Source organism: Paenibacillus sp. B01 (assembly GCF_009649995.1).
GTDB lineage: Bacteria > Bacillota > Bacilli > Paenibacillales > Paenibacillaceae > Paenibacillus_O > Paenibacillus_O pasadenensis.
The window spans coordinates 3,809,529-4,040,214 of the sequence record NZ_CP045802.1 but is presented as its reverse complement, the minus strand read 5'-3'; the positions used below and the strand labels follow the sequence as shown (position 1 = coordinate 4,040,214).

181 protein-coding genes, 1 pseudogene and 2 riboswitches (2 of these 184 only partly in view) are annotated in these 230,686 nt (G+C 63.2%); of the genes and pseudogenes, 139 read left to right on the top strand and 43 right to left on the bottom strand.

Annotated features, from left to right (window positions below; translation table 11 throughout):
• Together GE073_RS17325 and garR are read right to left on the bottom strand one after the other, a co-directional pair.
• Nucleotides 1-514, bottom strand: the beginning of a protein-coding gene (locus tag GE073_RS17325; protein ID WP_153783953.1) for a GntP family permease. 833 nt of this gene lie to the left of the window's left edge; only the first 514 of its 1,347 coding nucleotides appear in the window; its start codon is at nt 512-514; its stop codon lies beyond the left edge, outside the window.
• 33 nt (nt 515-547) lie between these two features.
• Nucleotides 548-1,441, bottom strand: coding sequence for a 2-hydroxy-3-oxopropionate reductase (garR, locus tag GE073_RS17320; RefSeq protein ID WP_153783952.1), 894 nt, complete (start codon nt 1,439-1,441; stop codon nt 548-550).
• A 196-nt stretch (nt 1,442-1,637) separates the two neighbouring features.
• Between garR and GE073_RS17315 the strand changes: the two genes are divergently transcribed.
• A complete protein-coding gene (locus GE073_RS17315) occupies nt 1,638-2,255 on the top strand; it encodes a GntR family transcriptional regulator (protein ID WP_153783951.1) in 618 nt (205 codons plus the stop codon).
• 206 nt (nt 2,256-2,461) lie between these two features.
• The gene (gene sigK, locus GE073_RS17310) at nt 2,462-3,160 is read left to right on the top strand and encodes an RNA polymerase sporulation sigma factor SigK (protein ID WP_153783950.1); all 699 of its coding nucleotides are present in this window, start codon (nt 2,462-2,464) and stop codon (nt 3,158-3,160) included.
• Between the two features lie 109 nt (nt 3,161-3,269).
• Here the strand turns inward: sigK and GE073_RS17305 are convergent, their stop codons facing one another.
• Entirely contained in the window at nt 3,270-3,506 is a 237-nt protein-coding gene (locus GE073_RS17305) for a helix-turn-helix domain-containing protein (RefSeq protein ID WP_153783949.1), read from the bottom strand.
• Between the two features lie 234 nt (nt 3,507-3,740).
• Here GE073_RS17305 and GE073_RS17300 point away from each other — a divergent pair, with 234 nt between their 5' ends.
• From GE073_RS17300 to GE073_RS17255, 10 genes are all read left to right on the top strand, one after another.
• Nucleotides 3,741-4,715, top strand: coding sequence for a Gfo/Idh/MocA family protein (locus GE073_RS17300; protein WP_153783948.1), 975 nt, complete (start codon nt 3,741-3,743; stop codon nt 4,713-4,715).
• A 54-nt stretch (nt 4,716-4,769) separates the two neighbouring features.
• Complete coding sequence (locus GE073_RS17295) at nt 4,770-6,968, top strand: helix-turn-helix domain-containing protein (RefSeq protein ID WP_194843396.1); 2,199 nt, start codon at nt 4,770-4,772, stop codon at nt 6,966-6,968.
• 37 nt (nt 6,969-7,005) lie between these two features.
• Nucleotides 7,006-8,676, top strand: coding sequence for an extracellular solute-binding protein (locus GE073_RS17290; protein WP_194843395.1), 1,671 nt, complete (start codon nt 7,006-7,008; stop codon nt 8,674-8,676).
• 278 nt (nt 8,677-8,954) lie between these two features.
• Nucleotides 8,955-9,866, top strand: coding sequence for an ABC transporter permease (locus tag GE073_RS17285; protein ID WP_228551889.1), 912 nt, complete (start codon nt 8,955-8,957; stop codon nt 9,864-9,866).
• A 13-nt stretch (nt 9,867-9,879) separates the two neighbouring features.
• A complete protein-coding gene (locus GE073_RS17280; RefSeq protein ID WP_153783944.1) occupies nt 9,880-10,779 on the top strand; it encodes a carbohydrate ABC transporter permease in 900 nt (299 codons plus the stop codon).
• 143 nt (nt 10,780-10,922) lie between these two features.
• Nucleotides 10,923-12,548: an ABC transporter substrate-binding protein gene (locus GE073_RS17275; protein WP_153783943.1), complete on the top strand. Its 1,626-nt coding sequence runs from the start codon at nt 10,923-10,925 to the stop codon at nt 12,546-12,548.
• Between the two features lie 26 nt (nt 12,549-12,574).
• Nucleotides 12,575-14,074: an alpha-L-fucosidase gene (locus GE073_RS17270; protein WP_028597615.1), complete on the top strand. Its 1,500-nt coding sequence runs from the start codon at nt 12,575-12,577 to the stop codon at nt 14,072-14,074.
• Nucleotides 14,075-14,113: 39 nt separating this feature from the next.
• Nucleotides 14,114-16,471: a peptide-binding protein gene (locus tag GE073_RS17265; RefSeq protein ID WP_153783942.1), complete on the top strand. Its 2,358-nt coding sequence runs from the start codon at nt 14,114-14,116 to the stop codon at nt 16,469-16,471.
• A 20-nt stretch (nt 16,472-16,491) separates the two neighbouring features.
• The gene (locus GE073_RS17260; RefSeq protein ID WP_153783941.1) at nt 16,492-17,922 is read left to right on the top strand and encodes an alpha-L-fucosidase; all 1,431 of its coding nucleotides are present in this window, start codon (nt 16,492-16,494) and stop codon (nt 17,920-17,922) included.
• An 18-nt stretch (nt 17,923-17,940) separates the two neighbouring features.
• A complete protein-coding gene (locus GE073_RS17255; RefSeq protein WP_153783940.1) occupies nt 17,941-20,280 on the top strand; it encodes a glycoside hydrolase family 2 TIM barrel-domain containing protein in 2,340 nt (779 codons plus the stop codon).
• A 92-nt stretch (nt 20,281-20,372) separates the two neighbouring features.
• Here the strand turns inward: GE073_RS17255 and GE073_RS17250 are convergent, their stop codons facing one another.
• Nucleotides 20,373-21,233: a helix-turn-helix transcriptional regulator gene (locus tag GE073_RS17250; RefSeq protein ID WP_153783939.1), complete on the bottom strand. Its 861-nt coding sequence runs from the start codon at nt 21,231-21,233 to the stop codon at nt 20,373-20,375.
• Nucleotides 21,234-21,425: 192 nt separating this feature from the next.
• On the opposite strand from GE073_RS17250, the gene GE073_RS17245 reads away from it, so the two are divergent.
• From GE073_RS17245 to GE073_RS25505, 22 genes are all read left to right on the top strand, one after another.
• Nucleotides 21,426-22,481, top strand: coding sequence for a LacI family DNA-binding transcriptional regulator (locus GE073_RS17245; protein WP_153783938.1), 1,056 nt, complete (start codon nt 21,426-21,428; stop codon nt 22,479-22,481).
• 363 nt (nt 22,482-22,844) lie between these two features.
• Nucleotides 22,845-25,655, top strand: a complete 2,811-nt coding sequence (locus GE073_RS17240; RefSeq protein ID WP_194843394.1) for a beta-galactosidase — start codon at nt 22,845-22,847, stop codon at nt 25,653-25,655.
• Nucleotides 25,656-25,895: 240 nt separating this feature from the next.
• Nucleotides 25,896-27,233, top strand: coding sequence for a glycoside hydrolase family 30 protein (locus tag GE073_RS17235; RefSeq protein WP_194843393.1), 1,338 nt, complete (start codon nt 25,896-25,898; stop codon nt 27,231-27,233).
• A 29-nt stretch (nt 27,234-27,262) separates the two neighbouring features.
• Nucleotides 27,263-29,341: an immunoglobulin-like domain-containing protein gene (locus tag GE073_RS17230; protein WP_153783935.1), complete on the top strand. Its 2,079-nt coding sequence runs from the start codon at nt 27,263-27,265 to the stop codon at nt 29,339-29,341.
• 97 nt (nt 29,342-29,438) lie between these two features.
• Nucleotides 29,439-32,324: an extracellular solute-binding protein gene (locus GE073_RS17225; RefSeq protein WP_194843392.1), complete on the top strand. Its 2,886-nt coding sequence runs from the start codon at nt 29,439-29,441 to the stop codon at nt 32,322-32,324.
• Between the two features lie 9 nt (nt 32,325-32,333).
• Nucleotides 32,334-33,284: a carbohydrate ABC transporter permease gene (locus GE073_RS17220; protein WP_416362092.1), complete on the top strand. Its 951-nt coding sequence runs from the start codon at nt 32,334-32,336 to the stop codon at nt 33,282-33,284.
• A complete protein-coding gene (locus GE073_RS17215) occupies nt 33,285-34,175 on the top strand; it encodes a carbohydrate ABC transporter permease (RefSeq protein WP_228551605.1) in 891 nt (296 codons plus the stop codon).
• 22 nt (nt 34,176-34,197) lie between these two features.
• The gene (locus GE073_RS17210) at nt 34,198-35,652 is read left to right on the top strand and encodes an NHL repeat-containing protein (RefSeq protein ID WP_153783932.1); all 1,455 of its coding nucleotides are present in this window, start codon (nt 34,198-34,200) and stop codon (nt 35,650-35,652) included.
• A 51-nt stretch (nt 35,653-35,703) separates the two neighbouring features.
• Nucleotides 35,704-36,330 carry a YIP1 family protein gene (locus tag GE073_RS17205; RefSeq protein WP_194843391.1) on the top strand — a complete coding sequence of 209 codons (627 nt, stop codon included), beginning with the start codon at nt 35,704-35,706 and terminating at the stop codon, nt 36,328-36,330.
• Nucleotides 36,331-36,334: 4 nt separating this feature from the next.
• A complete protein-coding gene (locus GE073_RS17200; protein WP_153783930.1) occupies nt 36,335-38,959 on the top strand; it encodes a DUF5696 domain-containing protein in 2,625 nt (874 codons plus the stop codon).
• Between the two features lie 12 nt (nt 38,960-38,971).
• A complete protein-coding gene (locus tag GE073_RS17195; RefSeq protein WP_028597629.1) occupies nt 38,972-39,907 on the top strand; it encodes a carbohydrate ABC transporter permease in 936 nt (311 codons plus the stop codon).
• Nucleotides 39,894-40,889 (top strand): carbohydrate ABC transporter permease, encoded by a 996-nt coding sequence (locus GE073_RS17190; RefSeq protein WP_153783929.1) that lies wholly within the window; start codon nt 39,894-39,896, stop codon nt 40,887-40,889. Before GE073_RS17195 ends, GE073_RS17190 begins: the two co-directional genes overlap by 14 nt.
• A gap of 48 nt (nt 40,890-40,937) precedes the next feature.
• A complete protein-coding gene (locus tag GE073_RS17185) occupies nt 40,938-43,730 on the top strand; it encodes a beta-galactosidase (protein WP_052332971.1) in 2,793 nt (930 codons plus the stop codon).
• Between the two features lie 187 nt (nt 43,731-43,917).
• Nucleotides 43,918-45,774, top strand: coding sequence for a heparinase II/III domain-containing protein (locus tag GE073_RS17180; protein WP_052332972.1), 1,857 nt, complete (start codon nt 43,918-43,920; stop codon nt 45,772-45,774).
• A gap of 249 nt (nt 45,775-46,023) precedes the next feature.
• Nucleotides 46,024-46,965, top strand: a complete 942-nt coding sequence (locus GE073_RS17175) for a carbohydrate ABC transporter permease (protein ID WP_028597631.1) — start codon at nt 46,024-46,026, stop codon at nt 46,963-46,965.
• Nucleotides 46,966-47,019: 54 nt separating this feature from the next.
• The gene (locus tag GE073_RS17170; RefSeq protein ID WP_043110945.1) at nt 47,020-47,823 is read left to right on the top strand and encodes a carbohydrate ABC transporter permease; all 804 of its coding nucleotides are present in this window, start codon (nt 47,020-47,022) and stop codon (nt 47,821-47,823) included.
• Between the two features lie 129 nt (nt 47,824-47,952).
• Entirely contained in the window at nt 47,953-49,350 is a 1,398-nt protein-coding gene (locus GE073_RS17165; RefSeq protein ID WP_028597633.1) for an ABC transporter substrate-binding protein, read from the top strand.
• Nucleotides 49,351-49,422: 72 nt separating this feature from the next.
• Nucleotides 49,423-51,054: a response regulator transcription factor gene (locus tag GE073_RS17160; protein WP_101807880.1), complete on the top strand. Its 1,632-nt coding sequence runs from the start codon at nt 49,423-49,425 to the stop codon at nt 51,052-51,054.
• A complete protein-coding gene (locus GE073_RS17155) occupies nt 51,051-52,865 on the top strand; it encodes a cache domain-containing sensor histidine kinase (protein ID WP_228551603.1) in 1,815 nt (604 codons plus the stop codon). The genes GE073_RS17160 and GE073_RS17155 overlap by 4 nt, the downstream gene beginning before the upstream one ends.
• 43 nt (nt 52,866-52,908) lie before the next feature.
• Nucleotides 52,909-54,069, top strand: coding sequence for a glycoside hydrolase family protein (locus tag GE073_RS17150; RefSeq protein WP_228551601.1), 1,161 nt, complete (start codon nt 52,909-52,911; stop codon nt 54,067-54,069).
• 12 nt (nt 54,070-54,081) lie between these two features.
• Nucleotides 54,082-56,112, top strand: a complete 2,031-nt coding sequence (locus GE073_RS17145) for a DUF2264 domain-containing protein (RefSeq protein ID WP_153783928.1) — start codon at nt 54,082-54,084, stop codon at nt 56,110-56,112.
• The gene (locus GE073_RS25505; RefSeq protein ID WP_153783927.1) at nt 56,109-56,276 is read left to right on the top strand and encodes a hypothetical protein; all 168 of its coding nucleotides are present in this window, start codon (nt 56,109-56,111) and stop codon (nt 56,274-56,276) included. The genes GE073_RS17145 and GE073_RS25505 overlap by 4 nt, the downstream gene beginning before the upstream one ends.
• Nucleotides 56,277-56,801: 525 nt before the next feature.
• Here GE073_RS25505 and GE073_RS17135 read toward each other — a convergent pair.
• Nucleotides 56,802-57,434: a DUF1796 family putative cysteine peptidase gene (locus GE073_RS17135; RefSeq protein ID WP_052332975.1), complete on the bottom strand. Its 633-nt coding sequence runs from the start codon at nt 57,432-57,434 to the stop codon at nt 56,802-56,804.
• A gap of 178 nt (nt 57,435-57,612) precedes the next feature.
• Between GE073_RS17135 and GE073_RS17130 the strand changes: the two genes are divergently transcribed.
• Nucleotides 57,613-58,866: an MFS transporter gene (locus GE073_RS17130; RefSeq protein WP_028597636.1), complete on the top strand. Its 1,254-nt coding sequence runs from the start codon at nt 57,613-57,615 to the stop codon at nt 58,864-58,866.
• Nucleotides 58,867-59,203: 337 nt separating this feature from the next.
• The gene (locus tag GE073_RS17125; RefSeq protein ID WP_153783926.1) at nt 59,204-61,957 is read left to right on the top strand and encodes a discoidin domain-containing protein; all 2,754 of its coding nucleotides are present in this window, start codon (nt 59,204-59,206) and stop codon (nt 61,955-61,957) included.
• 372 nt (nt 61,958-62,329) lie between these two features.
• On the opposite strand, the gene GE073_RS17120 is transcribed toward GE073_RS17125, so the two are convergent.
• Nucleotides 62,330-63,271 carry an ArsR/SmtB family transcription factor gene (locus tag GE073_RS17120; protein WP_028597229.1) on the bottom strand — a complete coding sequence of 314 codons (942 nt, stop codon included), beginning with the start codon at nt 63,269-63,271 and terminating at the stop codon, nt 62,330-62,332.
• 142 nt (nt 63,272-63,413) lie between these two features.
• Between GE073_RS17120 and GE073_RS17115 the strand changes: the two genes are divergently transcribed.
• From GE073_RS17115 to GE073_RS17080, 8 genes are all read left to right on the top strand, one after another.
• Complete coding sequence (locus tag GE073_RS17115) at nt 63,414-66,212, top strand: glycoside hydrolase family 2 protein (protein ID WP_228551599.1); 2,799 nt, start codon at nt 63,414-63,416, stop codon at nt 66,210-66,212.
• Nucleotides 66,213-66,319: 107 nt separating this feature from the next.
• Nucleotides 66,320-67,318, top strand: coding sequence for an aldose 1-epimerase (locus GE073_RS17110; protein WP_101807877.1), 999 nt, complete (start codon nt 66,320-66,322; stop codon nt 67,316-67,318).
• Nucleotides 67,319-67,368: 50 nt separating this feature from the next.
• Nucleotides 67,369-68,826, top strand: coding sequence for a glycoside hydrolase family 32 protein (locus GE073_RS17105; RefSeq protein ID WP_028597226.1), 1,458 nt, complete (start codon nt 67,369-67,371; stop codon nt 68,824-68,826).
• A gap of 201 nt (nt 68,827-69,027) precedes the next feature.
• On the top strand, nt 69,028-69,873 hold the full coding sequence (locus tag GE073_RS17100) for an AAA family ATPase (RefSeq protein ID WP_028597225.1): 846 nt from the start codon (nt 69,028-69,030) through the stop codon (nt 69,871-69,873).
• Nucleotides 69,874-69,916: 43 nt separating this feature from the next.
• The gene (gene rpsN, locus GE073_RS17095; RefSeq protein ID WP_028597224.1) at nt 69,917-70,186 is read left to right on the top strand and encodes a 30S ribosomal protein S14; all 270 of its coding nucleotides are present in this window, start codon (nt 69,917-69,919) and stop codon (nt 70,184-70,186) included.
• A gap of 4 nt (nt 70,187-70,190) precedes the next feature.
• Nucleotides 70,191-70,547: a DUF3024 domain-containing protein gene (locus GE073_RS17090; RefSeq protein ID WP_052332885.1), complete on the top strand. Its 357-nt coding sequence runs from the start codon at nt 70,191-70,193 to the stop codon at nt 70,545-70,547.
• Between the two features lie 131 nt (nt 70,548-70,678).
• On the top strand, nt 70,679-71,080 hold the full coding sequence (gene mscL / locus GE073_RS17085) for a large conductance mechanosensitive channel protein MscL (RefSeq protein ID WP_153783924.1): 402 nt from the start codon (nt 70,679-70,681) through the stop codon (nt 71,078-71,080).
• Nucleotides 71,081-71,339: 259 nt separating this feature from the next.
• Nucleotides 71,340-72,437, top strand: coding sequence for a GntR family transcriptional regulator (locus GE073_RS17080; protein WP_028597221.1), 1,098 nt, complete (start codon nt 71,340-71,342; stop codon nt 72,435-72,437).
• Here the strand turns inward: GE073_RS17080 and GE073_RS17075 are convergent.
• Nucleotides 72,434-72,577: a hypothetical protein gene (locus GE073_RS17075; RefSeq protein WP_153783923.1), complete on the bottom strand. Its 144-nt coding sequence runs from the start codon at nt 72,575-72,577 to the stop codon at nt 72,434-72,436. The two genes, GE073_RS17080 and GE073_RS17075, sit on opposite strands and share 4 nt — an antisense overlap.
• 110 nt (nt 72,578-72,687) lie before the next feature.
• Here GE073_RS17075 and GE073_RS17070 point away from each other — a divergent pair, with 110 nt between their 5' ends.
• From GE073_RS17070 to GE073_RS17020, 11 genes are all read left to right on the top strand, one after another.
• On the top strand, nt 72,688-73,713 hold the full coding sequence (locus tag GE073_RS17070; protein ID WP_153783922.1) for an iron-siderophore ABC transporter substrate-binding protein: 1,026 nt from the start codon (nt 72,688-72,690) through the stop codon (nt 73,711-73,713).
• Nucleotides 73,710-74,771 carry a FecCD family ABC transporter permease gene (locus GE073_RS17065; RefSeq protein WP_153783921.1) on the top strand — a complete coding sequence of 354 codons (1,062 nt, stop codon included), beginning with the start codon at nt 73,710-73,712 and terminating at the stop codon, nt 74,769-74,771. Before GE073_RS17070 ends, GE073_RS17065 begins: the two co-directional genes overlap by 4 nt.
• 56 nt (nt 74,772-74,827) lie before the next feature.
• On the top strand, nt 74,828-75,874 hold the full coding sequence (locus tag GE073_RS17060; RefSeq protein WP_101807873.1) for a FecCD family ABC transporter permease: 1,047 nt from the start codon (nt 74,828-74,830) through the stop codon (nt 75,872-75,874).
• 36 nt (nt 75,875-75,910) lie between these two features.
• Complete coding sequence (locus GE073_RS17055) at nt 75,911-76,735, top strand: ABC transporter ATP-binding protein (protein WP_101807872.1); 825 nt, start codon at nt 75,911-75,913, stop codon at nt 76,733-76,735.
• 205 nt (nt 76,736-76,940) lie between these two features.
• Nucleotides 76,941-77,882 carry a glycoside hydrolase family 43 protein gene (locus GE073_RS17050; RefSeq protein ID WP_043110752.1) on the top strand — a complete coding sequence of 314 codons (942 nt, stop codon included), beginning with the start codon at nt 76,941-76,943 and terminating at the stop codon, nt 77,880-77,882.
• A 206-nt stretch (nt 77,883-78,088) separates the two neighbouring features.
• Nucleotides 78,089-79,516: a family 43 glycosylhydrolase gene (locus GE073_RS17045; RefSeq protein WP_153783920.1), complete on the top strand. Its 1,428-nt coding sequence runs from the start codon at nt 78,089-78,091 to the stop codon at nt 79,514-79,516.
• Between the two features lie 199 nt (nt 79,517-79,715).
• Nucleotides 79,716-80,411, top strand: a complete 696-nt coding sequence (araD, locus tag GE073_RS17040) for an L-ribulose-5-phosphate 4-epimerase (RefSeq protein ID WP_153783919.1) — start codon at nt 79,716-79,718, stop codon at nt 80,409-80,411.
• Nucleotides 80,412-80,423: 12 nt separating this feature from the next.
• Entirely contained in the window at nt 80,424-82,127 is a 1,704-nt protein-coding gene (locus GE073_RS17035; RefSeq protein WP_101807868.1) for a ribulokinase, read from the top strand.
• Nucleotides 82,128-82,143: 16 nt separating this feature from the next.
• Complete coding sequence (araA, locus tag GE073_RS17030; protein WP_101807867.1) at nt 82,144-83,628, top strand: L-arabinose isomerase; 1,485 nt, start codon at nt 82,144-82,146, stop codon at nt 83,626-83,628.
• 15 nt (nt 83,629-83,643) lie between these two features.
• Nucleotides 83,644-85,149 carry an iron-containing alcohol dehydrogenase gene (locus tag GE073_RS17025; protein ID WP_101807866.1) on the top strand — a complete coding sequence of 502 codons (1,506 nt, stop codon included), beginning with the start codon at nt 83,644-83,646 and terminating at the stop codon, nt 85,147-85,149.
• A 463-nt stretch (nt 85,150-85,612) separates the two neighbouring features.
• On the top strand, nt 85,613-87,670 hold the full coding sequence (locus GE073_RS17020) for a DUF2339 domain-containing protein (RefSeq protein ID WP_153783918.1): 2,058 nt from the start codon (nt 85,613-85,615) through the stop codon (nt 87,668-87,670).
• Nucleotides 87,671-88,071: 401 nt separating this feature from the next.
• On the opposite strand, the gene GE073_RS17015 is transcribed toward GE073_RS17020, so the two are convergent.
• The 6 genes from GE073_RS17015 to GE073_RS16990 all read right to left on the bottom strand — a co-directional run bounded on the left by GE073_RS17015 (nt 88,072) and on the right by GE073_RS16990 (nt 93,142).
• The gene (locus GE073_RS17015) at nt 88,072-88,353 is read right to left on the bottom strand and encodes a hypothetical protein (protein ID WP_153783917.1); all 282 of its coding nucleotides are present in this window, start codon (nt 88,351-88,353) and stop codon (nt 88,072-88,074) included.
• 45 nt (nt 88,354-88,398) lie between these two features.
• Entirely contained in the window at nt 88,399-88,938 is a 540-nt protein-coding gene (locus GE073_RS17010; RefSeq protein WP_028597210.1) for a methylated-DNA--[protein]-cysteine S-methyltransferase, read from the bottom strand.
• Nucleotides 88,935-89,561 carry an Ada metal-binding domain-containing protein gene (locus GE073_RS17005; RefSeq protein WP_180968379.1) on the bottom strand — a complete coding sequence of 209 codons (627 nt, stop codon included), beginning with the start codon at nt 89,559-89,561 and terminating at the stop codon, nt 88,935-88,937. The genes GE073_RS17010 and GE073_RS17005 overlap by 4 nt, the downstream gene beginning before the upstream one ends.
• A gap of 138 nt (nt 89,562-89,699) precedes the next feature.
• A complete protein-coding gene (locus GE073_RS17000) occupies nt 89,700-92,249 on the bottom strand; it encodes a DsrE/DsrF/DrsH-like family protein (protein ID WP_101807863.1) in 2,550 nt (849 codons plus the stop codon).
• Nucleotides 92,246-92,539: an ArsR/SmtB family transcription factor gene (locus GE073_RS16995; RefSeq protein WP_028597208.1), complete on the bottom strand. Its 294-nt coding sequence runs from the start codon at nt 92,537-92,539 to the stop codon at nt 92,246-92,248. Before GE073_RS16995 ends, GE073_RS17000 begins: the two co-directional genes overlap by 4 nt.
• 207 nt (nt 92,540-92,746) lie before the next feature.
• The gene (locus GE073_RS16990) at nt 92,747-93,142 is read right to left on the bottom strand and encodes an SET domain-containing protein (protein WP_028597207.1); all 396 of its coding nucleotides are present in this window, start codon (nt 93,140-93,142) and stop codon (nt 92,747-92,749) included.
• 279 nt (nt 93,143-93,421) lie between these two features.
• Between GE073_RS16990 and GE073_RS16985 the strand changes: the two genes are divergently transcribed.
• The 9 genes from GE073_RS16985 to GE073_RS25500 all read left to right on the top strand — a co-directional run bounded on the left by GE073_RS16985 (nt 93,422) and on the right by GE073_RS25500 (nt 107,538).
• Nucleotides 93,422-94,063, top strand: a complete 642-nt coding sequence (locus GE073_RS16985; protein WP_052332883.1) for a C40 family peptidase — start codon at nt 93,422-93,424, stop codon at nt 94,061-94,063.
• On the top strand, nt 94,035-96,275 hold the full coding sequence (locus GE073_RS16980; protein WP_101807862.1) for an ATP-binding protein: 2,241 nt from the start codon (nt 94,035-94,037) through the stop codon (nt 96,273-96,275). The genes GE073_RS16985 and GE073_RS16980 overlap by 29 nt, the downstream gene beginning before the upstream one ends.
• Before the next feature lie 14 nt (nt 96,276-96,289).
• Nucleotides 96,290-97,789, top strand: a complete 1,500-nt coding sequence (locus GE073_RS16975) for an ATP-binding response regulator (RefSeq protein WP_228551590.1) — start codon at nt 96,290-96,292, stop codon at nt 97,787-97,789.
• Entirely contained in the window at nt 97,786-98,658 is an 873-nt protein-coding gene (locus GE073_RS16970; protein WP_153783915.1) for a response regulator transcription factor, read from the top strand. The genes GE073_RS16975 and GE073_RS16970 overlap by 4 nt, the downstream gene beginning before the upstream one ends.
• Nucleotides 98,659-99,823: 1,165 nt before the next feature.
• On the top strand, nt 99,824-100,471 hold the full coding sequence (locus tag GE073_RS16965; protein ID WP_153783914.1) for a DUF1906 domain-containing protein: 648 nt from the start codon (nt 99,824-99,826) through the stop codon (nt 100,469-100,471).
• A gap of 6 nt (nt 100,472-100,477) precedes the next feature.
• Nucleotides 100,478-101,659: a hypothetical protein gene (locus GE073_RS16960; protein WP_153783913.1), complete on the top strand. Its 1,182-nt coding sequence runs from the start codon at nt 100,478-100,480 to the stop codon at nt 101,657-101,659.
• Nucleotides 101,660-101,734: 75 nt separating this feature from the next.
• A complete protein-coding gene (locus GE073_RS16955; protein ID WP_153783912.1) occupies nt 101,735-103,300 on the top strand; it encodes a hypothetical protein in 1,566 nt (521 codons plus the stop codon).
• A 30-nt stretch (nt 103,301-103,330) separates the two neighbouring features.
• Nucleotides 103,331-106,978, top strand: a complete 3,648-nt coding sequence (locus GE073_RS16950) for a hypothetical protein (RefSeq protein ID WP_153783911.1) — start codon at nt 103,331-103,333, stop codon at nt 106,976-106,978.
• 248 nt (nt 106,979-107,226) lie between these two features.
• On the top strand, nt 107,227-107,538 hold the full coding sequence (locus tag GE073_RS25500; protein WP_153783910.1) for a hypothetical protein: 312 nt from the start codon (nt 107,227-107,229) through the stop codon (nt 107,536-107,538).
• 200 nt (nt 107,539-107,738) lie between these two features.
• On the opposite strand, the pseudogene GE073_RS26060 reads toward GE073_RS25500, so the two are convergent.
• Together GE073_RS26060 and GE073_RS16940 are read right to left on the bottom strand one after the other, a co-directional pair.
• Nucleotides 107,739-107,882 (bottom strand): annotated as a pseudogene (locus tag GE073_RS26060) (DUF6199 family natural product biosynthesis protein); the annotation flags it as partial.
• 97 nt (nt 107,883-107,979) lie between these two features.
• Entirely contained in the window at nt 107,980-108,873 is an 894-nt protein-coding gene (locus tag GE073_RS16940; RefSeq protein WP_194843386.1) for a S8/S53 family peptidase, read from the bottom strand.
• Between the two features lie 261 nt (nt 108,874-109,134).
• Between GE073_RS16940 and GE073_RS16935 the strand changes: the two genes are divergently transcribed.
• Entirely contained in the window at nt 109,135-111,585 is a 2,451-nt protein-coding gene (locus GE073_RS16935) for a heavy metal translocating P-type ATPase (protein ID WP_153783908.1), read from the top strand.
• A 78-nt stretch (nt 111,586-111,663) separates the two neighbouring features.
• On the opposite strand, the gene GE073_RS16930 is transcribed toward GE073_RS16935, so the two are convergent.
• Complete coding sequence (locus GE073_RS16930) at nt 111,664-112,095, bottom strand: MarR family winged helix-turn-helix transcriptional regulator (protein WP_153783907.1); 432 nt, start codon at nt 112,093-112,095, stop codon at nt 111,664-111,666.
• 185 nt (nt 112,096-112,280) lie between these two features.
• On the opposite strand from GE073_RS16930, the gene GE073_RS16925 reads away from it, so the two are divergent.
• Together GE073_RS16925 and GE073_RS16920 are read left to right on the top strand one after the other, a co-directional pair.
• The gene (locus GE073_RS16925) at nt 112,281-112,748 is read left to right on the top strand and encodes a CBS domain-containing protein (RefSeq protein WP_153783906.1); all 468 of its coding nucleotides are present in this window, start codon (nt 112,281-112,283) and stop codon (nt 112,746-112,748) included.
• A 176-nt stretch (nt 112,749-112,924) separates the two neighbouring features.
• Entirely contained in the window at nt 112,925-114,193 is a 1,269-nt protein-coding gene (locus GE073_RS16920) for a competence protein CoiA (RefSeq protein ID WP_153783905.1), read from the top strand.
• A gap of 111 nt (nt 114,194-114,304) precedes the next feature.
• Here the strand turns inward: GE073_RS16920 and GE073_RS16915 are convergent, their stop codons facing one another.
• The 3 genes from GE073_RS16915 to GE073_RS16905 all read right to left on the bottom strand — a co-directional run bounded on the left by GE073_RS16915 (nt 114,305) and on the right by GE073_RS16905 (nt 118,148).
• Complete coding sequence (locus GE073_RS16915) at nt 114,305-115,591, bottom strand: glycoside hydrolase family 27 protein (protein WP_153783904.1); 1,287 nt, start codon at nt 115,589-115,591, stop codon at nt 114,305-114,307.
• Between the two features lie 123 nt (nt 115,592-115,714).
• On the bottom strand, nt 115,715-116,596 hold the full coding sequence (locus GE073_RS16910) for an AraC family transcriptional regulator (RefSeq protein ID WP_153783903.1): 882 nt from the start codon (nt 116,594-116,596) through the stop codon (nt 115,715-115,717).
• Between the two features lie 223 nt (nt 116,597-116,819).
• Entirely contained in the window at nt 116,820-118,148 is a 1,329-nt protein-coding gene (locus GE073_RS16905) for a glycosyl hydrolase family 18 protein (protein ID WP_153783902.1), read from the bottom strand.
• Nucleotides 118,149-118,461: 313 nt separating this feature from the next.
• Nucleotides 118,462-118,595, top strand: a riboswitch (cyclic di-AMP (ydaO/yuaA leader).
• A gap of 4 nt (nt 118,596-118,599) precedes the next feature.
• On the opposite strand from GE073_RS16905, the gene GE073_RS16900 reads away from it, so the two are divergent.
• The gene (locus GE073_RS16900; protein ID WP_028597194.1) at nt 118,600-119,091 is read left to right on the top strand and encodes a C40 family peptidase; all 492 of its coding nucleotides are present in this window, start codon (nt 118,600-118,602) and stop codon (nt 119,089-119,091) included.
• Nucleotides 119,092-119,208: 117 nt separating this feature from the next.
• Entirely contained in the window at nt 119,209-119,607 is a 399-nt protein-coding gene (fosB, locus tag GE073_RS16895; protein ID WP_228551887.1) for a metallothiol transferase FosB, read from the top strand.
• Nucleotides 119,608-119,862: 255 nt separating this feature from the next.
• Here fosB and GE073_RS16890 read toward each other — a convergent pair whose 3' ends face one another.
• Nucleotides 119,863-120,873: a LacI family DNA-binding transcriptional regulator gene (locus tag GE073_RS16890; protein WP_028597192.1), complete on the bottom strand. Its 1,011-nt coding sequence runs from the start codon at nt 120,871-120,873 to the stop codon at nt 119,863-119,865.
• 162 nt (nt 120,874-121,035) lie between these two features.
• Between GE073_RS16890 and GE073_RS16885 the strand changes: the two genes are divergently transcribed.
• The 15 genes from GE073_RS16885 (at nt 121,036) to GE073_RS16815 (ending at nt 138,822) form a co-directional block, all read left to right on the top strand.
• Nucleotides 121,036-121,377: a UxaA family hydrolase gene (locus GE073_RS16885; protein ID WP_028597191.1), complete on the top strand. Its 342-nt coding sequence runs from the start codon at nt 121,036-121,038 to the stop codon at nt 121,375-121,377.
• 116 nt (nt 121,378-121,493) lie between these two features.
• Nucleotides 121,494-122,642, top strand: a complete 1,149-nt coding sequence (locus GE073_RS16880; protein WP_043110750.1) for a UxaA family hydrolase — start codon at nt 121,494-121,496, stop codon at nt 122,640-122,642.
• A gap of 10 nt (nt 122,643-122,652) precedes the next feature.
• A complete protein-coding gene (locus GE073_RS16875) occupies nt 122,653-123,765 on the top strand; it encodes a Gfo/Idh/MocA family protein (protein WP_153783901.1) in 1,113 nt (370 codons plus the stop codon).
• Nucleotides 123,759-124,190, top strand: coding sequence for an L-fucose mutarotase (fucU, locus tag GE073_RS16870; RefSeq protein WP_028597188.1), 432 nt, complete (start codon nt 123,759-123,761; stop codon nt 124,188-124,190). The genes GE073_RS16875 and fucU overlap by 7 nt, the downstream gene beginning before the upstream one ends.
• Nucleotides 124,187-124,960 carry an SDR family NAD(P)-dependent oxidoreductase gene (locus tag GE073_RS16865; protein ID WP_028597187.1) on the top strand — a complete coding sequence of 258 codons (774 nt, stop codon included), beginning with the start codon at nt 124,187-124,189 and terminating at the stop codon, nt 124,958-124,960. Before fucU ends, GE073_RS16865 begins: the two co-directional genes overlap by 4 nt.
• Nucleotides 124,961-124,996: 36 nt before the next feature.
• Nucleotides 124,997-125,908: a fumarylacetoacetate hydrolase family protein gene (locus GE073_RS16860; protein WP_153783900.1), complete on the top strand. Its 912-nt coding sequence runs from the start codon at nt 124,997-124,999 to the stop codon at nt 125,906-125,908.
• Nucleotides 125,909-126,043: 135 nt separating this feature from the next.
• Nucleotides 126,044-126,925: a deoxyribonuclease IV gene (locus tag GE073_RS16855; RefSeq protein ID WP_153783899.1), complete on the top strand. Its 882-nt coding sequence runs from the start codon at nt 126,044-126,046 to the stop codon at nt 126,923-126,925.
• A 112-nt stretch (nt 126,926-127,037) separates the two neighbouring features.
• The gene (locus tag GE073_RS16850; protein WP_153784758.1) at nt 127,038-127,667 is read left to right on the top strand and encodes a cysteine hydrolase family protein; all 630 of its coding nucleotides are present in this window, start codon (nt 127,038-127,040) and stop codon (nt 127,665-127,667) included.
• A gap of 232 nt (nt 127,668-127,899) precedes the next feature.
• Nucleotides 127,900-130,326, top strand: coding sequence for an RNA polymerase recycling motor HelD (gene helD, locus GE073_RS16845; protein ID WP_153783898.1), 2,427 nt, complete (start codon nt 127,900-127,902; stop codon nt 130,324-130,326).
• A 122-nt stretch (nt 130,327-130,448) separates the two neighbouring features.
• On the top strand, nt 130,449-131,999 hold the full coding sequence (locus tag GE073_RS16840) for a response regulator (RefSeq protein ID WP_153783897.1): 1,551 nt from the start codon (nt 130,449-130,451) through the stop codon (nt 131,997-131,999).
• Between the two features lie 276 nt (nt 132,000-132,275).
• Nucleotides 132,276-133,136 (top strand): ABC transporter permease, encoded by an 861-nt coding sequence (locus tag GE073_RS16835; protein ID WP_153784757.1) that lies wholly within the window; start codon nt 132,276-132,278, stop codon nt 133,134-133,136.
• Nucleotides 133,137-133,157: 21 nt separating this feature from the next.
• Entirely contained in the window at nt 133,158-134,027 is an 870-nt protein-coding gene (locus GE073_RS16830; RefSeq protein WP_101807849.1) for a carbohydrate ABC transporter permease, read from the top strand.
• 22 nt (nt 134,028-134,049) lie between these two features.
• A complete protein-coding gene (locus GE073_RS16825) occupies nt 134,050-135,711 on the top strand; it encodes an extracellular solute-binding protein (RefSeq protein WP_101807848.1) in 1,662 nt (553 codons plus the stop codon).
• Between the two features lie 76 nt (nt 135,712-135,787).
• On the top strand, nt 135,788-137,530 hold the full coding sequence (locus tag GE073_RS16820) for a sensor histidine kinase (protein WP_101807847.1): 1,743 nt from the start codon (nt 135,788-135,790) through the stop codon (nt 137,528-137,530).
• Complete coding sequence (locus tag GE073_RS16815; protein ID WP_101807846.1) at nt 137,527-138,822, top strand: ABC transporter substrate-binding protein; 1,296 nt, start codon at nt 137,527-137,529, stop codon at nt 138,820-138,822. The genes GE073_RS16820 and GE073_RS16815 overlap by 4 nt, the downstream gene beginning before the upstream one ends.
• Here GE073_RS16815 and GE073_RS16810 read toward each other — a convergent pair.
• The 3 genes from GE073_RS16810 to GE073_RS16800 form a co-directional block, all read right to left on the bottom strand.
• Nucleotides 138,808-139,860 (bottom strand): HAAS signaling domain-containing protein, encoded by a 1,053-nt coding sequence (locus GE073_RS16810; RefSeq protein WP_101807845.1) that lies wholly within the window; start codon nt 139,858-139,860, stop codon nt 138,808-138,810. The two genes, GE073_RS16815 and GE073_RS16810, sit on opposite strands and share 15 nt — an antisense overlap.
• Nucleotides 139,847-140,212 carry a PadR family transcriptional regulator gene (locus GE073_RS16805; RefSeq protein ID WP_101807844.1) on the bottom strand — a complete coding sequence of 122 codons (366 nt, stop codon included), beginning with the start codon at nt 140,210-140,212 and terminating at the stop codon, nt 139,847-139,849. The genes GE073_RS16810 and GE073_RS16805 overlap by 14 nt, the downstream gene beginning before the upstream one ends.
• 261 nt (nt 140,213-140,473) lie before the next feature.
• Entirely contained in the window at nt 140,474-141,760 is a 1,287-nt protein-coding gene (locus tag GE073_RS16800; RefSeq protein ID WP_101807843.1) for an amidohydrolase, read from the bottom strand.
• A gap of 73 nt (nt 141,761-141,833) precedes the next feature.
• Here GE073_RS16800 and GE073_RS16795 point away from each other — a divergent pair, with 73 nt between their 5' ends.
• The 4 genes from GE073_RS16795 to GE073_RS16780 all read left to right on the top strand — a co-directional run bounded on the left by GE073_RS16795 (nt 141,834) and on the right by GE073_RS16780 (nt 145,187).
• Nucleotides 141,834-142,892, top strand: coding sequence for a MerR family transcriptional regulator (locus tag GE073_RS16795; RefSeq protein ID WP_101807842.1), 1,059 nt, complete (start codon nt 141,834-141,836; stop codon nt 142,890-142,892).
• A gap of 161 nt (nt 142,893-143,053) precedes the next feature.
• Entirely contained in the window at nt 143,054-143,254 is a 201-nt protein-coding gene (gene copZ, locus GE073_RS16790) for a copper chaperone CopZ (protein ID WP_101807841.1), read from the top strand.
• Complete coding sequence (locus GE073_RS16785) at nt 143,254-143,943, top strand: response regulator transcription factor (protein WP_101807840.1); 690 nt, start codon at nt 143,254-143,256, stop codon at nt 143,941-143,943. Before copZ ends, GE073_RS16785 begins: the two co-directional genes overlap by 1 nt.
• Nucleotides 143,940-145,187 carry a sensor histidine kinase gene (locus GE073_RS16780; protein ID WP_101807839.1) on the top strand — a complete coding sequence of 416 codons (1,248 nt, stop codon included), beginning with the start codon at nt 143,940-143,942 and terminating at the stop codon, nt 145,185-145,187. Before GE073_RS16785 ends, GE073_RS16780 begins: the two co-directional genes overlap by 4 nt.
• An 80-nt stretch (nt 145,188-145,267) precedes the next feature.
• Here GE073_RS16780 and GE073_RS16775 read toward each other — a convergent pair whose 3' ends face one another.
• On the bottom strand, nt 145,268-145,663 hold the full coding sequence (locus tag GE073_RS16775; protein ID WP_101807838.1) for a VOC family protein: 396 nt from the start codon (nt 145,661-145,663) through the stop codon (nt 145,268-145,270).
• 390 nt (nt 145,664-146,053) lie between these two features.
• Here GE073_RS16775 and GE073_RS16770 point away from each other — a divergent pair, with 390 nt between their 5' ends.
• The 3 genes from GE073_RS16770 (at nt 146,054) to GE073_RS16760 (ending at nt 148,691) form a co-directional block, all read left to right on the top strand.
• A complete protein-coding gene (locus tag GE073_RS16770; protein WP_028597175.1) occupies nt 146,054-147,157 on the top strand; it encodes a Gfo/Idh/MocA family protein in 1,104 nt (367 codons plus the stop codon).
• A gap of 164 nt (nt 147,158-147,321) precedes the next feature.
• Nucleotides 147,322-148,302 (top strand): aldo/keto reductase, encoded by a 981-nt coding sequence (locus tag GE073_RS16765; protein ID WP_153783896.1) that lies wholly within the window; start codon nt 147,322-147,324, stop codon nt 148,300-148,302.
• Between the two features lie 5 nt (nt 148,303-148,307).
• Nucleotides 148,308-148,691 (top strand): MerR family transcriptional regulator, encoded by a 384-nt coding sequence (locus GE073_RS16760; protein WP_028597171.1) that lies wholly within the window; start codon nt 148,308-148,310, stop codon nt 148,689-148,691.
• Between the two features lie 120 nt (nt 148,692-148,811).
• On the opposite strand, the gene GE073_RS16755 is transcribed toward GE073_RS16760, so the two are convergent.
• The 3 genes from GE073_RS16755 to GE073_RS16745 all read right to left on the bottom strand — a co-directional run bounded on the left by GE073_RS16755 (nt 148,812) and on the right by GE073_RS16745 (nt 152,476).
• Entirely contained in the window at nt 148,812-149,585 is a 774-nt protein-coding gene (locus GE073_RS16755) for a hypothetical protein (protein ID WP_153783895.1), read from the bottom strand.
• A gap of 24 nt (nt 149,586-149,609) precedes the next feature.
• Nucleotides 149,610-151,589 (bottom strand): stalk domain-containing protein, encoded by a 1,980-nt coding sequence (locus tag GE073_RS16750; RefSeq protein ID WP_153783894.1) that lies wholly within the window; start codon nt 151,587-151,589, stop codon nt 149,610-149,612.
• Nucleotides 151,590-151,717: 128 nt separating this feature from the next.
• Nucleotides 151,718-152,476, bottom strand: coding sequence for a YdcF family protein (locus GE073_RS16745; RefSeq protein WP_101807835.1), 759 nt, complete (start codon nt 152,474-152,476; stop codon nt 151,718-151,720).
• A 295-nt stretch (nt 152,477-152,771) separates the two neighbouring features.
• Here GE073_RS16745 and GE073_RS16740 point away from each other — a divergent pair, with 295 nt between their 5' ends.
• From GE073_RS16740 to GE073_RS16730, 3 genes are read left to right on the top strand one after another with little or no spacing between them, the layout of a single operon-like run.
• Nucleotides 152,772-153,776 (top strand): methionine ABC transporter ATP-binding protein, encoded by a 1,005-nt coding sequence (locus tag GE073_RS16740; RefSeq protein ID WP_101807834.1) that lies wholly within the window; start codon nt 152,772-152,774, stop codon nt 153,774-153,776.
• Nucleotides 153,777-153,808: 32 nt separating this feature from the next.
• Nucleotides 153,809-154,468, top strand: a complete 660-nt coding sequence (locus GE073_RS16735; RefSeq protein WP_028597167.1) for a methionine ABC transporter permease — start codon at nt 153,809-153,811, stop codon at nt 154,466-154,468.
• 50 nt (nt 154,469-154,518) lie between these two features.
• A complete protein-coding gene (locus GE073_RS16730; protein ID WP_028597166.1) occupies nt 154,519-155,367 on the top strand; it encodes a MetQ/NlpA family ABC transporter substrate-binding protein in 849 nt (282 codons plus the stop codon).
• A 580-nt stretch (nt 155,368-155,947) separates the two neighbouring features.
• Here the strand turns inward: GE073_RS16730 and GE073_RS16725 are convergent.
• The 3 genes from GE073_RS16725 to GE073_RS16715 form a co-directional block, all read right to left on the bottom strand.
• Entirely contained in the window at nt 155,948-157,420 is a 1,473-nt protein-coding gene (locus tag GE073_RS16725; RefSeq protein ID WP_101807832.1) for an NAD(P)/FAD-dependent oxidoreductase, read from the bottom strand.
• Between the two features lie 48 nt (nt 157,421-157,468).
• Nucleotides 157,469-157,567: riboswitch (purine riboswitch) on the bottom strand.
• A gap of 274 nt (nt 157,568-157,841) precedes the next feature.
• The gene (locus GE073_RS16720; RefSeq protein ID WP_052332875.1) at nt 157,842-158,411 is read right to left on the bottom strand and encodes a C40 family peptidase; all 570 of its coding nucleotides are present in this window, start codon (nt 158,409-158,411) and stop codon (nt 157,842-157,844) included.
• Between the two features lie 198 nt (nt 158,412-158,609).
• Complete coding sequence (locus GE073_RS16715; protein ID WP_228551588.1) at nt 158,610-159,863, bottom strand: CynX/NimT family MFS transporter; 1,254 nt, start codon at nt 159,861-159,863, stop codon at nt 158,610-158,612.
• A 374-nt stretch (nt 159,864-160,237) separates the two neighbouring features.
• Here GE073_RS16715 and spoVAC point away from each other — a divergent pair, with 374 nt between their 5' ends.
• The 29 genes from spoVAC to leuS all read left to right on the top strand — a co-directional run bounded on the left by spoVAC (nt 160,238) and on the right by leuS (nt 198,913).
• A complete protein-coding gene (spoVAC, locus tag GE073_RS16710; protein ID WP_028597163.1) occupies nt 160,238-160,729 on the top strand; it encodes a stage V sporulation protein AC in 492 nt (163 codons plus the stop codon).
• 1 nt (nt 160,730) lies between these two features.
• On the top strand, nt 160,731-161,750 hold the full coding sequence (spoVAD, locus tag GE073_RS16705; RefSeq protein WP_028597162.1) for a stage V sporulation protein AD: 1,020 nt from the start codon (nt 160,731-160,733) through the stop codon (nt 161,748-161,750).
• Nucleotides 161,747-162,097, top strand: a complete 351-nt coding sequence (gene spoVAE, locus GE073_RS16700; RefSeq protein ID WP_028597161.1) for a stage V sporulation protein AE — start codon at nt 161,747-161,749, stop codon at nt 162,095-162,097. The genes spoVAD and spoVAE overlap by 4 nt, the downstream gene beginning before the upstream one ends.
• 182 nt (nt 162,098-162,279) lie before the next feature.
• On the top strand, nt 162,280-163,236 hold the full coding sequence (locus GE073_RS16695) for an AAA family ATPase (RefSeq protein WP_052332874.1): 957 nt from the start codon (nt 162,280-162,282) through the stop codon (nt 163,234-163,236).
• A 2-nt stretch (nt 163,237-163,238) separates the two neighbouring features.
• A complete protein-coding gene (locus GE073_RS16690; RefSeq protein ID WP_043110746.1) occupies nt 163,239-164,522 on the top strand; it encodes a DUF58 domain-containing protein in 1,284 nt (427 codons plus the stop codon).
• The gene (locus tag GE073_RS16685; protein WP_052332873.1) at nt 164,509-166,776 is read left to right on the top strand and encodes a transglutaminase TgpA family protein; all 2,268 of its coding nucleotides are present in this window, start codon (nt 164,509-164,511) and stop codon (nt 166,774-166,776) included. Before GE073_RS16690 ends, GE073_RS16685 begins: the two co-directional genes overlap by 14 nt.
• Nucleotides 166,777-167,015: 239 nt before the next feature.
• A complete protein-coding gene (locus GE073_RS16680) occupies nt 167,016-167,543 on the top strand; it encodes a YqeG family HAD IIIA-type phosphatase (RefSeq protein ID WP_028597159.1) in 528 nt (175 codons plus the stop codon).
• A 20-nt stretch (nt 167,544-167,563) separates the two neighbouring features.
• A complete protein-coding gene (gene yqeH / locus GE073_RS16675) occupies nt 167,564-168,682 on the top strand; it encodes a ribosome biogenesis GTPase YqeH (RefSeq protein ID WP_043110816.1) in 1,119 nt (372 codons plus the stop codon).
• A gap of 35 nt (nt 168,683-168,717) precedes the next feature.
• A complete protein-coding gene (gene aroE / locus GE073_RS16670) occupies nt 168,718-169,614 on the top strand; it encodes a shikimate dehydrogenase (protein WP_101807828.1) in 897 nt (298 codons plus the stop codon).
• Between the two features lie 47 nt (nt 169,615-169,661).
• On the top strand, nt 169,662-169,958 hold the full coding sequence (yhbY, locus tag GE073_RS16665) for a ribosome assembly RNA-binding protein YhbY (protein ID WP_153783892.1): 297 nt from the start codon (nt 169,662-169,664) through the stop codon (nt 169,956-169,958).
• Between the two features lie 35 nt (nt 169,959-169,993).
• Nucleotides 169,994-170,608, top strand: coding sequence for a nicotinate-nucleotide adenylyltransferase (gene nadD / locus GE073_RS16660; protein WP_101807827.1), 615 nt, complete (start codon nt 169,994-169,996; stop codon nt 170,606-170,608).
• Nucleotides 170,601-171,170 (top strand): bis(5'-nucleosyl)-tetraphosphatase (symmetrical) YqeK, encoded by a 570-nt coding sequence (gene yqeK / locus GE073_RS16655; RefSeq protein WP_101808228.1) that lies wholly within the window; start codon nt 170,601-170,603, stop codon nt 171,168-171,170. The genes nadD and yqeK overlap by 8 nt, the downstream gene beginning before the upstream one ends.
• A gap of 18 nt (nt 171,171-171,188) precedes the next feature.
• Nucleotides 171,189-171,536, top strand: a complete 348-nt coding sequence (gene rsfS / locus GE073_RS16650) for a ribosome silencing factor (protein ID WP_028597153.1) — start codon at nt 171,189-171,191, stop codon at nt 171,534-171,536.
• Nucleotides 171,533-172,645 (top strand): CvfB family protein, encoded by a 1,113-nt coding sequence (locus tag GE073_RS16645; RefSeq protein ID WP_153783891.1) that lies wholly within the window; start codon nt 171,533-171,535, stop codon nt 172,643-172,645. The genes rsfS and GE073_RS16645 overlap by 4 nt, the downstream gene beginning before the upstream one ends.
• Before the next feature lie 22 nt (nt 172,646-172,667).
• The gene (locus tag GE073_RS16640) at nt 172,668-173,441 is read left to right on the top strand and encodes a class I SAM-dependent DNA methyltransferase (RefSeq protein ID WP_153783890.1); all 774 of its coding nucleotides are present in this window, start codon (nt 172,668-172,670) and stop codon (nt 173,439-173,441) included.
• A gap of 328 nt (nt 173,442-173,769) precedes the next feature.
• The gene (locus GE073_RS16635; RefSeq protein ID WP_153783889.1) at nt 173,770-175,212 is read left to right on the top strand and encodes an extracellular solute-binding protein; all 1,443 of its coding nucleotides are present in this window, start codon (nt 173,770-173,772) and stop codon (nt 175,210-175,212) included.
• Between the two features lie 61 nt (nt 175,213-175,273).
• The gene (locus GE073_RS16630) at nt 175,274-178,357 is read left to right on the top strand and encodes an extracellular solute-binding protein (RefSeq protein ID WP_153783888.1); all 3,084 of its coding nucleotides are present in this window, start codon (nt 175,274-175,276) and stop codon (nt 178,355-178,357) included.
• An 8-nt stretch (nt 178,358-178,365) separates the two neighbouring features.
• The gene (locus GE073_RS16625) at nt 178,366-179,337 is read left to right on the top strand and encodes a carbohydrate ABC transporter permease (RefSeq protein ID WP_153783887.1); all 972 of its coding nucleotides are present in this window, start codon (nt 178,366-178,368) and stop codon (nt 179,335-179,337) included.
• An 11-nt stretch (nt 179,338-179,348) separates the two neighbouring features.
• Nucleotides 179,349-180,227 carry a carbohydrate ABC transporter permease gene (locus GE073_RS16620; RefSeq protein WP_228551586.1) on the top strand — a complete coding sequence of 293 codons (879 nt, stop codon included), beginning with the start codon at nt 179,349-179,351 and terminating at the stop codon, nt 180,225-180,227.
• Nucleotides 180,228-180,239: 12 nt separating this feature from the next.
• Entirely contained in the window at nt 180,240-182,312 is a 2,073-nt protein-coding gene (locus GE073_RS16615) for a YIP1 family protein (RefSeq protein WP_153783886.1), read from the top strand.
• Nucleotides 182,305-184,692: a DUF5696 domain-containing protein gene (locus GE073_RS16610; protein ID WP_153783885.1), complete on the top strand. Its 2,388-nt coding sequence runs from the start codon at nt 182,305-182,307 to the stop codon at nt 184,690-184,692. Before GE073_RS16615 ends, GE073_RS16610 begins: the two co-directional genes overlap by 8 nt.
• On the top strand, nt 184,689-185,564 hold the full coding sequence (locus tag GE073_RS16605) for a carbohydrate ABC transporter permease (protein ID WP_153783884.1): 876 nt from the start codon (nt 184,689-184,691) through the stop codon (nt 185,562-185,564). The genes GE073_RS16610 and GE073_RS16605 overlap by 4 nt, the downstream gene beginning before the upstream one ends.
• Before the next feature lie 17 nt (nt 185,565-185,581).
• On the top strand, nt 185,582-186,562 hold the full coding sequence (locus GE073_RS16600) for a carbohydrate ABC transporter permease (protein WP_153783883.1): 981 nt from the start codon (nt 185,582-185,584) through the stop codon (nt 186,560-186,562).
• A 1-nt stretch (nt 186,563) separates the two neighbouring features.
• Nucleotides 186,564-187,895, top strand: coding sequence for a glucoamylase family protein (locus GE073_RS16595; protein ID WP_228551584.1), 1,332 nt, complete (start codon nt 186,564-186,566; stop codon nt 187,893-187,895).
• A 57-nt stretch (nt 187,896-187,952) separates the two neighbouring features.
• The gene (locus tag GE073_RS16590; protein ID WP_153783882.1) at nt 187,953-190,388 is read left to right on the top strand and encodes a beta-galactosidase; all 2,436 of its coding nucleotides are present in this window, start codon (nt 187,953-187,955) and stop codon (nt 190,386-190,388) included.
• 18 nt (nt 190,389-190,406) lie between these two features.
• Entirely contained in the window at nt 190,407-191,657 is a 1,251-nt protein-coding gene (locus GE073_RS16585; RefSeq protein WP_153783881.1) for a glucoamylase family protein, read from the top strand.
• A gap of 30 nt (nt 191,658-191,687) precedes the next feature.
• A complete protein-coding gene (locus tag GE073_RS16580) occupies nt 191,688-195,032 on the top strand; it encodes a GH36-type glycosyl hydrolase domain-containing protein (RefSeq protein WP_153783880.1) in 3,345 nt (1,114 codons plus the stop codon).
• Nucleotides 195,033-195,114: 82 nt separating this feature from the next.
• On the top strand, nt 195,115-196,122 hold the full coding sequence (locus GE073_RS16575) for a LacI family DNA-binding transcriptional regulator (protein WP_153783879.1): 1,008 nt from the start codon (nt 195,115-195,117) through the stop codon (nt 196,120-196,122).
• 349 nt (nt 196,123-196,471) lie between these two features.
• Nucleotides 196,472-198,913 (top strand): leucine--tRNA ligase, encoded by a 2,442-nt coding sequence (leuS, locus tag GE073_RS16570; protein WP_153783878.1) that lies wholly within the window; start codon nt 196,472-196,474, stop codon nt 198,911-198,913.
• A 473-nt stretch (nt 198,914-199,386) separates the two neighbouring features.
• Here the strand turns inward: leuS and comER are convergent, their stop codons facing one another.
• The gene (comER, locus tag GE073_RS16565) at nt 199,387-200,226 is read right to left on the bottom strand and encodes a late competence protein ComER (protein WP_101807820.1); all 840 of its coding nucleotides are present in this window, start codon (nt 200,224-200,226) and stop codon (nt 199,387-199,389) included.
• A 245-nt stretch (nt 200,227-200,471) separates the two neighbouring features.
• On the opposite strand from comER, the gene GE073_RS25495 reads away from it, so the two are divergent.
• From GE073_RS25495 to GE073_RS25090, 6 genes are all read left to right on the top strand, one after another.
• A complete protein-coding gene (locus GE073_RS25495) occupies nt 200,472-201,296 on the top strand; it encodes a ComEA family DNA-binding protein (RefSeq protein ID WP_219623307.1) in 825 nt (274 codons plus the stop codon).
• Between the two features lie 54 nt (nt 201,297-201,350).
• A complete protein-coding gene (locus tag GE073_RS16555; RefSeq protein ID WP_028597146.1) occupies nt 201,351-202,664 on the top strand; it encodes a homocysteine synthase in 1,314 nt (437 codons plus the stop codon).
• 82 nt (nt 202,665-202,746) lie between these two features.
• Complete coding sequence (locus tag GE073_RS16550) at nt 202,747-203,289, top strand: deoxycytidylate deaminase (protein WP_228551582.1); 543 nt, start codon at nt 202,747-202,749, stop codon at nt 203,287-203,289.
• A gap of 770 nt (nt 203,290-204,059) precedes the next feature.
• Nucleotides 204,060-206,831: a ComEC/Rec2 family competence protein gene (locus tag GE073_RS16545; RefSeq protein WP_153783877.1), complete on the top strand. Its 2,772-nt coding sequence runs from the start codon at nt 204,060-204,062 to the stop codon at nt 206,829-206,831.
• A gap of 182 nt (nt 206,832-207,013) precedes the next feature.
• Entirely contained in the window at nt 207,014-207,772 is a 759-nt protein-coding gene (locus GE073_RS16540; RefSeq protein ID WP_153783876.1) for a DUF429 domain-containing protein, read from the top strand.
• Between the two features lie 566 nt (nt 207,773-208,338).
• Complete coding sequence (locus GE073_RS25090; protein ID WP_228551580.1) at nt 208,339-208,557, top strand: hypothetical protein; 219 nt, start codon at nt 208,339-208,341, stop codon at nt 208,555-208,557.
• Nucleotides 208,558-208,888: 331 nt separating this feature from the next.
• Here the strand turns inward: GE073_RS25090 and gap are convergent, their stop codons facing one another.
• Complete coding sequence (gap, locus tag GE073_RS16530) at nt 208,889-209,890, bottom strand: type I glyceraldehyde-3-phosphate dehydrogenase (protein ID WP_153783875.1); 1,002 nt, start codon at nt 209,888-209,890, stop codon at nt 208,889-208,891.
• 124 nt (nt 209,891-210,014) lie between these two features.
• On the opposite strand from gap, the gene GE073_RS16525 reads away from it, so the two are divergent.
• Nucleotides 210,015-210,866, top strand: coding sequence for a helix-turn-helix domain-containing protein (locus GE073_RS16525; protein WP_153783874.1), 852 nt, complete (start codon nt 210,015-210,017; stop codon nt 210,864-210,866).
• 51 nt (nt 210,867-210,917) lie between these two features.
• Here the strand turns inward: GE073_RS16525 and GE073_RS16520 are convergent, their stop codons facing one another.
• Entirely contained in the window at nt 210,918-211,502 is a 585-nt protein-coding gene (locus GE073_RS16520; protein WP_153783873.1) for a hypothetical protein, read from the bottom strand.
• 76 nt (nt 211,503-211,578) lie between these two features.
• Between GE073_RS16520 and GE073_RS16515 the strand changes: the two genes are divergently transcribed.
• The 3 genes from GE073_RS16515 (at nt 211,579) to GE073_RS16505 (ending at nt 214,263) form a co-directional block, all read left to right on the top strand.
• A complete protein-coding gene (locus GE073_RS16515; protein WP_323744219.1) occupies nt 211,579-212,268 on the top strand; it encodes an RNA polymerase sigma factor in 690 nt (229 codons plus the stop codon).
• Nucleotides 212,265-212,810 carry a hypothetical protein gene (locus GE073_RS16510; RefSeq protein WP_101807818.1) on the top strand — a complete coding sequence of 182 codons (546 nt, stop codon included), beginning with the start codon at nt 212,265-212,267 and terminating at the stop codon, nt 212,808-212,810. Before GE073_RS16515 ends, GE073_RS16510 begins: the two co-directional genes overlap by 4 nt.
• Before the next feature lie 271 nt (nt 212,811-213,081).
• On the top strand, nt 213,082-214,263 hold the full coding sequence (locus tag GE073_RS16505) for a hypothetical protein (protein ID WP_153783871.1): 1,182 nt from the start codon (nt 213,082-213,084) through the stop codon (nt 214,261-214,263).
• Nucleotides 214,264-214,358: 95 nt separating this feature from the next.
• Here GE073_RS16505 and GE073_RS16500 read toward each other — a convergent pair whose 3' ends face one another.
• Nucleotides 214,359-215,270 (bottom strand): LysR family transcriptional regulator, encoded by a 912-nt coding sequence (locus GE073_RS16500; protein ID WP_028597139.1) that lies wholly within the window; start codon nt 215,268-215,270, stop codon nt 214,359-214,361.
• Between the two features lie 206 nt (nt 215,271-215,476).
• On the opposite strand from GE073_RS16500, the gene GE073_RS16495 reads away from it, so the two are divergent.
• The 3 genes from GE073_RS16495 to GE073_RS16485 all read left to right on the top strand — a co-directional run bounded on the left by GE073_RS16495 (nt 215,477) and on the right by GE073_RS16485 (nt 217,745).
• Nucleotides 215,477-215,962, top strand: coding sequence for a DinB family protein (locus GE073_RS16495; protein WP_028597138.1), 486 nt, complete (start codon nt 215,477-215,479; stop codon nt 215,960-215,962).
• On the top strand, nt 215,959-216,357 hold the full coding sequence (locus GE073_RS16490; protein WP_101807815.1) for a nuclear transport factor 2 family protein: 399 nt from the start codon (nt 215,959-215,961) through the stop codon (nt 216,355-216,357). Before GE073_RS16495 ends, GE073_RS16490 begins: the two co-directional genes overlap by 4 nt.
• 155 nt (nt 216,358-216,512) lie before the next feature.
• Nucleotides 216,513-217,745, top strand: a complete 1,233-nt coding sequence (locus GE073_RS16485) for an aminopeptidase (RefSeq protein WP_153783870.1) — start codon at nt 216,513-216,515, stop codon at nt 217,743-217,745.
• A gap of 210 nt (nt 217,746-217,955) precedes the next feature.
• Here GE073_RS16485 and GE073_RS16480 read toward each other — a convergent pair whose 3' ends face one another.
• Nucleotides 217,956-218,756 (bottom strand): phytanoyl-CoA dioxygenase family protein, encoded by an 801-nt coding sequence (locus tag GE073_RS16480; protein ID WP_028597135.1) that lies wholly within the window; start codon nt 218,754-218,756, stop codon nt 217,956-217,958.
• A 151-nt stretch (nt 218,757-218,907) separates the two neighbouring features.
• Here GE073_RS16480 and GE073_RS16475 point away from each other — a divergent pair, with 151 nt between their 5' ends.
• On the top strand, nt 218,908-219,708 hold the full coding sequence (locus tag GE073_RS16475; RefSeq protein ID WP_052332870.1) for a helix-turn-helix domain-containing protein: 801 nt from the start codon (nt 218,908-218,910) through the stop codon (nt 219,706-219,708).
• Here the strand turns inward: GE073_RS16475 and GE073_RS16470 are convergent.
• From GE073_RS16470 to kduI, 8 genes are all read right to left on the bottom strand, one after another.
• Nucleotides 219,693-221,180: a CehA/McbA family metallohydrolase gene (locus GE073_RS16470; protein ID WP_153783869.1), complete on the bottom strand. Its 1,488-nt coding sequence runs from the start codon at nt 221,178-221,180 to the stop codon at nt 219,693-219,695. The two genes, GE073_RS16475 and GE073_RS16470, sit on opposite strands and share 16 nt — an antisense overlap.
• A 26-nt stretch (nt 221,181-221,206) precedes the next feature.
• Nucleotides 221,207-222,076 (bottom strand): carbohydrate ABC transporter permease, encoded by an 870-nt coding sequence (locus GE073_RS16465; RefSeq protein WP_228551578.1) that lies wholly within the window; start codon nt 222,074-222,076, stop codon nt 221,207-221,209.
• Nucleotides 222,077-222,079: 3 nt separating this feature from the next.
• Nucleotides 222,080-222,946, bottom strand: coding sequence for an ABC transporter permease subunit (locus GE073_RS16460; protein WP_228551883.1), 867 nt, complete (start codon nt 222,944-222,946; stop codon nt 222,080-222,082).
• A 43-nt stretch (nt 222,947-222,989) separates the two neighbouring features.
• On the bottom strand, nt 222,990-224,417 hold the full coding sequence (locus GE073_RS16455) for an extracellular solute-binding protein (protein WP_153783867.1): 1,428 nt from the start codon (nt 224,415-224,417) through the stop codon (nt 222,990-222,992).
• A 20-nt stretch (nt 224,418-224,437) separates the two neighbouring features.
• Entirely contained in the window at nt 224,438-225,481 is a 1,044-nt protein-coding gene (locus tag GE073_RS16450; protein ID WP_153783866.1) for a LacI family DNA-binding transcriptional regulator, read from the bottom strand.
• Between the two features lie 302 nt (nt 225,482-225,783).
• Entirely contained in the window at nt 225,784-226,530 is a 747-nt protein-coding gene (gene kduD, locus GE073_RS16445) for a 2-dehydro-3-deoxy-D-gluconate 5-dehydrogenase KduD (RefSeq protein WP_194843382.1), read from the bottom strand.
• 39 nt (nt 226,531-226,569) lie between these two features.
• Complete coding sequence (locus GE073_RS16440; protein WP_153783864.1) at nt 226,570-227,340, bottom strand: DeoR/GlpR family DNA-binding transcription regulator; 771 nt, start codon at nt 227,338-227,340, stop codon at nt 226,570-226,572.
• 63 nt (nt 227,341-227,403) lie between these two features.
• Nucleotides 227,404-228,237, bottom strand: coding sequence for a 5-dehydro-4-deoxy-D-glucuronate isomerase (kduI, locus tag GE073_RS16435; protein ID WP_153783863.1), 834 nt, complete (start codon nt 228,235-228,237; stop codon nt 227,404-227,406).
• A 737-nt stretch (nt 228,238-228,974) separates the two neighbouring features.
• Between kduI and GE073_RS16430 the strand changes: the two genes are divergently transcribed.
• Both GE073_RS16430 and GE073_RS16425 read left to right on the top strand, forming a co-directional pair.
• The gene (locus GE073_RS16430; protein WP_153783862.1) at nt 228,975-230,321 is read left to right on the top strand and encodes an extracellular solute-binding protein; all 1,347 of its coding nucleotides are present in this window, start codon (nt 228,975-228,977) and stop codon (nt 230,319-230,321) included.
• 105 nt (nt 230,322-230,426) lie between these two features.
• Nucleotides 230,427-230,686, top strand: partial view of a carbohydrate ABC transporter permease gene (locus GE073_RS16425; RefSeq protein WP_101807805.1) — the 5' end (the start) only. Its footprint extends 1,036 nt past the window's final position; only the first 260 of its 1,296 coding nucleotides appear in the window; the start codon lies at nt 230,427-230,429; its stop codon lies off the right edge, out of view.

Genomic DNA, 230,686 nt, shown 5'->3' with positions numbered 1-230,686 from the left:
TATTCTCGGCTACGACCATTGGACCAGGCGTAGGCGCTATCATGTTATGGGAGGTAATCAGTCCGATGCCCAGAGCAGTTACGAAAGTTACCATTGAAATGCCTGTGCGTGTAGCCAGGCTCTTCACCAAGCCGCTAAGAATAACGAAGGCAGCATCGAAAAAGACCGGAATGGATACGACCGTGCCTGTGAGAGCAAGCCCGGCAGGCGATTTCTTAATGCCGAAGAGCTTGAGCAGGGAACCGGCGATTTTCTCGACAGCGCCGGATGCGCCAAGGAATGAGCCGAATATGACGCCCAGTCCAATGAGAATACCGACCCCGGTCAGCGTATTGCCGAAGCCGGAGGTGACAACGCCTGGCACTTCCTTGAGCGGGATGCCGATGGCAATCGCCGTTCCGAAGGCAGTAACGGTCAAAGCAAGGAAAGGCTCAACCTTCCATTTGATAATCAGCAGAAACAGAAAAGCTAATGCAATAACGAATGCCATAATGAGCATAGGTCCGGTTAACATAGGGCTTCCACCTTTTTGTCGTAGTGTTGTGGATTAATTTGTCGTCTTGCCGACTTCAATCCCTGCCAGCTTCTCGTAATACTGAACGATGCCGCCATGGTCATGCGCCTGCTTGCCTTCATCGCGAAGCGTCTCGAAGATATGGCGCACATGGGCTGTCAGCGGAAGCGGCATCTCGTATGCATCAGCCGTCTCCATGACATTCGTCAGATCCTTGAGGTTAATATCGACGCGGCCGCCTGCCTTGAAATTCCGCTCCAGAATCATCGGAACCTTCGCATCCAGCACCGTGCTGCCTGCCAATCCGCCGCGGATAGCCTGGTAGAGCTTCTCGATGTCGATGCCTGCTTTCGCAGCGAGCACTAGCGCCTCGGACATGGCTGCAATGTTAACGTTTACAATAATTTGGTTAGCCAGCTTCGCAGTAGAGCCGCTGCCGCTCGGGCCAACGAGGATGACATCCTTGCCCATGCAGGAGAGTACAGGCTGTACGCGCTGGAAGGCTGCTTCATCGCCGCCGGCCATTATGGACAAGGTGCCGTCAATCGCTTTCGGTTCGCCGCCGCTGACCGGTGCGTCCAGCATGGCAATGCCTTTCTCTGCAAGTGCGATAGCAACTTCCTTTGCCACAACAGGCGATATAGAGCTCATATCGACGACTACTGTGCCTGCTTTGGCGCCATGGATTACACCGTCTTCTCCGAGAAGGACGCTCTTCACGATGGCGTTATTAGGAAGCATCGTAATGATGACATCGCTTACATTAGCGACAGCTTTAGGGGAATCGCCCTGTGCTGCGCCTGCCTGCACCACTTCGGCTACAGCTTCCGTGTTCAGATCATAGACCGTAAGGCTGTATCCTTGTTTGATCAAATTTTTGGCCATTGGTTTACCCATAATGCCAAGTCCAACGAAACCAATTTTCATGTGGGAACCTCCTGTAGCGTTAGATGATTTCGAGAGTCATTGTACACAAATATTTTAAAAATGTATACAAAAAATTCGAAATGGATACAAAATCAATATTGGAAACGGCTTTCAAAGGACATTCGATAGCTCTATAATTTAGAGATAGTCTGTACCGGAATCGCGATTTTTATGTGGGGCAAAGGAAGGTTGATGAATGAGCAAGCAAGCGTTTCAAGCTGCATATGTGCATTGTTACGAATTAATTAGAGATAAAATATTGAACGGTGAATTGCCGGGTGGAACAAAGCTGGTAGAGGAGCGTCTTGCGGAGGAGTTTGGCGTAAGCCGGACTCCTGTCAGAGAGTCGATTCGCAAGCTGGAGCAAGAAGGATTGATCCAGAAGAAACGCGTTGTGCAGCCGTCAGTCGAGGATTTGCGGCATATTTTTGAGGTTCGGATGCTGTTGGAGGGCTTCTCGGCGCGCTGCGCGGCCTCTTATATGGATGAGGCGACACAGGAGAAGGTGCAGGAGTGCATCACGATTGCCCGCGAAGGTACGGTTGAGGTGACCATGGAAGCGAATAAGCAATTCCATGATCTGATCGTCCAAGCGAGCCGAAATCCGGAGATTGTCCGAATTATCGACCGGATGCAGTCGATCATTTATCTGTTCCGAAGAGCGGTCGTCTATTACAAGCGTCCGTTCCTGATCGACGAGCATCAGCATATTCTGGATGCGATTCGCGCCCATGACGCGGCGGCTGCGGAACGGCTCATGAAGGAGCATCTGCAAGCGGATCTGGACTTTTATTTGCATTTGGGCAAGCATTAGGCATGACTATAGAAGCCTCCGAGCGTCTCGGGGCTTTTTTCATTGGGCGGTGCAGCAGCAAAGGTCATTGCCCAAATTAAGAAGCTCGATCATAAAGCCGTACATGCACAGATAGGCCCTAGCCCACATACAATGTACAACTGACGAAGCTTCGCGCTAGGGCTTAAGAATAAGCCTAAGCAATTCAGCTTGGGGGTGTACGGAGCATGGGATTATTTGCGGCAATCGCCCTGTTCATCAAGCAGCTCAGCCTGCTTGTGTCCTATGTCAAAAACAATGCGTTTCCGCAGCCGTTGCAGGAGGAGGATGAGCTCCGCCATCTGAAGCTGATGGCCGAGGGCAACCAGCAGTCGCGCAATCTGCTCATCGAGCACAATCTGAGGCTCGTCGCGCACATCGTAAAAAAATTCGACAATACAGGCGAGGACGCGGAGGACCTCATCTCGATCGGCACGATCGGACTCATCAAGGCGATCGAAAGCTTCCAGACCGGCAAGGGCACGAAGCTGGCGACCTTCGCCGCCCGCTGCATCGAGAACGAGATCCTCATGCACTTGAGGTCGCTCAAAAAGACGCGCAAGGATGTCTCCCTGCATGATCCGATCGGCACAGACAAGGAAGGCAACGAGATCACGCTGATCGACATCCTCGGCTCGGAGCATGACGACGTCGTGGAGAAGGTGCAGCTGAAGATCGAGAAGTCGAAGATCTACAAAAACCTCGACATTCTCGACGAGCGGGAAAAGGAAGTGGTGATCGCCCGCTTCGGGCTGGAGCAAGGCGGAGAGGAGCGCACGCAGCGCGAGATCGCCAAGGAGCTCGGCATCAGCCGCAGCTATGTGTCGCGGATCGAGAAACGGGCGCTCATGAAGCTGTATCATGAGTTTTACAAGGCGAAGAAATAAAGGCCGGCTCGCATGGCCGGATCAAAAAGGCCGCTCTCCTGCTTTAAGCGCGGAGGGCGGCTTTTTGCTGCGCTTGCGGCATGAACCATGCGGGCGGCTGCGAGCGCCGTCAGCTTGCCCCGCCTTCATATCCATATTTCTTTCGGAAATCGCTTGGCGTGATGCCCTCCATCTCCATGAAGACCTTATTGAAGTAACTGGCCGTAGGATAGCCGGATGAAAGCGCGACTTGATGAATGGGGCGAGCAGGATGGCTCAGCAGCATTTGTTTGCTTTTCAAAATCCGGCATTTCGTGATATAAGCAAGAGGAGTCGTCCTGGTCCCCTTTTTAAAGCAGGCTGAAATCCTTTACGCCCGATTCGCGTTGAACATCATGCTCGTCCGGGCTGGTGTATTTGCCGACCGAATGAGGGGAACAGAAGAAGTTGAGCTCATCGCTGTTGTATGTTTCTATTTGCGGCTGTCCAGAACTGATTTATAATTTATGTGAAATTGTAGCATCGTTCCAACTCTATTTGAATGCGCTTACACGAAAGGCGTTTTTATCGGGTATACTTGAAGACTAGGGGGAATCTGAAGATGACGATCAAAATCGGCCTGTTCGGAACAGGAGGATTCGGCAGGATGCATGCCGATCTGCTGTCTGCCATGGAAGGCGTGGAGATTAGCGCGATATGCGGCTCCTCGCAACAAAAAGCGGAAAGCATGGCCCGCGACTATCCCGACGCAAGAGGGTACGGCTCCGTGACGGAGATGCTGGATGACCGCAGGCTGGATGCGGCCTATGTCTGCGTACCGCCTTTTGCGCACGCTCATATTGAAGAGTCTCTCGTACAGCGCGATATTCCATTTTTCGTAGAGAAGCCGCTGGCCGCCGACCTCGAAACGCCGACGCGAATCAGGAAGGCCGTGGAGGAGAAGAAGCTTCTCACCTCGGTCGGATACCATTTCCGTTATATGGACGGAACGGCCAGAGCGCAGCAGCTGCTGAAAGATCGGACCGTCGGCATGGCCCTCGGCTATATGATGGGCAATATGCCTGGCGTATACTGGTGGCGCAAACAGGAAGGCTCGGGCGGTCAGTTCGTCGAGCAGACGACTCATATCGTAGACCTGCTGCGGTACTTGCTCGGAGATGTCGATGAGGTGTACGCCGCATTCGCAGGACGCTTCATGCATACGAAGGAAGACGGGGTGGAGGTGCCGGATGTTGGAACCGTGACGCTGAAGATGAAAAGCGGCGCCGTCGCGACCATTTCCAATACATGCATGCTGCCGATGGGACATACGGCGGGACTTCATGTGTATACGGACACGGGCGTTCTGGAGGTGAGCGGGAAAGGATTGAAGGAAGTCGCGGCCGGTAGGACGACGGAATATGCGAGCCGCTCGAATCCCTACGAACTGGAAAACAAGGCTTTCATCCATGCCCTGCGGACCGGAGACGCTTCCGGCATCCTTTCCACCTATAGCGATGCGTGGCGGTCTCAGCAAGCAGCGACGGCAGCCAGCCTGTCTGCAGCGACGAACCGGCCGATCAAGCTCCAGGACTGATTGCATCCGGCGCTGATGCGCCTTGCTGACGGAAGCCGAGTAGGGGAGAAGCTCATGAATAAAATATGGCTTCGAAAGATGATCTGGTCCTATATTCCGCTCTTCCTGGTCGTTTTCTCCTTTTTGGTTTTTTTCTTCCTGCAGGCGATGGTGGAGCAAAACCGTAAAAATGCAAAGGAATCCAATGAAGTATTCGCGGCGCAATTGCTGCAATCGGTTGAGGTTTCGTTGAAGACGGTCGACCACATGGTCATTCGGGAGCTTCTTAACAATAAGCTGCTGGCAAGCTACTACGAGGAATCCGACAGCAGCAATGTCGTGTTGAGCTATGAAGTGCTTAAACGCGTGAATGAGCTTAAGCAAGAAGTGTCGTTGATCGATTCTTTTTACCTGTATCGCTATAGCGACGGAACCATATTTTCAGGCAGCATGCAGAACAAGCTCGATCAGTTTGAGGACCGTGAGTTTGCTCGTTCGATGAGCGGCATGTCTGCAAGGCCCAATTGGACGAATATTCGCCGCTATCAGGAGTTCTCGTTCCAGAACCCGAGGCAAGTGATCAGCGTCGTGCATGAGGTGCCGGTCAACTCCGGGACGCAGGGGCTGTTTGTCATCAATATCGACATTTCTTCTTTTCGAGCTATGGTGTCCTCGCTCTACAATGAATCCAGTACGTTCGTGAATATATTCGATCGCCAAGGCAACCCGATTTATGCCGACAACCTGCAGCAGGGTCGGAAGGTGATGGCAAGCCTCAAGTCCTCCTATACCGGATGGAGCATTGAGAGCGGGATGAACAGCGGGCTGCTGGCCAGCTCGACATCCGCATTCTCAAGCATTTGGTTCGCTGTCGGCGTGCTCGTGTTTATAAGCGGGCTGGTGCTCATCATCTACATTGCTCGCGCGAACTACAAGCCGCTTGAGGAGCTCGTCGTCAAATTGAACCATACGCTGTTCTCAAGCGGCGGTTCAGCCGTCAGCCTCGCAGCAGACGAGTTCGCCTTCATCGAATCTGCCATCAACAACTTTGCCGCCCAGTCGAAGCTGGCGGAAAGGGAGTTCAGCAAGGCGGCTGTTCTGAAACGCAAAAACGCGTTCACCATCATGATCTACGGGGATCATGAGCAGCGGGACGCCGCCGAGGCGTCGCCGTTCGAGGGCTTGAGCTTGCCGACCTACCATGCCCTGAAGGCATTTGTCATCGAGGTCGACAACCCGGAGCAGACGCTTTTCACCTACAGCGGCCGAGATCGTTCGTTATTCAAGTTCGTCATCAGCAGCGTCGTCAACGAGATGGTGCAGCAGCGGGGGATGACGGTGTGGCTGGAATGGACATCTTCGACCCATTTGACCGGCATTCTGTTCGTGGATGAGCAGCAGGACTTGACTCCCGTCTATGAATCGATCCTCGACTGGGTCGCCAAAAATCTTAAATTCACGGTAACGATCGGTGTCGGCCGTTCTTCATCCAGCCTCGAAAAGGTGCGATCCTCCTATGAGGAGGCTTGTTCGCTGCTTCACTTCAAGGCTGTGCTGGGTACGAACCGCATCATCCGCTACGCAGATGCCCAAAATCAGCCGCAGAAGGATGTACATGAACATCTCCGTACGATTCATGAGATTTCCACCGCTTTCCGCCTGGCAGACGAAGGATGGAGGAAGCTTTACCGAGGATTCTTTGATGACATTCGCGCAGACAAGCCCACCAAGGCCGATATCGTCAAGCTCATGAATTACATGCTGGCTCACTTGGAGCTCCATCTCTCGAACAGTTGGAGGGAGGAGTATCAATTCATCCGACAGGCGCTGGAGGAAGTGCGCCGTAAAATGGAGTCGTTTGATACGTTGGATGAAATGTGCGAGGCGCTATACGTCACGTTGGATGCAAGCGGCAAGCAATTGCAGGAGGTTCGGGAATCCCGGACCCATTATCACCTGCTGCAGGACGTGAAAGAGTATATCGAAAGAGAGTATGCGAACCCGGATCTGTCGCTCGATTATTTGAGTGAGAAATTTTCCATTTCCGCGAAATATTTGAGCCGGCTGTTCAAAGAGTCGTTTGGCGAGAATTTTCTTGATTCTTTAATGTCCATTCGGATCGGCATAGCCAAAGAGCTGCTTCTCCAAAATCAGCATTCGGTCCAAGAGGTCGGGGAGAAGGTCGGGTACCCCAATGCAGCTACATTCCGCCGCGTGTTCCGGAAAGTGGAGGGCGTCTCGCCGCAGGACTACCGCAGTCGATCGCACCATTAGCCATGTCAGGAGGCCCCAGCCTTCCGGGAGGTGGACGATGAAAACAGCTCGTTTTTTTGCCCTGGCATTCATTGGGCTCGTTGTCTTGGCGGCCTTGTTTCTCTATTTGAGTCCGCGAGCCGACCGCGCCGAGCACGAAGGCGCGGAGCAGGCCATATACGGTCCCGGCGAATTTCCGATCGCCGACAGCCGGGTAGAGCTTGAGGTATTGATCGCGTCTGAATCGACGAAGGAAGAGCTGGAGAAGAACCAATTCACCTCCTATGTGGAACAAAAGCTCGGCATCAAGTTCAACTTCGTGACGACGAGTCCGAGCACGATCGACGAAGCGGAGGATGTTCTATTCGCCAGCGGCGATTACCCCCCGATCATCCTCAGCGGCAGCCTGACGACGGATGAGCAAGTCCGTTACGGCAAGCGCGGCATTCTTCGTCCCTTGAATGCGCTCATCGACCAGTACGGCGATCGTCTTCATGAGATTTTTCAGCAACGGCCCGATCTGCGACAGTCGCTGACCGCTCCGGACGGGAACCTATACGCGCTTCCCGCTATCAATGAATGCTTTCATTGCTGGTACGCTCAGAAATTATGGATCAACACATCATGGCTGGACCGGCTGGACCTGCAGATGCCGAAAACAACGGATGAGCTGTATCAGGTGCTTCAGGCCTTCAAACAAAAGGATCCGAACGGAAACGGACTCCAGGACGAAATTCCGTTAAGCGGGGCGGTGAACAGCTGGCATTCGGAGATTACAGGATTTTTGATGAGCGCCTTTATCTACAATACGGATACGAATTACTTCTATATCAATAATGGTCGTGTCGGCTTAGCCGCCGTACAGCCGCAATGGAGAGACGGACTGGCCTATATCCATCAATTGTACAGCGAGGGTCTGATCGATCCGCAAGTGTTTACGCAGTCCATTGACGGGCTGATTGAAACGGCGACCCGCCAGGATGATGTCCTTGGCGCCATCACGATCGGACATATCCGGATGGCTTTCAATAACGGCAACAATACCAGGCAGAGCGCCTATGAAGCGGTGCCCCCGCTGATCGGTCCTGACGGCTACCAAGCAGCCGGATTTTTCAGCTCTTTTGACCGATCGACCTTTGCAATTACCGACAAAGCAACGGAAACCGAAGCGGCAGCCGCGATGCGGCTGGCTGACTTTCTGTTGACGGAAGAGGCCACGGTACGCAATGAATGGGGGATGGAGGGGAGATGGTGGCGAAAAGGAAAGCCCGGCGAATTCGATGAGCATGGACGTCCTGCGAAATACTGGCTCGAACCCGAGTTTGCCCAATCGGATACGCGGAACGAGGTTTGGGCTCAGATGGGCCTGCTCTATCGGGATCGAAACTTGCGCGAATCATGGGCCGTGTCGCCGGATCCTTACTCCATTGTAGGCTATGAACACCGGCTTTATCAGGAGACTCGGAACAAGTACGAGGGCAAGGAGCCGGCGGAGGTCTATCCCGATTACATCTTCATGGAGATGGCGGAAGCTCAAGAAGCCGCAAGGCTCAAAATCCCGATCGACGATTACATCCGGTCCAATATGGTTCAATTCATCACAGGCGTAAAAAATACAAGCGCCGATTGGGAAAAATACGTAGAGGGGCTGAAAAAATTAAAGCTGGATCGTTACCTCGAGCTTCATCAGAACGCGTATGACTCCTATCGTCAAATGCAAAAGCCTTGACCCAGAACCCCTTCTGGATCAAGGCTTTTTTCAGTCGGCGAATAGTAATCGGCATGTGAATATTGAGCGATGCGGCTCAACAACGCAGCTGGGACGCGCTTATAGAATTCTGCGCAGCAAGGGATTTCTGTTCGTTGACGGTCCTCGGGATGATTCGCTAACGTGGAGCCAGACAAACCATTTCGCTTGAGGATGAGAGGGGTGTGGTCAGAGGGATGGGAACAACCGGAACCGTGAAGTCGGAGTCTTGGCGTGACATTCAAAAAGAAAGCAAAGCGATGGCCGCAAGACGTCTCTGGAAAGGGATGAAGAGGCATTGGCAGCTGTACCTCCTTGTACTTGCACCGCTGGCCTATTTCATTATGTTCAAGTACATCCCCATGTACGGGGCGCAGATCGCATTTCGCGATTTCAGCATTGTGAAGGGGATTACGGGAAGCGATTTTGTCGGCTTGTCTCATTTTGAAGCTTTCTTCAAGTCGCCGAATTTCTGGCTCCTCATCAAGAACACGATGGGGATCAGCCTCTATTCGCTTCTCATTGGATTCCCTGCTCCAATTCTTCTGGCGCTTGCGCTTAACGAAGTCAGGAGCATGCGGTTCAAGAAAACCGTTCAGCTGGTGACGTTTGCGCCGTTTTTTATTTCGACCGTCGTCATGGTGTCGATGCTGATTATCTTCCTATCTCCCCGTCTCGGGTTTGTCGATCAAATCGTCCAGGCATTCGGCTTCGAATCGATCAACTTCATGGGGGTTCCAGGCTATTTTAAAAGCATTTTCGTCTGGTCGAACGTCTGGCAGAGCATCGGGTACGGCGCCGTCGTCTATTTGGCCGCCTTGGCCGGGATCAATCCAGAGCTCTATGAAGCGGCCAAGGTTGACGGCGCTTCTCGTTTTCAGAAGATTCGGAATGTTGATCTCCCAGGCATCGCGCCCGCTGCCATTATTTTGCTGATCCTGAGCGTGGGACAGATCATGAATGTCGGGTTCGAGAAAATCTATCTGATGCAGAATCCCCTTAATGTAAGCACATCCGAGGTCATCTCGACCTATGTCTATAAAACGGGTCTGCTTGGCGCGGATTTCAGCTTCTCCGCCGCGGTGGATCTGTTCAACTCCGTCATCAACCTGATTTTGCTGATTACGGTCAATTCGATCGCCAAGCGCATTTCTGACAGCAGCCTATGGTAGAGGAGGAATTCGAATGAGTCGTGCCCATGCCATCCGAGAGTCGCTTGGCGACCGGATCTTTCTGGCCTTCATCTATGCCTTTCTCATCCTCGTCCTGGCGACCGTCATTTACCCGCTCATCTTTATTGTAAGCTCCTCCTTCAGCTCGTCCGAAGCGGTCGTCAGCGGCCGGGTATGGTTGTGGCCGGTCGACTTCAGCCTGGAAGGCTACAAAGTCATCTTCAGCAACCCCATGATCCTGACGGGATATAAGAACTCGATTCTCTATACCTTTTTTGGGGTGCTGGCCAATGTCGTGTTGACGGTTGCTATCGCCTATCCGTTGTCGAGGCCTACGTTCATCGGCCGCAATCTGATCATGATGCTTCTCGTTTTTACGATGCTGTTCAGCGGCGGCCTGATTCCGACGTATCTGACGGTCAAATCATTGGGCATTCTCGATACTCCATTGGCGATGATTCTGCCAGGCGCGATTGCCGTTTTCCAGGTCATCATTGCCCGCACGTTTTTCCAGTCCACCATCCCCAAGGAGCTTGGCGAGGCTGCTGAGCTTGACGGATGCTCGGACATCGGTTTCTTGTGGAGAGTCGTTCTTCCGCTCTCGAAAGCGATCATCGCCGTATTGGTGCTGTTCCACGCTGTCGGGACGTGGAATGCCTACTTCGATGCTTTGATCTATCTGAAGTCGCCGGAACTGTTTCCGCTGCAGATCATTCTTCGAAACATCCTGATCCTCAACTCGGTCGATGCCGGATCGCTTGTGGATGCCAATCAGTTTGCCGCAAGGCAGGGGCTGCGGGATCTGTTGAAATTCTCGCTTATCGTCGTTGCGACCGTACCGATCCTGTGCATCTATCCATTCGTGCAGAAATATTTCGTACAGGGAATCATGATCGGATCGGTCAAAGGCTGATCCGCGAAGGAGATTTCGAAGGGAGGTGAGGCTTCGAGGTCGGGCTTCGAAGTCAGGCAGCAGGTACAGGTCTTCGTTTTTTATGATTCAAGACTTTCCATACGCAAATCAAAGGAGGAGTCATTCTGAATCAGAGAAGGGGAATGGGGTTCGTCACGAGCATCGCGCTGCTGCTTGTCCTGGCGATGAGCGCATGCAGCAGCAACAACGCGGGCAATAACGTTTCTGGCGATGACGCCGGCAACGGACCGGTTACTTTGGATACCTTCATTGCCGTAGTGCCCCGTATAGAGGATATCAATACGAACACGATAACGAAGCTGCTTGAAGAAAAGATCCATATCAAGTTCAAGTTCGAAGCGGCGCCTGAAGTCAGCGCAGCCGACAAGAAGAAGCTGCTCCTGGCCAGCGGCGATTATCCGTCCGTGTTTTTGTCCGGCGACTTCACCCAGGCGGAACAGATCGATTATGGCCAGCAGGGAGTTCTGCTCCCGCTCAATGACTTGATCGATAAGTACGGCAATGAGATCAAGCGGGCATTCGAAGAGGATCCGGATCTGAAGGCGGCCATTACAGCTCCGGACGGCAACATTTACGCGCTGCCGCATATCAATGATTGCTTCCATTGCTGGTATTCCCAGAAAATGTGGATCAACAAAGCATGGCTGGATAAGCTCGGCCTCGAAATTCCGAAAACGACAGAAGAGTTCTATCAGGTTCTCAAGGCGTTCAAGACGCAGGATCCGAACGGGAACGGCAAAGCGGATGAGATTCCGCTCACGGGCGCCTACAATACATGGCACGGCATTCCCTCTCATTTCCTCATGAACTCGTTTGTATACGACGACGACAACACCTTCTTCACGATGAAAGACGGCAAGGTAAGCCTCGCCGCAAACCAGCCCGAGTGGAGGCAAGGTCTGGAATATGTGAACAAGCTGTACAGCGAGAATCTGATCGACAAGGAAGCGTTCACGCAAAACAACGATGCCGTCATGCAAGTCGCCAACAAGGAAGGGGACAATGTAATCGGAGCGGTATCGATGGGTCACATCGGGATGGCGTTCAATGTCTACGAGGGACAGACGCGCCATAAAGACTATGTGTCGTTGGCCCCGCTTGCCGGCCCGAACGGTGTCGCGTATGCAGGATACTACAAGGGATACGGCAACGGCGCCTTTGCGATCACGAACAAGGCTACGGAAGCGCAGCAGATCGCCGCGATCAAAATGGCCGATTATATGTACTCCGAGGAGTTTGCAATCGCAAATGAGTATGGCCTAGAGGGGAATTATTGGGAGAAGGCGCAGCCCGGAGAAAAAAATGTCCACGGCGAACAGGCGAAGTACAAGCTTACGCCGGCATTTTTCGAGATCGGCTCAACGTTGAACGATCATTGGGACCAGATGGGCATTACCCGGCGCACGCGCGAAATCAGGGAGTCGTGGGTTGCCCCGAGCGATCCGTTGTCGGAGCAAGGCTTCGAGTACCGGTTGTTCCTGGAGACCGCGAACAACTACGAGAACAAGCAGCCGAAAGAAATCTATCCGCCTGCCGTCTTCCTGGAGGTGTCCGACGCCAAGCAGGTGAATAGGATCAAACCGCAGCTGGTCGATTATATCAACTCGAATATGGCGCAATTCATTACGGGATCCAAGCGTCTGACGGATAGCGAATGGGATGGATATGTGAAGGGCTTCGATGGATTGAATCTCCCAAGCTATCTGGACATCTATCAGAAAGCGTATGACCGAATAGAGGGCAACTAGAAAAGAAGCAAAGGAGCTGTGACGGAATGGTGAACAAGGAAATTGCCAAGGGCCCGTTTGAACCGACGTTTGAATCGCTTCGGACATTTGAATGCCCGGAATGGTTCCGGGATGCCAAGCTCGGCATCTGGTCGCATTGGGGAGCGCAATCGGTTCCCATGTTCGGCGATTGGTATGCCCGCAACATGTATTATGAAGGATCGGATCAATACCGGTACCACATCCGGCATTACGGTCACCCGTCTACATTCGGCTACAAGGATCTCGTGCAGCTCTGGAAAGCCGAGAAGTTCGATCCCGAAGGGCTGATGGACTTGTTCGAGCAGGCGGGAGCGAAATATTTTGTTGCGCAAGCGATGCATCACGACAACTTTTTCAATTACGATTCGAAGATCCATAAGTGGAATTCGGTCCAAATGGGTCCCAAGAAGGATATCGTCGGCCTGTGGAAGGAAGCGGCTTCGAAGAGAGGCCTGCCGTTCGGAGTGACGGAGCATCTCGGGGCGACGTTCAGCTGGCATCAGTGGAATAAAGGGCACGACAAGGAAGGACCGTTCAAAGGCGTTCCGTATGACGGCAATGATCCGCAATTCGAGGATCTGTACTTGCCGAATCGGGAGCATTACGATCCAGACAAAAAGCAGTACGATCTGGATCCGTGGTACACCTCCAACGCCTGGTGGCATCAGCGCTGGTTCGACGTGATGAAAGAAGTGATCGACTTGTACCAGCCGGATCTGCTGTACTCGGACGGGGCCTTGCCGTTCATCAATTCGTGGGGCAAGTCGTCGGAGAACGGACTGGACAACGCCGACGTTGAAGCAGGCCTGCATGCAGTCGCGCATCTGTACAATACGAGCGCTTCGCTTAACGGCGGTCGGAACAAGGCGGTGTACAACCAGAAGGATCGTAGGAAAGAAGTCTACTCCGTAGGCGTGATGGATATCGAACGGAGTCAGGAGCAGGGAATCAAGCCTGAGCCTTGGCAAACGGATACCTGCGTCGGCGACTGGTTCTACAACGTGAAAACCGTATACAAGCAGCCGGGACATGTCATCGAAATTCTCATTGATATCATTTCCAAAAACGGCAATCTGCTGCTGAATATTCCCCAGAAGCCCGATGGCACGATCGACGACGAGTGCACGCACATCCTGAAGGAAATGGCCCAATGGTTCGCTGTGTGCTCGGAAGGCGTCTACGGCACGCGTCCGTTCCGCGTGTCGGGCGAAGGGACCTCCAGCGTGGTGATCGATCATTTCAAGGAAGACAAGGTGGAATGGAACAGCTCGGATTTCCGTTTCACGCAAAAAGGCAATACGGTCTATGCGTTCCAGATGCGCGCTCCGAGCGACGGTCTCGCTGTGATCCGGTCGCTGACCCCGCAGCATAAAGTGAAGAAGGTGCGGCTGCTCGGCGTCGGAGACGTGCCGTTCCAACAGGCTTACGGCGCTCTGATCGTATCGCTGCCGGAGCATCTTCCGACCCCGTATGCCAATTGCATGGCCATAGAGCTGGACCATTAGGGACATCGGGAAGAACAGAGACAAAGGGGATCGGTAGGGATGCTCGACGAGAAATGCCTGTACGTTTCAACCGACGGCAACGACCATGCCAGGGGCACGGCGGAGCAGCCCTATGCTTCGATCGGGCGCGCGATGCGCGCCGCCAGGGAAATCATCGCCGCTGGAACACCGGTACGCGTGAAGGTCCATGGAGGCATGTATGACTTGACGGAGCCGCTTCGGTTCGGACCGGAGGACTCGGGATCAGAGTCCTCGCCGGTCCTGTACGAATCCATCGGAGACGATCCGGCGGTCATTACGGGCTCCAAGGTTCTGCAACTGGATTGGAAGCCTTATCGCGACGGCATCATGCAAGCGCGCGCGCCAGAGGGACTGGTGCTGGATCAGCTCTACATCGATGGCCGGCTCTACCATATGGCCCGCTATCCGAATTATGACGAAGAGATCCGCATCATGAACGGCTATGCGGCCGACAGCATCCGTCCGGAACGGGCGGCCCGATGGCGCAATCCGGAAGGCGGCTATGTCCATGCCATGCACAGCCATCTATGGGGCGACTACTGGTACCGGATTGCCGGCAAGACCCAGGATGATGTGCTTGAGCTGGAGGGCGGGTGGCAGAACAACCGGCAGCTGGGCATGCACAGCGAATTTCTTTACGTCGAGAATATCGTGGAAGAGCTTGACGCGCCCGGAGAGTGGTACTACGACGACAAAGCCGGCCTCTTGTACGTCTTCCCCTATCCAGGCACAGATCTGCTGACCGCGGAAACGAGAGGCGCTCATCTGCCTCATCTCGTCGAGATCATAGGCACGCCCGGGACAAGCGCGCAGCATCTTGCGCTCAAAGGCTTTACGTTCGAGATGACTTCCCGCACGTTCATGGAAAACCGCGAGCCTCTTCTGCGCAGCGATTGGACCGTATATCGAGGCGGAGCGGTACTGCTGCGCGATACGGAGCATTGCTCGATTGCGGATTGCAGCTTCAGGAACCTTGGCGGGAATGCCATCTTCGTGGATGGCCGCAATCGCCATGTCCGCATCACAGGCTGTCACCTGGAGGAGATCGGATCCAACGGAATCGCATTCGTAGGGCGGCCGGACAGCGTAAGAAGCCCGCTGTTCGAATACGGAGAGCGGCAGCAGCTGTCGGAGATCGATCGGATGCCAGGTCCGAAATCGGAAAATTATCCCGGTCCGTGCCTTGTCGAGGATTGTCTGATCACTCGTGTAGGGCGAGTGGAGAAGCAGTCGGCTCCCGTTCAGCTATCGATGGCGATGGACATTACGATCCGCAGCTGCAGCATATACGATGTGCCGCGGGCCGGCATCAATATTTCGGAAGGCACGTTCGGCGGGCATCTGATCGAAAACTGCGACGTGTTCGATACCGTGCTGGAAACGGGAGACCACGGTTCCTTCAATTCATGGGGCAGGGACAGGTATTGGCTGCTTGAGGATATAGATATGGATTCCATAAATGAGAATCCAGGCGAGCCGGACGATCCGCTTCCCTTACTCGATGTCGTACGGCCCATCGTCATCCGCCATAACCGGTGGCGCTGCGATTACGGCTGGGATATCGATCTGGATGACGGATCAAGCGGGTATGAAATCTACAACAATCTGTGTCTGGCAGGCGGGATCAAGCTGAGGGAAGGCTTCTACCGCCGGTGCGAGAACAATGTCCTCGTCAACAATTCGCTTCATCCGCATGTATGGTTCAAGGGCAGCAGAGACATCATCCGGCGCAACATTGTGTTTACGGCGTATGTGCCGATCCGGGTGCCGCAGCCGTGGGGGACAGAATGCAACGACAATCTGCTTCATGTACCAGGCGCCCGGCCGTCGCCGGCAGCCGAGCTGCAAGAGATGAGCGGGCGCGATCACCGATCGCTGGCGGCAGACGCGCAGTTCATCGATCCGGATAGCGGCGACTATCGTGTCCGTGACGGATCGCCGGCGCTGGCGCTCGGCTTCAAGAACTTCCCGATGGACGCGTTCGGTGTCCGCAGTCCCCGGCTGAGGAAAAGAGCCAAAACGCCAAGACTGCCGCAGATCGGGGAGAGGACGGGCGAGTCGGGGCGTCTCCACCAGCATTCGCTCTGGGGCCATTGCAAGGTGAAAAACATTGTCGGCCTCGGCGAAGTCTCCGCTTCCGGCCTACCCGATGAGACAGGCGTCCTGATCGAGACGATACCATGGGGGAGCTGGCAAAATGAACGAGGCTTTCAGATCGCAGACGTTGTCCTTGACCTGAACGGAAGCAAGGTGGACACCGTGAACGATCTGCTCGAAAGCTATGAAGCGGTCCGAGAAGGCGAGACGTTCACGATTGCCGTGTTTCGTGGACAGAAGCGGGTCGTGCTCACGATCGACAACGCCAAGAATGACTAATGGAAATGGAGGGCAGCACAATGACGACGGAGCTGATCCGATACGCCGCCCAGATTCGGCCGTCCGAACGCCAGCTGGCCGTGCAGGAATTGGAGTTTTACGCATTCATCCACTTTACGGTCAATACGTATACAGGCAAGGAATGGGGGACGGGGGACGAGGACCCGTCCATCTTCAATCCGGTCGAGTTCGACGCGGACCAATGGGTAGCGGCCTGCACGTCTGCCGGGATGAAAGGACTGATCCTGACCTGCAAGCATCATGATGGCTTCTGCCTGTGGCCTAGCCGCTATACCGAGCACTCTGTCAAAAACAGCCCTTGGAAAAACGGAACGGGCGACATGGTCAAGGAGGTTTCGGAGGCTTGCCGCAGAGCCGGCATTAAATTCGGCGTCTATCTGTCTCCGTGGGACCGGCATGAACCGACCTACGGAGACTCGCCCCGCTATAACGAGCATATGCTCAACCAGCTGACCGAGCTGCTTTCGAATTACGGGGATATATTCTGCGTATGGTTCGACGGCGCCTGCGGGGAAGGGCCTAACGGCAAGCGTCAGCAGTACGATTGGGATGCCTACTATGCACGGATTCGCGAGCTGCAGCCGAATGCCGCGATATCGGTCTGCGGGCCGGATATCCGCTGGTGCGGCAATGAGGCGGGGCATTGCCGGACCTCGGAATGGAGCGTCGTACCGGCCTCTCTCCGAGATAATGAGAAGATCCAGGAGAAGTCGCAGCAGGCCGATGACCGGGAGTTCGCAAGGCGCTACCAGTCGGACGAGAACGATCTAGGCAGCCGTGCCGTCATTCAGCATGAACGCGAGCTCGTGTGGTACCCGGCTGAAGTGAATACATCGATTCGCCCCGGCTGGTTCTATCACGACTTCGAGGACGATCAGGTGAAATCTCTCGATGAGCTGCTGCAGGTCTATTATGGATCGGTCGGCGGCAATGCGACCTTCCTGCTGAATCTCCCGCCGGATCGACGGGGACTCATTCATGAGAATGATGTCGCACGTCTGCAAGAGCTCGGAGACAAGCTGCGCGAGACATTCCGGACGAATCTGGCCATCGGCGCTTCGGCAGCTGCAACGGAGTCGTCGGCAGGCTTCGAAGCGGGCAGGCTGCTGGACGGGAACCGGGATACGTTCTGGGCGCCAGAGGAAGGCACGGAGCAAGCGGTTGTCGAGCTCGACCTCCAACGCGAGCAGACCTTCAGCCACGTGGTGCTGCAGGAGTATCGATATACCCAGCGCATCGAGCGTTTCGAGCTCGAATACAAGGATGGGGAGCACTGGAAGCCGTTGTTCGAGGGCACGGTCGTCGGGCATAAGCGCATCTGCCGGTTCCATCCCGTCGCCTCGCGGCATATTCGATTGAAGATCACGGAATCCAGATGGCAGCCGCAGCTTGCCGCTATTGAAATCTATTCATCCATCCCATCAGCTTAAGCGAGGTAATCGAACCTTATGATCAAACAGGACTTGAACCGGCAATGGACCTTCAAATCTTCGCAGCTGCCTTCCGGCATCGTTGATCTGCCGCATGATTTCAGCATCTTGCAGAAACGGGATCCCGATACGCCTGCCGGCATCGGAAACGGATATTTCCCTGGCGGCGTAGGCGAATATCAGAAGATTTTGTTCGTTCCAGAGGAGTGGAGAGGCAAAAAGGTGATGCTGGAGTTCGAGGGCGTATACATGAACGCCACGGTCCGCATCAACAGTCATATCGTCGCGCAGCAGCCGTACGGCTACACCACGTTCCACTGCGACTTGTCTCCTTATCTGATGTACGGGAAGGACAATACGATCGACGTCCATGTCAACAACAGCGCGATCCCCAATACGCGCTGGTACAGCGGTTCCGGAATCTACCGCCCTGTATGGCTGATGGTCGGCGAGCAGGTTCATATCAAGCCATGGGGCGTATTCGCAGCCGCTCAGGAAGTCTCTGCCGAGTCTTCGACGACAGCGGTCAGGACGGAAGTCGAGAATAGCGGCGAAGCAGCCGCTGCGGCCATCGTACGCTCGACGCTGCTCGATGCTGCCGGATCTGCCGTAGCCTCTCACGAGGTCGAGGTGCAGATTCCAGGCAAGTGTTCGATCGAGGCCAGTCAGACGCTTGTCGTTGAGCCGGCACGGTTGTGGTCGGTGGAGGATCCCTATCTCTACACATTGAAAAGCGAGGTCTTGCTGGAAGGCAAGGTCGTGGATCTCGCGGAGACAAGCATCGGGATCCGTTCCATTTCCTTCGATGCCCGGCAGGGGTTCCGGCTCAACGGCGTGCCGACGAAGCTCAAGGGCGGCAACGTCCATCATGATACCGGATTGCTGGGGGCGGCCGCTTACGGCCGTGCCGAAGAACGAAAGATCGAATTGCTGAAGGCGAGCGGCTACAATGCCGTACGATGCGCCCACAATCCGCCGTCGCCAAGCTTTCTGGATGCCTGCGACCGTCTAGGCATGCTGGTGATGGACGAAGCGTTCGATGTCTGGCGGGAAAGCAAGGTGACCAACGACTACCATCTGCATTTTGCCGACTGGTGGGAGCGGGATCTGGCCGCGATGGTGCTTCGCGACCGCAATCATCCCAGCATCATCCTGTGGTCGACAGGCAACGAGATCGGCGAGAGGGACGGCCGTTCGGACGGTTATGCCTACGCCCGAAAGCTGGCCGACTATGTCCGCTCGCTTGACGATACCCGGGCCGTAACGAACGGCATTTGCTGGGTCGGTTCCCTGCGCTTCTCCCCGATCGGCATCGATCCCTCGGCGATCCCCGAAGGGTTCGACTACTGGGGCGAGACGACCGAGAGCTATGCGGAGCCGCTCGATGTCGTAGGCTACAACTATGAGCAGAAGCGCTACAAGAGCGATTCGGTCAAATACCCGGATCGAGTCATCTGCAGTACGGAGAACTACCTGATGGATTCGCTGGAGTACTGGATGACGGCGGACGAGCATCCGAATGTCATCGGCGATTTTTATTGGACCAGCTTGGACTATCTCGGTGAAGCCGGAGTCGGAGCGGTCCGATACGGCGGCGAAAAGGAAGTCATCCGCTATCCGTGGCACGTGGCCTACTGCGGCGATATCGACATCTGCGGCTTCAAGAGGCCGCAGTCGCATTATCGCGACTGTGTCTGGGAAATCGCGAAGGCTCCCTATATCGCGGTGTACAAGCCGGAACACTACGGGAAAAATCCTGTCCTGTGGGGCTGGTCTTGGCCGGATGTGGTCCCATCCTGGACTTGGCCCGGCTATGAGGGGAAGCCGACCGTCGTGGAAGTGTACAGCACGGATGAAGAGATCGAATTGTTCCTCAATTCAACATCGCTAGGCCGGCAGGGAGCCGGCAAGCCGAACAAGTACAAGGCGGCATTCGAGCTGCATTACGAAGCCGGAGAGCTGCTGGCCGTAGGCTATCGGGCAGGAAGCGAGGCTTCCCGCACCGTGCTCCGAACCGCAGGGGCGCCTGCCGCCATCCGCCTGACGCCGGATCGAAGCCGCTTGAAAGCCGAATTCGGCGATCTGTCTTATATCACGGTCGAAGTGGTCGATGCATCGGGAAATGTCGTGCATGACGCAGCCGACGATATTTATTTCACCGCGTGCGGAGCCGGTACGCTGATCGCTGTCGGCAACAGCAATCCCGTCAGCGAAGAGATGTATGTCGGCCATCGACGCAAAGCCTATGAAGGCCGGGCCATGGCCGTCGTACGGGCTGATGGCGAGTCCGGGGAGATCGTCTTGACTGCGATGGCCGAAGGGATTCCTGCCTCTACGGTTGCGATAGCGGTAGGCTAGATTGAAACAGAAGCGCCGGGAGATTCTCCCGGCGCTCTTTAGGCTTGGGCGGATGCGCCGCAGCACGGTTGAAGCGCAGCGGCCTGCTCTTCCTACGAAGTAAACTGCTTCCGGAACTTGAGCGGCGAGACGTTCGCGAACCGCTTGAAGCAGCTGGAGAAATACGGCGCGAACTGGAAGCCGACCTGCTCCGCGATTTTGGCGATGGGCCAGTCGGTCTTCAGCAGCAGCAGCTTGGCCTGCTCCATGCGGTAGTCATGCAAATATTCCATCGGCGTGCAATGGTAGATTTCCTTCATGCACCGGATGATGTAGTTCGGATGGTAATGAAGCGCCTCCGCTAGAGACTCGTTGGTCAGCGGAGACGGATAGTGCTGCCGCAGGTACGCCTCCGTCTTCTCGGCAAGCTGCACGATCGGCGAGCTCTTCTTGCCGCCGAACCGCTCCTCGAGCAGCTGCAGCAGCTCCATGAACAGCTGCTGCTCGTTCCAGAACGCCTCATGCCGGAGCTCGCCGGAATAGGCGAGCAGCTGGTTCAGATGCCGCTCGGCCATCGACAAGTCGACGGACGTCGAATATTGCCGCATCCAGATCGAATACCGGTTTTCCCAGGCGTTCCGCGCCGAATGATAGGGACTGGAAGCCGTCTCCGCCTGGACGGCCGCTCCGGCATAGTCGAAGTGGATCCAGTAGAAGACGGTCTCCTCCGCGCAGGGCTTGACCGCATAATGGAATCGGTCCGGCAGGAGCAGCAGCGTCTGGCCCGAAGAAACTTCCCACTCCCGATCGTCCTCGCCGATATAGAGCGTTCCCTTGACGACCCACAGCAGGTCGAACAAGCCGAGATGGCGGCGGCTCGGATGCTGCTCTCCCGGCTGCAGCGTCGCCCGGCCGATCGCCACATAGTGGGGGATCGGCGGGACCTCCATGACGATGAGATTCCGTTCGTTCATCTCCCCACCCCTTGGTCTCGTTTGGTCGTTCGCAATCCATTTGCTAGAAAAGATACCTTTAAACGCTTTCATAGTCAACTGGACCGCTGGGGAGCGGAAGCAGCCGGGAAAGAGCTTGCACGCAAGGGCTGGCGATGCTACGATAATGCAACCGATTTCAAATTGGGTTGAAGGAAAGGGAGAAGTCTGCCAATGAAGACGGTCACCGTCTATGATATCGCCAGAGAGGCCAACGTCTCGGTGGCGACCGTTTCGCGGGTGCTGAACAACACGGCGCCGGTCAAAAAGGAAACGAGAGAGCGCATCAGCGCGCTGATTGAGAAATACCAGTTCCAGCCGAATGCTCTGGCCCGCAGTCTGATCCGCAAGGAGACCGGCATGATCGGCTTCATTTTGCCGGACATCACCAATCCCTTCTTTCCGGAGGTGCTGGCGGGCTTCGACCGCGAGGCGCGGAAGATGGGGTATACGTACTTTTTGTGCGACACGTTCTCGACCAACGAGGAGACTCTCAATCAGTATGAGCGGGAGTCCCAATATATCAGCCTGCTGATGGAGAAGCAGGTCGACGGCATCGTCATGCTCGGCGGGCGCATCGATCTGTCGCGTCCGGATCCCCAAATGATTCGCGAAGTGGAGGAAGCGGCGCGGCGCGTTCCGTTCCTGCTGCTCAACGGAAGCCTGCCGCAGGTCGGGCTGAACCGTGTCGCCACCGACCAGAAGCTCGGCGCCGTGCTGGCGACGCAGCATCTCCTCGAGCTCGGGCATCGCGACATCGCCGCCGTCGGCGGCTATTCGACGATGAGCAATACGCAGCAGCGGCTGCAGGGCTTCCGCTCCGCGATGAGGGAGCATGGCCTGCAGCCGCGCAAGGAGTGGATGCTGCAGGACGGTTTTTCGGTCGAGGCCGGCGTGGAGTTCACCTCCCGGCTGCTCGCCATGAACCCGCGTCCGACCGCGATCTTTTGCCTGAACGATCTGGTTGCGATCGGAGCGCTCAAGGCGGCGAGCCGCGCCGGCGTGCGCGTGCCCGAGGAGCTGTCGATCATCGGCTACGACGACATCCAGTTCGCTGCCAACAGCATCCCGGAGCTGACGACCGTATCGCTCAAGGCCGCCGAGATCGGCCGCCTCGCCGCCGAGACGCTGCATCGGATGATCGGGAAGAAAAAGGTGCCGAAGCTGCTTTCGGTTCTGCCCGAGCTGGTCGTGCGCCAATCGACGGCCGCCGTCCGCAAGGGGGGATGAACTCCCCCCCGGTTCTCCCTGCTCATCGGCAGGAGCGGGTACGGGGAGCGCGCTGAAAGGGACATTCCTAAAAAATTTCACTGACAGCGATTGACATCGACGAGGCCGCGGACTAGAATGACATTATCCAAATGTAACCCCTTACAAAAAAACGGCATTCGATTCGAATTCCTCTATTTCACTTCCTTATCTATGAAACCCATTACATTAAAATCATTGAGATCGATCCTTTGAAGGAAAAAGAATCGGATCTATTTCAATCAGGCTGTACCGTTCCAGCTCCTGGCTTGATTCCGATGGGAAGCAAGCCGTTCTAATCTTTGGTGAAACCCGTTTCATAGTCTGGCTATGGAGGATGAACCGATGATGAAATCGCCCGCCCTCGCCGCAGCTCCCGTCAGTCTGGCGGCAAATGAAGTCCGCATCCAGGGAAAGTCCGAGCTGCTCCTTTGCGCCTCGCTGTTTTACTTCCGCATACCGCGAGCCTTATGGCGGGAAAGGATGCTCCAGCTGAAGGCGTTCGGCTACAACGCGATCGATGTCTACTTCCCGTGGAATTACCATGAGCCGGAGGAAGGGCAATGGGATTTTGCCGGCGAGAAGGATGTCCGCGCCTTCTTGCAGGAAGCGCATGAAACCGGACTGTTCGTCGTCGCCAGGCCGGGTCCCTATATCTGCTCGGAGTGGGATGGAGGGGCGCTGCCTGCCTATCTATCCGCCGTCGAAGGCATGAGGCTGAGGGACAACGATCCGCTTTTCCTCGCAGCGACGGCGAAGTGGTTCGACCGCATCCTCCCGGTATTGAAAGCTTATGAGATCGGCAGCGGCGGCACGATCGTCGCCGTGCAGCTGGACAACGAGCTGGATTTCTACGGCTGCAAGGACCCGCGCGGCTACATCTCCGCCTTGCGCGAGATGGCCCTCGAGCGGGGCATCGCCGTGCCGCTGATCGCCTGCGCGGGACAGGGCGGCCTGATGGAGGCGTCGGGCTTCGCGGATGGAGTCGTGCCGACCTGCAACTTTTATCCGAACGACCGCGACCGTGCGTTCGAGGAGAAGGTCGGCCGCTATCAGGAGCTGCTCGCCGGGAAAGGACTGCCGCTGCTGGTGACGGAGACGAACCGCTCCCATTTCCTGCTCCGGCGGCTGCTGTCTTGCGGCGCGAAGCTGCTCGGTCCTTATTTGCAGGTGTCAGGGACGGATTTCGGATTCACCAACGCGACGAACAACTGGGGGAAGCCGCTTGCTTTCCTGACCTCGGACTATGACTTCGGCGGCATGATCTCTCCGGAAGGGCATATCCGTCCCGAGGCGTACGAGGGCAGGCTGCTCGGCCGCTTGATGGCGGCCTATGGCGCGACGCTGGCGGAAGCGGCGCCTGCGGAGCAGGGGACGATGCGGACCTTGGCGGCTCCGGAAGGAGCGGCGGCCGGCTCCAGAGCGCTTAAGCTGCGGGACGGCGGCTATCTCGGCTTCGTCTCCAACGTCACGGAAGAAACGGCCGCTGTCGTGCTGGAGATCGCCGGGACGCGGATTCCGCAGCGGTCGACGCTCCGGCTGGAGCGCTGGCGCTCGTTGGCGCTGCCGGTGGGCGTGCCGCTTCGCGCCTGGGGAATCGAGGGCACGCTGCTGCATGCGACGGCGGAGCTGTGGAGCTGCCGCAAGCTCGGCTCGAAGACGGTCCTCGCTTTTCACGCGGAAGGCCAGGGCGAGATCGTGCTGAATATCGAGGGAGCGACGGTGCTGGAGACGTCGGGCATGGACGCGGATGAAGCGGCTGGAGCGCTCATGCTGACCTTCGATTCGAGCGAGGACGCGGCGTGCAGGATCGCGCTCCCGGACGGCTCCGTGCTGGAGCTGATCGCGATGGACCGCTCCCGCGCCTTGCTGCTGGAGGAGATCGGAGAAGGCGGCGAGCTGCGGTTCGGGGAAATGCCGGACCATCGAAAGGAAGCCGTCGAGCTTGACATTCCGTGGACGTTCTCGCCCGTGGAGGCGGATCGCCCGCTATCGACATCGCGCCGCCACGGCTTCTCGGCCGGCGGGGCCGGATATCTGGAGTCGTACGGAATCCAGCGAGGCTACGGCTGGTACGTCGCGGAGACGGAGCCGCCGCAAGCCGCCGAGCCGCAGGGGCTGCTCGTGCGCAATGGAAGCGACGTCCTGTCCCTTTATGCGGGCAAGCGGTACTTGGCCACGATCGTTCCTGGAGGATCAAGCCGATACGTTCCGTTCGCAGATCCGGCGACGGACGGTCCAATTCCGATTCCGATTACGGTGCGGGCGGAGATCTGGGGGCATAGCAATTTCGACGATATCCGTCTTCCCGGACTACGGCTGCACGCCGGCAAAGGATTGACGGGGCTCGCCACCGTCACGAAAGTCATCCCTCTGACGGGAAACTGGCGGGTGAAGGCCGCCACGGACCGCGAACCGAAGGAAGAATGGATCGGCAGGACGGCCGACGAAGCGTTATGGCCGATCGTCAGCTTCGGAGGCTGGCTGTCGTCCGCGAGACCCGCTCTCGAGTATTATCGTAACCGCTTTCAAGCGGCGGGCGACGCCAATTGCTGGACGCTGCATTTCGACGGTCTGCAGGCATCGGTCCATGTCTTCGTCGACGGAAAGGACGCCGGCCCGGTTCATCCGGGCGATCCATACGTCGATCTCTCCGCTTTTGTCCAGCCTGGAGAGCCGGTTCAGCTCGCGGTATTCATGGATAGGCAGCCTGGGCCCGCCGCCGGCAAAGTGACGCTGTACGAGGGCGTCGCAGCCAACCGATGGGAGATCTTCTCCGGCGAGGAAGAGCAGCTGCATGCCCATGCCCAGTCGCTGCAGGAAGCGGCAAGCGTCCGGCTGCCCGTCCAGCTGGAGGCCGGAGACATGGGCTGGCTGATCGGAGCCGTCGGCCATTCGAACGGCGGCAAAGGCTGGCGAGTTCAGGCGAAAGGCTCGAATCTCAAGCTGACGGCGCTGTTCAACGGGCGTCTGGTCGGCCGCATCTGGCTGCAAGGCAGCCGTTCTCGTCCCTTCTTCACGGGCGGGAGCCAGGATTCGTTTTATGTGCCGGGGCCGTGGTTCCGGGAGGAGGCCGGCCAGCTGGCGCTCCTGCTGGAGGCGGTCGACGGCGAAGCGCCGTCGGTGCTGGAGGAGCTGTCGTTCCGCCCGGTGTAGGCTGGACGGGGGTGGAGGCGAGCGGGGCTGTCGATTTATGTAACCCGTTTCATCATAGTCCATACGTCGATGACGGCAGCGTCCAGGATAGGGGGAGAAGCGATGCGGAACAGGTCAAAGAGGCTCGTTCTGGTCGGATTGGCATGTCTGGCGGCATGCGGCATCTTGATTCTGCTCCTCGCGATGCCGCTGTCGCCAAAGCACGGCGCGGATGAGGAGCCAGGGAAAGGGGAAGCGCTCATGGGCAAACGGATTCAGCTGGACTACGACACGGCTTACCAGAAGATCGACGGATTCGGAGCCTCCGGAGCGTGGTGGGCGCAGGAGGTCGGCGGCTGGAAGCAGCTGGATGCGATCATGGACCTGCTGTACGACGACAAGCAGGGCATCGGGCTCGACATCTACCGCTACAACATCGGAGCCGGCAAGCCGACGATTGCAACCGATCCGTGGCGGACGACGATGACGGTGGAGGTATCCCCCGGCGTCTACGATCTCGACCGGGACCGGAACGCGATCCAGGCGATGAAGGAGGCGGCCAAGCGCGGAGCGGACATCGTGCTGTTCGCCAACAGTCCGCCCGCCAGGCTGACCGCATCGGGCTATTCCTCCGGAGAGCCGTCGGGCAAGCCGAATCTCCCTCCGGAGAACGAGGAGGCGTTCGCCAAGTATCTCGTGGACATCACGGAGCTGATCGTCCGCGAAGGATTGCCGGTCAAATACTTGAGCCCGATCAATGAGCCGCAGTGGGACTGGAAGGGAGGGCAGGAGGGCTGCCACTACGAGCCGGAGCAAGTGATCCGCCTGTCCCGCAAGGTGGCGCTGGAGCTGGAGGCGAGAAAGCTCCCCGTCAAGCTGCTGGTCGCCGAGTCGGGCACCTGGAACGACCCGGAGTACACGCTCGCGATGTATAAGCGGATCATGGGCGACGAGGTGCTGTCCCGCGCGATAGATGCCTACGCCGTGCATTCCTACTGGTCGAGCGTGAAGGACAAGAAGATCGCGGCCGAGTATTTCTCGCAGTTCGACGACCTGCTCCCGCTGCATCAGACCGAATGGTGCGAGATGGTGGACGGCAACGCGGCGGGCATGGAGGCGGCTCTCGTGCTGGCGAGGACGATCCATGAGGATATGACGATCCTGTCGGTATCCACCTGGGAGCAGTGGCTGGCCGTCGCCAAGGGCGACTATCGCGACGCCCTGGTGTATGTCGATCCGTCCACGAGGCAGTTCGGCGCCGCGAAGCGGATGTGGAGCTTCGGCAATTATTCGCGGTTCATCCAGCCGGGCTCGACCCGGATCGGGGCCGCGAGCGAGGACAGTGACGTGCTGGCCTCCGCTTATGTCAGTCCGGACCAGGACCGGACCGTCATCGTGGCGGTCAATGCCGGGAAGCAGGAGAAGCCGGTCTCGTTCGAAGGACTTCATGGCAAGAAGGCGGAGATCTACGAAACGTCGGAGGCTCGCGACCTCGGCCTCGTGAAGGAGGTGAGCTCGCTCGGGAACTATGTCCTGCCGCCGGAATCGGTTACGACATTCGTCGTCCAGGCACGAACGGCCGGATTTTGGCAAAGATGAAGGCGCAAACCAAATGGGGAGGATCGAACATGGCAATCCAATCGAAAAGGCTGCCTGCGATGTTCATGGCCATCGCGATGTTTTTCACCGTCTTGATCGGCTGCGAGAATTCGAACGGAAATCCGGCAGCGGAAGCTCCGGCTAAAAACGAAGCGGCGCAAAACAAGGAGGAGCCGCAGCCGAGCGGAGGAGGCGGCAAGGGAGAGCCGACCGTCATCGTATTCGGCACCCACTGGCAGGCGGGAGACGACCCGAGCTGGAAGGATCCTGTGACCGGCGAGCCGGGCATGTCGCCGGAGCAGCTGCTCGCCCGCCAGAAAGCCCAGGAGGCGGTGCTCAGCGAGCTCAACGTCGAGATCAAATGGCTGCAATACCCGACCGACCTGCGGGAGTCGCTGCTGAAGTCGGTGCTCGCGAATGCTCCGCTCGTCGACCTGGCGCTGCTGTGGGGCGGCTCGCAAGGAACGCTCATCGGGCAGAACATCTTCCAGCCGCTGGACGAGTACGAGAGCATCTTCAGCGATCCGGACGACGCCTGGATGCTCGGCGAAAAGATGTTCGGCAACAAATATTTCCTGAACTACATCCTCGACTTCGTCAACGCCTGGCCGCTTGTCTACAACATCTCGTACCTCGACAAGGTCGACGCGCTCAAGGAAAACGGCAAGACAGTCTATCCGCATGATCTGTGGAAGCAGGGCAAATGGACCTGGTCGGCCTTCGAGAGCTACCTGTCCAAGGTCAACGAGTATTACGCGAACAAAAAGTCGCCGGTGCGGACGGACGTGCCGATCAAGCCGTTCCAGACCGACTACCGCTATACGGCGTTCCAGGCGATCCACGCCAACGGCGGAGCGGTGTACGGAGCCGACGGGCTGACGGCGGATTCGGCGGAAGCCAAGGAGGCGGTAGCCTATCTCGATCGGCTGATGTCGAAAAGCCTGTTGATGACGTCCCGATACGGCGACGACTCCTCCGTTCCGGGCTGGACCTGGAACGGCAGCGACTTCGGCAACGGAGAGACCGTGTTCACCAACATGGTGCCGTGGCTGTCGAACGGAGCGGGCCAGACGCTGGCGTCCCGCGGCGAGTCGATGGGCGTCGTGCCGTTCCCGAGACCGGACGGCATCGCGGCCGACGATCCGAAGTATGGCCAGGTCATTTTCCCGAACAATCAGTTCGCCGTTCTGAAGGGCGTCCCCAAAGAGAAGACGGAGCTTGCGTTGAAGGCCTACAAGACTTATTGGTCGACCGTCTACAAGACGCTGGCGAGCAGCGACAAGGCGCTGGACTTCTTCAGCAAGCAAGCGAAAAGCACGGCGATCAACTACGGCTTCGACGTCACGAACGAGCAATACGGAGACGCCATTTTGGAAGCGTTCACAGGCATCTCCGGCAGCAGCCCGAACGAATATGCGTCGATCATGCCATGGAGCAACACATGGACGGACGTCATCCTCGGCAATTCCTTGTACGGACTGAACGGCTCTCCGAAATATGCCGGCGCGATCGACGCGCAGAAAAACGTCATCGTAGACGCGATGGCTGCGGTCGAAAAGACGATCAGCTCCGGTGAATCGAAGGACAACATGCCGCCTGCCTTTACGGCGACCGGCACGCCGATCGCCGTCGCGGCCGGCACGGATCCGTCGACGATCAAATGGGATGCGTTCGTCAAGGCGGCGGACGGCATTGACGGCGATATTCCGTTTGCAAGCGTCGCGGTCGACGTCTCCAAGACGAAGTTCGATACGGTCGGCAGCTATGACGGCGGCCTTGCGCTTTCCGCCAAGGATGCCGCCGGCAACGAAGGCAAAGGAGCCTTTGCCGTCATTGTCTACGATCCGAACAACAAAAAGCCGCCGACCCTCGCCGCAAAAGCGGAATACCGCAAGGTGAAGGTGGATGAAGACGCCTCGGCCATCAACTGGGGAGCGGACTTCGTGGATCAGGCGGTCGACAAGGACGGCTTCGATCTGAAGGGCCAGATTGCCGCGGACATCGGAAGCCTCGACGTGACGACGCCCGGCACCTATGACGTGACGCTCACGGTGAAGGACTTTGCCGGCAATGCGGCGGAGCTGACCATTCCGGTGACGGTCGAGTAAGGAGCAGACGCGAATCGCTGCGGGCTGCGGATGCGGCGCCCGGCCGGGCGGCGGCCGTCCGCAGCCCTTTAATGGAGGGTTCAGGCGTATGTCCAAGATGAAAAGAACGATGTTGTGCGCGGCGCTGGCCTTGCCGGCATTCGCCCTGCTCCTGTCTGCGGCAGGAGCAGGCAGCGTGAATGCGCTGACGGCGGCCGGAACGCAAGAGCGGCAAGGCTATCTCGAGGAATCGTACCGCGCCTACCTCGAGAGCGCCGGTTATGCAGGGAAGATGGCTTCCTCGGCCATCGAGGTGGATGTCGCTTCCTTCACCGCCTCGGACGGCATGGAGGCAAGCTACCGGGACGGCGCGGCCATCGCTGGCGAGAACGGCAGCATCACCTGGAGCGTGCCGGTGCGGGAGGCGGGATTCTACCATATCGCGCTCACGTATGCGCCTGTCGCAGGAACGAACGCGAAGATCGAGCGCAAGCTGCGGATCGACGGCAAAAGCCTGTTCGCCGGCATGGATCAGCTGGTCTTCCATCGCGTGTGGGACAGCAGCGCGGCCATCGCGCAGAAGGACGGCAACGAAATCCGGCCCAACGCGATTGAAAAGACGGAGCCGATGACGGTCTATTTGAACGACTCGCGCAAGCGAGGCTTGGAGCCGTATGCCTTTTACTTGAGCGCGGGTACGCATGACCTCATCTTCGAATCCGTCAAGGAGCCGATCGAGATCCGCGGCATCACGCTGCAAGCGGCGCCTGAGATCAAGCCCTATGCGGACGCGCTGGCGCAATGGCAATCGAAGCTCAAGGTATATGACGGAGCGAGCCTCGTCTATCAGGCGGAACGGACCGACGGCCGCACGGTCGGAATCGAGAAATCGTCGGTCGACATCATGCTGGCCACCGACTACGCCAATCCCAGCACCGTTCCCTACCATCCCTATAAAATCAAGCTGAACACGATCGGCGGCACGAGCTGGAGGACGCCGGGCGACTTCATCTCCTGGCGCATCGAGGCGCCGGAGGAGGGGCTGTACCGGATCTCCTTCCGCGGGGCGCAGAATACGAACCGCGGCGTCATGTCGTACCGGCAGCTGAAGGTGAACGGGGAAGTTCCGTTCCGCGAGGCGGAAGCGATCCCGTTCGCCTTCCATTCCGGGTTCGTCCACTATGTGCCGGGTAGCGGCGGCGAGGAATACCTCATTCCGCTGAAGCAAGGCGAGAATACGATCTCGCTGGAGGTCGTGCTGGGCGATTTTGCCATGCCGCTGTCGGAAGTCGAGAAGAGCGTGCTCGCTCTGAGCGGCTTGTACCGCAAGACGGTCCAGATTACCGGCCTCGTGCCGGATCGGTACATCGACTATGAGATCACGAAAAAGATTCCCGGCTACGCGCAGACGCTGCAGGAGGAGAGCGAGCGGCTGCAGGCTGTCGTCCGCGAGCTGGTGAGGATAACCGGCGAAAAGGGCGAGAAGACGGCAATGATTGAGAAAATGCAGGTGCAGGCGGAGCGGCTGAGCCAAAATCCGGAAGCTGTCATCACGGAGCTGGCCACAATGGAGAACAACATCTCCTCGATGGGCACCTGGATCTCTTCGATCTCGGAGATGCCGCTGCAGCTCGACAGCTTCACGCTGTCCGCGCCCGACGCCCCGCTCCCGGCCGCCAAGCCGAATCCGTTCGTCCGCGCCTATTACGGAGCGGTCCGATTTTTCTCGACCTTCTTCGTCGATGAGACGACGCTGTCCAGCGGCGAGCAGGACGGCGCCATCAAGGTGTGGATCGCGGCGGGACGGGATCAGGCCCAGGTCATCAAGACGCTGATCGATCAAAGCTTCACGCCGAGGTCGAACATCCCCGTCGAGCTGCAGCTGATCCCGGAGGAGGTCATCCTGCCGGCGACGCTGGCGGGCAACGGCCCCGACGTCGCTCTCGCCATCCCGCAGGCGACGGTCGTCAACTTCGCGATGCGCAGCGCGCTCGCGGACTTGTCCAAGCTGGACGGCTTTGACGGCATCCGCGGCCGCTTCAACGAAAGCCTGTGGAGGACGGTATCGTACCGGGACGGCGTATACGGAATTCCCGAGCAGTCGACGTTCCTGATGATGTTCTACCGCAAGGACATCCTCGACCAGCTCGGACTGCAGCCGCCCGGCACCTGGGCCGAGGCCGAGCATGTCATCTCCGTCCTGCATGCGAGCAACTACGACTTCTACATCTCCGGCCAGGAGCTGTATCCTTCGCTCGTCTACCAGTCGGGCGGAGACCTGTACCAGGGCAGCGGCAGCGATTACGGCATCCGCAGCGGACTGGCCAGCGATGAAGCGATGAGCGCGTTCAACCAGCTGACCCGCTTCTTCACGAGCTATCGCCTGCCCGTCACCGCCGACTTCCCGAACCGGTTCCGCACCGGATCGATGCCGGTCGGGATCGCGCCGTACGTCACCTACAACCAGCTCGAGGTGTTCGCTCCGGAAATCCGCGGCTTATGGTCGTTCGCGCCGCTGCCGGGAGTCGAGCAGGCCGGCGGCGGCGTGAACCGCACCGCGCTGGCGACGACGATCGACAGCGTCATGATGGAGGCGTCGGACAAGAAGGAAGCGGCATGGGAATTCATGAAGTGGTGGGCCGAGACGGAGACGCAGGCCCAATACGCCAATGCGCTTGAATCGGTCATGGGCTCCGCCGCCAGGTACCCGACCGCGAACGTCGACGTGCTGAAGCGGCTGCCCTGGGCGGCGAAGGACGCGGAGCAATTGATGCGGCAGCTCGAGGACACCGTCGGATTCCCCGAGGTGCCGGGCGGCTACATGACGCCGCGGGCGATCGATTATGCGTTCCGCTCGGTCGTGACGAGCGGCCGGAACCCGCGCGAGGCGCTGTATATGAACCTCAAGCAGATCGATCGGGAGCTGGAGAAGAAGCGCAAGGAATTCAAGCTCTCCTCCAGGGAAGGCATAGCGGGCCATGCGGCGGCCGGAATCCACAGATAGAGGGGCAAGGTGAGTATGCAGACGAGTCGGAATTCGATCCGAGAACCTATCCTGACCCGCAAGAGCGAGACGTCGATCTCGCATGTCTGGAAAAGACATAAAGAGAAATACCTGCTGCTGCTTCCGTTCTCGGTCATCTTCATCGTGTTTACCCTCATTCCCGTCCTGACTTCGATCGTGCTCAGCTTCACCTCGTTCAACATGCTCGAGCTGCCGAAGTTCGTCGGATTCGGGAACTACATCAACTTGCTCGTGAACGACGAAATCTTTCTGGTCGCGGTGAAGAACACGCTGTTTTTCGCGCTCATCACCGGGCCGATCAGCTATATCATGTGCTTCGTCTTCTCCTGGCTGATCAACGAGCTGACGCCGAAAGTGCGCGCGGTCATGACGCTGGTGTTCTACGCGCCTTCGATTTCGGGCAACGCCTATCTGATCTGGAAGCTCATCTTCTCGTCCGACATGTACGGCTATTCCAACGCCTGGCTGCTGCGGCTCGGCTTCATCAGCGAGCCGATCCTGTGGTTCGACAAGAAGGAGTACGTGTTCCCGATCCTGATTCTGGTCCAGCTGTGGCTTAGCCTTGGCGTGAGCTTCCTGGCGTTCATCGCGGGCTTGCAAAACGTGGACCGGACGCTGTACGAGGCCGGACAGATCGACGGCATCCGCAACCGGTGGCAGGAGCTCTGGTTCATCACGCTGCCGTCCATGAAGCCGCAGCTGCTGTTCGGAGCCGTCATGCAGATCACCAGTTCGCTGTCGGTGTCGCAGCTGTCGATCGAGCTCGCCGGCTTCCCTTCGGTCGAGTATTCGGGCCATACGATCCTGACGCATCTGCATGACTACGGCTTCATCCGCTACGAGATGGGCTACGCCTCGGCGATCGCGACGGTGCTGTTCTTCATCATGGTCTTCACGAACATCATCGTGCAGAAAGCTTTGAGAAGGGTAGGGGTTTAGGTGAGCGTCGTTCCTGCAGCGGTCAAAAAAGCGTACTTGTCGCGAAAGTTCAGGCGAAGGAACCGAAGCATCCTGGGCGACATGAGCCTGACGTTTTTCCTCGGCCTGTTCGGCCTGTTCAGCGTCTGGCCGCTTGTGTTCATCCTCAACAACGCGTTCAAGCCGCTCAACGAGATTTTCCTCTTCCCGCCGAAGCTGTTCGTGCTGAGCCCGACGCTGACGAACTTCCAGGATCTGCTCATCATCATCGGCAACTCCTGGATCCCGATGTCCCGCTATCTGTTCAATACGCTGTTCCTTACGGCGGCCGGCACGGCGGGCACGGTCATCATCGGCTCGATGGCGGCTTTTCCGCTGGCCAAATACGTCTTTCCCGGCTCGAAGACGATGTCGAAGCTGATCGTCTACTCCCTCATGTTCAACGGCACCGTCACCGCGCTGCCGAACTACGTCATCATGTCGAAGCTGAATATGATCGACAGCTACTGGGCGGTCATCCTGCCCTCGGTCGGCTCGACGCTCGGACTGTACCTCATGCTGAACTTCATGGTCCAGGTGCCCGACGCGCTGATCGAGGCGGCCAAGATCGACGGAGCGAGCGAGTTCACGATCTTTTGGAAAGTCATGATGCCGCTGTCCAAGGCGGCCTGGATCACTCTCATCATCCTCTCGTTCCAGAACTTCTGGGGGACGACGGGCGGCGGCTTCATCTTCAGCGAGAAGCTGAAGCCGATCAGCTATGCGCTGGCGCAGATCGTCAATGCCGGCGTAGCCCGCACGGGGGTCGCCTCGGCCGTGACGCTGATCATGCTGGTCGTGCCGGTGGCCGTCTTCATCTTTTCGCAGAGCAACGTCATCCAGACGATGGCCTCGGCAGGCATCAAGGAATAACGACGGAGAGGAGGGTTCCGCGATGAGGAAAACGTTGCGGGCGGCCGGCATCGCGGCCGTGCTCTGCTTGATCTGGCCGCTGGCGAGCGCGCATGCCGCCACGACGTTCGAAAGCAACTACACCTACGACGCCTGGGGGAACGTCAAGCGAAGTCCCCCGGCGTTCGAGCTGGTCGATACGCTGGACAGCCGCGACATGGAGCCGATCAAGGTCGGGAGCTTCGATGATGTGTTCGTCTCCGAAGACCGGATCTTTGTGGCGGACGCGACGGAAAGCCGCATCAGCGTCTTTGATGCCCAGCTCCGTTTCGCAGCGTCGATCAAGCTCATCCGCGACGGAGCCGGCAAGATCATGGTGAGCGAAGCGACCGGCAAGCAGCTGATGCTGACGAATCCGGAGGGCGTGTTCTACAGCGAGGCGTCCGAGGAGCTGTATATCGCGGACACGGGCGCGGAGCGGATCGTCGTCCTGGACGGGATGACCTATGCCTTCAAGCGGACGATCGAGAGTCCGGAGAACAGGGTCGGAGCGACCCCGTTCAAGCCATCCAAGCTCGTCGTCGACAAGAACGGGAAAATCAGCATCGTCGTGCAAGGCAGCTACGAAGGCATCATCGAGATTCAGCCCGACGGGTCCTTCTCCCGTTACTTCGGCTTGAACAAGCCGCGGGTCGATCTGGCGGACTTCTTCTGGAAGTCGCTGGCCTCCAGCCAGCAGAAGGAAAAGATGAAAAAGCTGTTCGCGCCTTCCTTCAACAACATCAGCATCGATGCGGAAGGACTCATCTATGCGACGACGTTCGACCCGTCCGCGCAGAACAAAGTGTTCCGGTTCAACTCGAAGGGGGAGAACATCCTCGTCCAGAACGGATATTTCCCCGTCATGGGCGATCTGACGCGGGTGACAGGCCAGGAAAGCCAGTTCGTCGACATCGCCGTTTCCGATTACGGCGTGTACGCGCTTCTGGACAAGACGATGGGCAGGGTGTTCCTTTACAACTTCGAGGGCGACATCATGAACGTGTTCAACTCGATCGGCAACCTGAAGGGGAACGTCAAGGAGCCGACCTCGATCGCCTGGTTCGGAGATCGGCTGATCCTGCTCGACCGGCAGTTCGGAAGCGCGTCCGTGTTCCAGCCGACGGAGTTCGGAGCGGCCGCGCTGGAAGCGGAAAAGCAGTATTTCAACGGCAATTGGAAAGCGGCGGGCGAAGCCTACCTGGACACGCTCGAGCGCAACGCCAACTACGACATCGCCTATACGGGAGTCGGCCGCAACCTTCTGATGCAGGACGAGTTCGACGAGGCGATGTACTACACGAAGCTCGGCAACAGCCGCGGCTATTATTCGCAGGCGTTCGCGGAGCATCGCAACCTGTTCATCCAGCATCATTTCCTGTGGTTCGTCCTCGTGTTCGTCGCGTTCGCGGCCCTATTGTTCTATTCGGAATACCGATACAACCGAAAGACCGGCTGATCGATGGGGCGGCTCCATCATGTTCTCGAAAGAAAGGCAGGATCGCGACTTATGACCGGAATTGTCGAAGACGGCAAGTCTATGCTCCGCGTGCTCTTCCATCCGTTCGACGGGTTCTACGAGGTGAAGTTCCTGGGCAAGCGGAATTTCGCGCTGGCGACGATCATCATGCTCCTCTGCGGCTTGACGGGCATCTTGAGCTATCAGTACACCGGCTTCATCCTGAACTACTTCCCGCTTTTCGAGATGAACAGCATCGCCCTCTTCGTGACGACGCTGTTTCCATTCCTGCTGTTCCTGCTCAGCAATTGGAGCGTGACGACGCTGTTCGACGGCAACGGCACGATCGGCGACATCTACATCGTGCTCAGCTATGCGCTCCTGCCGAAGCTGGCGTTCGACCTCGCCGGCATCGCGCTGAGCAATGTCGTGACGCAGGAGGAGGCGGGGCTGCTGCAGGCGTTTACGGCGATCGGGACCTTATGGTTCGCGTTCCTGCTGTTCTGCGGCTTGACCGTCACGCATGAATATTCGGCTCTCGTCAACATCGTGACGCTGGCCGCATCGTGCGCCTCGGCGGTTCTGATCCTGTTCCTGTCGATGCTCTATTTCACGCTGATCGGGAAAGTCGTCGGATTCGTCTATGCCGTATTCCTGGAGCTATCAAAGAGGTGGTGACGACATGCTGAAGGATGTGCGCGAAGCGGCGTCCGCCCGAAAAAAGGCCGCGGGCCGGATGGCGCTGGCGCTCGCGCTGCTGGCCGTGCTGGCCGGCGCCGCGATCGCTTATCTCCCCTCCGTCGTCCAGCATTACAGCATCGGACGGCAGCCGCTGCCGGAATACGAGCGGGCGGGACTGTCGCCCGCGACGGGCGAGATCGACAAGGAGGCCGGCACGGTGCTGCTGGCCCAAAACGAAGGCAGGGAGCTGTACCTCGACGCCCGTACGCTGAATCTGAAAGTCGTGGACGCGCAAAGCGGAGCGACGTGGAACAGCCTGTATGAGGACGGCAAGAGCGGGGATGCCGAAAAATCCCCGCTCCTCATCCGGTTCCTCGGCAAGGACAGCGCGCTGTACGAATGGGATGCGTACAAGTACGCGATCCAGAACGGCCGCTACACGCTGAACCGGATCGACGGCGGCGTGCAGATCGTGCTTGATTTTTTTGAATCGGAATCGTACCGCCTGCAGGAGTACCTGCCGCAGAAAATCTCGATCGAACATTACGAGAAGCTCTTTCTCGAAAAGCTGGAGCAGGAGGTGAGCCAGGGAAAGCTGACAGAGGCTCAGGCGAAAAAGCATGAAGAGTCGCTCTCCATCGCGTACCAGCGGGATGAGGACAACGGCCTCTACTTCTTCAAGTTTTCCGGGCTGCCGCCGCTCTCGCTCGTGAAGGATCTGATCCAGTTCTCCAAGGCGGTCGGCTATACGACCGAGATGCTGCTGGCGGACAGCCAGCAGTATGGCATTTCGGTCACGATCGCGCAGCCGGCCCGCTTCGTCGTGACGATGGAGGCGAAGCTCGATCGAGGCGATCTCGTCGTCCGCGTGCCGTCCTACTCGATCGAGGGAGACAACGACTTCTACACGATCCAGAACATCAGCGTGCTTCCTGCGTTCGGACTGGTGTCGGCCGAGAAGGCGGAGGACGGGCAGATCGTCGTGCCGGACGGGGCGGGCGCGCTGTTCCAGATCAATACGTTCAACGGCAAGTTCCCGGAATACGAGCGTCCGCTGTACGACAATACCTACTACAACACGTTATACGAGCTGCCGGAATATCCCGAAACGCTGTCGATGCCGGTGTTCGGCCTGTACGCGACCGATCTCCGCGGGAGATCTCAAGGACATCTGGGCATCGTCGAAAAAGGCGCGGAGCTCGGCTACGTGAAGGTGCAGCTCGGCACGAAGGACGCCTCAGCGGGAGGCTCGCTGTACAACAAGGTGTACAGCTCCTTCGACTCTACGCAGTATTCGCGGGTGAAGGTGTTCGGGCCTTACAGCGACAACGAGGCTCGCTTCCTGGCGGACACCGGCTTGATCCCGGTCGACTACACGGTCCGCTACAAGCTGTTCGCCGGGAAGGCCGACTATTACGATCTGGCCCGGACGTACCGCCAGCATCTGATCGACACCTACGGCCTGAAGCCGGCCTATTCGACGGAGCCGAAGCTGTTCCTGGACGTGATCGGAACGGTCACGCTGGAGAAGAGGAGGCTCGGCGTCCCGTATACCGAGCCGTATTCCATGACGACATACAGCCAGCTGCTGGACATCGTCAAGGATCTGCAGGACGTGAACGCGGTCGTGAACTACAAGGGCGTCTTCAACGGAGGCATGGACAACACGATCGGGAACAAGGCGGAGCTGGTCGGAGCGAACGGCAGCAGGAAGGAGCTGGAGGCGCTGCGCAAGCAGGTCGAGAGCGGGAACGGCTCGCTGTTCCTCCACGCCGATCTGATGCGGGTGGCGGACACGAGCGGAGGCTTCTGGCCGAAAAGCAACGCCTTGTACGGATACGACGGCAAGCCGGTCGAGATCCGCAAGTACAATTATGCCTTCGGCAATTTCGATCCGGACAGCCGAGGCCGCTATCTGCTCCATCCGCTTCGTTTGAGCGACACGGTGGACAAATTCCTCAAGGACTCGCAGGCGTATCCGAATCTCTCGCTCGGCGACATGGGCTCGACCTACTATGCGAGCTACAATCCGCGTGAAATCGTCGATCCGGTCATCAGCCGCGGCATCGTCGAGGAGAACCTGAAGAAGCTGTCCGCCCGCAAGAAGCTCATCCTCGAAAATCCGGCCATCGACCGGATCGGGTATGCGGCGTATGCCTCCGACATCTCCCGGGAGAGCAGCGGCTATGCGACGATGTACAGCTCGATTCCGTTCCGGCAGCTCGTCATGAACGGGTTGACGGAATATACGACGCTGGACGTGAACCTTGCGGCGGATCGCAGCGATTACTTCCTCCTGCAGGCGTTCGAGCTCGGCAGCCTGCCGAAGTTCACGATCAGCGCGGAGAACGTCGACGTCCTCAAAAACTCGGAGTACAGCGACTACTTCTCCATGCAGTACGCCGTCCTCGCCGACGAGATCAAGGCCGTATACGCCGAATACAGCGAGGGGCTGGCGGCGATCGGCTCCAAGGAGATCGTCGGCCATCGGATGCTTGCGGATAATGTGTTCGAAACGACCTATGCCTCGGGCGCCTCGGTCATCGTCAACTACAATAAATTTCCGGTCGCAGCAGCCGGATCGAATCTGGACGCTCTTGGCTATGTCATCCAGCCAACGCCGTAAGGAGGTAATGCCATGCCGGGTGCGGCAGAAAAGATTCGGAAGAGATCGCGCCTCTCCTACCAAACGATGCAGAAAATCCATGGCATCGTGTTCGTGCTGCCGTGGCTGATCGGGTTCGGCCTGTTTTTCGTCACGCCGCTGGCCAGTACGATCAAGTACGCTTTTCATGAAGTCGGCGTGGCGGAAACGGGCGGCATGGCGCTCCGGTATGTCGGCCTCGACAACTTTACGAATCTCTTCAATGTCGAGGTATCGAGCCAGAGCCAGCCGTTCCTGAGGGTGTTCTCCGACGAGAACGTCAATATTTTCATCAACACGCCGGTCATCGTCGTCTTCAGCCTGTTCTGCGCGATTCTGGTCAACGTGAAGTTCAAGGGCCAGGGACTGGCGAGGGTCGTCTTTTTCCTGCCGATCGTGCTTGGACTGAAGGTCGTCGTCGACCTGATCATGGTCTCGACAGGCGGGGACGTGGCCGATGCGGCCGTCGACAGCACCATCGACAACGAGATGATCTTCGATTTCCTGAGGGAGTACACGTTCCTGCCCCGGGACATTACGATGTTCATCTCGGATCTGGCGACGAACATCTTCCTGCTGCTCTCGCAGACAGGCGTGCAGACGCTTATCTTCCTCGCCGGACTGCAGTCCATCAACCCGTCGCTCTACGAGGTGGCGAAGATCGAGGGCGCCAACAGCTACGAGATCTTCTGGAAGATTACGCTGCCGCTGGTCGGCAACATCTCGCTGTTCGCGCTGATCTATACGTTCGTCGACATGTTCCTCAAGTCTCCGATTTCCACGGAAATCTATTATTTCGCCTTCAACAAGAACAATATCGGCGCGGGCTCCGCCTTGTCGGTCGTTTATCTCGTCAACGTGCTGGCCGACCTGCTGCTATTGATGCTGATCATGAACCGGGTGGTGAAGCTGAGCCATGCTGCAAAGTGAAACGCGGACGAAAAATCCAGTCCAGGCTTATCGGCTCAAGAAGGCGATCCGCGGCATCGTCATCGGGTATTTCTTCTATTCGCTTGTCATCGGGCTCGGGTTCGCCATCCTGTATCCGTTGATCAAGCTGATTCCGTTCGTGTTCAACAACCTCGAGGATCTCGGCAATCCCGACGTCATCTGGGTGCCGATCGAGCTGTCCGTAGACAGCTTCCGGGCTGCGATGCGGCTCGTCTTCGGCAACGGCCTGCCGTTGCTGCAGTCCGTCGCCTATGGGGCGGCGATCGCCTTGATTCAGATCTTCATGTCCGCCATCGCCGGCTATTCGCTCGGCCGGATCGGTTTTTGGGGCCGGAACGCCGTCATGGGGCTCGTCATCCTGTCCTTCGTCGTCCCGCCTCAGTCGCTGCTCATCTCGCAATACTTGAGCTTCAAAAACTTCGATGTCCTGGGGATCGCCTCGGCGCTCGGCGGCGGCCCGATCGACCTGATCAACCAGCCGTATACGCTGTACGCGATCGCGCTGCTCGGCTTCGGCGTGAAGCAGAGCATGTTCGTCTTCATTTTCCGCCAGTTTTTCAAGGGGATGCCGGCCGAGCTCGAGGAAGCGGCTTATATCGACGGCTGCGGCTTCTATCGGACGTTCTTCAAGATCGGGCTGCCCAACGCGCTTCCGGCGATCATGACCGTCGGAATCCTCGCTTTCGTATGGAACTACGGAGATACGTACTATACCGGCTACTTCCATCCCGATGGCCCGTACCTGAGCATCAAGCTGGCGACGACGTTCGCTCCTGCGAACGTAAACAACATCCTGTACGCGGTCCGCACCTGGTACGACGTGCCGGGCGCGACGACGTTCGCGTTCGACGCCGTCAAGCAGGCGGCGGCTCTCATCTTCCTGCTGCCGCTCCTGATCCTGTATTTCTTCGCGCAACGGCGGATCGTCGAAAACCTGGAGCAGCCCGGCATCGTCGGGTAACCGGCCGGGCTGCCGATCCCATCCAGACAGAAAGAGGCGTACACCTTTATGAAATCCTTATCCTTATCCAGATCTGCCGGCCAGCGGCAGTCGAGAGTCGACTTCGACCGCAAAAGCTTTGTCATCGATGGCGAGCGGGTCTTCCTCCAAAGCGCCTCCATCCATTATTTTCGAATGCCGCGCGCGGAGTGGCGGGAGACGCTCGTCAAGGCGAAGCTGGCGGGGATGAACAGCATCGACACGTACTTCGCCTGGAACGTCCATGAACCGGAGGAGGGGCAGTGGCGCTTCGAGGGCGATGCAGACTGCGGAGCGTTCCTCGACCTGTGCGCCGAGCTCGGCCTATGGGTCATCGTCAGACCGGGGCCGTTCATCTGCGCCGAATGGGACTTCGGCGGCTTCCCGTGGTGGCTCAGCCGCAAGGAGGGCATCCGCTTCCGGGAAGCGAACGAGACGTTCCTGCGCGCCGTGGACATCTATTTCGACCGGATCGGCGAAATCATCCGGGACCGCCAGCTCGGTGCCGGCGGCACCGTCATTCTCGTCCAGGTCGAGAATGAATACGGCTATCTGGCCGATGACGAGGCCAGCCGGCCATACATGGCTTATTTGCGGGACGGCTGGCTGCGGCGGGGCATCGAGGTGCCGCTGATCACCTGCGCCGGCGGCGTAGAGGGGGCGGTGGAGGGCGCGAACTTCTGGAGCGGGGCGGATTCGCATTTTGACAAGCTCGCCCGGAAGCAGCCGGATGCTCCGAAAATCGTGACCGAGTTCTGGAGCGGATGGTTCGAGCATTGGGGAGCGCCGGCCGCGATTCAAAAAACGCCGGAGCTGTATGAGAAGCGGATGCTCGAGATCATTCGGGCCGGATTTTCCGGGATCAGCCATTACATGTTTTTCGGCGGCACGAACTTCGCCGGATACGGCGGCCGGACGGTCGGCGCGAGCGATGTGTTCATGGTCACCTCCTACGGCTACGATGCGCCGCTCGACGAGTACGGCCGGACGACGCCGAAATATTTCGCCGCGAAGCGGATCGCCTGCCTCGTGCAGGCCATCGAGCCGTTCCTGCTGGAGTCGGAGCCGCTGGATGCTGCCGCCGTCAGGGCGTCGGCAGGGCTGGACGTGCGCGGCAGGAGGCTGGGGGATCAGCAGCTGCTGCTCGTCGAAAGCGGGAAAGAGGAGAGGGAGACGTTCCATCTGACGCTGGAGGACGGCAGGACGCTGCCGGTCATCGTCCATCCCGGCGAGATCGCCCCCGTGCTCGTCTCCGTCGACATCGGCGGAGGGCTGCGTCTGACGAGCACGGCGAGCCTCGCCTGCAACGAGCCCGTCGGCGGCGTGCGGACGCTGATCGTCCATGCGCGCGACGGACTGCGCTCGTTCGTGGAGCTGACCGCCGCCGAGCCGATCCGGCTCGCAGGCGAGCGGCCGCAGCTCGCCTCCTGGAGTCCGGACGGGCGAACCGTTTCCTTCGACCTCTACCATTTTCGCGAGCCGCAAACGATCGAGCTGACGATAGGCGGGGAAGCGCTGCGCCTGATCGTGCTGAGCGGCAGCGAGATGGACCGGACCTGGCGCCTCGGCGCCGGACGGTGGCTGTTCGGCTGCGACGATGTCGATCTGACGCCCGCAGGCGAGGGGGAGTTCCAGGTCGCGGTCAGCCGTGCGGCCGCCCGCCTGCCGCAGCCTCCGGCGCTGCTGGACTGGTCGAGCGCGGCGTTGGAGCTGGACTGCATCGGCGGCATGGCAGTCGATCGGCCTCGGGACTTCACGAGCTGGGGGCAGCCGTACGGCTATCTGCTGTACAGCTGCGAGATCGAGCGGGAGCTCGAGGGCTGGACGACGCTGATTCTGCCGAAGCTGGAGGATCCGGCGCGGGTATTCGTCAACGGAACCGAAGCCGCGCTGATCCGCGAGGTCGGCTCGGCTGCCGTCCGCCTTCCCCTGCGGCAAGGAAGCAATCGGCTGCAGCTGCTCGTGCAGAACATGGGCCGCTTGAACTTCTCGCCCGATCTGGGCGAGCCGAAAGGGCTGTTCGACACGGGATATGTCGATGGCGTGGCGCTCGACCTGCGCGCGGGCTGGAAGGCCGATGACGGCGAGACGGAGGCGGCCGTTCATTTGGACCGGGTCGCTGCCGTCGACGGGCAGCCGAGTCTGTCCCGCATGTTCAGCCTGGACGGACAGGACCGGGCGCTGCTCGTCGGCGCCGTGGCCGTTCCGCTTCGCGTCAACGGCCGGATCGTGCCGCTCGAGGGCTACCAGAACTGGTTCGCTCACCGGACGGTCGATTTGTCGGCGTATGTGCAGCAAGGCCGCAACGTCATCGAGATGCCGTACTTCAAGTCCCCGATCCCGCGCCTGGAGCTGCTGGCTTACCGCTCCGCCGACAGCGTCGGAGGCTGGAGCATGGCCGGCATCGGAGAAGAGCGGCCGGAGGCGGCGGCCCGGCTCGGCGCGGCTGCAGCGACGGCTGAGGAAGCCGGAGCGGCGAGGGCGGACGGTGCGGCGAGGGCGGCCGGAAAAGAAGCGGCTGCCGCCGCCGGGACTCCGGCTTGGCATGCTTGCGAGTTCGCAGCGCCGTCGCTGCCGGAGACGCTGCGCCCGAGGCTCAAGCTGCGGCTGACAGGCATGAGCAAGGGCTCGATCTGGCTGAACGGCATCGACCTCGGGCGATATTGGCAGATCGGACCGCAGGAGGACTACAAGATTCCGATGTCCTGGCTGCAGGAGCGCAACCGGCTCGTCCTGTTCGATGAGCAGGGCCGCTCGCCGGACCGGGTGCGGCTGCTGTATGACGAGGCGTCAGCCCGCGAGTGGGAGCCGCATATCGAGTAGGAGAACGCCGGCCGCCATGGACTCGACGATCCGCGAGAAGGCACGCTGGCGGAGCCGAAAGTCAATATCGCCGTCAAAAGGGTAAAAAAGCCGATACCGGCCCGTTCATTTTCGCGCTAAAATGATCGAAACGATGGATTCGCGGACCGCCGCCGGCTGCTGCGGACCGCCAAAGGAGAGTGCTCGCTTGCAGCCAGACCGATCGAAGGAAAAGGAGATCGCCTTCTATGAGCCGTATCCGGCTGCCGGCCTCTACGGACGGGACGGCGAAGCGCCTGACTGGGCCGCGATCGCGGCCGATCCCGCTCTCGCGGAGCCGATCGCCGAGCTGCGCGCCGAGGCGGCCCGCCTGCAGGAGCGGCCGGAGCCGCAGCTGACGGAGGAGCTGTATGCCGAGTTCGAGCGCGAGGGCAGGAGGCTCGGCTACGAAGCGGCCTATTTCGAGCGGCGCGGACGGCTGACGGCGTTCGGGCTGCTGACGCTGCTCGGCCTCGGCGGCGATTCCGCGCGGGCGCTGATGCGGCAGACGATCGACGCCGTGCTGGGCGAGAACACCTGGTGCCTGCCGGCGCATATGAAGGGCGAGGCGATCGAGCGCGGCATCGACCTGTTCGCGTCCGAGACCGGCTTCGCTCTGGCGGAGCTGCTCGTGCTGGGCGGCGACGCTCTGGACGAGCCGCTGCGCCGCCGGATCGCCGGGCAGCTCGAGCGGCGTCTGTTCGGCCCGTATTTGGAGCAGGGGCCTTATCCCTGGGAGACGGCCGAGCATAACTGGTCGGCCGTCTGCGCCGGCTCGATCGGCGCGGCGGCGCTGCTGACGCTGCCGGCCGACGATCCGCGGCTGGAGCGGATCGTCGCCAAGGCGCTCGGCTCGATGGATGCCTACCTCGCGGGCTTCGGGGATGACGGAGCTTGCCTGGAAGGAATCGGTTACTGGACGTACGGCTTCGGCTACTATGTCTATTTCGCCGATCTGCTTCGGGCGCGCACCGGCGGCAGGCTCGATCTGCTGGACGGTCCGAAGGAGCAAGCGATCGCGGGCTTCCAGCAGAAAGCCTATCTATGCGGCAGCCGCACCGTCAATTTCTCGGACGCCGAGCCCCATGAGCGAGCCATGCCCGGCCTGGCCGCCTATCTGAGCCGCCGCTATCCCGGCCTGCCGTCGCCTCCGCCGTCCGTGCTGGCGCGCTTCGGCGACGATCCTTGCGCCCGCTTCGCGCCGGCCCTGCGCAATCTGCTGTGGAGGGCGCCGGCGGAGCGCGGGGCGCCGGCGCCGGAGAGCTGGCCGAGCGGCAGCTGGCTGCTGCCCGATGCCGGCTGGCTCGTCTCCCGCCATCGCAGCGCCGGCGGGAGCTTCGGCTTCGCCGCCAAGGGCGGGCACAACACCGAGCCGCACAACCATCTCGACCTCGGCCATTTCCTGCTCGTCGAGGAGGGAGAGCCGGACTTCGCCGCCGATCTCGGGAGCGGCGAGTACACGGCCGCCTACTTCGGCCCGGAGCGGTACGGCTATGCCTGCACCGGGGCGCACGGACACTCGCTGCCGTCGCCGCTCGGCCTCTCCCAGCTGCCGGGCAGGGAGCGCTTCGCCCGCATCCTGGAGGCGGAGGCCGGCGCCGCCGAGGACCGGCTGCGCCTGGAGCTGGCCGCCGCCTACGCGCTGCCTCCCGGCGCCTCGCTGACCCGCCGCCTCCGCTGGCGCAAGCAGGAGCTGCCCGAGCTGGAGCTGACCGACGAGCTCCGCCTGCCGGAGCTCGCCGGCGCGGCGCGGCCGGACGGCGTGCCGCTGCTCGCGACGGCGCTGATCACCCGCTGCGAGCCGCTCGGGCAGGAGGATGGCAGCCTGCTGCTGCATGGGAACCGGCGCCGGATGCGGATATGTTGGCTCCCAGGCTCGCTCCGGCTCCGCATCGAGAGGCATTCGTTCTCGAACCACTCCGGGCTGGAGGAAACGTACGTCCGCCTGGCCTTCGAGACGGCGGCCCCTGTCGACGCGGCAGCTTCGTCCGCGTCCATTTCGCTGTCGCTGCGCTTCCTGCCGTAGGAGTCGAGTCGCCGGAGCGCTGACTCGTCCGCCTGCGGAAGCCATCCGAGACTTGCCTGCAGCAGCCGTCCTCCGGCTGCTGCTTGTTTCGTTTCCGCCGCTTGCGCAAGCAGTCAAAATGAGCGTGAACGAGATCAAAATACCGTCACTGCGACGCGCGGGCTTTTCCTATACTGGAACGAGGAGGCGGCCATCCCGGGAGCATGCGGCCGGGATGGCCGTCCATCGTGCAAAGGCGAGGTGGACCTCATGAAAGCAACGACGACTGGCGGCGCGGCGGTCGAAGCCGCCGCCCCGCCCTCGAAGGCGCGGAGAAGAAGCCGGGGGGAGGAGCTGTGGGGCTGGCTGTTCGTCAGTCCGATGCTGCTCGGCGTGACGGTGCTCGTGCTGCTGCCAATCGTAGCCACGTTTGTCCTCAGCCTGGCGGACTGGAACTTCGTCCAGGGCTGGGACGGCATCAAGTGGATCGGACTGGACAATTTCGACAAGCTGTTGCGGGACGACCTGTTCCTCCGATCCGTCCGCAACAACGTCATCTTCCTGCTCGCCGTCCCGGTCTACATGGCGATCTCGATGATCCTGGCCGTCGTCATCGACCGCCATGTGTATATGAAGGGCTTTTTCAAGGTCGCGTACTTCATGCCCTACATCTCCAACATCGTGGCCGTCGCGGTCGTCTGGCAGGTGCTGTTCCATCCATCGAACGGACCGGTCAACCAGATGCTGCGCGCGCTCGGCGTCAGCCAGCCGCCGGGCTGGCTCGCCGATCCGAACTACGCGCTCCCCTCGATCATGCTCATCGTCGTCTGGACGTCGATCGGCTTCAACCTGATCCTCTACATGGCCGGCCTGCAGTCGATCCCGCGCGACCTGTACGAGGCGGCGGAGATCGACGGCGCGAGCGGCTGGGTCAGGTTCGCCCGAATCACGGTGCCGCTGCTGTCGCCGACGTCCTTCTTCCTGCTCGTCACCGGCGTCATCAGCACGTTCAAGGTGTTCGACATCATCGCCGTCACGACGCAGGGCGGGCCGATCGGCTCGACCTCGATGATGGTCTGGTACCTGTACGACACCGCCTTCGTCAACCTGAAGGTCGGCTATGCTTCCTCGATTGCCGTCGTGCTGTTCGCGTTCGTGCTGCTCATCACGCTCGGCCAGTGGGCCGCCCAGAAAAAATGGGTCAATTATTAAGGGAGGGAAGACCAAGTGACGGAAACCGCCGCCGCATTCAGCTGGAAAAAAGGCATCCTGACCGCCGCGCTGCTCGTCCTCAGCCTCCTGTTCCTGCTGCCGTTCGTCTGGATGCTCGTGACGTCGTTCAAGCCGGAATCGGAAGTGTTCGTCTATCCGATCCAGTGGATTCCGAAGCAATGGAACGCCGTCCAAAACTACTCGGAGGTGTGGGCCGGCTCCTATCCGTTCTGGCGCTACTATCTCAACTCCATCCAGGTCGCCTTGATCACGACGGCGATCTCGGTGGCGGTGTCGAGCCTGGCCGCCTACGGCTTCTCCAAAATCCGCTTCAAGGCGGCGGGGCCGCTGTTCCTGATCGTGCTCGCCACCTACATGGTCCCGCATCAGGCGATCCTCGTGCCGCAGTTCATCCTGTACCGCCGCATCGGCTTGTTCGACAGCCATCTCGGCCTCATCCTGCTCGGCTCGTTCAGCGTGCTCGGCACGTTCATGCTGAGGCAGTTCTTCATGGGGGTGCACAACGAGCTGATCGAATCGGCGAAGATCGACGGCGCGAGCCATCCGCGCACGTTCGGGTCGATCGCGCTGCCGCTCGTCCGCCCCGCCGTCGCCACCTACGCCATCCTGCGCTTCATCTGGACGTGGAACGACTACCAGAACCCGCTCATCTTCCTGCGCAGCGATTCCCTGTTCACGATCCCGCTCGCGATGCAGAAGTTCACCTCCATGAGCGGCCAGTTCTACTCGCTCATCATGGCGGCGGCCGTCTCGGCGATTCTGCCGCTGCTGATCGTGTTCATCCTCGGCCAGAAGAGCGTCATCGAAGGCATCGCCACGGGCGGCGTCAAAGGCTGAGGCCGGGGATGTAAACGGAACCAAAAAAGTAAAAATGCCGCTAGTTCCGGTCAAGATAACGACATTGGCGGCGAGCGCCGGCTTCTATAATGAAGAAGCAAGCCAACGAGAACGGAGAGGGGAATGCATATGGCAAGAACGAAACCTTGGATGACGACCGTGCTGGCAGGGGCGCTCGTCGCCGGACTGCTGTCCGGCTGCGGCAACGGGGACGCCGGCGGCAACGGAGGCCAGGCCGCCGCAGGCAACGACGGCCAGGCGGGCGCGAGCGGCGATCCGGTCCAGCTGCGGCTCTATACGTACGGCACGGAAGAGGCTTATAATTGGCAAAAAACGCTCGCCGCCTATACGGAGAAGAAGCCCGGCGTCTCGATCGAGCTCGTGCAGCTGAGCGAGAAGGGCGATACGCAGGAAGCGTTCAAGAAGCTGGACCTGGCGGCCGCCTCCGACGAGCAGATCGACGTGCTGATGTTCTCCGATCCGGCCGGCTACGCGCAGCGGGTGGCGCTCGGCATGGCCGCTCCGCTCGACGACTTCATCGCCAAGGAAGGCATCAAGCTCGAAGAGGAGTACAAGGTCGACACCCGTCTGAACGGCAAGGTGTACGCGCTGCCGGGCAAGTTCAACCCGTGGTACGTGCTGCTCAACAAGGATCATCTCGCGGAGGCGGGACTCGACGTTCCGACCGAGTGGACCTGGGACGAGTTCGCCGATTATGCCAAGGCGCTGACGAAGGGCGACGGCCCGTCGAAGCGTTACGGCGCCTATTTCCACGGTCCTCAGAACGGCGGCTGGATGGAGTTCCTGAAAATCGCCATGGAGAACCAGCCGGAGGGCGCGGATTTCCTGAAGGAAGACGGCACGTCGAACCTCGACAGCCCGAACTTCCGCAAATCGCTCGAGCTGCGCGTGCGGATGGAGAAGGAGGATCAGTCGACCGTTCCTTACGCGGACATGATCTCTCAGAAGCTGGCCTACCGGAACCAGTTCTTCAACCAGACGGCGAGCATGATCCCGATCGGCTCCTGGATGAACACGGAGATCGGCGGCACGGACAAGGTGCCGCTGACGTTCAACGTCGCGGTCGCGCCGTTCCCGAAAACGAACGCGGCCGACGAGAACGGCCTGACGCCGGTGACGACCGACTACGTCGCCGTCTACGGCAAGTCGAAGCATCAGCAGGAGGCGTATGAGTTCGTGCGCTGGTACACGACGGAAGGCCAGGTCGTGCAGGGCAAGAACATCCCGGCCTGGAACGGAGTCAAGACGGAAGACGTCAGCGCGACGATCGACACGATCCTGTCCGGCACGAAAAATCCGGAGCTCGTCGACAAGGAGTCGCTCGTCACGGTCATGCTGGAATCCAAGGCGTCCCAGATCATCGCGCCGGCGACGTACCAGAGCGAGGTGTACAAAGCGCTGAACGAGGAGTATGAAAAGCTCATCCTGGGCAGCCAGGATATCGACAAGACGATCGAAGCTTCCAAGAAACGCGTCGACGAGATCATCGCCGCGAACAAAAACTAACGAAGCGGGGAAGCGGCAGGGGACTCGGTCCCTTGCCCGTTTCCCTTTCCTTGATGGAGGGGAGGGGCTCGGATGTACAAGGTGCTGCTGGCCGACGACGACTATCCCGTGCTGGAGCTGCTGTCCGAGGCGATCGACTGGACGGAGCTCGGCTTCGAGCTTTGCGGAGCGTACGAGAACGGAGCCGCCGCTTGGGCGCATGCCGAGCGGGACATGCCGGACGTGCTGGTGACCGACATCGGCATGCCCCGGATGGACGGGCTCGAGCTGTGCCGCCGGATGAAGGAGCGGCATCCCGGATTGTGCGTGGCCATCCTCTCCTGCCATTCGGATTTCCACTACGCCCGCCAGGCGATGCGGCTGAGCGTGCAGGAGTATCTGGTCAAGGACACGCTCGACCCGGCCGACCTCAAGGAGGTGCTGCGCAAGTTCAAGCAGGCGCTCGACGCGAAGCTCGAGACAGACTGGGAGCATATGCGCATGAAGCAGGTGATGCGGGAAGCGGGCGAGCTCGGCAAGGAGAAGTTTTTCCGCAGCTTCATCCAGCAGCCGCTGCTCAGCTCCGGACAGTGGCAGCAGGAAGCGGCCGCCTACGGGCTGCTGCGCGGAGGGGAGCATGTGCTGCCGGCGCTCGTCTGCACGGAGAGCTACGAGCGGCTCAAGGAGCGCTTCTCCTCCGAGCAGACGCTTCACTTTGCGATCGGCAACGTGCTCGGCGAGCTGCTCCAGCATGAGGGAGCGATCCATGTCGGCTACGGCCAGCGCCATACGTTCCTGCTGTTTTCGTTCCGGCGGGGCATCCACAGCCGCCCGGTCGGCGCGGCGGAGGAGACGCTGGTCCGCCTGCAGCGGGAGCTGGAGCGGGTGCTGGGCGTGCGCTTCGCCGCTCTCATCGGCACGGGAGCGGGCACCCCGGAGGAGCTGCGGCGGGGGATGAAGGAGCTGCTCGCGGCGACCGAGCAGCGCTTCTACCTTGAAGAAAGGGAGATCGCCCGGCTGACGCCCGTCGCGCCCGGACGCGGGGATCTGTTCAGCCGCTACGACGAGGCGCGGACCGAAATCCGCGACGCGGTCGCCAGCCCCGATCCCGGCGCCCGCAGGCTGGCGCTGCGGCGCTGGATCGACGTCATCCGCGCGGAGCGGCATCCGGAGCATGCCGTCAAGGAGTGGATGCTGAAGCTGCTGCTCGATCTGAGGCTCGGCCTGCGGCGCATTCCGTATGCCGGAGCCGCGCCCAGCGCCGACCGGATGCACCGGGAGATCGTGGAGACGGACTCGCTCTGGAGCCTGGAGCAGTGGACGGCGGAGCGGCTCGACGCCTACTACCCGAGCGCGCCGAAGCGAGGCGGAACGGGGCCGCGGCCGGAGGTGGCCGAGGCTTGCCGCTACGTTTCGCGGAACCTGGAGCGGCGGATCGCGCTCGAGGAGGTGGCCGGGCAGCTGCATCTCAACGCGAGCTATTTCAGCCGGCTGTTCAAGAAGGAGACGGGGCGCACGTTCATCGAGCATGTGACGGTCGAGAAGATGGAGCGGGCGCGGGAGCTGCTGGAGCATACGGCGCTGTCCGTCGGCGAGATCGGCGAGAAGCTCGGCTACGACAACCTGAGCTACTTCATCAAGACGTTCCGGTCCCACGCGGGAGCGACGCCGATGGAGTACCGCACGGCGGGCGCCGGCCAGGCCGGCGGAGGCGGCCGGGCGTGAAGGGCGGCTTCGGGAGGCTGCCGGGCTTCCGATCGATCCGCGGCAAGCTGATGGCTGCGGTCGTCGTCTGCGTGCTGGCGCCGGCGCTCCTGACGCTGCTGCTGTTCAGCTCGCTCGCCGAGGACGCGGTGCAGCGCCAGGCGATCGCGAATGCGGAGAACGCGATGAAGCTGACCGGGGCTTCCATCGAGACGCAGCTCGGCGACATGCTGACGATCGCCAACCACATCCAGCTCAATCCGGACATGACGGGGTATTTCAAGCGGTACGTGCGCTTCGGGTCCGAGCAGCCCGATCCGGTCGGGAAGTTCGCGGCCGGCAGCCGCATCCTGCAGCAGCTGGAGAGCCTGAGCGCCGTCGGGGACCGGAGCTACATCAGCATCCTGCTCACCGACGGCACGGTGTTCACCAACTACTCGACCGACGAGTTCCATCCCCGGCGGTTCCGGGAGGAGGCCTGGTTCGGGGAGCTGCAGTCGTTCATCGGCCTGCAGAGCTACTGGATACCGACGTCTCCGACCGTGTTCCTGTACGAAAAGAAGAACAGCCCGTACCAGCTGAGCGTCGCGCGCACGCTCCGGCTCGACGACTCGACGATCTACGGCTATGTCGTCGTGACGACGATGGAGAGCCGGCTGCGCGTCCAGTTCGAAAAAGTGGCGCAGGAGCGCCGGGTGCTGCTCGTGGACGAAGAAGGCACCGTGCTGTCGGGACCGGAGCTGAGCGACATCGGCTCCGCGCAGCTCGCCAGAGTCCGGCCGGCCGATGCAGGCGTCCCAGCATCGGTCGTCGTCCGCGAGGACGGCGGAAAGCGGCTCGTGACGGAGATGCGCCTTGGCATCAACGGCTGGAGCCTCGTCTCCGTCCAGCCCTACAAGGAGGCGATCGCCAACATCAGCCAGATCTTCAACCGCGTCTTCCTGGCGCAGCTGCTGCTGTTCGTCGCGATGCTGGCGCTGCTCGTCGGCATCATCCGCCGGCTGACGTATCCGCTCGTCCATCTCGGCAAGGCGGCGAGCGCCGTGCAGCGAGGTAATCTGGAGATGCGGACGGGCGTGCGCGGGCCGGACGAGATCGGACGGCTCGGCATCCTGTTCGACCAGATGCTCGACCGCGTGCAGGACATGATCCGGGAAATCTCGGCCGGCCAGGCGCGCAAGCGGCTGGCGGAGCTGGCGATGCTGCAGGCGCAGATCAACCCTCATTTCCTGTTCAACGTGCTGAACTCGATCCGGATGAAGGTGCTGCGCTCCGGCGACGCCGACAGCGCCAAGATGATCTCCTCGCTGTCGCGGCTGCTGCGGATGACGATCAGCCGGGAGGAGGCCGCGATCACGCTGCATGAGGAGATCGAGCTGCTGCGGCATTATGTGGAGCTCATGAACCTGCGGCAGAAGGAGGGAGCCGATCTTGTCCTGGACATCGACGCGGACGCTTTTCTCGTGCCGGTGCCGCGCTTCATCCTGCAGCCGCTCGTAGAGAATGCGCTCCTCCACGGCCTCAGCCGCAGCGGAGGGACGGTGCGCGTGGAGGCGCGGCTGGAGGCCGGCGGCGCGCGGCTGCTGCTGCGCGTCGAGGACGACGGAGCGGGCATGGACGAGCCGAGCCTGGAAGGGCTCCGGCGCCGCCTCGAGGAGCCGCGTCCGCAGGAGGCGTCGGCTGCGGAGGCGAGCATCGGCCTGTCGAACGTCGGCGAAAGGATGCGGCTCATGTATGGCGAAGGGTTCGCGATCGAAGCAGACTCGTCCCCGGGACGAGGAACGTCGGTGACGATGAGGGTGCCTTTGCCGGCCGCGCGGCCGGCGGAATGAACGATCGCGGCGAAGCGGCAGATGACAAAGGGGGAACGAGAGGATGGGTAACGAGACGATGGCGGATATCGAGCGCAAGGCGGGAGCGAAGTGGGCGGAAGCGGCATGGGAAAGGGCGCTCGCCAAGACGCTCCGCGTCAGCAGGCGCATCGGCGCGGAATTCCCGCATGCGAGCCAGGGCGGCTCGTACGGGCTGGAAGCGCCGCATTGGTGGACGGCGGGCTTCTGGCCCGGGATGCTGCTGCTGCTCGACGAGGGCGGACGCGCGCCGGAGCTGAGGGAGATCGCCGAGCGATGCGAGGAGCGGCTCGACGACGTGCTGGACGGCTACGACAAGCTCGACCATGACCTCGGCTTCATGTGGGTGCCGACGAGCGTCTATCGCTGCAAGCGGACCGGAGCCGAGGATTCGCGCCGCCGCGCCTTCAAGGCGGCCCAGTATTTGATGGGGCGCTTCAATCTGCAGGGCCGTTACATCCGCGCCTGGAACCCGTGGTTCGAGGGCGACGACAACGCGGGACTGGCCATCATCGACTGCTCGATGAACACGTCGCTGCTCTACTGGGCTTCCCGCGAGAGCGGCGATCCGCGCTACCGCCATGCGGCGAACGCCCATATGGATACGGTCGTGAAGCATTTCGTGCGCGAGGACGGCTCGGTGCGCCACATCGTCCGCTTCGATCCCGAGACGGGCGAGGCGCTCGAGGCGCTCGGCGGCCAGGGCTGGTCGCCGGAATCCGGCTGGTCGCGCGGCACGGCCTGGGCGCTGTACGGCCTCGCCCTCGCCTACCATCATACCGGCCGCGAGCCCTATCGGGACGCGTCCAAGCGCGTGGCCCACTACTTCCTGTCGCAGCTGCCCGAGGACGGGGTGCCGCACTGGGACTTCCGCGCGCCGGAGGACACGCTGCATCTGCGCGACAGCTCGGCCGGCAGCTGCGCGGCGTCGGGGCTGCTGCTGCTCGCGGGCCTCGTGCCGCCGGCCGAGAGCGCGTCGTACTGGCGCGCGGGCGTCCGCCTACTGCGGGCGCTCGACGAACGCTGCGGCGCCTGGGACGATCCGGCCGAGGAGGGGCTGCTGAGACATGGCACGAGCCACTATCCCGAGCGCAAGCATCTCGACGTGCCGCTCATCTACGGCGATTATTTCTTCGTCGAGGCGCTGGCCCGCCTGCGCGGCGCCGACGTCATCGGCTGGGAATAGGAGGCGGCGATCATGCATGGATCGATCCGGCATCCGGCGGCGGACAATCCGCTGCGTACGAGAGCCGAGCTGCAGGAGGCGGTCCGCCAGCTGATCGCCCCGCTGCAGCCCCACTACAGCGAAGGCGGCGCGCGGCTGCGGCTGGGAGCGACCGGCGCGAGCTACGCGCCCGAGGTATCCCAGCTCGAAGGCTTCTCGCGCGTGCTGTGGGGCGTGGCGCCCCTGCTTGCGGGACAGCGCGGCTCGGAGCTGGCGGCGGACGATCGGGACTGGGCGGAGCGCTGCGTCCGGGGCTTCCGCTCCGGCACCGATCCCGCCCATCCCGATTACTGGGGCGACTTCGCCGACTACGACCAGAAGATGGTCGAGACGGCCGCGTTCGGCTTCGCGCTCGCGCTTGCGCCCGAGCAGCTGTGGGAGCCGCTGTCCGAGGCGGACAAGGAGCGCGTCGCCGCCTGGCTGTCCTCGTTGAGCGGACATCCCGTCTGGGATTGCAACTGGCTGTTTTTCCCCGTCATCGTCAACCTCGCGCTGCGCAAGCTCGGCCTTCCTTGGGACGAGGCGCTCGTGGAGCGCAATCTGGACCGGATCGACGCCTTCTACCTGGGCGAAGGCTGGTATGCGGACGGCGTGGGCGCCCATGCGGACTACTACGTGCCGTTCGCGTTCCACTATTACGGCCTGTTCTACAGCGTGCTGATGGGACAAGAGGACCCGGAGCGTTCGGCGAAATACCGGGAGCGCGCCGCGGCCTTCGCCCTCGACTTCGTCCATTGGTTCGATGCGGACGGCGCGGCGCTGCCGTACGGCCGGAGCCTGTCGTACCGCTTCTCGCAGGCCGCCTTCTGGGGCGCGCTGGCCTATGCGGGCGTCGAGGCGCTGCCGTGGGGCGTCATGAAAGGGCTGCTGCTGCGCCATCTGCGCTGGTGGCTGCGGCAGCCGATCTTCGGGCCGGACGGCGTGCTGACGATCGGGTACGCGTATCCGAACCTCGTCATGGCCGAAAACTACAACGCCCCGGGCTCGCCGTACTGGGCGCTCAAGTCGTTCCTGCCGCTGGCGCTGCCGCAGGATCATCCGTTCTGGACGGCCGAGGAGCTGGCGCTGCCTGCGCTGGAGGCGATCCGTCCGCAGCGGCCGGCGCGCCTCGTGCTGAGCCGCGCTGCCGGCGGCCGCCATGTGGCGGCGTTCAACGCGGGCCATCCGGGAACGAACGAGCATACGCATGCGTCGGCCAAGTACGAGAAGTTCGCCTACTCGACCGTCTTCGGCTTCAGCGTGCCGCGCGCGGAGTGGGGGCTCGCCCAAGGCGCGTTCGACTCGATGCTGGCGCTGTCCGAGCGGGACAATCTCTACCGGGTACGCCGGCGCAACGAGGAGTCGCAGGTGGACGGAGAGTTCCTGTACGCGCGCTGGCAGCCTTGGCATGACGTCGAGATCCGCACCTGGCTGGTCGCGGGGCTGCCCTGGCATATGCGGATTCACCGCATCGAAAGCGCCAGGCCGCTGGACGCGGCCGAGGGCGGCTTCGCGCTGCGGCGGGATCTCGCCGACCCGCAGGCCGAGCAGGGCCCGGGCCTGGCGGCCGCTTCGGGCGCAGGCGGAGCCGTGGCGATCGAGGCGCTGCTCGCGGGCGGCGAGCGGAGCGGCGAGCTGATCCAGGCGCAGGCGAATACGAATGTGCTGCATCCGCGCACGTTCATCCCGATGCTGCGCTCGAGCCACGAGCCGGGGATATTCTGGCTCGCCTCCGCCGTCTTCGGAGCGCCGGGAGAGGCGGTCGGGGCGGATGCTGGAGCAGGAGGCGGCTCCAGCGCCGCGCCGAAAACGGCGGGAGCCGCAGGGGCGGAGCTTGCGGGAGCGGGAGCCGCAGGCGCAGAGGCGCCGGCAGCGGAAGCAGCGGTCGCTGCCTCTGGGCTGCGCGGCGGATGGCGCGCGTTGTTCGCCTTCGAGGAGCGCCAAGGCTCGCTGCAGGTCCAATCTCTCGGGTCGGGACGGACGCTGACGATCGACCTCGACTCCGGCGGATGGAGCCTCGTATGAGGGCGGACCCGGGCCGGCAGTCGGAGGAGGAGCAGGAGGAGGTCCGTCAGGGCGGCAGCCAAAAGGGCGGCAATGGTCAGGACGGCGTGCGGCGAGGTCGGCAACGACTAGCTCCGCAAGGCAGCGCCAAGCAAGCAGGGCAAGGCAAGCAGGGCAAGGCATAAAGTAGAGAGAATGGAAAAAAGCGGCGAGGCGTCTGCCCCGCCGCTTTGGCGCGTTTTCAAGTTTGGGATAGCGAAGCGCGCCTGCTGCCGGTTGCGCAGCGGCTGCAGCTTCGGTTGAGAAGCCGGTTGAGAAGCTGATTGCTTCTCGATTGTGAAGCCAATAGCGAAGTCGTCCATGGAGCTAACGACGAATCAGCTCGCTAGAGCGCTGATTTCGGCTCTCTCCATACCGTAACGACTCGTGAGACGCTTAGAGGCGGAAAATGAAGTCCAATCGGCCTAAATAACGGTCCTGGTGACTTGTAAGCGTCTGAGGCGTCGTTAGCTGGTCGGAAAGTCGAAAACCAGGCTTCTAAGCGTTTGACGCGTCGTTAGCGCGTGAAGCTACATCGATTTTTGCTGGTCCAGCAGCTCGCGCCAGCGCGAGACCTTTAGACATGATAGATTCCGTCCAGCAGCTCGCGCCAGCGCGAGACCTCTAGACGTGATAGATCCCGTCCAGCAGCTCGCGCCAGCGCGAGACCTCTAGACGTGATAGATCCCGTCCAGCAGCTCGCGCCAGATTCCATCATTGTCATGGAACATGTCGGGGACGCGGGGGATCTGCACGGCGCACACATGGGGGATGCGCCAGCCGAGGTCGACGATGCCCTCCGTATCGCCATGCTGCACGTAGAGCACGGCGAACGTCGCGCCGACGAGCGAGCGCAGCACGAGCTGCAGCTCGAACAGCTCCGGATAGCTGCCCTCGGTGCGCACGAGCAGGATGCGGCTGCTGCCGGAGAGCTTGCCGAGCATTCGGTCGACGCGCCGGTCGAGCTTGGCCTTCACCTCGGGATAGGGAAGCAGCGCCTCCGCATGGTCGGCACGCACCGGGTAATCGTGGTTGGATACGATGTGGTAGGCCGGATCGTACACGAGATAGCAGCCGGCGTTCGGATCGATGCCGGTGACGCTCAGGTTGCGCAGCTCCATGAAGCTCGCAAAGCGCTCCTGCAAGGCGCGCGAGACGCCGCTCAGCAGCGGGGAGCCCATCCAGTCGATCGGCCCGGAGTAGCGCCGGAGGCCGTTCTTGGCCAGCTGCACGCCCGGCAGGCAGTTGTGGCCGAGGCTGTAGATCGCGTCGTAGGGTCCTTTCAGTTCCGAAAGCGTCATCATCGGATGTCCCTCCTCGTTCAGCTTTCTATCAATAGATGCTAGAAGGCGATAGATGGACAGGGCAGGCGCAGAAAGCGGGACAAATTGGGCAGGCGGTGCTATAATCCGTCCTGACACCAATCCTGCCCGTCCGGCAGAGGGCCGGCGAGCGGCGGGAGAGACGGAAGGAAGAGAAGAAATGGGCTCAAGGCTAAGGTGGAGGCTCCCCGCACGCGCGGTGCTTCCGCCGGAAAGAAGGCTCGGCCGCGACGCGGTCGTCTCGCTGATCATCCACAGCTGCTTCCAGTTCGGAGCGTCGATGTCGGGGCTGTTCCTCAACCTGTATCTGTGGCGGCTGACGGAAAGCCTGGCGGTGAACGGCATGTACAACATCATCAGCTTCGGCATCACGCCGGCGGCCTTCGCGCTCGGCGGCTGGCTCGCCAAGCGCAAGGACCGGATGGTCGCGTACCGGCTCGGCATCGTCATGATCGCGGTCTTCTACCTGCTCGTCGTCATCGCCCAGGAAAACGTCGCCGAGTTCTTCGTGCTCTTCGCCTTGCTGAACGGCATCTCGTCGGGCTTCTACTGGGTCGGCTACCTCGTGCTCCAGTACGACGTCTCGACCGAGGCCAACCGGATCCGCTACCTCGCGTTCAACATGATCTGCTTCAACTCGGCCGGACTCGCCGGGCCTGCGCTCGCGGGCTTCATCATCCGCCGCAGCGAGGGGCTGCAGGGCTATATCGTGATCTTCGCCCTCGCCTTCCTCATGTTCGTCGTCGCGGCGGCCGTCAGCTTCCGCATCCCGTTCAAGCCGGACCGGCACCGGACCTACTACCTGAAGCTGATGGGGCTGCTCATGGGCAAGAACCGGCGCTGGCTGCTGGCGCTGTACGGCTTCCTCGTGTTCGGGCTGTTCCAGGGCGTCATGCTGTTCCTGCCGAACATCCTGCTCTTCCGCACCGTCGGGCGCGAGGACTGGGTCGGATACCTCGGCGTCTTCTTCTCCGCGCTGACGGTCGCCACCGGTTATGTCATCTCCCGCTCCGCTCAAAAGGAACAGGTCCACAAGTACCTGCTGATGTCCTCCAGCGGCGTCACGATCGGAGCGTCGCTGCTGCTCGTCGACGTCTCGCTCTGGTCGGTCGTGCTGTTCATGATGCTGTTCTCGATCTTCAACCCGCTCGCGGTCAACACGCTGACCTCCTACTATTACCGGCTCATCGGCACGCTGCCGCTCAAGGGCAACCTGAGGGTGGAGTCCGTCATCATGCGCGAGCTGTTCCTCAATACGGGGCGGGTCATCTCCATCGGCATCCTGCTGCTCGTCGCCGGCGGCCTCCAGCCTGCCGGCATGGCGCTCGTGCTCGTCGCGATGGCCGGCCTGCAATTCCTGCTGCTGGTGCTGGTCCGCCGCGACGAGCCGGCTGCGGAGCCGGCGGAGGGATGAAGGGCCGCGCCTTCCGACTCGGATGGGCGGATGCAGAGGTTCTCCCGGCCCGTTCGATCCAGCCCGCCTTCGCGCTTTCCGGCGCGAGGGCGGGCTTTTCGAATGCGGCCGGCGGCGCAAACTTCAGCCGTTAGGTTTGTTTTTTCAAGAACTTGGAAAAACCCCATATCCAGCCTATAGGAGGCGATTTATACTGGAAAAGCCATCCGCCCAAGCGGGGGCAGAAGCACCGGCGATACGGAGAGAGAGGAGGCGGCTGACAACCTTTTTGAAAACGATTACAGAAAGACGGCCAGCCTGAAAAAACAAGCAAGGCCAATCCGAAGGAGGATGAAAAATGAAGCGATTGTTCCTGACGGCCGCCGCGGCGATGGCGCTGGGCGGCCTGGCGGCTGGGGCGGCCTCGGCCGCTCCGGTCAGCGACGCCAACACGACGATGTTCGGACCGGACGTCTATGTGTTCGATCCGTCCATGCCGGCGGCGGACATCTCCGCCACGGCGACGTCGATTTTCGGCTTGCTGGAGTCGGCCGAGTTCAGCACGAGCCGCAAGGCGCTGCTGTTCAAGCCGGGCACGTACAACGTCAGCTTCAACGTCGGCTTCTACACGCATGTCGCCGGACTCGGACGCAATCCCGGCGACGTGACGGTGACCGGCGGGGTGAATGTCAATGCCGACTGGGACAACGGCAATGCGACGCGCAACTTTTGGCGCGCGATCGAGAACATGACGCTTGCGCCGGCTAGCGGCAAGACGCAGATCGCCGTCTCCCAGGCCGCGCCGCTGCGCCGCCTGAACGTCAAGGGCGAGCTCGACCTGTTTGACTTCGACTCCAACTGGAATGCCGGCTGGGCGAGCGGCGGCTTCCTCGCCGACTCCAGGGTCGACGGCAAGATCGTGCCTGCGTCGCAGCAGCAGTGGTTTTCCCGCAACAGCGAGTGGGGCGAGTGGACGAACGGCGTCTGGAACATGGTGTTCGTCGGCAGCAAAAACGCGCCGGCCGCCAGCTTTCCCGATCCGCCCTACACGGTCGTGCCGACGACGCCGCTCATCCGCGAGAAGCCTTATCTGTATGTGGACGGAAACGGCCAGTATCAGGTGTTCGTGCCCGCGCTGCAAAGCGGCACGCAGGGCGTCAGCTGGGCGGCCGGCTCGACGCCGGGCCAGTCGATTCCGATCGGACAGTTCTACATCGCGCGTCCTGAAAGCGCTACCGCAGCCGCGCTGAACGCCGCGCTCGCTCAAGGCAAGCATCTGCTGTTCACGCCGGGCATCTATCATCTGAACGATACGATCCGGATCACCTCCGCCAATACGGTCGTGCTCGGCATCGGCATCCCGACGCTCGTGCCGGATACGGGCCTGGCGGCGATGAGCGTCGCCGACGTGGACGGGGTGAAGATCGCCGGGCTCATGTTCGACGCCGGCCCGGCGAGCTCGCCGGTGCTGCTGGAGGTCGGCCCGCAGGGCAGCGCCGTCCGCCACCAGGCCAATCCGACGTCGCTCCATGACCTGACGTTCCGCACTGGCGGAGGATCGAACGGACGCAACGAGGTCAGCCTGCGCATCAACAGCAGCGACGTCATCGGCGACCATTTCTGGATCTGGCGGGCGGACCACGGCGCCGGAGCGGGCTGGACGTCCAACGTCTCCAAGAACGGGCTCGTCGTCAACGGAACCGACGTTACGCTGTACGGCCTGTTCAACGAGCATCACAACGAGTACCAGACGGTGTGGAACGGCAACGGCGGGCGGCTGTACTTCTACCAGTCCGAGATTCCGTACGACGTCCCGAACCAGGCTTCCTGGAAAAGCGGCGGCGGCGCCGTGAACGGCTATGCCTCCTACAAGGTCGGAGACGGCGTGACGAGCCACGAGGCGTGGGGGCTCGGCATCTACTCCTACTTCCGCGACGCGGCCGTCAAGCTGGGCAGCGCCATCGAGGCGCCGAACGCGCCGGGCGTGAAATTCCACAACATGACGACGATCTGGCTCTCCGGCACGGCAGGCAGCGAGATTACGCATATCGTCAACAACATCGGCGGCCGCGTGTACGCCAACACGCCGGCCGAGGCGATGCGCCAGACGCTGACGGAATGGGCCGGCAACGGCTCGGCGACGCCTGCTCCAAGCGCGACTCCGACACCAACGCCGACACCAACGCCGACACCAACGCCGACACCAACGCCGACACCAACGCCGACACCAACGCCGACGGCAACTCCGACACCAACGCCGACGCCGGGAGCGGCGCTGGACCGTACGGGCTGGACGGCGAGCAGCACGCCGTCGAGCGGCGACGCCGCGTCCAACCTGCTGGACGGCAGCATGGCGACGCGCTGGAGCACGGGCACGGCGATGGCGCCGGGGCAGTCGATCACGATCGACATGAAGGCGTCCAAGTCGTTCAGCAAGCTCGTCATGGACTCCACGGGCAGCGACGGCGATTATGCTCGCGGCTATGAAGTGTACGTGTCGGCGGACGGCGCGAGCTGGGGCAGTCCGGTCGCGACGGGCACCGGCAGCGGACCGGTCGTGACGGCCACGTTCGCGTCCCAGACAGCGCGCTATATCAAGATCGTGCAGACCGGCACGGCGAGCAGCTGGTGGTCGATCCGCGAGCTGAACGTGTACGGCACGGCAGGCGGAGGCCCGACGCCGACGCCAAGTCCAACGCCGTCCCCGAGTCCGACGCCGGGAGCGGCGCTGGACCGTACGGGCTGGACGGCGAGCAGCACGCCGTCGAGCGGCGACATCGCGGCCAACCTGCTGGACGGCAGCATGGCGACGCGCTGGAGCACGGGCACGGCGATGGCGCCGGGGCAGTCGATCACGATCGATATGAAGGCATCCAAGACGTTCAGCAAGCTCGTCATGGACTCGACGGGCAGCGACGGAGATTATGCGCGCGGCTATGAAGTGTATGTGTCGGCGGACGGCGCGAGCTGGGGCAGTCCGGTGGCGATGGGCACCGGCAGCGGACCGGTCGTGACGGCCACGTTCGCGCCCCAAACAGCGCGCTATATCAAGATCGTGCAGACCGGCACGGCGAGCAGCTGGTGGTCGATCCGCGAGCTGAACGTGTACTAGCACAACGGGCTTTTCGGCCGGGCGGCCGGAACCAAGGCATAAACCTGCCTTGGATTTGCGAAAACCGGCCGGGTGGCCGGAACCAAGGCATAAACCTGCCTTGGATTTGCGAAAACCGGCCGGGCGGCCGGAACCAAGGCATAAACCTGCCTTGGATTTGCGAAAACCGGCCGGGCGGCCGGAACCAAGGCATAAACCTGCCTTGGATCATCGAAAACCGGCCAGGCGGCCGGAACCAAGGCACAAACCTGCCTTGGATCCGCGAAAACCGGCCGGGCGGCCGTCCCGCCCAACTCAAAGGGGCAGGGTCAAGGTCCATTTTGGACCTTGACCCTGCCCCTTCTCCTTGCCCGGCAAGACCCGACCTGAGCGTCAGCCCTCGTCCGGCCTGACGCGGCGCACAAAGCTCAGCACGAGATCCTGCGCGTAGTCGCCGAAGCCCGTGCCGAACAGATTGAGGCCGCGAGCGTTCGCCGCATCGGCGGCGACGGCCAGCCTGATGCGGATCGGCTCGTTGAACGCAAGCGTCAGGTCGCCGAGCGACAGCTCCGAGCAGCGCTCGCCGTTCAGGAACGAGCCGTCCCGGGTCACCTTCCACTCCGTCAGCCGGCCATACTCGGTATTGCCGCGCCAGCGCTCCGGCGTGAAGCGTCCCTTGCGGTCGCCGAAGTCGCCGGGACTCGTCCAGGTGCCGACCGGCAGGCCGTCGACGAGCATCGTGATGTCGGACGGCCAGTCGTCGCGGAAGCCGGGCGCCTCGGAGCAGAGCTCGGCCGTCAGGACGAGCTCGTCGAGCTCCGCTCCGGGCGGCATCGGATTGGCGAATTCGTACTCCAGGCTGCCGCTGCCGGAGAACCAGAGGATGGCGGCCTCGGCGCGCTCCGGCATATAAAAGACGCGCGGGTCGTCCGGCGACCCGAGTCCGGCTCCTTCCCGAGAGGCCATGCCGCATGGGGCCTGGATGTCGCAGCGGGAATAGAGGCCGATCGGCATGCGGATCTCCTCCACGCGGCGAAGCGCGTCGCCGGAGCGCAGCGGAAGCTCCAGCAGCACGGAGCGGCAGCTCGCCGTGCAGATCTTCTCGCGCCCGCTGCCCTGGCGGCAGGAGACCAGCTCGGCCTGCTCGAGCGCCTGCACGTTGATCGAGATGGTCGGCTGAGCCGCTCCGAGCGCCTCGGCCAGCTGGCTGACGCTCATCGGGCGCTCGCCGAGCGCCTCCAGAATCCGCAGGCGGATGTCGCTCGACAGCGCCTTGGCGACGTCCAGCAGACGGGAGGCGGGATAGCGGATCAGCTCTTGTTTCGGTTCGTTCATGTCAGCCCGTCCTTTGGCGAAATTGGGATGCTTCTAGTCTAGCCGGAATCCTCAATATTGTAAAATAACAATACATATTGCGAAATCATTATGTATGCGCTATGATGAGGGCAATTCCTGCTGGAAAGGTGTGTGTCCGAACGTGCCATCCCTAACCGAAACGAAGCTTGAACAGCCTCGCCCCGAGCATCCCCGCCCCGATTGGGAGCGACGGGACTGGCTGAATCTGAACGGCGAATGGGACTTCCGCTTCGAGGCGGCCGCTGCTCCGACCGCTGCTCCGACCGCTGCTCCGACCGCTGCTCCGGCAGCCTCCGGCCAAGCCGCCGCCGAATCCGAATCCGCCGCGTCCTCCCCCCGCAAGCTGCCGGAGGACGCGGACTTCGACGCCCGCATCACCGTGCCGTTCTCGTGGGCGAGCCCGCTGTCGGGCTGGGGCCGCGACGAGAAAGGCGTCGGCTGGTACCGCCGCGCCGTCCGCTGGAGTCCTGCCGCCGCCGGCTCGCTCGTATTCCTGCGCTTCGGCGCCGTCGACTACGAGTGCGACGTCTGGGTGAACGGTGTCCATGCCGGCTCCCACCGAGGCGGGTACGGCTCGTTCGACCTCGACGTGACGGCTGCCTGGCGGGCGGAGGCGGACAATGAGATCGTCGTGCGCGCCGAGGACCTCGACGGAGCCTGGCAGGCGCGCGGCAAGCAAGGCTACGGCGAGATCCGCGGCATCTGGCAGCCGGTCTGGCTGGAGGGCCGGCCGCTGACGTTCGTGCGGAGCGCCAAGTTCGAGACGGCGATCGACGGCTCGGTCGAAGCCGTGCTGCGCATCGAGGCCGCGCAGGCGGGAGAGGCGCTGCTGCAGCTGGACTTCGGACCGGACGCGTCCGCCAGCGAGCAGCTGCAGCTGGGCGCCGGCGCGAACGAGGCGCGGGTCCGCTTCTCGGTCACGGAGCCGCGGCTGTGGAGCCCGGACGCTCCGCATCTGTACGAAGGCGGGCTGACGCTGACCAGCGTGGCGGGCGAGGACCGCATCGGCACGTATTTCGGCATCCGCGAGATCGGCGCCGAGGCGTTCGGCGAGCGCGGCTATAAGTGGGTCACGCTGAACGGCAAGCCGATCTACCTGAACGGCACGCTCGACCAGTCCTACCACCGGACGGGCTACTTCACGTACCCGTCCGACGAAGAGATGCGCGAGGAGATCTATTTGATGAAGAGGCTCGGCCTCAACTTCGTGCGCATCCACATCAAGCCGGAGGAGCCGCGCAAGCTGTACTGGGCCGACAAGCTCGGCATTCTCGTCATGGAAGACATGCCTTGCTTCTGGGGCAATCCGGACGAGCGGGCGCGCGCCGCGTACGAGAGCGAGGCGCGGGAGACGATCGAGCGCGACTGGAACCATCCGTCGATCTTCTCGTGGGTCATGTTCAACGAGACCTGGGGACTGAAGACGGATGCAGGCGCGGTGTCGACGACGGGGGACGCGGGCCAGCAGCAGCTGTACCTCCCGGAAACCCAGGAGTGGGTGCGCCGCTGCTACCGCTGGGCCAAGGAGCTGGACCCGACCCGTCTTGTCGAGGACAACTCGCCGTGCAACTGGGATCATGTCGAGACCGACCTCAATACGTGGCACTTCTATGTCAACGGGTACGCCAAGCTGCGCGAGCATGTCGAGCATGTCGTCTCGGGCACGCATCCCGGCTCCGAGCTCAACTACATCGGCGGCAACAAGCAGGCGGACGCCCCGCTCATGAACAGCGAGTGCGGCAACGTCTGGGGCATCGAGGGCGGAGCGGGCGACAGCGACCTTGCCTGGCATTACCGCTATATGCTCAACGAGTTCCGCCGCCACGACAAGCTATGCGGCTTCGTCTTCACCGAGTTCCGCGACGTGACGAACGAATTCAACGGCTACTACCGGCTGGACGGCACGTCCAAGGACTTCGGCTATGACGGCGTCATGCCGGGCATGAGCCTGCGCGACCTGCACGCGGCCGACTTCATCGTCGTCGACGAGCCCCCTTGCCGGACGGTGGAGGCCGGCTCCGAGGCCGAGGTGAAGCTGCTCCGCTCCAGCTACAGCGACGCCTATCACGGCCGGACGCTGACGCTGCAGTGGGAGCTGGCCTATGACCGGGACGGGGCGCGGACGATCCGCGAGAGCGGCAAGGCCGAGCTGGGGTGGGACGGCTACGGCGTCGCCGAGCTGCAGCCGCTGCGCGTGACGATGCCGGACGAGGACGCGGTGGCCGTGCTCGGCCTGCGGCTCGTCGACGATAAAGGCGCGGTCGTCAGCCGCAACTTCACGACATTCGACGTCAGAGGAAGGGCCGCCAGCCCGCTCGCCGCATCCGTGCCTGTCGCCGAGACGGCGGAGCGCTCGTTCGAGCCGGATTGGACCGCGATCGGCGGGCAAAAGCTGAACGGCGGCCGCGCAGGCAGCTTCGCCTACGAGATCGCGCTGCCGGACGCGCAGCGGCTGCCGCTGCTGTCGGAGGTGGAGATCCGCTTCGAGGCCAGCGCCAAGCGCCTGCTCGCGCATCATGTGGAGGGACAGAGCCAGGCGGCGAACGTCAACTTCATGCACGGCGACCGCGCCGACGCGCAAAACAACGCCAACACGCACTTCATGACGGGCGAGGAGAAGCATGCCTCGCAGGTCGACGTGCTCGTGGACGGGGAGCAGATCGCGACATTCGTCCTGCCGGACGATCCGGCCGACGCGCGCGGCATCCTCTCCTGGCACTACCAGGAGGCGGACAACCGGCTGGATGAAGCCGGCTCCTACGGCTGGCTGTGCCGGGCCCAGGTGCCGGCGCGGATCGCGGCGAAGCTCGACGCAAGCCGCAGCCTGCGGCTGGAGCTGCGCGCCTCCGAAGGCGGCCTGTCGCTGTACGGCCGCGACGCCGGCCGCTACCCGGTGGCGATCGAGGCGATCTGCCGCTGAACCGGCAGGCGCGGCAGAGGGGGGAGTCCGTCCTATGGACGGACTTTTCGCCATGCGGTAAGGTAAGGTGGAGAAGGACACGCGAGTCATGAGGAGGAGCCTGAGACATGAAGCATGAAGCATACGAGGGTACATACCAGGGCGAAAAGGCGGTCTGGCTGCGGTCGGGCAAGTATGAAGCGGCGCTGCTGCCGGAAATCGGCGGCAACCTGATCGCCTTCCGCGACGCGGAGACGGGCAGCCGCTTCCTGCATGAGCCGGCCGAGGACGAGATGGAGGCGTTCAAGGCGCGCCCGATGATCCACGGCATCCCCGTGCTGTTCCCGCCGAACCGCTACGAGGACGGAGCTTTTCCGTGGGAGGGCCGCACGCTCCAGCTGCCGGTCAACGAGCCGGAAACGGGCAACCATCTGCATGGCTTCGTCTACAACATGCCTTGGGAGATCGAGGAGTTCGGCACGACGGCGAGCGGCAGCTACGTCGTCACGTCCATCCGCGTCGACGAGAGCCATCCGAGCTATGCGAGCTTCCCGTTCCGCTATACGATCCGGCTGAAATACGAGCTGGGCGAGCTCGGCCTCGCCCAGCAGGTTCAGGTCGTCAACGAGGGCGACGGCGCGCTGCCTTGCCTGCTCGCGTTCCATACCGCGGTGCGGGCGCCGTTCCATCCCGGCAGCGCGGCATCCGACTGCAAGGTCAAGCTGACGATCGGCGAGCGCTGGGAGCTGGACGGCCGCATGCTGCCGACCTCGCGCCATCAGCCGCTCAGCCCCGAGGAGGAGCAGCTCAAGGGCGAGGGCGTCTATCCGTTCTACGCGGCGATGGACAACCACTACACGGCCGTGCCGCAGCAGGGCCGCAACCGGATGGAGCTGACCGACGCCAAGGCGGGCTTGACGCTCGTCTACGACGTCGGCACGTCCTACAAGCAGTGGATGATCTGGAACAACTTCGCGACGGAGGGCTTCTTCTGTCCCGAGCCGCAGGTCAACCTCGTGAACGCGCCCAAGTCGCCGCTGCCGGCGGAGGAGATCGGCCTGTTCCGCCTGGAGCCCGGCGAGATCTGGGAGGAGCGCGCCCGGCTGTATGTGAAGGCCGCCCGCTAGCGTCCGCTCCGGGCAGGGCAAGCCAATCGGCAATAGAGGAGAGAGGCGACATGTCCGCGCATGATCGGGGCAAGCTCCATTTCTCGGCCAAGGAGAACTGGCTGAACGACCCCAACGGAATGGTTTATTTCGAAGGCGAGTATCATCTTTTCTTCCAGCACCATCCCCATGGCATGACGCATGGACCGATGTACTGGGGCCATGCGGTCAGCCGCGACCTGACGGAGTGGGAGGAGCTGGACATCGCGCTCTTCCCCGACGAGCACGGCATGATCTTCTCCGGCAGCGCGGTCGTCGACTGGAACGACACGACCGGCTTTTTCGGCGGCGAGCCGGGGCTGGTCGCGATCTTCACCCATCACCTCGAGCGCGAGGGACAGCCGGCGCTGCAGACGCAGAGCCTGGCCTACAGCAAGGACAGAGGCAGGACATGGACGAAATACGCCGGCAATCCGGTGCTGAAGCACGACGACTACATCGACTTCCGCGATCCGAAGGTTCTGTGGCATGAGCCGACGTCGCGCTGGGTGATGGCGGTCGCTTGCGGCGACACCGTCTGCTTCTATGCCTCGCCTGACCTGAAGGAGTGGACGTTCGGCAGCGAGTTCGGCGACGGCATCGGCTCCCATGACGGGGTCTGGGAATGCCCGGACCTGTTCGAGCTCGCGGTCGACGGCGATCCGGCCCGCTCCAGATGGGTGCTGCTCGTCAGCATCGGCGATGCTCCCGCTGTGGAGGAAGGCTCGCGCACGCAGTACTTCACCGGCTTCTTCGACGGCGCCTCCTTCGTCCCCGACGCGGCCTCGCAGGCTGTCCGCTGGCTGGACGGAGGGCGCGACAACTATGCGGGCGTAACCTGGTCGGACGTGCCGAAGGAGGACGGGCGGCGGCTGCTGATCGGCTGGATGAGCAATTGGAAATACGCCAACCTGACGCCGACGGAGGGCTTTCGCGGCGCGATGACGCTGCCGAGGGAGCTGGCGCTCGCCTCGACGCCGAGCGGCGACACGCTCGTGCAGCGTCCGGCGAGAGAGCTGGAGCGCGCGCTCGTCCCGCTGCTGGAGCTTGCGGATGCTCCGCTCGCGGCAGCCGCCGAGGCGCTGGCCGCTCTGAGGCTGGACATCTGCCTCATCCGGGCCGTGCTGCCGGCGCAGTCCTCCTTTGTCCTGGAGGTGCGCAAGGGCGCCGCGGAAACGACCGAAATCGGCTTCGACGCGAAGCTTGGACAGCTGTACGTCGATCGGACCCGCTCCGGCCGGAGCGGCTTCCACCCGCAGTTCGCCGGACGGCATGCGGTCGCGGCGGAACCGGCCGACGGCCGGATCGAGCTCGACATCTGGGTGGACCGTACATCGGTCGAGGTGTTCGCTTGCGGTGGACAGGCGGTGCTGACCGACCTGATCTATCCGTCTCCCGGCTCCGACGGCTTCTCGCTGAGCTCCGAGGACCCGGAGCTGCAGCTGCCGTCTCTGCGCGTGTTTGCGCTGGAGCTGCCTGGCCGGGGCTGAGGAGCGGCGGACGAAAAGCTCGTGAAACGAAAAAAGCGCCGCGGACGTCCGGGAACCGAGACGTTCGGCTGGAAAAAGGCTGCCGCTGAGGCGGCCTTTTTGCTGTTGGAATGGAGACGGCCGGAAAGAGCGGTTTGACAAAACCGCTCGCCCGCCTATAATAGTAATTATTACGTTTAGATCCGAAGGAGAATTAGACTCATGAGCAAGTCGTCGGCCTACCGCCTGCCGCGCTCCAAAGGAACCGATACGGCGACGGTGTACAGCCCGAAGGAATGCGCCCGCAGGACGAGGCGCATCGTCTACCAGGAGGACAACCGCCGCATCGTCGAGGAGTTCCTCCGCATTCTGAGCCTGAAGGACAAATTCGCGGAGCATGACGTTCCGATTCCGAACAAGCTGCTGCTGTACGGCCCGCCGGGCACGGGAAAGACGCTGACGGCCTTTGCGATCGCCGCCCGGCTCGAGGTGCCGCTGCTGCTCGTACGGCTCGATTCCATCATCCACAGCCATCTGGGCGAGACGGCGAGCAACATCCGGCGGCTGTTCGACTACGCCCGCTCCCAGCCCTGCGTGCTGTTCCTCGACGAGTTCGACGCCGTGGCGCGCACGCGGGAGAACAACGACGAGGTGAAGGAGATGACGCGCGTCGTCAATACGCTGCTGCAATGCCTCGACGAGTTCGAGGAGGGCAGCGTGTTCATGGCGGCGACGAATCTCGACGGCGATCTCGATGCCGCCATCTGGCGGCGCTTCGATACGAAGCTGAGCTACGCCCACCCCGACGAGCCGGCGCGGCTGCGGTTCGTCGGGCTGCTGATCGGCGACTTCCCGGCCGAGCCCGCCTTGACGGCAAAGGCATCCGATTGGCTGCGCGGCTGCAGCTTCGCCGACATCGAGCAGATCATGCTGAAGGCCAAGCGCAAGGCGATTCTGGCCGACGGGCCGCTCACGGCCGCGCTTGTGCGGGAGGCGGGCGAGGAGTACCAGCCGAGGCGGACGCCGGACCTGGAGGAGGCGCCGGGCGCAAGCGCTCTGGCGCTGTGAGGATTCCTGCTTGAAGATTCTCATTTAAAAGGAGAGAGGCAACATGGCCAAGAAGTCCAAAGTCGTCAAAGAACAGAAACGCAAGGCGCTCGTCGAGAAGTATGCGGAGCGGCGGCGCCAGCTCAAAGCGGAAGGAAATTACGAGGCGCTCGCCAAGCTGCCGCGCGACTCCTCGCCGACGAGGCTGCATAGCCGCTGCGAGATGACCGGCCGCCCGCATGCCTATTTGCGCAAGTTCAAGGTATCGCGGATCGCGTTCCGCGAGCTGGCTTACAAGGGCCAGATTCCCGGCGTCAAAAAAGCGAGCTGGTAGTCCCGTGGCGATCGATCCGTTCACGAGGTTCCGGATCAGCCGCATCATGGAGGGCTACGCCGAGCTCAAGGTGCCGCGTCCGCTGCGCGACCAGGTGCGCCTGTCGAGCGAGTGGGACGAGGACTGCTTGACGCTGCTGGAATGGCGGCCCGCCATGCGCGGCAGCAAGCCGCAGTGGGAAGCGCGTCCGATCGCTCGCTTCCGGCATGACGGGCAGCTCTGGGAGGTCCAGCGGCTGGACCGGTCCGGCAAGGCGTGGAGCCGAGTGCCGCATATTTCGCCGGATGCCGACTTCGAGCGTCAGCTGGAGCAGGTGGAGCACGATCCGGACGGCCTGTTCTGGGCGTCGCTCGCCGACTAGCGCCTGCTGGCGGACGGCCCGGCTGCCATCCGCCGCAGGCAGGATCGAAAAGACTCTTTCTCATCGGCCTGGAAAAGGTATACTTGGAAGAGATCCTCAACCAGGACAATTGAAAAGGAGTGGACAACCCCATGTGGAAAGACTTCAAGGCGTTCGCCATGAAGGGCAACATCATGGAGCTGGCGATCGCCGTCATCATCGGAGCCGCCTTCGGCAAGATGGTCAGCTCGCTCGTCGCCGACATCGTCACGCCGCTGCTCGGCATCGTGCTCGGCGGCATCAACGTCTCGGGACTCGAGGTCACCGTCGGAGATACGGTGCTGACGTACGGCCTGTTCCTGCAGTCGATCATCGACTTCTTCATCGTCTCGTTCTCGATCTTCCTGTTCATCCGCCTGCTCGGCAAGCTCAAGCGCAAGGAGAAGGTGGAGGAAGGACCGGCCGAGAAGGAGATCGTGCTGACCGGCGAGGAGAAGCTGCTCATCGAGATCCGCGACCTGATCAAGGAGCAGGCGAACCGCAACCGTTCTTAGGGCGTGCCCCGAAAGCTTGGCCCGAAAACCGCTCCTGCGCGCGAGGAGCGGTTTTTTGGCGCGTCCCGGCCCTGGCATGTCCCGGCCCGTGCATGTCCCGGCCCTGGCGCCCCGGCTCTGACCCGCCTCGGCCTTGCAGCGAGGCGCTTCCGTCCCCGCGTGTCCGCCCCAACCCCATCCCCGCCCGTCCGTCTCCGACATGTCCGTACAAGCTTGCATGTGGTATACTGATCGGTAGCTTGATGGACGGGGTGCAGGCATGGAAGACAGACAACCGAAATACCGCTTGCTGAAGCAGCAGATCGAAGGCTGGCTGCGAGCGGAAAAATACCGGGCGGACGAGCAGCTGCCGTCCGAGAACGAGCTGGCGGCCCAGTTCGGGCTGAGCCGCCAGACGGTGCGCCAGACGATCGGCGAGCTGGTCAGCGAAGGGCTGCTCTACCGCGTGCACGGCAAAGGCACGTTCGCGAGCCCGTCGGCGCGTCCGGGAGCGGGCGGCGGCACGGCCGTCGGCATGATTACGACCTACATCTCGGACTATATCTTTCCCCATATCGTACGGGGAGCGGAGGCCGAGCTGAGGAGCCGCGGCTGCGGGCTGCTGCTGTCGAGCACGGACAACAGCAAGCAGGCGGAGCGCCAAGGGCTCGAGCGGATGCTCGCCCATCCGGTCAAGGGGCTGATCGTCGAGCCGACCCGCAGCGCCCAGGGCAACACGAACCTGGACCTGTACGTGCGGCTCCAGCTCGACGGCATCCCGCTCGTCATGATCAACGAGCGCTATCCGGATCTGGACTGCCCCTGCGTCAAGGTGGACGACGAGGCCGGCGGCTACGCCGCCGCCGCCCATCTGCTCCGGCTCGGCCACACGCGTCTGGCCGGCCTGTTCAAGACCGACGACATGCAAGGAACGCGGCGCCTGCAGGGCATGCTGCGCGCCTGCCGCGAGCATGGCCTGACGCCGGAGCCGGACCGGCTCGTGCTCTATGCCTCAGAGGACAAGGCGAGCAAGCCTGCGGCCGCCGCGAAGCGGCTGCTGGAGCTGCCGCAGGGCGAGCGCCCGACGGCGCTCGTCTGCTACAACGACGAGCTCGCCGTGCAGCTCGTCGACCTTGCGAGCGGTCTCGGCCTGTCCGTTCCGGACGAGCTGTCGGTCGTCGGCTTCGACGACTCGCAGCTCGCGCTCGCCGGCTCGGTCAAGCTGACGACGCTGTCGCATCCGAAGTCCGAGCTCGGGGCGCGAGCCGCGCGGCTGCTGCTCGACCTGGCCGACGGCCAGCCGGCTCCGCCCCAGGAGCAGCTCATTTATGCCCCGGAGCTGATCGAGCGCGGCTCGACGGCTCCGTGGAACGGCTAATCCATTGCTTTTTGCTGCGCGGCTCGATTTATTTTTTTATTCGCATCGTTTTGCAGAGGCGTGAACCAAAAAATAAATCGAGTTGCTGCATCAATAAATGCGGAAAATAATATACTTTCGATTATTCCCATAAATTTCATCCCCATTTTCGCCTCATTTATCCCCTCGTCCTTGCTTGACAAAGGAAAGTAAATTGAATATCCTTGACGATAATGATTCTCAATCGCATAGACAAGAAAAGGGGATATTCATGTTCAACTTGACTAAACGGCTCGGCGGCGTTTCGCTCGCCACGGCAATCGTCATCGGTCTGATGGGCTGCTCGGGAGCCAACAATAACGGAGCGGACAGCTCCAATTCGACCAATGCCAATCCAAGTCCGTCGCCTGCCGCGACGGAATCGTTCAACGCCAGCATCGACACCAAATTCGGCCAGGTGACGATCGCCGAAGAGCCGAAGCGCGTCGTCGCGCTCGGCTGGGGCGATGCGGAGACGGCGCTCAGCCTTGGCGTGCAGCCGGTCGGCGCAAGCGATTGGCTCGCCTTCGGCGGAGACGGAGTCGGCCCATGGCTGGAGGGCGCCTATGCGGAAGCTCCGACGATCCTCGGCACGATGGAGCTTGACTACGAGAAGATCGCCGCGCTCGAGCCCGATCTGATTCTGGACGTGAAGTCCTCCGGCGACGAAGAGCGCTACAAGCGCCTGTCCGAGATCGCGACGACGGTCGGCGTTCCGGCAGACGGAGACAACTATTTGACGTCCACGAGCGAGCAGGTCGACATGATCGCCAAAGCGCTGGGCAAGGAAGAAGAAGGCGCGGCGCTGCTCAAGCAAGTCGACGACGCCTTTGCAAAAGCGGCTGCGGCCTATCCGGAATTCGCCGGCAAGTCCATTGTCGTCGGAGCTTATTCCTCCGACGGGTTCGGCGCTTACGTCAAGGGCGATGCTCGGGTCGACTTCATGGAACGGCTCGGATTCAAGAACAAGGCCGAGGTCGAGCAAAAGGCCGACGGAAACTTCTATGTGAAGGTTTCGGACGAGCAGCTCGACCTGCTGGATGCGGACGTGACGGTCGTCATGCCGATCTGGGTCGATCCAAAGGAAATTACGGACAACAAGCTGTTCCAGAAAATTCCTTCCGTCGTAGACGGCCGATCCATCATTCTGGATGAGAACACATCCAATGCCTTCTCCACCGGCACGATTCCGTCCCTGCTGTGGACGATCGAGAACTTGCCGAAGCAGATTCAAGCCATCGCTAAAACCGGAGCGTGAGAACGTTGGCCAAGCAGCCCAAGCATGATCAGGCTCGAACTCGACCTGTCGGGTCCTTGCGATCCAAAAGGATAACGGGGTTCATCATCGCGCTCCTCCTGCTTGCGGCTGCCGTGTGCCTTAGCTTGATGATCGGAGCGAAGCGGCTTTCCATCGAGACGGTTTTCCAGGCGCTGCTTTCCAGCAGCGACACGTATGAGCATCGGGTCATTCTGGACTCCCGGCTGCCGCGCACGCTGCTCGCGCTCGCGGTCGGTCCTGCGTTTGGACTCGCGGGAGCGCTCATCCAGGCTTTGACCCGAAATCCATTGGCTGACCCCGGCATTCTTGGCGTGAGTGCAGGGGCAGCCTTTGCTGTTGCTGTGGGGGTCGGCGTCTTTTCGATCGGCACGGTGACGGGATATGTGGGCTTCGCGCTTGCCGGCGCGTTCGCGGCGACGGTCCTCGTGTATTTCATCGGCGGAGGCGCGGGCAAAAGCTCTCCGACGCCCGTCCAGCTGACGCTGGCGGGGGTCGCGATCGGAGCGGTCTTGAGCGGATTTACGACCTCCATGACGCTTTTGAACAGCAAGGCGTTCGAGCGCATGCTGAACTGGACCGTCGGTTCGCTCGCCCGGGCGAGCCTGGCCGACATCTGGCCCGTGCTGCCGATCCTGCTGGTCGGCGCCGGGCTGGCGTTGGCCCTCGCTCCCGCCTTGAACGCGATTGCCTTCGGCGAAGACCGGGCAGCCTCGCTGGGCGTCAACGTCATCCTGATCCGCGGCATCGGCCTGGTCGCCGTCACGCTGCTTGCCGGCGGAGCGACGGCGATCGCCGGCCCGATCGGCTTTCTCGGCCTCATGGTCCCCCATTGCATCCGCTGGTTCGTCGGACCGAGCCAGCCCTGGATATTCATCTACTCGCTCGCCGTCGCTCCGCTGCTGCTATTGATCGCCGACATGATCGGAAGAATCGTGCTTCTGCCGAGCGAGGTGCCCGTAGGCATCATCATGGGCTTCATCGGCGCGCCGATCCTGATCCTCCTTGTCCGTCGCCGCGCCGCCAGCAAGCTGTCTTGAATGGAACGAAGTTTGGAAGCAAACGCTATTTTCTAAAAGGTGGAGGAGTGGCTGCAATGACTCCCGTTCCGTTCGGCAGGCGGTACATACGAATCAAAAAGGGGATCCAGCTTCGGATCGATGCGAGGAGCCTGGCCGTGACGGCCGTGCTCGTCTCCATGACCTTGGCGCTGGCGGTCGCCGGACTGATGATGGGCTCCTTGCGGCTCAGCGTGGCGGAAGTTTGGGCCGCGTTGAACGGGGAAGGAACCAAAATGGCACGGACGATCGTCGTCGAGTGGAGGCTGCCGCGCGTGCTGGCGGCGATCGTCTTCGGCGCCGGGCTGGCCGTCAGCGGCGCTATTTTCCAGTCGATGACGCGGAACCCGCTCGGATCGCCGGACATCATCGGGTTTACTTCCGGCTCGTATACAGGTGCTCTTGTCGCCATGCTCATCGTCGGCTCCACGTCGTTTGCAGGAATCGCGGCGGGCGCGCTGATCGGCGGCCTGGCGACGGCCGTCCTCATTTATTCCTTGGCCTTCCGCAAAGGGACGCAGGGCTTCCGGCTGATCATCGTCGGCGTCGCCATCTCCACGATTCTGAGCAGCTTGAATTCAATGCTGCTGCTGCGCAGCAAGGCAGAGGTCGCGCTCACGGCCGCGGCCTGGGGCGCAGGCTCGCTTAACGGCATCAGCTGGGCCCAGTCCGCTGGAAGCCTGATCGTCGTCGCCGCGCTGCTGCTGGCGGCTATGGCCATGATCCGTCCGCTGCAGGCGATGGAGCTTGGCGAGGACGCGGCTAAAGCCCGCGGCGTCCGCGTGGAGCGCTCGCGCCTCGTCCTCATCCTGCTGGCTGTCGTCCTGACCGCCGCTCCGACGGCTGTCATGGGGCCGGTCAGCTTCATCGCCCTGGCGGCGCCTCAAATCGCGCTGCGGCTGACTAAATCGCTGCATAGCTTCGCTCCGGCGGCGGCGATGGGCGCGTTCATCCTGCTGAGCGCGGATCTGGCCGCGCAGCGGCTTGTGCCGGGCGTCCTGCTTCCGGTCGGAGTCGTCACGCTGACGATAGGCGGCTTGTACCTCGTAGGCATATTGTTCAGGCAAGCGCGGTCGGCCTTGTAGCCGACCCATCGGCCTGGAAAGGAACGGAACCCTGACATGACAAGATCCGTGGATGGCAGCCGGCAAGCGAGTAGCTCCGAGCCGGCGTCGAGGCTTTGGACGGAAGACATTACGATCCGCTATGACGACCGCATCATCTCGCAGAACCTTTCCGTGACCATACCGGACGGCTCCTATACGGTCATCGTCGGACCGAACGCATGCGGAAAATCGACGCTGCTGCGGACGCTGGCCAAGCTCATCAAGCCTGCCGCCGGGCAGGTCTTGCTGGACGGCAAAGACATCTCCGCCTACAAGTCCAAGCAAGCGGCGCGCAAGCTCGGCCTGCTGCCGCAATCGTCGACCGCGCCGGACGGCATCACAGTGGCCAATCTGGTCGCGCACGGACGCTACCCGCATCAAAGCTTCATCCGGCAATGGACCGACGAGGACGAAGAAGCGGTCGTCGACGCGATGCGGCTGACCGATACGAGCGAGCTTGCGCAGCGCTTCGTCGATGAGCTCTCCGGCGGCCAGCGCCAGCGCGTCTGGGTCGCCATGGCGATCGCGCAGCAGACGCCGCTGCTGCTGCTCGACGAGCCGACGACCTATTTGGACATCGCCCATCAGATCGACCTGCTCGAGCTGTTCAAGGACCTGAACGGGCAAGGCCGAACGATCGTCGCCGTCCTGCATGACCTGAACCATGCGGCGCGATATGCGACTCACCTCATCGCGATGAAGGATGGCCAAGTCGTCGCGCAAGGGAATCCGAGCGAGATCATGACGGAGCGGCTGGTCGAAGACGTCTTTGGCCTGAAGTGCAGAATCATCGACGATCCGGTATCGCATACGCCGCTTGTCGTCCCGCTCGGCAGGTGACGTCCGAGCAGCGCAGGCCGCAGCGGCCGCGCCATGAGCCGCATCCAACTGCGAGACAGCCCCTTCTTTTGCGAGAAGGGGCTGTTTTTTTCTTTGCCGGAAGTTGACGCATGAACGCGGCATCGTACAAGATGGATGGAGCGCTCGGATTCCAGTTCTGGAATCGATTTCGCAGCGGATGCGCATGATGAAGGGGGAGCCGGACATGACGGAGGCTTATTTGTTCGTTCATTTCAAGGAAAAGGAAACGCCGGACGGAGAACAGGTGTACTTCGGCCTCAGCAAGGACGGGTTCCGCTGGGAGCAGGTGAACGGCGGCAGGCCGGTGCTCGAAAGCGTGCTCGGAGAAAAGGGCGTCCGCGACCATACGATCGTCCGTACCCGCGAAGGCGGCTTCTGCATTCTGGCGACGGATCTCAGCCTCGCGAACAGCTTCCACGGCAAGTACAAGGGCGACTGGGGCAACATCGGCATCGACGGAAGCAAATGCCTCTCCCTGTGGAAGTCGAGCGACCTGATCCACTGGTCCGAGCAGCGGCTGATTCCGCTTGGCGACGACTCGTTCGGCTGCCTGTGGGCGCCGGACATCGTCCATGACGAGCGGAGCGGCGACTATATCGTCCACTGGTCGTCCTCGCACGCGTCCAACGGTTACGGGCCGAAAGCGATCTACTATTCCCGCACGCGCGACTTCGAGCAGTTCAGCCAGCCCGAATTGCTGTGCCGCAAGGAAGACAGCGGCATCATCGACTCGGCGATCTACGTGGAGGACGGGAGCTTTTATCGGTTCTTGAAAAGCGAGGCCAATCCGGCCGCGATCGTGCTGGAGAAGGGAACAGCGGTCGCCGGAGACGATTATGTCCGCGTCGAAGCCTTCGACGCAGAGATGGCCAAGCTCGAGCAGGGCGTCTACGAGGCTCCGACCGCTTTCCGCCTGCCGGATGGCAGATGGTGCCTCATGCTGGATTTCTACGGCGTGCAGGGCGAAGGACAAGGCTATGTGCCGTTTGTCGCCGAATCGCTCGCAAGCGGGAGGTTCATCCGTTCCGACGAGCTGTTCAGCTTTCCGTACGGATTCAAGCACGGCACGGTGCTTCCGATCTCGACCGAGGAATACGATCGGATCAAAGCCCGCTTCGGCGGCTGAATGTCGTGGCGACGGGGGGCGCTCCGCATTACGCTGCAGCAGCCCTCCTGTACGATTTGGCATTTTTGCATATTGTTGAGAATTGTTCACTGCCCCTAACGGCCGTTTGTCCATCTTCTTGCTCTTTGTTCACTAGTCCAGACGTGGCGCAATTGGTATACCTAAAAGAGGAAGCGCTTCCAAATTGACGTGAAGAAAGAGGGAGAATGATGAAAAGCTGGCTCAAGCTCATTCTGTTGCTCGCCTTGATCGTCCCATGCCTGACGCTGCAGCTGCCAAAAGAAGCGAGCGCCGCGGTCCAGACGATCGCGAACGGCACGCCGTGGAAGGATGTGAACAATGCCTCGTTCCAAGCCCATGCCGGCTCCATCCTGCAGGTCGGCTCGACCTACTACTGGTATGGAGAGGACAAGATCCACAACAGCGCGAACTTCAAGGCCGTCACGGTGTACTCCTCCACGAACCTGAAAAACTGGACATGGCGCAGCTACGCCCTGACGACGGCATCCAGCCCGGAGCTGGCGTCCGCCAAGATCGAGCGTCCCAAAGTCATCTATAACGAGGCGACAAATAAGTACGTGCTGTGGGCCCACTACGAGGACGGCAACGGCTACACGCTGGCTCGCGTCGCGGTCGCTTCCTCCTCTTCCCCGATAGGACCATTCACCTACCATGGCAGCTTCCGGCCCAACAGCAAGGAATCGCGCGACATGACGATTTTCAAGGACACGGATGGACAAGCCTATCTGTTCTCCTCCTCCGACAACAACTACAACCTGCGCCTGTACAAGCTGACGTCGGATTATCTGGGCATCGCGCAAGAGATGAACATGATCTATGAAGGCGATCATCGCGAGGCTCCGGCCATCGTCAAAAAAGGCTCGCTCTACTACCTCATCACGTCGGGCGCGACGGGCTGGTACCCGAACCAGGCGATGTACTCCACCGCGACGAGCCTGAACGGGCCTTGGTCGGCCCTGCAGCCGATCGGCGATCCGTCCACGTTCTACACCCAGCCGGCCTTCATCTTCACGATCCAGGGCTCCAGCGGCTCCAACGCGATCTATGTCGGCGACCGCTGGAATCCGAGCGCGCTTGGCGATTCCAGATACGTCTGGCTGCCGCTCGTGCTGAACGGGACGAGCGCCTCGCTGACGTACTCGGATCAGATCCAGGTGGACGCGGACACGGGCTTCGTCGCCGGGGTCAACAACGGGACGCTGCTCTCTCAAGGCAAGCCGGCGACCGCGCAGACCGCGCAGGCCGCCTATCCGGCGAGCCGCGCCAATGACGGCAATTACCAGACGGGCTGGGTGGCGACGGGAGTGACGTGGCCGCACTGGTGGCAAGTCGATCTCGGCGCGGTCAAAAGCATCAAGAACGTGCAGATTTCATGGTACATGTACAAAGGCTCCGAAGCGTTCTACAAGTACAAGATCGAGACGAGCAGCGACAACGTCAACTGGACCGTCGCTCTGGACCGGACGGGGAACACGACGTACGGCTTCACTTCGGACTCGCTGACGGCGACAGCCCGCTACGTCCGCATCAACATGGTCGACGCCGATTTGTGGAACAATCCCGGCAACTGGTACACGCCGCAGCTGTGGGAGGTCAAGGTTTTCGGCACTTAACCGCAGCCCGTAACCGTAGGCTAATATCGAAGCATCGGCCGGGAGCCTCGCGCTCGGAACGAGGCTCCCGGCGACAAGAAAGGACGGCGAAAGCCGTCCTTTCTTGTACATACCACTATGCAGCAATAAAAAAGATCTTCCCAACATGTACATACAAGTTTATACTAAGGGCATATTCATGCGAAGGGAGCATGCAGGCATGCTGGAGCAGCTGAAGCAAGAGGTGCTGGAAGCAAACCTCGACTTGCCGCGCCACGGGCTGGTCACGTTTACATGGGGCAACGTAAGCGGCATCGACCGGGAGACCGGACTTGTCGTCATCAAGCCGAGCGGAATCGCCTACAGCGACATGCTGGCCGAGGACATGGTCGTCGTCGACCGCAAGGGGACCGTCGTGGAGGGCAAGTGGAAGCCGTCCTCGGATACGGCGACCCATCTGGTATTGTACGAGGCGTTTCCCGGCATCGGCGGCATCGTCCATACGCATTCGCCGTGGGCGACCTCGTGGGCGCAGGCTGGACGTCCGATTCCGGCGCTCGGCACGACGCACGCGGATTATTTCTACGGAGAGATCCCGTGCACGCGTCCGATGCTCGATGAGGAGATCGCAGGCGCTTATGAGGAGGAAACGGGCCGCGTGATCGTGGAGACGTTCGCACGGCGCGAGCCGGACGACATCCCGGGCGTGCTCGTCCACGCCCACGCGCCGTTCGTGTGGGGCAAGACGCCGGCCAAGGCGGTGCATAACGCGGTCGTGCTGGAGGAGGTCGCCAAGATGGCGTACCATACGTTCCAGCTCCGCCCCGAGGCGCAGCCGATGGCGGCCAGCCTGCTCGACCGGCATTACCTGCGCAAGCACGGCGCGGGCGCTTATTACGGACAGACCACGACCTAGGAGGAGATCAGGATGGCCAAGTATGCAATCGGCGTCGATTACGGCACGCAGTCCGGACGCGCCGTGCTGGTGAATCTGGCGAACGGGGCGGAGATCGCGGATCATGTGACGCCCTATCCGCATCATGTGATCGACCGCAAGCTGCCCGGAACGGGCCAGATGCTGGAGGACGACTGGGCGCTGCAGCATCCAGGCGACTACATCGCCGTGCTCGAGCGCTCGATCCCGGAAGTGCTGCGGCAGTCCGGCATCGATCCGGCCGAGGTGATCGGCATCGGCATCGACTTCACGGCCTGCACGATGCTGCCGGTCGACGAGAGCGGCACGCCGCTCTGCCTGCTGCCGGCGCATAGCGCCGACCCGCACAGCTGGGTCAAGCTGTGGAAGCATCACGCCGCGCAGGACGAGGCGAACCGGCTCAACGAGATCGCGGCCGAGCGCGGAGAGCGCTGGCTGGCCCGCTACGGCGGCAAGATCTCCTCGGAATGGATGTTCGCCAAGATCTGGCAGATCCTCGACGAGGCTCCGCATATTTACGAAGAGACGGACCTGTTCCTGGAGGCGACCGACTGGGTCATCTCGCAGCTGACGGGCGTGACGCTGCGCAACAGCTGCACGGCGGGCTACAAGTCGATCTGGCACAAGCAGGACGGCTATCCGAGCGGGGATTTCCTGAAAGCGCTTGATCCAAGGCTGGAGCGGCTGGCGGAAACGAAGCTGCGCGGCGACATCGTGCCGCTCGGCACGCGCGCCGGCGGCCTCACGCCGGAGATGGCGGAGCGCACCGGCCTGCGGGCGGGCATCGCGGTCGCGGTCGGCAACGTCGACGCCCATGCGGCCGTGCCGGCGGTCGGCGTCGTGACGCCGGGCAAGCTCGTCATGGCGATGGGCACGTCGATCTGCCACATGCTGCTCGGCACGGAGGAGCGCGAGGTGGAGGGCATGTGCGGCGTCGTCGAGGACGGCATCATCCCGGGCTACTACGGGTATGAGGCGGGCCAGTCGGCGGTCGGCGACATTTTCGAGTGGTATGTTACCGAGGGCGTGCCGGCCTATGTGCGCGAGGCGGCGGACAACGCGGGCGTCGGCGTGCACGAGTGGCTCGAGGCGGAGGCGTCCAGGTCCCGTCCGGGCGAATCCGGCCTGCTCGCGCTCGACTGGTGGAACGGCAACCGCTCCGTGCTCGTCGACACCGACCTGACCGGCGTGCTGCTCGGCTATTCGCTGCAGACGCGCCCGGAGGAGATCTACCGCGCGCTGCTCGAGGCGACGGCCTACGGCACGCGCAAGATCGTCGACGCCTTCCACGGCAGCGGCGTGCCGGTCGACGTGCTGTACGCCTGCGGCGGCCTGCCGCAGAAAAACCGCCTGCTCATGCAGATCTACGCCGACGTGACCGGGCGCGAGATCCGCATCGCCGACTCGCGGCAGACGCCGGCGCTCGGCGCGGCGATGTTCGCCGCGGTCGCGGCCGGCGAGGAGGCGGGCGGCTATGCGACGATCGTCGAAGCCGCCGCCGCAATGGCGCGGGTCAAGGAAGAGAGCTATCATCCGATTCCGGAAAATCAAGCCGTCTACGAGCGCCTGTACGAGGAGTACAGCAAGCTGCACGACTATTTCGGCCGCGGCGCGAACCCGGTCATGAAGACGCTCAAGTCGATCCGCGAGACCGCAAAATCGGCGGCTCATGCGGAAGCATCCCCAACCACCAACTGAAAGCGAGGCTGACACTATGCCCACTGTACCCGCCTATCAATTTTGGTTCCTGACCGGCAGCCAGCATCTTTACGGTCCCGAGACGCTGCAGGAGGTCGCCGCGAACGCCGCTGCGATCGTCCGCCATATGAACGAAGAAGGAGGACTGCCGTACGAGGTGTCGCTGCGCCCGGTCGTCAAGACGCCGGACGAGATCCGCCAGGCGCTCGTCAGCGCAAGCGCGGACCCGCTCTGCGCGGGCGTCATCACCTGGATGCATACGTTCTCTCCGAGCAAGATGTGGATCGGCGGCCTGAGCGCGCTGACCAAGCCGCTGCTGCATCTGGCGACGCAGTTCAGCCGCGACATCCCGTGGGATGAGATCGACATGGACTATATGAATACGAACCAGTCGGCGCACGGCGACCGCGAGCACGGCTTCATCACCGCCCGCATGAACGTGCCGCGCAAGATCGTGTTCGGCCACTGGCAGGACGCGGCGGTGCTGAGCCAGCTCGGCGGCTGGCAGCGCACGGCGGCGGCGCTGGCCGAGAGCCGCTCGCTCAAGGTTGTCCGCTTCGGCGACAACATGCGCCAGGTCGCGGTCACCGAGGGCGACAAGGTCGAGGCGGAGATCAAGTTCGGCTGGTCGGTCAACACGTACGGCGTCGGCGATCTGGCTCAGCGCGTAGAGGCCGTGACGGCGGAGCAGGTCGAGGAGCTGATGGCTCTCTACGCGGAGCGCTATGAAATCGTCGCTCCGGGGCCGGAGCAGCGCGAGGCGATCGCCTACCAGGCGCGGCTGGAGCTGGCGATCCGCTCCTTCCTCGAGAAAGGCGGCTTCACGGCGTTCACGACGACGTTCGAGGATCTGCACGGCCTGCGCCAGCTGCCGGGCCTCGCGGTGCAGCGCCTCATGGAGGACGGCTACGGCTTTGCGGGCGAAGGCGACTGGAAGACGGCCGCGCTCGTGCGCCTCATGAAGGTGATGGCGGGCAACGAAGGCACCTCGTTCATGGAGGACTACACCTACCATCTCGAGCCGGGCAACGAGCTGGTGCTCGGCGCGCATATGCTGGAGATCTGCCCGACGATCGCGGCCGACAAGCCGCGTCTGGAGGTGCATCCGCTCGGCATCGGCGGCAAGGAGGACCCGGCGCGCATGGTGTTCAACGGCCGCGCCGGCGAAGCGCTCAACGCGACGATCGTCGATCTCGGCGGACGGTTCCGTCTCGTCGTGAACGAGGTCGAGGCGGTCGAGGTCAGCAAGCCGCTGCCGAAGCTGCCGGTCGCGCGCGTGCTGTGGAAGGTGCTGCCGACGCTCAAGGACGGGGTCGAGGGCTGGATCGCAGCCGGCGGCGCGCATCATACCGGCTTCTCGTACGTCGTGAAGACGGAGCAGCTGCTCGACTTCGCGGAGATGGCGGGCATCGAGGCGGTCGTCATCGGCCGCGGCACCGATCCGGGGCGCCTGCGCCAGGAGCTGCGCTGGAGCGACCTGGCCTGGCGGCTCGGCCGCTAGGCGGCGGGTGCGGTCATGAGCGATCTGAGGGAAAGCTTCCGCCGCCAGGCGGAGGCGCTTGGATTGGAGGAGCGGCTGCAGGCATGCCCGCTGCCGGAGCCGATCCTTGTCGAGGCGGACGCGCTGGAGCGGGTGCCGGCCTATATCGCGGGCCAAGGCTGGCGCAAGGCGGCGATCGCCTGCGACGAGCGGACGGCCGCCGCGGCGGGCCGGCGGCTGCAGCGGCTGCTTGAGCAGGCGGGCATCGACGCTTTTGTCGCCGTCATAGCGGCGGATGCCGCCGGGGACGTCGTCGCCGACGAGGCGTCGCTCATGGAGCTGCTGCTCGCGGCCAAGCCGGCGGGAGCGGACGTGCTGTTCGCGGCCGGAGCGGGCACGATCCACGACCTGACCCGCTTCGCCGCTTATGCGCTCGGCATTCCGTTCGTCAGCGTGCCGACCGCGGCTTCGGTCGACGGCTTCACCTCGCTCGGCGCGCCGCTGCTGCTGCGCGGCGTCAAGACGACGGTCGCGGCCGTCGGCCCGGCGGCCGTGTTCGCCGAGACCGGGCTGCTGCAGGCCGCGCCGGCTCCGCTGACCGCCGCCGGCTTCGGCGACATGCTCGGCAAGCTGACGTCGCTCGCCGACTGGCGGATCGAGCATCTGCTGTCGGGCGGCGCGCAGGGCGGCTGGAGCGCAGGCGTGGCGGCGCTGACCGACAGCGCGCTGCGGCGAAGCATCGAGCAAGCGGATCGCTTGCGAGGCGGCGAGGCCGCCGGTGGCGCGCAGGCGAAGCAGGGCGGAGCGGTTGTGAGCGGCCAAGCGGAGGCTGGGCAGGACGGAGCCGTCGATGGCGCGCAGGCGGAGGCCGAGCGGGGCGGAGCGGCATCCGGCGTCGAGACGCTCGCCGAGGCGCTGATCGAATCGGGCCTCGCGATGCTGCTGCTCGGCGCGTCCCATCCGGCGTCCGGCGCGGAGCATCATCTGTCCCACTACTGGGAAATGGAGCTTCACCGCGCAGGCGCGCGGCCGCTGCTGCACGGCGCGAAGGTGGGCGTCGCATGCGCGATCATCGCCGACTATTACCGCGCCATCGTCGCCGCTGCTTCGGGCAAGGACGGAGGGGCAGGCAGCGGCGAGGCAGCTGCTGCGGCAGCGGGCACAGGGCGGGCTGCGGGAGTGGATGCAGAGGCGAGGCCGGGAGCGGCCGAAGGGGCTGAGCCGGCATCGCCGCCAAGCCGTAAGTCCGAGCTGGCTGCTTCAACGTACGCCAGCCTGCCTCCCGTGTCGGCGGAGGCGGCGTCGCGCGTCGCCGCCGCGGCAGGTCCGGCCTGGAGCGAGATCGAGCGGATCGTCGGCTCGCTGCCTTCCGGCGAGCGGATTCGGGAGCTGCTCGCTCTGGCGGGCGGACCGGGAAGCCCGACCGAGCTCGGCCTGAGCGACGCCCAGGTCGAGCGGGCGCTGCTCGAGGCCGACCGGGTGCGCCCGGGCCGGCTCACGCTGCTCCGCGCTTACAACGAGGAGCTTCGCAAGCTCGGCTGAGTCGTGTCTGCATGCTCCGAAGAAAGCCGATATTGCCGAAATTTTCGATCCCTGCAAGGAACGTAGGCGATGGCGTACGGGGGTACGTCAAGCCTGCGTGACGAAGCAGGAGGCGAAAAGGCCGTGACGCGATGCCTCGGAGCGGGTTTGCAAGCACGCTCTTAGGCTGGAAGCTGCAGAGCCAGCGATGAGGCGGCCGAGCCGGAATCGCTTGGCGGCAGGATGATCCCCAAGCATCGCGGCTTTCTGCGGAGGCTGTCCTAGAGGTCAGAGTCATTGACCGAGGGACAGCCTCTTTTTTTTGCAGCTGGAATCGGCCGGCTCACGAAATGGCTGCGAGCCATGCGCAGCAGGCAGGATGAGGCATGATATCAACAGCCGCCGCATCCCGTCGAAAGCGTTGACAGGCGATGGAAGGCATTGCCATAATAGGACGACCATGCGATGCGGAAGGGGGACGCCGATGAATCAGGAAACGATGGAGGCGCGGGTCGCGCGGCTCGAGGAAGAAGTGCGGGAGCTCCGGCGTCAGCTGTACCGATACGGGCGGCTGCTTCAGGACGGGGGGCCGCTGCAGGCAGAGGCGCAACCGCCAAGCAGCCAGCTGCAGGCAGAGGAGCATTCCGGGGCGCGTCCGTCAGGAAGCCACCTGCAGGCGGCGCCTCCGCCAGGCAGCCAGCAGATAGGGGCGCATCCGCCGGGCAGCGGCCAGCAGACAGGGGCGCATCCGCCGGGCAGCGGCCAGCAGACAGGGGCGCATCCGCCGGGCAGCGGCCAGCAGACAGGGACGCATTCGCTTGCCGGGCCCAATCAGGCCGCTTCGCCTCCGCAGGCTGGCCATCTTGAAGCTCATTCGAAAGAAGGACCGCTCGCGGGAGCTCCATGGGCCGGCCAGAGCTCGGCCGCAGGCGCGGCAGAGCCGCCGCTGGCGGCAGGGCATCCGGCTGCCGGCTGGAGCGGAGCGTCTGCGCATTCGGGCGCCGAAGGGCGGCCGGGCCAGCCAGGGGCGGCCGGAGCCGGAGCGGGAGCGAATTCGCCGCGGCCGCCGGTGGATTGGGAGCGCCAGATCGGCCAGATATGGCTGCCGCGGATTTTCATCGTCGTCCTGCTGATCGGCGTGCTGTGGGGCTTCTTGGCCGCGGCGAGCGCGGGCTACATCACGCCGGCGATCCGCTGCTGGATCGGGCTGGCCGCCTCGGCGACGATGTTCGGGCTGGGCGTCCGCTGGATGAAGCAGGATCGGCGAGCGCTGGCGCAGACGCTGCTTGGCGGCGCGAACGGAGTGCTCGTGCTGACGCTTTTCGCCGCCCACATGCTGTACGGCTTCATCGGCCCGGCTGCGGCCTTCGCCCTGTACGTCGCCGCCGTGCTGCTGTTCGTCGGCTGCTCGCTCCGCTACCGGTCGCAGGCGCTCATGCTGGCGGCCGGAGTCGCCGGCGCGCTCGTGCCGTTCCTCGTCGACTCGGTCGCTCCGAGCCTGCCGCTGTTCATCGGCTACGAGGCGGCGTTTGCTGGCGCGGCGCTGCTGCTCAGCTACCGATTCGGCTTCCGGATCGCCTATGTGCTGTCGTATGTGCTGCTTTTGCCGCCGATGCTGTTCGGAGGGGTCAGCGCGGACGGACCTGGCGAGCGCTGGCTCGTGCTGGGCGCGCTGCTGCTGCATTATGGGCTGCAGCTCGGACTGTCGCTGCGGGATGCGGAGTTCGCCAAGCGGCCGGAGCGGCAAGGGCTGCTGCTCGCTTCGTTCGCGCTGAACGCGGCCTGGCTGCATGAGCTGGCCGGACCGTCCGGCTACCGCTGGACGATCGCCGCGCTGTCGCTGCTGCTGGCTGGAGCCGCCTTCGGCTTCCGTTCTCTGGACAAGGACCGGATGCGCCTCTACGCGGCCGCCTCGACGCTGGGCTGGGTGCTTTTGGCCTTCGACGCCGCCTCGTACCGCTACCTCGGTCCGGTGCTGCTCGCGCAGGGCGTCGCATCGCTGTATCTAGGCCTCCGGCTGTCCTCCTGGATGCAAAAAACAGCGGCTGCCGCCACGCTGTTCCTCGGCGTCGGCCTCGTGCTGAACGCCCCGATCCGCGAGGCATGGTCGGAGGAGACGTTCGGCTGGCTCGCGCTGCTCGCCGCTTGGGCGGCCATGTACTTCCTGCTGCGGCCGCTGCGCCACAAGGAGCTGCCGAGCGGTCCCGGACCGCTGCTGCTCTGGAGCGGGGGGCTGCTCGTGCTCGTGTTCCTCACGCAGCTGACGCTCGTGCTCGCCGAGACGCTCGATCCGGACCGCCGCTCGCTCGTCCTGTCCGCCGTCTGGGTCGCATATGCGGTCGCGCTGTTCGCCATCGGCCTGCTGGCGCATAAGTCCAAGGTGCGAGCCGCCGGCATCGTGCTGCTGTTCCTGACGCTGATCAAGGTCATCTTCGTCGATCTGCCTGGCGTCTCGACGGCCGTGCGGGCGGTGCTGTTCATCGGTCTCGGCGTCGTCGGCATCCTCGCGTCGCGGCTGCTCTACCGCAAGCAGCAGGAGTAGCGGGCGGGATCGGTCGGAGCCGCAGGGACGGAGGCTTCGTTCAGTCGGAGAATCCTTCACGGTGAAATTGGCGTTAGGAAGCGCCGCAGCTGAGGAACGGCTCTCTTAACGGTAAAATTGTCGTTAAGAAGCCCCGCAGCTGAGGAATGGCTCTCCTTAACGGCAAAATTGGCGTTAGGAAGCCCCGCAGCTGAGGAATGGCTCTCCTTAGCGGCAAAATTGTCTTAGGAAGCCCCGCAGCTGAGGAACGGCTCTCCTTAGCGGTAAAAATGGCACTGGAGAGCCGCGCCAGTCGGCTGCTGGGACAGCTCGAAGAAGTCCTATTTCGTAAAGCGTCCAGCCCCTGGAATGGGGCTGGACGCTTTTTCCTGTCGAGGACGGCATGTCGCGGCGAAGCCGCCTCAAACGCTTCGCCGCCGACTCTCTGCCGCGCCGCCGCCGCCGTGAGCCGGCTCGCTCATCGCTGCCGCACCGCCGCCAACGTTCACCGGCTCGCTCCACGCCGCCGCACCGCCGCCAATGTTCACCGGCTCGCTCCACGACGCCGCTGCGCCGCCGCCGTGAGCCGGCTCGCTCATCGCTGCCGCACCGCCGCCAACGTTCACCGGCTCGCTCCACGCCGCCGCACCGCCGCCGCCGTGAGCCGGCTCGCTCATCGCTGCCGCACCGCCGCCAACGTTCACCGGCTCGCTCCACGCCGCCGCCGCCGCCGCCGTGAGCCGGCTCGCTCAGCGCTCCGCGGAGAGCCGCAGCCGGACGGAGCTTTCCAGCTCCAGCAGCCGGCGCTTCATCTCCAGCCCGCCTCGGTAGCCCGTCAGCGTGCCGCCGGAGCCGACGACGCGATGGCAGGGCACCGGCATGAGCACCGGATTCGCCCCGATCGCCGCGCCGACGGCGCGCGCCGCCGACGGACGGCCGATCGCCTCGGCGATCTGGGCGTACGTCCGCGTCTCGCCGTACGGAATCCGCCGCAGCTCGTCCCATACGGTCCGCTGGAATGCGGTGCCGCCGAGCGACAGCGGCAGCCGGAACTCGCGGCTCGCTCCGCTCAGCAAAGCGGCGAGCTCGTCCAGATAGGGCTGGAGGACGCGGTCCGACCGCTCCAGCGCCGCGCCTGGCCGGCGGGCCGCCGCCCACTCGGCCAGCTCCTCGAACGGCGCGTCCTGCGATCCGCAGAACGCGAAGCCGTCCGCATCCGCCGCGGCATGCAGCCGCCAGCCGTCCTTTTCCAGCACGCTCCAGTACAGCCTGTTCTCTTCTGCGCTCATTCGGCCTTGCCTCCCTCGGCATCTCGGTTTCCGCCTGTCCGGCGGCGGTACTCGGCGGGCGTGCAGCCCGCTTCCTGGCGAAACAAAGCGATGAAACGGCTCGCGGAAGGGATGCCGCATTCCTTGGCGACGGCCCCCGCGGTCAGCTCCGTATCGTCCAGCAGCCGCTTGGCCCGCGCGATCCGCTCGCGGCGGATGTACTGCTGCGGCGTCAAGCCCGTCGCCCGCTTGAAGCGGCGATGCAGATGCCAGGGCGACAGGCAGGCGGCGTCCGCCAGCTCGCCGAGGGACAGTCCGGCGCGCAGCCGCTCGGCGATCAGTCCCTCCATCTCGGACAGCCAGGCCTCGTCGGGCTTGGCGGCCTTTTCCGGCTCGCAGCGCTTGCAGGATCGGAAGCCGGCGGCCATCGCCTGCTCCGGCGTCCGGAACACGAGCGTGCGGTCGCGCCGCGGCTCGCGGGAGCGGCAGGACGGCCGGCAAAAGATGCCGGTCGAGCGCACGGCGTACCAGAACGCTCCGTCCGCCGACGCGTCGCAGCCGGTGATGGCCGTCCATTCGACGTCCGACGGGAGCTCGCCGCCAAGCAAGGCTCCGGCCGGGCCGGAGCGGGTCGTTCGCTTCATGCGAGTCACCTCCATGACGCCAGTATACCCTTTTTCAGGCGCTTGCGGGCGCATCGGAGGATGAAACCGCAAGAATGGAGCATGGGGCGGGCAGGCGGCCTTTTTCCAGGCCCTTCTGTCCGCCCCATGCGGTTTCGGCTAGATGAACAGATTGATGCCCGACTGGTCCGCCTTGCCGAGGTAATAGCCGACGCCGCCGACTTTGATGCCGTCGATCAGCTCCTCGCGCTTCAGCCCCATGACGTCCATCGACATCGAGCAGGCGACGATCTCGACGCCCTGGTCGAGCGCCGTCTGGATGAGCTCCTCCAGGGAGGAGATGCCGCTGCCCTTCATGACGCCGCGGATCATCTTGGCTCCGAGGCCGCCCATGTTCATGCGGGACATGCCGAGCCGCGTGCTGCCGCGCGGCATCATCAGGCCGAACATCTTGCCGACGAGGCCTTTGTCCGCCTGTACGCGCTCCGGCTTGCGGATGATGTTGAGCCCCCAGAAGGTGAAGAACAGCGTCACCTTCTTGCCGCTCGAGGCGGCGCCGTTGGCGATGATGAAGGAGGCGATCGCCTTGTCGAGGTCGCCGCTGAAGACGACGAGCGTGCTGCCCTCGGGCGTGGCGGGAGCGGCTGCCGGAGCGGCGGACGCTGCGGCGCCTGCCGCTGCGGACGGCGACGCCTGTGCGCCGGCTGCCGGCCGCTTGCGCAGCAGCGCCTCGAAGCGGCCGCCTGCCGCGCGGCCGGACTGCAGCAGCTCCGCTCCGTACATGCGGGCCCATGCGCCGACATCCTCGCCGAAGCCGGGATCGGTCGCCTGCACGCGCAGCACTTGGCCGGGCTCGAGCGCGTCCATGCGCCGCTTGACCTCGACGAGCGGGCCGGGGCAGGAGAGGCCGCAGGCGTCGAGCGTCGCGTCCGGCTCCGGGGAGCCACCATCGCCGACGGCCTTGCCGCCGGGGCTGTCCGGAGCTTCCGCCGTCGCCGCGATCGGCATCGCAGCCGGAGCTTGGCGGCTTGCTTCCGCGGCTTTTTCGCTCATCCGCTTCGCCGCCTCGAACAGTCGGTACGTCTTGAAGCCGCCGCTCAGGTTGCGCGTCCGGTAGCCGTGCTGGGCGAGGATGCGGGAGGCGGTGTAGCCGCGCATGCCGACCTGGCAGTACACCCAGATCTCGCGGTCCGGATCGAGCTCGGCGAGGCGCTCCCGCAGCTCGTCGACCGGCACCAGCAGCGAGCCCGGAATGTGGCCGGCCTCATGCTCCATGACCGAGCGGACGTCCACGAGCAGCGTCGCGGACTCGTCGCGCTCCGCCAGCTCCGGCGCATGGAAGACCGGCATCCGTCCGGCGAGGATGTTCTCCGCCGTGTAGCCGGCCATGTTGACCGGGTCCTTGGCGGAGGAGTAAGGCGGCGCATAGGCGAGCTCCAGCTCCGCCAGATCGTGGACGGTGCCGCCGAGCCGCAGCGCGGCCGCGATCGAGTCGATGCGCTTGTCGACGCCGTCCGCTCCGACCGCCTGCGCGCCGAGGATAGCGCCGTCCGGGGCGAACAGCAGCTTGAGCGCCATCGGCGCGGCATTTGGATAATAGCCGGCGTGGGAGGCGGGATGCACGTACGTCGCTTCGTACGGGACGCCTTGCTCGCGCAGCGTCTTTTCGCTGCGGCCGGTCGCCGCTCCGGTCAAGCCGAACACCTTGATGATCGACGTGCCCTGCGCGCCCTTGTACGTCGACGGCAGGCCGCAGATCGCATCGGCGGCGATGCGGCCCTGCTTGTTCGCGGGGCCGGCGAGCGGCACGGCCGACGGGCGGCCGCTGCCCAACTCGCGGACGAGCACGGCGTCGCCGACGGCGTAGACGCCCTCCGCGCTCGCGCGCATCGACTCGTCGACAAGGATGTGGCCGCGCTCGCCGAGCGCAATGCCGCTGCCCTGAAGGAAAGCGGTGTCCGGCTCGACGCCGACCGCCAGCACGACAAGCTCGGAGCGGACGAGGCCGCCTCCGGCGAGCTCGGTCTCGACGGCGCCTCCGGCGAGCTCGCGTAACGCCTTGGCCGTCTCATGCAGCAGGACGCGCACGCCTGCGCGCTCCAGCTCGGCTTGGAGCATCGAGGCGAGCTCGGGATCGAACGGGGCGAGGATTTGGCCGGAGCTTTGCACGAGCGTCACGTCAAGTCCGGCCTCGCGCAGGTTCTCGGCCATCTCGACGCCGATGAAGCCGCCGCCGACGACGAGCGCGGAGCGCGTGCCTTGGCGGTCGACGAGCGACTTGATGCGGTCGGTGTCCGCCAGGTTGCGCAGCGTCGTCACCGCGCCGAGGCGGGCGCCCGGCACGGACGGCACGATCGGCTTCGCGCCGGGAGAAAGCAGCAGGGCGTCATACGTCTCCTCGTACGTCTGTCCCTCGCGGGTGCGCACGGTGACCGTGCGGACCGCCGAATTGACGGCGACGACCTCGCTGCGGACGCGGATGTCCAGCCGGTAGCGGGCGGTCATCGCCTCCGGCGTCTGGACGAGCAGGCGGGAGCGGTCCTGGATCGAGCCGCCGATGTAGTAGGGCAGGCCGCAGTTGGCAAAGGAAATATGGTCGTCGCGCTCGAACAGGACGATCTGCGCGTTCTCGTCGAGCCGGCGCAGCCGGGCGGCGGCCGAAGCGCCTCCGGCGACGCCGCCGACGATCAGAATTTTTTTGCGGGTCATGATGGGGTCTCCTCCTTGAGCAGGATGCCGGCGAGCTGCTTCACGCGCTCGTCGGCGATCGTATAGTGGACTTCGAGGCCGCTGCGGGACGTCTGCACGATGCCCGCGGCGCGGAGCTTCTGCAGATGCTGGGAGACGGTCGATTGGGGCAGGCCGAGGCAGTCCTGCATGAAGCTGACGTTGCAGGAGCCTTTGGCGAGCAAGCCGTTCACGATGCAGAGCCGCACGGGATGGGCGAGCGCCTTCAGCAGCTCCGCCGCCTCCTCGAACGCTCGGCTGTCGGTGTTCATGGGCGGATCTTCCTTTCGGGAAAAAGAATCGTTATAACTTAATATTACGATATATGGATGGAAAGGGCAAGCGAGGCCGCGGGCAAGGGAAAACTTGCCGCGTCCGCAGGCGCCAGACTGCATCGGGCTGGGCTCGCGCCCGCGCCGAGCGATCCGAGCGGAGCAAGGGCAAAAACGCCCCTGCTGGCCGCGCCTCTTACGTCCGGCTCACTTCTCCTCCGGCTCGTCGTTTTCGGTGAACCAGAGCGGGTCGTCGCAATCCGGCTCGCCGTTGTAGTTGATCATGATCTCCTCGCCCGCCGCGATGTCGCGATAGGCGTAGAACTCGACGGTCAGCTGCTCGAAGTTCAGCTCGTACACCGCGTTCGGCTCGTAGGAGTGGTTGAACAGGCTTCCGTATCCCAGCACGAGCGCGCCGTGGTTGGCCCCGAAGTTGAACACGTAGTCCTCGAGGATCGTCTGCTCGATCAGCTCATGCTCCTCGTTCGGGTATGTGACGACCGGAGCCTCGTGGAACAGCGTTCCTTTGGCGATGTCGCGGGTCGCGAAGACGCCTCGGGTGAATTCGCCCGTCGTATTCGGGGATTGGCGCACTTCCAGCATAGAGCGGCTCACCTTCCTCTTCTTTGGAATGAATATCTCAGTTTAACCCGCCCCCGCGAAAACGGCAAACCATGCCTTTAGTCTCCTGCCTGAAGCAGCGCTTTCATGGTAAAATTGGATTGCGCTTCCTGCGCGAGGACCTTCGCGTCCGCACGGCCTGTTTTTCCGCCAGCCGCACCTGCTCACACGACACGAGGCGGCACTCGGATGAACGGGCTTTTTGACGATGCGGCGCGCCTGCGGACGGCAGCGACATGGGTGATGGGGAGAGGGATGGCAATGGCTCTGCAATCGGCTTGGACGGAATGGGAACGCACGCTTCAGACGGGGGACCTGGTGTTTTTTCACGGCATTTTCCTCGAATCGGAGGAGATCGAGATCATCAGCCGCTCGGAATGGTCGCATGTCGGCATGGTCGTAAGGCTGCCCGGCTTCGATGAGGCGCTGCTGTGGGAGTCGACGACGACCGAGACGCTCGAGGACGTCGAGCAGCATCGCATCAAGACCGGACCGATGCTCGTGCGGCTGCGCGAGCGCATCGCGACCGACGAGGCGGACCGGTACGATTCGCGGTACGCGTTCCGGCAGCTGCAGGGAGACAGGCCGGCGGACACGCTGGACAAGTTCCAGGCGTTCGTCGAGGAGGTGCATGACGCGTCGTTCCCGAGCCTGACGAAGATGGCCGAGGAGCTGCTCGCGGGGAGCTGGGATTGCCAGGCGGATGAAAAGACGTTCTTCTGCAGCGAGCTGGTGGCGGAAACCTACATGCGCCTCGGCTGGATGGAGCGCGGGCATCCGTCGAATTATTATACGCCCAAGCTGCTGGCCAAGAGCCAGGACCTGCCGCTCGCCGCCGGGCTTGTGCTCGCCCGCGAGCTGAGGTATTTGAAGGATGCCGAAATTCCGACCGTCCAGCCGTAAGCGATGGCGGCTCCTGCCGGCCGCGCTGCTGCTGCTGACGATCGGGGGGGCGGCGGCCTGGACGCTGCTGGTGCCGGATAGCGGCGGGGAGCAGGCGCCTGCGGCGACGGCGGGAAAAATCGACCTGACCGGCCAGCCGTTCGACGAGGCGATCGCGCTGCGCGGACAGTGGGAGTTCTACCCCGGCCGGCTGCTGGAGCCCGCCAGCTGGGATGCCGGTGCCGGAGCGCCGCCGCAGCCGGCCGGCTACATGGACGTGCCCGGCTACTGGAACAGGCAGCCGATCGACGGACGGACCTATCCGCTGGAGGGCTGCGCGACGCTGCGTCTGACGGCGCTTTTGCCGGAGGAGCTGCCGCTGCTCGCCGTCAAGCTCGGCAATACGTTCACCTCGTACCGGCTGTGGGCGGACGGCCGCGAGACCGCGTCGGCCGGCGTCGTCGCCTGCTCGCGGGAGGAGGCGGTGCCGCGCCAGATCGTGCAGGTGGCGCCGCTGGAGAGAGGAGACGGGCCGGAGCTGGAGCTCGTGCTGCAGCTGTCCAACTACGACTACTATAAAAGCGGCTTCCAGCGAAGCCCGCTGATCGGCACGGAAGCGCAGCTCGAAGCGGCGTATCGCCGCGACGCGGCCGTCTCCTGGTTCGCCTTCGGAGCCTGCGGCATCATCGCGTTTTACCATCTGCTCGTATTCGCCGTGCGGCGGCGCCATCTCGCTTCGCTGTATGTCGGCTCGTTCTCGCTGCTCATGTCCGTGCGGACGCTGCTGGTGAACGACCGCCTTGTCTATACGATCTTTCCCGAGCTGGACTGGCAATGGTTCGCCAAAGCGCTCTACCTCATCTTCTACCTCGGCCTGCTGCTGCTGACCCGGATGCTGCGGGAGCTGTATCCGGCGTTCGTCGGACGCCGGCTCGTCCGCGCCTCCGACGCCGTCGGCGGCCTGGGAGCGCTGCTATGCCTGCTGACGGAGCAGCGGGTGTACGAGCATGCGCTGCTGCCGGCGGAGCTTTACGCCTGCTTCGTCATGGCGTACGGGGCCGGCGCGATCGCCGTGGCCGTCGCCCGGGGCGAGCGGGGGGCGCTGCTGTTCCTTTGCGGCTTCGCCGTCCTCGCCGCTACGATCATCCACGACTTCTTCTACATGGCGGACCTGACGCGGGCGGCCTCGCTCGCTCCGCTCGGCTTCCTGGCGTTCTCTCTCTTCCAGTCGGTTCTGCTCGCCCGCCAGTACGCCGGCTCGTTCGCCGAGGCCGAGCAGCTGGCGCGGCGGCTGCTGGCGATGGACCGGCTCAAGGACGAGTGGAGCCAGACGCTCGAGCAGCGGGTGCAGGAGCGGACGGCGGAGCTGCAGGAGGCGATGGGACGGCTGGAGTCGGCGCAGCGGCAGCTCGTGCAGGCCGAAAAGATGGCCTCGCTCGGAAGTCTCGTCGCCGGCGTCGCCCATGAGATCAACACGCCGATCGGCATCGGCGTCACCGCGTCGAGCCATCTCGCCCAGCGCGCCGAGCGGCTGCGGCAGCTGTACGCCTCCGGGCAGATGAAGCGGACCGAGCTCGAGCGGTTCCTGGCCGAAAGCTCGGAGTCGGCGTCCATCCTGCTGTCGAACCTGCAGCGCACCGAGCAGCTCGTGCGCAGCTTCAAGCAGGTCGCCGCCGGCCAGGCGAGCGAACTGCCCCAGCGGTTCGAGGCCAAGCAGGCGGCGCTCGACGTGCTGATCAGCCTCAGCCCTCTGCTGCGGGAATCCGGCGTCCGGCTGGACGTGCGGGTCGAGGCGGAGGAGGGGCTGGAGACGACGGGATATGTAGGGGCTTTTTATCAGATCCTGACCAACCTGCTCGTCAACTCCGTCACGCATGCGTATCCGGAGGGCGGCTCCGGCATCGTCGCGATCACCATCTCGCGGCTGCGGGAGCGGGCGGGGCTCTATGTGGAATTCGAGGACGACGGCGTCGGCATGGAGCCGGAGCTGGCCGCGCGGATCTTCGATCCGTTCGTGACGACGCGTCGGGGCCGCGGAGGAACCGGGCTCGGCCTCAGCCTCGTGTACAGCCTCGTCGCGACGACCTGGGGGGGAGCGGTCCGCATCTGGAGCGAGCCCGGACGCGGCGCGCGCTTCGAGCTGGAGCTGCCCGAGGCGGCGGAGGAGACGGGCGAGGAGCAGGCGCACGAACGGAGGGACGGCGGGCAGGCGCAGGCAAGGAATCGGTCATGAAGGAGGAGCAGAGGATGGAGGAAGAGGAGATCGGCTTCGCGCCGGAGGAGGAGCCGGCGGCCGAAGACGGCTCCGGCTGGAAGTTCCTGATCGTCGACGACGATCCGGACATCCACCGCGTCACCCGGCTCGTGCTCGGGCCGGAGACGTTCGAGGGACGGCCGCTCGTTTTTTACAGCGCCTACAGCGCGGCGGAAGCGCTGGAGCTGCTGCGCGGGCATGCCGACTTCGCGGTCGTGCTGCTGGATGTCGTCATGGAGACGGAGGATGCCGGACTGCGGCTGGCGAGATCGATCCGGGAAGAGCTCGGCAATGCGCTTGTCCGCATCGTGCTGCGCACCGGGCAGCCGGGCCAGGCTCCCGAGTCGGACGTCATCCGCAGCTATGACATCAACGACTATCGCGAAAAGACGGAGCTGACCAGCTCGAAGCTGTTCAGCACCGTCTACGCCTCGGTCCGCGCCTACCGCGCGGCCGTGGAGCTGTCCCGCTCGCAGTCGCGGCTCGAGGAGGCGGTCCGCCGCCGCACGCAGGAGCTGGAGGAGCGCGGCCGGCAGCTGGAGGCGTCCATCCGCTCGGCCTACGAGGCGATGGCCGAGGTGGCCGTGCTGGAGGAGCGGGGGCGGATCGCCCGCGAGATCCATCACAGCGTCGGCCATACGATGACGGCGGCGATCGTGCAGCTGGAGGCGGCGCGGCGGCTGCTTGCCGCCGGCGAGGGCGACGAGGCCGAGGCCAAGGTGGAGATCGCCCGCCAGCTCGCGCGCAAGGGGCTGGAGGAGATCCGCGGCTCGGTGCGCGCGATCGCCGCGGACAGCTCGGTGCGGCGGTCGGCGGGCGAGGAGCTGGAGCAGGTGGCCCGGGAAGCCGAGTGGGCGAGCGGCGTCCGGGTGGAAGCAAGCTTCGGCGGCTTGCCTCCGCTCAGCTGGTACCAGGCGCGGCTGCTGCGGGATATTTTGCGGGAAGGGCTCACCAACGGCATCCGCCATGGCGGAGCGCAGCGCTTCGCCTGCCGGGCGGAGGTGGAGCCGTCCGCCGAGGGCGGGCGGCGGATCGCGCTGTCGCTCTGGAACGACGGCCGCTGGAGCGGCGACGCGGAGCCCGGCTTCGGGCTGCGCGCCCTGCAGGGGCAGCTCGCCGAAGCCGGCGGCAGCCTGACGCTCGCCGCGTCCGCGCGCGGCGGCGCGGAGCTGCGGGCCGCGCTGCCGCTGCCGCGAGAGGCGGCCGCGGCGGGGGAGGCGGCGGAGGCGGCGGAGGCGGGGGAGGCAGCCGTGTCGGCGGAAGAGACGGCGGAGACGGCGGATGAAACGGCGGAGACGGCCGCATCGGCGGAGGAGACGGCCAGCGGGGCAAGGTTGCGGACCGTGCTGCCGTTGAGCCGCGAGCCGGAGGCGGCGACAGCGCTCGCTGATGGGGTGGCTCCCTCCGAGGCAGGAGAAGCGTGCGACGGAGCGGCGGCCAGCGAGCGTGCGGATCGTTCCGAACCGCGTTCGCCAGGAGGCGGGACGCCATGAGTCCGCTGCGCATCGTCATCGCCGACGACCAGGCGCTCATGCGCGACGGCCTGCAGACGATCGTGCGGCTCGAGCCCGACATGGAAGTCGTCGGTCTGGCGGCGGACGGAGCGGAGGCGCTGGAGCGGGTCCGCGAGCTGGAGCCGGACGTGCTGCTACTCGACATCCAGATGCCCCGCATGGGCGGCATCGAGTGCGCTCGGAGGCTCGCCGAAGAAGGCTCGCCCACCGTCGTGCTGCTGCTGTCCACATTCCTCGACGACGGCTACGTCCGGGACGGGCTCGCGGCGGGCGCATGCGGCTATCTGCTGAAGGACATGGACGCCCCGCAGCTGCTCGACGCGATCCGCGACGCCGCCAAAGGCCGGCTCGTCATGCCGGCCGCCGTCGCCTCCAACGTCGCCGCGCAGCTGCGTCGGCTCGCGGAGGAGGCGGCGCCAGCCGGAGCCGCAGGCGCAGGATATCGAGCGGGTGAAGGCACTGGACAGCCAGCGGAATCTTGGCGAGCGGGAGCAGCAGGCGCTGGGCAGCCGCGGGAATCTGGTCGAGCGGGAGCAGGCCAGGGTCGATCCGTAGAAGCATGGCGTTCGGGAGGACCCGGTTCAGGACTGCGCGTCACCGCGAGCTCCGGCCATCGCACGGGCGTCGGCAGGCTGCCGGGCACGCCTGCGGGAGCAGCGTGGGGGTTTACCGAGCGTGAGCTGGAGGTGGCGCGCCATATCCGCAGCGGCTTGTCCAACAAGCAGATCGCGGCTGCCATGTTCATGAACGAAGGCACGATCCGCAACTATGCCAGCGTCATCTACAGCAAGCTCGGCGTCGGCGACCGAACGGCGGCCGTACTGCTTCTGCGCGAAATCGAGCTGTAACGTCAAAGATGTCCCCCTTCATCCGCTGCGGATGAAGGGGGACATCTTTTTTTGTCGGCGCAGGCAGCATGTGCCGGCTTCAACTGCATGGAAGACGGGGAGCGAGCTTGCAGCCCGAAAAAATCGGGTTGCAGAGGAGACCCACTAGCCAAGTTGGTTACATGAACGGAGTTACGCGGAAAAACCGAGTAACTCGGGTGTGAGGTGATGCAGGCGGGTGGAGTTGCGCGGAAAAACCGAGTAACTCGGGTGTACGGGGATGCAGGCGGGTGGAGTTACGCGGAAAAACCGAGCAGCTCGGGTGTGAAGGGATGCAGGCGGGTGGAGTTACGCGGAAAAACCGAGTAACTCGGTTGTACGGGGCGGCAGGTGGGGGGAGTTGCGCGGAAAAACCGAGTAACTCGGGTGTGAGGTGATGCAGGCGGGTGGAGTTGCGCGGAAAAACCGAGTAACTCGGGTGTACGGGGATGCAGGCGGGTGGAGTTATGCGGAAGAACCGAGTAACTCGGGTGTACGGGGATGCAGGCGGGTGGAGTTACGCGGAAAAACCGAGCAGCTCGGGTGTGAGGGGGGGCAGGCGGGTGGAGTTACGCGGAAAAACCGAGTAACTGGGAGTTGTGCTGTCCTTGGAGACAATCGTGCGGGCGGGGAAACTGCTCGCCAGCTCGAAAAATCGATTTACTCAGGAACGAGGAAGCGCAGCATGATGGCGGTGGCGGCGAAAAGCTGGAGCGGAGAGGATGGACCCTCTTGGAGAAGCGGAGCGGTTCCCTTGAAGGCCGGATTCCTTCCGTTTCGGAAAGGGAGATCAGAGGAATCTGGGCTTCACAGGAATCGGAGAGAGGGGCCATCCGCGGAGCGGCGTAACAGCAAGCAGATGGCCATCCGCGGAGCGGCGCAACAGCAAGCAGAATGGTCCATCCGCGGAGCGGCGTTGAGCAAGCAAAGAGTCCATCTACGCATCGGCAAAGAAGCAGGCAGTCGAGGAATTGCATGACGCCCGCCATCTCCGGCCTCCCCGCTCCATGACGTCCGTCATCCCCCGCCCCCCGGCTCCATTACGCCCGTCACCGCATATACGGACAAAAACGGCGACGCCCGTCTCTGTCCGAATGACGCGCCGTCCCGGTATAACGGAGACAGGAAGTCGAAAGGAGAGGATAGGATGGCGAAAGGAATCGACACGGCGGTCAACTGCCACTCGCTGGTCAAGGCGATCCACGAGGCGGGCTATGCGTTCGTCGGCCGCTATTACAACCGCAACCGGCCGCAGAAGAATTTGACGAGGGAGGAGGCGGCCGCCCTGAGCGCGGAGGGGCTCTACATCGTCGCGGTGTGGGAGAACGGCTTTCCGACGAGCGCGGCTTACTTCGACTACGAGGCCGGCAAAAAAGACGGCGCCGACGCGGCGGCCTACGCTCGTCGGACGATCGGGCAGCCGGGAGGTACGCCGATCTACTTCACGGTCGACTACGACGCCTCCGAGGCGGATCTGAACGGACCGGTGCGCGACTACATTCGCGGCGTCGTCGAGTCGGTGCAGGCGGAAGGAGCCGAGGCGGCCGGCAAAGGCGGCAAGCCGTACGCGATCGGCATCTACGGTTCGGGCTACAGCTGCAGCCGCATCCGCGCCGAGCATCCGCAGGTCGCCTATGCCTGGCTGGCGGAGTCGCGCGGCTGGCGGGGGCATGAGGCGTTCGCCGGCTGGAATATCCGGCAGCTGCAAAGCACGACCGTTTGCGGCCTATCGGTCGACACGAACGAGTCGAGCGGCGACGGCGGCGGCTTCCGCATCGCCGTGCCGGCCGGGTAGCGGCCGATGGAGCTGACGCTTCGCAAGCCGCCGCGTCCGATCCGCGGCGCCGCGCTGCCGGCGGCGATCGCGCTGCTCGTGCTTGCGCTGGCGCTGCTGCCGCCGCTCGTGACCGCGTACAACCTCACCAAGGCGCCGACGCGGACGCTCATCGCCGAGCTCGATCGGGGCCGGACCGACGGGCTGCCCGTGACGGCCGACGAGCTGAAGGACCGGCAGGCAGCCAAAACCGCCGTCTCCCGGCTGCTCGGCCCTCCCCGAGCAACGAGCGCCGCCGCCCTCGGAGCGAACTCGACGGCAAACGGGCTCGGCTCCGGAACGGATCCGTCCGCAGACGCTGCCGCAGGCGGATCCGCCGGAGCGGGCGCCCTGGCTGCCGCCGCGGCTTCCCCGCCCGGCTCCCTGAAAGCGGCGCCCGCTCTCCCGGCCGGCTCCTCGCTGGCCGTCGTCGCTGCCGCCCCCGCCGCGCTCGATCCCGAGCGGCTCGCCGAGCTGAAGGAGTCGCTCAGCTCCGGCCAGGGGGCGCTCTGGGCTGGACATGCGCTGCTGCTGGCGCTGCTGTGCGGACTCGTCAGCAAGCGGCTGACCGGCCGTTATCGCGGGCTGCTCGTGAACGAGCGCAACGTCATGAGCCTGTCCCGCTTCCAGACGGTCGTCTGGACGGTGCTGCTGCTGTCCGCCTACTATACGGCCGCCTCGCTGCGAGCGTACGGCCTGGCGGACCCGACGGCCGCGCTGCAGATCGACATGGACTGGCAGCTGTGGGCGCTCATGGGCATCAGCGTCACCTCGCTCGTCGCCGCGCCCGTCATCCATGCGCAGAAGCAGGACAAGCAGCCGGATCCGGCCGCGGCAGCCAAGCTCGATCCGGAGCAGGTGGCGGCCGGCGACGGCATCCTGCTCGCCAAGCCGCGGTTCCAGGATGCGGCGTGGAACGACCTGTTCCAGGGCGAGGAGCTCAAGACCGCGGGCTACGTCGACCTGGCCAAGCTGCAGCTGTTCTTTTTCACCCTCGTCGGCGCGGCCGCCTACAGCGCGCTGCTGCTCCAGCTGTTCGGCACCGTCCCGGCGGAGGAGCTCGGGCAGCTGCCGACGCTGGGCCAAGGCTTCCTCGCCGTGCTCGGCATCAGCCATGCCGGCTATCTCGCCAGCAAGACCGTCGACCGCACGCAGACGGCGGACGATTGAACGGTGCCGCAGCGCCATGCCCTTCCGCCATTCCCCTTTCCACCGATCCCCATCCGAAAAGGAGTGCAAAAAACGATGACCGACAGCCGCAATGCCCTGACCGACTTCGACCTGTGCCTGGCGCTCGCCCAGACGAGTCTCGACAGCCAGCTCGGCTACGCCTGGAAAGCCTGGAAAAGACGGCGCCAGCTCGACGAGACGCTGAAGCTGCATCCGCTCAAGAAGGACGGCACGCCGTCCCCGTACGGCCTGACGGCGACGCTGGCCCCGCTGCGCGTCGATCTGAACGTGCCGGACGCCAAGCTGGCGCAGGTGAAAGTGACGCTGACGCTGCTGAGCGGCACCGTCACGTATTACGACGAGGACAACGACGAGGCCGCCGAGGCGCCGATCGACAACTGGAGCGTGTCCTTCCTCACCGATCTGGACAAAAAGCCGGTCGATCTCAAGGCGCTGCGCGCCATCGACCCGGCCAGCGCCCAGACGGCGCAGGACGCGATCGACTCCGCCAAGCAGCAGGCCGGCTTGCCGGATGACGTGTTCTCCATCGAGTACCTGTTCCTGGAGCTGACGAACGCGAACCTGCTGATGGCCGACAACCACGACGTCAACATCCCGCCGGACGTGCCGCAAGCGGCGCGCGTGAAGGCGCTGTCGCTGCTCGGCGGCCTGCTTCAGTCCGGCGACTCGGACGACTTCCTGCTCGGCACGGTCGTGCGCCGCAACGCGGGCCAGCAGCAGCCTCCGACGTTCGCGCTGACCGACTTCGTGTTCGACGTGCATGCGGTGCCGGAAGCGCCCGCCGCGAGCACGCTCAGCTATCTCGGCGCGCTCGCCGGACGCCCGCTGCCGGCGGACAAGGACGGCGCGCGCGTCGCGCTCCAGGACCGCTGGATCGATCCGGCGATGCTGGACGGCTCGAAGGGGCTCGTCTCGGGCCTGCTCGCGATCCGCAAGGAGGTGTTCGTGGACAACTATCTCATGCCCCAGTTCGCCAAGGCGCTCGGCGGCCTGCAGCCGCAGGCGGACGGCTTGAACCGCCGCTTCCAGCGGGAGGAGACCGAGTCGAACCGCAGCCGCGACATCATCGACCACTTCATCGACCTGACGAAAGGCTTCGAGCTGAACGTGGCGATCCGCCCGGGCAGCGCCTCGATGGACGTCACCGGCCGCGTCTACTGCTCCTTCGTCTATCGCGAGCATACGCTCGGCCCGGCCGGCATGGAGACGGCCAAGCTCGACGCCGCCGGCGAAGCCCCGATCACGGGCAGCGTCGCCCTCTCGACGCCGGGAGGCACGAGCGCGTTCCGGCTCGATCCGCAGTTCGACTATTCGTTCGGCGACTTCCATACGACCCGGAGCGAAGCGAGCGGCTTCGGCAAGGTCGAGGAGGCGTTCTCGGAAATTCCGAAGCTGCTCGGCATCACGGGCGGCACGCTGCTGGAAATCATGACCCATGCCGCCAGCGACATCGTCGGCGAGCTGGAGTCCGGCCTCCGGCAGGCGTTCTCGCAGCTCGAGCTCGACCTGTCGCAGCATAGCTTCGTGCCGCCGGGCGGAGGCGTGTTCGCCTTCCAGAACTTCCGGTTCTCCGGCGCGACGGGCGACCTGCTGCTGGACGCGATCTACAAGGCGCCTTAAGGCGCGACCTTAGAAGGGAGAGGGATGGATATGGCAGACAAGCAGCCCCGCGTGGAGGCGTTCTCGGCAAAGGATGCTTCAGGCAAGGAGTGGAGCTTCACCGTCAGCTCCGACATTATCGACCACTATGAGCAGGCGCGCGTATTCGGACCGGAGGCGCTCGCCGATCCGGCGGAGGTCGGACGGTACCAGCGGCGGATTGTCTCGCTGCCGGACCATCGCGGCGGCGCCGTGCTGCCGATGCTGCTCAGCATCGGCACGGACGGCGAGCTGTTCCTGGCGCGGCGCGACCTCGAGTCGCCCGACGGCTGGCAGACGATCGACCTGACGCCCGGACGGACGGCGGACGGATCGCCCCGCGTGCAGGCGATCGGCGCGGCGTGGACGGAGGACGACCGGATCGCGCTGGCGGTCGCGACGGAGGAGGCCGGCGGTACGGGCGCGAGCCGGATCTGGACGGCCTTTGACCTGAGCAGCGCCGCCACCGCCTGGGAGACGCTGATCTGGACCGACGGCGGGACGAGGGAAGGGCGGCGCGTCGAGGCGATCCGCGTGCTGGACGAGGGCGACGGCAGCTGGACGGCCGTGCTGGCCGGACACGGGGGAGCGGGCGACCTGCTCTATCTGCTCCGCAGCGGCGGCAAAACCGGCTTCGCCGACGCGCTCGTATTCAATCCGGCGACGACGCTGGACGAGATCTACGACTTCGAGGCGGGCGTGCATCCGACCTACGGCTCGGGGCTGTACGTGCTCGGCACCGGCAGCGGCACCGACACGCTTATGTTCCGGCCGTTCCCCGACTATGACGCATCCGGCCATGCGGCGACCGTGCCGCCGGTCGTGCCGCTGCCTTGTCCGGCGGGAGCCCGCCTGCTGGAGACGGGCCTGACCGGAGCGGACGGCACCGACCTGTACGTCGGCGGCAGCGGCGTCAGCCTGCTGACGGCGGACGAGCAGGACAACGCCGACCAGGCCGCGCCGGCGGTCGTCGTGCCGCCGGAGGCCGCGCCGGCCGTGACCGATCTGTGCCTGGCCGAGCGTCCATCCGCAGGCGGCAAGGCGACGAGCGTCTGGTGCCTGCTGCAGGACGGCGGCCTGCTGACGGCCGCCCAGGACGCGGGCGGCGGCTGGCTGGCGCCGCTGCTCGTGCGGACCGGCGTGCTGGAAATGGCTCCGGCCATGGGCGACGGCAGCCTGCGCTCGTCCGTGCTGGCGGTGTACGCCGGCGGCGGAGCGGGGCTGATCGCCCAGGCGGCGGACGGCCGCAGCTGGCAGGAGACGGAGCTGCGCGTGCAGGATCCGGCCGCGATGATCGCCTCCACCTGCTACGCCGTCACGCTGCGCGTCGTCGAGCCTTCGACCGGCGAGCCGCGCCTGGGCGTCGCCGTGCAGGTCGAGGCGTCCGCGCCGACGAACATCCTGATCGGCGGCCGCCCGGCCTTCATCGGCCCGGGAGTCTCGGCGCAGGCCGTCACCGGCGCGGACGGGGGCGTCAGCCTGTACAGCCGCGTCCAGTCGCTGGCGCCGCCGTCGTATCGGCTGACGGTCGCCGGGCTGGACGGCCATCTCGACCTGCAGCCGGCGGCGGCCGCGCTGGAGCGGTTCGCCAGCCTGACCGGAGCGGAGCTGCGCTCGGCGACGGTGGCCATGCCCGGCGGCGAGCAGCCGCTGCTGCCGGATGCCTGGCGCTCCGGCTCGGGCGCGGAACAGGCCGACGCCGTCGCAAGCGCGCTGCGCCAAGGCGCGCAGCTCGCCGCCGGGCCGAGCGGCAGCTCGTGGACGATCCGGCGCAGCGCGGCCGGAGACCCGTACCGCTCGGACCTTTCCGCCTCGTCCGTGCCGGACGGCTACCGCTGGGGCATCGTCGCCGACGGCCGCGGCGGCGTGCAGGCCGCGGACGACAGCGTCATCGGACGCCTCGTGCAGGCGGCGGAGAGCGCGGAGAGCTTTTTCGTCCAGCTCGGCCATACGGTCGCGGACTTTTTCGAGGGACTGGCTCATCGGGCGGAGGAGGCGTGGACGTTCGTGCTGCACAAGGCGGAGGACGCGCTGCACTTCGTCTGCGAGCTCGGCGGCAAGATCAAGCGCTTCGTGCTGAGCTGCCTCGAGGAGGCGGCGGGCTTCTTCCGCTGGCTGTGGCGGCAGGTGGAGACGGGGCTCGACAAGGTGTGGCAGTTCCTCAAGTTCCTGTTCAGCTGGGAGGACGTGCTGATCGTCCGCGACGCGATGAAGGAGGCGGTCGACGACGCGCTCGGCTACGTGCGCAGCCGGATCTCCGCGCTCAAGCCGACCGTGGAGAGCGGCTTCCGCTCGGCGATGCTGGCGCTCGACAGCTGGCGGCCGGAGGGGGGAGCGGCGTTCCAGCCCAGCCCGCCGGCTCCGGGCGAGAGCCTTCAGGACAAGCTGGAGGCGGCCGCGTCTCCGGTGCGGGAGTTCATCGACGCCATTACCGGCAACAGCGTCGTCAGCTGGGTGCGCCGCAAGCTCGACGACGCGGTCGGCGAGATCGTGCATGTCGACGGGCCCGATCCGGCGGCGGAAACGATCCAGGCGGTGGAGACGTTCATCGAAGGGCTCGTGTCCGACGAGGCGCAGGCGCTGATCGACACCTGGGACCGCGTCGAGGCGGACCTGTCGGCGCTGTTCGGCGGCAAGCTGCCGGGACGGTCGGCGCTGTCGCTGGAGACGTTCCGCGATGCGGCGGCAGCCGTGGCGGCCGACGTCGCGGAGGGGCTGCTCGAAGGGCTGCAGGCGCTCGTGCTGCGCTCGCTCGACCTGATGGACGCGCTGATGGGGGCGCTGCGCGACGCCTTGTTCGCGAGAGTCCGGTTCCCGTTCGTGGAAAAGCTCGTCGAGCTCGTCGCGCCGGGCACGCATGTCGACGCCTCCTTCTCGCTGATCGACGGTATGCTGCTGCTGCTCGCCGTGCCGGCGACGATCGCCTACAAGCTGATCGTCGGCGAAGCGCCGCTCGCCAAGGGCGAGATCGTGCCGCTCGCCTTCGGCAACGTCACGGCGCAGTCCGGCTTCTCGGCGCTGAACCGGTTCAGCTGGATCGGCGGGCTGATCGGAGCCTTCCTCAAGGCGGGTGCCGCCGCCTACGCCTGGGCCCAGCAGGCGAGCGACGACGCCAAGCCGTCCAAGCCGGCGATGTTTTTCGGCGTCGCCGTCCAAGGCATCGGCACGGCAGTCGAGGCGATGAGCCGGCGCACGACCCGCGGGGACGCGGTGGAGGCGATCGACGACACGAACCTCGCGATCTCCTCGTTCATGTCGACCAAGGCGCTCGTGCCGGCGCTCGCCTCGCTGACGAAAACGTACAGCGACCTGGAGTCGGCCGCGTTCAAGAAGCTGGCCAAAGCCAATGCCGCGATCGACCTTGTCTGCACCGGCGTCCGCACCGTGCTGCGCACGGCGGCGTTCGGCATCCTGATCGACGAGGAGCGCAAGTCGGGTGATCCTGCCGTGCGCGGCATGCAGACGGCGGAGTCGCTGCTGTGGGTCGACAATTTCTTCGACTATACGGGATCGATGCTGGCCTCGGCCGCGGTGCTGGACGACGAGCCCGAGACGAAGACGATCCTGCTTGGCGTCAGCACGGCGGAAAAAGCCGCCGCGATGCTGGTGGACATCGGCTATGTGATTGCGGTCCAGAAAAACAATCAGCCGGCGTTTTGACGGGGGCCGGGATAGGCCGATAGAGCGGCATAGGCCGATAGAGAGGATAGGCGGATAGGAGAGGGAGAGGCCGATAGAGAGGATAGGCGGATAGAGCGGAATGGACCTGAGGCGGAGCGATCCGCCTCGGGTTTATTTTGTTCGGGAGCGAGGGGGGGCCTGCCGGGAGGCCGGGAGGAGGGAACGCCAAAGCGGGGCGGGACTGGGGCGAGAGGAAGCGCGGCGAGATCCGCCGACGGCTTGGTCGGATGGGGGATGCCCGATGCGGAAAGCGGGCTGCAGGCGCTGGCGGGCTGCGAGAACTGCCGGAGCTGCCGGAGCTGGCGGAACGGGCAAAAGTGCAGGCTGACGGGGTTGGCGGAAGTGCCGGAGCTGGCGGGCTGCGAGAACTGCCGGAGCTGCCGGAACTGCCGGAGCTGCCGGAACTGCCGGAGCTGCCGGAGCTGCCGGAGCTGCCGGAACTGCCGGAACTGCCGGAGCTGCCGGAACTGTCGGAACTGCCGGAGCTAACGATACTGCAAGTCGTTATTGGCCCGAAAAGAGCGCGATTGGAGATTTAACGATACGGAGAAGCGCTATTGGCGGGGAATACGTTGATGTGCAGCGGAATCGGCCCGATAGCGTCTGTGAGTATCGTTAGAATTTCGGAATGGCCGTTTTGAGCGAAATAGCGTCTCTGAGTATCGTTGGCGTTATGGAGCAGGAGGCGGGGCGCCTTACCGCACTGGCAGAGACGTGGGATTCGGCCGACCCAAGTGCATTAGTCGAAAAGATAAGCCAGGCATCCCATCAATACGATCAACATGAAGGTGACCGATAGAATCTTCACATAAATGAGGTAGGAGTCCGATGGCTCGGTTCCGTCGTCCGTTGTCCAGCCAATCGTAATCCGCCATACTTTTTCCGGATAGAACCAAGTCGCGACCGATCCCCCTCACGAAATGAACATTCGACTCCAGCCATCGGCGCCTTGCCGGGAGCGGATCAAGGGATTCGACGGCTCATAACAACAGCGGCCAATGGCTGCTTCCTTCGTCGTCGGCAATGAATTCGGCGCCAGCCAGCAGCAATGCGAGCTGCTCATCCACGCCGATGCCGGGAAAGCGGCTGCAAAGAGCTGCCAGCCGACCGGCCGCGAAGGCTGCCGCGCCGCTCGTATGCCCGGGCGGATGGGCGGGAGCGAACAACGTCGTGCCGCCGACTGCCGCTGCTGCCGGCGCTCGCTGGCTGTTCGGCTCGAGCATCCAGCCGCCAGCCGCACCCCCGTCCGCTTCGCGCAGCCGCTCCTCCAGCAAGCCCCCGTCCGCTTCGCCGAGTCGCTCCGCCTCCGGCACACAACCGTCCGCCTCGTCCCGTCTCCCCTCGCCCCGCCCGCAAACGGCTGCGCCGACGCTGACCGCGTCCGGGCAGCTGGCCGGCCAGGACATGCCCCAGCAACGCTGCCGCCGCGCAGCAGCATAAAAATTGCCGGCCGCAGCGACAAAAGCGACGCCTCGCCGCCGCAGCTCGCGGATCCGCTCCGCCGTCTCCGGCTGGCCGTCCGGCTCGTCCGGCAGCAGATGCCGGCCGTCGCCGAAGGCGGCGCAGACGACCGTCGGCCCCTCCGGCAGCTCGCGCAGGATGCGCTCAAGCGCGTCGGCGACCCGGCCGCGCTCCCACAGCGCGCTGCGCCGATCGAGCAGCCGGACCGGCACGAGCCGGATCGGCGCCGGCCCGCAAGCCTCGAGCAGCGTGCGCGCGACGGCCGTGCCATGCCCATGCGGATCGGAGCTGTCGTCCGGGGAGCCGTGCCGGCTCATGTTGAAGCCGGCGTGCAGGCGGACATGCGGAAATTCCTTGGCTGCGTCCGGATCGAATCCGGTATCCATGACAAAAACCGTCACCGCTGCAGGCATGAGGCAGAGCCTCCTTTCGTCTGCGAGCCCTTTTCGATGCCGCGGCTGCCGATTCCTGCTCAAGATGCGCGGAGCCATGAGGCGCAAGGACGCCGAACCGGCGCCAGCCTGGCCCGCAACGCCCTCCGATGCCGCTGCATATCGACACCGGCATGGAGCCAATCTAAGGAAATAGGCGATTGATGGCGGATTTACTTCTTGACCAATATAGGGGTGGGGGGTATATTGGAGTCAAGGAATCACCATTGGAGGAGAAGCGAGATGGCTCGAACAGACTCAACGACCGCCCCGTCGGGCGAGCATAAATCCGTCCTGCAGCTGACCGGCATGACCTGCGCGGCCTGCGCGACGCGCATCGAGAAGGGCTTGGGCAAGATGGACGGCGTTTCGGCGGCCAGCGTCAATTTCGCGACCGAGCAGGCGAGCGTCGTCTACGATCCGGGCAAGGTCGACCGCGAAGCGTTGGAGGATAAAGTGAAGAAGCTGGGCTACGGCACGGCGAACGATACGATCCAGCTGCGGCTGGAGGGCATGACCTGCGCCGCTTGCGCCGCGCGCATCGAGAAGGGGCTCTCCCGCATGCCCGGCGTCGCCTCGGCGACGGTGAACTTTGCGATGGAGACGGCGCGCGTCGACTACGCTCCGGGCGAGGTCGGCCTCGCCGACATGCAGGAGAAGGTGGCGAAGCTCGGCTATAAGGCGCTGCCGATGGAGCAGGAGGAGGGCGGGGCGGAGGCGCGCAAGCGCAAGGAACTGAAAAGGCAGGCGCTGCGCCTCGCCGTCTCGGCGCTGCTCTCGCTGCCGCTGCTGTACACGATGGCGGCGCATTTCGGCTTCCTGTCGTGGCTGCCGGTGCCGGCGCTGCTGATGAATCCGTGGCTGCAGCTCGCCTTGGCCACGCCGGTGCAGTTCGTGATCGGGGCGCCTTTTTACCGGGGGGCGTTCAACGCGCTGCGCAGCGGCGGGGCGAACATGGATGTGCTCATCGCGCTCGGCACGTCGGCGGCCTATTTCTACAGCCTGTACCTGACGATCGAGTGGCAGCTCGCCGGCGGCGGCGCGCATCACGGCGCGCCGTCGCTCTACTACGAGACGAGCGCCGTGCTCATCACGCTCGTCGTGACCGGCAAGCTGCTCGAGGCGCTGGCCAAGGGCCGCGCGTCCGAGGCGATCAAGTCGCTCATCGGCCTGCAGGCGAAGACGGCGACCGTGCTGCGGGACGGCCTGGATGTCGCGGTGCCGCTCGAGGAAGTCGCCGTCGGCGATCTCGTGCGCGTCCGCCCCGGCGACAAGATTCCGGTGGACGGACTCGTCGAGGACGGCAGCAGCAGCGTCGACGAGTCGATGCTGACGGGGGAGAGCCTGCCTGTCTCCAAGCAGGCCGGAGATTCGGTCACTGGCGCGACGATCAACAAAAACGGCGCGCTGCTCGTCCGCTCGACGCGGGCCGCAGGCGACTCCACGCTGGCGCAGATCGTCCGCATCGTCGAGCAGGCGCAAGGGTCCAAGGCGCCGATTCAGCGGGTCGCCGACCGCATTTCCGGCATTTTCGTGCCGATCGTCGTCGCGGCGGCGCTCGCGGCCGGACTTATCTGGTACTTCCTGATCGCTCCGGGGGACTTTGCCCGCGCGCTGGAGATCGCGATCGCCGTGCTCGTCATCGCCTGCCCGTGCGCGCTCGGCCTGGCGACTCCGACCTCGATCATGGCGGGCTCCGGGCGCGCCGCGGAGCTCGGCATCCTGTTCAAGGGCGGGGAGCATCTGGAGCAGACGCATAAAGCCGATACGATCGTGCTCGACAAGACCGGCACGGTCACCGAGGGCAAGCCGGTGCTGACCGACGTGCTGCCGGCGATGGAGCGCGACGAGCTGCTGCGCCTGACGGGAGCGGCGGAGCTCGGCTCCGAGCATCCGCTGGCCGAGGCGATCGTCGCCGGCATCCGCCGCGACCTGCCGGAGCTGCCGGAGCCGACGTCCTTTGAAGCGATCCCGGGCTACGGCATCCAGGCGGTGGTCGAAGGCCGCCGCGTGCTCGTCGGCACGCGCCGCCTGATGGAGCGCGAGGACGTGGACGCCGCAGCCGCCCATCCGCAGATGGAGGCGCTGGAGCGGGACGGCAAGACGGCGATGCTCGTCGCCGTCGACGGCCGCTACGCCGGGCTGGTCGCCGTCGCCGACACGATCAAGCCGAGCTCGGGCGAAGCCGTGGCGAACCTGAAGGAGATGGGCTTGCGCGTCATCCTGATGACCGGAGACAACGAGCGCACGGCCCGGGCGATCGCCGCCCAGGCCGGCATCGAGGAGGTCAGGGCCGAGGTGCTGCCGGAGGGCAAGGCGGACGAGGTGAGCCGCCTGCAGCGCGAAGGCCGCGTCGTAGCGATGGTCGGCGACGGCATCAACGACGCGCCGGCGCTCGCCACGGCCGACATCGGCATGGCGGTCGGCACCGGCTCGGACGTCGCCCTGGAGGCGGCCGACGTGACGCTCATGCGCGGCGACCTGCGCAGCATCCCGGAAGCGATCCGGATGAGCCGCAAGACGATGGCCAACATCCGCCAGAACCTGTTCTGGGCGCTCGGCTACAACTCGCTCGGCATCCCGGTCGCGGCCGCCGGCCTGCTGGAGCCGTGGGTCGCCGGCGCGGCGATGGCGCTCAGCTCCGTCTCGGTCGTGCTGAACGCGCTGCGCCTGCAGCGCGTCCAGGCGGGCTGACCCGCCTCGCGGACGCGACTTGGCCGACAGACCTTGCGGCCGCCTCGGCAGGCCCGCCTCGCCGGCTGATCCGCCGATCTAGCCCTCCGACACGGACTCGCCGAACTTCTGGAGCAGGCGGCTGAACTGCTCGACCTCCTGCGCGGTCCAGCCTTCCAGCAGCTCGCCGACGCGCTCGGTCCGCATCTGCTTGTTCCGCTCCAGCTCCAGGCGGCCGAGCTCCGTAAGCTCGAGCGTATATGCGCGGCGGTCGTTCTCCACCGGCCTGCGTGCGAGATGGCCCTTCTTCTCGAGCGCGGCCGTCTGGCGGCTGATTGTCGAGCTGTCCAGCCGGAACTCCTCGGCCAGCGTCTTGACCGACGCCCAGCCGCTGCCGGCGATATGGTCGAGCAGCAAATAGGCGGCGCGGTCGAGGCTGTCGCCGCTCTTGCGGTACGTCGTTTCCGCGATGAGGCGCCGGATCAGGTGGGACAGCTCCATTTCGATCGTTTCGACTGCATGTGGGTCCATCGTCTCTCCTCCTGACAAGAGAGGCAGCGCCGATCGCCTTCCCGGGCGCCATCCGCCGTCTCCTTGACCTGCCATGACGCATACTCTGCATTGACAGGCATCTATACAGTTGTATAATACAATTATATAGTTGCATGATGCAAGTATTGTCTAGCAGACGGGAACGCTGCCGGGGGGTGCGGGGGATGAAGGCGCATGAGATCATGATCCGCCAGGTCCACAAGGTCAAGGAGACAGACACGCTCAGGGACGTCGTCGAGAAGTTCATCAAGTACAGGATCAGCGGCTTGCCGGTCGTCAACGAGCGCAACGAGATCGTCGGCTACATCAGCGATGGCGACATCATGCGCTACATCGGCCAGCGGGAGGACTTCGTCCTCGACGCGTTTTATTTTTCGGCCGTGATGAGCATGAACGAGGGCGAGTACGACGACCGCACGCGCCGGCTGCTCGGGCGCAACGTCATGGAGCTGTCGCGCAAGAAGGTCGTGGCGGTCAGCCAGGACGAGGACGTCGCGCAGATCGCGGGACTGCTCGGCCGCAAGCGGATCAAAAAGGTGCCCGTGCACCGCGGCGGCGTGCTCGTCGGCATCATCAGCCGCGGCGATGTCATCCGGCATTCCTTCGGCAGCTATTTGACCGAGGAAAGCTGAAAAAGGTGGAAGGAGAACCGGCCGAGCCGGCTTCCCTTCCACCTTTTTTGCGTCCGCAGCGCCCGCCGAAGCGGGAGCGAGCCGTTAAACGATGGAGGAAGGGGGTTGAAACAATTGGACACTAATTGCCGTAGATTTGATATATTTGGAAGTATCACCTGACTGGGGGTTTGGTCATGCACCATGCTGATTATTTGGGGGAAACGGTCTATATTGAGTCGCAGCTTGATTCAGCTTTACCGCGAGCTGAGGCAGTTAAGAAGCTGAAGAAAGCTGCCGAGAAGGGAGCATATTCTTGTAGGAACTGTAGACGGCTACTCCTGGTGCGTGACGGGCAGCGAGGCTTATATTTCGCCCACAACAAAAATGAGACATGTGAGCTGCAGCAGAGCCGTATAACCTATGATCGCCAGACGGCCCGTGAGAGCAAGAAGCACTCAGTGATTCGAGAATTTGTCCATGACGTCCTAAAGGGGCAAGAGAAACTTCGTCCGGATCTGAAGGTAGAGATGGGGTACATCGCCAAGGCGGGGGAGCGCTGGGCGCATCTGCCGGACTTAGTCGTCCGCTACCGGGACCGAGAAATGGCCATCTCAATCCTGACCAACGTCGATCGCCGGCGGGACCGTCGTCTCGTTCAGACCCTGAAAAAACGTCAGCAGTTTTTTAAGGACCAGGGGATGGAGACCCTCTGGTTTATTGATGAGGGAGAGCAGTCGATCGATCCGGAGAACCGTGTCATTTACCTGTGGGAATCGGAACTAGACCTGTCTTCTAAAACAGATCAAGACCAACAGTGGGACGAGCTGCTGGAGTATCTATCTGGAGTAGACAATGCAGAGACGATCTTTAGAATGTTCGGCTACAGGCATGCAGGAGAGTTTCCTCCGCCGCTGGACACTCGGAGCCTGTATTACGTCCACTCCACTGATGAGGGTATATTCTTCTCGGTGCATCGCTTTCTTCCGGATCAACGGCAGATGCCATTCCAGGCTTTTGCTTTGAATGATGGGTACCGCATGGGCATTGACACGGCTCTTTCCTTTGAGACCAACTTAGCGCTTCATCACCCCATTCGTGAGGCTGAGGACAAGGAACGGTTCAAGACACTCTTTCTCGAACATGCCGAGGCCTGGACTACCAAGATGCAAGCTAAGCAATCCCGGCCAGAGCAGCAAGTGGAAACCGCAATCGTAGCTACAAAGTCAGCAGCTGCAAGAGAATGGAAGCCACGTGAGGCCTTGCCAGCAAGAATGCGCTACAACGAACTCGAAGACTTTGTCTGGGATCGGTTTAACATGACGCAGCAGCAACAGCTCCGGTTATGGCATGAATACGTGATGCGCCGCGGGCTGAAGCGTTTCGAGCGGCTTTGGGAACTGGCTGAGACAGTGGATACATTCACTGATTTTGAAGCGCTGCTGAAACAAGAGCCGAGGCACTAACGCCTCGGCTCTTCTTTTACGATCGCAACTCAATGTAACAAGAAGCCGAGCGCCGTTCCGTGCGGGCGCAGCCCGCTCAGCCCGCGGCCTGAACCACGGACTGCCTCCCCGCTAGGCGGGATCGAGCCGGTACAGCGCCGCTCCGTGCGGAGGCAGCTCGGCGCTCAGCCGGCCGTCCGCAAGCTCGGCGGACTGGCCGCTCCACAGCTCCTTGGCCGTGAAGGCGCCGTCGCCTCCGAGCTCGGAAAGCGTCGCGGCGACGGCCGCCGCCTGCTCGCCGACGTTGAACAGCGCCGCGTACAAGCTGCCGCCGTCGCCGTCCGCCGCCCAGACGATCGAGCCGCCCTCGCGCTTGACCAGCCGGGCGCCGCTGCTGCTCCGGTGCAGGCGCAGCACGTCGCGGTTGGTCAGCAGGCTGTTCGTCCACGCGTCGTTGTCGCGCAGCTCGCCTCCGAAAAACAGCGGCGAGCGGAACAGGCACCAGAGCGTCATCATCGTCACCTGCTCGTCCCGCGTGAAGCGGGTCAGCCGGTCGGCGCCGCCTCCGTCGACGGAGCGGATGCCGATATGGCCGAGCGGCAGCATGTCGCAGTCCGGCCAGGCGCCGTCCGCTCCGAGGCCCTGCCACCGCTCGCAGCGGTCGAACATGTCGAGCAGCAGCTCCCAGCGGTCCCAAAAGTCGTCGGTGATGCGCCATAGGTTCGCTCCGGCCTTCAGCTGCTCGGCCTGCTCGACCGCCGCGGGTCCGGGCGACAGGCTCAGCACGATCGGCCGCCCGCAGCGGTCGATCGCCCGCCGGATCAGCGCGATCTCCTCGAGATGGGCGCCGTACAGCCGGGACGCGGCGATGTCGTCGACCTTGACGAAGTCGACGCCCCACTCCGCATACAGCGCGAACAGCGAGTCGTAGTACGCCTGCGAGCCTTCGTGCCGCGGATCGACGCCGTACATGTCGGTGTTCCACGGGCAGATCGAGTTCGGATGCGCGATGTCGCGCGCCGTCGCCTCGCTGCCGAGGATCGGGGACGCGGCATGGACTGCCTGGCGGGGGATGCCGCGCATGATGTGGATGCCGAACTTCAGGCCGAGCCCGTGCACGTAATCGGCCAGCGGACGGAAGCCTTTGCCGCCGGCGGCGGAAGGAAAGCGGTTCGCGGCGGGCATCAGGCGGGAATGGCCGTCCATCTCCAGTGGAACGAACTTGCGGTAGAGGGAGCTGCTCGCTCCGGGCTCGTACCACTGGATGTCGACGACGACGTACTCCCAGCCGAACGGCTTCAGCCGCTCGGCCATGTACTCCGCGTTGCCGCGGATTTCTTGCTCGGTGACGGCTGCGCCGTAGCAGTCCCAGCTGTTCCAGCCCATGGGCGGGGTCGGCGCGAGGTTCAGATGGCTCATCGTTTCCTCCTGTTTTCGCATCAAGCAGCGTTCTTTCTTGAACTATACTCGACGCGTCCCGGCGCCAACTACGACAATTTCACGCAGGCAATAGCATGAAATTGCTGTCTTGCTCCGAGAGGCTCAGTCGAAAAAGATGCGGCTGTAGGGAAGCCCTTCGCCGCCCAGGCGGAACGAGCCCGGCGTCCGACCGGTCAGCCTGCGGAACGCCTTGATGAAATAGCTGCCGCTGCTGTAGCCGACAGCCGCGCCGATCCGCTCGATGCTCCAGTCCGTCGAGCCGAGCAGCTCCACGGCCTTCTGGATGCGCACGCGGGCGAGGTACTGCGCCGGCGTCACGCCGGCATGGCGGGCGAAGCTGCGGACGAAGTGGAATCGGGACAAGCCGACCCGGTCGGCCAGCTCATGCTGGCTGATCATGTCGGCATAGCGCGTCCGCATGCAGTCGGCCGCTTCGCGGATCGCAGCGGGCCAGTCCGTCTCCGGACGGGCGCCGGTCGACGCCCAGCGGCAGAGCTCGACGAGAAAGGCGTGCACGCAGGAGGAGGCGACGAACGGATCGGATATTCCGCCCGCGCTGGCGCGCTGGAACAGATCGCGCAGCAGCAGGATCGGCGGACTGTCCGCCGACAGGCGGGGAAAGGGGCCGGTCCTGCTTTTGACGTAGTCCCACAAGCCCTGCGCATGCGTCGGCCGGAGGAGAACGAAATAGAACTCCCACGGCTCCTTTCCTCCCGGATAGCGGTAGCGGTGGCGGCCGGGAATTTCCGTCAAAAAGGCTTCTCCCGCCGACAGCCGGCGTTCGCCGCCGCTCTCGTAGATTCCTTCGCCGCTCGTCGTATATTGGAAAAGCAGGAGCGGGCCGTCGGTCCGCTTCTCCCCGTCCCAGTCGTAGTCCGTCGAGTCGATCGCCTCACGGCCGACCGCGAACAGGCTGCAAAGCGGCAGCTCCGCGCTCTCCTGGAAGCGGAACCCGTAGATGCCGTAGCCTTCGTTTCTCGCCATATGCGCCGTCCCTTCCTCCATGCTGAATGAATCCATCGTAAAGCGGACGGGCGGCGCTGTCCACCTGCGGCAGGCGCTTGGGAGAAAAACGAGCGGCGGCAAGCCGCCGGAGACGATGCGTCCGCGCGTCAAGCGAGCCGCGGCAGGCGAAAAGGCGAAAATGCCGCAGGTCCGTTTGGACCAGCGGCATTTCTCCGCGCCTGCCGTCATGCCGGCGAGGCGGTCAGGAATTCAGCGCCGTGTGGATCGCTCCCAGCAGCTCGCCGTCCAAGTTCTGCCCGTACTCCCAGAACATGATGCCCGCGAGGCTGTTCGCTTTCAGGTACTTGACCTTTTCGGCTAGCGACTGCGTGTCGTCGTAGCTGAGGAAGCCGCCGCCGCTGTTCGTCAGATACGGAGCCTTGGCCGTATCGTCCCATTGGCGCGTCCAGCCGTTTTTGTTGATGAAGCCGGCCTTGAGCTCGTCGTACGTATAGTCGGCCGTGCCGTGGGAGTAGAACGCGCCGCCGATGACCAGCTTGGACGCGGGCAGCCCCTTGCTCTTGAGCAGCTTGACGGCGGTGTCGACGCTGTAGCTGGCGCGCGAGGAGTTGTAAAGCGCCGTATGATGCGTGCCCGAGCCGGCCTGCATGTCGTAGGTCATCACGTTCAGGAAGTCGAACGACGGCTGCACGGCGGCGATGTCGATGTTGCCGAGGCCGTAGTCCGAAGCGCCTACGGCGGCGGTCAGCTGGTACTTGTTGCTGCCTCGGCCGTCCGCTGCGCTGCCTGCGTCGAGCACCGAACGGAGCTTTTGGATGAACAGCGTATAGTTCTGCTTGTCGCCGGCGGCCGGGTATTCCCAGTCGATGTCGACGCCGTCCAGCTTGTTGGCGCGGATGTAGGAAAGGGTGCTGTTCGCGAACGCCGTCCGGCTGGCGTCGGTCGAGGCCGCGCCGGCGAAGCCTTGCGAGCGGCCCCAGCCGCCGACGGAGACGAGCACCTTCAGGCTCGGATTTTTGCTGCGCAGCGTCGTCAGCTGGGCGAGCTTGGAGGCGTCGCCGCCGCTCACGCCGTTGTTGGCCACGTCGGCGAAGGCGTAGAACACATGCGTCAGCTTTTCGGCCGGCACGGTGCTCACGTTCGGGAAATGCCAGTCGGCGACGTAGGCGCCGGTAATCTTGCCGCCCGGAGCGCCGGGCGTCGGAGTCGGCGTCGCGCTAGGCGAAGGCGTCTTGGTCGGAGTCGGCGTAGGCGCGACGGTCGGCGTCGGAGTCGGAGCGGACGAGCAGGCGCCGAGCGATTTCCATGCGCCCCATGGGCCGGACAGGTCGGGGCGCTCGTTCGTCGTCCACCACTTCGCTTCGTACAGCGTGCTGCTGTACACGGCTTTCTGGCCCGCGGTGTAGATCGCCGAGGCCGACCAGGCGGAGACGCCGGTGCAGGCATCGGCGGCATGTGCGGTGCGGACGGCGAGCGAGCCCGGCACGATCGAGCCGATCAGGAACACGGCGAGCAGCAGCGCGCGCAAAGCCTGGAAGCGGGGGGTGGAAGTGCGGGATTTTGCGGACATGAAAGTCCTCCTTTTCAAAAGTAGGATAAAAAAGCGGAATTCGGCAGGCGGCCTCCTTTCACTCGAAGAGTTCCACTATTATCCTATTAAATTCATACCGCTTAAAGGATAGTTTCTCAGAATGGCAGGGGGAAATATCCATTTCTTCCTCTGGGCAGGAGGACAGGGGCGAAAATCGCGTCCATTCGATGATATGAGCAGAAGGGCCTAGGCTGATTTATGAGAAAAGTAAGGGATTTGATGAGGGACTTCTAATAATTCCCGGGCAGGGATTCGACAAAAAACTACGAATATTAACCTTTAATAAAAATGATGAATCATCATGCCGAATTTTCGAGAAGAAAAACGGGGGAACCATACCGGGTGAATGAATCTTGCAAGAGAGGATTCTAGGGAACCTTCAACCGAACCCACAGCTAACTTCGTAGGCATCCGAAGGGAGAAGCAACTTGTGAAGAAAGTCATCCTGTCCATGCTTGGCCTGGTTCTGCTTCTGACGTTCAGCAGCAGCGCGTTCGCGAATACGCCGGATCTCGACAGCGCGATCAAAAAAGTCATCGGCACGCCTTACAAATACGGCGGCACGACGACAGCCGGCTTCGACTGCTCCGGCTTCGTCCGCCATATTTTCAACCAGTTCGACGTCAAGCTGCCCCGCACGTCCAAGTCGCAGGCTCAGGTCGGCTCCAAAGTGGACAAGGACGATCTTCGTCCCGGCGATCTCGTCTTCTTCAATACGAGCGGCCGCGGCATCTCGCATGCCGGCATCTACGTCGGCGACGGCAAGTTCGCCCACGCCTCCAGCAAGGGCGTGCGCTACACGAAGCTGAGCGATTCCTACTACGCCAAGCGGTACGTCACCGCCCGCCGCGTCGTCACCGGCGAGGACTACAGCAAAATGATCGGCGAGGACGACGGCGAGGACGTCGCCGGCGAAGAATAAGCATGGTCGTTGAAGTCCCGGCAGCTTGGCTGCCGGGACTTTGCATCCGGACCCGCAGGGGAGCCGTTGGCGATACAGGAGGAGGAGTCCATCATGAAGCTGTAAGGCCTTAATCATCTGCTGTTCAGCGTCTCGTCGCTGGAGCGGTCGATCGCGTTCTACCGGGAGGCGTTCGGCGCGAAGCTGCTCGTGCGCGGACGGTCGACCGCTTATTTCGATCTGGACGGTCTGTGGCTCGCCTTGAACGAAGAAAAGGATCTCCCGCGCGAGGAGATCCGTCTGTCTTATACCCATATCGCCTTTTCCATTAAAGAGGAGGAGTTCGACGAGGCGGTGTCCCGGCTGCGGATCATCGGCGCGGACATCTTGCCGGGACGGGAGCGGGACGAGCGTGACCGGCGCTCGGTCTACTTCGCAGACCCCGACGGCCACAAGTTCGAATTCCATACCGGCACGCTGGCGGACCGGATGGCCTATTATCGCCAGACTAAGCCGCATATGGAGTTTTTCGACTAGAGGCTTCGCATGGCTCATAGGCCCGCGCAGTCGTTTCGTTAGCGCTTAGAAGCCTCGCTCGCGGACAGAAAGGAACAAGGGGCTGTCCCGGCATCCGTAAAACGGACGTCGGGACAGCCCCTTGCCGCATGGCCGCCTCTGGCGCCGCAGCCTCTCGCTCCTCGGGTTCGCGAACGGCAGAGCCGCGGCTTCTCGCCGCTCGGATTCGCGAACGGCAGCGCCGCTCCAGGCTCCAGGCCTACCGTGCAGCTGCTTTCACCGCTCCCGCTTGCGGCTCGACGAGCGCACGATCAGCTCCGCCGGCAGGATGAGCGTGCGCGGGCCGCTGCCGTCGCCGTTTTCGATCCGGTCGACGAGGCGCTCCAGGCCGAGCGCGCCGAACTGATAGGCCGGCTGCGCGGCCACCGTCAGGAACGGACTCAAAATGCTGGCGAAGCCGAGATCGTCGAAGCAGACGACCGACAGATCGTCCGGCACGGCCAGGCCGCGCTCGCGCAGCGACTGGATGACGCCGAGCGCGAGGAAGTTGTTGGCGGCAAAAATGGCCGTCGGCGGGGAGCTCAACGCCAGCAGTGGGTCGAGATCGCTCGGATTGAAGCCGTCCGAATAGTCGAGATGGCGGACGAGCGTCTCGTCATACGGGAGGTCGTTCAGCTTGAGCGCGTCCCGATAGCCCGCATGGCGCTCGCGCGCGGTGGAGACGTCCTCCGATCCGTTCACCAGCGCGATGCGCTCGTGGCCGAGTCCGATCAGATGCTCGACGAGCCGGCGCGCCCCGTCGCGGCTTTCGCCGAGGATGCGGTCCGCCTGGATGCCGGGCACGTCCCGGTCGAGCAGCACATAGGGAATGCGGTGCTGCTCCAGCAGCCGCAGATGCGGGGCGGAGCCGTCGCCTGCCGGAGCGAACAGCACGCCGTCCACGCGCGTGGAGAGGATCATGTCCACATAGTCCTTTTCCTTGCCGTAATCCTCGTCGCTGTTGCCGAACAGCAGCCTATAGCCGAGCCGCTTGGCCGCATCCTCCGCCCCCCGCGCCAGCGTCGTATAAAACGGGTTGGCGATGTCGGCGATGAGCAGGGAGAGGATGTTCGTCTTCTGCAGGACGAGGCTGCGGGCGTTGGAGTTCGGCACGTACTGCAGCTCCTCCATCACCTGCCGGACCCGCTTTCTCGTCGCTTCGCTGATCCGGCCGGTATCGTTGATGACCCGCGACACTGTCATGGCGGAGACGCCGGCCACGCGGGCGATGTCGTAGATGGTGACCATGAAGCTCCTCCGTTCCCTTTTTACAAGCTGCAATCATTGTAGCCAATGCGGTCTATTGACAGCAAGCATGAGGTCGCTTACATTTGAGTTACCGATAACTCAAATCGAGGAGCGCGGCCAGCCGATCCAAGTCGTCTGCCGGCGCAAAGAGGAGGAGAAGGCATGGAGCATGCGTTGGAAGCGGGAGCGGACGCGATCGTCATGGATGTCCGCGACCATGTCGCGACCGCGCTGCGGGATGTGGCGGCAGGAGAGACGATCCGCTACAAGACAGGCGGGCGGGAAGGAAGCGTCGTCGTCGCGGAGCCGGTCGCGTTCGGCCACAAAATCGCGATCGCGGCCGTAGCGGCAGGCGGCGAGGTGCGCAAGTACGGCGAAGTGATCGGCCGCGCCGTGACGGCAATCGAGGCGGGGCGCCACGTCCATGTGCACAACATCGAGGGCATCCGCGGACGCGGCGACCAGGCCGGCGCGGCTGCTGGAACAGGAGGAGGAAAAGCATGAGGGAACCGGAAGGGCAGGCGTCAGGCCAGGCAGCGGCAGATCAGACGGAGTCAGGCCAGGCAGCGGCAAGCCAAGCCGCAGATCAGGCGGCAGCAAGCCAGGCAGCCCCTGCGATCATGGGCTACCGAAGGGAGAACGGCGACATCGGCATCCGCAATCATCTGCTCATCATTCCGACCGTCATCTGCTCGAACCAGGTGTGCAGCCGCATCGCGCAGCTCGTGCCGGGCGCGGTCGCCGTGCCGCATCCGCATGGCTGCAGCCAGATCGGGGCGGACAAGGACCGCACGTTCAGCGTGCTGGCGGGGACGGGGGCGAACCCGAACGTCGGCGCGGTGCTGATCGTCAGCCTCGGGTGCGAGGTGGTCGATCCGCAGCAGCTGGCCGACGCCATTCGAGTTACCGGTAAACCGGTCGAATGGTTCGACATCCAGAGCGTCGGCGGCTCGGTGAAGGCGATCGAGCATGGCGCGAAGCTGGCGCGGCAGCTGCAGGCGGGCCTGATGCGCCTGCGGCAGGAGCCGGTGCCGCTGTCCAAGCTGAAGGTCGGCGTCAAATGCGGCGGCTCGGACGCGACCTCGGGACTCGCCTCCAATCCGGCGCTAGGCGCCGCGGCCGACAGGCTCATCCGCGAGGGCGGCACGGTCGTCATCGGCGAGACGACGGAAATCATCGGCGCGGAGCATGTGCTTGCCGAGCGCTGCCCGGACGCCGCGGTGCGCGAGCGGCTGTACGCGATCGTCGGCCGCTTTGAGCGCGAGGTGGAGCGGATGGGCGCCGACATGCGCGGCGGCAATCCGAGCCCCGGCAACATCGCCGGCGGGCTGTCGACGATCGAGGAGAAGTCGCTCGGCTGCATCAGCAAATGCGGCACGTCCCCGATTCTCGGCGTCACCGAATACGCCGAGCCGCTGCCGGAGGGCGGACTTTATTTCATGGATTCTCCCGGCAACGACATCGAATGCGTCTCCGGCATGGCGGCGGCCGGCGCGCATATCGTCTGCTTCACGACCGGCCGCGGCACGCCGACGGGCTCGGCTGTCGTTCCCGTCATCAAGATCACCGGCAACGGCCGCACGTTCTCGCTCATGGAGGACAACATGGACGTCGACGTCAGTCCGATGCTGGACGGCTCGCTCGACGTGGAAGCGGCCGGCGAGAGGATCTGGCAGGAGATCGTCGAGGTCGCGGACGGCAAGCTGACCAAGGCCGAGATTCTCGGCCATCAGGAATTTTCCATCAACCGCATCGGCCCGAGCCTGTGAAGGAGGTCCTATGAACGTCATCGATCTGGAGCTCGACTACAAGCCCAAGCTGCCGCAGGACGCCCGCATCGGCATCGCGATCATCGGCGCGGGCGAAATCGTCGGCGCCTGCCATCTTCCCGCTTACCGCAAAGGCGGCCTGAACGTCGTCGGCATCTACGATCTGAACGCAGAGCGCGCCGCGGCGCTAGCCGCGCAGTTCGGCCTGCCGCGCGTCTATCGCACGCTGGAGGAGCTGCTTGACGATCCGGCCGTCCGCGTCGTCGACATCGCCGTGCCGGCCAAGGCGCAGCCGGCCATCGCGCGCCAGGCCGCGGCCGCCGGCAAGCATATGCTTTGCCAGAAGCCGCTCGCCGAAAGCTACCGCGAGGCGGCCGCCATCGAGCGCGCTTGCCGCAAGCACGGCGTCCGCGGCGCGGTCAACCAGCAGATGCGCTGGTCGCCGGGCATCCGCGCCAGCCATGCGATCCTGAGCCGCGGCTGGCTCGGAGAGCTGACGCAGGCGACGATCTCGGTCGACGTCCGCCAGGATTTTGCCGCGTGGAGCTGGCTGCGGGAGATGCCGACGCTGGAGGTCATGTACCACAGCATCCATTACCTCGACAGCATCCGCTTCCTGTTCGGCACGCCGGACTCGATCTACGCCGACGGAGCCCGCTTCCCCGGCCAGCGCACGGTCGGCGAGACGCGCACGATGCTGTCGCTGCGCTATCCCGGCGAGCGGCGCGCGCTCGTCCACGACAACCACAACCATATCGCCGGCGAAGAGGACTGGCACGCGACGTACCGGTTCGAGGGCACGGAGGGCATCGTCCAGGGGACGAACGGCTCGCTGTACGACTATCCGGTCGGACGGGAGGACACGCTCAGGTTCCACTCGCGGCTGCTCCATCCCGATTATTGGTTCGTTCCGACGCTGCACGGCAAATGGTTCCCCGACGCCTTCCTCGGCACGATGGGCGAGCTGCTGCGGGCCGTGGAGGAGGATCGCGAGCCGGAAACCTCCGTCCGCGACAACCTGGAGACGATGCAGCTCGTCTTCGCAGCTTACCGATCGATGAGCGAGGACCGGCCGGTCGCGCTGCGCGAAATTGCAAACGAAGAGGAGGAAGCGGCATGCTGAAAGGAATTTCTCCGCTGCTCTCGCCTGAGCTGCTCCATGCGCTGCGGGCGATGGGGCATGGCGACGAGCTTGTGCTGGCCGACGTAAACTTCCCGGCCGCATCGACGGCGGCGCGGCTCGTCCGGGCGGACGGCCATGGCATCCCGGAGCTGCTGGACGCGATCTTGACCTTGCTGCCGGTGGACACCTACGTGCCGCAGCCGGCCGTCGTCATGGCGGTCGTGCCCGGCGATCCGCCTGCCCCAGCCGTCTGGCAGCAGTACCGGGAGCTGCTGCGCCGGCATGAGCGGCGCGAGGTCGACATCGCCGAGCTGGAGCGCTTCGCTTTTTACGAGCGGACGCGCCGGGCCTATGCCGTCGTCGCGACGAGCGAGGCGGCTCCTTACGGCAATCTGATTTTGACAAAAGGCGTGGTGCGGATATGAGGCTGAAAGACAAGATCGCGCTGATCACCGGGGCCGGCTCGGGCATCGGACGCTGCTCGGCGCTGCGCTTCGCCTCGGAGGGAGCGCATGTCGTCGTCGCCGACATCAACCTGGAGGCGGCCGCAGAAACGGCCGCCCTGATCGCCCAAGCAGGCGGCGAGGCTTCCGCCGTCGCCTGCGACGTCACCGATCCCGCCTCGGCGGAGGCGATGGCGCAGCAGACGCTGGAGCGGCACGGGCGGATCGACGTGCTGTTCAACAATGCGGGCATCAGCGGCGTCGGCGCGCTGCACGAGGTCGAGCCGGACGCCTGGGACCGCGTCATCAGCGTCAACATCCGCGGCACCTATTTGCCGAGCCGGGCCGTGCTGCCGTCGATGATGGAGCGCCGCGGCGGCGTCGTCATCAACATGAGCTCCTGCATCGCCGAGATCGGCCTCGCGCGCCGGGCTTCCTACGCCGCGACCAAGGGCGCGATCCTCGCGCTGACCAAGTCGATGCAGGTCGACTATGCGCCGTACGGCATCCGCGTGAACGCGCTGCTGCCCGGCACGATTTTGACGCCGTTCGTGGAGAAGTACCTGCGCGAGTCGTACGCGGACCCGGAGGAAGGGCTCGCCGGCATCCGCAGCCGCCAGCTGAGCGGCGATCTCGGCCGGCCGGAGGATGTCGCCGAAGGCGCGCTGTTCCTCGCCTCCGACGAGTCGAAGTTCATGATGGGTTCGCCGCTGTATTTGGACGGCGGAGTCGTATTCGGCAAAAATGCCTGACGGCAAGGAAAGCATGAGAAAGGGGAATCGGCGATCATGAAGCTGTTGACATACCGCAAGGAGGGCCGGCTCGCGCTCGGCGTGCGCACGGAGCAGGGGGTGCTGGACGTGGCGGCGGCTGAGATCCGGCTCGGAGAGGGACGGCAGGTGCCGCTGACGGTCGAGGCCGCGATCGAGGGCGGAGCCGAGGCGCAGCGGACGCTGGAGACGCTGGCCGCTCAGGCGGACGGAGCCGCCGAGCTGTGGCTGGACGAGGACGCGCTGCAGCTCGGGCCATGCGTGACGGCTCCCGGCAAGATCATCTGCGTCGGCCTGAACTACCGCAAGCACGCGGAGGAGACGAATGCGCCGATTCCGGAGTATCCGATCCTGTTCAACAAGTTCAACAATACGCTGGCCGCGCATCGGGAGGACATCCCGCTGCCGCGCGTCAGCTCGGAGGTCGACTACGAGGCGGAGCTCGTCATCGTCATCGGGCGCACGGCCAAGGACGTCGGGCGCGAGCAGGCTCTGGAGCATGTGTACGGCTACTGCTGCGTCAACGACCTGTCGGCCCGCGACCTGCAGATGCGCACGCCGCAGTGGCTGCTCGGCAAGACATGCGACAAGTTCAGCCCGCTCGGCCCGTATCTGGTGACGGCCGACGAGGTCGGCGATCCGAACGCGCTGGCGATCTCCGCCGTCGTGAACGGCGAGACGCGCCAGTCGTCCCGCACATCGGACATGATTTTCCGCTGCGACGAGATCGTCAGCTACATCTCGCGGCATATGACGCTGTCGCCCGGCGACATCATCCTGACCGGCACGCCGGAGGGCGTCGTGCTCGGCCTGCCTCCGGAGCAGCGGGTTTACCTGCAGCCGGGCGATGTCGTCGAGATTTCCATCGAGAAGCTCGGCACGCTGCGCAACCGGATGGTGGCGGAGCAGGGCGCGGAGGCTCGGATCTGACGATCAGGCTTCGGAAGAGTAAAAAAGCGATGTCGGGTCAAGCCCCGGCGTCGCTTTTTTAATGGGAGAAGCGTATCAGGACTCTTTTTTCCGCAAACGCTGAACGGGAAGGAACGGAAAAAGAGGAGGGACGGCATGCGGATCGGCAGCCATGTATCCATGGGCGGGAAAGAAATGCTGCTCCAAGCGAGCAAGGAAGCGGCTTCGTATGGTGCGAATACGTTCCTGATCTACACGGGCGCGCCCCAGAATACAAGAAGAAAGCCGATCTCGGACTATCGGATCGCCGAGGGGCAGGCGCATATGCGGGAGCACGGCATCGCCGACATCGTCGTGCATGCTCCGTTCCTGGTCAATCTGGCCAACGCCGTGAACGATCAGGTGTTCCGCCACAGCATCTCGTTTCTGCGCGACGAGCTGGAGCGGACGGAAGCGCTTGGCTCGAGGCAGCTCGTCCTGCATCCGGGAGCTCATGTCGGGGAAGGCATCGACATCGGGCTGGGCAAAATCGTCGAAGGCTTGAACGAGGTGCTGGAGCCTGGCGGCAAAGCCCAGATCTCGCTGGAGACGATGGCCGGCAAAGGAACGGAATGCGGCAGCCGATTCGAGGAGCTGGCCCGCATTTTGGACGGGGTCACGCATAACGACTCCCTTTCCATCTGTCTCGATACCTGCCATGTGCACGATGCCGGCTACAATATCGTGGACGATTTCGACGGGGTGCTCGATCAGTTCGACCGCCTGATCGGCCTGGACCGGCTGAAGGTGCTGCACATCAACGATTCCAAAAACGTGCGGGGCTCCCGCAAAGACCGGCACGAGAATATCGGCCACGGCTTCATCGGCTTGAAGGCGCTCGATTATATCGTCCATCATCCCCAGCTGGCCGACATTCCGATGCTGCTGGAGACGCCTTCCTTTGGGCCGGTCAAATACAAGAACCCGCCTTATAAGCACGAGATCGCCCTGCTTCGCAGGCAATTGGCCGATCCGGTGAACAAGGAGCCGACCGCGTAGGCGGGACAGCTTGGTTTGACGCGCCCAGGCGGGCCTTTGGCAACGCTGCAATGATTTTGAAATTTCGGGGAAGGCTAGGTGCAGAATCGCATGCTGAGGAGGCTGAATCGTGATGTTCACTGTCGATCCGACGACGACCGGCATCGTCCTGACCGATCCGCAAAATGAATTTTTGTCGCCGGGGCATCCCGGGTATGAGCTGCTCAAGCCGGTCATTTTGCAAAACAATACGGTCGGCAACCTGGTGAAGCTGCTCCAGTCAGCCAAGCAAAAGGGGTATAAGGTCTTCGTCTCTCCCCACTACTTGTATCCGCATGACCATAAGTGGCAGTTCAAGGGAGCGGAGGAGACGCTCCTCCTTTCCACCTACGCCTACGATCGTCCCGATGCGCGGAGCCCGGTGCCGCCGGCCTCCGGAGCGGCGTTCGTGCCGGACCTGCTGCCGTTTCTCGAAGACGGGCAGACGATCATCGCGAATGCGCACAAGATCGCCAGCCCGGCAACGAACGATCTGTGCTTGCAGCTGCGCAAGCAAGGGGTAAGCAAAATCGTTCTGGCCGGGGTCGTATCCAATGTGTGCGTCGAATCCCATATGAGGCATCTGATCGAGGAGGGATTCGAGGTCGCGATCGTTCAGGATGCGACGGCGGCTCCTGCGGACGGGTTCAATGCCGCTCTCGTCAATTTCAAAGGGTTCGCCTCGGCTGTCTGGACGACCGAGCAGGCAGTCGTCAATCTATAGAGCCTCGGCGAAAGGCAAACGAAAGACCCCCGGTCCGTGGACCGGGGGTTTTTTTATGCTGCCGCGCCATTGCGCGCAAAACGAAGCTATGGTATCATCAGAAAACCAGTCGCTTCAATTTTTTATTAAAATCCACAGTTATTGCATCTTACCTTTAATTCAATATTACCATGGGTCGCGGCTGGATGTCAAATGCCTTTTTCAGAGGAAAACGGGAGGAGTCGGTGCGGACATGCGGCATGAGCGAGAATGGAACGAAGAGCAGGCACGGCTGGATCGAGTCGCCCAAAAGCTGCGGGAGCGGATCGCCGAGCTGGAGCCGGAGGTGGCCGGGCTGCACGGGCAAGCGGGGGACATCCGCAAGCGCTTTTGGGAAGAAGTGACGGTCAACACGGCCACGGACGAGGACTTCGAGGAAACGTTCTACAGCATCCGGCAGCAGGAGGCGCTGCTCTCGGAACGGGAGCGCAGCCACCGGCTGCGGCTGCAGCAATGGAAGAGCATGACCCGGCTGCTGCCCTCCCCGTACTTCGGACGCGTTGATTTTCGCGAACATGGCGTCGGCTCCGCCGAGCCGGTTTACATCGGCGTCTCCTCCTTCGTCGACGCGGAAGGAATGGACTTCCTCGTCTACGACTGGCGCACGCCGATCGCGAGCTTGTACTACGACCACTCTCCGGGGCCAGCCTCCTACGACACGCCGGACGGAGCCGTGCGGGGCGACATGGAGCTGAAGCGCCAGTACCAGATCCGCCAAGGCCGGCTGCTGAACGTATTCGACACGAGCCTGACGATCGGCGACGAGCTGCTGCAGCAGGCGCTCGGACAGGGCGCGGACTCACAGATGAAGAGCATCGTCGCGACGATCCAAAAAGAGCAGAACGCCATCATCCGCGACGACAGGAGCCGGATGCTCATCGTGCAGGGAGCGGCGGGTAGCGGCAAGACGTCTGCGGCGCTTCAGCGCGTGGCGTACCTGCTCTATAAAAACCGGGACCGGCTGAAGGCGGACCAGATCGTCCTGTTTTCGCCGAATCCGATGTTCAACAGCTACGTCTCGACCGTGCTTCCCGAGCTCGGCGAGGAGAACATGCAGCAGGCGACGTTCCAAGAATATCTGGAGCAGGGCATCGGCTCGATCCTGAGCCTTGAGGATCCATTCGATGCTATCGAATACGTCCTGCAGATGGCCGGCTCGCCGGAGCATGACGCCCGGGTGGAGGGCATCCGCTGCAAGGCGTCGGGAGCTTTCCTGCAGGCGCTGAGGGACTATGCGGAAGGGCTGGGGCATTCCGGCATGCGCTTCAGCGGCATCCGGCTTGGAGATCGCGAGCTTATTCCGGCCAGCCGGATGGCGGAGCGCTTTTACGGGTACGATCGTTCGATCCGCCTGGCCAATCGCGTCGCCATGCTTCAGGAGTGGCTGCTCCGGGAGCTGGCCGGGCTGGAGCGCAAGGAGCGCGGCGCGGACTGGGTGAGCGAGGAGCTCGACTATCTCGACAACGACCGCTACGACGCCGTGCACCGGGAGCTGCACAAGGAACGGGGCGTGTTCGACTTCGCCGAGCAGTACGAGCGCATCCAGGAGTTCGTGCAGAACAAGCGGCGCCGGGACGAAGGAGACTTCGACTACGCGGAGAGGGAGCAGGAGCTGCTGGCCGGCGCGATCGTCCGGGAGCGGTTCAAGCCGCTGCGGCGAAGCGTGAGGCGGATGCAGTTCGTCGACATGGCCGGATTGTACGCGCAGCTGTTCGATCCGGAGCAGGCTTATGCGGCGCTGGCAGAGCAGGCGGCCGCGCCCCGGCTTTGGCCGGATATCTGCGATCAGACCCGGGAGAAGCTGGCTCGCGGGGAGCTGTTCAGCGAGGATGCGACGCCGTTCCTTTATTTGCGGGAGCTTGTGGAAGGCATGCGGACGAATACGCAAGTGCGGCATGTTTTCGTCGATGAAGGCCAGGACTACTCGATGGTTCAATATGAATATTTGCGGAAGCTGTTTCCCCGCGCCCGCATGACCGTGCTGGGCGACTTCGGCCAGGCGATCTTTACCCAGGCCACGGAGCTGGACGGCGAGGACTCGCCGCTGATGCGGCTTTACGGGGAGGCGGACACGAGGCTGATCCGCCTCGTCCGCAGCTATCGGTCGACGCGCGAGATCGTCGAGTTCACCAAAGCGCTGCTGCCGAGCGCAAAGGAGATCGTGCCCTTCGCCCGAAGCGGCAAAAAGCCACTGCTGATCCAGGCGGACGACAGCGCACGGCTGGCGGCGCGGATGGCCGAGGAGCTGGCGGCGCTGCAATCGGAAGGCTTCGCCTCGATCGCCGTCATCACGAAAACAGCCGCCGAAAGCCGCGAGGCGCATGAGCTCCTGACCGCGCAGGGCTGCCCGTCGCTGCGGCTCGTCACCAAGGAGAAGCCGACGTTCGAGAACGGGACGCAGGTCATCCCGGCCTATCTGGCCAAAGGCGTCGAGTTCGACGCCGTGCTGATCTACGACGCTTCGTCGCGGACCTATCATCGGGAAAGCGAGCGGAAGCTGTTCTATACGGCGTGCACGCGCGCCATGCACCGGCTGCAGCTGTATGCGGCAGGAGAATGGACGCCGTTCCTGCAAGGCGTCGAGCCGTCTCTGGTCGAGGAGGGGGGCCAGGCTCGCTAGGGCGTGTCTGCCAGCATGCTCTAGGAATCGAGAGCGGCGGATTCGATCTTTCCTTTGCCGCTTTATCCCAAGGTCGGCTATAATAGGTCCTTAATAGCGTCCGACATGGGAGGAAGCCAAGCATGCAGCCTTGCCGAGTACTGCTCGTCGACGACGAGTTCATCATCCTGGACGGAATCGCTTCGGTCATCCCTTGGGAGCGCCATGGGACCGTGCTTGCCGGTACGGCGCAGAACGGCATCGCGGCGCTGGAGCTGATGGAGTCGGTCCGTCCGGACATTCTGATTACGGATATCCGCATGCCGGGCATGGACGGACTGGAGCTTGCCGAGCGGGTGTCCGAGGCGTACCCGGATGTCGGAATCATCATGCTGACGGGATTCAATGAGTTCGAATATGCCAAGTCGGCGATGCAGCACGGCGTCAAGCATTATTTGCTGAAGCCTTGCAGCTCGGAGGATGTGACCGCCGCGCTCGACGAGATCGTCGCCGCTCAGCGGGAGCGAGACTCCGGGCGCCGCTTCCTGGAGTCGGTCAAGCACAACCTGGCGCAGGCGCTGCCGTACGCGCGGGAGCAATTCCTGCGCGAGCTCGTCTCCAACAAGCGGTACGGAGAGCGCGAATGGACCCGCGGCCGCGAGATGTTCGGCCTTCAGCAGAACGTCGGGAGCATCCGCCTGCTGCTGTTCGAGGCGGATGGCGATCCGGAGTACGAGCAGCTCTTCGCCATGAAGAACATCGCGGAGGAGCTGCTGCCCGGCTGCCTGCTCAGCGCGCTCAGCGGCAGCTACGCGATGCTTCTGCTGGAGGATGGCGACGAGGACGAGCTGTATCGGGGCATCGATCTCGTGCGCGAGGCGTACCTCCGCTATTACCGGCTGGACGCGACGGCCGCGCTCAGCGAGGCCGGCCCGCCGGAGCAGGCGAGGCGGCTGTACCTGCAGGCGCTGAGCTGCCTCGGCTATCGCTTCTATCTCGGCGAGGGCGGCCTCATCACGCCGCAGGACGTCATGGAGCCGCTGGCAGAGACCGGGACTCGGGGCGAATTCGACATGCAGCGGCTGCTCATGCTGATCCAGGCGGGCAACGAAGCTGAATCGCGAAAGGAACTGGACCGGCTCATGGAGGAGCTTGCCGCCTGGCGGCTGGACGTGCCGGAGGCGAAGTCCTACCTCATCCAGCTGTTCATGGAGCTGAGCCGCCTGTACGGCCGCGAGGAGATGGACCGCAGCCTGGAGCGGCTGCCGGAGCTGATCGCGACCGGCTCGATCCGGCCGCTTCAGGGGCTGCTGGAGCAGATGCGGCGCGAGATCGCCGGACAGCGCGCCGAGCAGACCCGCCGCCGCCACTCCCGCATGGTCGAGTCGGTCAAGGCGATCGTCGTGCGGAGCTACGCCGACGAATCGCTGTCGCTCTCCTCGGCAGCCAAGGAGATGTTCATGAATCCGGACTATGTCGGCAAGCGGTTCAAGCTGGAGACCGGCGAGAGATTCACCCAGCATGTGCTTCGCTACCGCATCCAAAAAGCGATCGAGCGGATGGAGCAGGATGCCGGCATGACCGTTGCCCAGCTCGCCGAGGAGACGGGATTCGGCTTCAACGCTTCCTATTTCAGCAAGATGTTCAAAAAGATGACCGGCGTCTCCCCGACCGAATATCGCGGCTCCCGCTGATTGCCCTCGCTCCCTCCGAGCGGGGCTTTTTTTCGTTTCGGCAATGCTCGGTTTTTTGCTGCTCTTGTCCGGTTTTGGACATGGGAAATAAAGGATGGCGAAGGTAAAGTAAAGGAGTGCATTGAAAGCGCTTCACGCTGCCAGACGGCGAAAGGAAAGAACGGGGGGATCGACTTGAAGCTGGAAGAGGCCGCGGCGGCGGGAAGGACCGGATGGACGCGGAGCCGGACGGCCTGGATCAAGAAGGAGCTGTTTCGCAACAAATATGTCTATCTCATGCTGGTGCCGGTAATCGCTTATTATGCCGTCTTTGCTTACGGACCGATGTATGGACTGCTCATGGCGTTCCAAAAGTCCTACAGTCCCGTGAAGGGGATTCTGGACGGGCAGTGGATCGGCTTCGACAACTTCAAGATGTTCTTCAACAGCTACTACTTCGAGCGTCTGATCAAGAACACGCTCCTGCTCAGCCTCTACAGCATCGCCATCGGCTTTCCCGCGCCGATCGTGCTGGCGCTGCTGCTGAACGAGGTGCGCAAGAAATGGTTCAAGAGCGCCGTCCAGACGTTCAGCTACATGCCGCACTTCATCTCGGTCGTCGTCGTGGTCGGCATGCTCAAGACGTTCTCCTCGCTGGACGGCGGCCTGTTCAACGTCATCCGCGGCCTGTTCGACCTGCAGCCGGTCATGTTCCTGGCCGAGAAGGATTTCTTCCGGCCGCTCTACATCCTGTCCAACATCTGGCAGGGCGCGGGCTGGGCCTCGATCATCTTCCTGGCCGCGCTCAGCGGCATCGACCCGCAGCTGTACGAGGCGTCCAGGATCGACGGCGCGGGCCGCTGGCGGCAGCTGCTCCATGTGACGCTGCCCGGCATCCTGCCGACGATCGTCGTCATGCTCATCCTCCGGCTGGGCGCGGTCATGAACGCCGACTTCCAGAAGATCCTGCTCATGCAGACGGCGCCGACCTACGAGACGTCCGACGTCATATCCACCTTCGTCTACCGATCCGGCATCCTGGAGGGCAACTATACGTACTCCACCGCCATCGGGCTGTTCAACGGACTCATCAACTTCGGCTTGCTCCTGCTGGCCAACGCGATCAGCCGCAAGGTGAACTCGACCAGCCTGTGGTAGCGGCGAAAGAAAGGAGGACCCATGAGAAGGTCTCTCGGCGAAAAAACATTCGATGCCGTCAATACGGTTCTGCTGCTTGGCGTCATCGCCATCTCCTTTTATCCGATGCTGTACGTGCTCAATTCCTCGATCAGCGATCCGGAGCGGATGCTGCGGTCGCGCTCGTTCATGCTGACGCCCGAAGGCTTCCAGCTGGACGCTTACGCGTATGTGCTTAAAAACCCCAAGATCCTTCAGGGCTATCTGAACACGCTGTTCTACGTCTCCGCCGGCACGCTGGTCAACCTGATCATGACCTCGCTCGCCGCCTACACGCTGTCGCGGCCCGATCTGCTCGGCCGCAAGACGATGATGAAGCTCATCACGTTCACGATGTTTTTCGGCGGAGGCATGATTCCTTCGTTCCTGCTCGTGCAGAATCTCGGACTCGTCGACACCCGCTGGGCGATCATCATCCCGGGCGCGATCAGCACGTTCTATTTCCTCATCATGAAAACGAGCTTCGAGGGCTTGCCGATCAGCCTGATCGAATCGGCGAAGCTCGACGGAGCGAACGATCTGCTCATCCTCGCCCGCATCGTGCTGCCGCTGTCCAAGCCGATCCTGGCCGTCATGACGCTTTATTACGCGGTCGACCATTGGAACGACTTTGTCGGTCCGATGCTGTACCTGCGGAGCCAGGAGCTGTACCCGATCCAGATCGTCATGCGCGACATCCTGATCAGCAGCAGCACGGAGGCGATGGGCGCCGGCATCGATACCGGCTTCGCGCTCGGAGAGAACATCAAGTACGCGACGATCATCGTCTCGACGCTGCCGATCATGCTGCTCTATCCGTTCATCCAGCGATTTTTCGTCCAGGGCGCCCTGATCGGCGCCGTCAAGCAATAACCCATCTATGGAGGCGAATCCAATGGTAAAAAAATCAGGGGCCATCCTGCTCTCCGCTGTCATGCTGGCCGCGCTGGCCGCATGCTCCGGCAACGCCGACAGCCCTTCCGCAACTCCCGGAGCGGAAACGAACGCCGGGCAGCCGTCCGCCGCGCCGCAGCCGCTCAGCGAGATCCCGCTGCCGATCGTGAAGGAGCCGCTCGAAATCAAGTATTGGCGGGCGAATGACGCCAAGCTGACCGCTTCGCTGGAAAACTTCGGCCAGATGGCGGGCTACAAGAAAAAAGAAGAGCTGACCGGCATCAAGGCGACGTTCACCCACCCGCCTCTCGGCCAGCAGAAGGACCAGTTCAACCTGCTGATCTCGACGAATGAGCTGCCCGACATCATCTACTACAACTGGGCGGATGCGGTCGGCGGACCGGAGAAGATGATCGAGGACGGGCGCATCATCCGGCTGAATGAGCTCATCGACCAGTACGCGCCGAACCTCAAGAAGATCATCGAGTCCGATCCGGATGTGAAGAAGCAGATTACGCTCGACGACGGCACGATCTACATGTTCCCTCTCCTCAAGCTGGACGCGGTGAAGCTGAACGCGACCTCGGGCCTGATCATGAGGAAGGACTGGCTCGACAAGCTCGGCCTGCAGCCCCCGACGACGATCGACGAATGGCATGCCGTCCTCAAGGCGTTCAAGGAAAAGGACCCGAACGGCAACGGAAAGCCCGACGAGCTGCCGTTCACGGGCAACTGGGGACCGGGCAACCTGACGAAGCTGCATGACTTCACGACCGCTTTCGGCCTCATCGGCGGGTTCCAGATGCTGGACGGCAAGGTCGCCTACGGGCCGATCCAGCCGCAGTACCGCGACTTCCTCGAGACGATGTCCGTCTGGTACAAGGAAGGGCTCGTCGATCCGGAAATCATGACCAATGACGGCAAGGCGTTCGACTACAAGGTGACGAACAACCTGGCGGGCTCTTATGCCGGCGGCGTGTTCAGCGGCATGGGCAAGTATTTCAACCTGATGCGCAAGGACAACCCGGACTTCAACCTGACCGGCGTGCTGGGACCGGTAGCTCCGGACGGAAAAGTCTACGCCGCGTTCAATCTCGAGAACAAAGTGCTGTCCTACGGGGAAGCGATCACCTCCAGCGCGTCCAAAGAAAAGCTGCCGTACCTCGTCCAGTGGATGGACTTCAACTACAGCCCGATCGGCCATGAGCTGTTCAACTACGGCATTGAAGGGGAGAGCTACGTCAAGGAAGGCGACGGCATCAAGTTCACGGAGACGATCACGAACAATCCCGGCGGCCTCACCTACGACCAGGCGCTCGCCTCCTACGCGCTCTCGATCATGGATGGTCCGATCAATCAGGATCCGAAGTATCTGGACGCCTTGCTGTTCGATGACGGTCAGCGCGAGGCGAACAAACAGTGGATGAAGGCGAGCTCCGAGCTGACGCTGCCTCCGCTGCGCTTGACGACGGACGAGGCGAGTCAGGTCAGCTCCATCATGAGCCAGGTCAACACGTATCTGAACGAGACGATGACGGCGATCATCAGCGGGCAGAAGCCGATCTCCGAATTCGACAAGATGGTGGAAACGATCAAGGGCATGGGCATCGACGAGGCGGTCCGCCTCCATCAGGTCGCTCTGGACCGCTATAACGCCAAATAAATCGATAGCATGAAGAGACCGCCGCGGGACCCCCGAGTCCGGCGGAGTCTCTTTTTTGCGTAAAGGAGAACCTTCCATGTGGATGTTCAGCCGGCTCAATATCCTCCAAAGAACATTCCTGCTCATTCTGATCGCGGCGGTGCTCATTCTGGCTACGGCGTTCGGCTCCCTGCAATACGCCTACTCCATCTACGACAAGCAGCTCTACGACAAATCGCATCGTCTGCTGAACCTGTCGTCGACGGTCATCGACCGGGAGCTGCAGAAGCTGGAGGCGCTCAGCCTCGGCATCCTGTCGGACAGCCAGGTGCAGGTCGGACTGAAGCAGCTGTGGGAGGGAAGCTCTGACTACGCGGGCTACCAGATCCGCAAGCAGCTGACGGAACGGCTGTTCAAGCAGATCAGCTCGTCCGAGCGCTACGTGCAGTCCGTCCAGGTCATCGACGCGACGGGAACGATAAGCCGGTACGGAGCCTCGCCTTCGTTCACGGAAGCCAAGTACGCTTCCGTGATCGAGGCGTCCGAGGAAGGCAGGGGAGGCGTCCGCTGGTTCTATCCCGATGAAGGCGACTCGACGCTGATGCTAGTGAGGCAAATCCGCGCCTATGAGCCGATGACGCTGAAGCGGATCGGCGTCCTCATCCTGCGCGTGAACATGGAGCGGCTGATCGAGGATTATGCGGGCTTCGCCTCGACCGACAGCGACATTATCGTGCAGACGGGCGGTCGGGTGCTGTTCCCCTATCAGGGCGAAGGCGCTGCGGCATCGCCGCATGCGCTTGCGGACGATGGCTACCGGATCGTGAAGAAAGGAGGGGAGACCATTTTTCTTTCCTATAAAAAATCGGCCTACATGGGGTGGGCCTATGTCAATTCCGTGCCGTACGAGGGAATCTTCCAGAAGATCATCCATCTGAAGAACACGCTGCTCGCGGTGTTCGCGCTGCTGCTCGTCCTGCTGCTCGTCATCGGCAGGGGCTTCGCCAAAAGCCTGACCCGTCCGATCCGTTCGCTGATCAGCCAGATGAAGGAGGTGCAGCACGGCCAGCTTGAGCAGATCGATGTCGCGGCCTTTGCGCCTCCATCGCAGCAGCTGGACGAGATCGGACAGCTGCATCGCACGTTCCGTCTGATGATCGCCCGCATCAACACGCTGATCCGAGAAAACTACGCCAACCAGATCCTGCTCAAGGAAACGGAGTTCAAAGCTCTCCAGGCGCAGATCAATCCCCACTTCCTCTACAATGCGCTCGACTCCATCCACTGGCTCGCGCAAAAAAACGCCCAGCCGCAAATCTCGAGCATGGTGCTCTCGCTCGGCTATCTGCTGCGGGCGTCGATCAGCAACAAGAAAAAGGTCATTACGCTCGAGGAAGAGCTCGCGACGGTCCGGCACTACGCGACGATCCAGAAGCATCGCTTCCGGGACCGCTTCGATTTTGCCGTCGATATTCCGGAACGGGTCATGGAAGTCAGGCTCCCGAAGCTGACGCTGCAGCCTCTGATCGAAAACGCCATCCTGTATGCCCTGGAGCCGTTCATCGAGCCGTGCCGCATCCGGGTCTATCTGGACCGAGAGCATCCGGACGGGCTGGAGATCGTCGTCGAGGACAGCGGGCCTGGCATCGACCCGGAGCAATTGCAGAAAATCTGGGCCGGAGAAGTGGAGACGAGAGGGACGGGGATCGGCCTGCTCAACATCAAGGACAGATTGAGGCTCGCCTTCGGCAATGCCGGCGGCATCGAAGTCGAGAGCGCTCGCGGCGGCGGCACCCGAGTGCGCGTCCGCTTGCCTTTGCCGGAGGAGGATCCTTCATGAAGAAACCGTTCAAAGCGATCGTTGCCGTTATGATCCTGCTGCTGGCGGCGGCCGGCATCCGTTGGTGCGCTTCGCAGCCTGCGGAGCCTCCGACCGTCGCGCCGGAGCCGCTGACGCTGCGGATCGCCTGGTGGGGAGGCGACTACCGCAATGAAGCGACGATCAAGGTAATCCACCGCTACGAGCAGCTGAACCCGCATATCAAGATCGAGTATGACTACAGCGCCTTCAATGAATATTGGAAAAAGCTCGCGCCGCTCGCAGCCGGCAACGTCTTGCCGGACATCGTGCAAATGGATGTCTCGTACTTGTATGAATACATGAGCCACGGCTTGCTGGCGGATCTGCAGCCGCTCGTGGAGCGCGGCCTGATCGGCAGCAGCGACATTCCGGACGCTCTGCTCGCGGGCGGACGCAGCGCGGAAGGCGGCCTGTACGGCTTCAGCCTGGGCACGAACGCCTTGTTCGCCGCCTATGATCCTGCCGTGCTGCTCTCGCTTGGGCTGGAGCGGCCGACTGCGGATTGGACCTGGGACAGCTTTGCCGAGCTGGGGCAGGCCATTCAGGGAAAAGGCGTCTATTTGAGCCTCGATCTGACGCCGGAGCAGTTTTTCGCCTATTACCTGCGCCAGCACGGCCGATCGTTGTATTCGAGCGACGGCAAGCGCCTCGGCTATGAGGACGACCGCTTGTTCGTCGACTTTTTTGCCCGCCTGCAGAAGCTGGCGAAGGCCAAGCTGATGACCTTGCCGAGCATCTGGAACAATAAAGCGATGACGGATAACAATCCGTTTGTCGAAGGGAAAGCGCTGTTCAACTGGGGGTATTCCAATCAGTTCATGGCGATGAACGAGGACAGCAAAAGCGAATTGGCGATCGCTCCCATGCCAGGCCCGGACTCCAGCAAAGGCTTGTTCCTCAAGCCGGGCATGTTTTTCTCCATCGCCGAAAGCTCGCCGCACAAGGCGGAGGCGGCCCGCTTCATCGATTATTTCATCCATGATCTGGAGTCGAACCTGATCCTGAACGGAGAACGAGGGGTGCCGGTATCGGCGGCCGTAAAAGAAGGGATGCTGCCTCATATCAATCCGGCGCTGGCGAAGGTATTCGCCTATGTGGATTGGGTCCAGGCCAACAGCTCGCCGATGGATCCGCCGGATCCGCCGGGCGCCGCGGAGGTGACGGCGGCGCTGCGCGAGCTGAACGATCAGCTGCTCTTTCAGCGGATCGAGCCTGCGGCGGCGGCGGCGGAGTTCCGGCGCAGGGCCGAACGGATTTTAGGGGCGCGGTAGCGGCTTTTGGCTGGCCTTTGCAGAAGAAGGAGTCTTGCTCCGGAACCATGCCATGAATTCAAGGACGATGTCGACCAGGGCATAGACGAGGAGAACGTTCACGAGCAGGCCGTTCAGGCGGGGCCAGACCGACACCAGCGTATCGAAGCCTTCGCCGTCCGACGGCAAGGGGCTCGCAGCGGCCAGGTCCGCTATGAACGTCGGGTTCCAGAGGGCGTCGTCGGCCAGCATGAGGCAGGCCAGCGTCGTGATCAGGACCGTCATCGCGATATGGAAAGCGAGCAGCCGGCCCGATCTTCGCTGCGCGATCAGCCGCACGCTTTCCTTGAGGATGGCGAGGGCGGCCAACCCGCACAAAAGCGGCGCATAGTGGCGGATTACATCGCTCTCAAAGAAAGGAACGCTTGCGGTCGAGCCGTCGTGGATCCTCCACACGCCGATCAGATCGGGCGAGAAGAGGGCGAGCATGATGGCGGCGACGGCAAAAAAGATGCCGAAGATCGGTCCGCTTTTCTTGACCTTCTGGCCGGCCTCGGGAATCGGCGGCAGCTCGGAAGGCTTCCATGCCTTTTTCATGCGCCCGCTTCCGGCCGTTTTGGCCCGTTGGCTGCGCTCGACGCAGACGAAGATCAGAGTGACCCAGAGAAAGCCTTGGGCGACGCTCGAGACGAGCGAGGCAAGGAAGGACATGATGCTGTCCAGCGTCCCCGCGTCCGTCCGGAACGAATCGATCGCGAGGGCGGCGGCCAGGCTGAATACGATCGCGGCCGTCACGATCTTGAGCGTCGTCCAGTACGCGTCGATCAGCCCCGGTCCGATCAAATAACGCTCGTAGCCGCGGTATTTCGCGGCCAGCTCGCTCGGATGGCCGAGCTCCTGCAGCACGCTTTCCGCGTCTTCGACGGTCGGGGGGCTCTCCGGACTGCGCTCCTCCAGCATGTCTTCGATCAAGCTCTGCAGTTCCCGCTTGATATCCTCTCTCTGCGCCTCAGGCAGGCGCGCCGTCACCGCATGAATATAGCGATCAACGAGTTCCATCCCGATCTCCTCCTTCAGGTTCGTTCATTAGGCCTTCCATGCTGGCGACCAGCTTGCGCCACTCCTGCTGCAGCTCCGCGAAGACTTGCTTGCCGAGCTCGCTCAGCAGGTAGTATTTGCGCGGGCGGGACTCGTTCGTATCCCAGCGGCTCTCGAGCAGCTCCTGCTTCTCGAGCCTGCGCAGCAGCGGGTACAAGGTGCCAGGCTCGACGGCGATTCCCTTTTCCTCCAATAGCGACACCAGCGAATAGCCATACTGCGGCTCGGCCAGCTGGCTGAGCACGCCCATGACGATCGTGCCTCGGCGCAGCTCGCTGAGCAGGCCTGCCAGCGTCTCCTTCACATCCGTCATATGCATCAGCTCCTGGAAATCATTATAGTGTATGGCGCATACTATTGTAAATGGGCCGCTAATAAATAAGGTACAATGATCGTTGGCGCTTAGGAGTTGCGTCGCGGGCGAAGAGGGCGGCAAGCCGTACTCGATCGTCATGGAGGTGCCGCTGCCGGACCGGCAGCGGCAGGGAGAAGCGGCGGCGTCTGGGTGTGGAGGAACGGGGAACGCATGGTGAATAGGAAAGGACATCCGGGAGGATGTCCTTTTGCGTTGGATTCAAATGCCCTCCACGATGCGCTTGGCGCGCGCGGAAACTTCCCGCAACAGCTCCTCCTCGTCGATCGTCAGCAGCCGGCGGCCTCGCATCAGCATCTTCCCGTCGACGATCGTCGTGTCCACATCCGCGCCGTTCGCGCAATAGGCCAGCAGGGAATGGATCTGGTGGACCGGCTGCAGATGGGGCTTGCGCAGATCGACCAGGATGAGGTCCGCTTTTTTGCCGGCCTTCAGCGTTCCGACGTCTCGGCCGATGTCCAGCAGCTGCGCGCTTCCGGCCGTCGCCATGCGCAGGGCCTCCGCAGCCGGGAGCCTCGCCGGATCTCCGTAGTCCAGCTTCTGCAGCCAGGCCGCGGCGCGGATCTCCTCGAACATGTCCAGCGTGGCGGCGCTGCCTGCGCCGTCCGTGCCCAGTCCGACCGTGACCCCTTGCTCGGCCATGTCCAGAATCGGCGCGATTCCGCAGCCGAGCTTGAGGTTGCTCACGGGGTTGTGGCACGCGCCTCCCCGCATTCCTTTCAAGAGGCCGACATCCCGGCGGCTCAGGTTCGTGCTGTGGGCGAGGATGACATGAACGCGGTCGAACAGCCCGAGCTGATGCAGGTATTCCGTCGGCGTCCGGCCATGCTTTTCCCGGATCTTGATCCCTTCCTCCTTGCTCTCGGCCAGGTGGGTATGGATGGCGAGCTTCTCCTGCTCGGCCAGCAAGATGATTTCGCGGAACGGCTCCGGCGGAACGGTGTAGGGAGAATGCGGTCCGAGCATCGTCGTGATTCGGCCGCCGGCCTTGCCGCTCCAGCGGCGGACCAGATCCATCGCCTCGTCCATCCGGCGGCCGCCGTCGGGCTGAAGAAAGACGAGCCCCCGGGTCAACGAAGCCCGCATGCCGACTTCTTCGACTGCTGACGCGATTTCGTTCATGTGGATGTACATGTCCGCGAACGCGGTCGTGCCCGAGCGGATCATCTCCGCCATGGCCAGCTTCGCTCCCCAATAAACGTCCTCGGGCGTCATGCGGGCTTCAGCGGGCAGCATTTTTTTGTCCAGCCAGTCCATCAGCTTCAGATCGTCGCAAAATCCCCGCAGCAAGCTCATCGGGGCATGCTGGTGGGCGTTGATCAGCCCCGGCATCGCCGCCATGCCGCGAGCGTCGATCACCTCGTCGGCCTCCGCGTCCAAGCACGGCTGGATGTCCGCGATCCGATCCCGGTCGATCAGGATGTCCCCGCAGAACGCCTCTTCCTTTTCCATCGTCAACACTAGCGCGCCTTTGATCAACGTCTTCATTCGGGTAGCCGCCTCCTTTATTCGGCTTTATAATAGACGTTGACGTTAGGAGAGGGTAAAGGGGGCGCCGCTCATGAAAATCAAAGAAGCCGCCGACAGGCTGAACTTGTCCGCGAGGGCGATCCGCTTTTATGAAGCAAAAGGGCTTATCGCTCCGTCCAAGCAGGAAGACAATCGATACCGCCAGTTCGGCGAGGAAGACATCTGGCGGCTGCAGACGATCGTCGCCTTGCGGGAATCGGGAATGCCGGTAAGCGAGATCCGCAAGGCGCTGGAGGCGATTCGGACGGACGAAGGAAGCAGTCCGCTGCTCTATTTTCTGGAGCTCCAACGCTCGGTCATGGCCTCCAAGTGGGTCGAGATGAAGCAGATCCTGGAGACGACGGACGAGATGATCGAGACGCTGAAAAGCCGTCGCGAGCTTCCGCTGGACGACATCTACGCGCTGGCGGAAGGATCGAGAAGGCTGAGGGAGCAGCGGGCATGGAAGGACAGATGGGGCTTCGACCGCCAGGCCTCCGCGCATGACCGGCTCGTCCGGGAGGATCAGCATCGGTACAAGGACTATGACGAGGCGCTCGGCTGGATCGTCAGGCTGGTGTCGCCGCTGCGCGGGGAGAAGGGATTGGATATCGGGACCGGGACCGGCAATCTGGCCGGCCTTCTAATTGATGCGGGAGCGGCGATGGCGGGAGTGGACCAGTCGGGCGGGATGCTGAAGGAATGCGAGCGCAAATATCCGGCGATGGAGACGAAGCTCGGCAACTTCCTGGCGCTTCCTTACCTCGACGGGAAATTTGATTTTGTCGTATCGAGCTTCGCCCTGCATCATCTGAACCGGAACCAGACGGGGATGGCGATCCGGGAAATGCAGAGGGTGCTCAGGCCGGGCGGCCGCATCTGCATCGCGGACCGGATGGAGGAGATCGATAGGGAGAGCATAGCCGATGCCGCCGAGGACACGGACAAAAGCGGGAGCGAGAGCAGGAGCGAGAGCAGGAGCGAGAGCAGGAGCGCGGAGCCGGCTTCCGTCCAGGAGCTCGTTTCCATGCTCGAGGCCAGCGGTTATATTACGAAGCAGCGCAGGATCAATGATTCGCTGCATGTCATCCTTGCGGCGACGCTGCGCTGACGGAGCAAACCTTCTCCTTGGGGCAAGCTCGGACATGCGCTGGCATCGGCATCCGCCTCGGAGCGGAGTCAGAGTTGACTTATATACCCCCAGGGGGTATATTGAAGGGGAAGAAGGCAACCCTATTACCTGCTCGGATCCGAGCCGAAGGAGAAGTTGAGATGAAAACCGAAACGCTGCAAGTGAAGGGCATGTCCTGCGGCCACTGCGTAAGCTCGGTCGAGTCCGCCGTCAAGGAAGCCGGTGGAGCGGCCAAGGTCGATCTGTCCGCAGGCAAGGTGACGGTCGAGTTCGACGAGGCGAAGCTCTCGCTGCAATCCATCAAGGAAGCGATCGAGGAGCAGGGCTACGACGTCGTCTGATGGCGTCGGTGCTGATCGTCGACGATGAGCCGCTGATCCGGGAGGCGCTCGCCTCCTATTTGCAGCGGGAAGGATATGAGACCTCCGAGGCCGCGAGCGGCGCGGAGGCTCTTCGTCATGTCCGCGAGGGCCGGTTCGATCTCGTCGTGCTCGATTTGATGCTGCCGGACGGCAGCGGCGAGGAGGCGTGCCGGGACATCCGCCGCTTCAGCCCGGTGCCGGTGCTGATGCTGACGGCCAAGTCCTCGGCCGAAAGCCGGCTGCGCGGACTGGCGCTCGGCGCGGACGATTATGTCGTCAAGCCGTTCGATCCGCGCGAGATCGTCGCCCGCATCCGCGCGATTCTGAGGCGGGCCGATCCCGGCTCGCTGCTGGCGGAGCGGCTGAGCTTCCGCGGCGGCCTGCTGGAGCTGGACGCGCTGTCCGGCGAGGCGCGCTGCGCCGGCCGGACGGTCGTCCTGACGCCGGCGGAGCAGCGGCTGCTGCAGACGCTCGCCCGGCGGCCGCGACGCGTGTTCGCCCGCGACGAGCTGGCGGAGCTTGCGCTCGGACCGGATTACGAGGGCGACGTCCGCACGATCGACCAGCATGTCAAGAACATCCGGCAGAAGCTGGAGCCTCCTGCCGGAGAGCCGCCGTTCATCGAGACGGTGTACGGGCGGGGCTATCGCTTCGGGGGCGAGCCGTGAGCGGCCGCCGAAGCGACGGCGGCCGGCCGGCGCGCTGGAGCGGCTGGCGGGCGCTGCGCCGGGGGGCGGCCGCCCGCGCGCTCGGCAGCGGGAGCCTGCGCGGCCGGCTGACGCTGCTGCTGCTCGGCTTCGCGGCGCTCGTGCTGCTGCTGTTCGCCGGAACGGTGCTGGCCGGGCTGCATCTGCATGTCGCCATGTACGAGCGGGAGCTGCTGCTGGCGCGCCATGCGGCGGAGGCGTCGCTGAGCGGCCATCTGGAGCGGGCGATCGCCGAGTCGGTGCTCTGGACGCTGCTCGGCTCGGTGCTGATCGCCGGAGCGATCGCTTATGCCGCGGCCGGCCGGCTGGAGCTGCCGCTCGTGCGGATGAAGGAGGCCGCCGCCGACATGGAGCGAGGCGCGTATTCCGCCCGCGTGCAGGCGGCCGGGCCGGCCGAGCTGGCGGAGCTCGCCGCCTCGATGAACGGGCTGGCCGCCCGGCTGCAGGAGCAGGAGCGGCTGCGGCGCAGCATGAGCGAGAACATCGCGCATGAGCTGCGCACGCCGCTTGCCGCTCTCGGCGCCTCCCTTCGCGCGATGGAGGACGGGGTGTGGGAGGCGACGCCGGAGCGGCTGGCCGCCAGCTATGGGGAGGTCAGGCGGCTGGGCCGTCTGGTCGAGGAGCTGGAGGAGCTCGGCGGCTACGGGCGGCCGGAGTTCCGGCTGGAGCCGTCGCTCCAGTCCGCGGGCCGGCTGCTCGCGGAAGCGGCGGCGAGCTTCGAGGCCCGCTGCGGCGCGGCGGGGATCGAGCTGCGGCTGGAGCCGGTCCCGCAAGCCTGGTCGGTCGTCGCCGATGCGGGCCGGATCGGGCAGATCCTGCACAACCTGCTCGACAACGCGGTCAAGCACACGCCTCCGGGCGGGGCCATCGCGCTGCGGGCCGAAAAGAGCAAGCGTTTGCTGGCGCTCATCGTCGAGGATGACGGCTGCGGCATCCCCGAGGAGGAGCTGCCGTTCGTGTTCGAGCGCTTTTACCGCGCGGATCGCTCTCGCCGGCGCTCGCCGCAGGCGCCGGACGGCGCCTCGGGCCTTGGCCTCGCGATCGCGCGCCAGCTCGCTGAGGCGCATGGCGGCTCGCTGCGCGCGGAGCGCTCCGCAGCCGGCGGCGCCCGGCTGAAGCTGGAGCTGGAGCTGCCGGAGCGCTCCGGCGCCGGGCGTACGGCTGATTTCTGGCCGCCTGGTTCGCGCGGGGATTTCCAGCCATAAGGTCAGTCGAGATAAAAAAGCCAGCCTCATGGGCTGGCTTTTTGTTGCGATTTCAGCTCTGCGGACAAGTCCGCTGCGGCTTAGGACGATTCCTCTTGCGTGGCAATCCACCACGTGTTTCCGGCAGGATCCTTCACTCCTGCACGTCGATCGGGATCTCCTTCTTTGCGGGTCGGCTCCATGATTGATTTACCGCCGGCATGAACGGCACGCTGATAAGCGCTTTTGACATCCTCTACATAAAGATGCAATTGAGCGACCGTTGCACTCCAAGCAGGGGTGGCTTCTCCAAGCATAACAACCGTATCTTCGATCTGCAGTTCGACATGCATGATCGAACCATCCGGCCTATAAAAACGTCTTAGCTCGTTTGCGTCGAACGCTTCCTGCAAAAAATGGATTGCACGCTCTGCGCTGGGCACTACCAAATAGGGGGAAACGCTCGAATATCCTTTCGGCTTCCATGCGTTAGACATGTTCGTGCCTCCTGTTTAAACAAATGACGTTCAAGGGCAAGAAATCCAACCGCTCAGGCTGTCGAAATACTGGCAAGGCTGGGTTGAAGAGATGGAGCCAGCCGTTTTTTTCAGCGTACTCCATCACGGCGGGATTGGCAATGCGGCAGTCGAAGGAGCCGCTGGCGATTTCTACCCGGCTTTGTCGAAAATGCCGAAGGCCGAAGAAGAGGCGTTTTCTTCGTCCAGAGAAATTCGCTCGCGCCGCGAGAGCGAGCTCGTGCCTTTGCATGTTGTCGCGATTTCGCACCCTCGATGTCCGATTCCGATAGTCCCCGCGCTTGTTGTGCTGTGCTACAGTAGAGGCATGGACGCGAAGTCCGAGATTATCGAACCGGGAGGAACTCTGACATGACCCAAACGCTCCGAGTCGGCATCATCGGCTGTGGCGGCATCGCAAACGGCAAGCACTTGCCCGCGCTCAGCCAGAACAAGCACGTCGTGCTCGCCGCTTTCTGTGATATCGAGGTGGACAAAGCCCGCGACGCCGCGGAGAAGTACGGCATCGAGGGAGCCGGCGTCTACGCCGACTACCGCGAGCTGCTCAAGGACGGAAGCCTCGACGTCATCCACGTCTGCACGCCGAACGACTCTCATGCGCCGATCTCGATCGCCTCGCTCGAGGCGGGCAAGCATGTCATGTGCGAGAAGCCGATGGCCAAGACGGCGGCGGAAGCCCGCGCGATGCTGGACGCCGCGAAGCGTACCGGCAAAAAGCTGACGATCGGCTACAACAACCGCTTCCGCAGCGACAGCCAGCATCTCAAAAAGGTGTGCGAGGCAGGGGAGCTGGGCGACATCTACTATGCCCGCGCCCATGCGATCCGCCGCCGCGCGGTGCCGACCTGGGGCGTCTTCCTCGACGAGGAGAAGCAGGGCGGAGGTCCGCTCATCGACATCGGCACGCATGCGCTCGACCTGACGCTGTGGATGATGGACAACTACAAGCCGGTGTCCGTGACGGGCTCGGTGTACCACAAGCTCGGCTCCAAGGAGAACGCGGCCAACGCCTGGGGACCATGGGACCCGGCCAAGTTCACGGTCGAGGACTCCGCGATGGGCTTCATCAAGATGGAGAACGGCGCGACGATCACGCTCGAGGCGAGCTGGGCGCTCAACACGCTGGACATCGACGAGGCCAAATGCTCGCTCAGCGGCACGGAGGGCGGCGCGGACATGAAGGGCGGCCTGCGCATCAACGGCGAGGAGAACAGCCGCCTGTTCGTCAAGGAAATCGACCTGAACGCCGGCGGCGTCGCGTTCTACAGCGGCAGCAGCGCGCGCGACATCGACGTCGAGTGCGCGGCTTGGATCGACGCGATCCTGCAGGACAAAGACCCTGTCGTACTGCCGGAGCAGGCGCTCGTCGTGACCGAGATCCTCGAGGCAATCTACGAGTCGGCCCGTACGGGCAAGACGGTGTATCTGAATCAGGATCAGCCCGCTGCGGTCTGATCGCGGCTTCAAGAAGGGCTAAAGGCCGTTTCCGCCATCGCTGGCGGGACGGCTTTTTGCCGTTTCACATAATTTCGACGCGGCAAGGCTTGACTTGGAGCGGACTCCAGGAGGTAGACTTTCCATAGGCTGGCCACTATGAATCCGAAGGAGCGCTGCAACGAATGGACTACGTGAAGCTGGGAAAGACCGGATTGGACGTCTCGCGGATCTGCTTGGGCTGCATGGGCTTCGGCGACGCGACGCGCTGGACGCATCCGTGGGTGCTGGACGAGGAGCGGAGCCGGGAAGTGATCCGGCAGGCGCTGGAGCTCGGCATCAACTTCTTCGACACGGCGAATGTCTACTCGGCCGGCACGAGCGAGGAATATCTCGGACGCGCGCTGCGGGATTACGCGAACCGGGATGAGGTCGTGATCGCGACGAAGGTGCATTTCCGCATGCACGACGGTCCGAACGGGGCCGGGCTGTCCCGCAAGGCGATCCTGAGCGAGATCGACAAGAGCCTGAGCCGGCTGGGCACGGACTATGTGGACTTGTACCAGATCCACCGCTGGGACTACGACACGCCGATCGAGGAGACGATGGAGGCTCTGCATGACGTCGTCAAGGCAGGCAAGGCGCGCTACATCGGCGCTTCCGCGATGTTCGCCTGGCAGTTCCAAAAGGCGCTGCATGTGGCCGAGAAGCGGGGATGGACGAAGTTCGTCTCCATGCAGAACCATTACAACCTCATCTATCGCGAGGAGGAGCGAGAGATGCTGCCGCTATGCCGGGAGGAGGGCATCGGCGTCATTCCTTACAGCCCGCTCGCGGGCGGACGGCTGACGCGCGGCCGGGACGAGTCGACGCTCCGCTCGGAGACGGATCAGGTGCAGAAGTCGAAATACGACCGCATGGCCGAAGCCGATCAGGCGATCGTCGATCGCCTCGCCGCCATCGCCGAGCAGCGGGAAGCTCCTCGCGCTCAGGTCGCGCTCGCTTGGCTGCTGCAGCAGTCGCCGGTATCCGCTCCGATCGTCGGCGCGACGAAGGCCGCCCATCTCGAAACGGCCGTGGCCGCGCTGTCGGTCCAGCTGACGCCGGAGGAAGCCGCTGCGCTCGAGGCGCCTTATGTGCCGCATCCGGTCGTCGGCCCGCAGTGATGCCGATGACCATATCGGAAGTGAGCGAGCGGTTCGGGCTGTCGCAGGATACGCTCCGCTATTACGAGCGCATCGGCTTAATTCCGCCGGTGCGCCGAAGCGCCAGCGGGATCCGGGACTATGGGGAAGAAGACTTGAAATGGATCGACTTCGTCAAGTGCATGCGGCAGAAAGCCGGCCTGCCGGTCGAGATGCTGATCGAATACCTGGCGCTGTTCCAGCAGGGAGACGGCACGCTGGATGCGCGCAAGACGCTGCTCGTCGAGCAGCGCGGCCGGCTGGCGGAGAAGATCGACGACATGACGAGCACGCTCCGGCGGCTCGACGACAAGATCGCCCGCTACGAGCAGACGATCGGCGGCAAGGAGCAGGCGCTGCGCGCGCCGTAATCTGGCACGCCGCCGATCGTTCCGTCCGCTTGGAGAGAGGCAGGGACGAAAAAGGGACGAAACGGCGCAGGCGCCGTTTCGTCCCTTTCTATTGCGATCATTGCGGAACCCGATACCTCCCTACAGCGAAGCCAATCCAAGCAGGACACCGCCGACCATGACCGCGATGCCGGACAGCTTGTAGTAGCTCAGCTCGCCGGACTCGGGATCGGGGTCTTCGCGGCGCAGCCAGTCGAGGGAGAGCCAGTAGAACGCTCTCCGCACCCGCTCGAAGCGCAGCATGCCCCAGCCGAGAACGAACAGCAGCACGGCAAGGCCGAACGGGATCGGCTGGCCGCGGCTTTCCTGAAAGTCCGGGTAGGCTGCCGTCAAGACTGCCGCAGGATGGAACCGCTCCGGAACGGTGCCGCCGCCGACGGGAGCTCCGTTCGCATAGGCGGCCGCGCCGGCATAGAACTCTCCCTCGGCGTCATAAGCAAGCAGCAGCCCTTGCGACCATTCGACCCGGTACGTCTCGCCTCCGGGATAGGCGATGCGGAACACCGCGTCGGCCATGGCAGGCGGCTTGCCCGCCTCGGCTACGAGCTCCTCGATGCGGAACTGGTAGCCGCCGGCCGTGACGACCCTCTCCGTGTCCGAGCCGGCTGCGACGACCGCTCCGGCCGCGCTGCCCGTCACCGGCGCGTACCGCCTCGTCTCTCCGGCAGCCGACTCCAGCTTGTAGAGGGTGCCGTCCAGCTCGAAGACGCGCGCGGAGAAATGCTTCGCCGCCAGGACGCATACGGCCAGCAGCAGCAGCCCCAGCACGGCGTCGCGAATCCATCTCTTCCGCCGGCTCGCGCGGACATCCTCCGGATGCTCCGGCTCGTACTCGTCCCGCCATTTCAGCGTCAACGGTCAGGCTCCTTTCTTGCCCTTCTAGCTCTTGAGAGGAGGCATCGGCTGGAACACCATCGTGATCGGCAGGTTGCTGCCGGAGGCGATCATGTACTTGAGCTCGACCGTCTCCGGGCTGTCGCCGGAGCGGTGCAGCACGGCCGCCTCGCTGGAGTTCTTGAGCTGCTCGTTGTTCGTCACCGGCACGATCTGGCCGTTGACGATGAACGCTCCCGCATACAGGCCGCCGCGCGGATTGAGGTAGATGACCGTGCGCGGGGCGAGCGTGACCGTCATTTTGTACAGCACGCCGAAGTTGCCCCGGTTGAGCTGCAGCGAGCCGTCGGAGTTGTCGTAGCCGTCGAGGTACGGATCGAGCTTGTTGTCGCCGAGCACGACGCGCTCCGCCTTGCCGCCTTCGCCGAGCATGCCGTCGATGTGGATGTCGCGCGTCGTGTTGTTGAACGAGCCGCGCGTGTGGGTGCCGTCCGCCGGCAGCAGCGAGAGCTGGTCGAGCGCGGCGATCGGCTCGCGGCCGTCCCGCACGACGACGACGCGGAAGCGCAGCGTGCGGTCGGCGGTGACGTCCGCGTAGGCGGAGTACACCATGCCCGGCTTGATCGCATTTTGCGAGATTTCGTTCAGCACGAGCTTCGTCTCGCCCGCCTTGATGTCCGTGTACGTCTGCGGTCCATTGGCGTTGACGGCGGTCAGATAGCGGATCGTCGACAGCTTGCCGGTGCGGATCTCGGACGGGTCGGGGCCGCCGGTGCCGGTCGCGCCGACGCCGAAGCGCGCCGTCTGGTAGCCCTCGTTGGTGACGGCCAGATACATGCGCACGTTGCCGGGCACGTTGCCGGACATGTTGTTCTTGTTGTGGAACAGCAGCCGCACCTTGCCGTCGAACTGGTCGTCGAAGACGATGCCTTCCTCGTTCCAGATCTCCGGACTGTTGCTGCGGATCATCTTGGACGGCTCGGAGTCGAAGTCGTAGCTGCGCGTCGGGATGTTCAGCACCTGATCGCCGTCGACGCGGATCTTCTCGCCCGGCTGAGCGAACAGCAGGCCGAATTCATTCTCCGTGTAGAGGATCTCGTCGGTGACGGAGATCGTTTTGCTGACGGTCGACGTCAGTCCCTGCGCATCGGTGACGGAGAGCGTGACCGTATGGTCTCCGGGCGAGAAGAAGGCGTCCTGCTTGCCCGTCCACTTCGTCTTGGCGGGATCAATCGCGTTGTTGTCGTCGCTGCTCAGATCCGTGTAGGCAATCTTCTCGCCTTGGCGGTAGACCGGCTTGTCGGTCGTGAAGTCGGCGACCGGCGGCTGGTTGACCGCGAGCACCTGCACCGTGACGGTGAACGGCTCGCTCCAGTTGCCGTCCGCATCCTGCGCGCGCCGAGTCACCGTATACGTGCCCGGCTCGACGAAGACGTCCTGGCGTCCCGTCCATTCTTCATTCAGCAGCGGCGCTCCGGACGGCGAGGCGTACTGGTCGACGTAGGTCACCGGATCGCCGGCATAGATGACGGCAGGCTGCACCTGGAAGCCTGCGGTCGGCGCCTGCTGCTCCGTCCAGCGGAGCAGGATCTGCTTGCCGCTGAAGCTGATGCTGCTACCGCTGATCTTGGCCCAGGTGCGGATCGGAATCATGAGCGAGCCTTTTTCGGAGTAGCTCGCCGCCTCGCCGGTCCATTTGGTCCCGTCGACCCAGATGTCCTTCGTATTCATCCGGAAGCGGATCTCGCCGCTCGGCGTCTTGGCGATCGATTCCTTGGCCTTGGCGTCGTAGGACGTCTTGTAGCCGTACAGCTGGGCGAGCGTGCTGAACGCCGCATAGCTGACGTCGTTCTTGATCGTCAGCGGCTGCACCGCCGTAATCGCCGTGCCGTCCTTGTCCATCTGCTTGCTTCCTTTGGTCAGCGTGATCGTGTTGACTCCCGGCTCGGCGCTCGCTTCGCCGGCGGCTCCGTAGAGCGGCGCGGCGGCAAGGCTGAGCAGGGCCAGGCTTTTCCACCATTTCATGAACGTGAACGACTCCTTTTCGCATCCTGCATGCAGGGTGATTCCCCGTGAGGCTCCCGTAACTAAGAACGCGCCCGGACTGGAAAAGTTGCGCCGAAGGAGGGAAATGTTCCCGGATGCGGGAGGCGTCACAGGCCGAGCTTAAGCGCGGCCAGGCCGAGATGCTCCTTGAGCGCCGCCTGGCTGAGCGCGAGCGCGGCGCCGGAGGGCAGCAGCTTGCTCCAGTACCAGCGAGGCTGGACCGGAGCCGCATAATCGACCGGATAGGGAAGAGGCTCGAGGCCGGCCTTGCGGAACTGCTCCAGGGCGCGGGGCAGATGGAGCGCGCTCGTCAGCAGCATCGGCCGGCTCAGGCCGCGCTCGTACAGGAGGCGGCGCGTCAGCCGCGCATTCTGCTCCGTATTGAGCGAGCGGTTCTCCAGCAGGATGCGGTCCGGGGGCAAGCCGAGCTCCCGCAGCTGGCGGCCGGCGATGTCCGCCTCGTTGCCGCTGTCCGGGTACACCTGGCCGCCGCTGAACAGCACCGGCAGCCCGGTCGAGCGCGACAGCCGGACCGCGGCGAGCAGCCGCGCCTCGGCGGTGGCGGACATGTTGCCGAGGCCGCCGACATCCGGCGTGTCCGGCACGGCGCCCGCTCCGAGCACGACGATGACGTCGCTCGCCGTCTCGTTCAGGGCGGGCTGCGGATACCGCTGCTCGAGGCTGCGGGCGAGCCCGTCGGCCGCCCACGGCGAGGACAGCGCATAGAGCAGCAGCAGCGCCGCGAGCGGCAGCATCGCCCAGCGGCGGTCTCGCCGGAGCATGCGCCACGAGGCGGCGCCGAGCAGCAGCAGGAACAGGCCGGGCGGCAGCAGGAAGCTATAGATGGCTTTAATGAAGTAGATCAACCAAGCACCTCCAGCTGTAGAGATCGGTTCGTTTCTTTTATCATCGAGGAGCGGGCGCTCGGGCGCAAGCCCTTCGTTTCTTGCATTCTCGCGGTGATGAGGTGCATTGACACCATTTTCGGGTACCTTTAAAATAAGTTGTTTGGTAACCGGGGTATGCTTTTTCGGTTCCTTTCGCAATCTAAAATTCATGCAAGCCGCTATAGACAAATGATAGGTCAGACTCTATAATACCACTTAAATCACTTGGTTTTGTAGGAATATTGACGGGCGGTGTTGTGCAGGAGGGATTAACCTGATCGAGTTGCAGCATGTCACCAAGATCTACAAGGGACGCGGAGGCACGGTCGACGCTGTCAAGGACGTCTCGCTCAAGGTGGAGCCGGGAGAAATCTACGGCATCATCGGCCATTCCGGCGCGGGCAAGAGCTCGCTGATCCGCTGCATGAACCTGCTGGAGCGTCCGAGCTCCGGCAAGGTGCTGTTCGGCGGCCGGGAGCTGACATCGCTCAAGGAGCGCGAGCTGCAGGCGGAGCGCCGGCGGATCGGCATGATCTTCCAGCATTTCAACCTGCTGACGAGCGCCACGGTGCGCGAGAACATCGCGTTCCCGCTCGTGCTGGCGGGCCAAAGCAAGCGCAGGCAGGCGGCGCGCGTGGACGAGCTGCTGGAGCTCGTCGGGCTGCAGGCGCACGGAGACAAATATCCGGCGCAGCTGTCCGGCGGGCAGAAGCAGCGCGTCGGCATCGCGCGGGCGCTGGCGGCCGAGCCGGCCGTGCTGCTGTGCGACGAGGCGACCTCGGCGCTCGACCCGCAGACGACGAGCTCGATCCTCTCGCTGCTGCTGAGCATCAACGAGAAGCTGGGGCTGACGATTATACTCATCACTCATGAGATGCAGGTCATCCGCTCGATCTGCGACCGCGTCGCCGTCATGGACGCCGGACGCGTCGTCGAGGAAGGGCCGGTGCTGGACGTGTTCCTGCGTCCTGCGCATGGCGTGACCAAGCAGTTCGCGGACGAGCTGTCCGAGCTCGAGGGCGGCGCTCCGCTGCCGCGGCGGGCCGGATCGAAGCTGGTGCGGCTGCACTTCGTCGGCGAGGAGACGTATGAGCCGGTGCTGTTCGAGGCGGTCAAAGACAGCGCGGTCCAATGCGCCATCCTGCAAGGAACGGTGTCGCGGATGAAGCATACGCCGTACGGCCAGCTGCTCGTCGAGCTGAGCGGCAGCCCGTCCGACATCGACGGGGCGATCGCCTCCCTGCGGAGCAGCGGCATCGACGCGGAGGTGCTGCCATGAGCGAGAACCTCAGCGCGCTGCGCTCTACCGGGATGGACTGGAGCCGCATCGATCCGGCCGAGATCTGGACCGCCACGCAGGACACCTTGTCGATGCTCGGCCTGTCGCTCGTGTTCACGATCGCGCTCGGCCTCGTCATCGGCGTCCTGCTCTATCTGACGTCCAGCCGCCAGCTTCTCTATCTTCCGGTCGTCTACTCGTTCTTGTCCCTCGTCGTCAATATTCTGCGCTCGGTGCCGTTCATCATCCTGATGATCGCCGTCATGCCGCTCACCAAGGAGATCGCCGGCACGACGATCGGCGTCGCCGGCACGATTCCGCCGCTCGTCATCGGCGCGGCGCCGTTTTTCGGCCGGCTCGTCGAGACGGCGCTGCGCGAGATCGACCGCGGCATCATCGAGGCCGCCCAGGCGATGGGCGCGTCCAAATGGGACATCGTGCGGCGGGTGCTGCTGCGCGAATCCCGGCCCGGCCTGCTGGCGGCCGTCACCGTGACGGCGATTACGCTCGTCTCGTACACCGCGATGGCGGGCGTCGTCGGCGGCGGCGGACTCGGGGATCTGGCGATCCGCTACGGCTACCAGAGGTATCAGACCGAGGTCATGATCGTCGCGGTCGTCGTGCTCATCCTTTTGGTCCAGCTGCTGCAGATGCTCGGCGACTGGCTTGTGCGCAAGATCAGCCGCAAGTGAACCTAGCTATACGATTTTTATTATAGAGAGAACCTACAGGAGGGTTAACCATGAACAAATGGCTCAAAGGAATCACCGTCGCGGCGCTGGCCGTATCGCTCGCTGCTTGCGGCGCAAAAAACGAAGGCAACAACGCTCCGGCTGACAACGCTGCGAACAGCGGCGGCGCGGCTGCCGAGCCGGTCACGCTGACCGTCGGAGCGACCGCGGTTCCGCATGCCGAGATCCTGAACCACGTCAAGGATCAGCTGGCCAAGGAAGGCGTCGACCTCGTCGTGAAGGAGTTCACCGAATACGTGCAGCCGAACGTTCAGCTGTATGAAAAGCAGCTCGACGCGAACTTCTTCCAGCATGTGCCTTACCTCGACGATCAGAACAAAGAGCGCGGCTATGACCTCGTGAAGGTCGTGAACGTGCATGTCGAGCCGATGGGCGCCTACTCCGACAAGATCAAGTCCGTCGACGAGCTTCAGGACGGCGCGACCGTAGCGATCCCGAACGACGCGACGAACGGCGGCCGCGCGCTGGCGCTGCTGGCCGAGAACGGCCTGATCACGCTCAAGGAAGGCGTCGGCATCGCCGCGACGGTGAAGGACGTGACCGAGAACGCGAAGAACCTCAAGTTCAAGGAGCTGGAAGCCGCGACGCTGCCGCGCGTGCTCGGCGAAGTCGATCTGGCCGTCATCAACACGAACTATGCGCTCGAAGCCGACCTGAACCCGACGGCGGATGCCCTCTTCATCGAGAGCAAGGACTCCCCGTACGCCAACATCCTCGTCGCCCGTCCGGACAACAAGGACTCCGAGGCGATCCAGAAGCTGGCCAAGGCGCTCAACAGCGAAGAAGTGAAAACCTTCATCGACGAGACGTACAAAGGCGCGATCGTCGCTGCATTCTAAACGCACATAATAGAAAAGGCCGTTCCCGGAAGTCCGGGAACGGCCTTTTTTGACATTATTGGGTATAGCCTAGGCCCCGCGTGCCGGGGAGCCTGCACGTCAGTGGTAAAAGTACCACTGACGTGCAGGCTCTGCGGCGGAAATGGCGCCCGTCAGTGGTAAAAGTACCACTGGTGGAGGCGCTGAGGAGGGATTGGCGTAGCAAAAGGACCGTTGCCGCTTCTCCGAACGGCAGCGGCCCGCTCTGCTTGATTGGCCTGATCGTACTCCGCGTTCAGCCGGAGACGATAGAGATTGCAATGGCCTCAGGCGAGGCGATCAAGCCGTCAGCGAGGTTGAAACCGGATGCGAAGCGGACGGGGGCTCGTGGAGAAGCGTCAGCGGTTCCCTTGGAGGCCGGATTCCTTCCGTTTCGGAAAAATAGAATCAAAGGAATCTGGGCTCCAGGGAGATCGGAACGAGTCCCCGCGCCGCGAAGCGAATGCCGGTTTCGAATGCCCGCGCCGCCGCTCCGGTCCCGCTTTCTGGTCGTCCGCCGAATGTTGGTCCCCCCGAATGTAATCGTCCGCCAGCAGCGCCGTCAGAGCGTCGGCAGAGCCGCCTCCGCTCCGGCAGCGGAGCCGCTCGTCCGGCGCAGCATGGCGCGCGCGATCCAGACGCCGGCCGCGCCGGCCTGGGCGAGGCCGCGCGTGATGCCGGCTCCGTCGCCGCCGCAGTACAGGCCGGAAATCTCCGTCTCCAGGTCGTTCGTGAGCTTCGGACGGGCGGAGTAGAACTTCGCTTCGACGCCGTAGAACAGCGTATGCTCGGACGCGATGCCCGGCGTCACCTTTTCCAGCGCCTCGACCATCTCGATCAGGCTGCGCATCGTGTTGTAGGGCAGCACGAGGCCGAGATCGCCCGGCACCGCCTCATGCAGCGTCGGCTCCAGGAAGCCCTCGCGGATGCGGCTCGCGGTGGAGCGCCGTCCGCGCAGGATGTCGCCGTACTTCTGCACGATGACGCCGCCGCTCGACAGGTCGTTGGCCCGCTGGCAGATCTCGCGCGCGTACTCGTTCGGCTTGTCGAACGGCTCGGTGAAGCGGTGCGAGACGAGCAGCGCGAAGTTCGTGTTGGACGAGCCGAGCGCCGGATCCTTGTAGGAGTGGCCGTTGGCCGCCATGACGCCGCTGTGGTTCTCGACGACGACGTGGCCGGACGGATTGCTGCAGAACGTGCGCACACGCGTGCCGACGGAAGTGTTGTAGATGAACTTGCCCTCGTACAGATGCTCGTTGATCTCGCGCATGACGACGTCGCTCGTCTCTACGCGCACGCCGACGTCGACCTGGTTGTTGTGCATCTTGAGGCGTCGGCGCTTCAGCACCTCGGTCAGCCAGGCGGAGCCGTCGCGGCCTGGGGCGACCATGACGACGTCGGCTTCATGCGTCTCGCCGCCGCGGATCGTAATGCCGGTCACGCGGTGCGCGCCGTTCTCCTTGACGGTGACGAGATCCTCGACCTCGGTCTTGAAGCGCATGTCGACGCGCGTCTGCAAGTAGTCGAAGATCGACTTCAGAATCGCGAGGTTCTGCTCCGTGCCCAGATGGCGCACCTCGGCGCGCAGCAGCTTGAGGCCGGCGGCGTAGCCGCGCTGCTCGATGTCGCGGATCGTATCGGTCGTCGGATCGGTGATTGCCGTCGTCGCTCCGTGCTCGAGGTTGATGCGGTCGACGTAGCGGATGAGCTCCAGCACTTGAGAAGGAGGCAGATAGTCCGTCAGCCAGCCGCCGAATTCGGTCGTGATGTTGAACTTGCCGTCGCTGTACGCGCCGGCGCCGCCGAAGCCGGCGGTGATCGAGCAGGCCGGCAGGCAGCCGGCGAATTCCTTCTTGCCCGCGGGCGGAGGACAGAGCTGGATCTTCTCTTCGAGAATTGGACAGCTGCGGCGGTCGATCGAGTGGCCCTTGTCGACGAGCAGCACCTTCAGCTGCGGCGCTTTGAGCGTGAGCTCGTAGCAGGCGAAGATTCCGGCCGGACCGGCTCCGACGACGATGACATCATATTTTCCCATGACCTTCATTCTCCTTTGGACGCAAAAATTCCCGGCTGCAAACGGGTATGCGAAAAGCAACCCGTTCGTAGCCAGGAATTTACGGTTCCTTGTAGAGACCCTCGGGCCGATTCCCGAGGATATACGAACGCGCCTAGCGGCGACAGTTGATATCGTAGCTCAGGAAAACGGATGTGTCAACGGTGGGGATGAAAATCATTCGCCTATCAGTAGTTTGGAAGAGAGAATGTATAGGTTCCATCGAATAAAATGACCAAAATCCGAACGATGAATCGGCGGCGAGTCTCCAATCAAAGCCGGACGTCCGAAGCGGGCGGAAGCGAACGGAAGCGAATGGAAGCATGTGAAAACCAACGGAAACGCCCCTCGATCCAGGCCGTGGAACGGCCGGAACGAGGGGCGTTTAGGGAGATGGCGCTCGCTATAGCACGCGCGCGGCGGAGACGAATCGTTTCTGATAGCTGCTGTTGAAGCTGCTGATGACGACGCCGTTCACATTGGAGCCGATCGTATTATGGATGAACTTGCCGTCGCCTATGTAGATGCCCACATGGCTGATCTTCGAGGAAGAGCCGCTGCTGCTGCGGAAGAACATCAGATCGCCTTTGCGAAGGCTGTCCTTGCCGACCTTGACGCCTTGCTTGCTTTGCGCCGTCGAGCCCCATTTCAGGCTGACGCCTTCGGAAGCGAACACATATTTCGTAAACGAGGAGCAGTCGAAAACAAGCCGGGACGGCTGGTTCGCGCCATAGACGTACTTGACCTTGCCTCGCAGCGACTGGGCGAAGGCGATGATGCGGTCGGCTTTCGAACTGGCCGAGACGGATGCGGCTGCATCGTCAGCCGAAGCGCTTGCCGCCGATGTCGAGACGGACGATACTGCGGCGGTGCTGGCGGCGGCCGTAGAGGGCAGCGAGAGTCCGGCGACAAGCGTCGCGGCGGCCGTGACGACAAGCAGACGGCGAAGCATCGGATGGTGGTGATGGTTCATGTTGGAGCGCCTCCTTATGCGTTGTGGGCCGATTGTAGCATCGGAGGACGAGCCTGGGTATCCTTCTTAGAAGATCCTAATACAGGAAAATGAAGGTAAAAAAAGCCCGGTCCTGAGCAAGGACCGAGGCTTGGGGGAGAGCGAATTCAGGTTGAAAAGCCGAGCCGCCCGTCTGGCGGGCCGTCAGCCGCCCGTTTGTCAGCGGGCAGGTCCGGTCAGCTTGCCGCCGGCCGGCGAGCGCAGCCCGCTCGCGCCGCCATGCGGCTCGCTGATCGTGCCCGGCCGGCCGGCGCCGAGGCCTAGGGCGACGACAACGACGGAGACGAGCAGCAGCACGGCCAGCACCGGATTCCACGAGCCGGTCCGGTCATGGAGCGTGCCGAGCAGCACCGGGCCGAAAGCGGCGAGAAAATAGCCGATCGACTGGGCCATGCCCGACAGGCGGGCGGCTTCTGCCGCCGTGCGCGTGCGAAGGCCGAAAAACGTCAGCGCCAGCGAAATCGTGGCGCCTTGGCTCAAGCCGAGCAGCGTGATCCAGAGCAGCGACATCGACGCCGAGCCCCAAAGCAGCCCGGCATATCCGCTCAAGGAAAGGGCGCCGGCAATGCCGACCAGAGGCACCTGGGAGCGCATCCGGCTCGCCCAGACGGGAACGAAGAAGGAGGTAGGCAGACTGACCAGCTGCATCAGCGACAGCAGCCAGCCCGCCGACGCCGCGCTGAAGCCGCGCTCGTGAAACAGCACGGGCAGCCAGGTGATCGTCGCATAGAACGTGAGCGACTGCAGACCCATGTACAGCGTGATCCGCCAGGCGAGCGGCGAGCGCAGCATGCGCGCCGGAGACTGGGCCGGCGCGGCGGCAGCCACGCGCTTGGAGCTCAGGCTGACCGGCAGCCAGACCGCGAACGCCAGCGCGGCGAGCAGCGCCCAGAGCAGCAGCGAGCGGCTCCAGTCCCAGCCCGGCAGCGCGGCGAGCGGCACCGACGCGCCGGAAGCGATCGCCGCGAAGACGCTCATCGTCACGGAGTAGGAGCCGGTCAGCAGTCCGATCTGTCCCGGGAAGTCGCGCTTGATGAGGCTCGGCAGCAGCACGTTGCTGACGGCGATCGCGAGCCCGAGCAGCGCGGTGCCCGCGAACAGCGCCTCCGTTCCAGGGAGCGCGCGGATCAGCATGCCGGCGAGCAGCAGCGCCAAGCCGTACAGCAGCGAGCGCTCGGAGCCGAGCTTTTCGGCCAGGCGGGGAGCCAGCAGCGACATCGCTCCGAAGGCGAGCAGCGGCAGCGAGGTAAGCAAGCCGGACATCTCGCTGCTCAGGCGATAATCCGTCGCGATCCGGTCGAGCAGCGGACCGACCGAGGTGATCGCGGCGCGCATGTTGGCGGCGATGAGCAGGATGCCGGCGACGGCAAGCCATGTCGGACGGCGTCCGGCAGGCGAGGAATGAGGAATCATGGATAAAGCCCTTCTTTCTGACATGCCTGTCATGACATAAGATGTAAGGTTATAAAACGGCCTGAAACGTACTATAGCGCATCTGAAGCTTTTCGTAAACGGCGGACAGGCTGTTCTATGCGAATGTAAAGCGGTGACGCGGTTGAAGAAGCAGCTCTTCTAATGCTTGCTGCGGTCGCCGGCCGCCTTGCGGACATGAGGGAGGGGCGGCTTTTGTTAGCCTTTCCTGAGCCGCCGCGCCTGACGAGCGGAAGGTTTTCGGGGACGAGCGATAGGATAAGGTCGGCCGCCAACGCTCATACTAATCCCAGACCATGGGCCGATCGCCGCGGTGGACCGCGTGCCGATCCAGCGGCCAGACAGGGGGATTCGACATGCCAGGCAACAGCGTTAAAGGCGAGGACTATAAAAAAATGACGATGTCTCCCAAGGAGTACAAGGCATTCGCGAAAAACCGGGAGCCGGCGCGCTCCGTGCTCGGCAACTGCATTCGCGCGTTCCTCGTCGGCGGCTTCATCTGCCTGATCGGACAGGGCGTCCAAGAATTTTTCATGCATGCCTTCGGCTTCGATGCGGAAAAGGCGGCGAACCCGACGGTCGCGGTCATGATTCTGCTGTCGATCATCCTGACCTGCCTCGGCGTCTACGACAAGATCGCCCAGTGGGCGGGAGCGGGGACGGCCGTGCCGGTGACGGGCTTCGCCAACTCGATGTGCTCCGCCGCGCTGGAGCATCGGAGCGAGGGGCTCGTGCTCGGCGTCGGCGCCAATATGTTCAAGCTGGCGGGCTCGGTCATCGTATTCGGCACCGTAGCGGCTTTTTTTGTCGGCATCGCGCATCTGATCCTCGGCACGGGGGGGCAGTAAGATGAAAAAAGGCAAGCAGACCTGGTGGTTCGAGAACCGGCCGGTCATCATCGGCACGGCGACGGTCGTCGGTCCGGACGAGGGCGACGGGCCGCTCGCGGCCGACTTCGATCTCGTCCATCCGGAGCTCGACCTGCAGCAGAAAAGCTGGGAGAAAGCCGAGCGGCTGCTGCTCGAGCAAGCCTCCGACCTGGCGATCAAAAAATCGGGAATCGCCAAGGACGAGCTGGAATTCTACGTCGGCGGCGATCTGATGAACCAGATCATCAGCAACACGTTCGCGGCGCGCACGCTCGGCGTGCCGTATCTTGGTGTCTTCGGCGCCTGCTCGACCTCGATGGAGTCGCTGGCGATCGCCTCCATGATCGTCAATTCGGGCAACGGCACCCATGTGCTCGCCGGCACCTGCAGCCATAACTGCACGGCCGAGAAGCAGTTCCGCTATCCGACCGAGTACGGCTCGCAAAAGCCGCCGACCGCCCAGTACACGATCACGGGAGCGGGCGCGGCGATCGTCGCTCCGGCAGGCAGCGGGCCGGTCGTCGAATGCGCGACGATCGGCCGCATCGTCGATCTCGGCGTCAAGGATCCGTTCAACATGGGAGCGGCGATGGCGCCGGCGGCCGTCGATACGATCCAGGCGCATCTGACCGACACGGGCCGCTCGCCCGGCGACTACGACATGATCGTCACCGGCGACCTGGCGACGGTCGGCCACCGGATCGCGACCGATCTGCTCAAGCGCGGCGGCGTCCCGATGGAGGAGACGGTGTTCGCCGACTGCGGGCTCATGGTGTACGATGTCGACCGCCAGAAGGTCCAGGCCGGCGGCAGCGGCTGCGCCTGCTCCGCTGTCGTCACCTACGGCCATCTGCTCAAGCGGATCGAGAAAGGCGAGCTGAGGCGGATCCTGGTCGTCGCGACCGGCGCGCTGCTGTCGCCGCTGTCGTTTCAGCAGGGTGAGAGCATCCCGTGCATCGCGCATGCCGTATCCATCGAAAGAAACGAGGTGAAGCCATGATCTATCTGTGGGCGTTTGTCATCGGAGGGGCGATCTGCGTATTCGGGCAGCTGCTGTTCGACGTCGTGAAGCTGACTCCGGCGCATACGATGTCGCTGCTCGTCGTGCTCGGCGCGATCGTCGACGGGCTCGGCTGGTACGAGCCGCTCATCAAGTTCGCCGGCGCGGGGGTGACGGTGCCGATTACCAGCTTCGGCAACTCGCTCGTGCACGGGGCGCTGACGGAGCTGCATGATACCGGCTGGATCGGCGTCATCTCCGGCATCTTCAAGGTGACGAGCGCGGGCATAAGCGCCGCGATCATCTTTTCGTTCCTCGCCGCGCTCATCGTTCGTCCCAAAGGGTGAAACCTTTTGGCCGTTCCGCTCGTTGATTGGAGAATCCTCCTCCTGGAGGATTCTCCAATTTTTTTTGCGATGCGAGCGGACTGGGAAATGTTGTTGAGGCATCCCGGTTCCTGTAAACTAATGAGACCAGCGTCCCATGGCGCTGGCTCACTCGATGTAGAATTCGGGAAGGAGTTGTCGACTTGGAAGTCTATGCCCCTCATACGCGGCTGTGCTCGTCCATCCGCAGCAACCTGGAATCCGTCATCCTCGGCAAGGAGCGGGAGATCGAGCTTGTTCTGATCGCGCTTCTCGCCGGCGGCCATCTGCTGCTGGAGGACGTTCCCGGCACCGGCAAAACCCAGCTGGTCAAAGCTCTTGCCCGTTCCATCGGCGGCGATTTCCGGCGCATCCAATGCAATCCGGACCTGCTGCCTACCGATATCACCGGCCTCACGATCTATCATCCCCGCGAAGAACAATTCATTTTCCGTCCCGGTCCGATCATGTCCCATCTCGTGCTCGCCGACGAGATCAACCGCGCCACCACCAAGACCCAGTCCGCGCTGCTCGAGGCGATGGAGGAGAACAGCGTGACGGTCGACGGCGAGACGCACGCGCTTCCCGCGCCGTTCATCCTGATCGCCACCCAGAATCCGATCGAGTTCGAAGGCACCTATTTGCTGCCCGAGGCGCAGATGGACCGCTTCATGATGAAGCTGTCGCTCGGCTATCCCGGCGAGGCGGACGAAAAGCGGATGGTGCTGGGGCGCCAGAGCGGCCATCCGGTAGACGCGCTGGAGCGCGTCGCCTCGATCGCCGACATCATCGCCCTGCAGCAGCAGGCGGAGCGGATCCATGCCGACGAAGCCGTCGCCGACTATCTCGTGCGCATCGTGCGCGGCACGCGCGAGCATGAAGGCGTGCAGCTCGGCGCCAGCCCGCGCGCGGCCGTAGCGCTCATGCGCGCGGCCAAAGCGCGGGCGCTCGTCGAGCAGCGGGAATACGTCATTCCCGACGACGTCAAGCAGCTTTCGCCCCATGTGCTCTCCCACCGGCTGCTGCTGCAGCCTTCTGCCCGTCTGCGGGGGACGCGTCCCGAGACGGTCGTCCAGGATGTCATCGAGCGGACCAAGGCTCCGGTCCGTCTGGAGCGATGAGCATGCGACGGCCGGCCACGGATCGACGCTCCGTCCGAGCGCGGCGCCGCTGGGGGCTGATGGCCTCGCTTTACGTCAGCAGCCTGCTGTACATGCTGTTTCAGGGCGGCAAGACCGCGGTCATGCTGTTCTGCATCTTCAATGGCCTCATCCTTTATCTGATCCTCGGTTATTGGAGCGGCATCCGCCGCATATCGGGCTCGCGCCGGATCGCCGCGACCGCTCCGGCAGGCATGGCCGCGGGCAGCGCCGACAGCCGGGTGCTCGCGGCGGGCGACAGCCTGCGCGTAGAGATGCAGCTGCGGCTGCCCGGCTATTATCCCGTTCCTTATGTGCTCGTGCAGGAGCGTCTCGAACGCAACGGCGGAGAGACGATTCCGTTCGAGGTCAGCTTCGTGCCGGGCATGCGCCGCAGCGGCGCCGCCGACTTCGAGACGCCGCCGCTGCGGCGGGGCGTCTACCGCTTCCTGCCGACGCTTTGCACGACCAAGGACGTCTTCGGCTTCCTCGAGCATGAAGGCAGCTTCGAGGAGGAGATGAGCTTCTCCGTCCGTCCGCGCACGATCGCGGTGCCGGGCTGGGACCGCGTCAGCCGCGGAGCCAAGGGGCATTTTTCCCACTCGGCGGCGCCGCGCTCCTCGCGCGAGACGACGCAGATCAACGGCATCCGCGAGTTCATCCCGGGCGACCGCCTCTCGCGCATCCATTGGGGAGCGACGGCCAAGACCGGCCAGTGGAAGTCCAAGGAGTTCGAGCGCGAAGCGCTTCCCCGCACGATCGTGCTGCTCGACGCCTGCGTCCGCAGCGGACCGGGCGAGGCCGAGCGGTTCGAGACGGCCGTATCGGCCGCCGCCTCGCTGTTCGAGCACGGCATGAAGCGGGGCACGTCGATGGGGCTGTGGTGCTCCTCGGCCGTCCCTGCCGCGCTCAAGGCGAGAAGCGGCGGCGACCAGCTGCATCGCGCGATGGAGCTGCTCACCGAGGCGAGCCGGGACGGCGCCGACCGGCTGGCGCAGGCGGTGCTGCGAGCCGATCCGATTCTGGAAGCGGGATCGATGACGCTGCTCGTGACCGACGCTCCGCCGGAGGAGATCCGGCAGGCGATGAGCTGGCTCGCTCGGCGCGGGCATAACCCGTGCTGCATCCGCGTGCTGGATGAAGACCAGGCCCGCTCCGCCGACGGCTTGTCCGATCATGCCGTCGGCCCGGTGCATGCGATCCGCAGCCTCGAGGAGCTGCCTGAGGCGCTGAGCGGAAGGGAGGCGGCTGCCGATGCTGGAAGCTGAACCGACGCGCGGCCGGATGCGCACCTCGCGCGGATGGGAGCGGCTGCAGCCGCCGGCGCGGGCGCGCTGGTTCCTCGCGCTGTCCGGCGTATTGACCGCCGTCATGATCGCGAGCTCCCTTTCGGTGCTGGAAGAGCTTTGGTGGGAAGAGACGTATACGATCGTCTATGCCGTGCTGGGCGTTGCGGCGCTGCTGGAGCTGCTGCCGGTGCGCCGTCTGCTGCGGCTCGTCCTGCAGGCTGTGGCTGTCGCCGTCATTTTGGTGCAGCTGGCGCCGGTCGATTGGAGCCTGCTGCCGAGACCGGCCGAGATCGGCTTAGGGGAGAGCGTCCGGGCCGCCGCGACGCTGCTGCATCCGTTCTGGGAAATCGCGCTCGCCGTTTGGGCCGTGCATGCGATGTTCGCCGCCTGGAACCGGGCGCGCATCCGCATCGTCGGCTTCACGACGGTCAACCTGCTCGTGCTGGCGATCTCCGACTCGTTCACGCCGATCTACTTGTGGGACAGCGTGGCGATCGTCGTGTTCGCCGGCCTCGTCTGGCTGATCGCCGAGCATTACGCCGGCTTCCAGCAGCGGCATCCGGTCAGCTGGCGGCGGCTGCTGCGATATCCGCTGCAGCTGCTGCTGCCGATCGTGCTCGTGCTGTCGCTCGTCATGGCCGCCGGCCTGGCGGCCCCCGAGATTCCGCCGCTGCTCAAGGACCCGTACACGGCCTGGCAGGAGTCCAGAGGGGTGGCGGTCCAGAACTTCGTCGGCGACAAGGGCATCGCGCCGGCCTCCTCCAAGAAGTCGGCCAAATCCGGCTACAGCCGGGACGACAGCAAGCTCGGAGGCGGCTTCAACTTCGACTATTCGCCGGTCATGGAAGTGTCGTCCACCCACAAGAGCTACTGGCGGGGAGAGACGAAGGATTATTACAGCGGCGAGGGGTGGAAGGCGAGCGAGGCAATCTCAAGCCCCTTCGAGCTTCCGCTCGGCACCGATCTTGGCGATCGTCCGGACATCGCCGGGGCGGAGACCGTGATGGTCGACCAGACGTTCACGATGCTGCGCAAGGACAAGTTTCCGGTGCTGTTCGCCGCTCCTTCCGTGCGTTCGCTGAAGCCGCCCGAGCGCGAGGACGGCTCGCGGATGCGGGTGCTGTACGATTCTAGGACGGAAAAGCTGATGCCCGATCCGGGCGGCAATGCCTATCCTTCCAGCTATACGATCCGCTCGGAGCAGGTCGTGCTCTCGGAAGAGCTTAAAGCGGCTCCAGCCATTATGGAGACTGGCATGATTTCCGACTATTACCGCCAGGTTCCTTCAAAAACGCCGAGCCGCGTCGCCGACCTCGCCCGCGAGATTACAGCCGGCGCGGCGACCGACTACGACAAGGCGAAGGCGATCGAGACGTATCTGAGCACGACGTTCCCGTACACGAACGAGCCCGACTTGACCAAGAAAAAGAGCGCCGACTTCGTCGACTCGTTCTTGTTCGAGATCCAGGAGGGCTACTGCGACTACTTCTCGAGCGCGATGGCCGTGCTGGCCCGCTCCGCCGGCTTGCCGTCGAGATGGGTCAAAGGCTACGCTTCGGGCACCGGCACGGTCGATCCCGAGGCGATGATGCGCGGAGGGCGCGAGGCGGCCGAGCGGATGGACCGCGACGGGGCCGATACGTACACGGTGCGCAATTCCGACGCCCACTCCTGGGTGGAGATCTACTTCGAGGGCTACGGCTGGATTCCGTTCGAGCCGACGCCGGGCTTCGCCTTCCCGTACGCTTCGGCCGCGGCCGAAGCCGCGCCGGAGCCGAGCCTCGCGCCGGAGCCGTCCGCAGCGCCAGACGCGACAGAGGCTCCGGCCGAAGCCGCAGGGCCGCTCGTGCCGAGATGGCTGGGCTGGACCGGGCTGGGCCTGTTCGCGGCAGCGGCGGCGGTGCTCGCTTTCCTGCGCCGCGACTGGCTCGCCGCCAGATGGCGCGGCTACCGGACCCGCTCGCTCACGGCCGAGCAGCGGATCGTCTGGGAGACCGAGCGGCTCATCCGCTCGGCGCGCCGCCACGGCCTCGCCAAGGCGGAGCATGAGACGCTGCGCGAGGCGGTGGAGCGCTGGTCCGGCCAGCGCCGCTTCCTCAAGCAGGAGCTGGGTGAAGTGCTCGGCCTGTTCGAGCGCACGAAGTACGGCGGCCGGCCGGCGACGCGCGAGGAAGCCGATTCGTATGCCGCCAAGGTCCGGGAGCTGAGCGGAAGGCTGCGCTCGCCGGGCTGATGCCCGGCCGGCGCGCTTGCGCCGGCGGCGCTCGGCAGGGGCTTCCCCTCCGAGCCCCGCAAGCCGTCCCTGCGCGCCGCATGGATGCGGCGAAAGACTCCGTTTCGAGCGCTGGCGAGCCGGCGCGCGGGACGGGGTTTTTCGCGCTTTTGCGCTTAAGGTTCCATTTTGCGCCTGCATCCTGTACTATGGTATAGTTTCGTAAGACAAGCAGGCTCTATAGCAAGGGAGACAAAGCGATGTTCGAACGGCTGGTGCCGCACATGCGCGTGAAATCTATATATGATATCGATCTGGATCTGCTCGCCCGCAAAGGCGTCAAGGGCATCATCACCGATCTCGACAACACCCTTGTCGGATCGAAGATCGCGCTTGCTACGCCCGAGCTGATCGTTTGGCTCGACCGGGTGCGGGAGCTCGGCTTCCAGGTCGTCGTCGTGTCTAATAACCACGAGACCCGGGTGTCGCGCTTCGCGCTGCCGCTGTCGATCCCGTTCATCCATGCCGCCCGCAAGCCGTCGACGCGCGCCTTCCGCAAGGCGCTCGTCGTGCTCGGGCTCGAGGCGGAGCAGACGGTCGTCATCGGCGACCAGATGATGACCGACGTGCTCGGCGGCAAGCGGATGGGATTGTACACGATTCTCGTCTCCCCGATCGCGCCGCTGGACGAAGGCTTCGGCACCCGGATCAACCGGCTGCTGGAGCGGATCGCCCTGACGCGGCTGCGCCGCAAGGGCCTGTGGCAGGAGGAGGAAACAGGCAAGTGAGCAAGCAAGTGAAGCCGATAATAGGGAAAAATAAGGACAAGCCGTCCTGCGCCGGCTGCGGCGCCGAGCTGCAGACGCTGAGCAAGGACCGGCCGGGCTATGTGCCCGCCTCCGCGCTCGACGCGGATGGGGCGATCTGCCAGCGGTGCTTCCGCATCCGCAATTACAATGACGCGGTCCAGGTGTCGATGGACCACGACGAGTTCCTCCGGCTGCTCGGCGGCATCGCGTCCACCGACAGTCTCGTCGTGCATATCGTGGATCTGTTCGACTTCGAGGGCAGCCTGATCTCGGGCCTGCAGCGGTTCGTCGGCGCCAATCCGGTGCTGCTCGTCGTCAACAAGATCGACCTGCTGCCCAAGGGCACGAACTACAACCGCATCCGCAACTGGGTGCAGCGCCAGGCCAAGGCCCAAGGGCTGCGCACGGTCGACGTCGTCCTGTGCAGCGCCAAGAAGGGCATGGGCTTCGAGCGCGTCGTCGAGTCCGTGGAACAGCTGCGCGGCCGCCGCGACGTCTATGTCGTCGGCGCGACCAACGTCGGCAAATCGACGCTCATCAACCGGCTCATCTCCGACTACAGCGACCTGGACCGCGAGCTGACCGTCTCGCGCTTCCCGGGCACGACGCTCGACGAGATTCGCATCCCGCTCGACGACGGCAAGGCGATCGTCGACACGCCGGGCATCGTCTACCCTTCGCGCCTGACGGAGCTCGTGCCGCGCGGCGTGCTCGGCGCGCTGCTGCCGGACAAGCCGATCAAGCCGCTCGTCTATCAGCTCGACGCGGGGCAGACGCTGTTTTTCGGCAGCCTCGTCCGCTTCGACTATACGCGCGGCTCGAATCTGAGCTTCACGCTCTATACGGCCAACGGGCTCAAGGTGCATCGCACGAAGCTTGAGCGCGCCGACGAGCTGTACGCCCAGCACAAGGGCGAGCTGCTCGCGCCGCCGACCGCGGCGGAGCTGGAGACGATGCCGGCCTGGACGCGCCATTCGCTGCGCGTTCCGCGCGGCAGCGAGTCCGATATCTTCATCTCCGGCCTCGGCTGGATCCGCGTCAACGGCACGAGCGGAGCCCAGATCGAAGTGTACGCGTCCAAGGGCGTCAAGGTGCTTGTCCGCGAAGCGCTCATCTAGAAGCTGCGCCACATCTCGCTACGGGAGGACTTACGATGCAGACCCGACTGGACGGCTCGGACCGGATCGCCGTCGACAGCTCGACGACGCTGTTCGGCGTCATCGGCGATCCGATCCGCCATTCCAAATCTCCGATCATGATGAACCGCGCCTTCCGCGAGACGGGCGTCAACGGCGTCTACGCGGCGTTCCATGTGACGGCGGACAAGCTCGGCGACTTCTGGCTCGGCGTCCGCGCGATGGGCATCCGCGGCGTCAACGTCACGATTCCGCATAAGCTGGACGTCATGCGCCATCTCGACTTCGTCGACGAAGGAGCGCGGCGGATCGGAGCGGTCAATACGGTCGTCAACAACGGCGGCATGCTGACCGGCTACAATACGGACGGCATCGGCTACGTGCGCTCGCTCAAGGAAGAGGCGATGCCGGAGCTGAAGGGCAAGCGCATCGCCGTCATCGGCGCCGGCGGCGCGGCGCGCGGCATCCTGTACGCGCTGCTCGGCGAGCGGCCGGAGCGGGTGAGCGTGCTGAACCGTACGGAGTCGCGGGCCCGGGAGCTGGCGGACGCCATGTCCGACCGCGGAGAGGTCGAGGCGCTGGCCGCGGCCGGCACGGACGCCGACGAGGCGATCCGCCGCGCCGATCTGGTCGTCAATACGACGTCGATCGGCATGTACCCGTATGTGGCCGACATGCCGATCGACATCTCGCTGCTGCGGCCGGATGCCGTATGCAGCGATCTCATCTACAATCCGCTGGAGACGGCCTGGCTGGCCGGCGCGCGCGAGCGCGGCTGCCGCACGCACGGCGGACTCGGGATGTTCATCTACCAAGGCGCTTACGCCTTTGAATATTGGACGGGACTGCCGGCTCCCGCGCAGGCGATGCGCGAGACCGTGCTGCAAGCGCTGCAGGTCCCGGCCGCGACTTGAAATTCCCGCCTCGCAGCGGGACGAGACAGAGAGGAAATGTGACGTTCATGACATTGACCGGCAAGCAAAAGCGCCATCTGCGCGCGCTGGCCCACCACCTGACCCCGATCTTTCAGATCGGCAAGGGCGGCTACAACGAGCAGCTGGTGAAGCATATCGCGGAAGCGATCGAGAAGCGGGAGCTGCTCAAAGTGAACCTGCTCAACAACTGCGACGAGGATCCGCGCGAGGTCGGCGCCCAGCTGGCATCAGGCTCCGGCTCGCATCTCGTGCAGGTGATCGGCAAGACGATCGTCCTGTACAAGGAGTCCAAGGACTACAAGACGATCGAGCTGCCGCGCTAGGCATTCGGCCCGCGATCGCGTAGAGGAGGAAGCCGATGCGCAAGATCGGACTGATGGGCGGCACGTTCGACCCGATCCATATCGGGCATCTCGTCGCCGCCGAGCGCTCCATGGAGGCATGCGGCCTGGACCAGGTATGGTTCATCCCGAATGCCGGCCCGCCGCTCAAGGAGCGCGCGCCCGGGGCGTCCCCCGAGGAGCGGCTGCGCATGACGGAGCTCGCGACGGAGGGTCATCCGGCCTTCCGCGTGCTGGATCTGGAGCTGCGGCGCGGCGGCGTCAGCTATACCTACGATACGGTGGAGGAGCTGAGCCGGCTGGAGCCGGACGCGGAGTTCCACCTGATCGTCGGCACCGACCGCATTCGCGATCTGCCGCTCTGGCACCGGATCGGCGAGCTCGCGCAGCGCATCCGCTTCATCGGGGTCGACCGTCCCGAGGACGGCGGCCAGCCGGCGGACCCGGCGCTCATGCCGCCGCTGCCGGAATCCCTGCGCGAGCGCGTCATCCGCGTGCCGATGCCGCAGCTGGACATCTCGTCGACGGCGATCCGCACGCGGCTCGCCGCAGGTCTGTCCGCGCGCTATCTCGTGCCGGACGCCGTGCTAAGCCATCTGACCGCAAAGGGGCTGTACCGCCATGATGGATAAGGAGCGTATGATCGAGACGATCCGCTCCGGCATGCCGGAGCGCCGCTGGCTGCATGTGCAGGGCGTCATCGAGACGTCGATCGTGCTGGCGCGGCGCTTCGGCGCCGATCCCGCCAAGGCCGAGCTGGCCGCCATCCTGCATGATCTGGCCAAGTATTGGCCGGTCGACCGGATGGAGGCCTACATCCGCGAGGAAGGCGTCGATCTGGACGTGCTCGGCTACGACAAGGAGCTGTGGCATGCTCCGGCCGGCGCCTATGCGGCGGCCAAGGACTTCGGCGTGACCGACGCGGAGGTGCTGGACGCCGTGCGCTGGCATACGTCTGGCCGCGAGTCGATGACGCTGCTCGACCGGGTCGTCTGCCTCGCGGACTATATGGAGCCGAGCCGCGAGTTTCCCGGCGTCGACCGCATCCGCGAGCTCGCCCAGACCGATCTGGACGGCGCGCTGACGGCCGGCTTCGATTCCACGATCCGCTTCCTGCTCGACAAAGGCAAGCGCATCTATCCGCTTACTGTAACGGCCCGCAACGGCCTGATCCGCAACACCACTACCACTTAAGCCCAAGGAGGCAACGGAATGGCCCTGAATTCCGAACAACTGCTGCAAGCGGCCGTCGAGGCGGCCGAAGATAAAAAAGCCGGCAACGTCGTCGCTCTGAACCTCAAGGAAATCTCGCTCGTCGCCGATTATTTCGTCATCTGCCACGGCAACTCCGATACGCAGGTGCAGGCGATCGCGACCGAGATCCGCAAGCGCGCCCAGGAGGGCGGCGTGACGATCCGCGGCATCGAGGGCATGGACACGGCCCGCTGGGTGCTGATCGACCTCGGCGACGTCGTCGTGCATGTGTTCCACCGCGACGAGCGGGATTATTACAGCCTGGAAAGGCTCTGGTCCGACGCCAAGGTCGTGGAGTTCGCATGACGACCTACGCCGGATCGACGATGAAGCTGAGGGTGGCGCGCGAAGTGTCGCCCTTCGGCTATTTTTTGTCTCTGGGCGACGATGAGGACACGGAGGTGCTGCTGCACTACTCCGAGACGAACGGCGTCAAGGTCAAGGAAGGCATGGAGGTCGAGGCGTTCCTGTTCCATGATACGGACGACCGCCTTTCCGCTACGCTCAAAAAGCCGCTTATCCGGCTCGGCGAGCTGAAGCGCCTCGCTGTCGCGGACATCCATCCGCGGCTCGGCTGCTTCCTCGAGATCGGGCTCGGCCGCCAGCTGCTGCTGCCGATCTCGGAGCTGCCGGAGCTGATCGACCTGCGTCCGCTGCCGGGGGACGAGGTGTTCGTGACGCTGACGCATGACAAGAGCGGCCGCCTGCTCGCCAAGCTCGCCCGCGAGGAGGACCTGGCCAAGCATGTGTTCCCGGCTCCCGCCACCTGGAAAAACGAGTGGAAAGAGGGCTGGGTGAGCCGCACGCTGCAGATGGGCTCGTTCGTCGTGCTCGACGGCGGCGTCGTCGGCTTCGGCGCGTACGGCATGATTCCGGCGGCGGAGCGGCCGGAGCCGCTGCGCCTCGGCCAGCGCGTGAGCGCGCGCGTCACGTTCGTGCGCGAGGACGGCCGCGTCAACCTGTCGATGGGCAAGCTCAAGCAGGTCGGCCGGATCGAGGACGCCGACCGGCTGCTTGCTTTCCTCAAGGAGCGTCCGGGCGGCGCGATGCCGTATTCCGACGAGACGCCGGCGGAGCTCATCAAGAACAAGTTCGGCATCAGCAAGTCGGCGTTCAAGCGCGCGGTCGGCAAGCTGATGCGCGACGGGATCGTCCGCCAGGAGGGCAACTGGACGAAGCTGCTGACGGAAGAGGAAGCGGCGGCGTTCAAGGCCAAGGCGGATGCGGTTAAGGCGGATGCGGCGAAGGCCGGAGCGGCCAAAACCGATGCGGCGAAGGCGGAGTCGGCGAAGGCCGGGGCGGCGCCAAAGCAGCCTGCCGCCACGGAACGCGCAGCCAAAGAGCCGGCGTCCAGGGAACCGATGAAAAAGGCGACGCAGAAAAAGCCTTTCCCGGGTCCGAACCGCGGCCGCTAGCCAGGAAGGAGATGCGAACGCGATGAGAGCGTATCGTCAATTCGCCGGCGTCTACGACCGGCTCATGGAGGACATGCCGTATCCGGACTGGATCCGCTTCATGCGGGAGTGCTGGGACCGCTACGGCATCCCGGAAACGGTGGCCGATCTCGGCTGCGGCACCGGCAGCCTGGCGATTCCGCTGGCGAAGTCCGGCTTCACCGTGTTCGGCATCGACCTGTCGGCCGACATGCTGGCGATCGCCCGCAGCAAGTGGGACGAGACGCCGCAGCAGGCGATCCGTCCGCGCGCGGGCTCGGTCCGCTGGCTGCAGCAGGACATGCGCGACTGGGAGCTGCCGCAGCCGGTCGACGCGGCGATCAGCTTCTGCGACTGCCTCAACTACCTGACAGAGGAAGAAGACGTCGAGGCGGCGTTCCGCGCAGCCTATCGGGGACTGAAGCCGGGAGGCGCGCTGCTGTTCGACGTCCATGCGCCGCTCACGCTGCGCCGCTACGCCGAGGAGCAGCCGTTCACGCTCGACGAGCGCGACGTCGGCTACATCTGGACGTCCGAGCTTGACGACGAGCGCGTCGAGATCCGCCATCATCTTACGATTTTCGCGCGCGACGAGTCCGACCGCGAAGGCCGGTTCGTGCGCTTCGAGGAAGTGCATCAGCAGCGCGCCTACGATCCGGACTGGATCGCCTCCGCGCTGCGCGCCGCCGGCTTCTCCCGCGTCGACCGCTACGCGGACTTCCGCCTGCACGAGCCGACGGAGCAGTCGGAGCGGCTGTTTTTCGCGGCCGTGAAGTAAGGAATTCGATACCGCCTCCAGCGAGCTTTCGCGTGGAGGCTTTTTTGTCTTCCGTGGCCCCTATCCAATGTAAGCGATTTATAGTCTTGTTTTTTCCAAAGCGCTGGGATATAATTCGTGTTGATCGAATCGTTTCGATTGATGAGCTCATCGTTTGATGAATCAGCAAGGAAAAAAGCTCCAAGCAATGGAAGCGGATACATATCGGGCTTGTCGCCGAAACGAGGCTTCAAGCGGGAGGGGATGCCTCGCTTAATGTAAGCGCATTCATTTGAGGTGGAAAGTTCGTCAGCATCTTATCAAACTATGGACCAGGGGGAAATCGGCTATGAAGAAATTACTCGCTACGGGTATGACGGCCATGATCATGATCGTATTCGTTCTCGCCGGATGCAGCGGCTCAGGCAATGAAGCGGGCAATACCGCCCCTGCGCCGGCGCAGAACCAAGCCGCCGCGGAGCCGGCTCCGTCGGATTCCGGCGCAGCAAGCAACGGAGAGAGCAATACTGCCGGGGAACAAGCAGACGTTCCAGCCGGTGAGACGGTCACGTTGAAATTCGGCACTTGGAACGATCCTGTCGTCGAGCAGAAGAAAATCGACGCCTTCCAGAAATTGCACCCGAACATCAAGGTCGAGATCGACAAGTCCGTCACCTGGCCGTGGGACGAGAAGCTCGGAGCCGCGGCCGCCGCTGGCAAGCTGCCGGATGTGTTCTTCGTCTTCAACGCGCCGGGCAACGTCTCGAGCAACTGGCTGGCCGACCTGACTCCGCTGCTCGAGGAAGATCCCGACTACAACGAGGAGAACATTTTCAACAACCTCAGCGAGACGGGCCGGTACAACGGCAAGCAATATGTCCTGCCCCATCAGCTGTTCACGCAAGGGGTCCTCATCAACGTCGATTTGTTCAACAAAGAGAACATCCCGCTGCCGAAAGCGGATTGGACGATCGAAGAGTTCGAGAAGATCGCCAAGAAGCTGACGAAGCCAAGCGACCACCAGTACGGAATTGAAAACATCCTTGGCGCGCGCGAAATGTTCGTTCCGCAATTCGACTCCAAGCTGGGCTGGCTGACGTACGACGGCACGCAGTTCAACTTTGACAAGCCGGCTTTCTCCGAAACGATTCACTGGATCAACAAGGTCGTCTACAACAACAAATCCTCGGTGGATCTGTACGACCGCAAAGAGCAGGACAAATGGTACGGCAAAGACAAGAGCGGCTTCCTGATGGGGAAAGTCGGCATGAAGATCGATGCGAACTGGGCGTTTGCCGATGTGCAGAAAAATGCCAAGTTCAACTGGGACTTCCTGCCTCTGCCTGGGAAAGACGGCCAACGCGTGCCGATGATTACGGATTACATCGGCATGGCGCAAAATACGAAGCACCCGAAAGAAGCGATGGCGTTCATCAAATTCCTGACGTATTCCAAGGAAGGCTGGCTGGAGCGGATCAACAATATCGAGAAGCCGATCGTCACGATGCCGCTCCTCAACGACCGCGAGGTGTGGGACGCTTATCTGAAAACAACGTTCACGGCCCCGGGCCTGAAAGACGTCATCGCCGGAATCCCGAACGGATTCGTCGACGGCTACAAATGGCTGCCGGGCGATGCGGAAATCATCGATAAAGTGCTGAATCCGTACGACACGAAAAAAGAGCTCGTGACGCTCAAGGTCAAGCCGGAAGACGTCGCCAAGGATATTCAGAAAAAAGCGATGGACATCTTCAACCAGAACAAGCAGCAGATCGACGCTGCGACCAAGTAAACCAGGACGTCTCTCCCCGGTCTCCCGGGGAGGGAACCTCCGCTGGATCCGGGAGTGGTGGATGATGAGGAGAAAGTGGCTGACCATCGGATTGATCGGCGTCATGCTGCTCGGCGGCATCGAAGCGCCCGTTTGGACGCTCCACCGCGCGGCGGCGGAAGGAACCGCCGGCAGCGCGCGGCCAGCGGCCAGCGATTCCGACGTGCTGGACGCGTTGTTTGGCGGAGCTTCCTCCGGCAGCGGCGAATCCAAGGAAAAGGACGCCCGCGAGAAGGGAGCGGACAAGCAAGGTCAAGCCGATGCCCAGACGGTCGTCGAAGACGACTATTTCGACGTGCTGGACCGATGGAGGAAAGAAGGGGCTGTAGAGGCGGCAGGCGTTCGGGTCGAATTGCCGGCTCGGGAATTCCGCGTCGAGGGACGGCCCGCACCGCTTTTGGCGGCATCGCAAAGCGAAGGGTACGGCAAGGAAGTGCTTCGCTGGGACGAGAAGACGCTGGAGGTCGAAATTCCGGTCGACGTGCCGCAAAGCGGCTTGTACAATCTGGAGCTTGACTACTACCCGCTGAGCGGGCAAATTCTGTCCATCCAGCGAGGAATCAAGATCAACGGCGACTACCCTTATTTTCAGGCCCGTCAGTTCGAGCTCGACAAGCTGTGGAAGGACGACAACGATCCGTTCGAAAAGGATTCGCTCGGAAACGATATTTTGCCCGGCCAAAAAATGATTCCAGGCTGGATGAAGCAGACGATTGCAGACCCGGCATCCGCGGATGACCGTCCCCTGCTGTTTTATTTGGAAAAAGGCGAGAACTTGATTTCCCTTCCGTTCATCGGCGAGCCGGCTCTCTTGGGCGCGGCAGCTCTGACCAGTCCCGCGTCGGCGCCTTCCTATGAGGACTATGCCCGGCAAGGAAAGCTCAAGCAAGCTCCTCCAGCCCTTGTCGCGGTCGAGGGAGAGCGCGCTTCGAGCAAGAACCAGCCGTTCATTCGCGTCCAGGCGGACGGCAGTCCTTCTTCGATCCCGTTCGACAGCCGCCGGCAGCTGCTGAACGCCATCGGCGGGGATTCCTGGCAGCGGAGCGGGCAAAGCGTGTCGTGGACGTTCGACGTGCCGGCAGACGGCGAGTATCGGATCGCGATCAAATACAAGCAAAATACGAATACGAGCGAGACGGGAACCGACATGCCGGTATACCGGACGCTGGAAATAGATGGCGAGCTTCCGTTCGAGGAAATGCGGCGGGTGGTATTCCCGTTTACGAAGAGCTGGAAAAACAAGACGCTGGAGAGCGCGGACGGCGAGCCGTATCTGTTTCAGCTGCAGCAAGGGCGGCACAGCCTCAAGCTGACGGCGAACGATGCTCCGTACAGGGAGACGATCCGGACGATCAAGTCGGTCATGAGCGGAATCAATGACCTGGCGATCGAGGTGAAGATGGCGACGGGAAATACGCAGGACTCCAACCGCGACTGGGATTTGACGGAGCAGATTCCGGGAGTCGCCGACCGGCTGCTCGCGTACGCGGACGAGCTGGACAGCCGGTACGCGACGCTTGCGGCGCAAATTTCCCGCAGTCCGGATGCCGCCCAGTCTCTGGTCATCTCCGCCCAGAGGCTGCGCAACCTGGCGGAGGACCCGAACTCGCTCCCGTATAAATACGCGCAATTGTCCGAGGGCTCGGGCTCGATCATGCAGATGCTGGGAACCTCGCTCGGCAAGCTACCCAATCAGCCGCTGACCGTGGACCGCATCTACGTTTATTCGGACAGCAAGCTGCCTTCCGCCCAAGCCGGCTTGTTCAGCCGGCTGTCCGCGAACGTGAGCGCCTTTCTCGCCTCGTTCACGAAAGATTACTCCAAGGTAGGCGGCGGCGATCCCGATGAGCTGCAAGTATGGGTCAACCGTCCGCGGCAATACGTCACGATGCTGCAGCATGAGGCCGACGAGGAGTTCACCCGAAAGACCGGCATCAAGGTTTCCTTTTCCCTCATGCCGGACGAGACGAAGCTGATCCTCGCCAATGCCGCCGGCAGCTCGCCGGACATGGCGCTGTCGATCAACAACGTGACGCCGTTCAACCTGGCCGTGCGGGGAACCTTGTCCGATCTTTCGCAGTTTCCCGATTACGAAGAAGTCGCGAAGCGCTTCTCGCCGGGAGCGATGCTGCCTTTCCGGTTCGACGGGGGAGCGTATGCCCTTCCGGAAACGCAGAACTTCTGGGTGATGTACTACCGCAAGGATATCCTGAACGCGCTTGATATCCCGCTTCCGGAGACGATGGACGACGTGCGGCGCATTTTGCCCGACCTGCAGCGCTATGGCCTGAATTTCTTCCATCCGCTGTCGCAGACAGGAGGATTGAAGCCGTTGACGCTGACCGCTCCCTTCATCTACCAAAGCGGAGGAGAGCTGTTCAAGGACGACGGAGCCGGAGCGGCGATCGACTCCGAAAACGCCGTTGCGGGCATCAAGCAGATGACGGATTTGTTCACCGTCTACAATCTGCCGCTCAACGTGCCGAGCTTCTACAACCATTTCCGCGACGGCAGCCTGCCGATCGGCATATCCGATTTCGCCACGTATGTGCAGCTCACATCGGCCGCGCCGGAAATCAGCGGCCTCTGGGGCATCGCTCCCGCGCCTGGCGTGCAGGATGCGGACGGGAAGATCGGACGCTGGCAGACGGGAACGGGGCAGTCCGCCGTCATTTTCAAGGACAGCAAGCGCCAGGCGGATGCCTGGGAGCTGCTCAAGTGGTGGACGTCCAAGGAGACGCAGGTTTCCTTCGGCAACCGCATGCAGACGATCTACGGGCCGACCTACAAGTGGAACACCGCGAATCTGGAGGCGTTCGACCAGATGCCGTGGCCGAAAGAGGATATCGGCGTCATCCAGGAGCAGTGGAAGTGGCTGAAGGACGTGCCGCATCTGCCTGGCGACTACATGCTCGAGAGGATGCTCAGCGACGCCTGGAACAAGATCGTGTTCAATGGCGTCAACCCGCGGCGCGCCATCGAGGACGCCACGATCCTCACGAACCGCGAGATGGTCAAGAAGCTGGAGGAGTTCAAGTATATGAAAAACGGCAAGCTGGTCAAGCCGCTGGAAGTGCCGAGGCTTCTTGACGAGAAAGGCAGGTGAGAATCCCGATGAAAGCTTCCTCTGAGCTGGCTCCTGGCAGCCCGCCGCGCTCGGCCGAAGAGAAGCCGCTGAGGCTGAAGTGGCATCAGAAGAAGGGATTCCGCGATGAATTGTCGGCCTATCTCTTCCTGGGCCCTTATCTGATCCTGTTCTCCATGTTCATCGTCGTCCCCGTGCTGGCCGCGATCGGCCTGTCGTTCACCTATTTCAACACGGTGCAGGCGCCGGAATTCATCGGCCTGCAGAACTATGTGAACCTGCTGACGCAGGACAGCGAGTTCATGATGTACGTGCTGCCGAACACGATCAAGTTCGCGCTTCTCGTCGGGCCGGGCGGGTACATCCTGTCGTTCTGGCTGGCCTGGCTGCTGGCGCAGATTCCGCGGAAATCGCGCACCTTGCTGGCGCTGGCGCTGTATTCGCCGTCGTTGACGGCGGCAGTCGCCATGGCGGTCGTATGGCTGACGGTGTTCAGCGGCGACAGCACCGGCTATCTGAACGCCTTCCTGATCGACTGGGGGTTCATCAACGAGCCGATCCAGTGGACGCAGTCTCCCCATTATCTGATGCCGATCATGATCGCGGTGACGCTGTGGAACAGCATGGGCGTCGGCTTCCTGGCGATGCTCGCGGGCATCTTGAACGTCAACCCGGAGATGTACGAAGCGGGCTACATCGACGGCATCCAGAACCGGCTGCAGGAAGTGTGGTATATCACGATTCCGTCCATGAAGCCGCAAATGCTGTTCGGGGCGGTGATGGCGATCGTCGGCACCTTCCAAGGCGGAGAGATCGGCGTGCAGCTGTCTGGAGCGAATCCGACGCCTCAATATGCCGGACAGCTGCTGATCAACCATATCGCCGACTACGGATTCATCCGCTATGACATGGGATACGCATCGGCGGTGTCCGTCGTGCTGCTGCTCGTCATCTATGGATTCACGAAGCTGTCCTGGCGGCTGTTCGGAGAAAAAGAATAAGGAGCGTGTTCGTGCTGGCTTCCTTTCACGGAAATAAAATCAATCCGAGCCGCTTCAGTCTCGGACAGCTGAAATTCTATCTGTTTCTGATTCCGCTCGGCATGTTCATGGTGCTTCCAATCGTTTTTATTTTCTCCCAGTCGCTCAAGCCGCTGGATGAATTGTTCGTGTTCCCGCCGGCGTTCCTCGTCCAGAAGCCGACGCTGGAAAATGTGTACAGCCTTCTGGCCGTGGCGGATATGAGCAGGATACCGGCGACCAAGTATTTGTTCAACAGCCTGCTCATCACCGTCGTCGTCGTCGTGCTCTCGCTGATCGCCAGCGCCATGACCGGGTACGCGCTCTCCAAGAAGCAGTTCAAATGGCGCAAGGCGTTGTTCGAGGTGAATACGATCGCCCTGATGTTCGTGCCGGCGGCGGTCACGATTCCGAGGTACCTCGTCGTGGAGAAGCTCGGCCTGATCAACAGCTACGCGGGCCATATCCTGCCGCTGCTGGCCTTGCCGGTCGGAGTGTTCCTGATCAAGCAGTTCGTCGATCAGATTCCGAACGAGCTGATCGAGGCGGCCCGCATGGACGGAGCGAACGATATGACCGTGTTCGCGAGGATCGTGCTGCCGGTCATCCATCCGGCGATGGCGACGGTCGCGATCCTGGCGTTCCAGGCCTCGTGGAACAACACCGAGACGTCGGCCCTCTATATGAGCCAGGAGACGCTGAAGACGTTCGCCTTCTATATGACTACGCTGACGACGACGGTCGGCAACAACGTGGCCGGCCAAGGGATGGCGGCGGCGGCGGCCTTGTTCATGTTCCTGCCCAACCTGGTCATATTCATCTTCATGCAAAGCCGGGTCATGGACACGATGGCGCATTCCGGAATCAAGTAGAGGGGGAGAACGATGAGAAAACCGACATTCTGTCTGCTGGCCGGCCTGGCGTTCTCCCTGCTGTTCGCCTCGATGCCGGCGCAGGCAGCCTCGTACGAGTCCTTTACGATCAATGCCGAAGGGCAGTTCCGACCGACGCAAAGCGCCTATCTCCCGATCGGAATCGTGGACGGGCACAGCATCTTCGGAGAGGAAGGAGCCCGGCTGGCCGCTGCGGACAGCGGCTTCAGCCTTGAGCTGGACCAGCCGGAGGATCTGTTCATCGACAGCCGCGGCCATCTATTCGTTGCGGATACCGGCAATGCCAGAATTCTGGAGCTTGACGAGCAGGGCGATAAAGTCCGCGTCATCGGAGAGGGCGAGCTGGACGAGCCTACCGGAATCTACGTGGACGAGGCCGGCTCGATCTACGCGGCGGACTATGGGGCCGGCCAGGTCGTCGTTTTCGGCCCCGACGGGAGCAAGCAGAGGGCGATCGGCAAGCCCGAGTCGCTGCTGTTCGGCAAGACCAACGAGTTCAAGCCGCGCAAGGTGGCGGCGGACAAGCGCGGAAACATTTACGTCGTTGGAGAAGGGCTGATCCAAGGACTTGCGGAGCTCAGCCCCGACGGCGATTTCCTCGGTTATTTCGGGGGCAACCGCACCGGGTTCGACCTGGAGAGAGCCGTTCAGAAAATCTTCTTCACCGACAAGCAGCTGAGCCAGCTGTCGCAGAAGCTTCCTCCGTCACCGTCCAACCTGACCGTCGATCAGGACGGCCTGATCTACACGTCGACGTCCGGAGTCGAGAGCAACAGCATCAAGAAGCTGAACGTAGCCGGGGACGACCTGCTGAACGCCTCCACCTACATGAGCCCGACGGTCGCGGACATCGCCGTCGACGGCATGGGCAGCATCTTCGCGGCGGACTCGGTCGAAGGCTATATCAGCGTCTACGACAAGGACGGCAGCATGCTGTTCAGCTTCGGAGGCAACGACACGGGGTATCAGCGGCTCGGCTACTTCAAGTCTCCGTCCGCGATCGCGGTCAGCGGCAGCGGCATGGTGTACGTGCTCGACAAGGAGCGCGCCAACATCCAGCTGTTCAAGCCGACTCCGTTCGCCCAGCTCGTCTACAAGGCGATCGGCCTGTACCTGGACGGCAAATACGTGCAGAGCCTGGAGCCGTGGCGGGAAGTGCTCCGTCAGAACAGCCTGTTCGATCTGGCGCATGTCGGGCTCGGACTCGCCTATTACAAGCAAGGCGAATACGGCAAAGCATTCGAGGAGCTGAAGTTCGCCCGCAACGTCAATGAATATTCCAATACGTACTGGGAGCTGCGGCGGGCCTGGATGATGAGCCATTTGTCGAAGATCCTGCTCGCGATGGCGGGAGCCGCGGCGCTGTGGCTCCTCCTGAGACGGCTATACCGCTCCAAGGGGTTCGGCGCTCCGGTCGTGCGGGCGGCGCGCCGAGCCAAGGAGAGGAAGCTCGTCGGGCAGCTGCTGCACGCCTTCCGAATGCTGAGGCATCCGTTCGACGGTTATTACGAGCTGGAGAACGGCCGCGCCTCGGTGCTGTCGGCCACCCTGCTGCTCCTCGCCATGGTGGCGGTCCGGATCTATGAGGTGCTCGGGACGAACTTCATCTTCAGCGGCGTCGATCCGCAGAGGGTCAACCTGCTCGGAGAGGTGCTGAAGCTGCTGCTTCCTTTCTTTGCCTGGGTGCTGTGCAACTATCTGGTGAGCGTCATCAACGACGGCGAAGGGAAATTCAAGGACGTCTATAAAGGCTCGGTCTATGCGCTCAGCCCGTATATCCTTTTCTCCGCGCCGGTCACGATCATGTCCAATGGCCTGACGCTGCTGGAGGCGGTCGTCTACGATTACTCCCGGCTGTTCATCCTTCTGTGGTGCCTGTTCCTGATGGTGGTGATGGTGAAGGAGATTCACGGCTATGAGATCAAGGAAACGTTCAAGAACATTGCGATGACGATTTCGGGAATGGCCGTCATGGCTCTGATCGCATTCATATTCTTCGGCTTGTCCAACCAGGTGTGGGACTTCGTGCTGAGCTTGGCGGAAGAGGTGAAATATCGTGTCTGATACCGGAAAAAGGAAGCTGCTGCTGCTTGCGGCCGCGATCGTCCTCGGCGGGGCCGCGCTCCTGAACGCCTATGACGTCCGCCCGACGGATGCCGCAGGCGGAGGCGATCGGCCGCGGTCGGAGCCGTCGGCCGCGAAGCCGGAAGCGGAGGCGCAGGCGGAGGCGCCGCTGGAGCCGGCCCTTCCGGACGTTCGAAATGAATCCTTGCTGTTCCGCTCCAACGGCTACACGATGCCGGAATCCGAGCCGCAGAAGCCTGTTCCGGCCGCGCCGCTCCGGCCGAACTACGAGAAGATCGGCGAGAACGGGTCCATGGCCCTCTATCTGAACAGGCAGACCTTCGCCATCCAGCTTCAGGATTCGGCCAGCGGATACGTATGGTCCTCCGAGCCGAGCGAGAGCGACCTGCAGGCGGAGCAGCTCAACGAGGACTGGAAAAATGCGATGCAGTCGCCTTTCCTGCTGGACTACTATACCGGCGACGGGCAGCGCGCCTCATCCAACTACAAGTCTCTCCAAGGCAAAGCGGCGGCAGTGACGAGCATCGACAACGGCGTCGAGATCGCCTTTGAGCTCCCGGCGATCGAGATGTCGCTGAACATTCGGGTCGCTCTGGAGGAGGACGGCGTCGTCTTCAAGCTGCTGAACGACAGCCTCGTGGAAAAGGGGCCGGACAAGCTGGCGTCCGTGCAGCTCTATCCGTTCCTCGGCGCCGTGCGCGGCGCGTCCGTGCCGGGATACATGCTCCTGCCGGACGGGAGCGGGGCGCTCATCCGGTTTACAAGCAGCCATACGTCGTTCGACGAGCCTTATACCGGCCAGATCTATTACAACGACTTGGGAATCGGCGGCTTCGAGGGCGCCATGAACAAGGTCGGAGTTCCGGTATTCGGCATCGTCCATGGCGTCAAGCAGAACGCATTGCTGGGCATCGTGGAGGACGGCAAGATGAATGCCGAAATCGTCGCTTATCCGAGCGGAGTGAACACGAGCTTCTACTGGATCTCGCCGCGCTTCATTATCCGCTCCGGCTATTACCAGCCGACGAGCAAGGCGATGGGCGGCATCAACATGTATACCAAGACGAAGACGGAAGGCGACAAGCAGGTGCGCTACCGGCTGCTCAGCGGCGAACAGTCGGATTATGTCGGGATGGCCCGGAGCTACCGCTCCTATATGAAGGAGCGCGGCATGCTGCCTGCCCCTCGGGCAAGCAAGCCGGACTCCAAGGGCATTCCTTTGCGGATCGATATGCTCGGCGCGGAAATGACTTCCGGACTGCTGAAGCGCGGAGTGGTGAAGATGACTTCATTTTCTGAAGCGCAAAGCATTTTGCAGGACCTGCAGCAATCCGGCATCTCCAACATCCGTGCCGGCCTGCAAGGCTGGGGCAAGGGCGGCGAGAGCGGCTCCCATCCCGCCGCGCCGAAATTCGAGCCGGCGCTGGGCGGCAGCAAGGGCTTGAGGAGCCTGGCGGCATATGCCAAGCAGCAGGACATCGAGCTTTACCTGAATACCGACTACTCGTACATGCAGGACAAAAGCCCGAGGGTGGAGCCTCGCACCGATTCGGTGCGCATGATTACGAACCGCCTTCTGGAATTCGATGCCTTCAGCCGGTACAACCGCGAGCGGTTCGGCGATCTCAAGAGCTACCTGATCCGTCCGGAAAAAGCGCTGTCACTCGCAAAGGAAGACTTTCAAGCCTTCCGCGAAGCCGGCATACAAAACGTGGCGATCAACGGCACCGGCTTCTTGCTGTATTCGGACTTCAACAAGAAGCAGGCGATCCGTCGCTCGGAGGCGGCGGAGCTGTACGGCAAGCTCGGCGACGAGGCGGCCGGCCAGTCCATCGGCCTGTCCTGGCTCGAGCCCAACGATTATATGTGGAAGCATGCGGCGGCCTACTTCAATATGCCGCTGAGCTCGTCGCAGTTCGTCTATTCGACGGACACGGTGCCGTTTCTGCCGATGGCGCTGCATGGCAGCCTCGATTATTTCGCGGATCACGGCAACAACAATCCCGATCCGGAGCTGGATCTGCTGCGCATGATCGAGTACGGGGCCTATCCGTCGTTCCTGGTGACGAAAGAGCCGACAAGGAAGCTTCTGAATACGCCTTCGAATGATCTGTATACGACCGAGTACAGCGACTGGGCGCCGCAGATCAAGAAGCAGTACGCAAAAGCGAACGAAGCGTTGAAGCAAGTCATGGACGCGGAGATGACGGACCGCGAAGTCATCGAGGAAGGCATCGTCAAGGTCAGCTACGGCAACGGCGTGGCGATCTGGATCAATTACACGTCGAGGGACTATGCTTCGGGCGCCGTCTCGGTTCCTGCCCGCGATATGGCCGTGACAGGAGGCGGACAGGGATGAAAAAGACCAAGTCGAGGCGGGAGGCCTGGATCGGACTTGCGCTGATCTCTCCGTGGATCGTCGGATTCCTCGTTTTCATGGCCTATCCGCTCTTGTTCTCGCTCTATATGAGCTTCAACAAAGTGATGATCACTCCGACCGGCATCGAAACGAGGTATCTCGGCTGGAGCAACTACAAGGATGCGTTTCTGGTCGACGCGGAGTTCTCGCAGCAGCTGTTCCTGTTCCTGAAGTCGAATCTGCTCATGATTCCGATCGTCATCGTATTCTCTCTGTTCGTAGCCCTGCTCATCAACCAGCCGATCCGAGGCCGGAATCTGTTTCGGGCGATCTTTTTCCTGCCGGTCGTCATCACGAGTGGGGAGGTCGTCCAGGAGCTGTTCGCCCAGGGAGCGGCTACGATCCCGGTCATCGAGAAGTACGGCCTGGTCGCGATGATCGAGGACAATCTCTCGCCCGGGCTCGCCGTCCCGATCATCGGCATCATCAATCAGTTCATTCTCATCCTGTGGTATTCGGGCGTGCAGATTCTGATCTTCCTTGCCGGCTTGCAGAAGGTGAACACTCAGGTGTACGAGGCCGCAGCGATGGACGGGGCGTCGCCTTGGGTGACGTTCTGGAAAATCACGCTGCCGGAGGTGAAGCCGTTCATCCTGGTCAACCTCATCTATACCGTGATCGACCTGTTCACGAACGGCTTCAGCGAGGTCATCAAGCTGATCCAGGACAATATGTTCAAGGCCGGCACCGGCTTCGGCTATGCCAGCGCCCTGGCCTGGATCTATTTTGCGGTCATATTCATCGTGCTGCTGCTGTTCGTGCTCTTCTTCCGCAGCAAGGAGACATCGATCCGACATGCGAGACGGTCCTGAAGGGGGGATGATCCAACATGAAAGACTTACCGGCTGCCGAGGCGCCTGAACCGCAGCGGCAGGAGCGGCGCGATCAAGCCCGCAGGGCTCTGCATAAAGCGAGGACCCTGCTGCTGGGACGCCAGGGCAATGACGGCTGGCTGTTCAAGGCGATTCTCTACGTGCTGCTGATCAGCACGGGCTTCATTTATTTGTATCCGCTGCTGTTCATGGTCTCGCAAAGCTTCAAGAGCCTGGACGACCTGCTGGATCCGACGGTGGCCTGGATTCCGCGCAGCCTGCATGTGGACAACTTCGTCCAGGCCTGGAACGTCCTTCATTATTTGAAGACGCTCGGAAGCACGCTGCTGAACTCGACGCTGCCCGCCGTCGCCCAGACGATCTCCTGCGCGATTGTCGGCTACGGCTTCGCCAAGTACAAGTTCCCGGGCAAGTCCATCCTGTTCGGGCTGATGCTGGTCACCTTCGTTGTGCCGAAGCAGGTCGTCATGATTCCGATGTTCCTGCTGTTCAAGGAATACGGCATGCTGGAGACGCCGCTTCCGTTCATCGTTCCCGGGCTGTTCGCCCAAGGCATCCGAAGCGCGCTGTTCATCCTGATCTACGCCCAGTTTTTCCGGACGATTCCGGCGGCGCTGGAGGAAGCGGCGCAGATCGACGGAGCGGGCGCGTTCAAAACGTTTTTCCGCATCATCCTGCCGATCTCGGTGCCGGCTGTCGTCGTCGTCTTCCTGTTCTCCATGGTATGGCATTGGAACGAGACGTATCTGGCCTCGCTATATTTGGGCAATGCGATGACGACGCTGCCGCTGGAGCTGAAAACTTTCAACGATTCTTTCAAAGCGATGTATACGGGGGGCTCCTCGGTGACGGATGTCAACGAATCCATCCGGATGGCCGGCACGCTGCTGATCGTGCTGCCGCTGCTCATCCTCTACCTCATCGCGCAGAAGCATTTCACGCAGGTCGTGGACAAAACGGGATTGACGGGGGAATGACATGCGGCTGAAACGAACAGGGCTGCTGCTGATGGTCGTTGCCGCATTCGTCATGGCCCTGGGCGGCTGCGCCGATCCCGAGATCGCGGGCCGGGGCATTGCGGAAAATCTCGACCGCGAGACGGAAGCGCTGCTGGAAAAGGAAAGCCGGCTGAGCTTCGACTTCTTCTGGAACGAGGCGAACGCCGAGCCGGGAAGCAAAGGCTACGGGCTGGTCGCGGACAGGGCTCCCGGCAATCCGGGCTTGTCCAGCGTCGCGTCCACCGGCTTCGGGCTGACGGCTCTCGCCATCGGCGCGGAACGCGGCTGGGTGACGAGGCAGGAGGCGGAAGAGCGCGCTTCGGGCACGCTGGATACGCTCCTGAACCATGCGGCGAAGGAGCATGGGTTCCTGTACCATTTCCTGGATATGCGGGACGGATCGCGGGCTCCGGGAAGCGAGGTCTCGGTCATCGATACGGCGATCGCGCTGAACGGAGCGATCGTCGCCGGCGAATATTTCGGCGGCGACGTGAAGGAGAAGGCCGGCGAGCTGGCCGCTCAGGTCGAATGGCCCTGGTATGTGGATCCGGCGAACAACCAGTTCTACATGGGTTATTCGCCGGAGGGCGGATTCGCCGGACACTGGGACTTCTACGCGGAGCAGATGATGATGTATGTGCTTGCCGCAGGCTCCGACACCCATCCCGTGAAGGGAGATCTGTTCTACGCGTTCAAGCGGGATTCAAGAGCCTATGGGAACGGCAGGCCGTTCATCCATTCCTGGTTCGGCTCGATCTTCACCTACCAGTTCACTCATGGCTGGCTCGACTTCCGCGGCTTGACGGACCGGGAAGGCGTCGACTGGTGGGACAACTCCGTCGCCGCCTCGGAGTCCGCCAGGCAGTATGCGATCGACATCGCTTCCGACTACGGAACGTTCGGTCCGAACGCCTGGGGACTTACCGCGAGCGACGGACCGGACGGCTACAACGGCCTCTACGGGTCGCCGCCGTCCGGCTTCGACGACGCGGCTCATGCCGTCGACGGGACGCTGGCTCCGGCGGGCGCCCTCGGCTCCATCGTGTTCACGCCGGAAGCCGCGCTCGACGCGCTGAAGCACTTTGCCGCCAAGCCCGAGCTGTGGAGCGAGTACGGCCTGGCCGATGCCTACAACGAAGCGCTGTCGCCGACGTGGATCAGTCCCGACGTGATCGGCATCGACAAGGGAATTACGCTGCTGATGATCGAGAATTACCGCAGCGGCTTCGTATGGGAGCTGTACGGCAGGAACGAGCTCGTGAAGGCGGGCGTCCAGGCCGTCGGGCTCGTCCCCGCGGAGCCTGCGCGCTGACAGCCGCAAGGCATGCGGCTGCTATTTTTCAACCGGCAGCAAGGAAGGGGTTCCATCATGATTGAAATCGTCAACAAGCAGATTCGGATCGACGGCAAGCCGCAGCTGATTCTGAGCGGCGAAATCCACTATTTCCGCCTGCAGCGGAACGAATGGCAGGATCGGATCGACAAGCTGAAGCTGGCGGGCTGCAATGCGGTGGCCAGCTACGTGCCTTGGCTATGCCATGAGCCGCGCAAGGGCGAGCTCGATCTGGACGGACGCACCCGGCCGGAGCTCGACCTGGGAGGGTTCATCGATTTATGCCGCGACAACGGCTTGTACTTTTTCCTTCGTCCCGGTCCGTTCATCATGGCGGAGATGAAAAACGAGGGCTTGCCGTACTGGATCTACGAGGAGCATCCGGAAATCGTCCCGTCCGGCTGGGACGGCCGGCCGGCCGCGACCCGAACGGTGGATTACCTCGCGCCGGCATTCCTGGACGCCTCCCGCCGCTGGTACGAAGCGGTGATGGCGATCGCGGCTCCGCGGCTCCAGCCTAACGGGGGGAACATCATCGCCGTACAGCTGGACAATGAGATCGGCATGCTGTCCTGGGTCAGCAACGGCCCCGATCTGACCGATCTCGTCCTGGACGACTTTGCCTCCTGGCTCGCACGGGCCTACGGGCCGGAGCAGCTCGCTGCCCGCTATCCGTTCCGCCTGGAGGATGCCGAGAGCCGCGCCAGAGCGATCCGCTCCCCGGAGGAGCATTACGCTCCCGGCCTGCATGCGGATCTGGGACGCTACATGCGGAACCGATTCGCCCGCTACGTCGATGAGCTGAGGGGGTATGCCGAAGCCTGCGGCGTGAAGGACATTCCGTTTGTCGTCAACATTCACGGCACGGGCGGCGGCAGGGGATTCACCTTCCCGATCGGGATCAGCCAGCTGTACGAGACGTACGAGGGCAAGCCAGGGTATCTTTCCGGCTCGGATCTTTATTTCGGCGATCTGGATATGAATTCATTCCAGGATCTGTACCTGGTCAACGGCTTCATGGACGCGGTCCATGACGAGCATCAGCCGTTGACCTCGGTCGAGTTCAACTGCGGCGACGGCAACTTCGGCTCGACCTTCGCGTCCAGGTACGACATCTCTGCCGCCGATCTGAAAATGCGGATGTGCGTCGCCCAAGGCAACCGGCTCATCAATTATTATCTGTTCGCCGGCGGCCGCAATTATGTGCTGGAGGACAAGCCCGGCGACGGGAACGACCGCATCGCCTTCACCGGGGAGCGCCACGGCTTCGCGGCGCCGGTCAGCCCGGAAGGCGAGCTGAACTATACGTTCGACCGCATGGCCCGAGGCATCCGCGCGGTGCGAGCCGTCGAGGACAAGCTCGCGGCGATGAAGGAGGAGCGCGATGCCGTCTCCTTCGCCTTCATCCCGGACTACTACATGACCGAGTACCGCTATCCCGGAAGCGCGGCGATGAAGGCCATCTACGAAAATATCGAATCGAATCGCGCCCACTGGAGCTGGGAGACGATGGCCCGGGCGATGCTGCTGGCCGGCTACCGGTTCGGCGCGTCCGACATTCAGAACAAGCCGCTGCGAGCGTCGGAGGTGCCGGTATTGGCGCTGCTCTCCGCAAGGTATATGGACCGCCATGTCCAGGCCAAGCTCGTCGATTACTTGCGCGAGGGAGGAAAGCTGCTGCTCTACGGAGAGCTGCCGCTGCAAGACATGGAGGGCAAGCCCTGCGCGCTGCTCGCCGATGAGCTCGGCTTGAAGCATGCGGGAGACTTCCGCGACTCCAATCATGCCTATCCTTCCCTAGTGGCAGAAGGCTGGGCCGCGCCCCGGCCGGAGGCGCGCACCCATTTCGCCCAGACGTTCCAGGCCGAAGGCTCGGCCGAAACGCTTTTGCGCCTGCACGGGGAGGGCAAGGCATGCGGCTTCGACATTCAGGCCGGCGCGGGCCGCGCGATCGTGCTGACCGCCCGCTGCTCTTGCGACATCGGCTTGTTCCGCACCGCGCTCGAGAAGCTGGGCGCGCACGCGGCGCTTGCGCATGACTGTCCGCAGCACGGCATCTTCATGACCTCGACGCGCAATGAGCAGGGCGAGAGATTCCTTCATCTGCTCAATCTCGACGGCTTCGACAAGAAGTTCCGTCTCTATGAAAACGGGCGGCCGCTCTTGGACGGACGCGAGATTCGGCTCGGCAGCCGGGACGGCGTCATGCTGCCGCTGCAGGTGAAGCTGAGCGAAGCCGTCACAGTCGCTTGCTCGACCGCAGAGATCACGAGGGTGGAAGAGCGCGCCATCTCGTTCCGCCTGACCCAGCCGGAAGACGTCATCCTGCTGATCACCCCGCTCGATGCGGAGCCGAGCGCCGCCTATCATGCCGAGCGCGATGGCGATGCGCTCCGTATCGTGTCCAGGCAGCATGCCAAGGTCGATGAGCAATTGACCGTCGCCTTCGCAGCGCCGATTTCCCCAATTTAGCAGCCGGAGGTAATTCTGATGAGAGCGTCGATCAGCAACGAGGAACTGTTGGAGCTGGAAAGCAGAAAGAGCTTTGAGTTTTTTTGGGAGGAAGCCAACACAGACCCGCTCAGTCCGGGATACGGCTTGATCCGCGACCGTGCGCCGGGCCTGCCGTCCATGTCCAGCATCGCGTCGGTCGGATACGGCCTGACCGCGATCGCCATCGCCGCCAGCCGCGGATGGGCGGGCGAGGCGGAGGCCGAGCGGCGGGTGATCGGCACGCTGAATACGTTCCTGAAGCATGCGGAGCAGAGGCACGGCTTCTATTTCCACTTCCTGGACATGGATACGGCCAAGCCATACGGGGGCTGCGAGGTGTCCGTCATCGATACGGCCATCCTCATCTGCGGCGCGCTTGCGGCGGGACAATACTTCGGCGGCGAAGCGGAGGAGCTCGCGCAGGAGCTGTACGAGCGCGTCGAATGGGACTGGTACCGCAACCCGGAGACGAACCAGTTCTATATGGGCTATGACGACAAGAGCGGCAAGCATTTCGGAACATGGGACCATTACGCCGAGCAGTTCATGATGTACTTCCTGGGCGCGGCATCGCCGACCCATCCCGTGCCGGCGGACATGTTCGAGGACTTTACCCGTTATCTGGGCTACTACGGCGGCATCGGCCCGGTCATCCACAGCACGGGAGGAGCGCTGTTCGTCTATCAGTTCTCGCATGCCTGGTTCGATCTCCGCGGCAAAGAAGACAAGTTCGGCGTCGACTGGTTCCAGAACTCCGTCAACGCCACGCTCGCCAACCGTCAGTTCTGCATCGACCACGCCGGGAAATCGGCCACCTTCGGACCGAATTCCTGGGGACTGACCGCCTGCGACGGTCCCCGCGGCTACAGCGGAGGATACGGCGCCAACCCCAATACGACCAAAAGCGACTATGTCGACGGCACGATTCCGCCTTGCGGCGCGGCCGGCTCGATCGTCTTCACGCCGAAGGAATCCATCGAGGCGATGCAGCACTACTATGCTCACTATCCCAAGCTTTGGGGCAGGTACGGCTTCAAGGATGCCTACAACCTCGACGAGCAGCCCGAATGGTATGCGGAGGATGTCATCGGAATCGACAAGGGCATCACGCTGCTGATGATCGAGAACTACCGGACCGAGTTCGTTTGGAAGCTGTTCATGGACATTCCCGTCGTACGGCTCGGAATGGCCCGGTGCATGGGCGCGCCCCGTTCGGCCCTTCCAGCGGCGGCAGACGCGCTGGCCTGATCTTTTAATAGAAATGAGTGAACCCTCACCATGATGACGATCTTGCCTTCCGGCACAGAGCTGCAAGCCGGCCGATTGCGCTTCGCCTTTTTGAACAGCGGCGATCTGCAAGAGGCCAGCTGCGGGAATATCCTTATCAACCAGCTGCCGGGAAATCCGATTGACGGCTCGCTGTCGAACATCTACCTCAGGCTTCATCGCGAATCGGGCATCGAAGCGGTCCCGCTGCTCGGCATCCGTTCCTCGAGCCGCTTGAGCCGCTCCGGCCAGTCGCTGACCTGGGAAGGCTCTGCGCTTGGAATTTCCTATCGGGTGGACTTCCACCTGACCGAGGAGGACATCTGGTTCTGGGACGTTCGGCTGACGGGGAGCGGCGTCGAAGCGGACCTGATCTACGGCCAGGACATGGGCCTCGCCGACAAAGGCGCCGTGCGCAGCAACGAAGCCTACATGTCCCAATATATGGACCATCAGGCTTTTCGGGACGAGCAGAAGGGCTATGTGCTCTGCTCCCGCCAGAACCAGCCTCAGCAGGGCAGCTTTCCTTATATGCAGCAAGGGGCACTGACCGGAGCGGACGGATACTCGACGGACGGCTTCCAGTTTTTCGGACTGTCCTACAAAGAGACGAATGTTCCGGAGCGGCTGGCGGAGGAGCGGCTGGCCAATCGCGTCTATCAGTACGAATTCGCCTATGCGGCGCTGCAATCGAGACGGATTCGGCTGAACGGCGAAGCCAGAATCGTCTTCTATGGCCTGTTCAAAGAAAACCATCCGTCTGCCGTATCGTCGTTGGAATACGGAGAGGCTGTCGCGAAAGCCTGGGCGGGACTGGAAAAAAGGCCGCCGGCTCAAGGACAGGCGATTCCGAAGGCGGCCCTGAAAGCGGCGATCGGCTCTCCGTTGTCGTCGCCGGACATGGACCTCGACGAGATCCGGCTGCGCTTCCCGGAGCGCAGCCATGAGGAATGGGACGGGGAAACGCTGCTGTCGTTCTTCACCCCTGAACACGAGCATATCGTCCTCAAATCCAAGGAGCTTCGGGTGGAGCGCCCCCACGGCCATATTCTGATGGCGGGCCATCATCTGCAGATGGACGGGGAGATGCTGACCACGACCGCCTACATGTACGGCGTCTTCAATTCCCAAGTCGTCGTCGGCAACACCTCGTTCAATAAAATGCTGTCGAATACGCGAAACGCCCTTAATGTCATGAAGACATCCGGGCAGCGCATCTATGTGGAATTGGACGGCAAGTACCGCCTGCTCGCCATGCCGTCCGCGTTCGAGATGGGCTTCAATTATGCGAAATGGTACTACAAGCTGCCCGGGGATACGCTCGTCGTCGCCAGCTATACGCCGGTCGACGAGCCGGAGGTCCGCCTCCGCGTCGTCTCCGAGACCGGAAAGGCTTACCGTTATCTCGTGACCAACCAAGCCACGATGAACAACAACGAATACGAAACGCCGTTCCACATGAGCCGGGACGGCGACGGCCTGATCTTCGAGGCGGACGGCCGCTCGCTCTGCGCATCGGCCTATCCGAAGCTGCGCTATCGCCTGCGCGTGACAGGGACGGACTTCCGGGCCGGCGACGAGTGTCTGCTGGCAGACCAGGTGGAGACTCGCTCGGCATCGCTGGCCGTGCTGGAGCTTGGCGCGAGCGCGTCCTGGGAGCTCGCCATCCAGGGGCTGCTTCACGGCAAGGAACGGCCGGCTGTTCCCCGCGACATGGAGTCGGAGATCGCCAAGTACCGCAGCTATCTCAACGCGTTTCTGAACGGCTTCCAGCTCTCCCTGCCCGGCGGATCGGACTCGGAGCTGGGCCGGATCAACGTCCTCGCCCGCTGGTACACCCATAATATGCTGGTGCATTTCTCCGTTCCGCATGGTCTCGAGCAGTATGGCGGGGCCGCCTGGGGGACGCGGGACGTCTGCCAGGGGCCGGTGGAATATTTCCTGGCGACGCAGCGGCATGAAACGGTGCGCCGCATCCTGCTGGAAGTGTTTTCGCATCAATATGAAGACACGGGCAATTGGCCGCAATGGTTCATGTTCGACCGGTATTACAAGATCCAGGGAGAAGAAAGCCACGGCGACATCATCGTGTGGCCGCTCAAAGCGTTGGGCGATTATTTGAACGCGACGAAGGACTACGGCATTCTCGAGGAGCTCGTGCCGTATATGGACCGCCATGCGTTCGAGTTCACCGACGAGAAGGCTCCGATCCTGGCGCATCTCCTCAAGGAGATCGGGTACATCAAGGAGCATTTCCTGCACGGGACGCATTTGTCGGCGTACGGAGACGGGGACTGGGACGATACGCTCCAGCCTGCCAACGCGCAGCTGAAGCAATTCATGGTCAGCAGCTGGACGGTCGCCTTGACCTACCAGGCATTCGCCCGCCTGTCGGCCGCCCTCATGGAGCGCGATGCGGCGTTGGCGGCGGAGCTGCGGGAGCTCGCCGACTCGATCCAGGCCGACTTCCAGCGGTACATGCTGCCGACCGGCGTCATTCCCGGATTCCTGTACATGGAGGAGCCGGGGCAGCCGGAGCTCATGCTGCATCCCGAGGATGCGAAGACGGGCATCCGCTACCGGCTGCTCCCGATGACGCGCAGCATGATCGCCGAGCTGCTGACCGAGGAACAGGCGGAGGCTCATTATGCCCTCATCAAGGAGAAGCTGCAGGATCCCGACGGCGTCCGGCTGATGGATCGTCCCGCCGCTTATGCCGGCGGCGTCAGCACGCGCTTCAAGCGCGCCGAGCAAGCCGCCAATTTCGGGCGGGAAGTGGGGCTGCAGTACGTGCACGCCCATATCCGCTTCGTCGAAGCGATGGCCAAGCTCGGCCATGCCGACGAAGCGTGGCAAGGGCTGCACCGAATCAATCCGGTCGGGCTTCGCGACTACGTGGCCAACGCGGACCTGCGCCAGAGCAACGCCTACTTCAGCAGCTCGGACGGCAAGTTCAACGACCGCTACGAGGCTCAGGAACGATTCGAAGAGCTCAAGCAAGGAAAGGCTCTGGTAAAGGGCGGCTGGAGAATCTACTCCAGCGGACCCGGCATTTATATGAACCAGCTGATCTCCCATTGTCTCGGCATCCGCATGGAAGGCGGCGATCTGGTCATCGATCCCGTCCTGCCGGACCATTTGGACGGACTGCATTTCGGCTATCGGGTGTACGATCTGCCGGTCGAATTCGTCTATCATCTCGCCAGCGGACAGTCTGGCCAGATTCTCGTGAACGGGACGGCCCTGTCCGGCCGCGAGCAAGCGAACCGCTACCGCCGGGGCGGCTCGAGGCTGAGCCGGGAGCTGCTCCTGCCGCTTTTGAAGTCCGAAGGAAACCGGATCGACATCTACGCATGATCGGGACATCCAGGCTGAACGCTTCACCATCCGCTCCACAGCAGAGCTCCGAAGGATGATCACAGGAACAGGGGACATGCATGTGGCAACGATCAAAGACATCGCCAAACGAGCAGGAGTATCCATATCCACGGTTTCCTATGCGCTCAACGGAAGCTCGAAGGTCACGGCTGAAACCTCCGCCCGGATCCTTGCCATAGCCAAAGAGCTCCACTACATCCCCAACGCCGCGGCCCGCAACCTGAAGAAGCAGGAAAGCAAAGTGATCGGCGTTTTTCTCAGCGACTTCAACGGGGCTTTCTACGGCGAATTGCTGCAAGGAATGAAGGAGGGCTTGAAGCGGAGCGGCTACGATCTTGTCGCCTGCAGCGGCAAGCAGTCGCATCGGCTGCTTCCGCAGCGGATGATCGACGGCGCCATCGTGCTGGACGAGTCCTTTTCGAGCGAAGAGCTGCTCGGCTATGCGGACATGGGCCATAAGGTGGTCGTGCTGGACCGCGACCTGCGCCATCCGAACGTCAATCAGGTGCTGCTGGACAACAAAGCGGGAGCCAGGCTCGCCGTCGAGCATCTGATCGAGCTCGGCCATCGCACGCTCTATGTGGTGACGGGGCCGAAGGGCTCGTTCGATTCCAGGCAGCGCCTGCAGGCCGTCAAGCAGGTGGCGGCCCGGCATCCGCATCTTCGCTACAAGGAGATCGAAGGGGATTTCAAAAAAGCCTCCGGAGCTCTGGCCGGCCTTCAGATCGTTCAGGAACTCACCGAGCCTGCGGCCGTCTTTTGCCTGAACGACGAGATGGCGATCGGGATGTACGAATACTTGACCACGACGGATGTCCGGGTCGGACGGGAGATCCACCTGATCGGCTTCGACAACATCGACGCATCCCAGTACATGCGGCCGCGCCTGGCGACGATCGACTATTCAAAGCGGATGTGGGGCTGGCTGTCGTCTGAACAGCTGCTCAAGCTGATCGCCGGCGAGTATGTCGAGCATGAGCGCATTTACGTCACGCTGAAGAAGGGGGATTCCATGGGACCGGCGCACAGCTCCGGCTTCGCGGAGCCCTCCCGGCTGGCGCATTCTTGACTCGATGTCGGCGATCCACTATAATCGAGGTTAATTCGCTATAATTGGCGTTGATGAGGAGCAGTAGGCTCCGCAGCGGAATTCAGAGATCCGGAGAAGTGGTGCGAGCCGGAGCCGCAGCGTGCCGAATCTCGCCTCGGAGCCGCAAGGTCATCCCCGCGCGCGGGAGCAGCCTTGCCGACCGGCCCGCGTTAAGGGCGTCAAGAGGGGGCGGACCGGGCCATCGGCCGGACGTCAACTAGGGTGGTACCGCGGGAATTCAAACCTCTCGTCCCTAGCGTTCAGCGCTGGGGGCGAGAGGTTTTTTTGCATGTCCGCACCGCTTCAACTCGAACAGGAGGCCATAACGATGAGTCAAGACCGCAACCACAGCCAGGGCTACAACCCCCAGCAGCTGGAGCCGAAATGGCAGCAGTACTGGGATGAGCATAAGACGTTCGCCACGACCGAGGAGCCGGGCAAGCCGAAGTTCTACGCGCTCGACATGTTCCCGTATCCGTCCGGCGCCGGCCTGCATGTCGGCCATCCCGAGGGCTACACGGCGACCGACATCGTCTCCCGCTACAAGCGGATGAAGGGCTACAACGTGCTGCATCCGATGGGCTGGGACGCGTTCGGCCTGCCGGCGGAGCAGCATGCGCTCGACACGGGCGAGCATCCGCGCGACATCACGGTCAAGAACATCAACAACTTCCGCCGCCAGATCAAGTCGCTCGGCTTCTCCTACGACTGGGACCGCGAGATCAGCACGACCGATCCGGACTACTACAAGTGGACGCAGTGGATCTTCATCCAGCTGTACAAGAAGGGCCTCGCCTATGTCGCCGAGATCCCGGTCAACTGGTGCGAGGCGCTCGGCACGGTGCTGGCCAACGAGGAGGTCATCAACGGCTTGTCGGAGCGCGGCAACCATCCGGTCGTGCGCAAGCCGATGCGCCAGTGGGTGCTGAAGATCACCGAGTACGCCGAGCGGCTGCTCGAGGACCTGGAGGAGCTCGACTGGTCGGAGAGCATCAAGGACATGCAGCGCAACTGGATCGGCAAGTCCGTCGGCGCGGAGGTCGCGTTCGCGGTGGACGGCTCGGACGCCGAGATCCACGTGTTCACGACGCGTCCCGATACGCTGTTCGGCGCGACGTACTGCGTGCTGGCGCCGGAGCATGAGCTCGTCGACATCATCGCCAGCGAGGAGCAGCGCGCCGCCGTGGCGGCCTACCGCGAGGCGGCCGCCCGCAAGAGCGATCTGGAGCGGACCGACCTGGCGAAGGAAAAGTCCGGCGTATTCACCGGCGCGTACGCGATCAATCCGGTGAGCGGCGCGAAGGTGCCGGTCTGGATCGCCGACTACGTGCTCGCCGGCTACGGCACGGGCGCGATCATGGCGGTGCCGGGCCACGACCAGCGCGACTGGGAGTTCGCCAAGCAGTTCGGCCTGCCAATCGTCGAGGTCGTGCAGGGCGGCGATATCGAGCAGGAGGCTTTTGCCGGCGACGGCCCGCATGTGAACTCGGAGTTCCTGGACGGCAAGTCCAACGCCGAGGCGATCGCCGCGATGATCGCGCGCCTCGAGGAGACCGGCAAGGGCCGCGGCAAGACGACGTACCGGCTGCGCGACTGGCTGTTCAGCCGCCAGCGCTACTGGGGCGAGCCGATCCCGATCCTCCATCTGGAGGACGGCAGCATGAAGCCGGTGCCGGAGGACCAGCTGCCGCTGCTGCTGCCGGATGTCGACGCGATCAAGCCGTCGGGCACGGGCGAGTCGCCGCTGGCGAACGTGACGGACTGGGTCAACACGACCGATCCGGAGACCGGCCTGCCGGCGCGCCGCGAGACGAACACGATGCCGCAGTGGGCCGGCAGCTGCTGGTACTACCTGCGCTTCATCGACCCGCACAACGACAAGGAGCTCGTCTCCAAGGAGAAGCAGCGCGAGTGGATGCCGGTCGACCTGTATATCGGCGGCGCGGAGCATGCGGTGCTCCACCTGCTGTACGCGCGCTTCTGGCATAAGGTGCTGTACGACATCGGCGCCGTCGACACCAAGGAGCCTTTCCACAAGCTGGTCAACCAGGGCATGATCCTCGGCACGAACAACGAGAAGATGTCCAAGTCGCGCGGCAACGTCATCAACCCGGACGACATCGTCAGCCAGTACGGCGCGGACACGCTGCGCCTGTACGAGATGTTCATGGGGCCGCTGGAGGCGACCAAGCCGTGGAACGAGAGCGGCGTCGAGGGCATGCACCGCTTCCTGAGCCGCGTCTGGCGCCTGTTCGTCGGCGAGGGCGGCGAGCTGAACCCGCGCATCACGGACGAGGCCGGCAGCGACGCGTACAACCGCGTCTGGCACCGCTCGATCAAGAAGGTGTCGGACGACTTCGAGAACCTGCGCTTCAACACGGCGATCAGCCAGCTGATGATCTGGGTCAACGAGGCGTACAAGGCGGAGACGCTGCCGCGCCGGTCGATGGAGAACTTCGTGCAGCTGCTGTCGCCGCTCGCCCCGCATATCGCGGAGGAGCTGTGGGAAAAGCTCGGCCGCGAAGGCTCGATCAGCTACGTCGCCTGGCCGGAGTTCGACGAGCAGTGGACGGTCGACCAGGAGGTCGAGATCGTCGTGCAGGTGAACGGCAAGATCGCCGAGCGCGTCTCGATCGCCGCCGACATGGATACGGCCGAGATGGAGCGCGTCGCCAAGGAGCTGCCGCGCGTGGCGGAGCTGATCGCCGGCAAGACGGTGCGCAAGGTCGTCGCCGTCAAGGGCAAGCTCGTCAACATCGTGGCGAACTGAATCGGCTGGGGCTTGGAGCGGTTCACCCTCATGGAGAAAGAAAGGCCCGTCGTCCAGTTGGACGACGGGCCTTTTCTATCGACGGATTGCCGGGCCGCCGCCGCCCATTTGGGTGATTGATCACACAAGGTTTGATCTCATGGCAGACATTTGGCGCGTTTGTGTGATTTTTCGTACAAGCTTGGCCGTCTTCGAGGGTCAGGCGGGGAAATGGTGTGGTTTATCGTACAAATGGGGCGGAATCGATCCCTGTCACGGAGAATTTGTACGACATTTCATCCAAAATCGTCACGGATCATCGGACTTGTGGATGGCTCTTCGGCAGCTTGGCGAAGAGGAGCCGCGATCGGCAGCGTGATTCTGAGAACAGACTATGCTATGATGAAAAAAAAGCCCCCGAGGGGGCTTGATCTTTCCTGAGGAAAGCATCCCGGAGAGGTGAACGGACCCTGAGTCCGCTTCTTATGAAGCGGTCAGGGACCGTTCACCTCTTCGCCGTATAGGGCGGCTTGCACCTTCTCGAGATCCTCGCGGTACTTGTCATGCGTCGTGCGGATCAGCTTCTGGAACACGCCGTCGGTTTCCTGGCGCAGCAGCTGCAGCCCCTGCTGGGTGATGCCGCCCGGCACGGAGACGCGCTGGATCAGCTCCTTCGGCGTCATGCCGCCCTCGGTGAGCAGCTTGCCGGTGCCGAGCAGCATGGCGCTCGTAATGGCGACCGCCTCGTCGGGGTCGATGCCAGTCACTTCGACCGCGGCGTCGACGAGCCGCTGCGCGAGGAACGCCATGAACGCCGGCCCGCAGCTGGACAGGTCGGACACGACGCGCGTGTACTGCTCGTCGATGAGCAGCGGCTCGCTGATATGGGAGAGCAGTCCTTCGAGCAGGCAGCAGTCGGGCACGGTCATGCGGCTGCCGAACATGCAGAGCGAGACGCCGCTCAGGACGCCGCTCGTAATGCTGGGAATGACTTTGGCGATGCGGCAGGGGAGCTGGTCCTCGAGCTGCTGGATGAGGATCGGGCTCGTGATCGAGACGACGATCTGATCCTCCCGCGCCCACGGGCGCAGCTCCTGCAGCACCGTCTTGAATTCGGACGGCTTGATGCAGAGGAACGCGCAGTCGCATTGCAGGATCAAGTCGCGGTTGCTCGCGGCGGCGGTCATGCCGGGATAGGCGGCGGCGAGCCGCTCCGCTTTGGCTTGGGTGCGGTTGGCGACGACGACATCGGATGCCTCAAGGGCTCCCGAACGGACTAAGGCGTCCACGAGCAGGCTGCCCATGCTGCCGGTACCGATGAAACCCACCTTCATGAATGAATCCCTCCTAGCGGGCTGAGGCGCGCTCTGTACCGGCCTGGCTTGGCAGGGCGCCTCGCATGGAACCGGCTGGGAAATTGCCGCTTGCGCGGGAATTCCGCCGATTCCGTCAGGCCATCCGGGAGCCGCTGGGCGGACGGATGGCGAATCGCTATTACTGTATGCGGCGAGGCCCGGCCAACATGTCGAAACGAACGCCGGATTTTGGAAAAACATGAAAACAAGGAAGGATGAGGGGCATGGACGATCGGATGAAAGGGAGGCAAGGGTGGAAGAAGGCGGGCATCGGCGTGCTGGCGGCGACGGGCTGTCTGCTGCTCGCGCTCGGCCTGCAGCCGGCTCGGGAGGCGGAGCCGTCCGGCTGGATCCGGCTGGACGCCGCCGCAGGGGATTCGGCGGCGCTGACGGCCGCTGCGGGGGAGAGCGGGCAGGAAGCGAAGAGCGGGCAGGCGGGAACGAGTGACGGGGGCGGTGCCGGGAGCGGGAAAACAGGAATTGGTGACGGGGACAATGCCGGGAGCGGGAAAACGAAGGATGGAGCGGGGAGCAGCCAGCAGGAGCAGGCTGCATCCGGAACGGAGCGAGGCGCGGATCAGAGCGCTTCGAGCGGCGCGGTCTCTGCAGCGGGGCAGGGCGGAACGGCGGGAGCGGCCGGCGGAGCCGCGGGTGCAGGAGCGGGAAGCGGAGCGGCAGGAGCAGGTGCAGGGGCGGGAGGTGGAGGCGAGGGAACGGGGGGCGGAGCGGCAGGAGCAAGTGAGGGAACGGGAGGCGGAGCGGCGGGCGCAGGCGAGGGGGCGGCCGCTGATTCCGGCAGCGGCCAAGGAGGCGCGTCCGCGCCTGCCGGCGGCTATGCGGCGGACGGCCGCCTCGACCTGAACCGGGCGACGGCCGAGGAGCTGGACGGCTTGCCCGGCGTCGGTCCCGCCAAAGCGAAGGCGATCGTGGACGACCGCGAGCGCAACGGACCTTTTGCCAGCGTGGAGGATGTCGAGCGGGTCAAGGGGATCGGCCCGAAGCTGCTCGAGAAGTGGAAAAATCTTGTTGTGGTCTCCCATCGGATGTGAGAAGATGGACAGGACGAAACCAATTAATCTTACCGATATAGGAGGAGAATGAATATGGCAGAACAACGCAAGCCGGCCCCGGAAACGCTGGCCGTACACGGCGGGCAGGAAATCGATCCGACGACGCAGTCCCGCGCGGTGCCGATCTACCAGACGACGTCCTACGGCTTCGAGAGCACGGAGCATGCCGCAGACCTGTTCGGTCTCAAGCAGTTCGGCAACATCTACACGCGCATCATGAACCCGACGAGCGACGTGTTCGAGAAGCGCGTCGCCGCCCTCGAAGGCGGCGCGGCCGCGCTTGCGGTCGCCTCGGGCTCCTCCGCGATCACGTTCTCCATCCTCAACATCGCCTCCGCGGGCGACGAGATCGTCAGCTCCTCCAGCCTGTACGGCGGCACGTACAACCTGTTCGCGCACACGCTGCCGAAGCTCGGCATCACGGTCAAGTTCGTCGACAGCTCCGATCCGGAAAACTTCCGCGCCGCGATCACGGACAAGACGAAGGCCGTCTTCGGCGAGACGATCGGCAACCCGCGCGGGGACGTGCTGGATATCGAGGCGGTCGCCGCGATCGCGCATGAGAACGGCATCCCGCTCATCGTGGACAACACGTTCCCGAGCCCGTACCTGCTCCGTCCGATCGACTTCGGCGCCGACATCGTCGTGCACTCCGCGACCAAGTTCATCGGCGGCCACGGCACGTCGATCGGCGGCATCATCGTCGACAGCGGCAAGTTCGACTGGACGCAGAACGACAAGTTCCCGGGCCTGACGCAGCCGGATCCGAGCTACCACGGCCTCGTGTACACCGATGCGGTCGGCCCGATCGCCTACATCATCAAAGCCCGCGTGCAGCTGCTGCGCGACATCGGCGCGGCGATTTCTCCTTTCAACTCCTTCCTGCTGCTGCAAGGACTGGAGACGCTCCACCTGCGGCTGGAGCGGCACAGCACGAACGCGCTCGCGGTCGCGCGCTGGCTTGAGGGGAACGACGCCGTCGCCTCCGTCAGCTACGCCGGCCTGGAGAGCCACCCGTCGCATGGGCTGGCGCAGAAGTACCTGCCGCGCGGCCAAGGCGCGATCCTGACGTTCGAGATCAAGGGCGGCGTCGAGGCCGGCAAGGCGCTCATCAATTCCGTCCAGCTGTTCTCGCATCTGGCCAACGTCGGCGATTCCAAGTCGCTCATCATCCATCCGGCGAGCACGACGCACCAGCAGCTGTCGCCGGACGAGCAGCTGAGCTCCGGCGTGACGCCAGGCCTGATCCGGCTGTCGGTCGGCACGGAGCATATCGACGACATCCTGCATGACCTGGAGCAGGCGATCCTGGCGAGCCAGGCCGTAGCGGCCGGATCGGCGAGCTGAAGGCGGCCGGCAGCCGTATGACTTTCCTTTCGAATCCGGTATAATGGCTTCAGACAGGATTCGACAGGGAGGAGGGGCTTCGATGCCCGATCGGATGCCAGGACAGCAAGAAGAGGTCCGCAAGGACTGGGATACGTATTTCATGGACATCGCCTATATGGTCTCGACCCGCTCCCGCTGCCCGCGGCGGCATGTCGGCGCGCTGCTCGTGCAGGGCAAGAAGCTGCTCGGCACGGCGTACAACGGCGCGCCGATGGGCGTCGCCGACTGCTCGGAGGCGGGCTGCATGATCGTCGAGGAGTGGGAGCAGCGCGAGGGCGTCGCCGGCGAGCCGGAGATGGTCAAGAAGCAGCGCTGCATCCGCACGATCCATGCCGAGCAGAACCTGCTGCTGTTCACCGACCGGATCGACCGCGAGGGCTCGACGGTGTACGTGACGGACCAGCCGTGCTGGACGTGCGCGAACATGCTCGCCAACAGCGGCATCGTGGAGATCGTGTTCCACCGGGGCTACCCGAAGGATGCGGCCAAGGTGGAGCATCTGATGGCGCAGAAGGGCATCGTGTTCCGCCGGCTGGACGGCTATGCGCCTCCTCCGCAGGCGGGCGCGGCGGTGGTCGACTGAGCAGCCGGACGGCTGCCGGGTGATGGAGGCGGCTGGAGCAAGGGCGGCTGCTTGGTGGATGAGGACGACTGGAGAAGATCGGCCGGAGCAGCGTCTGCTGGTTGGCAGAAGGCGGGCTGGAGAAGGACGGGCCAGAGCAGGCGAGTCTCTGGGACGAACTGGTTCGGGTGGCTCGGACGAGCACGGAAGTGGACGGACGAGCGACTCCTCGACGGAGCAGCCGGCTTGGAACGACCCGATAGGCGGCAAGGACGAGGTTGAAGAATGGTTGCAAGGAGGAAGCACCTCCTGGAGCATCGCGTGTTCGCGATGGCCAGGAGGTGCTTTTTTCGTTGCGAAAAGGGACTTTAGCGAGCGGCTCCAATGCCGAGCGGCGGAGTTGCGCGGAAAAACCGAGCAATGGGGTTCGAACAGGAGCCCTCGCGTCGGAGTTGCGCGGAAAAACCGAGCAACGGGGTTCGAACAGGAGCCCTCGCGTCGGAGCTGCGCGGAAAAACCGAGCAACTAGGCTCGAACAGGAGCCCTCGCGTCAGAGTTGCGCGGAAAAACCGAGCAACTAGGCTCGAACAGGGGCCTTCGCGGCGGAGCTGCGCGGAAAAACCGAGCAACGGGGCTCGAACAGGAGCCCTCGCGCCAGAGTTGCGCGGAAAAACCGAGCAACTGGGTTTGAACACGCGTTTCGCAGTGACGGGTGTTTCTAACGCCAACTGTATCCGTTAAGGAGATTCGCGATGAACCACGCTTGAATGGATATGAGGAGGTGAAGCCGGATGATCGAGCCTTCGATGCGGCAGCAGCGGGGAGTGGCGGCCGAGCCGCTCCGGCAAAGAGAAGGCTGGCCGATCGAGCCGCATCGGCGGATAAAAGGCTGGCTGGACGGGCGGCCGCTCGTGTGGGCGGCCGTCTGCTTCGTCGCGGGCAGCTCGGCGGCCGCGTATGCGTCCCCCGGCGGCATGCTCGCCGCCGGGCTCGGGCTCGGCCTGGTCCTGGCGGCGCTGGCGCTCGCCGGTCAGGCCAGGCCCGGGCTGGCCGCCGCTTGCCTGGCGGCCTATGCGCTTGCCGCAGGCGAGCGGCAGTGGGCGGAGGCGCGGTCCGTGACCGCGCTTGCCGCCGAATACGCCGCCGCCGCGGCGCAGCTGGAGCCGCCGGAGCTGCGCGCCGAGGCGGCCGGGACGATCGCGTCGCCGATCCGGATCGACGGCGACGTGGCGCAGCTGCGCGTGGAGGCGCATCGCCTCCGCGCGGGGGACGCGCAGCAGGCGGCGCCGCTGCGCGAGACTTTGCTCGTGCGCGTGAAGCTGCTGCACGAGCACGAGCTTGCCGCCGCCCGAAGCTGGCGGCGCGGGGACAGCGTGCGGCTGCGCGGCACGCTGGAGGTGCCGGCTCCGCCGGCCAATCGCGGCGGCTTCGACTACCGCCGCTACCTGCGCAGCCAGGGCATCGCCTGGCTGCTGCAGGTGCAGGGCGCGGACGCGGTCGAAGCCGCGCCCGGCCGCCCCTGGAGCGCCGCCGCGCTGCTCGGCCGCATGGACGCGGCCCGCGCGTCGCTCGGCGGCGCGCTGGCTCGGCTGTATCCGGCGGACCAGGCCGGATACATGCAGGCGCTCGTCCTCGGCGACCAGGACGAGACGGACCCGGAGCTGTACCGCCGCTTCGCCCGGCTCGGCCTGACGCACATCATGGCCGTATCGGGCATGCATGTGGCGGTCATGCTCGGCTTGCTCGGCGGCATGCTGCGCCTGCTCCGGCTGTCGCGAGAGCGCATCCTGCTGCTGCTCATGCTCGCCGTGCCGCCCTATGTGCTGCTGACCGGCGCGTCGCCGTCGATCCTGCGCGCCGGCTTGATGGCGCTGCTCGGCCTCGCCGCCGCCCGCGCCGGCAAGCTCAAGGACGGGCTGCATCTGCTGGCCGCCTCCGCGGTGCTGCTGCTTCTTTGGGAGCCGCGGCTGATCGAAAGCGTCAGCTTCCAGCTCAGCTACATCGTCACCGCCGGGCTCATCCTCGGCGTGCCGGCCGCGCAGCGCGTCTGGCCCCGTCCGCGCGGCCGGTCGCGCTTCGTCTACGATGCCGTCGTCGTCACGATCGTCGCGCAGGCGGCTTCCTTTCCCGTGACGATCTTCTATTTCAACCAGCTCCATCTGCTGTCGCTGCCCGCCAACCTGCTGCTCGTGCCGTTCATCAGCTTCCTCATCATGCCGGCCGGCGCGGCGGCGATGCTGCTTGATCCGCTGTGGCCGGGGCTCGCGCAATGGATCGCGTCCGCTTCCGCTGTCGGCAACGAATGGACGTTCCGGCTCATCTCCGGGATGGGCGGCTGGCGGCCGGGAGCGACGGTGTGGGCGACGCCTCCGCTCTGGTGGATCGGCGCCTACTACGGGGCGGCGTTCGGGCTGCTGCTGGGCCTGGCTCGTTGGAAAGCACTCCGGCAAAACGAAGCGGCCGCCGCCGCCGAGGCCGGGGAAGACGACACGCAGCCGCTTGGCGTCCTGGCGACGGCAGCGCCAGCGAGAGCGGCCTCCGCTGGAGGACTCGGCCCGCGAATGCATCGCCTCGAGGCTGTTCTCGCCTATGCGCGAAGCCGCTCGCCCCGTCTCCGCTCGCTCGCAGCAGCGGCCGCAGCGGGAGCGGCGCTGCTCCTCCTGCTGCTGCATGCCGCCCATCCGGACTGGAGCGGGCGCTCCGCGACCGTGTCCTTTCTGAACGTCGGCCAAGGCGATTCGATCCTGATCCGCACCGCTTCGGGCAAAACGATGCTGATCGACGGCGGCGGGACGATCTCATTTCAAAAGGAAGCCTGGCGCGAAAGGCGCGATCCATATGAGATCGGCCGCAAGCTGCTCGTGCCGCTGCTGATGAAGCGCGGCGTCGACCGCATCGACCTGCTCGTCGCGACGCATCTCGACCAGGATCATATCGGCGGCCTGGAGGCCGTCGTCGACAGCCTGCCCGTGCGGCGGCTGCTTTGGAACGGCAGCCTCGACGCCGCAGGCGAGCCGCCGCCGTTTCTGCGAAAGGCGATGGAGCTCCGCATCCCGCTCTACGGCGCTCAGAGCGGACAGTCCTGGCAGCTCGACGGCGAGACGAGGCTGGACATGCTGTGGCCGGACGAGCAGGATGCCCTGCAGCCGCAGGAGGAGCAGAACGAGCGCAGCGTCGTGCTGCTGCTGACGATTTCGGGGCGGACGTTCCTGCTGACAGGCGATCTCGGCAGCGTCAGCGAGCCAAACGTGCTCGCAGAGGCGCGAGAGCACGGGCTCGCAGGCCCGATCGACGTGCTCAAGGCGGGGCATCACGGCAGCAAGCATTCCACGTCGCCGGCTTGGCTGGCCGCTTGGCGTCCGTCGATGGCGGTGCTGTCCGCGGGCCTCGGCAACCGGTACGGCCATCCGGCGGAAGAGGTGCTGGAGCGGCTTAGGCGCGCCGGCTCGCAGCCGCTGCGCACGGACCACAGCGGGGAGATCGAGTTTCGGATCCATCGAGACGGAGAGATGGAGATGAGGCTGCTGCGGGACGAAGGGGAGGCGATAGGGCAGCGGAGCTGAAATGCTTGATCTCATCCAAGAGGGAGCAAATCCAAGCAACAATCGGGCTGTAAGCCATCAGTAAATGGATGTAACTTTCTTTAGTGATTAACGGATTTAAAAAAAGCGTCTGAATGGTTAAGCTGTTGTAATAATACACCGATAATTGCCTAAAGGCTGTGCATGCATAGGAGGGAATAAATATGAAAACCGTAGGCGTTGATATTGCTGGGGCAAAGAATACATGGATGGCTTTGATTGATCTTGATTCACAGTCGAATGAATTTGATGAAGAATACCCTAAAATGCAGACACTAGAAGAGATTGTAGTTTATTGTTTAGATCCTAAAAACGATGTGAAAAATATCGTGATAGACGCGCCGCTCTCGTATGCTATTGACGAAGAAAATGGGATGAGAGATTGTGAGCTCTTGTTGCGAGAAGCTCTTTTTTGCAATGGATATAAACGCGAGTATGTGGCTTCAAGCAATTCACTGCAAGGGGTGGCCATTCGAGGATACCGTCTTGCTGAAGAGCTCCGGCAATGCGGATTTAACGGGGACATTCTTGAAATTATCCCCCGCTACTGCCTGGCCCAATTCGCTACCGCATCTGGTAACAGCCAGTTGATCCAAGCCATTAAGTCCTACAAGGTACTGTCAAAGAAAGACAAGCAGGGAAATGAAATCATTGATAAAAGTTCCGTCATATTAAAACGAAAATGGATATGGGATGAATGGCGGAGCTTTTATTTTGGCGCCCGCGAAGATGGATTTCTGCTTGGAAAGTTTGAAGGCTCCAATCAAGACGGCATCATAGATGCTTTTATCTGCGCGACAATTGGATACTTGCTTCATAACCAACCATCATCACTACGATTGGTTCCACACAAACCGAATCATCCTGAAAAAAGGAGAGGCTTTGTTGCTGGTATTCATGTTCTAGGGGAGGGACACTTTTGATCGGTCGTGTCAGTCGAGGTGAAAAGGATGCACGGTATTGGTTTGATCAAGGTTTTACAATGAAAGAAGCTGCAAATTATTTGAATATGTCACTATATAAAATTTGAAAACTAATTCGCGAAGATTGCATCGCCTATTCAAAAATTAGCTCAGGGGTTACCTTTCATAAGCGAATACTGGATTAGTGGTCTAATGATGAAGATGATATTGAAACAGATCATCGAGTAGCATTATATGAACACTCTGAACGCTATCCAGTACTAGTGCCTGCAAATCTAAAGGCACCCTTTGAGTCTGTTGTCCAATATATCGACGGGCAAAAAGTGACCATTAATGGGGACAAAACAACCAAGAAATGAGTATACCTCAAAAGTACATTGAAACGCATTGTGCTCTTGAACCAGGAGCTTTAACGCATAAAGTCTTTGAGCCGAACGTAAGCTAATATTTGAACGTTAGAATCAAACGTTAGAATTAGAAGAACCATCCGAATCCGGGATGGCTCTTTTAATGGTTAAAATATTTTGCAGTTACCACTCAAGCATCGGCCAAAAAGGAAGATTTTTTTGTACATCCGATATACCATGGACCAGCTTTTCCTGCCCGTGGATTTGTCCGAGGACACCCCCGAAAATTACCTCGTTCGTGTCGTGAATTTTGCAAATGCCTATCCAGGTGGAGGCCGAGACATGCGAAATGGCCAGCTCAAGCCGGGCTACAACGTTCAGATCGGTACGGAAAAGCAGTTCATTCTTCTCGGCTACGCTCGGAAACGAGATGCTTGAAACTTCATCTGGAGCAGGTTAAAGCTACGCTCGGCACCCTGCCGAAAACGCGCATCCGGTTACGGCGGAGAAGAGAACTACGCCTGGTTTGACGAGAATCACGTCGAGGCCATCATCAAATATGCAACGTATCACAAGGAGAAATCGAAGCGCTGGGAGCAAGACATCAGCAGAATCGACAACTGGCACTACGACGAGGAAACCGAAACGTGGACGTGCGCAACGGGCAGAACGCTGAAGTACCGGTATGCGAGCAAGGAAGAACCGAAAGCGGCTCCGCGATCGAAGAATCTGCCCGAATGGAAAGAGGCAGCGCGATGACCTATGCAAGTTATAATTTCGCAAGATACTTTGCGGTGCGAACCATTTGACTGGTAAAAGAATTCTCATTGTCATACCATGCCGCTATTTTTACCAGTGTATCAGAGCCTAACTCCGTTACTTTCGTTTGTGTGGCATCAAACAATCCGCCATAATTCATTCCAATTATATCTGATGATACAATCGGTTCATCTGTATATCCATATTGTTCAGACTCGGATTGCTTCATCTTCCGATTGACTTGTTCTATTGTTACAGAGCCGTCCACTACCGCAGTCAATTCGGTGAGTGAGCCTGCCATAACCGGCACCCTTTGAGAGGTTCCATCCAATTTACCGTTTAATGCTGGGATGACCTGTCCAATAGCCTTTGCCGCTCCTGTTGTAGTGGGAATGATGTTTCCGGCCGCAGATCGCGCTCGGCGCAAATCAGCTTTAGGATGGGGGCCATCAAGGGTATTCTGGTCATTTGTATAGGCGTGTATTGTTGTCATGAATCCTTTTTTGATAGGTGCAAGCTCGTTCAAGAAATATGCCATCGGAGCCAGGCAGTTCGTGGTGCAAGACGCAGCCGAAATAATGGTATCATCTTTGGTCAAAGTGTGCTCATTGATGCCGTAAACAATAGTGGAAACATCTTTTCCCGCAGTGGTGGATATCAATACCTTTCTTGCGCCCGCATTAATATGTGCCGCCGCCGCCGCTTTTGATGCAAAAAAGCCTGTACACTCCAGAACCACGTCAATTTGCAGCTCTTTCCATGGAAGTTGGCCGGGGTCTTTTTCGGCATAGATTGGAATAGTCACATCGTCTACGATTAAGCTATTCTCGTTGTAGCGAATGACTTTGTTATAATGCCCCTGTGTAGTATCATATTTCAACAAATGTGCAAGCATTTGGGGGCTTGTAAGGTCATTAATGGCCGCAACTCGATACCCTTTCTCATTGAAAAGCTGTCGGAATGCAAGCCTTCCGATCCTACCAAATCCATTTATCGCGATGTTGACATCCATACCTACACCTTCCCTTCTCATAATAAAAACCTCGTCACTAAAGCATTTTTATTATATCAATTGACTTTTATGCTACAATGTTATAAATGAAGGATCTAACTATACTTTCTGTTGGGAGAATATTATGCCGCAATTTGACCAATATAAAAATAAAAGTGTAGATATTGAGTTTTTTGCAGTCGAAGATTTTGAAAAAATTCCTTATCCTGACCGGTTTACGCTAATATTTATTACAAATGGAATTATAAATGCATGTTTGAATGAACGGCCAATAGAAATTTCAGCCCCCGGGGTTCTATGCTTGTCTATGGAGGATAAACTGCAAGTTGTCCATAAGGATAGTATCTCCGCCCAATCCTTTAGTTTTCACCCGGACTTTTTCAAAACATCCCAGGTTTTTGAAACACAAACGTATAAACCAAGCAATCTGAAGATACAAATAGGTCTTTCCCTTTTCCAAAGGGACAATAGCCAAACTGGCGTAACCCATCTATCTGGCAAAGCATATCTGCAACTGCTTGAATGGTTTTTTGTACTGGGAACAGAAGTGTATGCACATAGCAATGCACTTTGGGTATGCAGAATTAAAAAATATCTTATCCAGATATTAAGACTGCTTGAGGACTTAAACCGCCAAGTCGAGCAATCTCCCATTGATCTGGTTTTAGACTATATACATACAAACTATCCCCAAAAAATTACATTGGAGGATTTAACGAATTGTGCCTATTTAAATCGTATATCGCTCAATGAAATGTTCCAAAAAAGATGCGGGTGTACGGCTATGGGATATCTGCTGTCATATCGCCTAAAGGTTGCAGGGGATCTTCTTGTCCATACAGATATGACCTTAGATGAAATTGCCCGTTCCATCGGCTTTCAGTATGATACTTACTTTATAAAACAATTTACGGCCAAAAGAGGACTCTCACCCACAGCATTTCGGAATGCTTATCGAAACCCACAGCTTTATTGAATAAATTGACTGAATTTGTCAGGCCGAGCAGATGGGATAGGTCAATGATCTTCACCTCGCGAGCCCTCCTGTCGTTGCTGGAATGTCGATGGCGACCATCCGTCCGCCCGACTCGCCTGTCGCCGTTCTCATCCGAATCGACACGATCCGGCCGTCGTTCAGCCTCGCGTCGAAGCCCTCGCTTGTCCACGCGCTGCCGTCCCCCGCAGCTTCAGGCTCGATCCGGGTCCAGCCGGCAATGGCGCCCGAGCGCTTCCAGTCCTTCAACTGCGATCCGTAGAGCCGGTTGAATTCATCCGCAGTCGCATACGTTCGGTAAAAAGGGGAGCAAGCGTTGGTCTTCCCTTTGAAGACGGTCCGTTTCGGCAACGGAATCGTGAACGGCTCCAGCGTCCGGCTTCCATCGCCGTCAAGCTCGCAGCTGTAGGAACGGCTCGGAGCGAGAACGCTTCGAGCCGCGTCATGAAACGGAATATGCCAAAAGTAAAGCAGCAGAAAGGCGGCCGCGAGCGGGGACACAATCAGCACTCCGCGTCCGAGCCGCTTTTTGCGCTGCGCCCATCCGATGCCGAGCAGCGCGATCAAGGCGGCGGCAAGCAAGAAGGTAAAGGGGACATATGCCGGATTTGATGCCACGAAACCGCCTCCTTCCCGGATCGCCTGGGCGATCCGCAACCGCAGCCTGCGCCGAGCTTAAGGGGAAGCTTTCTCCATCCGGCAGCGCCTTTCCCGCCTGACCGGACCTCCGCTCGAAAAAAAAGTTTCGCCAAGCGCAGGGGGAAGCCCCTCCCCGCTCGTCTATATTCAGGATGGGGAAAGGGGGGCGCAGACGATCAGGCAGGACGAAGCATGGCTTCGAGCCGTCCGGGACAGCGGGACGGACCGGTTCGGAGAGATCATCGACGAATATGGAGATTACCTGTACCGTACGATCTACGCGATTTTGCGCTCCCCCCACGATACGGAAGACGTGCTGCAGGAGGCGCTGCTCGCCATCAGCCGCGCCTTGCCGGAATGCCGCCTGGAAGGCTTCAAGACGTGGATCACCCGCATCGCGGTCAACCGCGCTATCGACTGGAAGCGGAGCAAAGCCCGGCGGGAGGAGCCGGCCGAGCTTCCGCTCGGGCACGAGGCCGCCGCAGCGCCATGGATGGAGCTGGGCGACGAAGCTCCAGGCACGGCCGAACAGGTCATCGAGCGGGAGCGGAGGCGCGAGGTGCGGCGCAAGGTCGCCGAGCTGCCGCAGGAATACCGGACGATGATCCGCGACTTTTATTTTCGCCGCCGGACGCAGGAGGAGATCTCGCAGGAGAGGGGGCTGCGGCCGAGGAGCGTGGAGTCCAAGCTCTACCGCGCCCGCAGCTGGATGAGACGGCATTGGCAAAAGGAGGACTTCGAATGAACCCGCATCCACCGATGGAATCGTGGAGCCGCTATGCGGCCGGGCTTGGCGGCGCGCCGGAGCGGCTCGCCATGGAGCGGCATCTGGAGAGCTGCGAGCTTTGCCTGGAGGCGTTCCAGGCCGCGGCTCTCGCAGAGGAGCCGGCACGCGATGAATGCCCCGAACAGGCTGCGCTTGCGGAGCGGCTTCGGGGAGAAGCGCTGGAGCGCGTCCGTGCCGCGGTGCTGGACGAGCTGGCCCGCGAGCAGGCGGACGCCGAGCGCAGGCCGCCGCCGCGGCGCCGGAGCTGGACGCGCCATCCGGCGTTCCACTACGGCCTGGCGGCGGCGCTGACGCTGCTGCTGCTCGGCAGCGGAGCGCTCGGCGAGCTCGGACGCCAGCTGGAGCACGCGGCTTCCGCCCATCCGCCGCAGCCGTCTCTCTCGGCCGAGCGTCCAGCCGCCGCCGAGGAGGAGAGCTGGTCGTCCCGCGTGGTCGACCGCACGTCGCGGCTGCTGCAGGAGTGGCAGTCGGCCCGTTATCGGGACGGCGGAGCGAGCTGACGGATGGCGCTTGCTGCGCGCGCCGTCGAAGCGCGGCTCCGTCTCGCTTGCTCCCGCACCGGCCGAGCGGCCCGCTAAATCCGTCGCCCTAGCCGCCCCGGCCGAGCCCGCGTCCGAACCCCGCGCTGCCGCCCTAGCCGAGCTCGCGTCCGAATCCCGCGCTGCCGCCCTAGCCGAGCTCGCGTCCGAACCCGCCCTAGCCGCCCCGGCCGAGCGTCCTCTATGAATTTTTAGCACGACATCTATTCCCGACAAAGGAGCGACAACGACCATGAACCACCCTATGCATCCCGCCCCTGCGGCGCATCCGCTGCTGGCGCTGCTGCTCGGCTTCCTGCCCGGAGCCGGACACGCCTATCTGCGCAAGTTCGGGCGGATGGTGCTGTACGGCCTGCTGTTCTGGGGCCCGTCGGCGCTGCTGCTGCTGATCGCGGCGACCGGCAGCATGGACGGAGAATTCCTCGTGTTCGCGCTGTTCCCGATGCTCGTCTGGGGCGTCAGCATGATCGACCTGCTCGTCACGGCGCTGTCGGCGCCGGCAGCGCCGTCGCATGCGTTCGAGCCCGGTCCGATGGACGGCAGCGGCATCCCCTCCGCGCTTCTCGTGCCGACGATGGCGGCGGAGCGCCAGCGCGAGAAGACGGCGGCGATCCTGCTCGCCTTTGTCCCTGGGCTCGGCCATATGTACCTGGGCCTCATGCAGCGGGGCGCCGCCTTCCTCGTCTCGTTCGCGGGCCTCGGCGTGTTCGTCGTTTTCGTCGCCATCGTGATGGATACGCCGGTGTTCCTGCTCTTCCTGCTGCTGCTGCCGGTGCTGTGGATCTACGCGATGTTCGACGCCGTGCATCTCGTGCAGCGCAAGCAGGCGGGAGAGCCGCTCGTCGACCGCTCGCTGTTCGAGGAGCTGGAAGGGCATTTCGCCTCCGGCCGCAAAAACAAGATGGCCGCCGCCGCGCTCTCGTTCCTGCCCGGAGCGGGCCATCTGTACCTCGGCCTGCAGAAGCGCGGCCTGCAGCTGATGGGACTGTTCCTCGTGTCCATCTACTTGATGGACAGCCTGCGGATGACGCTGTTCCTGTTCCTGCTGCCGCTCGTCTGGCTGTACGCCTTCTTCGACGCGATCCAGCAGCATGGCCGCTCCCAGCGCGGCGAGCTGGCGGACGTGCCCGTCCTGACGGAGCTGTCGGCCTACAGCCGCTGGATCGGCGCGGCGCTGATCGCCGTCGGCGCGTTTTTCCTGGCGGACCGGTTCGTCATGCCGCTCGCCGCCGAGCATGCCCCGCGGCTCTACGCTCTGTACCAGACCGTCCGCTACAACCTGCCCGCCGCGGCGACCGCGTTCCTGCTGCTCGCCTTCGGCCTCCGCATGCTGCTCGGCCGGCCGAATCCGCCGGCGGCGATGCCGCTGCATGAAGCTCCGGACGCCATGCGCCGTACGGAGCCGCTCGGCTGACTGCGGTCTCGAAGCGTCCAAGCGCTGCCTCCAGCCGGAGCAAAAAAGCGTTCCCATCCGCCTATGCGTGCGCGGATCGGAACGCTTTTTCCTTTTCACCCTAACGAACGGCGGCTAGCCTCCTGCGCCTTGTCGATAAAGTCTTGCAGAAGCTCCATGAACAGCTTCGCCGCTTGGCTCATGAACCGGTCCTTGCGGTAGAGGATGCAGATGTCCTGGCTCGGAGTCGGGTTTAAGAGGGTCACGGCAGCGATGGAATCGCGGCCGAGATTGTCTACGAGCAGCCGCGGCAGGATGCAGGCTCCGACGCCTTGCTCGACCAGGGCGAGAAGGGTCGACAGCGAGGGCGCGACAATCGGGCGGTCGAGGAGGATTCCGGCTTTTCGACTGCTCTCCCGGATGACCTTGGTCATCTGGTGCTCGTCTCCGAAGGCGACCAGCTTCAGCTGCTGCAGCTGCTCGAAGGACATCGCTTTGGCCTTGGCGGCGGGATGGTCGGACCGGACTGCCAGCACGAATTCTTCATGAAAGAGCGGAATGACCGCGATGCGGTCATCCGGATCGGCCGGCGTCGTCGTCACGCCGATGTCCCGGACTCCTTCGAGCACCTGCCCGTACACCTCCGTCGTCTCCGTCACTTGAATCGACAGCTTCGGATAGGAGCGGTGGAAGTCGATCAGCAACGCGTCGAACAGAAGATCCCCGTCGCCGGGAAGGATGCCGATATCGAGCTGGCCGCCCTCCATCCGCTTCAAATCCGAGATCGCCGCTTGAATATAATCGACTCGTTCGAAAATAAGCCGGCTCTGCTCCAGGACGATCCGTCCGGCCTCGGTGAGCGCGATTCGCCTCCCGATGCGGTCGAACAGCGGAGTTCCCAGCTCGTTCTCCAGAAACTTGATCTGCTGGCTGAGGTTGGATTGGGTCGTGCAGAGAGCTTCCGCCGCCTTGGAAAAATGCATGTCCTTGCAGATGGCCGCGAAATAGTGGAGCTGCCTAAGTTCCATGTCATGGCTCCTTCATCGAATGAAGTGGTCGGGCACGGATGGTCCAGTTCATTCCATTATAGCGCAAAGCCGGCCGGCCGCGCATTGCGCCGCCCTTGGAGTAGCGAAACCGATCGATGGCATCGGAATTGCGGGATGGCTGGCTCTCCGCGATTTCGGTACTCTTGAATCAAGGAAGCCATCCGAAACCAAGGAGGAATTCAATCATGCATCAAGCCATCGTCCATACGAGTCAAGTGGTGCGTCAAGTCGTGCTCGGCCAGGTCCAGGCGGCAGCCGAGGAGCAGCTGGATCGGCAGCCGGAAGGCTTCGCCAACACGATCCGCTGGAATATCGGTCATATCGTGTATTGGAGGGATCGATATGCGGCCTTGTGCTTCGGCGTGCCGTCGGCCATTCCCGACCATTATGCGGCGCTGTTCGACTCGGGCACGAAGCCTGCGGATTGGACGGAGGCTCCCCCGACCAAGGCGGAGCTGCTGGAGCAGCTGGCCGCCCAGCTCGGCCGATTGTCGGAGATCGCGCCGGAGAAATGGGAGGCGGAGCTGAAGCCGCCGCTGGAGATGGGGCCGTTCTCGTTCCGCACCGCGGCCGAGCTGTTCAACTTCGCTCTCGTCCACGAGGGCATCCACCTCGGTGTCGTGATGAGCCTGCTGAGAGCGACCCGAACGAGCGGGGAGCGACGTCCATGAAGGCGGACCAAGTCTTGCTGAGCTATATGGAAAGGATGAGGGAGGTGGAACCGGCTCTCGAGTACGTCCACCCGGAAGCGATTTTCATCGCGGCCTGCGAGCATGAGTCGGAGCGGCATCCCTTTTATGGCACTTATCGCGGAGTCGAAGGGGTTCGGACGCTGTTGTCCAAGCTTCAGCGGGAGCTGGAGCCGCAGGAGGTCAAGCTGCATCGGATGCTGGCCGATGAAGGGACGGTTTTCGCCTGGGGGGAGTTCCGGCACCGGGTCCGCTCGACCGGCCGCATTTTTGCGAGCTCTTGGGCGGCCGCATGCGAGGTGGAGGACGGCAAGATCAAGCATTTCCGAGGGTTCGAAGATACGGGAGCGCTGGAAGCGGCTTTCCGTAAAGAGTAAACCGTTCCAGGGCTGCCTTGACGGCGGCCCTTTTTTCTCGTGCTGGCGCATGTGTGGAGCAACGCTTCGCCGCGCGACCCTGCCCTTGGAACTTGCCGCTGCGTTCCTTATACTGGAGAGATGCAGGCTATTCCTTTTCTTAGTGGAGGTTGACCATGATTCCGACTCAGCAGCAACTGGAAAACTACGCCGAACTGATCGTCCGCGTCGGCGTCAACGTGCAGCCCGGCCAAAAGGTCGTCGTGATGGCTCCGATCGCCGCCGCCCCGCTGGCGCGGCAGATCGTCTCCCGCGCCTACAGCGCCGGAGCGAGCGACGTGTTCGTCGAGTACAACGACGAGCAGCTCACCCGCATCCGTTTCCTCCAAGCGCCGGAAGAGAATTTCTCCAAGTATCCGATGTGGCGCGCGGAAGCGTTCCAAGGCTTCGTCGCCGAAGGCGCCGCCTTCATCCAGATCTATTCGCCCGATCCGGACCTGCTGAACGGCGTCGATCCGGAGCGTGTCGCCGCCAGCTCCAAGGCGGCGTCGACGGCGCTGGCTCCATACCGCAACGCGCTCATGAACCATGAGAACGCCTGGACGCTCGTGTCCTGGGCGACGCCGGAATGGGCGGCCAAGGTGTTCCCGGACGAGCCGTCCGAGACCGCGGTCGAAAAGCTGTGGGAGCGGATCGTCGACGCCACTCGCATCGGGCTGGAGGATCCCGTGGAGGCATGGCGCGGCCACAACGCCACGCTGCTGGACATGGTCGAGCGCCTCAACGCCAAGCGCTACGCGGAGCTTCGCTTCACGGCGCCGGGCACCGAGCTGACGATCGGCCTGCCGGACGGCCATCTGTGGCTGGGCGGCGGCAAGAAAAACGGCCGCGGCGTCCTGTTCAACCCGAACATGCCGACGGAGGAAGTGTTCACCATGCCGCATAAGGACCGGGTGAACGGCATCGTCCGCAGCACCAAGCCGCTCAACTACAGCGGCCAGCTCATCCAGAACTTCTCCCTGACGTTCAAGGACGGCAAAGTGACCGACTTCACCGCCGAGCAAGGCTACGAGGCGCTGGCCAAGCTGCTGTCGATGGACGAGAATGCGGTGCGCCTCGGCGAGGTCGCGCTCGTGCCTGACGACTCGCCGATCTCGAACTCCGGCGTGACGTTCTACAATACGCTGTTCGACGAGAACGCCTCCTGCCATCTGGCGCTCGGCCAGGCGTATCCGGTCAACCTCGAGGGCGGAACCGAGCTGTCGCCGGAGGAGCTGGCGAGCCGCGGCGCGAACCGCAGCCTCGTCCACGAGGACTTCATGATCGGCTCGCCCGAGATGAATATCGACGGCGTGACGCAGGACGGCTCGGTGGAGCCGATCTTCCGCGGCGGCAACTGGGCTTTCTGATCGTTCGAGCCGAGCTTTCGGCGGATTTTCCGCATTCCTATGACTAGAACCTTCCGGGCGTCGCGAACACGACGCCCGGAAGGTTCTTTTTGGACCGTTTATCCTCGCAGGTTGACAGGGCTGCGACGGAAAAATGCGCTCGCATGCCCAAGAGCGATTGGCTCCTCGTCATCTCCTCCGCTCCAGCCTCTGAGCGGAGGAGCGGGGCGGTCAGTGATAGGCCGGCGTTTCGATGCCGCAGGGACCACCGTCCGGATTGTCCTGCAGGCGCAGCTCCGTCCCGTCCGCGCGGTAAAGCGGATTGTACCAATGCGAGATGGACGTGGACGAGAGGCCGGCATAGTGGCAGATGAACGCGCGCCGGAAGCGGTCCTTGGACTTGTTGCGGTACGAGCCGTGGATGAGGCTTCCGTTGAAGAACAGCACGTCGCCGGGCTCCATGACGGCCGCGACCGGCTTCTCGTCCTTCGGCGGCTTGACGTAGTGAGTCGTAAAAGACTCCTTGACATCCGCCTCCTCCGGGCAGACGATATCGCTGACGTTCGTTTTCGGAACGAGCAGCATGCAGCCGTTCTCCTCGTCGCAGCGGTCGACGGCGGTCCAGGCGGCGATGCAGGTGCCGGGCTCCACCTTGAGGTAGAAGTTGTCCTGATGCAGCGCCTGGCCCCGCGATCCGGGCGGCTTGTAGTAGAACATGCTTTGGGCCGCGACCGCTTCCTCGCCGAGGAGCTCCCGGAGCACGCCCATCACGCCGGGATGCAGCATGAAGCTGCGGGACAGCGCATTGAACCGGTGCGGATGCATGACGCGGGGGTACCGCTTGAGGGGATCGGCGGCGGCATCGCTGCCGAACTGCGGCTCGAAATAGCCGGGGACAGCCGTTCCGGCGATGGCGTCGAACTCGCGCCGGATGGCATCGATCTCCTCCTGGCGGAGCAAGCCTCGTACGATGAGGTAGCCCTCGTCCTGGAACGAGCGCAGCGAGTCTTGAGGCGAAGCGGGCTGGGTCATGCTTCATCATCCTTTCGTGGGAGCGGGATGAGTCCAGCATAGAGGATGAAGGAGGACGCGCGGAAGTCCGGATCCTGCTTATAACTGGCTGGATTCTGCTGCCGCATCCGCATCCGCCGCACGGCGGCATTTGAAAAAAGGAGGGCGCGTCATGAGAGAAAGCATCCCCGGCCTCGTCGCCGGCCATTTCCGCCGCGGCGACGATTATTCCGTGCGCCGGCCGGAAGGCGCGGACAGCTGGCTGCTCGCCTACACGCTGGGAGGAAGGGGATATTTCCGCACCCCGGCCGAACAGAGCTCGTGCTCGGAGGGCGATCTGATCCTGCTGCGCAAGGATGTCGCCCACGAATACGGGACGGCAAAAGGGGAGCAATGGCATTTCATGTGGTGCCATTTCGCCCGTCTTCCGCACACCGGCCTGCTGCCGGAGAAGGAGCTGCTGAACGTGCCTTTGTCCGGCACTTTCCGCCGCCGCGCGCTGCGCTCGTTCCGGCTGCTGCTCCAGGATGCCCGGGAGCGCGGCGCTTACGGGCTGCTGCGCTGCGAGAACCATCTCGGGGCGCTGCTGCTGCTCGCGGCGTCGCAGCTCGGCGACCGCGTCGATCCCCGCGTCGCCGCCGTCCTGCGCGTGCTCGCCTCGCGCATGGAGGAGGAGCTGCGGATCGAGGACCTGGCCCGCATCGCCGCGCTTTCGCCCTCCCGGCTGTCCCATCTGTTCAAGGAGCAGACCGGCAGGACGATCCTCGAGACGCTCGCGGAGATGCGGCTCGAGCAGGCCGCGCTGCTCCTCGCGCATGCCGGCCGTCTGCCTTCGGAGGCGGCGGCGGAGGTCGGATTCCGCAGCTACAACCATTTCGCGGCTCTGTTCCGCCGCCGCTTCGGCGTCAGCCCGTCCGCATACCGGACGGATTCGGCCCGGCTGTCTGAAGGGGATTTTCAACGCTTGACATAGACCGGATTCGTCAGGCAGGTCACGAATGTCCGGGAAGAAGCGGGCAGGCGGCGCCGGGACTCGAGACGATAGAACTGGCGGTCGCCGCTTCCGGCGAAGCTCAGCGTGGCGCGCCCTTCCCGGTCCGTACGGACATCCGTCGCCGGGACGTCCGGCTGGGCGCGGGATGAGCCTTCGCCCTCCGGCAAGCCGCCTGGACCGGCGAGCGACGCGTATGCCGCAGCCATCGCGGCTGCTTCCGGCGAGGGGGCCGCCCTGCCGGCCAGCCTCCATGCGGCTTCCAGGCCGCGATCGGACCAGAGGAAGATCTCGTCGTCCGCCGCCGCATGAATGCCGATCGTCAGCGGCAGGCTGCCGTCCGGATGCGGCGCAGCTTCGTCGCCGACGCCGGCGCTGCCGGAGCGCAGCGTCAGGAACGTATCCTCCGGATCATGGGAGAGGACGACCCTTCCCGCGCGCAGCGCCTGCATCAGCCCTGCCGTGCCCGGAGAGCGGGTCCAGAGGGACGCCGCCGGCCTTCCGTGGCGGACGTAGCGATCCGGGCGATGCGTATCGCTGCCTCCAAGGGCGACGATCCTGCGGCCGAGAGACAGCTGGCGCTGCCACCAGGACAGCGCCTGTTCGTTCAGCTCCCGCCAAGGACCGTTCCAGACCTCGATGGCGTCGAACGGCAGATCGAAGCCGAACTCCCAAGGGCAGTCGGGACAAAACGGATGATTGAGGGAGACGAACGCTCCGCGTTCCCTCGCCAGGCTCAGCTGCCGCTCCGCCTCTTGCGGAGACGCGACGCGGAAGTCGTCCAGAGCATCCGGATGGCCGAGCAGGTTGGCGTGGCCGCCATAGCTGGTCAGCTCCACGCCGGGCAGCAGCAGCAGGCGCTCGTCGGCCCGATCGGCGAACGCATTTTGCGAGGATGTATTATGGTCGGTCAACGCGAGAAAGTCGAGCCCGCGGCTCGCCGCCGACGAGCTGGCCTCGGCGAGCGAATAGGCGCCGTCGCTGTGCGTCGTATGCGCGTGCAGGTCGCCTTTGACCCAGCGGCTGACGGGCCGCCGGAGCCGCACCTCGACCGACACCGTGACGCCGCCCTCCGGAATCCGGTACGCTCCGAGCATGACCGCCCACCGCCCGCGCCCGGGCTTGCCGCTGCGGTAGCCCGGCGTAGCCTGCTCCGCGGCGACAAAAAAGCGGCTTCTCGCTCCGCCGCTCCATCCGACGATGCGCTCGGGCGAGCGCAGGCCGATGTCGATGACGGCCTCGCCGCCTTGACGGTCGTATTCGTAGAGGACCTCGATGCGCTCGAGGTCCTCTTCCACGTCAAAGGCGAGTTCCGGATAGGTCCTCCTCTCCTCCGCCGAGATCCGGCGCGTGAGCCGCAGCGTCTGGACGCCCGGATGCTCCGCGTCCGGTCCGTTCTCCAGGCGGTCCGCATCATAGCGGAGCCCGTCGTCCGGCAAGCTGTTTCCATTCATCTCCAGTCCTCCTTCTGCTCGAAGTCCTATTCCTTGTTGGCGCCTGCGAGAATGCCTTTCATGAAATGCCTCTGCACGAAAGGATAGACGGCGATCAGCGGCAGGACGCTGATGACGATGCCGGCCATCCGCACGTTGGTCGTGATCAGGTAGCTGCTCGAAGTGGCCGCCGAATCGACGATCATCGACTTCAGGGCGACCTGAAGGGTGATCTTGGCCATGTCGGTAATATACATGACCGCAGGCGTCAGCATGTTCCAGCGACCGACGAACTCATACAGCGTCACCGTCGCCAGCCCCGCCGCCGCGAGGCGCATGTACATCGTGAAGAAGACGCGCAGCTCGCCGGCGCCGTCGATCTTGGCCGACTCGGCCATCTCGTAGGGGATGGCGGAGAAGAAGTTCCGCATGAGCAGGATGGAGAAGCCCGACACGAGGCCGGACAGCACCAGCACGCTCAGCGTATTGATCAGATGCAGGTCTTTGTTCACGACATAGAGCGGAATCATGACGGCCTCCTGCGGCACCATCATCGTCAGCAGGATGAAGCTGATCATGAGCTTGCGGCCCGGCAGATGCGGATGGATGAACACATAGCCCGCCAGGCTGGACAAGAGCACATGGAGCGCGGTTCCGGACAGCGTGACGATCGTGCTGTTGAGCAGCGGCCGCCACAGGTCCAGGCTGCTCCAGACCGTGACGAACCCTTCGGTGCTGAAGTCCTTCGGGATCAGCACGATATCCGGCTGCATCGAGGCGATGCCGGAAGAGAAGGCCAAGGCGAGCACGTTCAGGAAAGGAATGATCATCGTCAGCATGAGCAGGATGAGGAATCCCGCATTCAAGGCGTCGAAGGTCCGATTGGCCCATCCGAGCCGGTCATAGCGATCTCCCACGGGCTACACCTCGTCAAAGCGGATCAGACGCCGGACGGCGAATGTCAGCGCAAAAGTCAGCAGCACGACGAGGAAGCTCGCTGCCGCTGCAGGTCCGATCTTCATTTCCAAAATGCCTCTCTGGAACGTATACATCATCAGCACGTCGACCTTGGAGGCGGTCGCCGGATTCCTCAGGATGAACACCGGATCGAAGATCCTCAGGATGCCGAGCGTGTTGAGCAGGAAAATGACCTTCATCGTGCCGGACAGCTGGGGCAGCGTCACATCGCGCATCTGCTGCCAGCGGGAAGCCCCGTCCATGCGCGCCGCCTCGTAGAGCGACGGGCTGATCGACACGATGCCGGCCAGAAACAGGATGCAGTTGTAGCCCATGTCCTTCCACGTCGCGAGCAGGATGAGCATCCACCGGGACCAGCCCGCATCGGCGAGGAAATGGATCGGTCCGCTCATCCCGAGCTTGACGAGGACGACGTTCACGAGCCCCGTATCGGGGGAGAGCAGGAAGATCCACATCCCCCCGATGACGACCCACGACAGGAGATGGGGCAGGTAGAGGACCATCTGGGCCGTCTTGCGGAACCAGCTGCGCAGCACCTCGTTCAGCGACAGGGCGATCACGAGCGGGGCCGCGAAGCCGAGCGCCAGCGTGCCGCCGCCGATGAGAAGCGTATTGACGAACGCCTCCAGGAAGGAAGCGTCCTGCAGCACGAGGCGGTAGTTGTCCCAGCCGGTGTAGGGATGGGCGCCCATGAGCCGGTAATCCTGGAAGCTGATCTGAAGTCCGCGAGCCAGCGGATAATAGGCGTAGACAAGGAAGTAGAGGACGACCGGAATCATCATCGCGTACAGGGCGCCGAAGCGCTTCATCGTCGTCAAGGCTACTGCTCCTTTCCTGGGCCGACCGCCCTTGTTATTCGTCGATCAGCTTCTTGGCGAGCAGCTCCTGGCGCATCCGCTTGACCGCGTCGGCCGCTTCCCGCTTGCCGGACATCGCCTCGAGCGCGTACTGCTGCACGATCTTCTCCGCGTCGCTCCAACCGGGCAGCGCCAGCTCGAGCGAGGCGTGGGCCTTGACGAGGTCCTGCGCCTCCTGCACGCCCGGCAGCTTGCCGAACGGAGGCTTCACGTTCTCGTTGTACCAGAACGGCACGCCGTGATCCATGTTGTGCTCCTTGCCGATGTCCGTCAGCTTCAGGCTATCGCCCTCCTTGATGTAATCCTCGCCTTCGATGCCGAGGCTGCCGAGCATGATGCCGGGCTCGGTCTGCCAAAACTCGAGGAACTGCTTGGCCGCTTCGGGATGCTCGGCGTTGGCCGGCACGAACCAATAGTCCGGGTCTCCCCGGCGCATGATCCGCTCGCCGTCCGGGCCTGCCGCCGGCGGCAGCGCCGCCGCCGTGAAGGCGGTGCTGGGATCCTGCTGCTGGCGCAGGCTGTTGAACATGCCGACCCAAGCATCCCAGTACGTGACCATGCCGACCCGATCCGTGAGGAACAGATTGCGCATCTTGGCCGTATCGTTGGTGACGAAGTTCGGATCGAGGATGCCTTCCTTGAAGAGCTTGGCGAACCATTCGTACATCGGGACCGCGGCATCGGTGGCGTACGGAATCGTCCGTTTTCCGTCCTCCATCACATACCGGTATTTAAGTCCGGCCGCGCTCATGAAGCCCTGGATGTCATAGAGGCCGGAGGTGCTCAGTCCGTACGTGTCGTCCTTGCCGTTGCCGTCCGGATCCTGCTCCTTGAACGCCTTGAGGACCTCGTAGTAGTCCTCCAGCGTCTGGGGCTCGCTCAGCTTCAGCTTGTCCAGCCAGTCCTTGCGGACGATCGGCATCGTGCCTCCCTGGAACTTGCTGAAGACGGCCACGATCCGTCCGTCCTTGTCCTTCAGCTGCTCCCACTCCGCGGCGGGGATGACTTTCGGATCGGACAGCACGGCGGAGCTCTCGACGAACTCGGTCAGGTCGCTGACGACTCCCTGCTCGACGAAGGTATCGAGCACGCCCAGGTTGCTGCCCTCGATCAGATCGTATTTCTCGCCCGAGCCGAGCGCGGTCAGCACCTTCTGGTCGTAGCCCTCCGCCGGCTTCTCCAGCGTCACGTCCATCCCGGTGAGCTCGCTCAGAGCGGCCTCGAACTTCTCGTTTTCTTCCGGCGTCTTGCCGCCGACGTTCGCGCTCAGGATGCGCAGCTTCTGCGGAGCGGCAGGGCTCGCCGAGATGCCGGGAGCGGGAGATGCCGCGTTGCCTCCGTTGTCCGCTCCGCTGCAGCCGGACAGCAGGCTCGCGCTCAGCGCCGCCGCCATAGCGGCAGCCAGCCAAGGTTTCGTTTTCATGAAGATCAGCCTCCTTAGAATTAGACAGATTGAGGGGAAACGGCGGGAGCCGAGCAGGACGCCCGAGGGACGAGCTCGGCAGGAACCAGCGTCCGGCGCGCGGCCGAATTGCCGCTGCGCAGCTGCTCGATGAGCATGGCGGCCGCCTCCATGCCGAGCTGCTCCGCATGCTGCCGGACTCCGGCGAGCGGCGGGGAGAGCTCGGGGAACAGGACGGCATCGTCGCTGAAGGCAAAGACGGACAGCTCGCCGGGGATCGACAGGCCGAGGCTTTCCGCCGCCTTGTACACGCCTAGCGCCATCATCTCATTGTCCGCGATGACCGCCGTAATCGCGGGATGCCGCTCCAGCATGGCGCTGGCGGCGTCGAAGCCGAACTGATGGGAGGACAGGCCGCGCTCCGGCTTGTGGAGCAGCCTTTGCGGAGGAGGCTCCAAGCCCGCCTTGCGGTACGCCTCCCGGTAGCCGTGAGCGCGGTCCTCTGCGACGGTCCGCAGCTCGGGAGCATTGAGGAACAGGATGTCCCGGTGGCCGAGCTCCAGCAGGCAGCGGGTGACGCCGGCCGCGAGGCCCGCATTGTCATGGTCGACATAGCTGACCTTGGCTTCATGCTCGGCGGAGGGACGGCCGATGACGACGAGCGGCGTGCCGCTGGCGAGCCGGTCCTCGATCCGGGCATCTCCTTTGGCGGAGGGGTCGAGGATGATCTCGCCGTCCACCGGGTCCGAGGCCAGGTTCTCGACCTGGCTGAGATAGTCCGGGGACAAGGTGTTCACGAGCAGCCGGTAGCCATGCTCATAGCAGACGCGCAGCACGCCGTTCATGAGGGCGAGATGGAAGGGACCGAAGCGGTAAGGCTCCCCGCGGATGTTGAGCCCGATGATGCGGGTGGAGCGGCTCGCCAGGCTGCGCGCCCAGTAGTTGGGCTTGTAGTTCAAGCCGCGGGCGGCTTCCAGCACCCGCTCGGTCACTTCCTTGCTGATGGGGCGTTTCTTGCTGAACACGCTCGATACGGTGCCTTTCGACACGCCGGCTGCTCTTGCGACATCCTCGATGGTAGCCACGAAATGCGTTCGACCTCGCTTTCCTGTCTCTCGAAGCCCACATTAAACCGGTTTTATAAACTCACGCTAAACGTAGGGTGAACCTTTCGTAAAAAGCCCCGATTCGATGAAGATTGGCGCGATTTTGCAGGGCGATGTCGCTTCTTTCCCCACTTCAACGTCCGATCCCCGTCGTTAAACCGGTTTTTCAGCTGCGCCGGCTGCAAAAAAACAGGCTGCCCCTCGCTTTCGCGAGGGACAGCCTGTCGGACAAGGTCAAGCTTGGTCTGGATGATCGAAAAAACGGTACCATAACGGCCCGGTCAGCGCGCCAGCCAGCCCCCGTCCACGCAGAGCACGTGGCCGTTCAGGTAATCGGAGGCGGAGGAGGCGAGGAAGACGACCGGACCCTTCAAGTCATCCGGCGTGCCCCAGCGTCCGGCCGGGATGCGCTCGGTGATCGAGCGGTAGCGCGCCTCGTCGGCGAGGATCGGCGCGGTGTTGTTCGTCTCCATGTAGCCCGGCGCGATGGCGTTCACCTGGATGCCCTTGGACGCCCACTCGTTGGCGAGCGCCTTGGTCAGGCCGGCGACGGCATGCTTGCTGGCCGTGTAGCCCGGCACGTTGATGCCGCCTTGGAAAGACAGCATCGAGGCGATGTTGACGATCTTGCCGCTGCCGCGTTCGATCATATGCGCGCCGGCGAGCTGGCTCAGGTAAAAGACGGCGTTCAGGTTGAGGTCGATGACCGCCTGCCAGTCCTCGCGGCTGTGCTGCGCCGCCGGCGTGCGGCGGATGATGCCGGCGTTGTTGACGAGGATGTCGATGCCGCCGAAGCGGGATGCGGCGCGCTCGAACACGTCGCCCAGCTCGTCGAGGCGGCTGAGGTCGGCTTGCAGGTCCTCCGCCTCGCGGCCGAGGCCGCGGATCTGGCCGATCGCGGCCGCGCTGCCGGAGGAGCTGACGGCGACGACATTCGCTCCGGCTTCGGCGAGGCCGACGGCCATCGCCTGGCCGAGCCCGCCGGACGTGCCGGTCACGAGCGCGGTCTTTCCTTGCAGATTGAACATAGGGATCCGTCCTTCTTTATCGAGAATGGGGTCGTCCGCTCAAGAGGAAGGGCGCGCGCCGTTCCAGACGGCGATGCCGGCGGCGCGAAGCGGCCGGGTGGCCTCCTCGTCCGCGCCGGCATCGGTCAGGATCGCCGTCGCTTCGTCCAGACGGGCGAAGGTGAACAGGGCGCTCTGGCCGAACTTGCTGTGGTCCGCGACCGCATAGACGGCGCGGGCCGTCTCGACGAAAGCCCGCTTCAGCTCCAGCAGGTCGCCGGTGTAGATCGTAAAGCCGTTGTCCGGATGCACGCCGGTTGCGGACAGGAACGCCGTCTGGATGTTGAGCCGCCGCACGTACTGGGCCGCTTCGGCGCCGGCAAGCATGTTGCGCACCCGATAGCCGCCCGGCACGACGAGCTGGATGCGGTCCTTGGGCGCGAGCTCGGCGATGATGCGGACGTCGTTCGTGACGACGGTGAGCGGCTCGTTGTCGAGGAGCCGCGCGATCTCGAGCGTCGTGCTGCCGCCGTCGAGGGCGATGACGGCGCCCGGCTTGACGAGCGTGAGCGCCAGCGCGGCGATGGCGGCTTTTTCGGCATGGTGGCGCTCCAGCGGCTCCTTGGCCGTCAGGATGCCGAGCTGGCCGTCCTGGGCGAGCACCGCGCCGCCGTGGATGCGGGCGAGCAGGCCGCGCTCCTCGAGCTTCGCGAGATCCTCGCGCACCGTCTTGCCGGTCACCTGCAGCCGCTCGCTCAGCTCGGCGACCGTCACCTCGCGCTGCGCGAGCAGCATTTCCATAATCGTTTCATGTCTTCGCAATGGGTTCATCCGCGTTCATCCTATCCGGGTGCAATTTCCGCTTCGAGCAAGGGTTGCTCTTATCTTAGCGCATCAGCGCAGATCCTGCATCGCCACGGCGTCCATATCGTCGAACGCCTGGTTCTCGCCGGCCATGCCCCAGATGAACGTGTAGCTGCTCGTGCCGACGCCGCTGTGGATCGACCAGCTCGGGCTGATGACGCCTTGCTCGTTGCGGACGACGAGGTGGCGCGTCTCCTGCGGGTCTCCCATCAGATGAAAGACGTTGCCGTTATCCGGCATGTCGAAGTAGAAGTACACCTCGGAGCGGCGGTTGTGCGTGTGGCAAGGCATCGTGTTCCACATGCTGCCCTCCTGGAGCAGCGTCATCCCCATGACGAGCTGGCAGCTCTGGATGCCGTCGACGTGGATGTACTTGTAGATCGTGCGCTCGTTGGAGTTCGTCTGGCTGCCGAGACGGGCGGGCGTCGCCTCGCTGATCGCGGCTTTGACGGTCGGGTACGTCTGATGGGCCGGAGTGGAGTTGAAATAGTACTTCGCCGGGCTCGCCGCATCGTCGCTGCGCAGCTCCACGTCCAGGGCGCCGCGGCCGATGTACAGGCAGTCCTTCGGCCCCATCGCGTATTCCGTGCCGTCGACGACGATCGTGCCGCTGCCGCCGACGTTGATGATGCCGATCTCGCGGCGCTCGAGGAAGCTGGCGGCTCCGATCGTCTTCTTGTCGACGTCGAGCTTGATGCCGGTGCTGAGCGGCACGGCACCGCCGACGATGAAGCGGTCCACATGCGTGTACGTCAGCGTCAGCCGGTCCGGCTGGAGCAGGCTTTCGATGAGGAATTCCTGGCGCAGGCGGGTCGTGTCGAATGCCTTGACTTCGTTCGGATGGGATGCGTAGCGGATTTCCATGAATGAACCTCCTAAGAGTTCGTATTGGTATGAATAAGTTCATATTAGTTCAAAACGGTGCGGCGTGCAAGCGGGGAGTGGTCGAGCCGCAGCTGCGCCGAGCCGCACGAACGCCCCCGCCATAAGAGCAAACGCCCTCGCCGCTAGCCACCCTGCATTTCTAACGAAACTCACAGACGCTATTTCGCTATATTCGGCTCTCTGAACATTCTAACGAAACTCACAGACGCTATTGAGCCTGCTTGGCCAGCAAAACAGGAGGTTAACCTCCAATAGCGCTTCTGAGTATCCTTACATTTTGAAAAGCCCATTTCTAGGGCAAATAGCGTCCTGTAGTTTCGTTAGGCTGGCGCCTCGCCGTGATCGTCCGATTGGTTCCGGTCGAAGCTTGCAAACGAGTCTTGCGGGCAGAGTGGACAAGCGGAGCGCGAGGCGCCGGGGAAGCGGACCGCGATAAGTGCGCGGCGGCGAAGCGCGCGGAGCAGGCGGACGGCGAATAGCGAGCTGGCGGGAAAGCGGAGGCATGGACAGCGAAAGCATGGACAGCGGAAGCGCGAGCGGCAGCGGAAGCAGTGGAACTTTTCTGAAGAAGCGATCGAGCCCTCAAAAGTCCGCCTATGATCCCTTGGTCACAATCGTGCTCATCCCGGTCACCAGGTTGGTAGTGGCCGCATCCCCGCGCCATCTACAATGACATCATGCAAGCTGGATCGCGACACATAGGGGAGGATACAACGATGAACAATAAAACGACCGCAGCGGCGGCGCTGGTGCTGGCGCTCTCGCTCACAAGCCTGGCGGCCTGCGGAAGCAACGGCAACAGCAACGGCAACAGCGGCAGCGCCGGCAATGCGGGCAGCGCCGCGAACGAAGCGGCGCCTACGGCCGCGCCGTCCAACGACGCCGCCGCGAACGCAGGCGGCGAAGCGAGCGGCATGCCGGAGAAGCCGGCCGAGCTGACGATCTGGCCGGACGACAACGCCGAGAGCGTCGCCGCCATCACGGCCATCACCGACAAGTACACGGAGAAGACGGGCATCAAGGTGAGCGTCAAGCCGGTCAAGATGAACGACCAGCAGCAGATCCTCTCGCTCGACGGACCGGCCGGCAAAGGGCCGGACCTGTTCTTCCAGCCCGGCATCGGCAACCTGGTGCTCAAAGGGCTCGTGCAGCCGGTGAAGGCGGAGCAGCCGGTGCTGGACGCGTATACGCCCGAGTCGCTCACCGCGCTCAGCCAGGACGGCCAGCTGTACGGCCTGCCTTTCGTCACGGAGACGTACGCGCTGTTCTACAACAAGAAGCTCGTGCCGACGCCGCCGGCGACGGTCGCCGATCTGGAGAAGCTGGCGGCCGAGCAGACCGACGCGAAGAAGCAGAAGTACGGCTTCCTGATGGAAGGGCTGAACTTCTACTATGCGTGGGCGTTCATGGGCGGCAACGACGGCTACATCTTCAAGAAGACCGACACCGGCTTCGACACCGCCGACATCGGCCTGAACAAGGAAGGCGCCGTCGCCGGCGTGAAGCTGATCCAGAGCTGGTTCGACAAGGGCTACCTGCCGAAAGGCGTGAACGGCGACGTCGTCGGCGGCCTGTTCGGAGCAGGCCAGGTCGGCGCGGTCATCAACGGACCGTGGGCGATCACCGACTACAAGAAGCAGCTCGGCGACGACCTCGGCGTGGCGCCTCTGCCGACGCTGGACAACGGCAAGCACCCGACGTCCTTCATCGGCGTCAAGGGCTGGATGCTCTCCAAGTTCTCCAAGAGCCCGGAGTGGGCGAGCGATCTGGCCGCGTTCATCACGAACGAGGAGAACGCGCTGGAGTATTACGAAAAGACGGGTCAGGTGCCGCCGGTCAAAGGCGTGCTGAACAACGAGAAGCTGACGGGCGATCCGCTCGTCGCCGGCTTCTCCGAGCAGGTGCAGTACGGCCAGCCGTTCCCGACCGTGCCGGAGCTGGACTACGTCTGGGATCCGATGGCCAATGCGCTTAAGTTCGCTTCCGAAGGCCGCGACGTGCAGCAGTCGCTTGACGACGCCGTCAAGCAGGTGCAGGACAAGATCACGATGTCCGGCAAGTAAGCGAGCATGCACGAGCCTGCGGGCCGCCGGGCGACCGGCACGCTCTGCAGGCTTTCTTTTCGGCCGCGCATGAGAAATAGAGCTGGGATAGGAAGGAGAGTCATCATGCAAAACGCGCTGCAAACCGGGCCTGGTCCGGGCGGGGCGCCGTCGCCGAAGCGGGCGGCGTGGCTGTCCGTCGTGCCCGGCCTCGGCCAGCTGTACAACCGGCGCTACATCAAGGGAGGCATCCTGCTGCTGCTGGCGCTGTCGCTGGCGGCGTCGCTCGGGGCGTGGACGGTCCAAGGGCTGCAAGGACTCGTCACGCTCGGCGAGGACCCGAACGTCGACGACAGCCGGACGCTGCTGACCGAGGGCATCCTCGC

Bases quoted from the DNA above. Each gene is read 5' to 3' on its own strand.
- garR (WP_153783952.1), bottom strand. From the start codon at position 1,441: ATGAAAATTGGTTTCGTTGGACTTGGCATTATGGGTAAACCAATGGCC.
- GE073_RS17315 (WP_153783951.1), top strand. From the start codon at position 1,638: ATGAGCAAGCAAGCGTTTCAAGCTGCATATGTGCATTGTTACGAATTA.
- sigK (WP_153783950.1), top strand. From the start codon at position 2,462: ATGGGATTATTTGCGGCAATCGCCCTGTTCATCAAGCAGCTCAGCCTG.
- GE073_RS17300 (WP_153783948.1), top strand. From the start codon at position 3,741: ATGACGATCAAAATCGGCCTGTTCGGAACAGGAGGATTCGGCAGGATG.
- GE073_RS17295 (WP_194843396.1), top strand. From the start codon at position 4,770: ATGAATAAAATATGGCTTCGAAAGATGATCTGGTCCTATATTCCGCTC.
- GE073_RS17290 (WP_194843395.1), top strand. From the start codon at position 7,006: ATGAAAACAGCTCGTTTTTTTGCCCTGGCATTCATTGGGCTCGTTGTC.
- GE073_RS17285 (WP_228551889.1), top strand. From the start codon at position 8,955: ATGGCCGCAAGACGTCTCTGGAAAGGGATGAAGAGGCATTGGCAGCTG.
- GE073_RS17280 (WP_153783944.1), top strand. From the start codon at position 9,880: ATGAGTCGTGCCCATGCCATCCGAGAGTCGCTTGGCGACCGGATCTTT.
- GE073_RS17275 (WP_153783943.1), top strand. From the start codon at position 10,923: ATGGGGTTCGTCACGAGCATCGCGCTGCTGCTTGTCCTGGCGATGAGC.
- GE073_RS17270 (WP_028597615.1), top strand. From the start codon at position 12,575: ATGGTGAACAAGGAAATTGCCAAGGGCCCGTTTGAACCGACGTTTGAA.
- GE073_RS17265 (WP_153783942.1), top strand. From the start codon at position 14,114: ATGCTCGACGAGAAATGCCTGTACGTTTCAACCGACGGCAACGACCAT.
- GE073_RS17260 (WP_153783941.1), top strand. From the start codon at position 16,492: ATGACGACGGAGCTGATCCGATACGCCGCCCAGATTCGGCCGTCCGAA.
- GE073_RS17255 (WP_153783940.1), top strand. From the start codon at position 17,941: ATGATCAAACAGGACTTGAACCGGCAATGGACCTTCAAATCTTCGCAG.
- GE073_RS17250 (WP_153783939.1), bottom strand. From the start codon at position 21,233: ATGAACGAACGGAATCTCATCGTCATGGAGGTCCCGCCGATCCCCCAC.
- GE073_RS17245 (WP_153783938.1), top strand. From the start codon at position 21,426: ATGAAGACGGTCACCGTCTATGATATCGCCAGAGAGGCCAACGTCTCG.
- GE073_RS17240 (WP_194843394.1), top strand. From the start codon at position 22,845: ATGATGAAATCGCCCGCCCTCGCCGCAGCTCCCGTCAGTCTGGCGGCA.
- GE073_RS17235 (WP_194843393.1), top strand. From the start codon at position 25,896: ATGGGCAAACGGATTCAGCTGGACTACGACACGGCTTACCAGAAGATC.
- GE073_RS17230 (WP_153783935.1), top strand. From the start codon at position 27,263: ATGGCAATCCAATCGAAAAGGCTGCCTGCGATGTTCATGGCCATCGCG.
- GE073_RS17225 (WP_194843392.1), top strand. From the start codon at position 29,439: ATGAAAAGAACGATGTTGTGCGCGGCGCTGGCCTTGCCGGCATTCGCC.
- GE073_RS17210 (WP_153783932.1), top strand. From the start codon at position 34,198: ATGAGGAAAACGTTGCGGGCGGCCGGCATCGCGGCCGTGCTCTGCTTG.
- GE073_RS17205 (WP_194843391.1), top strand. From the start codon at position 35,704: ATGACCGGAATTGTCGAAGACGGCAAGTCTATGCTCCGCGTGCTCTTC.
- GE073_RS17200 (WP_153783930.1), top strand. From the start codon at position 36,335: ATGCTGAAGGATGTGCGCGAAGCGGCGTCCGCCCGAAAAAAGGCCGCG.
- GE073_RS17195 (WP_028597629.1), top strand. From the start codon at position 38,972: ATGCCGGGTGCGGCAGAAAAGATTCGGAAGAGATCGCGCCTCTCCTAC.
- GE073_RS17190 (WP_153783929.1), top strand. From the start codon at position 39,894: ATGCTGCAAAGTGAAACGCGGACGAAAAATCCAGTCCAGGCTTATCGG.
- GE073_RS17185 (WP_052332971.1), top strand. From the start codon at position 40,938: ATGAAATCCTTATCCTTATCCAGATCTGCCGGCCAGCGGCAGTCGAGA.
- GE073_RS17175 (WP_028597631.1), top strand. From the start codon at position 46,024: ATGAAAGCAACGACGACTGGCGGCGCGGCGGTCGAAGCCGCCGCCCCG.
- GE073_RS17165 (WP_028597633.1), top strand. From the start codon at position 47,953: ATGGCAAGAACGAAACCTTGGATGACGACCGTGCTGGCAGGGGCGCTC.
- GE073_RS17160 (WP_101807880.1), top strand. From the start codon at position 49,423: ATGTACAAGGTGCTGCTGGCCGACGACGACTATCCCGTGCTGGAGCTG.
- GE073_RS17150 (WP_228551601.1), top strand. From the start codon at position 52,909: ATGGGTAACGAGACGATGGCGGATATCGAGCGCAAGGCGGGAGCGAAG.
- GE073_RS17145 (WP_153783928.1), top strand. From the start codon at position 54,082: ATGCATGGATCGATCCGGCATCCGGCGGCGGACAATCCGCTGCGTACG.
- GE073_RS25505 (WP_153783927.1), top strand. From the start codon at position 56,109: ATGAGGGCGGACCCGGGCCGGCAGTCGGAGGAGGAGCAGGAGGAGGTC.
- GE073_RS17135 (WP_052332975.1), bottom strand. From the start codon at position 57,434: ATGATGACGCTTTCGGAACTGAAAGGACCCTACGACGCGATCTACAGC.
- GE073_RS17130 (WP_028597636.1), top strand. From the start codon at position 57,613: ATGGGCTCAAGGCTAAGGTGGAGGCTCCCCGCACGCGCGGTGCTTCCG.
- GE073_RS17125 (WP_153783926.1), top strand. From the start codon at position 59,204: ATGAAGCGATTGTTCCTGACGGCCGCCGCGGCGATGGCGCTGGGCGGC.
- GE073_RS17120 (WP_028597229.1), bottom strand. From the start codon at position 63,271: ATGAACGAACCGAAACAAGAGCTGATCCGCTATCCCGCCTCCCGTCTG.
- GE073_RS17110 (WP_101807877.1), top strand. From the start codon at position 66,320: ATGAAGCATGAAGCATACGAGGGTACATACCAGGGCGAAAAGGCGGTC.
- GE073_RS17105 (WP_028597226.1), top strand. From the start codon at position 67,369: ATGTCCGCGCATGATCGGGGCAAGCTCCATTTCTCGGCCAAGGAGAAC.
- GE073_RS17100 (WP_028597225.1), top strand. From the start codon at position 69,028: ATGAGCAAGTCGTCGGCCTACCGCCTGCCGCGCTCCAAAGGAACCGAT.
- rpsN (WP_028597224.1), top strand. From the start codon at position 69,917: ATGGCCAAGAAGTCCAAAGTCGTCAAAGAACAGAAACGCAAGGCGCTC.
- mscL (WP_153783924.1), top strand. From the start codon at position 70,679: ATGTGGAAAGACTTCAAGGCGTTCGCCATGAAGGGCAACATCATGGAG.
- GE073_RS17080 (WP_028597221.1), top strand. From the start codon at position 71,340: ATGGAAGACAGACAACCGAAATACCGCTTGCTGAAGCAGCAGATCGAA.
- GE073_RS17075 (WP_153783923.1), bottom strand. From the start codon at position 72,577: ATGAAATTTATGGGAATAATCGAAAGTATATTATTTTCCGCATTTATT.
- GE073_RS17070 (WP_153783922.1), top strand. From the start codon at position 72,688: ATGTTCAACTTGACTAAACGGCTCGGCGGCGTTTCGCTCGCCACGGCA.
- GE073_RS17060 (WP_101807873.1), top strand. From the start codon at position 74,828: ATGACTCCCGTTCCGTTCGGCAGGCGGTACATACGAATCAAAAAGGGG.
- GE073_RS17055 (WP_101807872.1), top strand. From the start codon at position 75,911: ATGACAAGATCCGTGGATGGCAGCCGGCAAGCGAGTAGCTCCGAGCCG.
- GE073_RS17050 (WP_043110752.1), top strand. From the start codon at position 76,941: ATGACGGAGGCTTATTTGTTCGTTCATTTCAAGGAAAAGGAAACGCCG.
- GE073_RS17045 (WP_153783920.1), top strand. From the start codon at position 78,089: ATGATGAAAAGCTGGCTCAAGCTCATTCTGTTGCTCGCCTTGATCGTC.
- araD (WP_153783919.1), top strand. From the start codon at position 79,716: ATGCTGGAGCAGCTGAAGCAAGAGGTGCTGGAAGCAAACCTCGACTTG.
- GE073_RS17035 (WP_101807868.1), top strand. From the start codon at position 80,424: ATGGCCAAGTATGCAATCGGCGTCGATTACGGCACGCAGTCCGGACGC.
- araA (WP_101807867.1), top strand. From the start codon at position 82,144: ATGCCCACTGTACCCGCCTATCAATTTTGGTTCCTGACCGGCAGCCAG.
- GE073_RS17025 (WP_101807866.1), top strand. From the start codon at position 83,644: ATGAGCGATCTGAGGGAAAGCTTCCGCCGCCAGGCGGAGGCGCTTGGA.
- GE073_RS17020 (WP_153783918.1), top strand. From the start codon at position 85,613: ATGAATCAGGAAACGATGGAGGCGCGGGTCGCGCGGCTCGAGGAAGAA.
- GE073_RS17010 (WP_028597210.1), bottom strand. From the start codon at position 88,938: ATGAGCGCAGAAGAGAACAGGCTGTACTGGAGCGTGCTGGAAAAGGAC.
- GE073_RS17005 (WP_180968379.1), bottom strand. From the start codon at position 89,561: ATGAAGCGAACGACCCGCTCCGGCCCGGCCGGAGCCTTGCTTGGCGGC.
- GE073_RS17000 (WP_101807863.1), bottom strand. From the start codon at position 92,249: ATGACCCGCAAAAAAATTCTGATCGTCGGCGGCGTCGCCGGAGGCGCT.
- GE073_RS16995 (WP_028597208.1), bottom strand. From the start codon at position 92,539: ATGAACACCGACAGCCGAGCGTTCGAGGAGGCGGCGGAGCTGCTGAAG.
- GE073_RS16990 (WP_028597207.1), bottom strand. From the start codon at position 93,142: ATGCTGGAAGTGCGCCAATCCCCGAATACGACGGGCGAATTCACCCGA.
- GE073_RS16985 (WP_052332883.1), top strand. From the start codon at position 93,422: ATGGCTCTGCAATCGGCTTGGACGGAATGGGAACGCACGCTTCAGACG.
- GE073_RS16980 (WP_101807862.1), top strand. From the start codon at position 94,035: ATGCCGAAATTCCGACCGTCCAGCCGTAAGCGATGGCGGCTCCTGCCG.
- GE073_RS16975 (WP_228551590.1), top strand. From the start codon at position 96,290: ATGGAGGAAGAGGAGATCGGCTTCGCGCCGGAGGAGGAGCCGGCGGCC.
- GE073_RS16970 (WP_153783915.1), top strand. From the start codon at position 97,786: ATGAGTCCGCTGCGCATCGTCATCGCCGACGACCAGGCGCTCATGCGC.
- GE073_RS16965 (WP_153783914.1), top strand. From the start codon at position 99,824: ATGGCGAAAGGAATCGACACGGCGGTCAACTGCCACTCGCTGGTCAAG.
- GE073_RS16960 (WP_153783913.1), top strand. From the start codon at position 100,478: ATGGAGCTGACGCTTCGCAAGCCGCCGCGTCCGATCCGCGGCGCCGCG.
- GE073_RS16955 (WP_153783912.1), top strand. From the start codon at position 101,735: ATGACCGACAGCCGCAATGCCCTGACCGACTTCGACCTGTGCCTGGCG.
- GE073_RS16950 (WP_153783911.1), top strand. From the start codon at position 103,331: ATGGCAGACAAGCAGCCCCGCGTGGAGGCGTTCTCGGCAAAGGATGCT.
- GE073_RS25500 (WP_153783910.1), top strand. From the start codon at position 107,227: ATGGGGGATGCCCGATGCGGAAAGCGGGCTGCAGGCGCTGGCGGGCTG.
- GE073_RS16940 (WP_194843386.1), bottom strand. From the start codon at position 108,873: ATGCCTGCAGCGGTGACGGTTTTTGTCATGGATACCGGATTCGATCCG.
- GE073_RS16935 (WP_153783908.1), top strand. From the start codon at position 109,135: ATGGCTCGAACAGACTCAACGACCGCCCCGTCGGGCGAGCATAAATCC.
- GE073_RS16930 (WP_153783907.1), bottom strand. From the start codon at position 112,095: ATGGACCCACATGCAGTCGAAACGATCGAAATGGAGCTGTCCCACCTG.
- GE073_RS16925 (WP_153783906.1), top strand. From the start codon at position 112,281: ATGAAGGCGCATGAGATCATGATCCGCCAGGTCCACAAGGTCAAGGAG.
- GE073_RS16920 (WP_153783905.1), top strand. From the start codon at position 112,925: ATGCACCATGCTGATTATTTGGGGGAAACGGTCTATATTGAGTCGCAG.
- GE073_RS16915 (WP_153783904.1), bottom strand. From the start codon at position 115,591: ATGAGCCATCTGAACCTCGCGCCGACCCCGCCCATGGGCTGGAACAGC.
- GE073_RS16910 (WP_153783903.1), bottom strand. From the start codon at position 116,596: ATGGCGAGAAACGAAGGCTACGGCATCTACGGGTTCCGCTTCCAGGAG.
- GE073_RS16905 (WP_153783902.1), bottom strand. From the start codon at position 118,148: ATGTCCGCAAAATCCCGCACTTCCACCCCCCGCTTCCAGGCTTTGCGC.
- GE073_RS16890 (WP_028597192.1), bottom strand. From the start codon at position 120,873: ATGGTCACCATCTACGACATCGCCCGCGTGGCCGGCGTCTCCGCCATG.
- GE073_RS16885 (WP_028597191.1), top strand. From the start codon at position 121,036: ATGGAGCATGCGTTGGAAGCGGGAGCGGACGCGATCGTCATGGATGTC.
- GE073_RS16880 (WP_043110750.1), top strand. From the start codon at position 121,494: ATGGGCTACCGAAGGGAGAACGGCGACATCGGCATCCGCAATCATCTG.
- GE073_RS16875 (WP_153783901.1), top strand. From the start codon at position 122,653: ATGAACGTCATCGATCTGGAGCTCGACTACAAGCCCAAGCTGCCGCAG.
- fucU (WP_028597188.1), top strand. From the start codon at position 123,759: ATGCTGAAAGGAATTTCTCCGCTGCTCTCGCCTGAGCTGCTCCATGCG.
- GE073_RS16865 (WP_028597187.1), top strand. From the start codon at position 124,187: ATGAGGCTGAAAGACAAGATCGCGCTGATCACCGGGGCCGGCTCGGGC.
- GE073_RS16860 (WP_153783900.1), top strand. From the start codon at position 124,997: ATGAAGCTGTTGACATACCGCAAGGAGGGCCGGCTCGCGCTCGGCGTG.
- GE073_RS16855 (WP_153783899.1), top strand. From the start codon at position 126,044: ATGCGGATCGGCAGCCATGTATCCATGGGCGGGAAAGAAATGCTGCTC.
- GE073_RS16850 (WP_153784758.1), top strand. From the start codon at position 127,038: ATGTTCACTGTCGATCCGACGACGACCGGCATCGTCCTGACCGATCCG.
- helD (WP_153783898.1), top strand. From the start codon at position 127,900: ATGCGGCATGAGCGAGAATGGAACGAAGAGCAGGCACGGCTGGATCGA.
- GE073_RS16840 (WP_153783897.1), top strand. From the start codon at position 130,449: ATGCAGCCTTGCCGAGTACTGCTCGTCGACGACGAGTTCATCATCCTG.
- GE073_RS16835 (WP_153784757.1), top strand. From the start codon at position 132,276: ATGCTGGTGCCGGTAATCGCTTATTATGCCGTCTTTGCTTACGGACCG.
- GE073_RS16830 (WP_101807849.1), top strand. From the start codon at position 133,158: ATGAGAAGGTCTCTCGGCGAAAAAACATTCGATGCCGTCAATACGGTT.
- GE073_RS16825 (WP_101807848.1), top strand. From the start codon at position 134,050: ATGGTAAAAAAATCAGGGGCCATCCTGCTCTCCGCTGTCATGCTGGCC.
- GE073_RS16820 (WP_101807847.1), top strand. From the start codon at position 135,788: ATGTGGATGTTCAGCCGGCTCAATATCCTCCAAAGAACATTCCTGCTC.
- GE073_RS16815 (WP_101807846.1), top strand. From the start codon at position 137,527: ATGAAGAAACCGTTCAAAGCGATCGTTGCCGTTATGATCCTGCTGCTG.
- GE073_RS16810 (WP_101807845.1), bottom strand. From the start codon at position 139,860: ATGGAACTCGTTGATCGCTATATTCATGCGGTGACGGCGCGCCTGCCT.
- GE073_RS16805 (WP_101807844.1), bottom strand. From the start codon at position 140,212: ATGACGGATGTGAAGGAGACGCTGGCAGGCCTGCTCAGCGAGCTGCGC.
- GE073_RS16800 (WP_101807843.1), bottom strand. From the start codon at position 141,760: ATGAAGACGTTGATCAAAGGCGCGCTAGTGTTGACGATGGAAAAGGAA.
- GE073_RS16795 (WP_101807842.1), top strand. From the start codon at position 141,834: ATGAAAATCAAAGAAGCCGCCGACAGGCTGAACTTGTCCGCGAGGGCG.
- copZ (WP_101807841.1), top strand. From the start codon at position 143,054: ATGAAAACCGAAACGCTGCAAGTGAAGGGCATGTCCTGCGGCCACTGC.
- GE073_RS16785 (WP_101807840.1), top strand. From the start codon at position 143,254: ATGGCGTCGGTGCTGATCGTCGACGATGAGCCGCTGATCCGGGAGGCG.
- GE073_RS16775 (WP_101807838.1), bottom strand. From the start codon at position 145,663: ATGTCTAACGCATGGAAGCCGAAAGGATATTCGAGCGTTTCCCCCTAT.
- GE073_RS16770 (WP_028597175.1), top strand. From the start codon at position 146,054: ATGACCCAAACGCTCCGAGTCGGCATCATCGGCTGTGGCGGCATCGCA.
- GE073_RS16765 (WP_153783896.1), top strand. From the start codon at position 147,322: ATGGACTACGTGAAGCTGGGAAAGACCGGATTGGACGTCTCGCGGATC.
- GE073_RS16760 (WP_028597171.1), top strand. From the start codon at position 148,308: ATGACCATATCGGAAGTGAGCGAGCGGTTCGGGCTGTCGCAGGATACG.
- GE073_RS16750 (WP_153783894.1), bottom strand. From the start codon at position 151,589: ATGAAATGGTGGAAAAGCCTGGCCCTGCTCAGCCTTGCCGCCGCGCCG.
- GE073_RS16735 (WP_028597167.1), top strand. From the start codon at position 153,809: ATGGACTGGAGCCGCATCGATCCGGCCGAGATCTGGACCGCCACGCAG.
- GE073_RS16730 (WP_028597166.1), top strand. From the start codon at position 154,519: ATGAACAAATGGCTCAAAGGAATCACCGTCGCGGCGCTGGCCGTATCG.
- GE073_RS16725 (WP_101807832.1), bottom strand. From the start codon at position 157,420: ATGGGAAAATATGATGTCATCGTCGTCGGAGCCGGTCCGGCCGGAATC.
- GE073_RS16720 (WP_052332875.1), bottom strand. From the start codon at position 158,411: ATGAACCATCACCACCATCCGATGCTTCGCCGTCTGCTTGTCGTCACG.
- GE073_RS16715 (WP_228551588.1), bottom strand. From the start codon at position 159,863: ATGATTCCTCATTCCTCGCCTGCCGGACGCCGTCCGACATGGCTTGCC.
- spoVAC (WP_028597163.1), top strand. From the start codon at position 160,238: ATGCCAGGCAACAGCGTTAAAGGCGAGGACTATAAAAAAATGACGATG.
- spoVAD (WP_028597162.1), top strand. From the start codon at position 160,731: ATGAAAAAAGGCAAGCAGACCTGGTGGTTCGAGAACCGGCCGGTCATC.
- spoVAE (WP_028597161.1), top strand. From the start codon at position 161,747: ATGATCTATCTGTGGGCGTTTGTCATCGGAGGGGCGATCTGCGTATTC.
- GE073_RS16690 (WP_043110746.1), top strand. From the start codon at position 163,239: ATGCGACGGCCGGCCACGGATCGACGCTCCGTCCGAGCGCGGCGCCGC.
- GE073_RS16685 (WP_052332873.1), top strand. From the start codon at position 164,509: ATGCTGGAAGCTGAACCGACGCGCGGCCGGATGCGCACCTCGCGCGGA.
- GE073_RS16680 (WP_028597159.1), top strand. From the start codon at position 167,016: ATGTTCGAACGGCTGGTGCCGCACATGCGCGTGAAATCTATATATGAT.
- aroE (WP_101807828.1), top strand. From the start codon at position 168,718: ATGCAGACCCGACTGGACGGCTCGGACCGGATCGCCGTCGACAGCTCG.
- yhbY (WP_153783892.1), top strand. From the start codon at position 169,662: ATGACATTGACCGGCAAGCAAAAGCGCCATCTGCGCGCGCTGGCCCAC.
- nadD (WP_101807827.1), top strand. From the start codon at position 169,994: ATGCGCAAGATCGGACTGATGGGCGGCACGTTCGACCCGATCCATATC.
- yqeK (WP_101808228.1), top strand. From the start codon at position 170,601: ATGGATAAGGAGCGTATGATCGAGACGATCCGCTCCGGCATGCCGGAG.
- rsfS (WP_028597153.1), top strand. From the start codon at position 171,189: ATGGCCCTGAATTCCGAACAACTGCTGCAAGCGGCCGTCGAGGCGGCC.
- GE073_RS16645 (WP_153783891.1), top strand. From the start codon at position 171,533: ATGACGACCTACGCCGGATCGACGATGAAGCTGAGGGTGGCGCGCGAA.
- GE073_RS16640 (WP_153783890.1), top strand. From the start codon at position 172,668: ATGAGAGCGTATCGTCAATTCGCCGGCGTCTACGACCGGCTCATGGAG.
- GE073_RS16635 (WP_153783889.1), top strand. From the start codon at position 173,770: ATGAAGAAATTACTCGCTACGGGTATGACGGCCATGATCATGATCGTA.
- GE073_RS16630 (WP_153783888.1), top strand. From the start codon at position 175,274: ATGATGAGGAGAAAGTGGCTGACCATCGGATTGATCGGCGTCATGCTG.
- GE073_RS16625 (WP_153783887.1), top strand. From the start codon at position 178,366: ATGAAAGCTTCCTCTGAGCTGGCTCCTGGCAGCCCGCCGCGCTCGGCC.
- GE073_RS16615 (WP_153783886.1), top strand. From the start codon at position 180,240: ATGAGAAAACCGACATTCTGTCTGCTGGCCGGCCTGGCGTTCTCCCTG.
- GE073_RS16605 (WP_153783884.1), top strand. From the start codon at position 184,689: ATGAAAAAGACCAAGTCGAGGCGGGAGGCCTGGATCGGACTTGCGCTG.
- GE073_RS16600 (WP_153783883.1), top strand. From the start codon at position 185,582: ATGAAAGACTTACCGGCTGCCGAGGCGCCTGAACCGCAGCGGCAGGAG.
- GE073_RS16595 (WP_228551584.1), top strand. From the start codon at position 186,564: ATGCGGCTGAAACGAACAGGGCTGCTGCTGATGGTCGTTGCCGCATTC.
- GE073_RS16590 (WP_153783882.1), top strand. From the start codon at position 187,953: ATGATTGAAATCGTCAACAAGCAGATTCGGATCGACGGCAAGCCGCAG.
- GE073_RS16585 (WP_153783881.1), top strand. From the start codon at position 190,407: ATGAGAGCGTCGATCAGCAACGAGGAACTGTTGGAGCTGGAAAGCAGA.
- GE073_RS16580 (WP_153783880.1), top strand. From the start codon at position 191,688: ATGATGACGATCTTGCCTTCCGGCACAGAGCTGCAAGCCGGCCGATTG.
- leuS (WP_153783878.1), top strand. From the start codon at position 196,472: ATGAGTCAAGACCGCAACCACAGCCAGGGCTACAACCCCCAGCAGCTG.
- comER (WP_101807820.1), bottom strand. From the start codon at position 200,226: ATGAAGGTGGGTTTCATCGGTACCGGCAGCATGGGCAGCCTGCTCGTG.
- GE073_RS25495 (WP_219623307.1), top strand. From the start codon at position 200,472: ATGGACGATCGGATGAAAGGGAGGCAAGGGTGGAAGAAGGCGGGCATC.
- GE073_RS16555 (WP_028597146.1), top strand. From the start codon at position 201,351: ATGGCAGAACAACGCAAGCCGGCCCCGGAAACGCTGGCCGTACACGGC.
- GE073_RS16550 (WP_228551582.1), top strand. From the start codon at position 202,747: ATGCCCGATCGGATGCCAGGACAGCAAGAAGAGGTCCGCAAGGACTGG.
- GE073_RS16545 (WP_153783877.1), top strand. From the start codon at position 204,060: ATGATCGAGCCTTCGATGCGGCAGCAGCGGGGAGTGGCGGCCGAGCCG.
- GE073_RS16540 (WP_153783876.1), top strand. From the start codon at position 207,014: ATGAAAACCGTAGGCGTTGATATTGCTGGGGCAAAGAATACATGGATG.
- gap (WP_153783875.1), bottom strand. From the start codon at position 209,890: ATGGATGTCAACATCGCGATAAATGGATTTGGTAGGATCGGAAGGCTT.
- GE073_RS16525 (WP_153783874.1), top strand. From the start codon at position 210,015: ATGCCGCAATTTGACCAATATAAAAATAAAAGTGTAGATATTGAGTTT.
- GE073_RS16510 (WP_101807818.1), top strand. From the start codon at position 212,265: ATGAACCCGCATCCACCGATGGAATCGTGGAGCCGCTATGCGGCCGGG.
- GE073_RS16505 (WP_153783871.1), top strand. From the start codon at position 213,082: ATGAACCACCCTATGCATCCCGCCCCTGCGGCGCATCCGCTGCTGGCG.
- GE073_RS16500 (WP_028597139.1), bottom strand. From the start codon at position 215,270: ATGGAACTTAGGCAGCTCCACTATTTCGCGGCCATCTGCAAGGACATG.
- GE073_RS16495 (WP_028597138.1), top strand. From the start codon at position 215,477: ATGCATCAAGCCATCGTCCATACGAGTCAAGTGGTGCGTCAAGTCGTG.
- GE073_RS16490 (WP_101807815.1), top strand. From the start codon at position 215,959: ATGAAGGCGGACCAAGTCTTGCTGAGCTATATGGAAAGGATGAGGGAG.
- GE073_RS16485 (WP_153783870.1), top strand. From the start codon at position 216,513: ATGATTCCGACTCAGCAGCAACTGGAAAACTACGCCGAACTGATCGTC.
- GE073_RS16480 (WP_028597135.1), bottom strand. From the start codon at position 218,756: ATGACCCAGCCCGCTTCGCCTCAAGACTCGCTGCGCTCGTTCCAGGAC.
- GE073_RS16475 (WP_052332870.1), top strand. From the start codon at position 218,908: ATGAGAGAAAGCATCCCCGGCCTCGTCGCCGGCCATTTCCGCCGCGGC.
- GE073_RS16470 (WP_153783869.1), bottom strand. From the start codon at position 221,180: ATGAATGGAAACAGCTTGCCGGACGACGGGCTCCGCTATGATGCGGAC.
- GE073_RS16460 (WP_228551883.1), bottom strand. From the start codon at position 222,946: ATGAAGCGCTTCGGCGCCCTGTACGCGATGATGATTCCGGTCGTCCTC.
- GE073_RS16455 (WP_153783867.1), bottom strand. From the start codon at position 224,417: ATGAAAACGAAACCTTGGCTGGCTGCCGCTATGGCGGCGGCGCTGAGC.
- kduD (WP_194843382.1), bottom strand. From the start codon at position 226,530: ATGTTCAATCTGCAAGGAAAGACCGCGCTCGTGACCGGCACGTCCGGC.
- GE073_RS16440 (WP_153783864.1), bottom strand. From the start codon at position 227,340: ATGAACCCATTGCGAAGACATGAAACGATTATGGAAATGCTGCTCGCG.
- kduI (WP_153783863.1), bottom strand. From the start codon at position 228,237: ATGGAAATCCGCTACGCATCCCATCCGAACGAAGTCAAGGCATTCGAC.
- GE073_RS16430 (WP_153783862.1), top strand. From the start codon at position 228,975: ATGAACAATAAAACGACCGCAGCGGCGGCGCTGGTGCTGGCGCTCTCG.